At 61.7% G+C, this 229,071-nt stretch carries 196 protein-coding genes, 2 tRNA genes, 4 pseudogenes and 1 riboswitch (1 of these 203 only partly in view); of the genes and pseudogenes, 107 read left to right on the top strand and 95 right to left on the bottom strand.

Annotated elements, in window-relative coordinates:
- The 7 genes in view from ACP7B3_RS16425 to ACP7B3_RS16395 are tightly spaced (at most 58 nt apart) and all read left to right on the top strand, a layout consistent with a single transcriptional unit that may run on beyond the window.
- On the top strand, positions 1–1,585 hold the 3' portion of the coding sequence (locus ACP7B3_RS16425; RefSeq protein ID WP_119737974.1) for a carbamoyltransferase family protein. Its footprint begins 173 nt before the window's first position; the window shows 1,585 of its 1,758 coding nt (coding positions 174–1,758); the start codon falls outside the window, past its left edge; it ends in the stop codon at positions 1,583–1,585.
- Positions 1,569–2,699: a glycosyltransferase gene (locus ACP7B3_RS16420; RefSeq protein ID WP_426179680.1), complete on the top strand. Its 1,131-nt coding sequence runs from the start codon at positions 1,569–1,571 to the stop codon at positions 2,697–2,699. The genes ACP7B3_RS16425 and ACP7B3_RS16420 overlap by 17 nt, the downstream gene beginning before the upstream one ends.
- On the top strand, positions 2,699–3,595 hold the full coding sequence (locus ACP7B3_RS16415; protein ID WP_262209735.1) for an antimicrobial resistance protein Mig-14: 897 nt from the start codon (positions 2,699–2,701) through the stop codon (positions 3,593–3,595). The genes ACP7B3_RS16420 and ACP7B3_RS16415 overlap by 1 nt, the downstream gene beginning before the upstream one ends.
- The gene (locus ACP7B3_RS16410; RefSeq protein WP_426179677.1) at positions 3,592–5,007 is read left to right on the top strand and encodes a PIG-L family deacetylase; all 1,416 of its coding nucleotides are present in this window, start codon (positions 3,592–3,594) and stop codon (positions 5,005–5,007) included. Before ACP7B3_RS16415 ends, ACP7B3_RS16410 begins: the two co-directional genes overlap by 4 nt.
- 58 nt (positions 5,008–5,065) lie before the next feature.
- Positions 5,066–5,950 (top strand): DUF6625 family protein, encoded by an 885-nt coding sequence (locus ACP7B3_RS16405; RefSeq protein ID WP_242198901.1) that lies wholly within the window; start codon positions 5,066–5,068, stop codon positions 5,948–5,950.
- Positions 5,947–7,101: a glycosyltransferase family 4 protein gene (locus tag ACP7B3_RS16400; protein ID WP_426179675.1), complete on the top strand. Its 1,155-nt coding sequence runs from the start codon at positions 5,947–5,949 to the stop codon at positions 7,099–7,101. The genes ACP7B3_RS16405 and ACP7B3_RS16400 overlap by 4 nt, the downstream gene beginning before the upstream one ends.
- A complete protein-coding gene (locus tag ACP7B3_RS16395) occupies positions 7,098–7,982 on the top strand; it encodes a glycosyltransferase (protein ID WP_242198916.1) in 885 nt (294 codons plus the stop codon). The genes ACP7B3_RS16400 and ACP7B3_RS16395 overlap by 4 nt, the downstream gene beginning before the upstream one ends.
- Before the next feature lie 43 nt (positions 7,983–8,025).
- Here the strand turns inward: ACP7B3_RS16395 and ACP7B3_RS16390 are convergent, their stop codons facing one another.
- On the bottom strand, positions 8,026–9,885 hold the full coding sequence (locus ACP7B3_RS16390; protein ID WP_426179673.1) for an O-antigen ligase family protein: 1,860 nt from the start codon (positions 9,883–9,885) through the stop codon (positions 8,026–8,028).
- A gap of 159 nt (positions 9,886–10,044) precedes the next feature.
- Between ACP7B3_RS16390 and msbA the strand changes: the two genes are divergently transcribed.
- From msbA to ACP7B3_RS16375, 3 genes are all read left to right on the top strand, one after another.
- Complete coding sequence (msbA, locus tag ACP7B3_RS16385) at positions 10,045–11,850, top strand: lipid A export permease/ATP-binding protein MsbA (protein ID WP_145160101.1); 1,806 nt, start codon at positions 10,045–10,047, stop codon at positions 11,848–11,850.
- 216 nt (positions 11,851–12,066) lie between these two features.
- The gene (gene hldE / locus ACP7B3_RS16380; protein ID WP_145160103.1) at positions 12,067–13,491 is read left to right on the top strand and encodes a bifunctional D-glycero-beta-D-manno-heptose-7-phosphate kinase/D-glycero-beta-D-manno-heptose 1-phosphate adenylyltransferase HldE; all 1,425 of its coding nucleotides are present in this window, start codon (positions 12,067–12,069) and stop codon (positions 13,489–13,491) included.
- On the top strand, positions 13,484–14,419 hold the full coding sequence (locus tag ACP7B3_RS16375; protein WP_145160105.1) for an NAD-dependent epimerase/dehydratase family protein: 936 nt from the start codon (positions 13,484–13,486) through the stop codon (positions 14,417–14,419). Before hldE ends, ACP7B3_RS16375 begins: the two co-directional genes overlap by 8 nt.
- Positions 14,420–14,486: 67 nt before the next feature.
- Here ACP7B3_RS16375 and ACP7B3_RS16370 read toward each other — a convergent pair whose 3' ends face one another.
- The 4 genes from ACP7B3_RS16370 to ACP7B3_RS16355 are packed head-to-tail and all read right to left on the bottom strand — an operon-like array spanning position 14,487 to position 17,875.
- Entirely contained in the window at positions 14,487–15,455 is a 969-nt protein-coding gene (locus ACP7B3_RS16370) for a metal ABC transporter ATPase (RefSeq protein ID WP_426179670.1), read from the bottom strand.
- A 41-nt stretch (positions 15,456–15,496) separates the two neighbouring features.
- A complete protein-coding gene (locus ACP7B3_RS16365) occupies positions 15,497–16,309 on the bottom strand; it encodes an aldo/keto reductase (protein WP_145160107.1) in 813 nt (270 codons plus the stop codon).
- The gene (locus tag ACP7B3_RS16360; protein ID WP_262209727.1) at positions 16,306–17,484 is read right to left on the bottom strand and encodes an NAD(P)/FAD-dependent oxidoreductase; all 1,179 of its coding nucleotides are present in this window, start codon (positions 17,482–17,484) and stop codon (positions 16,306–16,308) included. Before ACP7B3_RS16360 ends, ACP7B3_RS16365 begins: the two co-directional genes overlap by 4 nt.
- A gap of 55 nt (positions 17,485–17,539) precedes the next feature.
- Positions 17,540–17,875 (bottom strand): DMT family transporter, encoded by a 336-nt coding sequence (locus tag ACP7B3_RS16355; RefSeq protein ID WP_106577597.1) that lies wholly within the window; start codon positions 17,873–17,875, stop codon positions 17,540–17,542.
- Positions 17,876–17,979: 104 nt separating this feature from the next.
- Here ACP7B3_RS16355 and ACP7B3_RS16350 point away from each other — a divergent pair, with 104 nt between their 5' ends.
- A complete protein-coding gene (locus ACP7B3_RS16350) occupies positions 17,980–18,870 on the top strand; it encodes a LysR family transcriptional regulator (RefSeq protein ID WP_106577598.1) in 891 nt (296 codons plus the stop codon).
- A gap of 23 nt (positions 18,871–18,893) precedes the next feature.
- The gene (gene waaA / locus ACP7B3_RS16345; RefSeq protein WP_426179666.1) at positions 18,894–20,171 is read left to right on the top strand and encodes a lipid IV(A) 3-deoxy-D-manno-octulosonic acid transferase; all 1,278 of its coding nucleotides are present in this window, start codon (positions 18,894–18,896) and stop codon (positions 20,169–20,171) included.
- Between the two features lie 110 nt (positions 20,172–20,281).
- Here the strand turns inward: waaA and ACP7B3_RS16340 are convergent, their stop codons facing one another.
- The gene (locus ACP7B3_RS16340) at positions 20,282–21,721 is read right to left on the bottom strand and encodes a TolC family outer membrane protein (RefSeq protein ID WP_262209724.1); all 1,440 of its coding nucleotides are present in this window, start codon (positions 21,719–21,721) and stop codon (positions 20,282–20,284) included.
- A gap of 197 nt (positions 21,722–21,918) precedes the next feature.
- Positions 21,919–22,024, top strand: a riboswitch (TPP riboswitch).
- Positions 22,025–22,170: 146 nt separating this feature from the next.
- Here ACP7B3_RS16340 and thiC point away from each other — a divergent pair.
- Both thiC and cytX read left to right on the top strand, forming a co-directional pair.
- Positions 22,171–24,075, top strand: coding sequence for a phosphomethylpyrimidine synthase ThiC (gene thiC, locus ACP7B3_RS16335; protein ID WP_145160115.1), 1,905 nt, complete (start codon positions 22,171–22,173; stop codon positions 24,073–24,075).
- Positions 24,076–24,352: 277 nt separating this feature from the next.
- A complete protein-coding gene (gene cytX / locus ACP7B3_RS16330) occupies positions 24,353–25,642 on the top strand; it encodes a putative hydroxymethylpyrimidine transporter CytX (protein ID WP_426179663.1) in 1,290 nt (429 codons plus the stop codon).
- On the opposite strand, the gene ACP7B3_RS16325 is transcribed toward cytX, so the two are convergent.
- A complete protein-coding gene (locus tag ACP7B3_RS16325; RefSeq protein WP_106577603.1) occupies positions 25,611–26,357 on the bottom strand; it encodes an RsiV family protein in 747 nt (248 codons plus the stop codon). The genes cytX and ACP7B3_RS16325 overlap by 32 nt on opposite strands.
- A gap of 195 nt (positions 26,358–26,552) precedes the next feature.
- Between ACP7B3_RS16325 and ACP7B3_RS16320 the strand changes: the two genes are divergently transcribed.
- The 9 genes from ACP7B3_RS16320 (at position 26,553) to ACP7B3_RS16280 (ending at position 35,946) form a co-directional block, all read left to right on the top strand.
- Positions 26,553–27,170, top strand: a complete 618-nt coding sequence (locus ACP7B3_RS16320; protein WP_145160119.1) for an NUDIX domain-containing protein — start codon at positions 26,553–26,555, stop codon at positions 27,168–27,170.
- A complete protein-coding gene (locus tag ACP7B3_RS16315) occupies positions 27,161–27,610 on the top strand; it encodes a DUF1249 domain-containing protein (RefSeq protein WP_003209507.1) in 450 nt (149 codons plus the stop codon). The genes ACP7B3_RS16320 and ACP7B3_RS16315 overlap by 10 nt, the downstream gene beginning before the upstream one ends.
- Positions 27,611–27,695: 85 nt before the next feature.
- On the top strand, positions 27,696–28,511 hold the full coding sequence (gene cpdA / locus ACP7B3_RS16310) for a 3',5'-cyclic-AMP phosphodiesterase (protein WP_426179661.1): 816 nt from the start codon (positions 27,696–27,698) through the stop codon (positions 28,509–28,511).
- Positions 28,512–28,716: 205 nt separating this feature from the next.
- Positions 28,717–29,325, top strand: coding sequence for a YqiA/YcfP family alpha/beta fold hydrolase (locus ACP7B3_RS16305; RefSeq protein WP_145160123.1), 609 nt, complete (start codon positions 28,717–28,719; stop codon positions 29,323–29,325).
- 44 nt (positions 29,326–29,369) lie between these two features.
- A complete protein-coding gene (parE, locus tag ACP7B3_RS16300) occupies positions 29,370–31,274 on the top strand; it encodes a DNA topoisomerase IV subunit B (RefSeq protein WP_145160125.1) in 1,905 nt (634 codons plus the stop codon).
- The gene (locus ACP7B3_RS16295; protein ID WP_426179658.1) at positions 31,274–32,269 is read left to right on the top strand and encodes an esterase-like activity of phytase family protein; all 996 of its coding nucleotides are present in this window, start codon (positions 31,274–31,276) and stop codon (positions 32,267–32,269) included. The genes parE and ACP7B3_RS16295 overlap by 1 nt, the downstream gene beginning before the upstream one ends.
- On the top strand, positions 32,266–32,787 hold the full coding sequence (locus ACP7B3_RS16290; RefSeq protein WP_119737939.1) for a retropepsin-like aspartic protease family protein: 522 nt from the start codon (positions 32,266–32,268) through the stop codon (positions 32,785–32,787). Before ACP7B3_RS16295 ends, ACP7B3_RS16290 begins: the two co-directional genes overlap by 4 nt.
- 10 nt (positions 32,788–32,797) lie before the next feature.
- Positions 32,798–35,062 (top strand): DNA topoisomerase IV subunit A, encoded by a 2,265-nt coding sequence (gene parC, locus ACP7B3_RS16285; RefSeq protein WP_106577610.1) that lies wholly within the window; start codon positions 32,798–32,800, stop codon positions 35,060–35,062.
- Between the two features lie 176 nt (positions 35,063–35,238).
- Entirely contained in the window at positions 35,239–35,946 is a 708-nt protein-coding gene (locus tag ACP7B3_RS16280) for a PqiC family protein (RefSeq protein WP_145160133.1), read from the top strand.
- Positions 35,947–36,153: 207 nt separating this feature from the next.
- Here ACP7B3_RS16280 and ACP7B3_RS16275 read toward each other — a convergent pair whose 3' ends face one another.
- Positions 36,154–37,686: an AhpA/YtjB family protein gene (locus ACP7B3_RS16275; RefSeq protein ID WP_426179655.1), complete on the bottom strand. Its 1,533-nt coding sequence runs from the start codon at positions 37,684–37,686 to the stop codon at positions 36,154–36,156.
- 134 nt (positions 37,687–37,820) lie between these two features.
- On the opposite strand from ACP7B3_RS16275, the gene serB reads away from it, so the two are divergent.
- A complete protein-coding gene (serB, locus tag ACP7B3_RS16270; protein ID WP_426179653.1) occupies positions 37,821–39,035 on the top strand; it encodes a phosphoserine phosphatase SerB in 1,215 nt (404 codons plus the stop codon).
- A 123-nt stretch (positions 39,036–39,158) separates the two neighbouring features.
- Here the strand turns inward: serB and asd are convergent, their stop codons facing one another.
- The 3 genes from asd to ACP7B3_RS16255 are packed head-to-tail and all read right to left on the bottom strand — an operon-like array spanning position 39,159 to position 42,444.
- Positions 39,159–40,019: an archaetidylserine decarboxylase gene (gene asd, locus ACP7B3_RS16265; RefSeq protein WP_106577614.1), complete on the bottom strand. Its 861-nt coding sequence runs from the start codon at positions 40,017–40,019 to the stop codon at positions 39,159–39,161.
- A gap of 16 nt (positions 40,020–40,035) precedes the next feature.
- Positions 40,036–40,851, bottom strand: coding sequence for a rhodanese-like domain-containing protein (locus tag ACP7B3_RS16260; protein ID WP_242198946.1), 816 nt, complete (start codon positions 40,849–40,851; stop codon positions 40,036–40,038).
- Positions 40,852–40,908: 57 nt separating this feature from the next.
- On the bottom strand, positions 40,909–42,444 hold the full coding sequence (locus tag ACP7B3_RS16255) for an HDOD domain-containing protein (RefSeq protein ID WP_369301574.1): 1,536 nt from the start codon (positions 42,442–42,444) through the stop codon (positions 40,909–40,911).
- A 166-nt stretch (positions 42,445–42,610) separates the two neighbouring features.
- On the opposite strand from ACP7B3_RS16255, the gene motA reads away from it, so the two are divergent.
- Together motA and motB are read left to right on the top strand one after the other, a co-directional pair.
- Positions 42,611–43,462, top strand: coding sequence for a flagellar motor stator protein MotA (motA, locus tag ACP7B3_RS16250; RefSeq protein WP_017138472.1), 852 nt, complete (start codon positions 42,611–42,613; stop codon positions 43,460–43,462).
- A 3-nt stretch (positions 43,463–43,465) separates the two neighbouring features.
- Entirely contained in the window at positions 43,466–44,482 is a 1,017-nt protein-coding gene (gene motB / locus ACP7B3_RS16245) for a flagellar motor protein MotB (protein ID WP_262209708.1), read from the top strand.
- 165 nt (positions 44,483–44,647) lie between these two features.
- Here the strand turns inward: motB and rsgA are convergent, their stop codons facing one another.
- The gene (rsgA, locus tag ACP7B3_RS16240) at positions 44,648–45,679 is read right to left on the bottom strand and encodes a small ribosomal subunit biogenesis GTPase RsgA (protein ID WP_262208748.1); all 1,032 of its coding nucleotides are present in this window, start codon (positions 45,677–45,679) and stop codon (positions 44,648–44,650) included.
- 108 nt (positions 45,680–45,787) lie between these two features.
- Between rsgA and orn the strand changes: the two genes are divergently transcribed.
- Together orn and ACP7B3_RS16230 are read left to right on the top strand one after the other, a co-directional pair.
- Positions 45,788–46,330 (top strand): oligoribonuclease, encoded by a 543-nt coding sequence (orn, locus tag ACP7B3_RS16235; protein ID WP_124416282.1) that lies wholly within the window; start codon positions 45,788–45,790, stop codon positions 46,328–46,330.
- Between the two features lie 180 nt (positions 46,331–46,510).
- Entirely contained in the window at positions 46,511–47,128 is a 618-nt protein-coding gene (locus tag ACP7B3_RS16230; RefSeq protein ID WP_262208776.1) for a trimeric intracellular cation channel family protein, read from the top strand.
- Here the strand turns inward: ACP7B3_RS16230 and queG are convergent.
- Positions 47,125–48,189, bottom strand: a complete 1,065-nt coding sequence (queG, locus tag ACP7B3_RS16225) for a tRNA epoxyqueuosine(34) reductase QueG (protein ID WP_426179648.1) — start codon at positions 48,187–48,189, stop codon at positions 47,125–47,127. The genes ACP7B3_RS16230 and queG overlap by 4 nt on opposite strands.
- 63 nt (positions 48,190–48,252) lie before the next feature.
- On the opposite strand from queG, the gene ACP7B3_RS16220 reads away from it, so the two are divergent.
- The 12 genes from ACP7B3_RS16220 (at position 48,253) to ACP7B3_RS16165 (ending at position 62,610) form a co-directional block, all read left to right on the top strand.
- On the top strand, positions 48,253–49,113 hold the full coding sequence (locus ACP7B3_RS16220; RefSeq protein ID WP_242198955.1) for an NAD(P)H-hydrate dehydratase: 861 nt from the start codon (positions 48,253–48,255) through the stop codon (positions 49,111–49,113).
- Positions 49,101–49,571, top strand: a complete 471-nt coding sequence (gene tsaE, locus ACP7B3_RS16215; RefSeq protein WP_426179646.1) for a tRNA (adenosine(37)-N6)-threonylcarbamoyltransferase complex ATPase subunit type 1 TsaE — start codon at positions 49,101–49,103, stop codon at positions 49,569–49,571. The genes ACP7B3_RS16220 and tsaE overlap by 13 nt, the downstream gene beginning before the upstream one ends.
- Before the next feature lie 17 nt (positions 49,572–49,588).
- Positions 49,589–51,010 (top strand): N-acetylmuramoyl-L-alanine amidase, encoded by a 1,422-nt coding sequence (locus tag ACP7B3_RS16210; protein ID WP_106577622.1) that lies wholly within the window; start codon positions 49,589–49,591, stop codon positions 51,008–51,010.
- On the top strand, positions 51,010–52,923 hold the full coding sequence (gene mutL / locus ACP7B3_RS16205) for a DNA mismatch repair endonuclease MutL (RefSeq protein ID WP_426179644.1): 1,914 nt from the start codon (positions 51,010–51,012) through the stop codon (positions 52,921–52,923). The genes ACP7B3_RS16210 and mutL overlap by 1 nt, the downstream gene beginning before the upstream one ends.
- Positions 52,923–53,894, top strand: coding sequence for a tRNA (adenosine(37)-N6)-dimethylallyltransferase MiaA (gene miaA / locus ACP7B3_RS16200; protein WP_145160161.1), 972 nt, complete (start codon positions 52,923–52,925; stop codon positions 53,892–53,894). Before mutL ends, miaA begins: the two co-directional genes overlap by 1 nt.
- 93 nt (positions 53,895–53,987) lie before the next feature.
- Positions 53,988–54,248 carry an RNA chaperone Hfq gene (hfq, locus tag ACP7B3_RS16195; protein WP_083355553.1) on the top strand — a complete coding sequence of 87 codons (261 nt, stop codon included), beginning with the start codon at positions 53,988–53,990 and terminating at the stop codon, positions 54,246–54,248.
- Positions 54,249–54,260: 12 nt separating this feature from the next.
- Positions 54,261–55,562: a ribosome rescue GTPase HflX gene (hflX, locus tag ACP7B3_RS16190; RefSeq protein WP_106577625.1), complete on the top strand. Its 1,302-nt coding sequence runs from the start codon at positions 54,261–54,263 to the stop codon at positions 55,560–55,562.
- Between the two features lie 96 nt (positions 55,563–55,658).
- Complete coding sequence (hflK, locus tag ACP7B3_RS16185; RefSeq protein WP_106577626.1) at positions 55,659–56,834, top strand: FtsH protease activity modulator HflK; 1,176 nt, start codon at positions 55,659–55,661, stop codon at positions 56,832–56,834.
- A complete protein-coding gene (gene hflC / locus ACP7B3_RS16180; protein ID WP_017138460.1) occupies positions 56,834–57,700 on the top strand; it encodes a protease modulator HflC in 867 nt (288 codons plus the stop codon). The genes hflK and hflC overlap by 1 nt, the downstream gene beginning before the upstream one ends.
- A gap of 304 nt (positions 57,701–58,004) precedes the next feature.
- Entirely contained in the window at positions 58,005–59,192 is a 1,188-nt protein-coding gene (locus ACP7B3_RS16175) for an ATP phosphoribosyltransferase regulatory subunit (RefSeq protein WP_426179640.1), read from the top strand.
- 54 nt (positions 59,193–59,246) lie between these two features.
- Entirely contained in the window at positions 59,247–60,536 is a 1,290-nt protein-coding gene (locus tag ACP7B3_RS16170; protein WP_145160165.1) for an adenylosuccinate synthase, read from the top strand.
- 139 nt (positions 60,537–60,675) lie between these two features.
- Entirely contained in the window at positions 60,676–62,610 is a 1,935-nt protein-coding gene (locus tag ACP7B3_RS16165) for a methyl-accepting chemotaxis protein (protein ID WP_262208759.1), read from the top strand.
- A gap of 90 nt (positions 62,611–62,700) precedes the next feature.
- Here ACP7B3_RS16165 and ACP7B3_RS16160 read toward each other — a convergent pair whose 3' ends face one another.
- The 4 genes from ACP7B3_RS16160 to ACP7B3_RS16145 all read right to left on the bottom strand — a co-directional run bounded on the left by ACP7B3_RS16160 (position 62,701) and on the right by ACP7B3_RS16145 (position 65,785).
- Positions 62,701–64,266, bottom strand: coding sequence for an ABC transporter permease (locus tag ACP7B3_RS16160; protein WP_262208761.1), 1,566 nt, complete (start codon positions 64,264–64,266; stop codon positions 62,701–62,703).
- Positions 64,266–65,291, bottom strand: coding sequence for an iron ABC transporter substrate-binding protein (locus ACP7B3_RS16155; RefSeq protein WP_119737913.1), 1,026 nt, complete (start codon positions 65,289–65,291; stop codon positions 64,266–64,268). Before ACP7B3_RS16155 ends, ACP7B3_RS16160 begins: the two co-directional genes overlap by 1 nt.
- A 145-nt stretch (positions 65,292–65,436) precedes the next feature.
- Positions 65,437–65,523: transfer RNA gene (locus tag ACP7B3_RS16150), tRNA-Leu, on the bottom strand.
- A 175-nt stretch (positions 65,524–65,698) separates the two neighbouring features.
- Positions 65,699–65,785, bottom strand: a tRNA-Leu gene (locus ACP7B3_RS16145).
- Positions 65,786–66,009: 224 nt separating this feature from the next.
- Here ACP7B3_RS16145 and rnr point away from each other — a divergent pair.
- The 15 genes from rnr (at position 66,010) to ACP7B3_RS16070 (ending at position 86,101) form a co-directional block, all read left to right on the top strand.
- Positions 66,010–68,643, top strand: a complete 2,634-nt coding sequence (rnr, locus tag ACP7B3_RS16140) for a ribonuclease R (protein ID WP_262208763.1) — start codon at positions 66,010–66,012, stop codon at positions 68,641–68,643.
- On the top strand, positions 68,640–69,395 hold the full coding sequence (gene rlmB, locus ACP7B3_RS16135; protein WP_010213600.1) for a 23S rRNA (guanosine(2251)-2'-O)-methyltransferase RlmB: 756 nt from the start codon (positions 68,640–68,642) through the stop codon (positions 69,393–69,395). Before rnr ends, rlmB begins: the two co-directional genes overlap by 4 nt.
- A gap of 306 nt (positions 69,396–69,701) precedes the next feature.
- Positions 69,702–70,124, top strand: coding sequence for a 30S ribosomal protein S6 (gene rpsF, locus ACP7B3_RS16130; protein ID WP_003217491.1), 423 nt, complete (start codon positions 69,702–69,704; stop codon positions 70,122–70,124).
- 28 nt (positions 70,125–70,152) lie between these two features.
- The gene (gene rpsR, locus ACP7B3_RS16125; RefSeq protein ID WP_002551829.1) at positions 70,153–70,383 is read left to right on the top strand and encodes a 30S ribosomal protein S18; all 231 of its coding nucleotides are present in this window, start codon (positions 70,153–70,155) and stop codon (positions 70,381–70,383) included.
- Positions 70,384–70,419: 36 nt separating this feature from the next.
- Positions 70,420–71,313 carry a hypothetical protein gene (locus ACP7B3_RS16120; RefSeq protein WP_426179636.1) on the top strand — a complete coding sequence of 298 codons (894 nt, stop codon included), beginning with the start codon at positions 70,420–70,422 and terminating at the stop codon, positions 71,311–71,313.
- An 18-nt stretch (positions 71,314–71,331) separates the two neighbouring features.
- Entirely contained in the window at positions 71,332–71,778 is a 447-nt protein-coding gene (gene rplI / locus ACP7B3_RS16115) for a 50S ribosomal protein L9 (RefSeq protein ID WP_003171376.1), read from the top strand.
- Positions 71,779–71,887: 109 nt separating this feature from the next.
- Entirely contained in the window at positions 71,888–73,285 is a 1,398-nt protein-coding gene (gene dnaB / locus ACP7B3_RS16110) for a replicative DNA helicase (RefSeq protein WP_017526410.1), read from the top strand.
- 191 nt (positions 73,286–73,476) lie between these two features.
- On the top strand, positions 73,477–75,780 hold the full coding sequence (locus ACP7B3_RS16105) for a YgiQ family radical SAM protein (RefSeq protein ID WP_197625740.1): 2,304 nt from the start codon (positions 73,477–73,479) through the stop codon (positions 75,778–75,780).
- A 223-nt stretch (positions 75,781–76,003) separates the two neighbouring features.
- Complete coding sequence (locus tag ACP7B3_RS16100; RefSeq protein WP_145160177.1) at positions 76,004–76,921, top strand: NAD synthetase; 918 nt, start codon at positions 76,004–76,006, stop codon at positions 76,919–76,921.
- Positions 76,921–77,364: a hypothetical protein gene (locus tag ACP7B3_RS16095; RefSeq protein WP_426179633.1), complete on the top strand. Its 444-nt coding sequence runs from the start codon at positions 76,921–76,923 to the stop codon at positions 77,362–77,364. Before ACP7B3_RS16100 ends, ACP7B3_RS16095 begins: the two co-directional genes overlap by 1 nt.
- Before the next feature lie 369 nt (positions 77,365–77,733).
- Positions 77,734–78,660 (top strand): NAD synthetase, encoded by a 927-nt coding sequence (locus ACP7B3_RS16090; RefSeq protein ID WP_262208769.1) that lies wholly within the window; start codon positions 77,734–77,736, stop codon positions 78,658–78,660.
- Entirely contained in the window at positions 78,660–79,097 is a 438-nt protein-coding gene (locus tag ACP7B3_RS16085) for a hypothetical protein (protein WP_426179631.1), read from the top strand. Before ACP7B3_RS16090 ends, ACP7B3_RS16085 begins: the two co-directional genes overlap by 1 nt.
- 188 nt (positions 79,098–79,285) lie before the next feature.
- Positions 79,286–82,576 carry a DUF2126 domain-containing protein gene (locus tag ACP7B3_RS16080; RefSeq protein ID WP_426179630.1) on the top strand — a complete coding sequence of 1,097 codons (3,291 nt, stop codon included), beginning with the start codon at positions 79,286–79,288 and terminating at the stop codon, positions 82,574–82,576.
- 148 nt (positions 82,577–82,724) lie between these two features.
- Entirely contained in the window at positions 82,725–85,211 is a 2,487-nt protein-coding gene (locus ACP7B3_RS16075) for a circularly permuted type 2 ATP-grasp protein (RefSeq protein ID WP_426179628.1), read from the top strand.
- The gene (locus ACP7B3_RS16070) at positions 85,211–86,101 is read left to right on the top strand and encodes a transglutaminase family protein (protein ID WP_145160189.1); all 891 of its coding nucleotides are present in this window, start codon (positions 85,211–85,213) and stop codon (positions 86,099–86,101) included. The genes ACP7B3_RS16075 and ACP7B3_RS16070 overlap by 1 nt, the downstream gene beginning before the upstream one ends.
- Before the next feature lie 46 nt (positions 86,102–86,147).
- Here ACP7B3_RS16070 and ACP7B3_RS16065 read toward each other — a convergent pair whose 3' ends face one another.
- On the bottom strand, positions 86,148–86,330 hold the full coding sequence (locus ACP7B3_RS16065; RefSeq protein WP_106577640.1) for a hypothetical protein: 183 nt from the start codon (positions 86,328–86,330) through the stop codon (positions 86,148–86,150).
- 331 nt (positions 86,331–86,661) lie between these two features.
- On the opposite strand from ACP7B3_RS16065, the gene azu reads away from it, so the two are divergent.
- Entirely contained in the window at positions 86,662–87,108 is a 447-nt protein-coding gene (azu, locus tag ACP7B3_RS16060) for an azurin (RefSeq protein ID WP_119737895.1), read from the top strand.
- A gap of 239 nt (positions 87,109–87,347) precedes the next feature.
- Here the strand turns inward: azu and nadE are convergent, their stop codons facing one another.
- The 3 genes from nadE to ACP7B3_RS16045 all read right to left on the bottom strand — a co-directional run bounded on the left by nadE (position 87,348) and on the right by ACP7B3_RS16045 (position 90,495).
- Entirely contained in the window at positions 87,348–88,175 is an 828-nt protein-coding gene (gene nadE, locus ACP7B3_RS16055; protein ID WP_426179625.1) for an ammonia-dependent NAD(+) synthetase, read from the bottom strand.
- Between the two features lie 3 nt (positions 88,176–88,178).
- Positions 88,179–89,393: a nicotinate phosphoribosyltransferase gene (pncB, locus tag ACP7B3_RS16050; RefSeq protein WP_065900159.1), complete on the bottom strand. Its 1,215-nt coding sequence runs from the start codon at positions 89,391–89,393 to the stop codon at positions 88,179–88,181.
- A gap of 214 nt (positions 89,394–89,607) precedes the next feature.
- On the bottom strand, positions 89,608–90,495 hold the full coding sequence (locus tag ACP7B3_RS16045) for a LysR family transcriptional regulator (protein ID WP_242198992.1): 888 nt from the start codon (positions 90,493–90,495) through the stop codon (positions 89,608–89,610).
- Positions 90,496–90,648: 153 nt separating this feature from the next.
- Between ACP7B3_RS16045 and ACP7B3_RS16040 the strand changes: the two genes are divergently transcribed.
- The 9 genes from ACP7B3_RS16040 (at position 90,649) to ACP7B3_RS16000 (ending at position 101,800) form a co-directional block, all read left to right on the top strand.
- Entirely contained in the window at positions 90,649–92,139 is a 1,491-nt protein-coding gene (locus ACP7B3_RS16040; RefSeq protein ID WP_119737889.1) for an L-piperidine-6-carboxylate dehydrogenase, read from the top strand.
- 172 nt (positions 92,140–92,311) lie between these two features.
- Positions 92,312–93,595 carry an L-pipecolate oxidase gene (locus ACP7B3_RS16035; RefSeq protein WP_416364502.1) on the top strand — a complete coding sequence of 428 codons (1,284 nt, stop codon included), beginning with the start codon at positions 92,312–92,314 and terminating at the stop codon, positions 93,593–93,595.
- A gap of 386 nt (positions 93,596–93,981) precedes the next feature.
- Entirely contained in the window at positions 93,982–95,118 is a 1,137-nt protein-coding gene (locus ACP7B3_RS16030; RefSeq protein WP_145160199.1) for a branched-chain amino acid ABC transporter substrate-binding protein, read from the top strand.
- A 209-nt stretch (positions 95,119–95,327) separates the two neighbouring features.
- A complete protein-coding gene (locus ACP7B3_RS16025; protein WP_053254074.1) occupies positions 95,328–96,242 on the top strand; it encodes an ABC transporter permease subunit in 915 nt (304 codons plus the stop codon).
- 2 nt (positions 96,243–96,244) lie between these two features.
- Positions 96,245–97,522 carry a high-affinity branched-chain amino acid ABC transporter permease LivM gene (gene livM, locus ACP7B3_RS16020; protein WP_145160201.1) on the top strand — a complete coding sequence of 426 codons (1,278 nt, stop codon included), beginning with the start codon at positions 96,245–96,247 and terminating at the stop codon, positions 97,520–97,522.
- Positions 97,519–98,394, top strand: a complete 876-nt coding sequence (locus ACP7B3_RS16015; RefSeq protein WP_145160203.1) for an ABC transporter ATP-binding protein — start codon at positions 97,519–97,521, stop codon at positions 98,392–98,394. The genes livM and ACP7B3_RS16015 overlap by 4 nt, the downstream gene beginning before the upstream one ends.
- A complete protein-coding gene (locus ACP7B3_RS16010; RefSeq protein ID WP_145160205.1) occupies positions 98,391–99,107 on the top strand; it encodes an ABC transporter ATP-binding protein in 717 nt (238 codons plus the stop codon). Before ACP7B3_RS16015 ends, ACP7B3_RS16010 begins: the two co-directional genes overlap by 4 nt.
- 824 nt (positions 99,108–99,931) lie before the next feature.
- Complete coding sequence (locus ACP7B3_RS16005) at positions 99,932–100,696, top strand: SDR family oxidoreductase (protein ID WP_064450434.1); 765 nt, start codon at positions 99,932–99,934, stop codon at positions 100,694–100,696.
- A 198-nt stretch (positions 100,697–100,894) separates the two neighbouring features.
- The gene (locus tag ACP7B3_RS16000) at positions 100,895–101,800 is read left to right on the top strand and encodes a cation diffusion facilitator family transporter (protein ID WP_369301552.1); all 906 of its coding nucleotides are present in this window, start codon (positions 100,895–100,897) and stop codon (positions 101,798–101,800) included.
- A gap of 120 nt (positions 101,801–101,920) precedes the next feature.
- Here the strand turns inward: ACP7B3_RS16000 and ACP7B3_RS15995 are convergent, their stop codons facing one another.
- The 5 genes from ACP7B3_RS15995 to ureE all read right to left on the bottom strand — a co-directional run bounded on the left by ACP7B3_RS15995 (position 101,921) and on the right by ureE (position 105,634).
- Positions 101,921–103,042, bottom strand: a complete 1,122-nt coding sequence (locus ACP7B3_RS15995; RefSeq protein WP_426179619.1) for an AGE family epimerase/isomerase — start codon at positions 103,040–103,042, stop codon at positions 101,921–101,923.
- A gap of 181 nt (positions 103,043–103,223) precedes the next feature.
- Complete coding sequence (locus ACP7B3_RS15990; protein WP_119737876.1) at positions 103,224–103,796, bottom strand: HupE/UreJ family protein; 573 nt, start codon at positions 103,794–103,796, stop codon at positions 103,224–103,226.
- Between the two features lie 25 nt (positions 103,797–103,821).
- Complete coding sequence (ureG, locus tag ACP7B3_RS15985; RefSeq protein WP_017849719.1) at positions 103,822–104,436, bottom strand: urease accessory protein UreG; 615 nt, start codon at positions 104,434–104,436, stop codon at positions 103,822–103,824.
- 26 nt (positions 104,437–104,462) lie between these two features.
- On the bottom strand, positions 104,463–105,137 hold the full coding sequence (locus tag ACP7B3_RS15980; RefSeq protein ID WP_426179617.1) for an urease accessory protein UreF: 675 nt from the start codon (positions 105,135–105,137) through the stop codon (positions 104,463–104,465).
- Positions 105,134–105,634: an urease accessory protein UreE gene (gene ureE / locus ACP7B3_RS15975; RefSeq protein ID WP_145160215.1), complete on the bottom strand. Its 501-nt coding sequence runs from the start codon at positions 105,632–105,634 to the stop codon at positions 105,134–105,136. Before ureE ends, ACP7B3_RS15980 begins: the two co-directional genes overlap by 4 nt.
- A gap of 339 nt (positions 105,635–105,973) precedes the next feature.
- Here ureE and ACP7B3_RS15970 point away from each other — a divergent pair, with 339 nt between their 5' ends.
- A complete protein-coding gene (locus ACP7B3_RS15970) occupies positions 105,974–106,444 on the top strand; it encodes a C40 family peptidase (RefSeq protein WP_426179615.1) in 471 nt (156 codons plus the stop codon).
- Between the two features lie 5 nt (positions 106,445–106,449).
- Here the strand turns inward: ACP7B3_RS15970 and ACP7B3_RS15965 are convergent, their stop codons facing one another.
- Together ACP7B3_RS15965 and ACP7B3_RS15960 are read right to left on the bottom strand one after the other, a co-directional pair.
- On the bottom strand, positions 106,450–107,082 hold the full coding sequence (locus ACP7B3_RS15965) for a TetR family transcriptional regulator (RefSeq protein WP_145160221.1): 633 nt from the start codon (positions 107,080–107,082) through the stop codon (positions 106,450–106,452).
- Between the two features lie 151 nt (positions 107,083–107,233).
- Complete coding sequence (locus ACP7B3_RS15960) at positions 107,234–107,605, bottom strand: hypothetical protein (RefSeq protein WP_106577655.1); 372 nt, start codon at positions 107,603–107,605, stop codon at positions 107,234–107,236.
- A 368-nt stretch (positions 107,606–107,973) separates the two neighbouring features.
- Here ACP7B3_RS15960 and ACP7B3_RS15955 point away from each other — a divergent pair, with 368 nt between their 5' ends.
- Positions 107,974–110,040: an AsmA family protein gene (locus tag ACP7B3_RS15955; protein ID WP_262210658.1), complete on the top strand. Its 2,067-nt coding sequence runs from the start codon at positions 107,974–107,976 to the stop codon at positions 110,038–110,040.
- Positions 110,041–110,725: 685 nt separating this feature from the next.
- On the opposite strand, the gene ACP7B3_RS15950 is transcribed toward ACP7B3_RS15955, so the two are convergent.
- Complete coding sequence (locus ACP7B3_RS15950; protein ID WP_106577657.1) at positions 110,726–111,256, bottom strand: ferritin-like domain-containing protein; 531 nt, start codon at positions 111,254–111,256, stop codon at positions 110,726–110,728.
- Between the two features lie 98 nt (positions 111,257–111,354).
- Positions 111,355–111,615: pseudogene (locus ACP7B3_RS15945) on the bottom strand (LysR family transcriptional regulator); the annotation flags it as partial.
- On the opposite strand from ACP7B3_RS15945, the pseudogene ACP7B3_RS15940 reads away from it, so the two are divergent.
- Together ACP7B3_RS15940 and ACP7B3_RS15935 are read left to right on the top strand one after the other, a co-directional pair.
- Positions 111,604–111,819 (top strand): annotated as a pseudogene (locus ACP7B3_RS15940) (NAD(P)H-dependent oxidoreductase); the annotation flags it as partial. The pseudogenes ACP7B3_RS15945 and ACP7B3_RS15940 overlap by 12 nt on opposite strands.
- Before the next feature lie 78 nt (positions 111,820–111,897).
- Positions 111,898–112,788: an esterase/lipase family protein gene (locus ACP7B3_RS15935; RefSeq protein WP_426179611.1), complete on the top strand. Its 891-nt coding sequence runs from the start codon at positions 111,898–111,900 to the stop codon at positions 112,786–112,788.
- A gap of 114 nt (positions 112,789–112,902) precedes the next feature.
- Here ACP7B3_RS15935 and ACP7B3_RS15930 read toward each other — a convergent pair whose 3' ends face one another.
- Positions 112,903–113,790 carry a DMT family transporter gene (locus tag ACP7B3_RS15930; RefSeq protein ID WP_426179609.1) on the bottom strand — a complete coding sequence of 296 codons (888 nt, stop codon included), beginning with the start codon at positions 113,788–113,790 and terminating at the stop codon, positions 112,903–112,905.
- A gap of 97 nt (positions 113,791–113,887) precedes the next feature.
- On the opposite strand from ACP7B3_RS15930, the gene ACP7B3_RS15925 reads away from it, so the two are divergent.
- The 3 genes from ACP7B3_RS15925 (at position 113,888) to ACP7B3_RS15915 (ending at position 116,276) form a co-directional block, all read left to right on the top strand.
- Positions 113,888–114,676: an AraC family transcriptional regulator gene (locus ACP7B3_RS15925; RefSeq protein ID WP_426179607.1), complete on the top strand. Its 789-nt coding sequence runs from the start codon at positions 113,888–113,890 to the stop codon at positions 114,674–114,676.
- A 72-nt stretch (positions 114,677–114,748) separates the two neighbouring features.
- Entirely contained in the window at positions 114,749–115,057 is a 309-nt protein-coding gene (locus ACP7B3_RS15920; RefSeq protein WP_426179605.1) for a PsiF family protein, read from the top strand.
- Positions 115,058–115,262: 205 nt separating this feature from the next.
- A complete protein-coding gene (locus ACP7B3_RS15915; RefSeq protein WP_145160234.1) occupies positions 115,263–116,276 on the top strand; it encodes an AI-2E family transporter in 1,014 nt (337 codons plus the stop codon).
- Between the two features lie 135 nt (positions 116,277–116,411).
- On the opposite strand, the gene ACP7B3_RS15910 is transcribed toward ACP7B3_RS15915, so the two are convergent.
- Complete coding sequence (locus ACP7B3_RS15910) at positions 116,412–117,680, bottom strand: Hsp70 family protein (protein WP_242199019.1); 1,269 nt, start codon at positions 117,678–117,680, stop codon at positions 116,412–116,414.
- A gap of 238 nt (positions 117,681–117,918) precedes the next feature.
- On the opposite strand from ACP7B3_RS15910, the gene ACP7B3_RS15905 reads away from it, so the two are divergent.
- Positions 117,919–118,863 carry a DnaJ C-terminal domain-containing protein gene (locus tag ACP7B3_RS15905; RefSeq protein ID WP_145160238.1) on the top strand — a complete coding sequence of 315 codons (945 nt, stop codon included), beginning with the start codon at positions 117,919–117,921 and terminating at the stop codon, positions 118,861–118,863.
- A 256-nt stretch (positions 118,864–119,119) separates the two neighbouring features.
- Here ACP7B3_RS15905 and ureC read toward each other — a convergent pair whose 3' ends face one another.
- The 11 genes from ureC to urtA all read right to left on the bottom strand — a co-directional run bounded on the left by ureC (position 119,120) and on the right by urtA (position 129,298).
- Positions 119,120–120,820, bottom strand: coding sequence for an urease subunit alpha (gene ureC / locus ACP7B3_RS15900; RefSeq protein ID WP_145160240.1), 1,701 nt, complete (start codon positions 120,818–120,820; stop codon positions 119,120–119,122).
- A gap of 117 nt (positions 120,821–120,937) precedes the next feature.
- Entirely contained in the window at positions 120,938–121,243 is a 306-nt protein-coding gene (locus ACP7B3_RS15895) for an urease subunit beta (protein ID WP_049710249.1), read from the bottom strand.
- Complete coding sequence (locus ACP7B3_RS15890) at positions 121,240–121,773, bottom strand: GNAT family N-acetyltransferase (RefSeq protein WP_145160245.1); 534 nt, start codon at positions 121,771–121,773, stop codon at positions 121,240–121,242. The genes ACP7B3_RS15895 and ACP7B3_RS15890 overlap by 4 nt, the downstream gene beginning before the upstream one ends.
- A gap of 5 nt (positions 121,774–121,778) precedes the next feature.
- The gene (locus ACP7B3_RS15885; RefSeq protein WP_426179601.1) at positions 121,779–122,291 is read right to left on the bottom strand and encodes a GNAT family N-acetyltransferase; all 513 of its coding nucleotides are present in this window, start codon (positions 122,289–122,291) and stop codon (positions 121,779–121,781) included.
- Between the two features lie 8 nt (positions 122,292–122,299).
- Complete coding sequence (gene ureA / locus ACP7B3_RS15880; protein ID WP_003171437.1) at positions 122,300–122,602, bottom strand: urease subunit gamma; 303 nt, start codon at positions 122,600–122,602, stop codon at positions 122,300–122,302.
- A 91-nt stretch (positions 122,603–122,693) separates the two neighbouring features.
- Positions 122,694–123,533: an urease accessory protein UreD gene (locus ACP7B3_RS15875; protein ID WP_404486642.1), complete on the bottom strand. Its 840-nt coding sequence runs from the start codon at positions 123,531–123,533 to the stop codon at positions 122,694–122,696.
- 31 nt (positions 123,534–123,564) lie between these two features.
- On the bottom strand, positions 123,565–124,263 hold the full coding sequence (gene urtE / locus ACP7B3_RS15870) for an urea ABC transporter ATP-binding subunit UrtE (protein WP_145160251.1): 699 nt from the start codon (positions 124,261–124,263) through the stop codon (positions 123,565–123,567).
- A 163-nt stretch (positions 124,264–124,426) separates the two neighbouring features.
- Positions 124,427–125,287 (bottom strand): urea ABC transporter ATP-binding protein UrtD, encoded by an 861-nt coding sequence (gene urtD, locus ACP7B3_RS15865; protein ID WP_145160253.1) that lies wholly within the window; start codon positions 125,285–125,287, stop codon positions 124,427–124,429.
- Positions 125,284–126,363, bottom strand: a complete 1,080-nt coding sequence (gene urtC, locus ACP7B3_RS15860) for an urea ABC transporter permease subunit UrtC (RefSeq protein ID WP_145160255.1) — start codon at positions 126,361–126,363, stop codon at positions 125,284–125,286. Before urtC ends, urtD begins: the two co-directional genes overlap by 4 nt.
- On the bottom strand, positions 126,363–127,865 hold the full coding sequence (gene urtB / locus ACP7B3_RS15855; RefSeq protein WP_416364491.1) for an urea ABC transporter permease subunit UrtB: 1,503 nt from the start codon (positions 127,863–127,865) through the stop codon (positions 126,363–126,365). The genes urtC and urtB overlap by 1 nt, the downstream gene beginning before the upstream one ends.
- A 167-nt stretch (positions 127,866–128,032) precedes the next feature.
- A complete protein-coding gene (gene urtA, locus ACP7B3_RS15850) occupies positions 128,033–129,298 on the bottom strand; it encodes an urea ABC transporter substrate-binding protein (RefSeq protein WP_145160259.1) in 1,266 nt (421 codons plus the stop codon).
- Between the two features lie 259 nt (positions 129,299–129,557).
- Here urtA and ACP7B3_RS15845 point away from each other — a divergent pair, with 259 nt between their 5' ends.
- A complete protein-coding gene (locus tag ACP7B3_RS15845) occupies positions 129,558–134,132 on the top strand; it encodes a DUF4329 domain-containing protein (RefSeq protein WP_426179596.1) in 4,575 nt (1,524 codons plus the stop codon).
- Between the two features lie 7 nt (positions 134,133–134,139).
- Here ACP7B3_RS15845 and ACP7B3_RS15840 read toward each other — a convergent pair.
- The 9 genes and pseudogenes from ACP7B3_RS15840 to cbiE form a co-directional block, all read right to left on the bottom strand.
- Positions 134,140–134,472, bottom strand: a pseudogene (locus ACP7B3_RS15840) (FecCD family ABC transporter permease); the annotation flags it as partial.
- Between the two features lie 9 nt (positions 134,473–134,481).
- Positions 134,482–134,585 (bottom strand): annotated as a pseudogene (locus tag ACP7B3_RS15835) (ABC transporter substrate-binding protein); the annotation flags it as partial.
- Positions 134,586–134,599: 14 nt separating this feature from the next.
- On the bottom strand, positions 134,600–135,982 hold the full coding sequence (locus tag ACP7B3_RS15830) for a PepSY-associated TM helix domain-containing protein (protein WP_426179594.1): 1,383 nt from the start codon (positions 135,980–135,982) through the stop codon (positions 134,600–134,602).
- Between the two features lie 117 nt (positions 135,983–136,099).
- Positions 136,100–138,160, bottom strand: a complete 2,061-nt coding sequence (locus tag ACP7B3_RS15825; RefSeq protein ID WP_426179592.1) for a TonB-dependent copper receptor — start codon at positions 138,158–138,160, stop codon at positions 136,100–136,102.
- 93 nt (positions 138,161–138,253) lie between these two features.
- The gene (locus tag ACP7B3_RS15820; RefSeq protein ID WP_426179935.1) at positions 138,254–138,616 is read right to left on the bottom strand and encodes a DUF2946 domain-containing protein; all 363 of its coding nucleotides are present in this window, start codon (positions 138,614–138,616) and stop codon (positions 138,254–138,256) included.
- 64 nt (positions 138,617–138,680) lie between these two features.
- Positions 138,681–139,163: a copper chaperone PCu(A)C gene (locus ACP7B3_RS15815; RefSeq protein ID WP_369301531.1), complete on the bottom strand. Its 483-nt coding sequence runs from the start codon at positions 139,161–139,163 to the stop codon at positions 138,681–138,683.
- Positions 139,164–139,209: 46 nt separating this feature from the next.
- Positions 139,210–139,605, bottom strand: a complete 396-nt coding sequence (locus ACP7B3_RS15810; RefSeq protein ID WP_106577683.1) for a DUF2946 domain-containing protein — start codon at positions 139,603–139,605, stop codon at positions 139,210–139,212.
- 378 nt (positions 139,606–139,983) lie between these two features.
- Positions 139,984–140,703: a cobalt-precorrin-6A reductase gene (locus tag ACP7B3_RS15805; RefSeq protein ID WP_426179589.1), complete on the bottom strand. Its 720-nt coding sequence runs from the start codon at positions 140,701–140,703 to the stop codon at positions 139,984–139,986.
- Positions 140,700–141,905: a precorrin-6y C5,15-methyltransferase (decarboxylating) subunit CbiE gene (gene cbiE, locus ACP7B3_RS15800; protein ID WP_426179587.1), complete on the bottom strand. Its 1,206-nt coding sequence runs from the start codon at positions 141,903–141,905 to the stop codon at positions 140,700–140,702. Before cbiE ends, ACP7B3_RS15805 begins: the two co-directional genes overlap by 4 nt.
- Before the next feature lie 38 nt (positions 141,906–141,943).
- Between cbiE and cobG the strand changes: the two genes are divergently transcribed.
- The 5 genes from cobG to ACP7B3_RS15775 all read left to right on the top strand — a co-directional run bounded on the left by cobG (position 141,944) and on the right by ACP7B3_RS15775 (position 147,294).
- A complete protein-coding gene (cobG, locus tag ACP7B3_RS15795; RefSeq protein WP_426179585.1) occupies positions 141,944–143,290 on the top strand; it encodes a precorrin-3B synthase in 1,347 nt (448 codons plus the stop codon).
- Positions 143,283–143,909 (top strand): precorrin-8X methylmutase, encoded by a 627-nt coding sequence (locus ACP7B3_RS15790; protein ID WP_083355479.1) that lies wholly within the window; start codon positions 143,283–143,285, stop codon positions 143,907–143,909. Before cobG ends, ACP7B3_RS15790 begins: the two co-directional genes overlap by 8 nt.
- On the top strand, positions 143,909–144,640 hold the full coding sequence (locus tag ACP7B3_RS15785) for a precorrin-2 C(20)-methyltransferase (RefSeq protein ID WP_145160278.1): 732 nt from the start codon (positions 143,909–143,911) through the stop codon (positions 144,638–144,640). The genes ACP7B3_RS15790 and ACP7B3_RS15785 overlap by 1 nt, the downstream gene beginning before the upstream one ends.
- Positions 144,640–146,277: a precorrin-3B C(17)-methyltransferase gene (gene cobJ, locus ACP7B3_RS15780; protein WP_426179582.1), complete on the top strand. Its 1,638-nt coding sequence runs from the start codon at positions 144,640–144,642 to the stop codon at positions 146,275–146,277. The genes ACP7B3_RS15785 and cobJ overlap by 1 nt, the downstream gene beginning before the upstream one ends.
- 237 nt (positions 146,278–146,514) lie before the next feature.
- Complete coding sequence (locus ACP7B3_RS15775) at positions 146,515–147,294, top strand: hypothetical protein (RefSeq protein ID WP_145160283.1); 780 nt, start codon at positions 146,515–146,517, stop codon at positions 147,292–147,294.
- Here the strand turns inward: ACP7B3_RS15775 and ACP7B3_RS15770 are convergent.
- The 13 genes from ACP7B3_RS15770 to ACP7B3_RS15710 form a co-directional block, all read right to left on the bottom strand.
- Complete coding sequence (locus ACP7B3_RS15770) at positions 147,291–147,887, bottom strand: MarC family protein (protein ID WP_017253590.1); 597 nt, start codon at positions 147,885–147,887, stop codon at positions 147,291–147,293. The two genes, ACP7B3_RS15775 and ACP7B3_RS15770, sit on opposite strands and share 4 nt — an antisense overlap.
- A 163-nt stretch (positions 147,888–148,050) precedes the next feature.
- A complete protein-coding gene (locus ACP7B3_RS15765; RefSeq protein WP_145160286.1) occupies positions 148,051–150,822 on the bottom strand; it encodes a hybrid sensor histidine kinase/response regulator in 2,772 nt (923 codons plus the stop codon).
- 116 nt (positions 150,823–150,938) lie between these two features.
- Positions 150,939–152,231: a phosphoribosylamine--glycine ligase gene (purD, locus tag ACP7B3_RS15760; RefSeq protein ID WP_145160288.1), complete on the bottom strand. Its 1,293-nt coding sequence runs from the start codon at positions 152,229–152,231 to the stop codon at positions 150,939–150,941.
- Positions 152,232–152,457: 226 nt separating this feature from the next.
- Entirely contained in the window at positions 152,458–154,065 is a 1,608-nt protein-coding gene (gene purH, locus ACP7B3_RS15755) for a bifunctional phosphoribosylaminoimidazolecarboxamide formyltransferase/IMP cyclohydrolase (RefSeq protein ID WP_426179579.1), read from the bottom strand.
- An 81-nt stretch (positions 154,066–154,146) separates the two neighbouring features.
- A complete protein-coding gene (fis, locus tag ACP7B3_RS15750; RefSeq protein WP_002555375.1) occupies positions 154,147–154,467 on the bottom strand; it encodes a DNA-binding transcriptional regulator Fis in 321 nt (106 codons plus the stop codon).
- Entirely contained in the window at positions 154,464–155,477 is a 1,014-nt protein-coding gene (dusB, locus tag ACP7B3_RS15745; RefSeq protein ID WP_426179577.1) for a tRNA dihydrouridine synthase DusB, read from the bottom strand. Before dusB ends, fis begins: the two co-directional genes overlap by 4 nt.
- A 185-nt stretch (positions 155,478–155,662) precedes the next feature.
- Positions 155,663–156,922, bottom strand: coding sequence for a DUF3426 domain-containing protein (locus tag ACP7B3_RS15740; protein ID WP_426179575.1), 1,260 nt, complete (start codon positions 156,920–156,922; stop codon positions 155,663–155,665).
- A 30-nt stretch (positions 156,923–156,952) separates the two neighbouring features.
- Positions 156,953–157,831 (bottom strand): 50S ribosomal protein L11 methyltransferase, encoded by an 879-nt coding sequence (gene prmA / locus ACP7B3_RS15735; protein WP_426179573.1) that lies wholly within the window; start codon positions 157,829–157,831, stop codon positions 156,953–156,955.
- 277 nt (positions 157,832–158,108) lie between these two features.
- Entirely contained in the window at positions 158,109–159,470 is a 1,362-nt protein-coding gene (gene accC / locus ACP7B3_RS15730) for an acetyl-CoA carboxylase biotin carboxylase subunit (protein ID WP_145160297.1), read from the bottom strand.
- Between the two features lie 17 nt (positions 159,471–159,487).
- Positions 159,488–159,949, bottom strand: a complete 462-nt coding sequence (gene accB, locus ACP7B3_RS15725; protein WP_017738537.1) for an acetyl-CoA carboxylase biotin carboxyl carrier protein — start codon at positions 159,947–159,949, stop codon at positions 159,488–159,490.
- A 24-nt stretch (positions 159,950–159,973) separates the two neighbouring features.
- Positions 159,974–160,429 (bottom strand): type II 3-dehydroquinate dehydratase, encoded by a 456-nt coding sequence (aroQ, locus tag ACP7B3_RS15720; RefSeq protein ID WP_016972516.1) that lies wholly within the window; start codon positions 160,427–160,429, stop codon positions 159,974–159,976.
- A gap of 297 nt (positions 160,430–160,726) precedes the next feature.
- Positions 160,727–161,770 carry a methyl-accepting chemotaxis protein gene (locus ACP7B3_RS15715; protein WP_426179933.1) on the bottom strand — a complete coding sequence of 348 codons (1,044 nt, stop codon included), beginning with the start codon at positions 161,768–161,770 and terminating at the stop codon, positions 160,727–160,729.
- Between the two features lie 983 nt (positions 161,771–162,753).
- A complete protein-coding gene (locus tag ACP7B3_RS15710) occupies positions 162,754–164,424 on the bottom strand; it encodes a diguanylate cyclase (RefSeq protein ID WP_416364481.1) in 1,671 nt (556 codons plus the stop codon).
- Between the two features lie 299 nt (positions 164,425–164,723).
- Between ACP7B3_RS15710 and ACP7B3_RS15705 the strand changes: the two genes are divergently transcribed.
- The 5 genes from ACP7B3_RS15705 (at position 164,724) to ACP7B3_RS15685 (ending at position 170,059) form a co-directional block, all read left to right on the top strand.
- Positions 164,724–165,791 carry a DUF2333 family protein gene (locus ACP7B3_RS15705; RefSeq protein WP_145160303.1) on the top strand — a complete coding sequence of 356 codons (1,068 nt, stop codon included), beginning with the start codon at positions 164,724–164,726 and terminating at the stop codon, positions 165,789–165,791.
- 2 nt (positions 165,792–165,793) lie between these two features.
- Entirely contained in the window at positions 165,794–166,330 is a 537-nt protein-coding gene (locus tag ACP7B3_RS15700; RefSeq protein WP_145160305.1) for an NUDIX hydrolase, read from the top strand.
- Between the two features lie 182 nt (positions 166,331–166,512).
- Entirely contained in the window at positions 166,513–166,884 is a 372-nt protein-coding gene (locus ACP7B3_RS15695; RefSeq protein WP_005784408.1) for a translation initiation factor Sui1, read from the top strand.
- Positions 166,885–167,097: 213 nt separating this feature from the next.
- Complete coding sequence (gene speA / locus ACP7B3_RS15690) at positions 167,098–169,011, top strand: arginine decarboxylase (protein WP_145160307.1); 1,914 nt, start codon at positions 167,098–167,100, stop codon at positions 169,009–169,011.
- A gap of 154 nt (positions 169,012–169,165) precedes the next feature.
- Positions 169,166–170,059 (top strand): alpha/beta hydrolase, encoded by an 894-nt coding sequence (locus ACP7B3_RS15685; protein ID WP_426179568.1) that lies wholly within the window; start codon positions 169,166–169,168, stop codon positions 170,057–170,059.
- On the opposite strand, the gene ACP7B3_RS15680 is transcribed toward ACP7B3_RS15685, so the two are convergent.
- Complete coding sequence (locus ACP7B3_RS15680) at positions 170,004–171,341, bottom strand: MATE family efflux transporter (RefSeq protein ID WP_426179566.1); 1,338 nt, start codon at positions 171,339–171,341, stop codon at positions 170,004–170,006. The genes ACP7B3_RS15685 and ACP7B3_RS15680 overlap by 56 nt on opposite strands.
- Before the next feature lie 299 nt (positions 171,342–171,640).
- Here ACP7B3_RS15680 and ACP7B3_RS15675 point away from each other — a divergent pair, with 299 nt between their 5' ends.
- The gene (locus ACP7B3_RS15675) at positions 171,641–176,542 is read left to right on the top strand and encodes an alpha-2-macroglobulin family protein (RefSeq protein WP_426179564.1); all 4,902 of its coding nucleotides are present in this window, start codon (positions 171,641–171,643) and stop codon (positions 176,540–176,542) included.
- 136 nt (positions 176,543–176,678) lie between these two features.
- Here the strand turns inward: ACP7B3_RS15675 and ACP7B3_RS15670 are convergent, their stop codons facing one another.
- Positions 176,679–176,969 carry a hypothetical protein gene (locus ACP7B3_RS15670; protein ID WP_145160315.1) on the bottom strand — a complete coding sequence of 97 codons (291 nt, stop codon included), beginning with the start codon at positions 176,967–176,969 and terminating at the stop codon, positions 176,679–176,681.
- A gap of 190 nt (positions 176,970–177,159) precedes the next feature.
- On the opposite strand from ACP7B3_RS15670, the gene pbpC reads away from it, so the two are divergent.
- The 6 genes from pbpC to ACP7B3_RS15640 all read left to right on the top strand — a co-directional run bounded on the left by pbpC (position 177,160) and on the right by ACP7B3_RS15640 (position 184,231).
- The gene (pbpC, locus tag ACP7B3_RS15665; protein ID WP_426179931.1) at positions 177,160–179,472 is read left to right on the top strand and encodes a peptidoglycan glycosyltransferase PbpC; all 2,313 of its coding nucleotides are present in this window, start codon (positions 177,160–177,162) and stop codon (positions 179,470–179,472) included.
- A 289-nt stretch (positions 179,473–179,761) separates the two neighbouring features.
- Positions 179,762–180,070 carry a MazG-like family protein gene (locus ACP7B3_RS15660; RefSeq protein ID WP_119737788.1) on the top strand — a complete coding sequence of 103 codons (309 nt, stop codon included), beginning with the start codon at positions 179,762–179,764 and terminating at the stop codon, positions 180,068–180,070.
- Entirely contained in the window at positions 180,063–180,812 is a 750-nt protein-coding gene (locus ACP7B3_RS15655; RefSeq protein WP_145160319.1) for a methyltransferase, read from the top strand. The genes ACP7B3_RS15660 and ACP7B3_RS15655 overlap by 8 nt, the downstream gene beginning before the upstream one ends.
- Before the next feature lie 24 nt (positions 180,813–180,836).
- Complete coding sequence (locus ACP7B3_RS15650; RefSeq protein ID WP_426179561.1) at positions 180,837–181,439, top strand: DUF4136 domain-containing protein; 603 nt, start codon at positions 180,837–180,839, stop codon at positions 181,437–181,439.
- Positions 181,440–181,483: 44 nt separating this feature from the next.
- The gene (locus ACP7B3_RS15645; protein WP_145160321.1) at positions 181,484–182,041 is read left to right on the top strand and encodes a DUF4136 domain-containing protein; all 558 of its coding nucleotides are present in this window, start codon (positions 181,484–181,486) and stop codon (positions 182,039–182,041) included.
- A gap of 213 nt (positions 182,042–182,254) precedes the next feature.
- A complete protein-coding gene (locus ACP7B3_RS15640; protein ID WP_426179559.1) occupies positions 182,255–184,231 on the top strand; it encodes a pilus assembly protein TadG-related protein in 1,977 nt (658 codons plus the stop codon).
- On the opposite strand, the gene ACP7B3_RS15635 is transcribed toward ACP7B3_RS15640, so the two are convergent.
- Entirely contained in the window at positions 184,228–186,960 is a 2,733-nt protein-coding gene (locus ACP7B3_RS15635) for a PAS domain-containing sensor histidine kinase (protein WP_426179557.1), read from the bottom strand. The two genes, ACP7B3_RS15640 and ACP7B3_RS15635, sit on opposite strands and share 4 nt — an antisense overlap.
- Positions 186,957–187,397 (bottom strand): TadE/TadG family type IV pilus assembly protein, encoded by a 441-nt coding sequence (locus ACP7B3_RS15630; protein ID WP_426179555.1) that lies wholly within the window; start codon positions 187,395–187,397, stop codon positions 186,957–186,959. The genes ACP7B3_RS15635 and ACP7B3_RS15630 overlap by 4 nt, the downstream gene beginning before the upstream one ends.
- Before the next feature lie 93 nt (positions 187,398–187,490).
- Between ACP7B3_RS15630 and ACP7B3_RS15625 the strand changes: the two genes are divergently transcribed.
- Both ACP7B3_RS15625 and ACP7B3_RS15620 read left to right on the top strand, forming a co-directional pair.
- The gene (locus tag ACP7B3_RS15625; RefSeq protein WP_426179553.1) at positions 187,491–187,943 is read left to right on the top strand and encodes a prepilin peptidase; all 453 of its coding nucleotides are present in this window, start codon (positions 187,491–187,493) and stop codon (positions 187,941–187,943) included.
- A 125-nt stretch (positions 187,944–188,068) separates the two neighbouring features.
- Complete coding sequence (locus tag ACP7B3_RS15620) at positions 188,069–188,851, top strand: response regulator transcription factor (protein ID WP_242199087.1); 783 nt, start codon at positions 188,069–188,071, stop codon at positions 188,849–188,851.
- Positions 188,852–188,993: 142 nt separating this feature from the next.
- Here ACP7B3_RS15620 and ACP7B3_RS15615 read toward each other — a convergent pair whose 3' ends face one another.
- The 8 genes from ACP7B3_RS15615 to cpaB are packed head-to-tail and all read right to left on the bottom strand — an operon-like array spanning position 188,994 to position 196,406.
- A complete protein-coding gene (locus tag ACP7B3_RS15615; RefSeq protein WP_242199090.1) occupies positions 188,994–189,263 on the bottom strand; it encodes a DUF3613 domain-containing protein in 270 nt (89 codons plus the stop codon).
- Between the two features lie 2 nt (positions 189,264–189,265).
- The gene (locus tag ACP7B3_RS15610; RefSeq protein WP_426179550.1) at positions 189,266–189,988 is read right to left on the bottom strand and encodes a tetratricopeptide repeat protein; all 723 of its coding nucleotides are present in this window, start codon (positions 189,986–189,988) and stop codon (positions 189,266–189,268) included.
- A gap of 10 nt (positions 189,989–189,998) precedes the next feature.
- The gene (locus ACP7B3_RS15605; protein ID WP_145160337.1) at positions 189,999–190,892 is read right to left on the bottom strand and encodes a type II secretion system F family protein; all 894 of its coding nucleotides are present in this window, start codon (positions 190,890–190,892) and stop codon (positions 189,999–190,001) included.
- A 1-nt stretch (position 190,893) separates the two neighbouring features.
- On the bottom strand, positions 190,894–191,775 hold the full coding sequence (locus ACP7B3_RS15600) for a type II secretion system F family protein (RefSeq protein WP_426179548.1): 882 nt from the start codon (positions 191,773–191,775) through the stop codon (positions 190,894–190,896).
- A gap of 13 nt (positions 191,776–191,788) precedes the next feature.
- The gene (locus tag ACP7B3_RS15595; protein ID WP_145160341.1) at positions 191,789–193,057 is read right to left on the bottom strand and encodes a CpaF family protein; all 1,269 of its coding nucleotides are present in this window, start codon (positions 193,055–193,057) and stop codon (positions 191,789–191,791) included.
- Positions 193,054–194,247 carry an AAA family ATPase gene (locus tag ACP7B3_RS15590; RefSeq protein WP_145160343.1) on the bottom strand — a complete coding sequence of 398 codons (1,194 nt, stop codon included), beginning with the start codon at positions 194,245–194,247 and terminating at the stop codon, positions 193,054–193,056. Before ACP7B3_RS15590 ends, ACP7B3_RS15595 begins: the two co-directional genes overlap by 4 nt.
- On the bottom strand, positions 194,244–195,464 hold the full coding sequence (locus ACP7B3_RS15585; protein WP_416364471.1) for a type II and III secretion system protein family protein: 1,221 nt from the start codon (positions 195,462–195,464) through the stop codon (positions 194,244–194,246). Before ACP7B3_RS15585 ends, ACP7B3_RS15590 begins: the two co-directional genes overlap by 4 nt.
- 15 nt (positions 195,465–195,479) lie before the next feature.
- Positions 195,480–196,406 (bottom strand): Flp pilus assembly protein CpaB, encoded by a 927-nt coding sequence (gene cpaB, locus ACP7B3_RS15580; RefSeq protein WP_106577724.1) that lies wholly within the window; start codon positions 196,404–196,406, stop codon positions 195,480–195,482.
- Positions 196,407–196,739: 333 nt separating this feature from the next.
- Here cpaB and ACP7B3_RS15575 point away from each other — a divergent pair, with 333 nt between their 5' ends.
- The 3 genes from ACP7B3_RS15575 to ACP7B3_RS15565 are packed head-to-tail and all read left to right on the top strand — an operon-like array spanning position 196,740 to position 197,650.
- Positions 196,740–196,934 (top strand): Flp family type IVb pilin, encoded by a 195-nt coding sequence (locus ACP7B3_RS15575; RefSeq protein WP_119737765.1) that lies wholly within the window; start codon positions 196,740–196,742, stop codon positions 196,932–196,934.
- Positions 196,935–196,988: 54 nt separating this feature from the next.
- Entirely contained in the window at positions 196,989–197,183 is a 195-nt protein-coding gene (locus ACP7B3_RS15570) for a Flp family type IVb pilin (RefSeq protein WP_145160347.1), read from the top strand.
- Positions 197,184–197,242: 59 nt separating this feature from the next.
- Positions 197,243–197,650: a response regulator gene (locus ACP7B3_RS15565; RefSeq protein WP_369301507.1), complete on the top strand. Its 408-nt coding sequence runs from the start codon at positions 197,243–197,245 to the stop codon at positions 197,648–197,650.
- 261 nt (positions 197,651–197,911) lie between these two features.
- Here the strand turns inward: ACP7B3_RS15565 and ACP7B3_RS15560 are convergent, their stop codons facing one another.
- The 4 genes from ACP7B3_RS15560 to ACP7B3_RS15545 all read right to left on the bottom strand — a co-directional run bounded on the left by ACP7B3_RS15560 (position 197,912) and on the right by ACP7B3_RS15545 (position 204,065).
- Positions 197,912–199,594, bottom strand: a complete 1,683-nt coding sequence (locus ACP7B3_RS15560; protein WP_145160350.1) for a ShlB/FhaC/HecB family hemolysin secretion/activation protein — start codon at positions 199,592–199,594, stop codon at positions 197,912–197,914.
- Positions 199,595–199,776: 182 nt separating this feature from the next.
- Complete coding sequence (locus ACP7B3_RS15555) at positions 199,777–201,570, bottom strand: collagen-like triple helix repeat-containing protein (RefSeq protein WP_426179543.1); 1,794 nt, start codon at positions 201,568–201,570, stop codon at positions 199,777–199,779.
- Positions 201,571–201,861: 291 nt separating this feature from the next.
- Positions 201,862–202,710, bottom strand: a complete 849-nt coding sequence (locus tag ACP7B3_RS15550; RefSeq protein ID WP_426179541.1) for a MaoC family dehydratase — start codon at positions 202,708–202,710, stop codon at positions 201,862–201,864.
- A 2-nt stretch (positions 202,711–202,712) separates the two neighbouring features.
- Positions 202,713–204,065 carry a 3-oxoacyl-ACP reductase gene (locus ACP7B3_RS15545; RefSeq protein ID WP_262208970.1) on the bottom strand — a complete coding sequence of 451 codons (1,353 nt, stop codon included), beginning with the start codon at positions 204,063–204,065 and terminating at the stop codon, positions 202,713–202,715.
- Between the two features lie 113 nt (positions 204,066–204,178).
- On the opposite strand from ACP7B3_RS15545, the gene ACP7B3_RS15540 reads away from it, so the two are divergent.
- Both ACP7B3_RS15540 and ACP7B3_RS15535 read left to right on the top strand, forming a co-directional pair.
- Complete coding sequence (locus ACP7B3_RS15540) at positions 204,179–205,456, top strand: acetyl-CoA C-acetyltransferase (RefSeq protein WP_145160356.1); 1,278 nt, start codon at positions 204,179–204,181, stop codon at positions 205,454–205,456.
- Between the two features lie 135 nt (positions 205,457–205,591).
- Entirely contained in the window at positions 205,592–206,488 is an 897-nt protein-coding gene (locus tag ACP7B3_RS15535; RefSeq protein ID WP_106577732.1) for a PA4780 family RIO1-like protein kinase, read from the top strand.
- 156 nt (positions 206,489–206,644) lie between these two features.
- Here the strand turns inward: ACP7B3_RS15535 and cueR are convergent, their stop codons facing one another.
- The 3 genes from cueR to ACP7B3_RS15520 form a co-directional block, all read right to left on the bottom strand.
- Entirely contained in the window at positions 206,645–207,046 is a 402-nt protein-coding gene (gene cueR, locus ACP7B3_RS15530; RefSeq protein ID WP_106577733.1) for a Cu(I)-responsive transcriptional regulator, read from the bottom strand.
- A complete protein-coding gene (locus ACP7B3_RS15525) occupies positions 207,043–209,244 on the bottom strand; it encodes a heavy metal translocating P-type ATPase (RefSeq protein ID WP_426179537.1) in 2,202 nt (733 codons plus the stop codon). The genes cueR and ACP7B3_RS15525 overlap by 4 nt, the downstream gene beginning before the upstream one ends.
- 151 nt (positions 209,245–209,395) lie before the next feature.
- Positions 209,396–209,776: a hypothetical protein gene (locus ACP7B3_RS15520; protein ID WP_426179535.1), complete on the bottom strand. Its 381-nt coding sequence runs from the start codon at positions 209,774–209,776 to the stop codon at positions 209,396–209,398.
- 147 nt (positions 209,777–209,923) lie between these two features.
- Between ACP7B3_RS15520 and ACP7B3_RS15515 the strand changes: the two genes are divergently transcribed.
- Positions 209,924–210,121 (top strand): heavy-metal-associated domain-containing protein, encoded by a 198-nt coding sequence (locus tag ACP7B3_RS15515; RefSeq protein WP_426179533.1) that lies wholly within the window; start codon positions 209,924–209,926, stop codon positions 210,119–210,121.
- Between the two features lie 87 nt (positions 210,122–210,208).
- Complete coding sequence (locus tag ACP7B3_RS15510; protein WP_426179531.1) at positions 210,209–211,402, top strand: multidrug effflux MFS transporter; 1,194 nt, start codon at positions 210,209–210,211, stop codon at positions 211,400–211,402.
- Positions 211,403–211,410: 8 nt separating this feature from the next.
- Here the strand turns inward: ACP7B3_RS15510 and ACP7B3_RS15505 are convergent, their stop codons facing one another.
- The 3 genes from ACP7B3_RS15505 to ACP7B3_RS15495 all read right to left on the bottom strand — a co-directional run bounded on the left by ACP7B3_RS15505 (position 211,411) and on the right by ACP7B3_RS15495 (position 213,069).
- Positions 211,411–211,593, bottom strand: a complete 183-nt coding sequence (locus ACP7B3_RS15505) for a hypothetical protein (RefSeq protein ID WP_106577738.1) — start codon at positions 211,591–211,593, stop codon at positions 211,411–211,413.
- 144 nt (positions 211,594–211,737) lie between these two features.
- Positions 211,738–212,751, bottom strand: coding sequence for a zinc-binding alcohol dehydrogenase family protein (locus ACP7B3_RS15500; protein WP_145160365.1), 1,014 nt, complete (start codon positions 212,749–212,751; stop codon positions 211,738–211,740).
- Between the two features lie 24 nt (positions 212,752–212,775).
- Positions 212,776–213,069, bottom strand: coding sequence for a putative quinol monooxygenase (locus ACP7B3_RS15495; RefSeq protein ID WP_242199116.1), 294 nt, complete (start codon positions 213,067–213,069; stop codon positions 212,776–212,778).
- Positions 213,070–213,187: 118 nt separating this feature from the next.
- On the opposite strand from ACP7B3_RS15495, the gene ACP7B3_RS15490 reads away from it, so the two are divergent.
- From ACP7B3_RS15490 to ACP7B3_RS15480, 3 genes are all read left to right on the top strand, one after another.
- On the top strand, positions 213,188–214,117 hold the full coding sequence (locus ACP7B3_RS15490) for a LysR family transcriptional regulator (RefSeq protein WP_426179528.1): 930 nt from the start codon (positions 213,188–213,190) through the stop codon (positions 214,115–214,117).
- A 134-nt stretch (positions 214,118–214,251) separates the two neighbouring features.
- Positions 214,252–214,986 carry a winged helix-turn-helix domain-containing protein gene (locus ACP7B3_RS15485; protein WP_242199119.1) on the top strand — a complete coding sequence of 245 codons (735 nt, stop codon included), beginning with the start codon at positions 214,252–214,254 and terminating at the stop codon, positions 214,984–214,986.
- A gap of 57 nt (positions 214,987–215,043) precedes the next feature.
- Complete coding sequence (locus ACP7B3_RS15480; RefSeq protein WP_369301496.1) at positions 215,044–216,414, top strand: MFS transporter; 1,371 nt, start codon at positions 215,044–215,046, stop codon at positions 216,412–216,414.
- 138 nt (positions 216,415–216,552) lie between these two features.
- Here ACP7B3_RS15480 and ACP7B3_RS15475 read toward each other — a convergent pair whose 3' ends face one another.
- A complete protein-coding gene (locus ACP7B3_RS15475; RefSeq protein WP_119737737.1) occupies positions 216,553–217,506 on the bottom strand; it encodes an adenosine deaminase in 954 nt (317 codons plus the stop codon).
- Between the two features lie 194 nt (positions 217,507–217,700).
- Here ACP7B3_RS15475 and ACP7B3_RS15470 point away from each other — a divergent pair, with 194 nt between their 5' ends.
- Positions 217,701–218,792 carry a calcium:proton antiporter gene (locus tag ACP7B3_RS15470; RefSeq protein WP_145160376.1) on the top strand — a complete coding sequence of 364 codons (1,092 nt, stop codon included), beginning with the start codon at positions 217,701–217,703 and terminating at the stop codon, positions 218,790–218,792.
- Between the two features lie 56 nt (positions 218,793–218,848).
- Here the strand turns inward: ACP7B3_RS15470 and ACP7B3_RS15465 are convergent, their stop codons facing one another.
- From ACP7B3_RS15465 to ACP7B3_RS15455, 3 genes are all read right to left on the bottom strand, one after another.
- On the bottom strand, positions 218,849–220,207 hold the full coding sequence (locus tag ACP7B3_RS15465; RefSeq protein ID WP_242201967.1) for an 8-oxoguanine deaminase: 1,359 nt from the start codon (positions 220,205–220,207) through the stop codon (positions 218,849–218,851).
- Between the two features lie 280 nt (positions 220,208–220,487).
- A complete protein-coding gene (locus tag ACP7B3_RS15460) occupies positions 220,488–221,174 on the bottom strand; it encodes an SDR family oxidoreductase (RefSeq protein ID WP_145160379.1) in 687 nt (228 codons plus the stop codon).
- Positions 221,175–221,199: 25 nt separating this feature from the next.
- Positions 221,200–221,550 carry a MerR family transcriptional regulator gene (locus ACP7B3_RS15455; RefSeq protein WP_145160381.1) on the bottom strand — a complete coding sequence of 117 codons (351 nt, stop codon included), beginning with the start codon at positions 221,548–221,550 and terminating at the stop codon, positions 221,200–221,202.
- An 82-nt stretch (positions 221,551–221,632) separates the two neighbouring features.
- Here ACP7B3_RS15455 and ACP7B3_RS15450 point away from each other — a divergent pair, with 82 nt between their 5' ends.
- Positions 221,633–222,049 (top strand): hypothetical protein, encoded by a 417-nt coding sequence (locus ACP7B3_RS15450; RefSeq protein WP_145160383.1) that lies wholly within the window; start codon positions 221,633–221,635, stop codon positions 222,047–222,049.
- A 66-nt stretch (positions 222,050–222,115) separates the two neighbouring features.
- On the opposite strand, the gene ACP7B3_RS15445 is transcribed toward ACP7B3_RS15450, so the two are convergent.
- The 4 genes from ACP7B3_RS15445 to ACP7B3_RS15430 all read right to left on the bottom strand — a co-directional run bounded on the left by ACP7B3_RS15445 (position 222,116) and on the right by ACP7B3_RS15430 (position 225,859).
- Complete coding sequence (locus tag ACP7B3_RS15445; protein ID WP_145160385.1) at positions 222,116–222,697, bottom strand: IMPACT family protein; 582 nt, start codon at positions 222,695–222,697, stop codon at positions 222,116–222,118.
- Between the two features lie 12 nt (positions 222,698–222,709).
- Positions 222,710–223,369 carry a TetR/AcrR family transcriptional regulator gene (locus ACP7B3_RS15440; RefSeq protein ID WP_426179523.1) on the bottom strand — a complete coding sequence of 220 codons (660 nt, stop codon included), beginning with the start codon at positions 223,367–223,369 and terminating at the stop codon, positions 222,710–222,712.
- Between the two features lie 87 nt (positions 223,370–223,456).
- Entirely contained in the window at positions 223,457–224,851 is a 1,395-nt protein-coding gene (locus ACP7B3_RS15435; protein ID WP_426179521.1) for a uracil-xanthine permease family protein, read from the bottom strand.
- An 87-nt stretch (positions 224,852–224,938) separates the two neighbouring features.
- Positions 224,939–225,859, bottom strand: a complete 921-nt coding sequence (locus ACP7B3_RS15430; protein WP_145160389.1) for a LysR family transcriptional regulator — start codon at positions 225,857–225,859, stop codon at positions 224,939–224,941.
- Between the two features lie 125 nt (positions 225,860–225,984).
- On the opposite strand from ACP7B3_RS15430, the gene ACP7B3_RS15425 reads away from it, so the two are divergent.
- The gene (locus ACP7B3_RS15425) at positions 225,985–227,334 is read left to right on the top strand and encodes an aspartate aminotransferase family protein (protein WP_242201970.1); all 1,350 of its coding nucleotides are present in this window, start codon (positions 225,985–225,987) and stop codon (positions 227,332–227,334) included.
- A 39-nt stretch (positions 227,335–227,373) separates the two neighbouring features.
- Entirely contained in the window at positions 227,374–228,867 is a 1,494-nt protein-coding gene (locus ACP7B3_RS15420; RefSeq protein WP_124416352.1) for a CoA-acylating methylmalonate-semialdehyde dehydrogenase, read from the top strand.
- The last annotated feature ends 204 nt before the right edge of the window (positions 228,868–229,071 follow it).

Raw genomic sequence — 229,071 nt, 5'->3', positions numbered from 1 at the left:
TATCAAGCCTTCCGACGTTGATGTGGTGGCGATTCCGTTCGCCCCGATCAGCCTGTTCGGCGAGGCCCGCTGGCACTATGCCAAGCGTTACTGGTACGCCCCGGACCGCGCTCTTGACGCGATCCTGATGGGCAACCGTCGCTACAAGCGCTATCGCAACAAGATCGTCTGGTGCCTGGAGCAACTGGGCTTCGACCCGAAGAAAATCAAGATCGAACCGGTTGAACACCACCTGGCCCACGCCTCCAGCGCTTACCACTGCTCCGGCTTCCAGGAGAAAACCGCGATCCTGGGGATCGACGGCAAGGGCGAGTACGCCACTACCTTTTTCGGCTACGGCGAAAACGGCAAGATCCACAAGATCAAGGAATTTTACGACCCGGATTCCCTCGGCGGCCTGTATGGCGCGATCACCGAGTTCCTCGGTTTCGAGATGCTCGACGGCGAGTTCAAGGTCATGGGCATGGCGCCGTATGGCGATGCCAGCAAGTACGATTTCTCGCGCCTGGCCTCGTTTGAGAACGGCGAGCTGGTGATCAACACCGACTACGCCAACGTCATCGGCCTGCGTCGCTACAAAGAGAAGGGCAAGGGGTTCTACTTCTCGCCAAAACTGATCGAGTGGCTGGGTCCCAAGCGCGAAGGCGATATCGCCGACGAGCCGTACATCCACTACGCGGCCAGCATGCAAGCGCTGTTCGAGAAGCTGGCCCTGCAGATGATCGACCACTACCTGGGCGATATCCTCAAAGACACCGGCAAGCTGGCCTTCGCCGGCGGCTGCGCGCTGAACGTCAAACTGAACCAGAAGATCATTGCTCGCGATGACGTCAAGGAGCTGTTCGTGCAGCCGGCGTCCGGCGATGCCGGCACTGCGGTGGGTGCCGCCGCCTATGTGTCCCACGCCCGTGGTGTACCGGTCGAGAAGATGGAACACGTCTACCTCGGCCCGTCCTACAGCAACGAAGACGTGATCGCCGCGTGCGCCAAGCACGCAAGCAAACCGGTGTGGCGCAAGATCGAGAACATGCCCAAGCGCATCGCCAAGATCATGGTCGACGGCAACCCGGTGGCCTGGTTCCAGGGCCGCATGGAGTTTGGCCCGCGCGCGCTGGGCGGTCGTTCGATCATTGGTTGCCCAAGCGCCACCGGCGTGGCGGATCGCATCAACCACCAGATCAAGTTCCGCGAGCGCTGGAGGCCTTTCTGCCCGTCGATGCTCGACACCGTTGCGCCACAGATGATCAAGGTCGATCACCCGGCGCCGTTCATGACCTTCACCTTTGAAGTGTCGGAAGAGTGGAAAACCCGTGTGCCGGAAGTGGTGCACGAAGACGGCACTTCCCGTGCCCAGGTGCTCAAGCGCGAATACAACCCGCGTTACTACGACATGATGAAAGAGCTGGAAGTACTGACCGGCAACGGCGTGTCGCTGAACACCTCGCTCAACCGTCGCGGCGAAGCAATGATCTGCTCGCCGACCGACGCGCTGAACATGTTCTTCGGCTCGGACCTGCAGTACCTGATCATGGAAGACATCCTGGTCGTCAAAGACGGCGTGGACCCTTATGACTCGGTCGGCTGATCGCCACGTCCTGCAGTTCTGCCACGGCTATGACGGGCCGTTCCTCGATTGCGCGCGGCAGTACGCCAGCCTGTTTGCAGGCTCGGGCTACAAGGTGACCACGGTGTTTCTCACCGGGGTCGCCGACCCCGATGTGGCGGCCGGTTGTGCCTCTGATGAAGTGTTGTTCATGGAATTCAGCTCCAAGGCCATTCGTGGCCTGAAGCTGGGCGCCATCGGTGAGCTGCGCAAGATCGCGGCGTCACGCAATTTCAGTTTCTGCATTGCTCACCGGTTCAAGCCGATCTATATCGCCTTGCTCGGTACGCGCTTGCCGGTGATCGGTGTGCATCACGCTTTTGGTGATTATCAGCGCCGCAGCCGCAAGCTGTTTGCGTCGATTTTCCGCAAGCGTTTGAGCCTGCTGGGTGTGTCCGATGCGGTGCGTGATGACATGCGCCGTTGCTTGCCAGCATGGCCGGCAGCGCGGATTCAAACGCTGTACAACCGCATCGATGTCGACGCCATGCAGGCCCTGCAGGTTCCGGCCGAAGCAGCACGTGATGCGCTGGGGCTGTCGCCGGATGAGTGGGTGGTCGGCAATGTTGGCCGCCTGCACCCGGACAAGGACCAGGCGACCTTGCTCAAGGGGTTTGCCCTGGCGCTGCCGCATTTGCCGGCACAAAGTCGTCTGGCCATCCTCGGCACCGGCCGGTTGGAGAAAGACCTCAAAGCCTTGGCCCGTGAGCTGGGGATTGCCGAGCAGGTGCTGTTCCTCGGCCAGGTGCCGGATGCGCGCCGTCACTTCGGAGCCTTCGACGCCTTTGCCCTGAGTTCCGATCACGAACCTTTCGGCATGGTCCTGCTGGAGGCCATGGCCGCTGGCGTGCCGCTGTTGGCAACCGCATGCGGTGGCGCCCGGGAAGTGGTCGAAGGCGTGGGGATCCTGTTTCCCTTCGGCGATGCCGAACACTTGGGCCAGGGGCTTCGGCACCTGGCGGCAATGGATCGTCAGCAGCACGCGCAATGCGCCCAGATGATGCTCGAGCGCTTGCACGAGCAGTTCTCGGACCAGGCGGTTCGCGCTGCCTTCTGGCAACTGCCGCACGTTACTGAACTGACCGCGAGGGCGTGATGCTCAATCGATTCCAAGGCTGGCGCGAGCGTGGCTGGTCCGTCGTTGAAGCGTCCACCTACAGCGACGCCTGGCAGCGTTACGGTGGCAGCGTTGCCACCCATCCGCAGGTGGTTGAGCGTCTTGCCGGGCTGGCCGAGATTCCTGTGCGCTACCTGGCGTGGGAGCAAGGCGGCGAGCTCAAGGCCTGTATTGCGACCTGGGGCCAGGACTTGGCGTTATCCAAGGATGTGCTCAAGCGCAAAGGCAAGAAGGGCTTGTTCGACTTGGGCAATGCCGAGTTGATTCTGCCTGCCGCCGCCGATGCCCAAGCCCCGTTGCGTCATCGCGCGCGCTACCTGTCGGCGTTGAACGAAGGGCGTTTTGCCGGCATCCAGCTGCAGACCGAGCAGTTGGCCATGGCGCGTACCCCGGAAGAACTGTCGAAGAAATTTCGCTATAACCAGCGCCGCGAGTTGCGCCTGCTGGAAGAGGCGGGCGGTGTGGTGCGTGCGGTCCAGACATTCACCAGTGCCGAGCTGGCGGCAATTTACTGTGATTTGTTCCAGCGCCGCTGGGGCTTTCCCGCCACCGGCGCCGAGCGCATGGCGCAGGTGATCGAGCTGTTGCGTGAATGGTTGATCGGTTCGGTGATTTTCCTCAACGATGCGCCGATCGCCATTCAACTGGTTTACCGCGTTGAGGCGCCAGAGTGGGTCAGCGTTGAATACGTCAATGGCGGCGTAGACCCGCAGACGCGTGAGTTCAGCCCCGGTAGCGTACTGAGTTTCCTCAATACGCAAAGTGCCTGGGAACAGGCGCGGGAAGCCGGCAAGCCGCTGCGATTTTCGTTTGGCCGGGCAGACCGCGAGTACAAAGACCGTTGGTGCAACCCGGTGCCGGTGTTCAAGGTATGAGTGATTCTCCCAGCCGCAAGCAAGCCCTGCTCAAACGCCATCGCCGCAACAAGCGCGTGGCGCTGCTGGTCGGTTTGCTGGTGTTGATCGGCGTCGGCGTGGCGGTGGCCTGGTGGCTGCCGCTGCTGTTGGCAATCCTGGCCTGGGTGGCCCATGAAGCCTGGTTTGCCGACCATCTGTTTTACTCGCCCGGCGATGACTATCAGTACGCCTTTGCGGCCGAGACCGAGCAACCCAAGGTTGTTCTGGATAACGGCCGATTGCTGCTGGAGCAGGCGCTGGAGCTGTCGGGCGACGAGACGCTGATCCTTGCGCTACGGCTCAAAAGCGGCTTGCTGGGGCGCTTTATTGATCCGTTTATCGCCTTGCCACAGGGTGATCGGCAGGTGTTCGAGCGCGGCGTCAACGGCTTGCGCTACTTGAATCTCACCGGCCAGGCGCAAGCGCTGCTCGCTGGGCAACTGCGCCTGAGTGGCCGGTTCTGCCGTGTGCAAGGTACGCCGGTGTTGTCGGTATTTCGCCAGCCCGACGTGCGTCAGCAGCGGGTGATGGTGATTGCGCCCCATGCCGATGATGCCGAGCTTGCCGCCTTTGGCCTGTACAGTCAGGCGGCGCAGCCCTGGATCGTGACGTTGACGGCCGGCGAAATCGAAGCCGAGCATTATCAACAGATGGGCCTGGGCAAGCCCGAGGCTGCACGCCTCAAGGGCCGGTTGCGCGCCTGGGACAGTATCGCCGTGCCGCGTTGGGCGGGTGTGCCACAGGAACATTGCGTGCAGCTGGGGTATTTCTGCCTGCAGCTGGCGGCGATGCGGGCCGAGCCTGATCGCGCCGTGGCGTCCCGAGAGGCCGCGTTGAGCGACATTCGCGTGTTTCGCCAATTCAACCCGTTCCCATTGCCTGCGGATGCCGATGGCCGGCCGACCTGGAACAATCTGCTGGCAGATTTGCGTGCGGTGCTGCTGATGGCGCGTCCCGACGTTATCGTGCTGCCGCATCCGGTGCTCGACCCGCACCCTGACCATGTCTGCGCACAGCAGGCCGTGCTGCAAGCCCTGCAAGGGCTGGAGTGGCAGCCGACCACGCTGCTCGGCTACGCCAATCACCTGCATGACAATGACCGCTGGCCGATGGGCGATTCGGGCAACGGGATCGCGTTGCCACCCTGTTTTGATTCGAGCATCACCTTGCAGCCTTTTTGCGTGCCGGTGTCTGCCGAACAACAGCGTGACAAGGCCATGTCGCTGGGCATGATGCATGACTTGCAGCCCAGGATGCCGTTCAAGCGGCGCGTGCGGCGTGCGATCCAACGGTTGCTGGCCGCAAGGGCCATTTCACCCTGGGGGGAAAATGAGTTTTACCGCAAGGCTGTAAGGCGACATGAACTTTTTTGGTTCATCAAGCACAAGTAAGGTTACGTAACGTGGAGGGGCGCAGCGCGCTCCCGTAAAAAATGACAGTGAGTCCGTTTTGATCAATCAGTGCCCCCGCATCCTCTTCCTCATTCCGTATTTTGGCCGCTGGCCATTCTGGATGCCGTTTTTTCTCGAAAGCTGCCGACACAATGCAGATATTGACTGGCTGTTGTTCAGCGACTGCCCGATACCGAGCAACGTTCCGGACAACGTCAGGATTGAAAGCATTACCTTTGCCGATTACTGCGCGTTGGTTTCGCAACGGTTGAACATCCCGTTTGCCCCGCAAGCGGCTTATAAGTTGTGTGACATCAAGCCTGCGCTGGGGCATATCCATGCCGATCGCCTCGAGGGGTATGACTTTTGGGCGTTCGGCGACCTGGACCTTATTTACGGCGACCTGCGCCGCTATTTCACGCCCGACCGACTGGCTGGCTATGATTTGTTCTCGACCCACGAACGACGGGTCGCCGGCCATTTGTGCCTGATGCGCAATACCGCCAGAAAGCGCCAGGTGTTCATGCAGATCAAGGATTGGGAAGCGCGTTTCACCGATCAGGCGCATCATGCGCTGGATGAAGGCGCGTTCAGCAGGATTTTCCTGTGGCGCAAGAATTTTCCGAAACCGTTGTTCGAGTTGGTCGGCAAGCTCAATCCCTGGCGCCGCCGCAGTGAGTTCACCGAGGCGTTCAGTACGCCGGGCGGTGTGATCAAATGGCACGACGGCAGTGATCGCTTCCCGCATCAGTGGTTCTGGAATAACGGTCGCCTCACCAATGACCTGGATGGCGAGCGCGAATTTCCCTATTTCCATTTTGTCTGCTGGAAGCGTAATCAGTGGCCACGGTTACCGGAGCCCGACAGCGAGTACGTCGAGGCGCTGGCGGCTGAACCGTCGTGGGTCGTTGATGCCACAGGTTTTCATCGAGGAGAGTTATGAGTCGGCGTTTCAAGGTCCTGCAATTGCAGCCTGACTACAATGTTAAATCCCATGATTTTGCCGACCTGGCCGAACAGATCGTCAAGGCATTGCCTGTGGACCGCTACGAAGTCACCGCCGCGTTTTTGCGTGGCCGACCCGGGCCTGCGGACCCGGTCAGCCGGGCGGCAACGTCGGTCTACTTCGATTTCTCCGACAAGGCGCTCAAGGGCTTGAGGCTGCGCGCCATGTGGCAGATGTATAAGTTCTGTCGCAAGGAACAGTTTGACGTGGTGGTGTGCAACCGCTTCAAGCCGGTCAACATGATGTTGCAACTCAACCGCTGGTTGAAGATTCCACTGTGTATCGGGATCTCCCACGGCTTTGGCGAGTATGACCGTCTCTACCGCCGTAAACAGGCGCAGCGCTGGATCGACGAGCATTGGCGGTTTGTCGGGGTTTCGCCGGCGGTCAAACAGTACTTGCTGGACTGCCAGTGCGGGTTTACCGACAGCAATACCTACGCGATTACCAACGCCATCGACATCGAGCAGGCCGAAGGCTTGCAGCATTCGCGCGAACGCGCGCGTGAGTTACTGGGCATCGACCCTTCGGTGCGGTTGATCGGCGCCCTGGGGCGTCTGGTTCCGGTCAAGGGTCACACCTATTTGCTGCAGGCGTTTGCAGCGCTCAAGGATAAATACCCTGCGGCGCAACTCGCCATCATTGGCGCGGGCCGTGAGCAGGCCAACCTGGCCGCGCAGATCCAGAGCCTTGGCCTTGATGGGCGGGTGCACTTGCTGGGTTTCAAGGAAAACGCCCTGCAGTACGTGCGCGCTTTCGATATCTGGGCCATGCCCTCGCTGGCTGAAGGCTTGGGCCTGGCGCTGCTGGAAGGCATGAGCGGCCGCCTGCCGGTGATCGCCTCCAGTGTGCCGGCCATGCTGCCACTGATTGAAGGCGCCGGTGGCCTGGCGGTGGAGCCGGCCAACGTGCCCGAATTGACCCAGGCGCTGGACACCTATCTGGCGCTTTCCGATGAGGCGCTCGCGCAAAAGGGCGAGCAGGCTTACCAGTACCTTCAGGCGCAACATGATATTGAGGTGTTCCGCCAGCAATACCTGGAGCTGATCGAATCCGGGTTGGCCCAAGCACGCAGGAACAGCGTATGAACCAGAGTCAGCCCTTGGTCACGGTGATCATCGCCTCGTACAACCACGGCCCGTACATCGAGGAAAGCATCCTCAGTGTGTTGAACCAGACCTACCCCAACATCGAACTGCTGGTGATCGATGACGGCTCGACAGACGACAGTGTCGAGCGCATCCGCCGCCTGCAGGAGCGCCACACGTTCGACTTTCGCGTCCAGCAGAATCAAGGCCTGACGAATACGCTCAATGGCGCTATTGCACGCTCCCAGGGCCCGCTGATCGTGCCGTTCGGCTCCGATGACATCATGAAGCCAGAGCGCATTGCGACTCAGGTGGCTTACATGGACGGCAAGCCGGAAGTGGGTATCTGTGCGGGTAACATCGAGCTGATCGATTCGCGAGGCGAACTGCTTCCCGAGAAGCGCCAGCGCCGCGACGTGCCGTTTCGGCGTCTGGACTTCGACGACATGTTCCTGGAGCGCAAACCCTATCCGCCGGCACCCACGCTGATGATTCGGCGTGAGGCGCTGGAAAAGGTCGGTGGGTTTGACCCTGAGATTCGCCTGGAAGACTTGTTGATCGAATTGAAGATCACCCATGCCGGGTACTTCATCGATGGTCTGAACGTGGTCATGGCCCGCTACCGCAAGCACGCCACCAACTCGTACAAGAACCACCGATTCATGATCGACAATATCCTGCGTTCTTACGCGTTGTTCAGTGACCACCCGCTCTATGACGAGGTGCGTTACAAGTTTCTCAGCTCCATGTTCCTCAAGACCTCCAACCGCAATCGCGCGTTGGCGCGAGAGTTGTTGGCGCAGATCCCGTTTCGGGCCTGGAACAAGAAAACCTGGCGGGGTTTGGCGCGGCTGTATTTTTCGCCGCTGGAAAAAGACTGACACACCCTGTGTGCGCCCCTCGCCGGGGCGCACTTGGCGTGCTTCAAGCGGCGGGGCGTGCCAGGGTCAGCACGTGCTCACGGATTTTGACCGTGGCTTGCGGCGACGCAACCAGCGCATAGCCACTGGCCAACTGTTCAAAGTGCGCTTCGAACAACCAGTTGCGGTCCTGCGAGTAGCGTTGCATATGCTTCACGTTGCGCTGGCGCAGCGTGTTGCGCAGCGGCGAGGGATAAAGGCGCATGTCGGCCACGTCGATCAGGCCGAACTCACCATCATCCATCAGCAGAACGTTGCCCAAGTGCAGCGAGCGGAAGTACACGCCGCGTTCATGCAACTGGGCCATGAACCTGCCAAAGCGTTCGATCAGCGATTCTCGCAGGCTGCTGTCCAGGCTTTGCAGCGCCTGGCGCAGGGTCAGGCCGGGGAGTGGCTGATAGCGCACGGCACTGCTGCCATCGCGCAAGCTATACACATCGAGAATCCGCGGTGACGCGATACCCAGTTGCTGCAGGTGTTCGCTGTTGCTGGCAAAGCGTTCCGAATACGGATTGAAGCCCCCGGAGGTGTACCAGCGGCGCGCCCTGAACAGCTTGAGGAAGCTGCCATCCTCAAGACGCAGGACCTTGGGCCCAAGACCATCTTCCTCGATGACGGCAGCGCCCTTACGCAGGGCGTCGAACGCCAGCGGTGCGGGCGTTTGCACACGCATGCTCAGCAGGCTGTGACGGCGCTTGGCGATACTCAGGCCGGCGATCAGCGCCAGCGGAATCCACAGCAGGAACCAATGCTCCTTGGGGCGCGACAGGATCCCGCCGCCTTCGGTCAGACCGGCGCCGATGCCGTAGGCCAGCAGGGCGGACGTCAGCAGAAACAGCGGTTGTGCGCGCTCTTTGAAACCTTTGTACAGGCCCCAGCCAAGCATGAAGATCCACGGGATAAAGCCGATGATGCCGACGTAATAGAGCACGCCGAGGGCAAAGCTGTGCGGCTCCATCAGTTCGTAACCGTCCACGATCAAGGACAGTTCGGAGTCGTAGCTGTGGCCGATCAGCGGATGGTCGGCGATACGCTGCAGGGTCATGCCCCACAATTCAAAACGGTATGAACTGCCACGCTCGGTAATCGCTTCAGGATAAAACAGCAGCAACGCTGCAGCGCCAAGCACCAGGACCGCGATCATCAGGGCCGAGCGGCGATTGCGGCTGACAAACGCTATCCACACGGCGGCCAGCGTCAGCGCAACCAGCGGCGTGCGAGAGCCGGTGGCCAGCACCGCGAGCGTCATGACCGCCAGCGCAGGCGCGCCGAACAACAACACCTGCAAGCGTTGGGTGGTGATGCAGACATACAGCCAATAGATGCAGAAAAAGCCGAACAGATGGGAGCTGAGCAGCGGATTATCGAGAGCGCCCAGGCCGCCGATCATGCGCATGCTCGCGCCGGGCACGAAGCCTTTGGCGAATGCCACCAGGTTGAACAGGCACACCACCAGGGCAATCACGGCGGCGCTGAAAAAAATCGGTTTGAACAGCTCGCTGCGGTAGTGCAGCAACAGCCCACAGCCGGCAAACAGCATGAAGGTTTGCAGCGGCACCTTGAACAGGTTGGAGTCGCCGGTGGGTTGCGGGCTCCACAGCACGGTAATCAGCGCCCAGGCGCAAAATGCCAGAAGCGCAATGATCAAAGGTTCGCGCAGCAGTTCTTTGATTTCCCGCGGGCGCAGGCACAGCAGGAACAAGGTCGGCACACTGAAAAAGCCGTAGTAGAGACGGTGCATGACGTTGCGGTTGGTGACGTAGAACAATGAACTCAGAAGCAACAACAAGCCAATGGGCAAAATCCATAGGACCAGGAAGTCGAAAACGCGATTTGAGCCATAAATAAGGCGCTTGGAGTGCATACAGAAAAGCCATTCCAGAATAGAGAAAGCCGACCATCTTAAAGTAGTGGCTATATAATGTCGTCGGCTGGATCCAACCAGGCCGAGGGTCATACCGGGTGCAAGTACAACAGAGAAGCTGTGCTAAAGTCAGCCTCCTTTTTCAAAACGCCGCGTGATATGACCGACTCCAGTCCGAGCGCAAGCCCTTCGAGCTTGAAAATATACTTCCGCCTGCTCATGTACGTTAAGCCCTACGCCGGCTTGTTCGCGTTGAGTATTGTCGGATTTCTGATTTTCGCGTCGACCCAGCCCATGCTGGGGTACATCCTCAAGTACTTCGTCGACGGTTTGTCCAACCCTGAAGCGGTGCTGTTCCCCAGCGTACCGTTCCTGCGTGACCTGCAATTGCTGCAAGCCGTGCCCTTGTTGATCATTCTGATCGCAGCCTGGCAGGGCCTGGGTTCGTTCCTGGGCAACTACCTGCTGGCCAAGGTTTCCCTGGGCCTGGTCCACGACCTGCGCGTGCAGTTGTTCAACAACCTGCTGACGCTGCCCAACCGCTACTTCGACAACCACAACTCCGGGCACCTGATTTCGCGCATCACCTTTAACGTGACCATGGTCACGGGTGCGGCGACCGACGCCATCAAGGTGGTGATCCGCGAAGGCATGACGGTGATCTTCCTGTTCGCCTCGCTGCTGTTCATGAATTGGCGCCTGACGCTGGTGATGATCGCCATCCTGCCGTTGATTGCGGTGATGGTCAGCACGGCCAGCAAGAAATTCCGCAAGCAGAGCAAGAAGATCCAGGTGGCCATGGGCGACGTGACTCACGTCGCGTCGGAAACCATCCAGGGCTACCGTGTGGTGCGCAGCTTCGGCGGTGAAGTCTACGAGGAGAAGCGTTTCCTCAAGGCCAGCCAGGGCAACACCGACAAGCAACTGCGCATGACCCGCACCGGGGCGATCTACACCCCGTTGCTGCAACTGGTGATCTACACCGCCATGGCAGTGTTGATGTTCCTGGTGCTTTACCTTCGCGGTGACGCATCGGCCGGTGACATGGTGGCTTACATCACCTTGGCTGGCTTGCTGCCCAAGCCGATCCGTCAATTGTCGGAAGTCAGCTCGACCATCCAGAAAGGCGTGGCCGGCGCTGAAAGCATTTTCGAGCAGTTGGACGAAGAGCAGGAAATCGACCGCGGCACCGTTGAGCGCGACAAGGTCAGCGGCCGTCTGGAAGTGCGTCACCTGAACTTCACCTACCCAGGCACCGAACGCCACGTGCTCAAGGACATCAGCTTCACCGCCGAGCCTGGGCAGATGATCGCGCTGGTGGGGCGTTCCGGCAGCGGCAAGTCGACCCTGGCCAGCCTGATTCCGCGTTTCTACCACCACGAGAGCGGTGAAATCCTGCTCGACGGCGTAGAGATCGAAGACTACAAGCTGCTCAACCTGCGCCGGCACATCGCCCAGGTCACCCAGCACGTGACCTTGTTCAGCGACACCGTCACCAACAACATCGCCTATGGCGACCTGGCGGGTGCGCCCCGCGCGGACGTTGAAGCGGCGGCGGCGGATGCCTATGCCAAAGACTTTATCGACCAGTTGCCGAAGGGTTTCGACACCCAGGTTGGCGAAAATGGCGTGCTGTTGTCCGGCGGCCAGCGCCAGCGCCTGGCAATCGCGCGGGCGTTGCTCAAGAACGCGCCGCTGTTGATTCTCGACGAGGCCACCTCGGCCCTCGACACCGAATCCGAGCGGCACATCCAGGCTGCGCTGGACAAAGTCATGCAGGGCCGCACGACGTTGGTGATTGCGCATCGCCTCTCCACCATTGAGAAGGCCGACCTGATCCTAGTGATGGACGACGGTCGGATTGTCGAGCGCGGCACCCACGCCGAGCTGCTGGCCCAGAACGGCTATTACGCCCGCCTGCATGCCATGGGCCTGGACGCGCCGGTCGCGGCCGACATCACCTAAAACCTTGTGGGAGCGGGCTTGCCCGCGATAGCGGAGTATCAGTCACCGATGTTTCGACTGATTCACCGCCATCGCGGGCAAGCCCGCTCCCACATGTGTTCCTCGGTGGATTCAATGGCAGGCCCGTCGCACTATCTTCTGTGCACACCCTCCACAAGCCTTCCATAACCCTGTGCTAATATCGCGCCCCTGTTCATTTTGTATGTGGGTTGCTCCATGAAGTTGTCCATGCCGCGATTCGATCAAGCCCCTGTCTTGGTGGTCGGCGATGTCATGCTCGACCGTTACTGGCATGGCGGAACCTCACGGATTTCCCCTGAGGCACCGGTACCGGTAGTCAAGGTCGAGCAAATCGAAGACCGTCCAGGTGGCGCTGCCAACGTTGCCCTCAATATTGCCGCTCTCGGCGCCCCGGCCTCCCTGGTGGGTGTGACCGGCGACGACGAAGCCGCCGACAGCCTGGCCAACAGCCTGCGCGGTGCCGGCGTGCGCGCACTGTTCCAGCGCATTGCCCATCAGCCGACCACCGTCAAGCTGCGGGTCATGAGCCGTCACCAGCAATTGCTGCGTATTGATTTTGAAGAACCCTTCGCCACCGACGCCCTGGCGCTGAGCGAGCAAGTCGACACGTTGCTTGAAGGTATCAAGGTGCTGGTCTTGTCCGACTACGGCAAAGGCGCCCTGAAGAACCACCAGATGCTGATCCAGGCCGCCAAGGCCCGCAACATTCCGGTACTGGCCGATCCCAAGGGCAAGGACTTCTCGATTTATCGGGGCGCCAGCCTGATCACGCCCAACCTCAGCGAGTTCGAAGCCATCGTCGGCGGTTGCGCCGATGAGCACGAGCTGGTGACCAAGGGCGCCACGTTGATGGCCGACCTCGACCTGGGCGCCTTGCTGGTGACCCGTGGCGAGCACGGCATGACGCTGCTGCGTCCGGGCCACCCGGCGATGCACTTGCCGGCGCGTGCGCGTGAAGTGTTCGACGTTACCGGCGCCGGCGACACCGTAATCTCCACCCTGGCCGCCTCGATTGCAGCCGGTGAGGAATTGCCCCACGCCGTGGCCCTGGCCAATCTGGCGGCGGGCATTGTGGTTGGCAAGCTGGGCACCGCGGCCATCAGCGCGCCGGAATTGCGCCGGGCTATCCAGCGCTCCGAAGGCTCCGAGCGCGGTGTGCTGACCATCGAGCAATTGCTGCTGGCGATTGACGATGCGCGTGCCCACAACGAAAGCATTGTGTTCACCAATGGCTGTTTCGACATCCTGCACGCCGGTCACGTGACCTACCTGGAGCAGGCGCGAGCCCAAGGCGATCGCCTGATCGTTGCGGTCAATGACGACGCTTCGGTCAGCCGCTTGAAAGGCCCGGGCCGTCCGATCAACAGTGTTGATCGGCGCATGGCAGTATTGGCCGGTCTGGGCGCGGTGGACTGGGTGATCAGCTTCTCTGAAGGCACTCCGGAAAACTTGCTGGCCCAGGTCAAGCCCGATGTGTTGGTCAAGGGCGGCGACTACTCCGTTGACCAAGTCGTGGGTGCCGATATCGTCGGCGCTTACGGCGGCAAGGTGAAGGTGCTGGGCCTGGTCGAGAACAGCTCGACCACCGCCATTGTCGAGAAGATCCGCAACAATGAGTAACGCTGATAAGTGGGTCCTGATCACCGGCGGTGCCGGTTTTATCGGTTCGCATCTGGTTGATGCGTTGCTTGCCAAAGGCTATGCCGTGCGGGTGCTGGATGACCTGTCCACCGGCAAGCGCAGCAACCTGGCGTTGGGCAACCCGCGCGTGCAACTGATTGAAGGTGATGTCGCCAATGCCGAGTTGGTGGCGCAAGCCGCCGTCGGCGTGAGCGCCGTGGTGCACCTGGCTGCAGTGGCCTCGGTGCAGGCGTCGGTGGATGACCCGGTGAGCACTCACCAGAGCAACTTCGTCGGTACCCTGAATGTCTGCGAAGCGATGCGCAAGGCCGGGGTCAAGCGTGTGGTGTTTGCTTCCAGCGCGGCGGTGTACGGCAACAATGGTGAGGGCGCGTCGATTGACGAAGAGACCACCAAGGCGCCGTTGACACCTTATGCGTCGGACAAATTGGCCGGTGAGCATTACTTCGATTTCTACCGCCGCCAGCATGGCCTGGAGCCGGTGATTTTCCGCTTCTTCAACATCTTCGGGCCACGCCAGGATCCGTCCTCGCCGTATTCCGGGGTGATCAGTATTTTCAGCGAGCGCGTGCAGCAGGGTGTGCCGATCAGCGTGTTTGGTGATGGCGAGCAAACCCGCGATTTCATGTACGTGGAAGATTTGGTCGATGTGCTGGTACAGGCCATCGAAGCGCCCGACGCGCCGCTGGGTGCGATCAACGTAGGCTGGAACCGCACCACCACGCTCAAGCAGGTGTTGCAGGCGCTGGAAGAAGTCGTGGGTCAGTTGCCGACGATCACTTACGGCCCGGCCCGCTCGGGGGATATTCGGCATTCGCGGGCCAATAACCAGCGGCTGTTGGCGAGTTTCACGCTGCCTGAGCCTACGCCGTTGAAGGTGGGCCTGGAGCGGTTGCTCACGGGCTGAACACCGTCAAAGGGGGGAGCCGCTTTATCTGGGTGCCGGGCAAGCCAGCGCCCAGATTAGAGCGGTTTTACCCTTTGGCTTTTTTCTTCGGCACAATCTTGCGCAGCATCTGCCGCGCCTTGCCGGTCAATCGCTTCAGTTTCGACTCTTTTTCAGGCTGGGCCAGGCCTTGTTGCCTGAGCCAATCCTTCCAGCGAATCCGCTCATCACGTACCAGCCAGCCGTCTTGCTGAGCAAAGCTTTCGGCCAGGTATAAACCGCGTGTGCTGGCTGGATACAGCTGGTCTTTCTTGACGGTGTACAGCTCTGCTACAGGCTGGCCATCTTTGAGCGGCATCAGGTACAAGTCCGGGCGCTTGCGGTCCAGCCGGGCTACCAGCTGATCGCCTTCAAGTCGCTCATCCACATGAAACAGGCTGAGGGATTTGGCTTCCTTCGGCACCTCAAGGCGCAAGTCATAAATCAATTGCAGCGACGCCGTCGGCAGGTGCACGTAGGCCCGCGGGCGCTCGATCAATTGTGTGGTCGCGCAGCGCACCGGGCGGGCGGCGCCCGACAAAGGGCTCAGCCGAAACGGCAGTGCTTCACGGTAATGCAGGGCGGTGGAGTAGGGCGCCGGCAGCCAGGTGTCGTTGAAGCGTCCACCGAGCCAGCCTTCAGGCGTCTCCAGTAGGCATTCTTCGGCAATTTCCTGGATGGCGGTGTGCAGCGGCAGGTTCAATTCGTGGGCCGGCACATAGCCCGAGATCAGCTTGAGCACCACGTCGCCACGGTCCTGGCGGCGTTGGCGTACCAATACCCAGTAATCCTTGTTTTGCCAGTGCAGGGTCAGTCGCACCGACACGCCCAGATTCGCCAGTTCCAGGGCGAAACGCTCCGGGTCCGTCACCTCCACCGGCTTGCGCCGCTGCAGGGTCTGGGCGAAGTTGAGCGGCATGCCCACGCTCTGGTAACTCAGGCCTTCGGGGGTGGCTTCGACGTGCAGCGGCAGTGTTTTAAAGTTGCTGGGGTTTTTTCTAATAAGCGTGCGCGGCATGTCGGCTCCTTCTTGCGACGGGGTCGGCCGCGTCGGCGGCATCAGAGTTGACGAATGACCTTGGCAGCGGTCGCCACGTTATGGGCCAGGTGCAGCGGATTAATGGTCCCGACAATAGCACTGGCGACGCCCGTTTGCGCAAACAACAACATGAAACTGGCGTGAATTGGATCCATTCCAGGTTCCAGGCATACGTGGCCGCTGGCCAGGGCTTTTTTCACCAGGATGCCTTTGCCATGAGCAGCGGCGTAATCAATGACGGTTTTCTCGCTCTGTTCGTTCAGATTGTAGGTGACCATTGCGCAATCACCTTGTTCCAGAGCCTTCACGCCGCCTTCGACGGTTTTGCCTGAGAAGCCGAAACCGCGAATCTTGCCCTCTTTTTTCAGCTCCGCCAGGGTCTGGTAAACCTCGCAATCATTGAGGATATGCAGGTCATTGCCATCGGAGTGCACCAGCACCAGGTCGATAAAATCCGTTTCAAGTCGTTTCAAGCTGCGCTCGATCGACATCCGCGTATGGGCCGCACTGAAATCATGCTGCGACACGCCATCGGCAAACTCTTCACCGACCTTGCTGACAATCACCCAGTCATTGCGTTGGCCGCGTAACAGCGGCCCCAGGCGTTCTTCGCTGCGGCCGTAAGCCGGTGCGGTGTCGATCAGGTTGATACCCAGCTGGCGTGCCTGGCGCAGCAGCATGCGCGCTTCGTCATCATCAGGAATCTGGAAGCCGTTGGGGTATTTCACCCCTTGGTCGCGGCCCAGTTTTACTGTGCCCAGGCCCAGTGGCGACACCAGCAGGCCGGTGCTGCCCAAGGGGCGATGCAGGTCGTGCAGGGTGGGCAGGCTCATGGCAACAGGTGCTCCCAGGCAGGTTGGCCGAGGGCTGGTTTTGGCAGCTCGGGCAGGGCGTCGTTGTTGGCGCTCGGCTGGATGCCGTCGCGTTGCAGGGCGTTGAGTACGCGGTCAGCGAAGTCTGGCGCCAGCGCCAGTTTGGTCGGCCAGCCCACCAGCAGGCGGCCCTCTTCGGCAAGGAACGCATTGTCGGGGCGGGTCAGGCCCGACTGCAGCGGCTCGGCACGGTCCACCCGCAAGGTCGCCCATTGCGTCTGGCTCATGTCGATCCACGGCAGCAATTGCGCCAGCTCTTTTTGCGCGGTGGCGATCTGTTCTTCAGGTGTGCGCGCCACGCCATCGGCCTCAGCGATATCGCCGCCCATGTACCACACCCAGTTGCCATCGGCGGCCGGGTGGGTGGTGATGGTCAGGCGCGGCTTGGTGCCGCCGCCCAGGCAGTGCGCATACAGCGGCTTCAAGCCCGGGCCCTTGGCGATGATCATATGCAGCGGGCGCTTTTGCATGGCGGGCTGGCTCAGGCCCAGGGCGCTGAGCAGATCTGCCGTGCCGCCACCGGCACTCAGCACGATGCGCTGGGCGCGAATCTCGCGGCCGTCAACCTTCAAACCCACCAGAGTATCGCCATCGCGCAGCGGTTCGATGTGCTGGCCGGCGAGCAAACCGTCACCCGCCAGTTGGGCCAGACGCTCGATCAGGCTTGGCACGTCGACCACCAGCTCGGCCAGGCGGTAGACCTTGCCCTTGAAGCGGCGGTCCTGCAGGGCCGGCGGCAATTCGTCGCCCTTGACCTGGTCGACCCGGCCACGCACGGCCTTGCTGGCGAAGAAGCTGGTGAGGTTGCCGGCGAGTGTGCCGGGCGACCACAGGTAATGGGCCTCGGACAGCAGGCGCACGCCGGACAGATCGAGTTCGCCATCACCCGCCAACGCCTCGCGCCAGCGGCGCGGCATGTCGGCAATCGCTTCGGACGCGCCGGTGAGCGCGCCGTGCAGGGCGTATTTCGCGCCGCCGTGGATGATCCCCTGGGACTTCACGCTTTGCCCGCCGCCCAGCGTGGCGCTTTCCACCAACACCGTGGAAAACCCCTGGCGGCGCAGGCGCGCGTTAAGCCAGAGGCCGGCAACCCCGGCGCCGACAATCAGAACGTCGGTGGAAATAACGGATGGCATCGGCGACCTCAGTGTTCAAGACAAGAGGCGCAGTATACAGGCTGTTGAGTGGCGGTCAGTGCCCGGCGGTTTTCGAGAACAGTTGAATCACCACCACGCCCAGCACAATAAGGCCCATGCCCAGCATCGCCGGCAGGTCGAGCTTTTGCCCATAGATAAACAGCGCGGCGACACTGACCATCACGATGCCCATGCCGGCCCACACCGCATACGCCACGCCCACCGGCACGGTGCGCACCACCAGGGTCAGCATCCAGAACGCAATGCCATAGCCGACGATGACCAGCGCCAGTGGAAGCGGTGTGCTCCATCCTTTGACGGCTTTCATGGACACGGTCGCGATCACTTCCGAGCAAATGGCGATGGCCAGGTAGAGGTAGGCGGCATTCATGGGGTAATCCTCGGTGTGTGACGTGCTTGAATAAGGTCAGCATTCTAACGCTTCGGCAGATGGGATAAAGTCATTACCTATCCGAATTCAAGATGGGTTGAGCCATGAGCGTGCAGTGGAACCTGGACCAGATGCGCCTGTTTGTCAGCGTTGCCGAACAGCGTTCGTTTTCCGCAGTGGCTCGCGACCAGCGCAAGGCGCAATCGGCGGTGAGCAACGGTATCGCGCTGCTGGAAGCAGACCTGGGGCTGAGCCTGTTTGAGCGTAGCAGCGGCCGCCAGCCCCGGCTGACCGAAGCCGGCAGTGTGTTGCTGGAGGAAGCCCGTGAGGTATTGCGCCAGTGTGAACGGCTCAATGGCCGCGCGCTGTCACTGACGCGTGGCGAGGAAGCCTGCCTGCGCCTGGCCCAGGACGAGGCCATGCTGTTCCAGCCGGTACTCGACAGCCTCGAGGCGCTCGCCGGGCAATACCCGCAGCTGGAGGTGCAGCTTTCCAGCGCTGCTCAAGGCGATGTGGCGCGCAAGTTGGTGGAGCGCAAGGCCGACCTGGGCCTGTTGTTTTATCACGACCAAATCCCTGAGGCGCTTGAGCGGCGGGTGGTGGGCAGTGTGGAAATGGTCACCGTGTGCGGTGTGAATCATCCGCTGGCCAAGCAACCGTACGTGACCTGCCAGCATCTGGCGCAGTTTCGCCAACTGTTGATGTCGACCCAGACCAGCGTCTACCCCGGCAGTGAAGCCGCCAGCCCGCTTGTGTGGCGCGCCGACAGTTTCTACGTGCTGGCCGAATGGCTGATGAGTGGCCTGGGCTGGGCCTGGCTGCCGCGGCACATCGTGCAGTACCCCACCTATCAACAACAAATGGTTGAGCTGGACAGCGAATGGACACCGCCCGCGCTGGTGGTGGAACTGGTCTGGCGCCGTGACGAGCACCTCGGTCCCGCAGCGCGCTTTCTGGCTGCACGATTTGCCGAGTGCTTGCAGGCGATCGACTGAAAAAGCCGATAAACTCCGCCGCCATGAATAGAACTCTCTATAGCTGTCTGTTTTACCTGGCGCTGCCGTTGGTGGCTTTACGTCTGTGGCTGCGTGCGCGCAAGGCGCCGGCCTACGCCAAGCGCGTCGGCGAGCGGTTTTCCTATGGCCTGCCGGTGATGCAGCCGGGCGGGATCTGGGTGCATGCGGTATCGGTAGGTGAAAGCATCGCCGCCGCGCCGATGATTCGCGGGCTGATGGCGCGGCATCCGACGCTGCCGATCACCGTCACCTGCATGACGCCCACCGGGTCCGAGCGCATCCAGGCGCTGTTCGCCAATGAGCCGCGCGTACAGCATTGCTACTTGCCGTATGACTTGCCGTGCGCGGCCAAGCGTTTTCTAGATCGCGTGCAGCCTAAGCTCGCCGTGATCATGGAAACCGAGTTGTGGCCCAACCATATTCACGCCTGTGCCCAGCGCGGTATTCCAGTGGCACTGGCCAATGCGCGGTTGTCGGCGCGTTCGGCCAAGGGCTACGCACGATTCGCCAAGCTCACCGCGCCGATGCTCGCAGAAATGAGCCTGTTCGCCGTGCAGACACACACCGAAGCCCAGCGCTTCCTGAGCCTGGGCGCACGCCCGGAAACCGTCGAGGTGACCGGCTCGATCAAGTTTGACCTGACCATCGACCCCGAGCTGACGGTGCGGGCTACCGCCTTGCGTGAGCAATGGGGCGCCAGCGAGCGCCCGGTGTGGATCGCCGCCAGCACGCACGAAGGCGAAGACGACGTGGTCCTGGCCGCGCATCGCCAGTTGCTCGAAAGTTATCCCAATGCATTGTTGATTCTGGTGCCGCGTCATCAGGAGCGCTTCGGCCCGATGTTCGAGCTGTGCGGGCAACAAGGCTTTGCCACGGTGCGCCGTTCCAGTGGCGAGCCTGTGACCGCGCAAACGTCGGTGCTGCTCGGCGACACCATGGGCGAGTTGCTGTTTCTCTACGCCCTGGCCGACAGCGCGTTTGTCGGCGGCAGCCTGGTGCCCACGGGCGGGCATAACCCGCTGGAGCCGGCAGCGCTGGCCAAGCCTGTGATCATGGGGCCGCACCTGTTCAACTTCCTCGAAATCAGCGCGATGATGCGCGAGGCCGGGGCGTTGCGAGAGGTGGATGACGCCGAGGGTTTGGCCGAGGCGGTGCGGCAGCTGTTCGAGCTACCGCAGGATGCGCGCAAGATGGCGCAGGCGGGGCTGGCAGTGATGCAGGCCAACCAGGGCGCGCTCAAGCGCTTGTTGGATGGCCTGGACAGACTGATTCAACGCTGACCCAAAGGTGAGAGCTGGCTTGCCTGCGATAGCATCACCTGGGTGTAACTGATACACCGCGGTGTCTGCGTCGCAGGCAAGCCAGCTCCCACATTGGTTTTGAGGTGTTTTCAGTAGCCGGGGCGGGCCTTGAGCTGTTCGGCGGCGGCCTTGGCCAGGTCCGGCGGCAGGAAGTCCTTGTCCGGGTTGTAGTCAGCCTTGAGGTAGCGCGTCAGGTCCTGCAAATCGCCCGGGCTCAGCGTGCCCGCCGCCTGCTTCAAGCGCAGGTTGTCGAGGATGTAGTCGTAGCGGCTGTTGTTGTAGTTGCGCACGGACGAGTAGAGCTGGCGCTGTGCGTCCAGCACGTCGACGATGTTGCGCGTGCCCACCTGATACCCGATTTCCGTGGCTTCCACCGCGCTCTGGTTGGAGATGATCGACTGGCGGCGTGCTTGCACCTGTTCCACGTCGGTGTTCACCGCACGGTGCAGGTTGCGGGTGTTTTCCACCACTTGGCGGCGCAGGCCTTCGCGTTGTTGTTCGCTCTGGTCGAGGCGTGAATAGGATTCGCGCACTTGCGAGCTGGTGAGGCCGCCGCTGTAGATCGGGATGTTCAGGCGCAGGCCGATGGTGCGTTGCGACACATCACCGCCGTAAGGGATGGGCAGTTGATTCGGGTTGCTGAAACCCAGCGCGTCGTTGTCACCCTTTTCGTATTGCGCCACGGCATCGAGGGTCGGCAAGTGGCCGGCCTTGCGCTGGCGCAGGGTTTCTTCGGCGGCCGTGACCGCGTAGTTGCTGGCCAGCAGGTTGAGGTTCTGGCGGCCGGCCGTCTCGACCCAGGCCTTGGCATCATTCGGCGCCGGTGGCAGCACTGGCAGCGTGTGCACGATGCCCTGGATGGCGTTGTACTCGCGGTTGGTCAGGGTGATCAGCGCTTCGAAGGCGTCATCCACCTGGCGCTGGGCGACGATGCGGTTGGCGCGGGCGGTGTCGTAGCTGGCCTGGGATTGCAGCACGTCGGTCTTGTCCGACAGGCCCACGTCAAAGCGTTCGTTGGACTGATCGAGCTGGCGCTTGAAGGCGTTTTCTTCGGCCTTGGTCGAGGCCAGGTTGTCCTGAGCGCGCAGCACCGCGAAGTAGCTCTCGGCGCTTTGCAGGATCAGGTTCTGTTCGGTGGCCGAGAGCTGCAGCGAGGCCTGCTCGTTGACGGCTTCGGCGGCTTGCAGCTGGAACCAGCGGTCGGCACGGAACAGTGGCTGACTCAAGGTTGCGCGCCAGGAGTGCGCATCACGGTTGGCGGTGGCCGCCGGCTGGTCGATCTGGGTGCGCACATTATTGCTGTCGGCGCCGGCCGACAGGTTTGGCAGCAAGCCGGCACGGGCCTGGGGCACCACTTCTTTCTGCGCGCCGTATTGGGCGCGGGCGGCGGCCAGGTCGGCGTTGTTGTTCACCGCTTCCTGGTAGACGCTGACCAAATCGGTTTTGGTGGACAAGGGCGCTTCAGCTGCCCAGACCATTCCATTGGTCGCACAAGACACGGCAAGAGCCAGTGAGAGTTTGCGCAGCATGAGGCGATCCCTAGTGTGAATATTACGGCGATAATTTAGCGCCCAAGGCTAAGGCTGGCCATTTCTGGCGTCAAGCCATTGTGGCGGCAACCGAGTGTAGTGTTGCTGACCCGGCGCAACAATCCCGCAATCACGCCATTCATCACGCTGAATGCACCGCCATTGGCAATTTGCCCACGCCATGGTCTAGACTGGCCGCGTTCTTGTCGGGGTGCCTTGTTGGAAGGCTGAGATCGGTAAATACCGGATCCCGTTGAACCTGATCAGGTTAGCGCCTGCGTAGGGAACAAGATTTCTCGTCACCCGGCGAGTCCTCTTGTGCTTCGTCCGGGATGTTGTTCGACAATCGAACAGCCCTCGTGCCTTGCACAGCACTGGTTTCAGTGCGTCCATCCGTCACAGGTTCGCTCCGACAAAAATCCACCGCCTGGATAGTTGGAGAGCCCGTGATGAGCACAGAAATAAAAAGTACAAAACTGAAAACCACCGTGCACTTGAGTGAATCGGCCAAGGTCGACTCCGGCTCCGTGCAGCCGTTTACCCGCTCGCAAAAAATCTACGTGCAAGGCACTCGTCCGGACATTCGTGTGCCGATGCGCGAAGTCAGCCTGGACGTGACGCCCACCGACTTCGGCGGCGAAATCAACGCGCCCGTGGTGGTCTACGACACCTCCGGCCCGTACACCGACCCGAATGTGATCATCGATGTGCGCAAAGGCCTGGGCGATGTGCGCTCGCCGTGGATCGAGTCGCGTGGCGACACCGAGCGCCTGTCGGGCTTGAGCTCGCACTTCGGTCAACAGCGCCTGAGCGACGCCGAACTTACCGCGCTGCGTTTTGCCCACGTGAAAAACCCGCGCCGCGCCAAGGCCGGCGCCAACGTCACGCAGATGCACTACGCGCGCAAAGGCATCATCACCGCCGAGATGGAATACGTCGCCATCCGCGAAAACATGAAGCTCGAAGAAGCCCGCGCCAGCGGCCTGCTCGAGCAGCAACACGCCGGCCACAGCTTCGGCGCCAGCGTGCCGAAAATCATCACCCCCGAATTTGTGCGCGAAGAAATCGCCCGTGGCCGCGCGATCATCCCGGCCAACATCAACCACACCGAACTGGAACCGATGATCATCGGCCGTAACTTCCTGGTGAAGATCAACGGCAATATCGGCAACAGCGCTTTGGGTTCGTCCATCGAAGAAGAAGTGGCGAAACTGACCTGGGGCATTCGCTGGGGTTCGGACACCGTCATGGACTTGTCCACCGGCAAACACATTCACGAAACCCGCGAATGGATCATCCGCAACTCGCCGGTGCCGATCGGTACCGTGCCGATCTACCAGGCCCTGGAAAAAGTCGGCGGCGCCGCTGAAGACCTGACCTGGGAGCTGTTCCGCGACACCCTGATCGAACAGGCCGAGCAGGGCGTCGATTACTTCACCATCCACGCCGGCGTGCTGCTGCGCTACGTGCCGCTGACCGCCAAGCGCGTCACCGGGATCGTCTCGCGTGGTGGTTCGATCATGGCCAAGTGGTGCCTGGCGCACCACAAAGAGAACTTCACCTACACGCATTTCGACGAAATCTGCGAAATCATGAAGGCCTATGACGTCAGCTTCTCCCTTGGCGACGGACTGCGTCCGGGCTCGATTGCCGACGCCAACGACGCCGCGCAATTCGGTGAGCTGGAAACATTGGGCGAGCTGACCAAGATCGCCTGGAAGCACGACGTGCAAACCATGATCGAAGGCCCTGGCCACGTGCCGATGCAGTTGATCAAAGAGAACATGGACAAGCAGCTCGAATGCTGCGACGAGGCGCCGTTCTACACCCTCGGCCCGCTGACCACCGACATCGCGCCGGGCTACGACCACATCACCTCGGGCATCGGCGCGGCGATGATCGGCTGGTTCGGTTGCGCGATGCTTTGCTACGTCACGCCCAAAGAACACTTGGGCCTGCCGAACAAGGATGACGTGAAGACCGGGATCATCACTTACAAGATCGCGGCGCACGCTGCGGATTTGGCCAAGGGACATCCGGGTGCGCAGATCCGCGATAACGCCTTGAGCAAGGCGCGGTTCGAGTTCCGCTGGGAAGACCAGTTTAACCTTGGCCTGGACCCGGACACCGCGCGTTCGTATCACGACGAAACCTTGCCGAAAGACTCGGCCAAGGTCGCGCACTTCTGCTCGATGTGCGGGCCGAAATTCTGCTCGATGAAGATCACCCAGGAAGTGCGTGAGTACGCGGCCAACCAGCGCATTGAAGCGGTGGATGTGGACGTGGCCAAGGGTTTGGCCGAACAGGCGCAGCGGTTCAAGCAGGAAGGTAGTCAGCTTTATAAGAAGGTCTGATCCATAGGCGGCGGTGCCTGCACTGCCGTCATCGCGGGCAAGCCCGACTCCCACATTTGATCGAGTTCCAACTTTGGAATGCGGTCGGATGTGGAAGGCAGACAGTTTTACAAAAAGTTCTGATCCGGGATTGCGGGCGCCTGTAGGGGCCTCTTCGCGAGCAAGCCCGACTCCCACATTGATCGAGTTCCACCTTTGGAATGCGGTCGGATGTGGGAGCGGGCTTGCCCGCGATAGCGATCTAGCAAACAACACATGCCCCTCAGAGATAACACCCTTGAGCATTCAACCGAGTACCTACTCCCCCGATATAGCGGTGCCGAGCGACAAACGCGTCTTCGGCGCCCGCGACCTGTTCTCCCTGTGGTTTTCCCTCGGCATCGGCCTGATGGTCCTGCAAGCCGGCGCCTTGCTCGCACCGGGCCTGGGCTTGTCCGGTTCGCTGCTGGCGATATTTCTCGGCACGCTGGTGGGCGTGCTGTTGCTGGCCGCCGTTGGCGTGATCGGCAGCGACACGGGCCTGTCGGCCATGGCCGCGCTCAAACTCAGCCTCGGCGCCCAAGGCGCCAGCCTGCCGGCATTGCTGAACCTGCTGCAGCTGATCGGCTGGGGCTCGTTCGAAATCATCGTGATGCGCGACGCCGCCAGTTTGCTGGGCACCCGAGCGTTCAGCGAGGGTAGCCTGCTGGCGAGTCCTTTGCTGTGGACGCTATTTTTCGGCGGTTTGGCGACGTTACTGGCCGTCAGTGGCCCGCTGACTTTTGTGCGCCAGATCCTGCGCAAGTGGGGCATCTGGCTGCTGCTGGCCGCCTGCATGTGGCTGACCTGGAACCTGTTCGCCAAGGCCGACCTCGCCGCGTTGTGGGCAAAATCCGGTGACGGCTCGATGCCGTTTGCGGTGGGTTTTGATATCGCCATCGCCATGCCGTTGTCGTGGCTGCCGTTGATTGCCGATTACTCTCGCTTCGGCAAACGCGCAAAAAATGTATTCGGCGGGACGGCGCTGGGCTTTTTTATTGGCAACTTCTGGCTGATGAGCCTCGGCGTGGCCTACACCCTGGCGTTCGCGCCAAGCGGTGAAGTGAATGCGCTGTTACTGGCGCTGGCCGGTGCGGGCCTGGGCATTCCGCTGTTGCTGATCCTGTTGGACGAGTCGGAAAACGCCTTTGCCGATATTCACTCGGCGGCAGTCTCCAGCGGGATTTTGCTGCGTTGGAAGGTCGAACACCTGGCGTTGGCCATCGGCGTCATCTGCACGCTGATCGCCTGCTTCGCGCCGTTGGCGCAGTACCAGAACTTCCTGTTGCTGATCGGCTCGGTGTTCGCGCCGCTGTTCGGCGTGGTGCTGGTGGATCACTTCATTCTGCGCCGCCGTGGCCAGGGCCCCGTTCGCAACCTGCACGGGGCGGCGCTGGTGGCCTGGCTGGGTGGCATTGCCACGTATCACGTGCTGGCCAACCTGTATCCGGATATCGGCGCGACCCTGCCGGCACTGGTGCTGGCAGGGCTGTTGCATTTGATACTGGGCCGGGTCTTTAGTGGCGCGCGGGCATCAGTTCAGGCTTGAGCACGCCCGTCAGACGCGCATAGGGGATGGTCATTTCGATCAGCCCCAATGCGTACGGGCCAATGGTGGCCACGTTGTACTTGAGCACCACGCCGTCGCTGGTCAAGGCCACGTTCGGGGTTTTCTGGAACGGCCAGTTCTTCACGAACTCCGGGTCGCGGTCCATCTGCGAATTGATCAGCCAGCTGTTGTGGGCGACTTTCGCGGTGTTCCAGAACGCCTGTTCCTGGCCTGGCAGCAGCATGTCGGTCAGGCTCAGCTCTTTGTGCTGCAGGCGTGAATAGTTGATGAAACCGCGGCCGGGTTCACCGTGGGCGGCTCCGGTGTCCAGGTAGCTGGACACTTCAATGATCACCAGTCCGTCATGCTGGTCACGTACCTTGGCCTGCAAGTACATGCTGTTGCGGTCTGGCGATTCGCGCAGGAACTTGTCCCGGTAGGCATTCAGCGTCGGCGGCACGCTGGCGCCGGGCGTGGTGCGGGTCATTTGCAGCAGGCGTTGCTCCACAATCGTGTCGAGCTGCGGCTCGCTGGGGAAGTGCACGGTATCAATGTTCACCAGCGGGCAGTCAGGGCTGCCGCAGCCGGGTTTGATCTGTTCGGAGGCGTCCGATTTGGTGTCCAGCGGCTTCAGGTAGCTGGGCTGGAACAGGCTCTGGCAGGCACCCAGGGTCAAGGCAATACAAGCCACGGAGGCGATTTTTAAAAGCGACATGTGCGTCCTTCGGAAATCGATGGAAAGCGAAAAAGAGTAGCGCTTCGACTGCGAACAGAGCCGTCAGTTCGCCACTAAGCTGATTAGAGTGAGTTTGACCTCCGCCGTCTATCCCGGCAACTGGAAAGGGGCTGCATCAAGTGGCAAGGGCGCGTTAGGATGGCGCGAATTGCACCCGCGTAACCGAGGAAGAATATGACGGACATTGCCAAATCGACGCCGAACAAAATCGAGATTGTTCAGCGCGACAATGCCTACAAGGGCTTCTACAAGCTTGATCGCGTGCAACTGCGCCACGAGAAATTCGATGGCGGCATGAGCCGGGTGATCAACCGTGAAGTCTTTGTTCGGCATGACGCGGTGTGCGTGTTGCCTTACGACCCGCAGCGCGATGAAGTGGTGCTGATCGAGCAATTCCGCGTGGGCGCCATGGGCCGTACCGACAACCCGTGGCTGATAGAAATGGTTGCCGGCCTGATCGACAAGGATGAAGAACCTGAGGAGGTTGCACACCGCGAAGCCGAGGAGGAAGCTGGGCTGACATTCTCCGCGCTGTGGCCGATTACTAAATATTTCCCATCGCCCGGCGGCAGTACCGAATTTGTCCACTTGTACCTGGGCCGTTGCGACAGCACCGGGGCCGGTGGCGTCCATGGACTGGAAGAAGAGGCAGAAGATATCCGCGTCACCACCTGGGCTTTCGAAGATGCCCTGCAAGCGGTGCGTGACGGCAAAATTTCCAACGCAGCCAGCATTATCGCCCTGCAATGGCTTGCGCTTAATCGCGCGGAAGTGAGGGGGTTATGGCAGTAAAGGCACGGGAACGATATCGCGTTGACCTGATCGGGTTGCAAGCCGCCTGCGAGGCCAACTATGCGCGGCTGATGCGCTTGCTGCCCGACATGCGCCACACCCCCGAGGCGCGGCGCATTGCCGTGACCCACGGCGACCAGATGCTTGGCGTGCTGACCCTTGAAGTCATCGTCAACTGCCCGTACACCACCACCCTGCGCGTGCGTCAGGAGCACAGCCTGCCGTGGCTGCCGGTGCCGCAGTTGGAGGTGCAGGTCTACCACGATGCGCGCATGGCCGAAGTGATCAGCGCCGAACATGCGCGACGCTTTCGCAGCATCTATCCTTACCCGAACGTGTTCATGCACCAACCCGATGAGAAAGCACAGCTCAATGTGTTCCTCGGTGAATGGCTGAGCCACTGCCTGGCCCTGGGCCATGAGTTTGAAGTCGTGCGGTAGATGTGAACTGCGTCTTTCCTCTTTGCGTCCTGCCCTAGCATAATCGCCCACCTGTCCTTTTCTGTGATTGCCTTGGGAGAGCGCCTTGCCGAGCGTATCCACCGTGAACCCTGATGCGCCAGCGCTGCTGGTGCAGCTGTCCGACAGCCACCTGTATGCCGAGGCCGATGGCACGCTGCTGGGCATGAACACCCGCGAAAGCCTGCAGCGAGTGATCGGGTTGGTGCGCTCGCAACAGCCGCAAATCGATTTGCTGCTGGCCACCGGCGACCTGTCCCAGGACGGCACGATCGAGTCTTATCAACAGTTTCGCGACCTGACCCGACAGATCGACGCGCCGGCGCGCTGGATTCCCGGCAATCACGACGAGCCGCAGATCATGGCCCTCGCCGCCGAACACAGTGATTTGCTGGAACCGGTCGTCGACATTGGCAACTGGCGCGTCACCTTGCTGGATTCGGCTGTTCCGGGCTCGGTGCCCGGTTACTTGCAGGATCAGCAACTGCAATTGCTTGCCCAGGCTTTGAGCGAGGCGCCTGCCCGTCATCATCTGGTGTGTTTTCACCATCATCCGGTGCCCATCGGCTGTGCGTGGATGGAGCCCATCGGCCTGCGCAACCCGGAGGCTTTGTTTGCGGTCCTCGACCGCTTTCCGCAGGTCAAGGCGCTGCTCTGGGGCCATGTGCATCAGGAGATCGACCGCGATCGCAACGGCGTGCGCTTGCTGGCGTCGCCGTCCACCTGCATTCAGTTCGCGCCGGGCAGCGAAGACTTCAAGGTCAGCGAGCAAGCGCCGGGTTACCGCTGGCTGCGCCTGCACGCCGACGGGCGGTTGGAGACCGGCGTAGAGCGGGTCGAAGGCTTCGCGTTTACCATCGATTACGGCAGCAACGGTTACTAAGCCCTGCAAACACTGATTAAAAATGTGGGAGCGGGCTTGCTCGCGAAGGCGGTGTATCAGTCACCCGATGTATTGACTGACACTCCGTATTCGCGAGCAAGCCCGCTCCCACATGGGTTCTTCTCTGACTGGACGATAGGGGCCTCACACACCACCCCGATCCCTGTAAACTGCGCCTCTTTGGCTGACGCACGGAGAGCCCGGCATGTCTGCTTCGATTTTGTATATCCACGGTTTCAACAGTGCGCCAGCCTCCAACAAGGCCAGCCAGTTGATCGCCGTGATGGACAGCCTCGGCCTGGCCGACCAATTGCGCGTGCCGGCGCTGCATCACCACCCGCGCAAGGCAATTGCTCAATTGGAAGATGCGATTGCGCAGCTGGGGCGGCCGCTGCTGGTAGGCAGCTCACTCGGCGGCTACTATGCAACCCATCTTGCCGAACGCCATGGCCTCAAGGCGCTGCTGGTCAACCCGGCGGTCAGCCCGCATCGGATGTTTGACGGTTACCTGGGGACCCAGAAGAACCTCTACACCGATGAAACCTGGGAGCTGACCCACGACCACGTTGCGGCCCTGGCCGAACTGGAAGTGCCAGCCCCGCAGGACGCCGCGCGTTACCAGGTGTGGTTGCAGACCGGGGATGAAACCCTGGATTATCGCCTCGCCCAACAGTATTACCGGGCCTGTGCCTTGCGCATCCAGGCCGGTGGCGACCATGGCTACCAAGGGTTCGCCCGGCAACTGCCGGCGATGTTGAGCTTTGCCGGCATTGGTGCAGATCAGTATCAATCCTTCGACTTTGCAGCCCTGTAAAGCCGCAGGTTACTTTTTAATCGAACGACTCACGACGAGACCCCATGGCCACTCCCAGCGCTAGCTCTTATAACGCCGACGCCATCGAAGTCCTCTCGGGCCTCGACCCGGTGCGTAAACGCCCAGGCATGTACACCGACACCAGCCGGCCGAACCACCTTGCCCAGGAAGTCATCGACAACAGCGTCGACGAAGCCTTGGCCGGGCATGCCAAGTCGGTACAAGTCATCTTGCACGCCGACCATTCCCTGGAAGTGTCCGACGATGGTCGCGGCATGCCGGTGGACATCCACCCCGAAGAGGGTGTGTCGGGCGTCGAGCTGATCCTCACCAAGCTGCACGCCGGCGGCAAGTTCTCCAACAAGAACTACCAGTTTTCCGGTGGCTTGCACGGTGTGGGTATTTCCGTGGTCAACGCCCTGTCCACGCAGGTCAGGGTCAAGGTCAAGCGCGACGGTAACGAGTACCAGATGACCTTCGCCGATGGCTACAAAGCCACCGACCTGGAAGTGATCGGCAGCGTTGGCAAGCGCAACACCGGCACCAGCGTGTACTTCGCGCCGGACCCGAAATACTTCGATTCACCCAAATTCTCCATCAGCCGCCTCAAGCATGTGCTCAAGGCCAAGGCCGTTCTGTGCCCGGGCCTGTTGGTCAGCTTTGAAGACAAAGGCACCGGCGAGAAGGTCGAGTGGCATTACGAAGACGGCCTGCGTTCCTACCTCGAAGACTCTGTCAGCGACTTCGAACGCCTGCCCAACGAGCCGTTCTGCGGCAGCCTGGCCGGTCATAAAGAAGCCGTCGACTGGGCGCTGCTGTGGTTGCCTGAAGGCGGCGACAGCGTGCAGGAAAGCTACGTCAACCTGATCCCCACCGCCCAGGGCGGCACCCACGTCAACGGTTTGCGCCAGGGTTTGCTGGACGCCATGCGCGAATTCTGCGAATACCGCAGCCTGTTGCCACGCGGCGTGAAGCTGGCGCCGGAAGACGTGTGGGAGCGCATCGCGTTCGTGCTGTCGATGAAAATGCAGGAGCCGCAATTCTCCGGTCAGACCAAAGAACGCCTGTCGTCGCGTGAAGCGGCGGCGTTTGTCTCCGGCGTGGTCAAAGATGCGTTCAGCCTGTGGCTCAACGAGCACCCGGAGCTGGGCCTGGCCCTGGCGGAGTTGGCGATCAATAACGCCGGCCGCCGTTTGAAGGCCAGCAAAAAGGTCGAGCGCAAGCGCATCACCCAGGGCCCGGCGTTGCCGGGCAAGCTGGCCGATTGCGCCGGGCAGGACCCAATGCGTTCCGAGCTGTTTCTGGTCGAAGGTGACTCCGCCGGCGGTTCTGCCAAGCAAGCGCGGGACAAGGAATTCCAAGCGATCCTGCCGTTGCGCGGCAAGATCCTCAACACCTGGGAAGTCGATGGCAGCGAAGTCCTCGCCAGCCAAGAGGTGCACAACATCGCCGTGGCCATTGGCGTCGACCCAGGCGCGGCCGACATGAGCCAGCTGCGCTACGGCAAGATCTGCATCCTCGCTGACGCCGACTCCGACGGTTTGCACATCGCCACGTTGCTGTGCGCGCTGTTCGTCCAGCACTTCCGCCCATTGGTGGATGCCGGTCACGTCTACGTTGCCATGCCGCCGCTGTACCGTATCGATTTGGGCAAAGAGATTTTCTACGCGCTGGACGAAGCCGAGCGCGATGGCATCCTCGACCGCCTGGTCGCCGAGAAGAAACGCGGCAAGCCACAGGTCACGCGATTCAAAGGCCTGGGTGAGATGAACCCGCCGCAGCTGCGCGAAACCACCATGGACCCGAACACGCGGCGCCTGGTGCAGTTGACCCTGGAAGACTTCGCCGGCACGTCGGAAATGATGGACATGCTGCTGGCGAAAAAACGTGCACCGGATCGCAAGGCCTGGCTGGAGTCCAAAGGCAACCTGGCCGAGGTTCTGGGCTGATGCGCACAGGTTTCGCCCTGGCGATCCTGATGTTGAGCGGGTTGGCGGCGGCCCAAGTGGTCGCCGAGCCCGTGGCTGAGCTGAAGCTGATATCCGAGCATCCGGTGGACGGCATGCGTGGCGGTAACCTGTCGGGCCTGGCGGTATGTGGCCAAGAGCTGTGGACGGTGTCCGATCGCGATGACGACCAGATTTACCGACTCGATATCAGTGCGCCGACCTGGCAGGCCGAAACCGTGAAGATTGACGTGCCGCCGGTGCCCGAGTCCGGTTTGCCCTGGGGTTTGCGCTCGCGCACCAAGGCTGCGTCATTCATCCGCGGTGGCGACCTCGATTTTGAAGGCATTACCTGCGATGCCGCCGGCAACCGCTACATTGTCAGCGAAGCCCATGCGGCGGTGCTGCAAGTGCCGATGGCGGGCGCCCCCGAGTGGTTGAAAATCGCCCCTGGCATGGTGCGTGAAGCCCGCGCCAGTGGCATGTTGCTGCACTTCAACGCGTTGTTCGAAGGCCTGGCGGTGAATCCTGCCGGTAATCAGATTTGGCTGGCGGCCGAGCGTGAGCGGCGTGGCTTAATCTCGATCAAGCGCGGGCAGAGCGTATGGGATTGTGACGGCCCCTGTGTGTTGTTGAGCGAGGCTGGCCAGGAAGTGCAGCCGGCGCAGTTCACCAACGCGAAGGCTGTGTCCAAGGACTTTGCCGACCTGGCGCTGTTTGAGGGCAAGCTGTTTACCCTGGAGCGCAATGCGTTCCAGATTTGCCGGCGTGATGCGGTCACCGCCAAAGTCGAGCTGTGCTGGTCGTTTGCCGACGAAACCCTGATGCCGAAACGGCGCTATGCCCAGCCCTACGGCCTGGCCGAAGCCCTGGTGGTGGATGCAGAGGGCGCCTGGCTGGGGATCGACAACAATTTTGGCCCGCGTGCCGATGGTGAAAAACGCCCTGTGGTCTATCGTTTCGCCGCGCCTGCCGGCGGCTGGAGCGCCCAGCCATGAGCGGGCAGCCGCCCGGCAAGCGCGCCGGACGTGTGCTGATGTTTGTGGCGTGGGGCGCCGGGCTGTTTTTGGCTACGCGGTTTTTTGGGCAGTGGGAAGCACGTCAGGAAAATCCCAATGCGGTGGTGACCTCGCAGCAACACGAGGGTTACATCGAAGTGAAATTGCTGGGCAACGGCCAAGGGCATTTTGTTGCCAGCGGCCAGATCAATGGTCAGCCGGTGGAGTTTATGCTCGATACCGGCGCGACCGATGTGGCGGTGCCGGCCGAATTGGCCGACCGCCTCGGGCTTAAACGTGGCCTGCCGGTGACCTTGAGCACCGCCAACGGCCGTGTTCAGGGCTACCGCACCCACCTCGACCGCCTGAAACTGGGCGATATCGTCCTGCAGGACGTCCGCGCGATCGTGGCGCCGGGCTTGGACGGGGAACAGGTGCTGCTGGGCATGAGTGCATTGAAACAACTTGAATTTACCCAGCGCAGCGGCACATTGCTGCTGCGCCAGACCAAACAATGATGAGGCCTGCATGAGTGACATCCTCGCAGACAGCTTAGACGGCGTAGAACGCCGGTCGCTGGCTGACTTCACCGAAAATGCCTACCTCAACTACTCCATGTACGTGATCATGGACCGTGCCTTGCCGCATATCGGCGACGGCCTGAAGCCGGTACAACGGCGCATCATCTACGCCATGAGTGAGTTGGGGCTGGACGCTGATTCCAAGCACAAGAAGTCGGCGCGTACCGTCGGCGACGTGCTCGGCAAGTTCCACCCGCACGGCGACTCGGCGTGCTACGAAGCCATGGTGCTGATGGCCCAGCCGTTCAGCTACCGCTACACGCTGGTGGACGGTCAGGGTAACTGGGGTGCGCCGGATGATCCTAAGTCCTTCGCGGCCATGCGATACACCGAAGCGCGCCTGTCGCGTTACTCCGAAGTGCTGCTCAGCGAGTTGGGTCAGGGCACCGCCAACTGGGGCCCGAACTTCGACGGCACCCTGGACGAACCCTTGGTGTTGCCGGCACGTTTGCCGAATATCCTGCTCAATGGCACCACCGGCATCGCGGTCGGCATGGCCACCGACGTGCCGCCGCACAACCTGCGTGAAGTCGCCACCGCCTGCGTACGCTTGCTGGATGAACCCAAGGCCACGGTCGAGCAGCTCTGCGAGCATATCCAGGGCCCGGACTACCCGACCGAAGCGGAAATCATCACACCGCGCGCCGACTTGCTGAAGATGTACGAAACCGGCAAGGGTTCGGTGCGCATGCGCGCCGTGTACCACATCGAAGACGGCGACATTATTGTCACCGCGCTGCCGCACCAGGTGTCTGGCGCCAAGGTGCTGGAACAGATCGCCGCGCTGATGCAGGCCAAACCGTCGAAACTGCCGCAAGTCGCTGACCTGCGTGATGAGTCCGACCACGAGAACCCATGCCGCATCGTGATCATCCCGACCAACAGCCGGGTCGACCACGAAGTGCTGATGCAGCACCTGTTTGCCAGTACCGACCTGGAGTCGAGCTACCGGGTCAACGTCAACATCATCGGCCTGGACGGCAAGCCGCAGCTGAAGAACCTGCGCAACTTGCTGGTGGAGTGGCTGGAGTTCCGCATACAAACCGTGCGCCGCCGCCTGCAATTTCGCCTCGACAAGGTCGAGCGTCGCCTGCACCTGTTGGACGGCTTGCTGATTGCTTATCTCAACCTGGACGAAGTGATCCACATCATTCGTACCGCCGAGCACCCTAAAGCCGAACTGATCGCGCGTTTCGAGCTGAGCGAGATCCAGGCCGACTACATCCTCGACACCCGCCTGCGCCAGTTGGCGCGCCTGGAAGAGATGAAGTTGCGCGACGAGCAGGATGCACTGCTCAAGGAACAAGCCAAGCTGCAAGCGCTGCTGGGCAGCGAAGCCAAGCTCAAGAAGCTGGTGCGCAGCGAACTGATCAAAGATGCCGAAACCTATGGTGATGACCGTCGCTCGCCAATCGTCGAGCGCGCAGAAGCGAAAGCGCTGACAGAAACCGAGCTGTTGCCTAACGAGAAAATTACCGTCGTTCTGTCGGAAAAGGGTTGGGTTCGCTCTGCCAAAGGGCATGATATTGACGCTACCGGCCTCTCGTACAAGGCCGGGGATGGCTTCAAGACCGCGGCTGCCGGGCGTTCCAACCAATTTGCAGTGTTCATCGATTCCACCGGGCGCAGTTACTCGGTGCCGGCGCACACGTTGCCTTCAGCGCGTGGCCAGGGCGAGCCTCTGACCGGGCGACTCACACCGCCACCGGGGGCGAGTTTCGAATGCGTGCTGCTGCCCGATGATGATTCGTTGTATGTGATCGCTTCCGACGCGGGTTACGGTTTTGTGGTCAAGGGCGAAGACCTGCAAGCCAAGAACAAGGCGGGCAAGGCGTTGTTGAGCTTGCCCAACAACGCCAAGGTGATCCTGCCGCGCACAGTGGAAGACCGCGAGAGCAACTGGCTGGCGTCGGTGACCACTGAAGGGCGTCTGCTGGTGTTCAAGATCAGTGACTTGCCGCAGCTGGGTAAAGGCAAGGGCAACAAGATTATTGGGATTCCCGGGGAGCGGGTGGCCAGTCGCGAAGAGTACGTGACCGACATTGCCGTGATCCCGGAAGGCTCTACCCTGGTCCTTCAGGCTGGCAAACGCACGCTGTCGCTGCGTGCTGACGACCTGGAACATTACAAGGGTGAGCGTGGTCGGCGCGGTAACAAACTGCCGCGGGGCTTCCAGCGAGTGGATGCTTTGTTGGTCGAAACGCCGGTTTAAGGCGTATTAGAGCCCTCGATCTACGATTTAACGCGTAGATCGGCGCTTTCGCGCTGGAGTCATGGAGCATATTCACGGATGATATGGCCTTTCCAGCGCCGGCGTGGCCGAGCGTATTTAGGTTATTTTTAGTATTACATTGTGGTTCGCCTTGTGGCAGCCACCTGGATGGGATGATGACTGCTCCACGCCTTCCTTTATTTTTGATGCTCGCTGGCCTTTTGGGGCTGGCGGGTTGCAGCACGCACCAACCGGTGTCGCTGTACCAGCTGGACAGCGGAAGTCCAGCTCAGCCGGCGCAAACCGCTGGCATGGCTGTATTGCTTGGCCCGGTAGTCGTTGCCGATTACCTGCAACGCGAAACCCTGCTGCAACGTCAGAACGATGGTAGCCTGCAAGGTTCCACTGATGGCCGTTGGGCGGGCAGCTTGTCGTCCGACATCAACCAGCTGATGTTGCGCCAGGTGGCCGGTCATCTGGACAGTCAGCGTGTGGTGCTCGCGCCTGCGCCAACCGGCTTTACTCCGGATGTGCAGGTGTTGCTGACCATTACGCGGCTCGACTCGGGCGCCTCGCAGCCGGCCATCCTTGACGCGCAGTGGCGTCTGATCGACCGCCGTGGCCAGGTGCGTGACAACCGCATCGTGCATTTGCAGGAAGAACACAGCGGCACCACCGCGTCCCAGGTCCAGGCCCAGGGCGTGTTGTTGCAGCATCTGGCGCAGCAGTTGTCGGTGGCGCTCAAGCCATTGGCCAACCAGCCGCCGATTGCCGAGGCACCGCGCAAGCAAGCCCCGGCTCAGGCCAAGCCCGCAGCGCCGGAAAAGCCGAAGATGCCGATGGCTACGCCGATTCGTACGGACATGGAAGTGTTCAGGTTCTGATCTGAATCGCAGACAAACAAAAGGCCCGCTTATTCAGCGGGCCTTTTTGTTTGTCTGCGATTCGAGCCATGCTGAAGATCAACTGTGGGAGCGGGCTTGCCCGCGAATGCGTTGGATCAGTCGATAAGTCTGGCGACTGACACACCGCCTTCGCGAGCAAACCCGCACCCACACAAGCCCACTGCTCAGTGGGCTTGGCGGTGTTCCTCAGGGCTTGGTACGGGTCTCATGCATCCGCGCCAACTGCCGCTCCAGCATCGACGGATACGGCTCCATCAAGCGTTCCACACAGCTGGCGCCTTCAGGGCTGGCAATCGGGCGGATACGCGCGCGTTGGCGAATCAGCGTGTCTTCGCTGATCTTGCGCTCCACCAGCAGCAGGTTGCGGCTGTGTTGCGACAAGGCCAGCGCATCCTGGGCGATTTCAGTCAGCAGCAGGTCGATCTGGCTCATGCCAAACAGATCATCGCCCACGGTCAAACCAAGCTGCAGTTGCAAGGTGATGCCGCTGTCGGCTACTTCGATCTGCAGGGCATGGCCCAGGGCGCGCAACAACTCGCCGCAGCAAATAGCGTTGGTCAGGTAATCTTCGCCGCTGTCTTCGCTGTGGAACAGCATCAGCGTGCTGCCGTCGTTCAGGGTGTGCAGTTCGCTCTGATACAGCGAGGCGGCCTGGTCCAGGCAGTCGCGGTAGCGTTCCAGCAATTCCGTCAGGCGGGCGCGGGGCAGGCGGCGCAGTTGGTCCTGGGCGCCCAGTTGCACGGCCAATACGGCGCTGTGCTGAGGCTCGGTGTTCTTCACCGGTTCAGGCTTAGGCGCAACCGCCGGGGTGCCGGCCGAGGTATCGCGCAGGTCGGAGAACGGGTCTTCATCATCCAGTTCATCTTCCTCAGCCTTGATGACCTGGCGGGGCGCGGGCTTGAGGCCTGCCACCGGGGCACTTTCGTCAAAGCCCGGATCACGCAGGTCGCGCACTTCAAACTCGGGTTCGTCGTCGTAATCGGTATCGTCGTACTCGGGCTCGGGTTCGACCTCGGGCACTACCGGTTCTGGAGCGAAGCTGGCGTGAAGCTGGCGGGCGAGGTCGCCGATCTCATCCTGGCGATCAGTGGCCGGGGTGTGTTCGTCAATATCGCGCAGCCAGATGCGCAGCTGCATCAGCGGCGTGGAGATATGCCGGCCCAGGCGCAAGCTCAAGGCCAGGGCCAATGCCAGCAGGATTGCACTGAGGATGCCCATGCTTTGCAGGCTGATGGTCATCGGCTGCTGGAATTGCTGCATGTCCAGGCTGATGCGCAGTTGGCCGGCCTTCACATCCTGAAACGTGATGTTGCTCGAATACAAACCTTCGGCTTCACCCAGCAGGCCGTTTTTCGGGCGTTGCCCGGCTTCGGCCATGATCCGGTTGTCCACGCTGTAGATCGCGGCGTGGGCCACCAACGGGTTCTTGGTCAGGTTGTTGAGCAGCACGTTGAGGCTGAGAATGTCGTTGGACACCAGCAGCTCAGTCGCCGACGTGGCGGTCTGAGTGGTCAGGCTCTCGCCCAGGGCGTCGGCTTGCTCGTGCATGGCCTGCTTGAACTGCAAGCCCATCACGCAGGCATAGATCACCAGGGCCAGAGCGACCAGGATCACGTTATGGCTGGCGATGCGTAATGCGATCGGTACACGGCGGTGGCGCAGTGCCCGGAAGATCAGCAGGAAGAAGTTATCGGTTTTTACTGGCGTAGGCCGGTTCACTTGAGCTCGGCTCTTTAGTCCGTGAAGTTGACGCGCAGTATAGCGACAGGCCTGGGACCGGCAAAGCGCTGGCTGTGCCCGATGGTCACTGAAAGTGGGTAGAATGCGGTTTTTTTCCAGCCTGGGGGTGCGCTTTGCGCGAAATTGTCCTGATAAACATCACAGGTGTTGACCGACCGGGTCTCACCGCAGCCATTACCGGTGTGCTGGCCCAGGGTGGTGTGAACATTCTCGACATCGGCCAGGCGGTGATCCACGACACCCTGTCGTTCGGCATCCTCGTGGAAATCCCGAGTACCGAACAGGCTTCGTCGGTGCTCAAGGACATCCTGTTTACGGCGTACAAGCTCGATCAGCAGGTGCGTTTCACCCCGGTCTCCGAAGCCGACTACCAGCACTGGGTCGACGGCCAGGGCAAAAAACGCCACATCGTGACGCTGCTGACTCGCAAGGTCACCGCCGAGCAGTTGCAGCGCGTCAGCTCGATTACTGCCCAGTACGGGTTGAATATTGATCATATCGACCGTCTGTCGGGTCGCATGCCGCTCGATACGCCAGCCGACAAGGGCAAGGGCTGCATCGAGTTTTCCGTGCGCGGCGAACCGGCGGATCCGCAAGCGCTGCGCGCCGAGTTCTTGAGCGTGGCTCAGGAGCTGAATGTCGACATCGCCTTCCAGGAAGACTCGCTGTTCCGCCGTAACCGCCGCCTGGCGGTGTTCGACATGGACTCCACGCTGATTGAAGCCGAAGTCATTGACGAGCTGGCCAAGGCTGCCGGTGTGGGCGAGCAAGTGTCTGAAATCACCGAGCGCGCCATGGCCGGTGAGCTGGATTTCCGTGCCAGCTTCAAGGAGCGCCTGGCGCTGCTCAAAGGCCTGGATGTGAGTGTGCTGGACTCGATCGGCGCCTCGCTGCGCCTGACCGAAGGCGCCGAAACCTTGTTCGCCGAACTCAAGCGCTTGGGCTACAAAACCGCAATCCTGTCAGGTGGCTTCACCTACTTCGCCAAGCAACTGCAGGCCAAGCTGGGCATCGACTATGTGTTCGCCAACGAGCTGGAAGTGGTGGATGGCAAGGTGACGGGCGTGGCGGTGGAGCCGATTGTCGACGCGCAGCGCAAGGCGGATCTGCTGAGGGAATTGGCCCATAAGGAAGGTTTGCGTCTGGAACAGACCATTGCGGTCGGTGACGGCGCCAATGACTTGCCGATGCTGGCGATTGCCGGCTTGGGTGTGGCGTTCCGCGCCAAGCCGCTGGTCAAGCAATCGGCCAAGCAGGCGATCTCGACATTAGGGCTGGATGGCGTGTTGTACCTGCTGGGCTTGCGCGACCGCGACGGTCAGCTGTAACTGGCAAAACCTAGTTAAAAATGTGGGAGGGGGCTTGCCCCCGATTGCGATGAGTCAGTCACCAGATGAGTTGACTGAAAAACAGCTATCGGGGGCAAGCCCCCTCCCACATGGGGTTCGGTGTCAGGCTTTAGGCGCGGCGATGCCTTGGCCCATCTGCACCGGCGTACCCGCCACCAGTTCTTCAGCCCACTTAACCTGATCCGGCCCGAACAGCACAATTGCAGTCGAACCCAGCTTGAAGCGGCCCAGCTCCGCGCCTTTCTCCAAGTGAATCGGTGCGCGTGCAGCCTCGTCGTAGCGGAAGGTTTTCAGCTCGCGTTTTGGCGGCGTCACCAGCCCGGCCCATACGGTTTCAATCGACGCGACGATCATCGCACCTACCAACACTACAGCCATCGGGCCGCGTTCGGTGTCGAACAGGCAGACAACACGTTCGTTACGGGCAAACAGCTCAGGCACGTTTTCGGCGGTGGTCTGGTTGACCGAGAAAATCCGACCCGGCACGTAGACCATCTCGCGAAGCGTGCCGGCCAGCGGCATATGCACGCGGTGGTAGTCCTTTGGCGACAGATAAATAGTGGCGAAATCACCGCCCATAAACGGTGCAGCCAATGCTGCATCGCCGCCCAGCAATTCCAGCACGCTGAAACTGTGGCCCTTGGCCTGGAACACGCGGCCGTGTTCGATTGGGCCAAGCTGGCTGACGGCGCCGTCGGCCGGGCTGAGTACCGCGCCCGGGGTTTGATCCAGCGGGCGCGCGCCGTCTTTCAAGGCGCGGGTGAAGAAGGCGTTGAAATGCTCGTAGGCGGTCAAGTCTTCAACCAGGGCTTGGGACATGTCCACCTGGTAGCGCTTGGCGAACCAGGCGGTGAAGGCGTTCTTGAACCAGCGCACGCGGCACTCGGCGATGCAGCCGGCCAGTCGCGAGAGCAAGTGGTGCGGCAGCAAGTACTGGCTGAGGATAAACAACTGCTTTTTCATTAACTGTCCTTAAACCTTAAATCTCAACGGGGGTGTCGGGGTGGTTGCCCCATTCGCCCCAGGAACCGGCATAACCTTTGACTCGCGGATAACCGAGCGCCTTGGCCACCAGGTAGGTGAAGCCAGAGCGGTGGTGAGTCTGGCAGTGGGTGATGATTTCTTTGTCTTTGGTCAACCCGAGGTCTTCGAGGATCTGCGGCATGTCGCGGCGGATGCGCAGGTTGCGCGCCTTGTCCATGCCGGCGGTCCATTCGAAGTTCACCGCGCCGGGGATGTGTCCGCCCTTGGCGGCGAGCACTTTCTCGCCGGAATATTCCAGGGGGCCGCGGGCATCCCAGATACCCAGGTCGGCTGCGCCGAGTCGGCTTTGCAGGTATTCGCGAGTGGCCGTGGGGCCGTCATGCAGCGTGAGGCTGACAGGGCCGCCGACGGGGGCGGGCACTTCGGTGGAAACTGGGTATTTCTCTTCCAGCCAGGCCAGCAGGCCGCCGTCCAGGTAGTGGTATTTCTGGTGGCCGATCACGTCGAGCATCCAGATGAAGCGCCCGGCCCAGCCGCCGCCTTCGTCGTCGTAGACCACGTAGGTCGCATCCGGGGTGTGGCCCAGTTCGCCGAACAGTTTTTCGAGGTCGGCCTTGGGCGGCAGCAAACCGGGTGCGGGCGCCTGGCCCAGTTGGGTGCGCTTGGGGTCAACGAAATGCGCGCCGGGGATATGCCCTTCGGCGTAGCGGGCGGCACTGGTGAGGTCCACCAGAATCAGGTGTTCGGCATCCAGTTGACCGAGCAGGTCGCTGGACTCGATCACCAGCGGCAAGCCAGAGAAGTCAGGCATGTGAGGTCTCCTGGGCACAATTGTTGGCGATAAAAGAGGGCGATTGTAGCGCAAGCATCAAGCGCTGCGGTTGGTAAAGCTGTGCAGCGCTTTCTCGATGCATTGAGCGGTTTTGCCGAAGGCCTGCACGGTGGTTTCCGAGAACGGCCCGCCGCCCTGATCGGCGACCATCAGCATCACGACCTTGCCGTTGCAGCTCAAGGAACGCAGCAACAGGTGTTCGCCATTGAACAGGCGGCGCAGGATCGGCGGCAGCAAGGCCGAGAACTGTGCGTGATTGTCTGGCGTGAGGCGTACCTGGGCAGACTTTTCCAGCAGGCGCTGCAGCAGCGTGCTGTTGACCACATCCAGGCTCAGGTTCGCCGCGTCCTTGGGCAAGCCGTCGGCCTGGTGCACGCGCAAGGTGCTCAAGGCGCGGTCCGCCATGAACAACAAGACGCGCTGCATGCCACTGGCGACCAAGGCTTCTCGGGCACAGGTGGTCAGGTGCATGGCATTGGCAAAACGGCTCGGTTCGACCAGCAGCTCGGTGCAACGCTTGCGCCACACGGCGAGTGCTTCGGCAGTGGGCGGCGGCGCCGGCAACAGGCCGCGATGGATTTTCTGCACATGCCACGGCCAGATCAGCGACAACGCCGGGTGCCAGAGGTCAGGCATCAAGGTCGTGCGTGCGCTGGTCACCGCTTGCTGGTGAACCTGCTGCTGCACGTCACTCAGCGGCTCTTGCAGGTACAGCGCGGTGAGGTACTGCCAGCGCTCGGTGTGCGGGCAGGTCCAGGATTCCTGCGCCGACATCGCCAGGCCGTTGGCCAGCAGCACAGTGTTGGCCGGCTGGTTCAGCCAGCGGCGCAGGTTGGGTTCGGCGTCGAGCAATTGCTGTTGGCGCAGCGCGTCGTCTTCACGGGCGATGTGCAGCGCCTTGACCAGCAAGCGCTGTTCGGTCAGCAGCAGGCTGTAGCCTTGGGAGACCCAGATCGGCAGGTGCCAGGCTTCGGTCAAGCCGCGGCACAAGTCCAGCAGGCGCACGCCGAACAATGCCTGTTCGACCTTGTGTGCCGACTGGCCTTTGTGGATCACCCGCAGTTCCCATTCTTCCAGAAGCTTGGGGTAGGCGACGGCCATCGGCCACAGCGGCGACAGAAACAGTAGGCTGCCCCAATGAATGTCTTGCCACAACCGCGCGAGGCGGCTGGCGAACAAACCGTTGGCTTGCTGGGAGGCGTGCTGGCTCACCAGCAGCAGTTGGCGCAGGGCCACCGGAATGTCTTTTTCCGGCACCGAGGGCAGGCGCGCCAGCAACTCCTCGGCGCGTTTGAGGCCGAGGCGGTTGAGCGCCACTTCGAGGTTTTCCGCCGGCCCTGACAGGCTGCCATGGGCCTGGCCGTTGGCCTCGCGCATCACGCTGAGCACCAGCGCCGGGCTGTGTTGCATCAGCTCGGCAATATCCCGTAAAGAACTACGGCTATCGCGGATGGCCTTGCACACGCGTTCGTGACTAGCCTGAGGAACAGGCAGCAGCACATCGTCCAGGCGCTTTATCCAAGCCGCGAGGGTAGTGGGTTTTGTCGTTGGAGCTGTCGTTTCATTAGCCATGATTGGGGCGCGATCATCACTTGCGTTCTACACGCCCGGAACGGGCCGAATTGGCTTTTCGCCTTAACGGGCTATAGTCTGGCGCAGTTTTGCCGATAAGTAGAACAAGAGTTTTCAGCTTCACCCAATATGTCCATGAACCCGACGGCGCAAGTACCAATCTCCTATGGCTAAAATTATCGGCATCATCGTCGTCATCGCAAGTGTGCTCGGTGGGTACGTCCTGTCCCACGGTAAAATTGCCGCGCTGATCCAGCCCTTCGAAGTGTTGATCATCGGCGGTGCCGCGTTTGGCGCATTCCTGCAGGCCAACCCCGGCTACATGACCATGCACGTGATCAAGAAGTCGCTGGGCATGTTCAGCTCACGCTTCTCCCACACCTTTTATTTGGAAGTGCTGGGACTGATTTACGAGATCCTCAACAAGAGTCGTCGCGAAGGCATGATGGCCATCGAGGGCGACATCGAAGACGCCGCCGCCAGCCCCATTTTCGCCAAGTACCCGGCGGTGCTCAAAGATGAGCGCATGACTGCCTACATCTGCGATTACCTGCGCATCATGTCCTCCGGCAACATGGCGCCGCACGAGTTGGAAGGCCTGTTCGACATGGAGCTGTTCAGCCTTAAGGAAGAGCTGGAGCATCCGTCCCACGCCGTGACCGGCGTTGCCGACGGCATGCCCGGTTTCGGTATCGTCGCGGCGGTACTCGGCATCGTGGTGACCATGGCTTCCCTGGGCGAAGGCGACCAGAAGGCCATCGGTATGCACGTGGGCGCGGCCCTGGTGGGTACCTTCTTCGGTATTCTCGCCGCTTACGGCTTCTTCGGCCCACTGGCCACTTCCCTGGCGCACGATGCCAAGGAAGAAGTGAATTTGTACGAAGCGATCAAGGCCTGCCTGGTGGCTTCGGCGTCCGGCATGCCGCCATCGCTGGCAGTGGAGTTCGGGCGCAAGGTGCTGTACCCGAAACATCGCCCAAGTTTTGCCGAGCTGGAACAAGCGGTTCGCGGTCGCTAAGTCATGGAAAACAACCAGCCGATAATCATCAAGCGCGTCAAGCGCTTCGCTGCGGGGCACCATGGCGGCGCCTGGAAAATCGCCTTCGCCGACTTTGCCACGGCGATGATGGCGTTCTTCCTGGTGCTGTGGCTGATGTCCACCGCCACGCCCGAACAGAAGATCGCCATCGCCGGTTACTTCAAAGACCCGATTGGCTTTTCGGAAAGCGGCACACCGTTTGTGATTGACCTGGGCGGCTCGCCGCAGCTGGCGCCTGAGCGCACCATCAACCCGGAGGTCAAGACCGAAGCGCCGCAGGAAAAAATCCCGATCGAGCGCGACACCGTCGAATCGATGGCCGAGCAGGTCGAGCAGGAACGCCTGGAATTGTTGCTGCAGGAACTGCAGACCAAGGTTGAAGAGAACCCGCAGTTGCTGAAGTTCAAGGATCAGATTTCTTTCGAGATCACGCCGGAAGGCTTGCGCATCCAGATCACCGACGCCGCCAACCGGCCGATGTTCGACTCCGGCAGCGCGCGTCTGAAACCGTACTTTGAAGACATCCTGCTGGCCATGGCTGACACCATCAAGGCGGTGCCGAACAAGATCAGCATCAGCGGCCACACCGACGCCAAGCCGTATGCGGGCCAGGGTGACTTCGGCAACTGGGAACTCTCGGCCAACCGCGCCAACGCCGCCCGCCGTGCGCTGGTAGCGGGCAGCTACCCGGACCCGCAAGTGGCGCGCGTGGTGGGTTTTGCGTCGTCGCAGCTGTTTGATCCTAAAGACCCGTTCAACCCGATCAACCGTCGGATTGATATTGTCGTGCTGACCAAAAAGGCCCAGCGTGCGATCGAAGGCGATCAGGGCGCAGCGCCGGCGGCACCGGCCCAAGGCGAGGGCGCACCGGGCGAAGTGCCGGCCGACCCGAACGCGATTCCGCCAGGGCAGGAGCCGCTGCCGGCCCACGAGCTGCGGCAGAAGCTGAACCTGTTTGATGATGGTGGGGTGAAAGATCCTACTGCGCCTGGGTCGTAACAGAGCGATTGTGGCGAGCGGGCTTGCCCCGCGTTGGGCTGCGCAGCAGCCCCAGCACACTCACTGCGCCTTGTCAGACAAACCGAGGGTGTAGGTTTTGGGCTGCTTCGCAGCCCAACGCGGGCCGAGCCCGCTCGCCACAACAAGCGGGCTCGCCACAACGGGTCAGTAACTGCTCTCGGGCAAGCTCGCAATAATCGACCGATAGCTGTTCATGCGCTGTTGCTGAACGCGACCATCTTCCAGCGCCTTGAGCAGTGCACAGCCCGGTTCGCGGTCGTGTTTGCAGTCGCGGAAGCGGCAGGTGCCGATCAGGTCGTTGAACTCGATGAAACCCGCTTCCACATCGGCACGGCTGACGTGGCCGAGGCCGAATTCACGGATGCCTGGGGAGTCGATCAGTTCGCCGCCGCCGGGGAAGTGGAACAACCGCGCGGTGGTGGTGGTGTGGGTGCCCTGGCCGGACAGTTCCGACAGCGGGCCCACGCGTGTGTCGACTTCTGGCAGCAAGCTGTTGACCAGCGACGACTTGCCCACGCCCGACTGGCCGACGAACACACTGATGCGCCCGTCCAACTGCTGTTGCAGCTGTTCCATGCCATTGCCGTGATGCGCCGAGACTTCCAGCACCGGGTAACCCAGCGTGCGGTAGACCGCCAGCAGCGCGTTGAGCGCCGGGGCGTTTTGCTCGTCGATCAAGTCGAACTTGTTCAACAGCAACAGCGGGCGAATGCCGGCATGCTCGGCCGCGACCAGGTAACGGTCGATCAGATTGGCATGCGGCTCGGGCAGCGGCGCGAACACGATCACGATCATGTCGACGTTGGCGGCCACCGGCTTGAGCTGGCCGCGGCTGTCAGGGCGACGCAATTCGGTGGTGCGGGGCAGCTGGGCGACGATCACGCCGATCCCCTGGTTGCCGGCGCGCCACACGACCTTGTCGCCGGTCACCAGCGCAGGCAGGTTGGCGCGCAAGTGGCAGCGGGAAACAGAGCCTGCGAGTTCGCCTTCCAGCGCCTCGACTTCGACCTGCACACCAAAGTGCGCGATCACCAGGCCCGTCTGTTCGGGGCCCAGGTCGCCGCCCTCGAGCGCCTCAACGGCGGAGGATTCACGTTTGGCGGCGCGAGCTGCGCGTTCACCTTGGATCTTTTCGATGCGCCAGTTTTGGCGACGATTGAGCTGGCGTTTGGCCATGGGTGTTCCGTGTCGATAATGCAAAAGTTAGGTAAAACGGTCGCGAGTCTAGCACGCCCCTGCCTGCTAAACTGCGCAGCTACGCCAAGGTGCCAAGAGAATCAAGCCATGCAAAACCCACAGAACCTGATTTGGATCGATCTGGAAATGACCGGTCTGAACCCCGACACCGACGTCATCATCGAGATGGCGACGATTGTCACCGACAGCAATCTCAACACCTTGGCCGAAGGTCCGGTGATCGCCATTCACCACAGCGACGCCGTCCTTGCCACCATGGATGAATGGAACACGCGCACCCACGGCAACTCCGGCCTGACCCAGCGGGTGCGAGACAGCCGCATCAGCATGCGCGACGCCGAAGCTGAAACCATCGCCTTCCTGGAAAAATGGGTGCCCAAGGGCAAGTCGCCGATCTGCGGCAACAGCATCTGCCAGGACCGCCGCTTCCTTTATACGCACATGAAAGCGCTGGAAAGCTACTTCCACTACCGCAACCTGGATGTGTCGACCCTCAAAGAGCTGGCCGCGCGCTGGGCGCCGGAAGTCAAAGACAGCTTCCATAAAGGCAGCACGCATTTGGCGTTGGATGACATTCGCGAGTCGATTGCTGAGCTGCAGCATTACCGTAAGCATTTCATCAAGGCTTGAATCTGTGGCGCCTAGCCCGGCGCCATCGCAGGCAAGCCAGCTCCCACATTTTGATGTGTGAATACTTCAAGTGTGGGAGCTGGCTTGCCTGCGATGCTGTTGACGCGGTCTTTCGCCTGGCGCCCCCTTTTGGTGCCATCACCAAATGATTAGACTGCGCGCCTCATTGCAAGGATCGCCATCATGCTGTTGATGCTCTACCTCATCGCCATCACCGCCGAAGCCATGACCGGCGCGCTGTCCGCAGGGCGGCGTGGCATGGACTGGTTTGGGGTGGTGCTGATTGCTTGCGTCACGGCATTGGGCGGTGGTTCGATGCGCGATGTGTTGCTTGGGCATTACCCGTTGACCTGGGTCAAACACCCGGAATACCTGGTGCTGACCTCCGTCGCTGCGTTGGTGACGATTTTTATCGCACCGTTGATGCGCCACCTGCGTTCACTGTTCCTGGCGCTGGACGCCGTGGGCCTGGTGGCGTTCACCTTGATCGGCTGCATGACCGCCCTGGAAATGGGCCACGGCATGTTGGTGGCGTCAGTCAGCGGCGTGATCACTGGCGTATTCGGCGGCATCCTGCGGGATATTTTCTGCAACGACATCCCGCTGATCTTCCGCCGCGAGCTGTACGCCAGCGTGTCGTTCCTTGCCGCCTGGTTCTACATGCTCTGCCTTTATCTGCAGTTGCCCAGCGAGCAAGCAATTCTGCTGACCTTGTTCAGCGGCTTTCTGTTGCGCCTGCTGGCCATCCGTTTTCACTGGGAAATGCCCAAGTTCGTCTACAACGACGACGTGCACTAGCGCGTAGCGTGCTGGTTGAGTGCCCACTCGACGTGTTCGCGCACCAAGTCCGATGGGTAATCCCGGCGCGCCTTCAAGGCTTCAAGCACTGGAATGCTCGACGGCGCATTGCCCAGGCCCACGGCCAGGTTGCGCAGCCAGCGTTCATAACCGGCGCGGCGTAGTGGCGAACCTTCGGTGCTGCTGAGAAATTTATCCTCGTCCCACATAAACAATTCGGCCAGCTCGGCGTTATCCAGGTTGTGCCGAGGCTTGAAATCGCCTTCGTCGGTAGGTCGGGCGAAACGATTCCACGGGCAAACGATCTGACAGTCATCGCAACCGAACACGCGGTTGCCGATCAGCGGGCGCAGGTCTTCAGGAATCGAGCTTTTGAGCTCGATGGTGAGGTAGGAAATGCAGCGTCGCGCGTCCAGTACATAGGGGCCGACAAACGCGTTGGTGGGGCAGATATCCAGGCAAGCAGTGCAGCGGCCGCAGTGCTCGGTGGCGTGAGGCGGATCTGCCGGCAGTGGCAAATCGACAAACAGCTCGCTGAGGAAGAAATAGCTGCCGGCCTTGCGATTGAGCACCAGGGTGTTTTTGCCGATCCAGCCGAGACCGGCCTGCTCGGCGATGGCTTTTTCCAGCACCGGCGCGCTGTCGACAAACGCGCGAAAGCCAAACGGGCCGATCTGGGCCTGAATGCGATCGGCCAGTTGCTGCACGCGCTTGCGGATCAGCTTGTGGTAATCGCGGCCGAGGGCGTAACGGGATATGTAGGCTTTTTCTGGCTTGGCCAGCAACTGCGCCATTTGGGTGTCGCCTGGCAGATAATCCATGCGCAGCGAGACCACGCGCAGCGTGCCCGGCACCAGTTCATCGGGGTGCGAGCGCTTGCTGCCATGGGCGCCCATGTAGTCCATCTCGCCGTGGTAGCCCGCGTCGAGCCAACGTTGCAGGTGCTGTTCATGCTCGGCCAGGTCCAGGCCGCTGATGCCGACTTGTTGAAAGCCCAGCTCGCGGCCCCAGTCTTTGATCGATTGGGCGAGGGCGGGCAGATCGGTGGTGATGGCAGGCATGAGACGAGGGAAACCGCAGGTGAGATAGGTATAATTCTGCCAGACATCGGAGCTTGAAGACGCATGCCGCAGACAAAACACGCAATAACCGACGTACAGCCGCTGTTGCACGGCCATTTGCCGCAACTGGCTGCACGCTCCCCGGATGCCCATAAAGGCCAGTTCGGTCACCTGCTGGTCATCGGCGGCGACCACGGCTTTGGCGGCGCCGCGCTGCTCAGCGCCGAAAGCGCCTTGCGCAGCGGCGCGGGCATGGTCTCGCTGGCCACCCGCCCTGAGCACGTCCCCGCCGCACTGGCGCGCCTGCCGGAAGTCATGACGGTTGGCGTGAGTTCGGCCAATCAGTTGATGGGGCTGCTGGAAAAAATTTCGGTGATCGTCATCGGTCCAGGCCTCGCAGAGGCGTCCTGGGGCAAAAGCCTGTTATCCGTCGCCGCTAACGCCAAACAGGCGCAAGTCTGGGATGCGGACGCCTTGAATCAACTGGCTACCGGCAGCGTCAGCCTGCCGGCCAACTCGGTGATCACGCCACATCCTGGCGAAGCAGCGCGCTTGATGGGCATGAAGACAGCCGAGGTTCAGGCCGATCGCCTTAAGGTGGCGCGCGCGTTGAGCCAGAAATTCAATGCAGTGGCTATTCTCAAGGGTGCTGGCAGTTTGATTGCCAGCCCGGACGGACGTGTTTCGCGCTGTGACCAGGGCCACCCGGCGATGGCCACGGCGGGCCTGGGCGATGTGCTGAGTGGCCTGGTCGGCGCGTTGCTGGCCCAAGGCATGCCGGCTTATGAAGCCAGCTGCCTGGCGGTGTGGTTGCACGCCACGGCGGGTGATCGCCAAGGCACTTTCGGTCGCGGGCTGGCTGCGAGCGACCTGATACCTGCCATTCGTCAATTGCTGGAGGAGCAGTCACCGTGTCTGAAGTAACGCTTTTTCTGGGCGATGAAGACGCCATGGTTGCGTTCGGAAATCGCATTGCCCAAGTCACAAACGGCGCGGGGCTGATCTTTCTCGAAGGCGACCTGGGGGCGGGCAAGACCACGCTGTCACGCGGCATTATTCGCGGGTTGGGCCACACGGGCGCGGTAAAAAGCCCGACGTTCACTCTGGTCGAACCCTACGAGATCGGTAAGGTTCGCGCCTTCCATTTCGACCTGTATCGTCTGGTCGATCCGGAAGAACTGGAGTACATGGGCATCCGTGATTACTTCGACGAGGACGCTTTGTGCCTGATCGAGTGGCCAGATAAAGGCACAGGCTTTTTGCCAAAGCCGGACCTGACCATTACCATTACGCCGCATGACCACGGACGTCAGCTGAAGTTGTTGCCCCAGAGCGCGCGCGGTGAGTCGTGGTGCGCCGCTCTGGCACTGGAATTCAAATAAAATTGGTGGGGTTAGGTATGCGCTTTCGCGCGATGGTTGCTGTCGTAGGGGTGTTGCTTGCGGCAATGACTTTCAATGCTCTGGCTGCTTCACAGGTGAAAAGTGTTCGCCTGTGGCGAGCGCCGGATAACACGCGACTGGTGTTTGACCTGTCTGGCCCGGTCCAGCACAGCGTCTTTACCCTCACGGCGCCTGATCGCCTGGTGATCGACATCAACGGTGCGACCCTGGCCGCGCCGTTGAAAGTCTCTACCGCCAACACGCCGATTACCTCGATGCGCTCGGCGCAGCGCACGCCAACCGACCTGCGAGTGGTGATCGACCTGAAAAAGGCGGTGACCCCGAAAAGCTTTGTGCTGGCGCCGAACGCCCAATATGGCAACCGCTTGGTGGTCGACCTGTTCGACAATGCCGCCGATGCCGCGCCGCCGCCTGCGCCGACGCCAAGCGTGGCGACTGTGCCAGCGGTGCCGGTCAATCCATCGCAGCCTCAGGTCAAGCTGCCGCCGCCGCCGCCCGCGCCTGCGGGTAAACGCGACATTATTGTGGTGATCGACGCCGGTCACGGCGGTGAAGACCCGGGCGCCTCCGGCTCGCGCGGCCAGCATGAAAAAGACGTGGTGCTGGCCATCGCCCGTGAACTGCAACGTCAGGTCAGTGGCATGAAAGGCTATCGCGCCGAGCTGACCCGTACCGGCGACTACTTCATTCCTTTGCGTGGCCGTACCGAAATCGCTCGCAAGAAGGGCGCCGACCTGTTCGTGTCGATCCACGCCGACGCCGCGCCATCGGCTGCTGCCTTCGGCGCTTCGGTGTTTGCCCTGTCGGATCGCGGCGCCACGTCCGAGACCGCGCGTTGGCTGGCGGACAGCGAAAACCGTTCCGACTTGATCGGCGGGGCTGGCAACGTGTCCCTCGACGACAAAGACAAAATGCTCGCCGGCGTACTGCTCGACCTGTCGATGACCGCCTCGCTGACCTCCAGCTTGAACGTCGGCCAGAAGGTCCTGAGCAACATCGGTCGTGTGACCTCGCTGCACAAGCAGCGCGTGGAGCAGGCGGGGTTCATGGTGTTGAAGTCGCCGGACATTCCGTCGATCCTGGTCGAAACCGGGTTTATCTCCAACTCCAACGAAGCCTCGAAGCTGGCCAGCGCCAGCCACCAGCAGGCGTTGGCGCGCTCGATCAGCGCCGGCATTCGCCAGTTCTTCCAGCAGAACCCGCCACCGGGCACCTATATCGCGTGGCTGCGTGACTCCGGGAAAATCGCCCAGGGCCCACGTGACCATCGCGTGCAGCCTGGCGACACCCTGGCGATGCTGGCCGTGCGTTTTCAGGTGTCGGCCGCTACCTTGCGCAGCGCCAATAACCTGAAGACTGATGAGTTGAAAGTCGGCCAGGTGTTGACCATCCCTGGCACCGAATTGGCGGCGCAGTAATGAGCGAATCAGTCTTGAACAGTGGCTCGCGCATCGAGCTGCTCAGCCCACGCCTGGCCAACCAGATTGCCGCGGGCGAGGTGGTTGAGCGCCCGGCGTCGGTGATCAAGGAGCTGCTGGAAAACAGCATCGACTCCGGCGCAAAGCGCATTGATGTCGACGTGGAGCAAGGCGGCGTCAAGCTGCTGCGCGTGCGCGATGACGGCAGTGGCATCTCTTCCGAAGACCTGCCGCTGGCCCTGGCGCGTCACGCCACCAGCAAGATTCGCGACCTGGAAGACCTTGAACGGGTGATGAGCCTGGGTTTTCGCGGTGAGGCGCTGGCGTCTATCAGCTCGGTGGCGCGCCTGACCCTGACTTCGCGCACCCGCAGCGCCGAGCAGGCCTGGCAGGTGGAAACCGAAGGCCGCGACATGGCGCCCAGGGTTCAGCCGGCGGCGCACCCGGTGGGCACTTCGGTGGAAGTGCGCGACCTGTTCTTCAATACCCCGGCGCGGCGCAAATTCCTCAAGGCCGAAAAAACCGAATTCGATCACCTGCAAGAAGTCATCAAGCGTCTGGCCTTGGCGCGTTTCGACGTGGCGTTTCACTTGCGCCATAACGGCAAGACCATCCTCAGTCTGCACGAAGCCCATGACGACGCGGCGCGCGCTCGGCGTGTGTCGGCAATCTGCGGCGCGGGTTTCCTGGAGCAGGCGCTGCCGATCGAGATCGAGCGCAATGGTTTGCGGCTGTGGGGCTGGGTGGGTTTGCCAACCTTTTCCCGTAGTCAGGCGGATTTGCAGTATTTCTTTGTGAATGGCCGCGCGGTGCGCGACAAGCTGGTGGCTCACGCGGTGCGTCAGGCCTACCGCGACGTGCTGTTCAACGGGCGGCATCCTACGTTTGTACTGTTTTTTGAAGTCGATCCGTCGGTGGTCGACGTCAACGTGCACCCGACCAAACACGAAGTGCGCTTCCGTGACGGGCGCATGGTGCATGACTTCCTTTATGGCACCTTGCACCGCGCCCTGGGCGATGTGCGCCCGGATGATCAGCTGTCTGCGCCGATCGTGACGGCCGTTGTGCGGCCGAGCGGCCCGGAAGCCGGTGAGTTCGGCCCTCAGGGCGAAATGAGCCTGGCGGCCAACCTGCTGCAATCGCCACCGCCTCAGGCTGCTTACACGGCGCCGGGTTCCGGGGCGGGCGCGGGTTATCAGTATCAATACACGCCGCGTCCGCAGTCGGCAGTGCCGGTGGCAGAAGCCCAGGCGGCCTATCGCGAGTTTTTCGCGCCGCTGCCGGGGGCCGAGCCCACTGCTGTCGCGTTGCCAGAAGGTGGCGGTGATATCCCGCCGCTGGGCTATGCGCTGGCGCAACTCAAGGGCATCTACATTCTGGCGGAAAACGCCCACGGCCTGGTGCTGGTGGACATGCACGCCGCCCATGAGCGGATCATGTACGAGCGCTTGAAGATCGCCATGGCCAGCGAAGGCCTCAGCGGCCAGCCATTGCTGGTGCCCGAATCCCTGGCCGTCAGCCAGCGTGAAGCCGATTGCGCTGAGGAGCACCACAGCGTGTTCCAGAAACTGGGGTTCGAGTTGCAGCGCCTGGGCCCGGAAACCCTGGCGATCCGCCAGATTCCTGCGCTGCTCAAACAAGCTGAAGCTAACCGTCTGGTCGCCGACGTACTCGCGGACCTGATGGAATACGGCACCAGTGACCGCATCCAGGCACACATCAACGAACTGCTCGGCACCATGGCCTGCCACGGCGCGATCCGCGCCAACCGCCGGCTGGCCTTGCCAGAAATGAACGGTTTGCTGCGCGACATGGAAAACACCGAGCGCAGCGGACAATGCAACCACGGCCGACCGACCTGGACCCAAATGGGCCTGGACGATCTGGACAAACTGTTCTTGCGCGGCCGTTGATGAGCGCCTTGCCCCCCGCAATTTTCCTGATGGGCCCCACGGCTGCCGGCAAGACTGACCTGGCCATCGAGCTGACCAAGGTGTTGCCGTGCGAGCTGATCAGTGTCGACTCTGCCCTGGTTTACCGGGACATGGACATCGGCACGGCCAAGCCTTCAAAAGCGCTGCTGGCCGAGTATCCGCATAAGCTGATCGACATTATCGACCCGGCCGAGAGCTATTCTGCGGCAGATTTTCGCACCGATGCCTTGGCCGCCATGGCCGAAATCACCGCGCGGGGCAATATTCCGCTGCTGGTGGGCGGCACGATGCTCTACTACAAGGCGTTGCAGGAAGGTCTGGCGGATATGCCGCCGGCCGACGCGCAGGTTCGCGCCGAACTCGAGGAAGAGGCTGCACGCCTTGGCTGGCAAGCCCTGCACGACCAATTGGCGGCGGTTGACCCGGTGTCGGCGGCGCGCATTCATCCCAATGACCCGCAGCGACTCACTCGCGCCCTGGAAGTCTGGCGGGTCAGCGGCCAGACAATGACTGAACATCGGCTGAAACAAACTGCGCAAAGTGCTGACGCAGGCGCGTCTGGACAGGCAGTATTACCCTATACTGTGGCGAATCTGGCCATTGCTCCGGCAAATCGTCAGGTGCTGCATGAACGAATTGCACAAAGATTCACAATTATGTTGGAACAGGGGTTTGTGGATGAGGTCGTAGCACTGCGTTCCCGAGGTGACCTGCATGCTGGGTTGCCGTCGATACGTGCTGTTGGCTACCGCCAAGTCTGGGATCATCTGGATGGCAAGCTGACGTCAGCCGAAATGCAGGAGCGCGGCATCATTGCCACGCGCCAATTGGCGAAACGCCAGTTCACCTGGTTGCGCAGCTGGAGCGATTTGCACTGGCTGGACAGCCTGGACAGCGACAATCTGTCACGCGCCTTGAAATACTTGGGAACGGTCTCCATATTGAGCTGAGTCCTTGCAATTGCCGTCTATCCTTGGGGGTGTGACGGCCATAAGCTATCTATTTTCCGAATTTTATTATTGATCCTTAAAGGAGTGCGGCACATGTCAAAAGGGCATTCGCTACAAGACCCTTACTTGAATACTTTACGTAAAGAGAAAGTGGGGGTTTCCATCTACCTGGTCAACGGGATCAAGCTGCAAGGCACGATCGAGTCGTTCGACCAGTTCGTGATCCTGCTGAAAAATACCGTCAGCCAGATGGTTTACAAGCACGCTATCTCGACAGTCGTTCCCGTTCGTCCTATCCGTCTGCCTAGCGCAACTGATACCGAACAGGGTGACGCTGAGCCAGGTAACGCCTGATAGGAGTCTCCTTTGTTCTTTGAGCGCCACGGTGGTGGTGAGCGAGTAATCCTCGTTCACTTGGATGGACAGGACCCTGAGGCGCGCGAAGATCCGCAGGAGTTTCAGGAGTTGGCAAATTCGGCCGGCGCCGAGACCGTTGCGTTTTTTAACGTACCGCGTCATCGGCCAACCGCCAAATTCCTGATCGGCAGCGGCAAGGTCGAGGAACTGCGCGACCTGGTCCATGCTGAAGAAGCCGATCTGGTGATCTTCAATCACACCCTCACGCCTAGTCAGGAACGTAACCTCGAACGTGTTTTCGAGTGTCGCGTGATCGACCGTACAGGTCTGATTCTCGATATTTTCGCCCAACGCGCCCGTACCCATGAAGGCAAGCTCCAGGTCGAACTGGCCCAGCTTGACCACATGAGCACCCGGCTGGTTCGCGGCTGGACTCACCTTGAGCGTCAGGGTGGCGGTATCGGCATGCGCGGTCCGGGTGAAACCCAGCTGGAAACCGACCGCCGTCTGCTGCGGGTTCGCCTGCGTCAGATCAAGGGTCGCCTGGAAAAAGTGCGCAGCCAGCGTGAGCAATCGCGTCGCGGCCGCATGCGGGCGGACATCCCTACCGTTTCCCTGGTGGGCTATACCAACGCCGGCAAATCCACCCTGTTCAATAACGTGACGAAATCGGACGTGTACGCGGCCGACCAACTGTTCGCCACCCTCGACCCGACCTTGCGCCGTCTGGAACTGGACGACCTGGGGCCGATTGTCCTGGCCGACACCGTGGGTTTCATTCGTCACTTGCCTCACAAGCTGGTCGAGGCGTTTCGGTCTACGCTCGAAGAGTCGAGCAATTCCGACCTGCTGTTGCACGTGATCGATGCGGCCGAACCGGATCGCATGTTGCAAATCGAGCAGGTGATGGTGGTGCTGGGCGAGATTGGTGCACAGGACTTGCCGATCCTCGAGGTCTATAACAAACTCGATTTGCTTGAAGGCGTTGAGCCACAAATTCAGCGTGATGAAGACGGCAAGCCCCAGCGGGTCTGGCTGTCGGCGCGCGATGGCAGTGGTTTGGAATTGCTTGAACAAGCCATTGCCGAGTTGCTGGGCAGCGATTTGTTTGTCGGCACCTTGCGCTTGCCTCAGCGTTTTGCTCGACTGCGTGCACAGTTTTTCGAGCTGGGCGCCGTACAGAAAGAAGAATACGACGAAGAAGGTGTCAGCTTGCTGGCCGTTCGATTGCCGCGCTCGGAGCTGAATCGGCTGGTCAGCCGTGAAGGTGTGGTGCCGACGGAGTTCATCGAACAACACACTTTGCAATAAAAGCCTCCGAAAGCGGTTGTGCCGCAGTAGCAGGCATTCTGTAGCATTGGTCGGCGCGCCGTGGGTGCGTCTTTGCTTTATCAGATGGAGAGCGCTATGGCTTGGAATGAGCCGGGTGGCAACTCGAATAATCAGGATCCTTGGGGTGGTAAGCGCCGCAATAATGGCGACCGCAAGGGGCCACCGGATCTCGACGAGGCCTTCCGAAAGCTGCAGGAAAGCCTGAATGGGTTGTTCGGTGGTGGGAAAAAACGTGGTGGTGACGACGGCGGTCGCACAAGCAAGGGCGGTGGCTATGGCCTGCTGGGCCTGGGTCTTGTCGTGCTCGCAGCCGTGTGGCTGTACAGCGCGGTTTATGTCGTGGACGAGCAGGAGCAGGCCGTGGTGCTGCGCTTCGGCAAGTACTACGAGACTGTCGGCCCGGGCCTGAATATCTACTTCCCCCCGATCGACAAGAAGTACATGGAAAACGTCACGCGTGAGCGTGCCTATACCAAGCAGGGCCAGATGCTGACCGAAGACGAGAACATCGTCGAAGTGCCGCTGACCGTGCAGTACAAGATCAGCAACCTGCAGGACTTCGTGCTGAACGTTGATCAGCCGGAAATCAGCCTGCAACACGCAACCGAAAGTGCACTGCGTCACGTGGTCGGTTCCACCGCCATGGACCAGGTGCTGACCGAAGGTCGTGAATTGATGGCCAGCGAGATCAAGGAGCGCCTGCAACGGTTCCTCGACACTTATCGCACCGGTATCACCGTTACCCAGGTGAACGTACAGAGCGCAGCTGCACCGCGCGAAGTGCAGGAAGCCTTTGACGACGTAATCCGCGCCCGTGAAGACGAGCAGCGTTCGCGCAACCAGGCTGAGACCTATGCCAACGGCGTCGTGCCGGAAGCGCGCGGTCAGGCCCAGCGTATCCTCGAGGATGCCAATGGTTACCGCGACGAAGTGGTTTCCCGCGCCAAGGGTGAGGCGGATCGCTTCACCAAGCTGGTCGCCGAGTACCGCAAGGCTCCGGAAGTCACGCGTGAGCGTCTGTACCTGGACACCATGCAGGAAGTCTTCAGCAACACCAGCAAGGTTCTCGTGACCGGCAGCAAAGGTGGGCAGAACAACCTGCTGTACCTGCCGCTGGACAAGATGATCGAAGGTGGTCGTAGCAGCACCAGCGCACCGGCTACCGGTTCGACCGCTGCTGCCAATGAAGCGAGCGCCCGTGCGGCCGCTGACTTGCTGCAACAGCAAACACGTACCAGGGAGAGTCGTTGATGAGCAATAAATCGCTGACCGCCCTGATTGTAGGCGTCGTCGTGGTCATCGCTGCCTGGAACTGCTTCTACATCGTGTCTCAGACCGAGCGCGCGGTGTTGCTGCAATTCGGTCGTGTGGTCCAGGCGGATGTCCAGCCGGGCCTGCATGTGAAAGTCCCCTACGTGAACCAGGTGCGCAAGTTCGACGGCCGCCTGATGACCCTGGATGCACCGACACAGCGCTTCCTGACCCTGGAAAAGAAAGCCGTGATGGTTGACGCCTACGCCAAGTGGCGCGTCAAGGATGCCGAGCGTTTCTACACCGCGACATCCGGCCTCAAGCAGATTGCCGACGAGCGTTTGTCGCGCCGTCTGGAATCGGGCCTGCGTGACCAGTTTGGTAAACGCACCCTGCACGAGGTGGTATCCGGTGAGCGTGATGCGCTGATGGCTGACATCACGCGTTCGCTGAACACCATGGCTGAAAAAGAACTGGGCATTGAGGTTGTTGATGTCCGGGTCAAGGCGATCGACCTGCCCAAGGAAGTGAACCGCAGCGTGTTCGAGCGTATGAGCACCGAGCGTGAGCGTGAAGCCCGTGAGCACCGCGCCAAAGGTAACGAGTTGGCCGAAGGTATCCGTGCGGATGCCGACCGTCAGCGCCGTGTACTGCTGGCAGAAGCCTATCGCGAGTCTGAAGAGGCCCGTGGTGATGGCGATGCTCAAGCTGCGGCGATCTACGCCAAGGCTTACGGTCAGGATCAGGAGTTCTACGCGTTCTACCGTAGCCTGCGCGCTTACCGTGAAAGCTTCGCGAACAAAACCGACGTCATGGTGCTGGACCCAAGCAGCGACTTCTTCCGCTACCTGGAAAAGTCCAAGTAACCAGCCGGTGATTCTGTAGGACACACTCCGTCGGGCGGCTAAAATGCCTGGCGGGGTGATCCTTTCAGAAAACGGGTGTATGATGCGGCAGCCGGGAAATTCCCGGCTTTTTTGCGTCTGCATGTTTGATTGTTGTGGTGCGTTGCAGACGCCACAGGTTTTTCGAGGAAAGTGCCCGACGAGGCCGCTAGCAGGCCATTCGTCACGTCGTTCTTGCGCGTTGTTTATGCAGGGGCCGGGCATTTTCTGCTTCACTCAGGGCTCGGCCGAGGGCTGGCCGCCCGGATCATAGGGGAATGGCGTAATGGCAACGGTAGACCGCTGGCTGCTGCCAGATGGCATCGAAGAAGTACTGCCACCAGAAGCTGCGCGCATTGAAATAGCGCGTCGCCAGGTGTTGGATCTGTTCCAGAGCTGGGGTTACGAGTTTGTCGTGACCCCCCATATCGAGTACCTGGAATCCCTGCTGACCGGCGCGGGCCAGGACCTGGATCTGCGCACCTTCAAGGTCATCGACCCGCAATCGGGTCGGCAAATGGGCTTTCGCGCCGACATCACGCCGCAAGTGGCGCGTATCGATGCGCACACCCTGCGCCGCGAAGGTCCCAGCCGTCTTTGCTATGCCGGCAGCGTGCTGCATGCGCAACCGCGTGCCTTGTCGTCTTCGCGTAGCCCGATTCAATTGGGCGCCGAGTTGTACGGTGATGCCAGCCCGAGCAGCGACGTTGAAGTGATCAGCTTGATGCTGGCCATGCTGCAACTGGCTGACGTGCCGGATGTGCATATGGATCTGGGCCACGTCGGTATCTACCGTGGCCTGGCTCGCGCGGCCGGTTTGTCCGGTGAAGTGGAGCAGCAGTTGTTCGATGCCCTGCAACGCAAGGCTATCGATGAAGTGATCGCCCTTACCGAGGGTGTACCTGCTGACCTCGCCGGCATGCTGCGCGCGCTGGTTGATCTGTGCGGTGGCCGTGAAGTGCTGGTGGCTGCGCGCGAGCGCCTGGCCAATGCGCCGGCGCCCGTATTGGCGGCGCTCGATGACGTGCTGGCGATTGCCGAGCGTTTGTCGGCGCGCTTCCCGCAACTGCCGCTGTATTTTGACCTGGGCGAATTGCGCGGCTACCACTACCACACCGGTGTGGTGTTCGCCGTGTTTGTACCGGGTGTTGGCCAGGCCATCGCCCAAGGCGGTCGTTATGACGATATCGGCGCCGACTTCGGTCGCGCCCGTCCGGCAACCGGCTTTTCCACCGATTTGAAAACCCTGGTGACCCTGGGGCGTGCTGAGGTCGAGCTGCCGTCTGGTGGCGTCTGGATGCCCGACAGCACGGACGCAGCACTCTGGCAGCAGGTTTGCCAGTTGCGCAGTGAGGGTCAGCGTGTCGTCCAGGCTTTGCCTGGGCAGCCATTGGCCGCCGCCCGTGAAGCGGACTGCGACCGGCAATTGATTCTGCAGAACGGGCTTTGGCAAGTATCGCCACTGGCTTCTTGAGTTTTCCTGCCGGCCATCGCCGGCACCAAGTTTGCGCGAATGAGGACAAGTGTTATGGGTAAGAATGTCGTAGTCCTGGGCACCCAATGGGGTGATGAGGGCAAAGGCAAGATCGTTGATCTGCTGACCGAACATGCTGCCGCCGTAGTGCGCTACCAAGGTGGCCACAACGCTGGCCACACCCTGGTCATCGATGGCGAAAAAACCGTCTTGCACCTGATCCCGTCGGGCGTATTGCGCGAAGGCGTACAGTGCCTGATCGGCAACGGCGTGGTGGTTGCACCTGACGCCCTGCTGCGCGAGATCACCAAGCTGGAAGAAAAGGGTGTGCCGGTGCGCGAGCGCCTGCGTATCAGCCCGTCCTGCCCGCTGATCCTGTCCTTCCACGTTGCGCTGGACCAGGCCCGTGAAAAGGCCCGTGGCGAGCTGAAGATCGGTACTACCGGTCGCGGCATCGGCCCGGCCTACGAAGACAAGGTTGCACGTCGTGGCCTGCGTGTGGGCGACCTGCTCAACATGCCGCGCTTTGAAGACAAGCTGCGTGAACTGGTGGACTACCACAACTTCATGCTCGTTGGTTACTACAAAGAGCCGGCCATTGAATTCGAAAAGACCCTGGCCGAGTGCAAAGAGTACGCCGAGCTGCTTAAGCCGCTGATGCTCGACGTGACGGCTGAGCTGCACGACCTGCGCCGCGCCGGCAAAGACATCATGTTCGAAGGCGCCCAGGGCTCGTTGCTCGACATCGACCACGGCACCTACCCGTACGTGACCAGCTCCAACACCACCGCTGGCGGCGTTGCTACCGGTTCGGGTGTCGGCCCGATGTTCCTGGACTACATCCTGGGCATCACCAAGGCTTACACCACGCGCGTAGGTTCGGGCCCGTTCCCGACTGAGCTGTTCGACGAAGTCGGCGCGCACCTGGCCAAGCAAGGTCATGAGTTCGGCGCCACTACCGGCCGTGCTCGTCGTTGCGGCTGGTTCGACGCGGTTATCCTGCGTCGCGCTATCGATGTGAACAGCATCTCGGGCATCTGCCTGACCAAGCTGGACGTACTCGACGGTCTGGAAACCATCAACATCTGCGTCGGCTACAAAGATGCAGACGGTAAGGACGTTGCGCCAACCGACGCCGACAGCTACGTGGGCCTGCAGCCTGTGTATGAAGAAGTGCCGGGCTGGACCGAGTCCACCGTGGGTGCCAAAACCCTGGAAGAGCTGCCAGCCAACGCCCGTGCTTACATCAAGCGCGTTGAAGAGCTGATCGGTGCACCAATCGACATTATTTCGACGGGCCCGGACCGCAACGAGACCATCGTTCTGCGTCACCCGTTCGCTTAATAAGCTGTTGATGTAAAAAGCAAAGGGCTCCTTCGGGAGCCCTTTTTCGTATCCGGCTGGCAAACGGCACGACCCTTGCTATGGTTCTTTCTTTCGCGGTGCTATCAAATTAATGGCACCCGTGGTGGAGGGATTTCCAGTGTCTGCCGTTCTCTCATTGTTACAAAGCCGGCTGTTGCGGCCGGTGTTCGTTACCCTTGGTATCGCTCTTTTGGTGCAAGTGCTGGTCGCCGTCGCTCTGACGCGGAGCACGGTCACCGCATTGGAAGCCGATCTGGGCAACCGCCTGGGTATCGACAGCCAGAAACTGTCCGGCGAGTTGGCGCAAGCCGGCAAGGAAGTCACCTCCAGTTTGGACAGTCTGTCTTCGAGCACGCGTCAGCGTCTGACGGCAGGGCTTTCCACGCGCTTGCAGGATGAGCAGAAGCAACTGCGTGCGACCCTGGAAAAAGACCTGCAAGACTCGGCCAGTGACATGGCACAACTGCTGGCCTCGGTGGCGCCACGCGCCATGTGGGACAGCGACGTGCCAACGCTGTCGGAGTTCGCCCGGCGCGCTCAGCGCAATCCCAACGTGCTGTTTGTGGTTTACGACGATGCGGCCGGCGAGCATCTGACCCGTTATCTAAACCGCGACAACCCGATCAACCAGGCATTACTGGCCAAAGGTCAGGGCGACCGTGCGCTGGATAAAGTCCTGGATGCGGCGAAAAATGATCCTGCCGTGTTCTACGTCGAAGCGTCGATCAGCCCCAATGGCGTAGAGATTGGCAAGGTGCGCATGGGTGTTTCGACCGCGGCGGTAGAAACCGACCTGGCGGCACTGGACAAGCGTTTTGCCGCGCTGATCGCCAGCAGTGATCAGCTGGTGGGCGACAGTCTTAAGGGTGCTGCCGCAGACAGCGCGGCCTCCATGGGCGCGCGGCTGCAGTCTGCGCAAGCCACCGCCACGCAGATGGCCGCCAATACCACCAGCGCCGTGCAGGAGACCGCAGGCACCTTGCGCTGGCGCATCGGCATGGGGCTGGCGATGGTTGGGTTCGGCGTATTGCTGCTGATCGCTGTCGTGCTGGGGCGCCGGGTGGTCAATCGCCTGAAGCTGCTGATTGCGGCCATGGATGACCTGGCGGCGGGTGAGGGCGACCTCACCAAGCGCGTGCAAATCAGCAGCAAGGACGAGATCGGCGACATGGCTTCGGCGGTCAATCGCTTTGTGGATAAGTTGCAGCCCATCGTGCGCGAGGCCGGCGATGTGGCCCAGCGCACTGGCGTGGAAATCGGCGCGATGACGTTGCGCAATGCCGGCGCTGATGCGGCGGCGGGCCTGCAGCGTGATGAGGTGGCCGAGAGCTTGCGCGCGCTGTCGCAAATGGCCGATGAGGCCCAGGCCGAAAGCCACGCGATGCAGGCGGCGTTGCAGCAGGTGGTGGATATTCGCCAGGCCACGGATGAAAACTCGCGGACGTCGGCGGAGGTCGGCAGCTTGATCGAAGCGTTGGCCGGGCAGGTGCAAGCCGGCTCCCAGGTCATTGAGCGGCTGGCTCAGCAAAGCGAGCAAATTGAAGTGGTGCTCACAGTGATTCATGGCATTGCCGAGCAGACCAACCTGCTGGCGCTCAACGCGGCCATCGAAGCGGCGCGTGCCGGTGAGACCGGGCGTGGTTTTGCGGTCGTGGCCGATGAAGTGCGGGCGCTGGCGAGTAAAACCCAAAGCTCGACCGGGGATATCCAGGCGCACATCGTGGCGTTGCAGCAAGGCGCGCGCGAGGCGGTGGAAACCATCGGCAAGGCCGGGCGTCAGGCCAATGAAGGTTTGCTGGTGCTGCGCGACAGCGTGCGCTTGCAGCAAACGGTGCAGGCTTCAGTGGAGCAGGTGCACGCAGCAATTGGGTTGGCGACGCGCGCGGCTGAGCATCAGGCGCAGGGTGCGCATGCGGTGCGTGGGCGGGTTGAGGTGATTCATGCCCAGGCCGAGCGTGCCGCTCAAGCGGTGGTGGAAACCACCGCCAGTGGCAAGGTTTTAGATGGATTGGCGGCGCAGTTGAAGGCGAGCCTGGGGCAGTTTCGGGCTTAGCGCCGCCTGTACCGGCGCTATCGCAGGCAAGCCAGCTCCCACATTGGAATGCACTCGAATGTGGGAGCTGGCTTGCCTGCGATAGCGGTCTCAGCGGCTCAAATACATCCGAGTCGTAAGCAGATACACCGGCAACCCTGACACCAAGATCAACAACGCCGCATAAGGCGCCGCCGCCGCGAACTCCACATTCGAGGTATGCGCCCACACGGCCGTCGCCAGCGTGTTCAACCCCGTCGGACTGAGCAGCAACGTCGCCGTCAATTCCTTCATTGCGTCCAGAAACACCAGCGCAAACGCCGCGCCCAATGCCGGGAAAATAATTGGCAAGGTCACCCGGCAAAACGCGCTGAACGACGAGGCGCCCAGCGTGCGCGCTGCCTCTTCCAGTTGCGGCGCCGCCTTGTTCAAGGCCGTACGGATCGGCGCCTGTGCCAGTGGCAAAAACAGCAGCGCATAGGCAATCAAAAGCAGCGCGGAAGTCTGGTACAGCACCGGCACGTAATGCAGGGCGAAATACACCAGCGTCAGCGCGATCACCAAGCCGGGCAGGGCATGCAGCAGGTACGGCAGGCGCTCGGCCCAGATCGCCAGTTGGCCTTTGTAGCGCACCACCAGCAGCCCGACCGGCACGGCCAGCACCAGGCAAAGCGCCGCGCCGCCCAGTGACAGTGCCAGCGACGACAGCAGTGCCTCACTGATCTCGGCCACGGGAAAGGCTGCCGATGAGCCCACCGCCAGCCAGTACCCGAGCATCCCCAGCGGAATACCGCTGCCAATGATCGCCAGCGCCAGGCAATACACCTGACCCAGTGGCGCCCACTTGCCCAGCTTGACCTGTTCGGCATGCCGCGCCGCGCCCTGGCCGATGCGCACGTGCCGGCCCTTGCCGCGCACGCGCAGCTCCAGCCACAGCAGCGTCAGGCACATCACCAGCAACACCGCCGACAGCATCGCGGCGTTGGCATTGCTGAATTCCAGTTCAAATTGTTGGTAGATCGCGGTGGTAAAGGTTTGCAGGCCGATGATCGACAGCGCGCCGAACTCCACCAGCATATGCAAAGCAATCAACAGCGCCCCGGCCAGTAGCGAAGGCCACAGCAAGGGCAGTGTGATACGAAAAAAGACGCCCCAGCGATTCAGCCCCAAGGTGCGGGCCGACTCTTCCAGGGAAGGATCAAGATTGCGCAGCGTCGCCGCCACCGGCAGAAACACCAGCGGGTATTTGGACAGGGTCATCACCAGGATCGCCCCGCCCAGGCCTTCGAAGTTGGCGCTCAGTGACACCCAGGTAAAGCTGCTGACAAACGCCGGCACCGCAAACGGCAGGCACAGGATCACGCCCCATATGCGCCGCCCGGGCAAGTTGCTGCGCTCGAGCAGCCACGCCAGGGACAGGCCGATCACGCCGCAGGCGACCGTCACGCCAATCATCAGCGCCAGGGTGTTGCGCAGCAGGCCGAATACATAGGGGCGCCACAAAAGGTGTATCGCCTCCGCCCAGCCCGCCTGCCATGCTTTGGTCCCGACATAGACCAGCGGCAGCAGGCTCAAGCCAACCAGAAACAGGACGGGGAGCAGCAACCAGATCGACGGGCGCTTGCGTCGCGGGCTCAAACCCCCGCGCAAGGCAGGAGCGGATAGCGATGGGTTCATCAGTTCAAGCCAACGTCACGTTCCAGGTCCAGGGCTTCTTCGGCATTGCCAAGGTCCGCAGGGGTGACTTTCGGCGGTTGCAGCTCGCTGAACGGCTTGAGGCCACGGTTGGATTCCATGCCCTTGCGCAGCGGGTATTCGGCCGAGGTGTTGGTGATCACGCGCTGGCCTTCTTCGCTGGCCATGAAGGCGAGCAACTGTTGGGCTTCCTTGGGGTGCTTGCTGGATTTCAGCGCGGCAGCCGAAGACACGGTGATCAGGCCGCCCGCGTCGCCATCGGTGAAGTAATGCAGCTGGGAATCCAGGTTGGTTTTTTCCTTCTTCAGGGCAAACCAGTAGTAGTTATTCACCAGCACGGTGGCGACTTCGCCGTTCTCCACAGCCTTGAGGGCGACCATGTTGTTGCTGTAGACCTTGCCGAACGCGCGCAAGCCGGTCAGCCATTCTTCAGCGGCTTCGCGGCCGTGCAGTTTGATGATCGCCACGGCTTGTTCCTGGAACGCGCCGCTGGTAGGGACGAAGCCGACTTTGCCTTGCCACTCGGGGCCGGCGAAATCCAGAACCGACTTGGGCAGGTCTTTTTCGGCGATCAGTTTGGGGTTGAACGCGACAACGCGGGTGCGTGCGGTGACGCCCATCCAGTCGCCGTTGCTGCCGACATAATCCTTGGGCAACACGTCGAGGGTGCTGGCATCAATCTTCGCCAGCAGGCCTTGTTCGCCAAGCTTGTTCAGTGGCGGCGACTCTTCGGTGTAGATCACGTCGGCAGGGGAGCGGTCGCCTTCTTCCACGACCTGGCTGGCCAGCTGGTTGCTGCTGCCCTTGCGCACATTGACGTGAATGCCGGTCTTGGCTTCGAAGGCTTTGGCGAGTTCATCGCCGACCTCCTTGTGTTGGCCGTTGTACAAGGTCAATGCAACCTTGTCGGCAGAATAGGCAGCGGGCGAGAGCAGGGTCAGGCCGAGCAGAGTGATGGTCAGGCCACGCAGAAGGGATGTCTTGAGACGGGTATCGCGGATCATCATCCGGGGTTTTCCTCACTTGAGTGCAACAAATCCTTACAAGGATAAACGATAAAACTTCTCAAGTGCGGACAAGCGGGGAAATCGCCAGGCAGGTTTTCAAACACCGGAAACGAAAAAACCCGCTTTCGCGGGTTTGATCTGAATTTGGTGCCCAGGAGAAGACTCGAACTTCCACGACCTTGCGATCACCAGCACCTGAAGCTGGCGTGTCTACCAATTTCACCACCTGGGCTTATCAACAACGCTTGCGCCGTTGATGGAGCGAACTATACGGAGGGCTTTTTGATCTGTAAACCCCTGATTCAAAAATATAAATCAAGATTCTCGTTAAAAATCAAAGGCCTGAAACGCAAAAACCCGCTTTCGCGGGTTTTTGGAGACTCGAGGCAGAACCTTGAGTTTGAAATTGGTGCCCAGGAGAAGACTCGAACTTCCACGACCTTGCGATCACCAGCACCTGAAGCTGGCGTGTCTACCAATTTCACCACCTGGGCAGCATCAACAACGTTGCCGTCGTCGATGGCGCGCACTATACGGAGGCGATTTTGCGCTGTAAAGCCCTGCTATGAAAAAATCCTGGAAAATTTCGTCAGTGGTCGTGCAAGGTGCGTTCCGAGGGCGACAAAGGCCTATAAAACGCTTGTTGATGCCTGAAATTTCCCGTTTCAATACGCGTATGCCAAACTAACCCGCATATAGACAAGGTGAAAACTCTCTAATGGCCGATTGGCAGTCCCTCGATCCCGAGGCCGCTCGTGAAGCGGAAAAATATGAAAACCCTATTCCTAGCCGCGAACTGATCCTGGCGCATCTCGCCGATCGTGGTTCGCCTGCTAGCCGCGAGCAGTTGGTTGAAGAATTCGGTCTGACCACCGAAGACCAGCTCGAAGCCCTGCGCCGCCGTTTGCGTGCCATGGAGCGCGATGCCCAACTGATCTACACCCGCCGAGGCACTTACGCGCCTGTGGACAAGCTCGACCTGATCCTTGGCCGCATCGCCGGCCACCGTGACGGCTTCGGCTTCCTGATCCCGGACGACGGCAGTGACGACCTGTTCATGAGCCCGGCGCAAATGCGCTTGGTGTTCGACGGCGACCGTGCCCTGGCGCGCGTTTCCGGCCTCGACCGTCGTGGTCGCCGTGAAGGCGTGATCGTCGAAGTGGTGTCGCGTGCCCACGAGTCCATCGTCGGCCGTTACTTTGAAGAAGGCGGCATTGGCTTTGTCGTGCCGGATAACCCGAAGGTCCAGCAGGAAGTGCTGATCACCCCGGGCCGCAATGGCGCTGCCAAGGTCGGCCAGTTCGTCGAGGTGAAAATCACCCACTGGCCAACTGCGCGCTTCCAGCCGCAGGGCGACATCGTTGAAGTGGTCGGCAACTACATGGCGCCGGGCATGGAAATCGACGTTGCGCTGCGCACCTACGATATCCCTCACGTCTGGCCTGAGGCTGTGCTCAAAGAAGCCGCCAAGCTCAAGCCGGAAGTGGAAGAAAAAGACAAAGAAAAACGCATCGACCTGCGCCATCTGCCGTTCGTCACCATTGACGGCGAAGATGCCCGCGACTTCGACGATGCGGTTTACTGCGAAGCCAAGCCTGGCAAGCTGCGCCTGTTCTCCGGTGGCTGGAAGTTGTTCGTCGCGATTGCCGACGTGTCCAGCTATGTGAAAATCGGTTCGGCCCTGGATAACGAAGCCCAGGTGCGCGGCAACTCCGTGTACTTCCCGGAGCGCGTGATCCCGATGCTGCCTGAGCAGCTGTCCAACGGCCTGTGCTCGCTGAACCCGAAAGTCGACCGTTTGGCCATGGTGTGCGAGATGACTATCTCGAAAACCGGCGAAATGACGGACTACCAGTTCTACGAGGCGGTGATTCACTCCCAGGCGCGCCTGACCTACAACAAGGTCAGCACCATTCTGGAACAGCCGAAAACCAGCGAAGCCAAGGCCCTGCGCGGTGAGTACGGCCATGTCGTGCCGCACCTCAAGCAGCTGTATTCGCTGTACAAGGTATTGCTCGGCGCTCGTCATGTGCGTGGCGCGATCGACTTTGAAACCCAGGAAACCCGGATTGTCTTCGGCTCCGAGCGCAAGATCGCCGCGATCACGCCGACCACGCGTAACGATGCTCACAAGCTGATCGAGGAATGCATGCTGGCCGCCAACGTGGCCACTGCCGAATTCCTGAAAAAGCACGAGATTCCTGCGCTGTACCGCGTGCACGACGGCCCGCCGCCGGAGCGTCTGGAGAAGCTGCGCGCGTTCCTCGGTGAGCTTGGCCTGTCCCTGCACAAAGGCAAGGACGGCCCGACGCCGAAGGACTACCAGGCACTGCTGGCAAGCATCAAGGACCGTCCGGATTACCACGTGATCCAGACCGTGATGCTGCGCTCTCTGAGCCAGGCGGTGTACAGCGCGGATAACCAGGGCCACTTCGGCCTGAATTACGAGGCGTACACCCACTTCACCTCGCCGATTCGCCGTTACCCGGACCTGCTCACGCACCGCGCGATCCGCAGCGTGATCCATTCCAAGCAGAACACCCCGCACGTCAAGCGCGCCGGTGCCATGACCATTCCGAAGGCGCGGATCTATCCGTACGACGAAGCAGCCCTGGAGCAGTTGGGCGAGCAGTGCTCCATGAGCGAGCGCCGTGCCGACGAAGCCACCCGCGACGTAGTGAACTGGCTCAAGTGCGAGTTCATGAAGGACCGTGTGGGCGAATCGTTCCCGGGTGTGATCACCGCCGTGACCGGCTTTGGCCTGTTCGTCGAGCTGACCGACATCTACGTCGAAGGTCTGGTGCACGTTACCGCGTTGCCGGGCGACTACTACCACTTCGACCCTGTGCATCACCGCCTGGCGGGCGAGCGCACCGGTCGCAGCTTCCGTTTGGGCGACACGGTGGAAGTGCAGGTCATGCGCGTCGACCTCGACGAGCGCAAGATCGACTTCGGCATGCCAGATAAACCAGCCGAGCCGACTGGCCGTAAAAAACGTGGCGCCGAGACGACTGCGCCGGCAAGCAAAGGCAAAGGCGCGCCTGCGAAAGCCGCGGTGGCCGAGCCTGCGTCAGCCAAACCTGCTCGTCGTTCGTCTGTCAAGGACAAGGCCCCCGAAGCCTACCGCCCAAGCGATGCTGCGGCGAAAAACGCCGAGCTGCGCAAGAGCCGCGAGTTGAAGCAGCAGTTGCTCAACGAAGCCAAAAGCGGTGGTAAAGCGGCGTCTGGGGGAAAGTCCCGCGAGGCGGAAAAACCGTCGAGCAAGCCGAGCAAACATCGTAAAGGCCCGCCAAAAGCGGGTTCGGCCCCCGCGAAAAGCGGCGGGTCGCGCAAACCTAAGGCCAAGTCATGAGTCTGGAAAAAATCTACGGCGTGCACGCCGTAGAAGCACTGCTGCGTCATCACCCTAAGCGCGTCAAACAGGTGTGGTTGGCCGAAGGTCGCAGCGAGCCGCGCGTGCAAGCGTTGGTCGAGCTGGCGACCCAGAATAAAGTTGCCATCGGCCAGGCCGAGCGTCGTGAAATGGACGTGTGGGTAGAAGGCGTTCACCAGGGCGTGGTGGCGGACGTCAGTCCGAGCCAGGTTTGGGGCGAGGCAATGCTCGACGAGCTGCTCGACCGTACCGAAGGTGCGCCGCTGCTGCTGGTACTGGACGGCGTGACCGACCCGCACAACCTCGGCGCCTGCCTGCGCTCGGCGGATGCTGCCGGCGCGCTGGCAGTGATCGTGCCCAAAGACAAGTCGGCCACCCTGACACCGGTTGTGCGTAAAGTGGCCTGCGGCGCGGCGGAAGTGATTCCGCTGGTGGCCGTGACCAACCTGGCGCGCACCCTGGAGAAACTCCAGCAGCGTGGCCTGTGGGTCGTGGGCACGGCGGGCGAGGCTGAGGTCAGCATTTACGACCAGGACCTTACCGGCCCGACCATCCTGATCATGGGTGCCGAAGGCAAAGGCATGCGTCGCCTGACCCGTGAGCATTGCGATTACCTAGTGCACTTGCCGATGGCCGGTAGCGTCAGCAGCCTCAACGTTTCAGTCGCAACGGGCGTCTGCCTGTTCGAAGCCCAGCGCCAGCGCGGCGCGAAGGCCAAAGCCAAGAAATAAGGCTTAAGAGCGACGCAAGACCCTGTGGGAGCCGGGCTGCCCGCGATGGCGGTGTGTCAGTCAGCAGAGAGATTGACTGTGCCATTGTCATCGCAGGCAAGCCAGCGCCCACTTTTGTTTTGGTGTGTTGGAGATTGTTCAAATAATCACCAATCACCTTGCGCCGTTTCTCCCCCTTCTCTACAATTGCGCCCCTTGCCTTCCTGGCAGGCATTTATGTGCCTCCCTGCGGCAAGATCCATAAGTGTCATTCACTCCTTGTCTGACCGTTTTTGAGCGGCAGGCTACAACCCGTAAGGAGCATTCATGCGTCATTACGAAATCATCTTTTTGGTCCACCCGGATCAAAGCGAGCAAGTCGGCGGCATGGTTGAGCGTTACACCAAGCTGATCGAAGAAGACGGCGGCAAAATCCACCGTCTGGAAGATTGGGGCCGTCGTCAACTGGCCTACGCAATCAACAATGTTCACAAGGCTCACTACGTGATGCTGAACGTTGAGTGCACTGGCAAGGCCCTGGCCGAGCTGGAAGACAACTTCCGCTACAACGATGCAGTGATCCGTAACCTGGTCATCCGTCGCGAAGAAGCCGTTACCGGCCAATCCGAGATGCTCAAGGCTGAAGAAAACCGCAGTGAGCGCCGTGAGCGTCGCGACCGTCCTGAGCACGAAGGCGCCGAAAGCGCTGATAGTGATGACAGCGACAACAGCGATAACGCTGACGAGTAATCCACGGACCTTTTAAGGAGCCTATCAAATGGCACGTTTCTTCCGTCGTCGTAAATTCTGCCGCTTCACCGCTGAAGACGTGAAAGAGATCGATTACAAAGATCTCAACACTCTGAAAGCTTACGTATCCGAGACCGGCAAAATCGTTCCAAGCCGCATCACCGGTACCAAAGCACGTTATCAGCGTCAGCTGGCCACCGCTATCAAGCGCGCCCGCTTCCTGGCCCTGCTGGCCTACACCGACAGCCACGGCCGCTGAGACCGGGCAGTCGACAAGTAGTAAGGGATTGAATGCATGCGCGCCTTAGCTGAGTTCATCATGCGCGGTCGCGTGCAGGCCACTCTGGTAGTGGCTGGATGTGCGGCATTGCCGTTGCTTTATTGGTTGGGTGCTGCCGCAGGTTGCCTTGTGCTGCTGCGGCGCGGTTTGAAGGACGCCCTTGGCGTTCTTGCCCTGGGTTTGTTGCCGGCCTTGATCTGGTGGCTGCAAATGGGTGATCCACGGGTACTTCTGGTACTGCTGGGGTCATCGAGCCTTGCGTTGGTTTTACGCGCAAGTGAGTCCTGGGTCCGCACGCTGCTGGTCAGCGTGGCATTGGGGTTGGTGTACTCAGTGATGCTTGGCGCGGCTTTCCGCCCGCAAATCGAGGCGCTGTCGCAGGAAATCGTCAAGATCCTGCCGTTGGCCCTCGGGGATCTCTACCAGCATTTGTCGGTAGATGAGCGAGCGCGGTTTGTGTCACTGATTGCTCCGGTCCTGACCGGCCTGATTGCGGCATTGTTGCAGGTCGTCAGCGTGCTGAGCCTGATTCTTGGGCGTTATTGGCAGGCGTTGTTGTACAACCCGGGTGGTTTTGGTCGCGAGTTACGCAGTATCAGAATTCCCGCGGGGCCGGCGATGTTGCTGCTGGCGTGCATGGTTGTCGGACCGAACTTCGGTCCACAGATGGCCTTGCTGGCGCCGATTTGCAGCGTACCGCTGGTGTTTGCCGGACTGGCCCTGATTCATGGGTTGGTTGCGCGAAAGCGCCTGGCCAAGTTTTGGCTGGTGGGGTTGTACGTGACGCTGTTGCTGTTCATGCAGCTGATCTATCCGTTACTCGTGGTTTTGGCCATTGTCGACGGCCTGATTGATTTTCGCGGTCGTCTGGCGTCGAAAGACGCTGATAACGCGAACGGTGAAGGTTAAAAGTTAGAGGATTTTCACATGCAACTGATCCTTCTGGAAAAAGTCGCCAACCTGGGCAACCTGGGCGACAAAGTGAACGTTAAGGCCGGCTACGGTCGTAACTACCTGCTGCCATACGGCAAAGCCACCGCTGCAACCGCTGCCAACCTGGCTGCGTTTGAAGAGCGTCGTGCTGAGCTGGAAAAAGCAGCAGCAGACAAAAAAGCTTCGGCCGAAACTCGCGCTGCCCAACTGGCTGAGCTGGAAGTGACTATCACTGCCACCGCCGGTGACGAAGGCAAGCTGTTCGGTTCGATCGGCACCCACGACATCGCTGATGCACTGACCGCCTCCGGCGTTGAAGTGCAGAAGAGCGAAGTTCGTCTGCCGAACGGCACCATCCGCAACGTAGGCGAATTCGACGTAGCCGTGCACCTGCACGCCGAAGTTGAAGCCACCGTACGCGTTGTCGTGGTAGCAGCTTAAAGCAAGCTAACTGACTGGCACCCCGTGTGCCAGGCGGTTAACATCGGGCACGATCCTGTTTACAGGTCGTGCCTTTTGTTTTTCTACAATCCCCTAATTCCAAGTGGCCATGAACGATATTTCAGCTCCTGAGCAATACGATCTGCAAACCGCTGCCCTGAAGGTGCCGCCGCATTCCATCGAGGCCGAACAGGCCGTGCTCGGTGGCTTGATGCTGGACAACAACGCCTGGGAACGCGTGCTGGATCAAGTCTCGGACGGTGATTTCTATCGCCATGACCACCGGCTGATCTTCCGCGCCATTGCCAAGCTGGCCGACCAGAACTCACCGATCGACGTGGTGACCCTGGCCGAGCAGTTGGACAAGGAAGGCCAGACCTCCCAAGTCGGCGGCCTGGGTTACCTGGGCGAACTGGCGAAAAACACGCCGTCCGTCGCCAACATCAAGGCGTATGCCCAGATCGTTCGCGAGCGCGCCACCCTGCGCCAGTTGATCGGCATCAGCACTGAAATCGCCGACAGCGCCTTCAACCCCGAAGGCCGCACCGCCGCCGAGATCCTCGACGAAGCCGAACGCCAGATCTTCCAGATCGCCGAGGCGCGGCCTAAAACCGGCGGCCCGGTCAGCGTCAACGACCTGCTGACCAAGGCCATCGACCGGATCGACACGCTGTTCAACACCGACAACGCCATCACCGGTATTTCCACCGGTTACACCGACCTCGACGAGAAGACCAGCGGCCTGCAGCCGTCCGACTTGATCATCGTCGCCGGCCGTCCATCCATGGGTAAAACCACCTTTGCGATGAACCTGGTGGAAAACGCCGTGTTGCGCAGCGACAAGACCGTGCTGGTGTACTCCCTCGAGATGCCAGGCGAATCGCTGATCATGCGTATGCTTTCCTCGCTCGGCCGGATCGACCAGACCAAAGTACGTGCCGGTCGCCTGGAAGACGATGATTGGCCGCGCCTGACCTCGGCGGTCAACCTGCTCAATGACCGCAAGCTGTTCATCGATGACACTGCCGGCATCAGCCCCTCGGAGATGCGTGCGCGTACTCGCCGCCTGGTGCGTGAACACGGTGACATCGCCCTGATCATGATCGACTACCTGCAGCTGATGCAGATCCCGGGTTCCAGTGGCGACAACCGGACCAACGAGATTTCCGAAATCTCCCGGTCCCTCAAAGCCCTTGCCAAGGAATTCAACTGCCCGGTGGTGGCGTTGTCGCAGCTCAACCGCTCCCTGGAACAACGTCCCAACAAGCGCCCGGTGAACTCCGACTTGCGTGAATCCGGAGCGATCGAGCAGGATGCTGACGTGATCATGTTTGTGTATCGGGACGAGGTGTACCACCCCGAGACCGAGCACAAAGGCATTGCCGAGATCATCATCGGCAAGCAGCGGAACGGGCCGATCGGCTTTATCCGCCTGGCATTCATCGGTAAGTACACGCGCTTCGAGAACCTCGCGCCGGGCAGTTACAACTTCGACGACGACGAATAATTCTCCAGCGCCTGTAGAGGCCTCATCGCGGGCAAGCCCGCTCCCACACTTGAACGGTGAATACCTTCAAAAGGGGGAGCGGGCTTGCCCGCGATAGCGTCACCACAATTCCGACCATTACCGTCGGAATTGGTCAAATTTTGTGCTATATTCCGCGCCCGCGATTTTTCATCTCAACACCGGTCACCGTCATGCAAACAGCCAAGCCGTTATTTGACTATCCCAAGTACTGGGCCGAATGTTTCGGTCCTGCGCCATTCCTGCCGATGAGCAGGGAGGAGATGGATCAGCTTGGCTGGGATTCCTGCGACATCATCATCGTCACCGGTGATGCGTACGTGGATCACCCGTCGTTCGGCATGGCCATCATCGGCCGGCTGCTGGAGTCCCAGGGCTTTCGCGTCGGGATCATCGCCCAGCCGAACTGGCAGTCCAAAGACGACTTCATGAAGCTCGGCGAGCCGAACCTGTTCTTCGGCGTCGCGGCCGGCAACATGGACTCGATGATCAACCGCTACACCGCCGACAAGAAAATCCGCTCCGACGACGCCTACACCCCAGGCGGCATGGCCGGTAAACGCCCGGACCGCGCGAGCCTGGTGTATAGCCAGCGTTGCAAGGAAGCCTACAAGAACGTGCCGATCGTGCTCGGCGGCATCGAGGCTTCCCTGCGCCGCATCGCCCACTACGACTACTGGCAGGACCGTGTGCGCAACTCGATCCTGATCGACGCCACTGCCGATATCCTGCTGTATGGCAACGCCGAGCGGGCCATCGTTGAAGTCGCCCAGCGCCTGTCGTGGGGCCACAAGATCGAAGACATCACCGACGTGCGCGGCACTGCGTTCATTCGCCGTGACACGCCGGCGGGCTGGTACGAAGTGGACTCCACGCGTATCGACCGTCCGGGCAAGATCGACAAGATCATCAACCCGTACGTGAACACCCAGGACACCCAGGCCTGCGCCATCGAGCAAGAGAAAGGCCCGGTGGATGACCCGGAAGAAGCCAAGGTCGTGCAGATCCTGGCCAGCCCGAAGATGACCCGCGACAAGACCGTGATCCGCCTGCCATCGGTGGAAAAAGTCCGCGGCGACGCGGTGCTCTATGCCCACGCCAACCGCGTGTTGCACCTGGAAACCAACCCAGGCAACGCCCGCGCCCTGGTGCAGAAGCACGGTGAAGTGGACGTGTGGTTCAACCCGCCGCCCATTCCGATGACCACCGAAGAAATGGACTACGTGTTTGGCATGCCTTACGCACGTGTTCCGCACCCTGTGTACGGCAAGGAAAAGATCCCGGCCTACGACATGATCCGCTTCTCGGTGAACATCATGCGTGGCTGCTTCGGCGGCTGCACCTTCTGCTCGATCACCGAGCACGAAGGCCGCATCATCCAGAACCGTTCCGAAGAGTCGATCATTCGCGAGATCGAAGAGATCCGCGACAAAGTGCCAGGCTTCACCGGGGTGATTTCCGACCTCGGCGGCCCGACCGCGAACATGTACCGCATCGCCTGCAAGAGCCCGGAAATCGAATCCGCGTGCCGCAAGCCGTCGTGCGTGTTCCCAGGCATCTGCCCGAACCTGAACACCGACCACTCGTCGTTGATCCAGCTGTACCGCAGCGCCCGTGCGTTGCCGGGTGTGAAGAAGATTCTGATTGCTTCCGGCCTGCGCTACGACCTCGCGGTCGAGTCGCCGGAATACGTCAAAGAGCTGGTGACCCACCACGTCGGTGGCTACCTGAAGATCGCCCCGGAACACACCGAGGAAGGTCCGCTCAACCAGATGATGAAGCCGGGCATTGGCAGCTATGACAAGTTCAAGCGCATGTTCGAGAAGTACACCAAGGAAGCGGGCAAGGAGCAGTACCTGATTCCTTACTTCATCGCCGCCCACCCGGGCACCACCGATGAAGACATGATGAACCTGGCTCTGTGGCTCAAGGGCAACGGCTTCCGCGCCGACCAGGTGCAGGCGTTCTACCCGTCGCCAATGGCCACCGCCACCGCGATGTACCACTCGGGCAAGAACCCGCTGCGCAAGGTCACCTACAAGAGCGACGCGGTGACCATCGTCAAGAGCGAGGAGCAGCGCCGTCTGCACAAGGCCTTCTTGCGCTACCACGACCCGAAAGGCTGGCCGATGCTGCGTGAAGCATTGACCCGCATGGGCCGTGCCGACCTGATCGGGCCGGGCAAGGACCAGTTGATTCCACTGCACCAGCCGGCCACCGACAGCTACCAGAGCGCGCGTCGCAAGAACTCGACGCCGGCCGGCAGCCACAAGGTCGCCAAGGAAACCACCACCAGGATCCTCACCCAGCACACCGGTTTGCCACCGCGTGGCAGCGACGGCAGCAACCCGTGGGACAAGCGCGAACAAGCCAAGGCTGCGGCCATGGCGCGCAACAAGCAGGCGGCCAAGGAACGCGCCGACGCGGCCAAGGGCAAGGGCGGCAAGCCTGCGCGCAAGCCGGTCGTGCCGCGTTGATCGCAGCCTGAATATGCAAAACGCCAGCCTCGTGCTGGCGTTTTGCTTTCTAGTCGGTGGGTAGTCTGTTTGTTAAGGTGGCGCGCATTGAATCGCCTTCGCGAGCAAGCCTGCTCCCACATTTGAACGCGCTCTCCATTTGGAATGCGGTCAAATGTGGGAGCCGGGCTTGCCCGCGAAAGCGCCAGTTCAGTCACCACCTATATCAAGGAAGATCACCCTCATGAGCAACCCCTTGCTCAACATCGGCATGGACTCCAGCCGCTCCCAGTTCATGGCGCGCCAGCGCATCGAAAGCCAGATCAACCTGCCGCGGCTGTTTGCGGCCATCGATGCAGACCCCGGCATCGTCGGCGCGGGCGTCGTGTACATCGACGCCGACTTCAATGTCGTCACACTGCGCGAATTCAAGCCCATCTGCAGCATCAAGCCCAAGCGCATCATTTTGCGTGAGGCGCAGAAGTACATCGCCCCCGCGCAGTTTGCCGATCAGGTGACCAACAATCCGCGTGAGTCTCGGCTCGTGGGGGAGGCCGTCAATACGACGTTGTCTTGTGCCGGCGCAATTCTGGGTTGGATTGTGGTGTTCAGCGGCACTGTCGCCGTACCGTTCACAGGTGGCGCGAGCCTGGTGGTGGCGGGCCTGGGCGCCACTGCGGCGGCGGCCAGTACCGCGCAGTGCGTGGTGGGAGGCATGAGAACGTTCAACGAACTCAACGACCCGACCGCCAACGACGATATGGACAACGAGGAATGGTATCGCTATGCAATGCCGGTCTTGGACGCGGCCTCGCTGTTGGGCGCCGGCGCCTCTACCCTGACGACTGTTCGACTGTTGCAGGCTCGAAAAGCAACGACCGGTAGAAGCTGGTACGAGCTGTCCAAGGGGTTGACCCGCCAGCAACGTAAGGCGCTCACCAAAGAGTTGCTAAGCCTGAAAGACCCAAGCCTGAGCAATAAGCTGCTGAAGTTGCGCCAGCGCTCCGGTGAGTTGGTGAAGCGCTATTCGGCGACCGAGATCAATCACGCTACCGTTACGCAGATCAGGGATTCCCTCGGTGCCGCCATTGGTTTCACCGGGAGTGCCTTGTCCGGCAATATTCGAACCATTGCAGTGGGGTTGTACGAGGAGCTTGAGTGATGGTGCGCCAAGTCTCGTTAAAAGCTTTTTTGACTGAGTATTTCCCTGCGTTTATTTGTGCATTTTTCCTTGCCTGTTTTTCCCTGTCCGCTGCCATTTCGTTGGCATCCAGTACCTTTTTTCGCGGTGAACCAGAGCGGGCGCGTTATTCCTTTGTAGCAGCGGTTGTCCTGGGGCTGTTCTTGGCAGTCAGCCACTTTGTCATGATCAGGGGCAGAACCTGGGGCGTTTGGGCCATCGTCGCCTTCTACGTGGTGTGTTTTTTGATCGTATTACCGACCTATGGCTATCGGCCCCATATGGCTGCCTATGCCATTGGGTTGCTGTTTCCAATGCTGGGACTGCTGTTGCTCAACAGTAAGCGTCATCGGGAAATGCGCCGTCAGCTCCTGGAAATCCGCCACCAGCGCGAAGCCATGAGCGCAAAGCACAAGGCCCGCTGACTGGGTAGGTGCGCCACCCAGCCTCGCACGCTCGCCATCAATATGTGCAGCGCGTGCACCATTGGACGGACGACGGCGCCGTTTGGGACTCGACGCCGGCCCGCCGCCACGTGGCCGCAACGGCAGCAACCCGGTCGTGCCGCGTTGATCGCAGCCTGAATATGCAAAACGCCAGCCTCGTGCTGGCGTTTTGCTTTCTAGTCGGTGGGTAGCCTGTTTGTTAAGGTGGCGCCCATTGAATCGCCTTCGCGAGCAAGCCCGCTCCCACATTCGACCGCATTCTCCATTTGGAATGCGGTCGAATGTGGGAGCGGGCTTGCCCGCGAAAGCGCCAGTTCAGTCACCACCTATATCAAGGAAGATCACCCCATGAGCAACCCCTTGCTCAACATTGGCATGGACTCCAACCGCTCCCAATTCATGGCGCGCCAGCGCATCGAAAGCGAACTCAACCTGCCGCGGATATTTGCCGCCATCGACGCCGACCCCAACATCGTTGGCGCAGGCGTGGTGTATATCGACGCCGACTTCAATGTCGTCACCCTGCGTGAGTTCAAGCCCATCTGCAGCATTCAGCCCAAGCGCATCATTGTGCGTGAGGCGCAGAAATACGTCGCGCCAGCGCAGTTTGCTGACCAAGTGATGAATAACGCGCGCGAGTCGCGGTTGATCAGCGAAGCCTTCAACACCACCTTGTCCTGCGGCGGCGCGGTGCTGGGTTGGCTGGTGATGTTAAGCGGCACCATCGCGGTGCCGTTCAGCGGTGGCGCCAGCTCGGTCATCACCGTCATTGGCTACACCAGCGCAACCGCCAGTACGGCGTCCTGTTTGATGGGGGCCTTTCGCACCCGCAATGAGATCGTCAACCCTGGCATGAATGATTATCTGGATAACGAGGAGTGGTACCAGACCGCTACCAAGATCATGGATGGCGCCGCCTTGGTGGGCGTGGGCGCGTCTGCGCTGACCACGGTCAAATTGGTCAATGTGGCCCGTGCATCCACCGGCAAAACCCTGCGCCAAGTGCTCAAAGGCCTGAACGGTCAGGAGCGGGAAAAGCTGACAAAAGAGCTGCTGAAAATCGCCGACCCACAGATGTCGACCAAGATGCGCAAGCTGCTGCAATTGCGCGGCGATTTGCCCAAGCGCTTTACCCACACTCAGCTCAAGCACGCCACCATCGTCCAGCTCGGCGACGCTTTCAGTGCAGGGCTGAGCGTCTGGGGGCTGGTGCGCTCGGACAACCCCAAACAGCTCAAAACCTTGGCGATAGGGTTGTACGAGGAGCTTGAATAATGAATGGCGTCCCGTCATTGAAACCCTTTTTGCTAGAACATTTTCCCTCGTTCATCGGCGTGATTCTCGCCGGTTGCCTTGGCGGTTCCGGCGCAATTTCCCTGGCGGCCGCCACCTATTTTGCCGACGTGCCCATGGCCACCAATGCCACCGTCTCGTGGTTCGTGGTGATCTTCGCGGCCTTGTTCGTGGTCAACAGCAACTTCCTGGTCGTGCGCGGGCACGCCTGGGCGGTGCGGGGCATGGTCGGCTTTTTTGTGGTGTGCTTGCTGGTGGTGCTTCCGACGCTGCAGTTTCACCCTCACTGGTTTATCTACAGCGAAAGCCTGTTCTGGCCATTGCTCGGTTTGTTGCTGATCAACAGCAATGGCTATCGGGCGATGGTCAGGAAATTGGTTGAGGTACGGCGCCTGCGCAAGGCGTCCAAGGCTGCTTGACTGGGTAGATTCACCACCCCAACCGCGCACACACGCCACAAATATGTGCAGCACATGCACCAATGCACTGACGACGGCGCCGTTTTGGTGCTGTACTGCAGCGGGTCTTACGATAAAGCGCAATGACTGCCGCTCTGGCATAAGTCTTGCGCGCGTTGTGTCCATGCCCTGGCTCGCAGGAGGCCGCCGTGTCGATTCATGTCGCGTTGCACCACGTTACGCATTACCGCTACGACCGCGCTGTCGAACTCGGCCCACAGATCGTGCGTTTACGCCCGGCTGCCCATAGCCGCACGCGGATTTTGTCCTACGCACTCAAAGTGCTGCCCGAGCAGCACTTCATCAACTGGCAGCAGGACCCGCAGGGCAACTACCTGGCGCGCCTGGTGTTCCCGGAAAAGACTGACCAGCTGCGCATTGAAGTCGACCTGGTCGCCGAGATGGCGGTATTCAATCCGTTCGACTTTTTCCTCGAGCCCTACGCCGAAAAGATCCCTTTCAGCTACGCCGCCGATGAGCAGCGCGAGCTGGCGCCGTACCTGGAAACCCTGCCGCTGACGCCAAAGTTTGCCGCCTACCTGGCCGGCATCGACCGCACGCCCTTGCCGGCCGTGGACTTTCTGGTCGGCCTCAATCAACGCCTGGCGGCTGATATCGGCTACCTGATCCGCATGGAACCCGGTGTGCAAACCCCGGAGTTCACCCTGGAAAACGCTTCTGGCTCCTGCCGCGATTCGGCCTGGCTGTTGGTGCAGTTGCTGCGCAATCTGGGGTTGGCGGCGCGTTTTGTGTCGGGCTACCTGATCCAACTGACCGCCGACGTCAAAGCCCTCGACGGCCCGTCCGGCACCGACGTCGACTTCACCGACCTGCACGCCTGGTGCGAAGTGTATTTGCCCGGCGCCGGCTGGATCGGCCTGGATGCGACCTCCGGGCTGTTTGCCGGTGAAGGCCATATCCCGTTGGCCTGTAGTCCCGATCCATCGTCCGCCGCGCCGATCAGTGGGCTGGTGGAGCCTTGCGAGTGCGAATTTACCCACGAGATGTCGGTTGAACGCATCTGGGAAGCGCCTCGGGTTACCAAGCCCTACACCGAAGAGCAGTGGCTGGCGATCCAGGCACTGGGCCGGCAGATCGACGCCGACCTGCTCAAGGACGATGTACGCCTGACCATGGGCGGCGAGCCGACCTTCGTCTCGATCGACGACCCCGATGGCGCCGAGTGGAACACCGCTGCGCTGGGGCCGGACAAGCGTCGCCTGTCTGCCGAGTTGTTCCAGCGCATGCGCAAACACTACGCGCCCACGGGGCTGGTGCACTTCGGCCAGGGCAAGTGGTACCCCGGCGAGCAACTGCCGCGCTGGTCGCTCAATTGTTATTGGCGCCGCGACGGTGTGCCGATCTGGCACAACAGCGCGCTGATCGCCGATGAACAGGAAGATTACGGCGCCGACGGGGTGATGGCCGGGCGCTTCCTGGCCTGCGTCGCCGAACGCCTGAAGTTGCCGGCGCGCTTCGTGTTTCCAGCTTTCGAAGACAATTTCTACTACCTGAGGCGCGAAGGTGCGTTGCCACAAAACGTCACCGCCCAGGACCCGCGTCTGAGCGACGACCTGGAGCGTGAGCGCCTGCGCAAAGTCTTCAGCCAGGGCCTGGATAAGGTCATCGGCCAAGTGCTGCCGCTGGCGCGCACGGCCGCCAATGATCGCTGGCAGAGTGGGCGCTGGTACCTGCGCGACAACCACTGCCGCCTGGTGCCGGGCGATTCGCCGCTGGGTTATCGCCTGCCGTTGGCCTCGCAGCCTTGGGTGACCGCCGCGGAATACCCGTTCGTGCATCCGACCGACCCGAACCAGGATCAGCCGGAGCTGTCGACCACCGCGCAGTTGCAAAGCCACGGTGAACCCGCGACGAGCGATGAGCGCGTGCCGAAAGTCGACGAATCCGCCGACTGGCTGACCCGCACCGCCTTGTGCGCCGAAGCGCGGGAAGGGCGCCTCTACCTGTTCATGCCGCCGCTGGAGCGCGTCGAGGATTACCTGGAGCTGGTGGCCGCCATCGAAGCCACCGCCGAAGAACTGCACTGCCCGGTGTTGCTGGAAGGTTATGAGCCGCCGTTCGACACGCGCCTGAGCAACTTCCGGGTCACGCCGGACCCGGGTGTGATCGAGGTCAACGTGCAGCCGTCCGCCACGTGGGACGAGTTGGTCGAGCGCACCGAATTTCTCTACGAGGAGGCGCGGCAAACGCGCCTCACCACGGAAAAATTCATGATCGACGGCCGCCACACCGGCACCGGCGGTGGTAACCACTTTGTGCTCGGCGGCGCCACGCCCAAGGATTCGCCGTTCCTGCGCCGCCCGGACTTGCTGCGCAGTTTGATCAGTTATTGGCATAACCACCCGTCGCTGTCGTACCTGTTTTCCGGGCTGTTTATCGGCCCGACCTCCCAGGCACCGCGGGTGGATGAGGCGCGTAACGACGCGCTGTACGAGCTGGAAATCGCCTTCGCACAAATGCCCGAGCCCGGCGAAGAATGCCCGCCGTGGCTGGTCGACCGCCTGCTGCGTAACCTGCTGATCGACGTGACGGGCAACACCCACCGCGCCGAATTCTGCATCGATAAGCTCTACTCGCCGGACGGCGCCACTGGCCGCCTGGGTTTGCTGGAACTGCGCGCGTTTGAAATGCCACCGCATGCGCGCATGAGCCTGACCCAGCAATTGCTGCTGCGCGCCTTGGTCGCGCGCTTCTGGCGTGAGCCGTACGCGCCGCCGAAACTGGCGCGCTGGGGCACCGAGCTGCATGACCGCTTCCTGTTGCCGCACTTCATCGAGCAGGATTTCGCCGACGTGATCGTCGAACTGAACGCCGCCGGTTACCCGCTGCGCGCCGAATGGTTTGCTGCGCACCTGGAATTTCGTTTCCCCAAGGTGGGCGACTACGCCGTCAGCGGCATCGAACTGGAGCTGCGCCAGGCTCTGGAGCCTTGGCACGTACTGGGCGAGGAGGGCGCGGTGGGCGGCACGGTGCGTTATGTGGATTCGTCGCTTGAGCGCTTGCAGGTGAAGCTGAGCGGGCTGCCACCACAACGCTATTTGCTGACGTGCAATGGCATTCCGGTGCCCCTGCAGCCCACCGGGCGTGTGGGTGAGTTTGTCGCCGGCGTGCGCTACCGCGCCTGGCAACCGGCCAACTGCCTGCAGCCGACCATCGCGGTGCACGCGCCACTGGTGTTCGACCTGCTCGACACCTGGATGCAACGCTCGCTGGGCGGCTGCCAGTACCACGTCGCCCACCCGGGAGGGCGCAATTACGACAGCTTGCCGGTGAACGCCAATGAGGCAGAGAGCCGGCGCATGGCGCGGTTTTTCCGCTTGGGGCATAGCCCAGGCAAGTTGCCCGTGCCTCCTTTGGTTATCAATGATGAACTACCGATGACCTTGGATTTGCGGCGTTTCCCCAATAAAAATGACTGAATGCTGTTCAAATGTGAGAGCGGGCTTGCTCGCGAAAGCGGTGAATCAGTCGATATATGAGTTGATTGACCCGCCGTATTCGCGAGCAAGCCCGCTCCCACATTAGACTGTGGTGACTTTGACTTCCCTTGCCTCTGCCGAGCGTTCCATGTCCGACTTGCTCGACCGTTACCCGCTGACTGCGGGCACTTACCACGAACTGCTGGACGACAGCGGCGCGGTGCGTGCCCATTGGCAGCGCTTGCTTGATCACCTGCAACGCAGCGCGCCCGCGCAATTGGCCCAGCGCCAGGCGCTGCTGACCCGGCAGATCCAGGAAAACGGCGTGACCTACAACGTCTACGCCGACCCCAAGGGCGCCGATCGCCCGTGGGAGCTGGATTTACTCCCGCATGTGCTGGCCGCCGATGAGTGGCGGCACTTGTCGGCCGGTATCGCCCAGCGTGCGCGCCTGCTCAATGCCGTGTTGGCCGACCTGTATGGCCCGCAGCTTCTGATCAAAGAAGGCCTGCTGCCGGCTGAGCTGGTGTTCGGGCATAACAACTTCCTCTGGCCGTGCCAAGGCATCCAGCCGCCGGACGGTACGTTTCTGCACCTGTACGCCGTGGACCTGGCGCGCACCCCCGATGGCCGCTGGTGGGTCACCGCCGACCGTACCCAGGCGCCTTCGGGCGCCGGTTATGCGCTGGAAAACCGCACCATCGTGTCCCGCGCCTTTCCGGATTTGTACCGCGACCTGCAGGTTCAGCACCTCACCGGTTTCTTCCGCACGCTGCAGGAAACCCTGGCCCGCCAGGCTTCCTGCGACGACCAGTCGCCGCTGATCGTGTTGCTGACGCCGGGGCGTTTCAACGAGAGCTATTTCGAACACCTGTACCTGGCGCGACAGCTTGGCTACCCGTTGGTGGAAGGCGGCGACCTCACCGTGCGCGACAGCACCGTGTTCCTGAAAACCCTCAGCGGCCTGCGCCGGGTGCACGCGATCATGCGTCGCCTGGACGACGACTTCTGCGACCCGCTGGAACTGCGCACCGACTCTGCCCTGGGCGTGCCCGGCCTGCTGGATGCCGTGCGCCAAGGCAATGTGTTGGTGGCCAATGCCCTGGGCAGTGGCGTGCTGGAGTCACCGGGCTTGCTCGGTTTTTTGCCGAAGATCAACCAGTTCCTGTTTGGTGAAGAATTGATCCTGCCGTCCATCGCCACTTGGTGGTGCGGTGAGGCGCCGGTGCTCGCCGAGGCCCTGGAAAAACTGCCCGAGCTGCTGATCAAACCGGCGTTTCCATCGCAAAGTTTCGCCCCGGTATTTGGCCGCGACTTGAGCGACGAACAACGCCAGGCGCTGGCCGAACGCATGCGTGCGCGGCCTTATGCGTATGTCGCCCAGGAGTTGGCGCAACTGTCCCAGGCGCCGGTGTGGCATACCGTGGATGACCATTTGCAACACCGCGCCATCGGCATGCGCGTGTACGCGGTGGCCAGCGACGAGGGCTACCGCGTGCTGCCCGGGGGCCTGACCCGTGTGGCGGCCGAGGCCGACGCCGATGTGGTATCGATGCAACGCGGCGGCGCGAGCAAAGACACGTGGGTGCTGGGCGAGCGTACGGCGGGTGGCGAACAGTGGCGCGCGCAGCGGCCAATTGGCGCCCACGATCTGGTGCGCCGCGACCCCTACCTGCCGTCACGCGTGGTGGAAAACCTGTTTTGGTTTGGCCGTTACTGCGAACGCTGTGATGACAGTGCGCGCTGGCTGCGGATTGTGCTGGCGCGGTATGTGGACGGTGACGACCCGCTGGCCTTGCAGGCGGCGGTCGAGCTGGGCGAGACCCTGCGCTTGCTGCCCGAAGAAGGGGAATTGCCCGAGCGGCTGCTTGCCGCCTTGCTTGGCGATGACTGGCCATCAAGCCTGCGCGCCAACCTGCAGCGTCTGCAGTGGGCGGCGTCCCAGGTGCGCGGCAAGCTGTCGCGGGAAAACTGGCAGGCCTTGGTCGAGCTGCAGCGCGAAGCCCTGGAGCTGGAAAGCGAGACCCCGGACTTCGGCGAACTGCTGGATTTCCTCAACCGCCTGGTGATGTCCCTGGCGGCGCTGTCCGGCTTTGCCCTGGATGACATGACCCGTGATGAAGGCTGGCGTTTCTTGATGATGGGCCGGCGCATCGAGCGTCTGCAGTTCCTGAGCAGCAGCCTGGCGGCGTTCCTGCGTGGCGTGGCGGTGTTTGATCAGGCCGGGCTTGAGTGGCTGCTGGAGTTGGGTAACAGCAGCATCACCTATCGCTCGCGCTACCTGGCGGTGCCGCAGCTGATCCCGGTACTTGACCTGTTGTTGCTGGATGAGCAGAACCCGCATGCGGTGCTGTTCCAGCTGAAACTGGTCAGCCGCACGTTACGTCGTCTTAACGATGACTTCGGTGTGCCTCGGGAAACCGGGCTGGCGCCGTTGGTGGAGCGCCTGGCACGTTTTGATCTCGGTTGCCTGGAGAACCCGCTGTTCGGCGAGTCCAGCGTGCGTGCCGCGTTGGACGGCCTGGCTGACCTGCTGCAAGCGGTGGCCGATGAGAGTGGGCAAGTGTCGGATCGCCTGGCGTTGCGTCATTTTGCCCATGTGGATGATGTCAGCCAGCAGACGGTGTCGGTGTGATGAGTGCGCGCTACCAGATTTTTCACGATACCCACTACCACTACGACAGCCCGGTGTCGCTGGCGCAGCAGCTGGCGCACTTGTGGCCACGGCCGTGTGCGTGGCAGCGTTGCAGTTCGCAGCAACTGGAAATCAGCCCGGAGCCGACGGCGCGGCGCGATGAGCTGGACGTGTTCGGCAACCCGATCACTCGGCTGGCGTTCGAACGGCCCCATGATGAGCTGCTGGTGAATGCGGGGCTGACCGTCGAAGTGCTGGCGCGGCCTGCGCTGGATTTTCAGCAATCGCCGGCTTGGGATCAAACCCGCGACAGCCTGACTTACAGCAGCCAGCCGCTGTCAGCCGAATTGATCGAAGCCTGCCGCTATCGCTTCGAATCGCCCTACGTGCACCTGAAAAAAACCTTCGTCGAGTTTTCCGAAAGCTGTTTTCCGCCCGGCGAGCCGTTGCTGCTCGGCGTGCAGGCGTTGATGGAGAAGATTTTCAGCGAGTTCACCTTCGATGCCGAGGCCACCCAGGTCGCCACGCCGCTGGTGGAAGTGCTGGAGCGCCGACGCGGCGTGTGCCAGGACTTCGCCCACCTGATGCTCGCCTGCCTGCGCTCGCGTGGCCTGGCGGCGCGGTATATCAGTGGCTATCTGCTGACGCAGCCACCGCCCGGCCAGCCACGGCTGATCGGCGCCGATGCATCGCACGCGTGGGTTTCGGTGTATTGCCCGGTGTCGGGCTGGGTAGATTTTGATCCGACCAACAATGTGCAGCCGGCACTGGAGCACATCACCTTGGCCTGGGGCCGGGATTTCTCGGATGTGTCGCCGTTGCGGGGGGTGATTCTGGGAGGAGGGAACCATGACCCGGAGGTGCGGGTGACGGTGATGCCGCTGCAATAGCAGTGGATTGAGGCGAGCAGGGAAAGCCTGCTCACCTCAACAGAATTTATTCAGCCGGGTCTTTCGGTGTCTCGGTTTCGTCGGTTGCCACTTCACCTTCGGCATCCGGGTTCAGTGCACTTGCTTCTTCATCTGCAGCGGCTTTCTTGCGTTGCAGCTTTTCCTCTTTCTTCTGCTCCTTGGCCAAGTCTCTCTGACGTTTGGCGAAGGAGTAATTAGGTTTGGCCATGGGCGATCCTCTAGGGTCGAAGGTGAGGGTGGCGGCGCGCAGCTGCCTTGGGTCGCTATGGTAGCAGCTTAGCGGCGCGGTTGGCCTTCACTTACCGCAGGCATACGCGGCCAGCAAGCCGTTGAACAGTTGATTCAGATGCATGGCGCGGGCTCCAGGGGGGATGAGCCGATCATAGGCAGGTGGTCGAACTTTGGCTGGTAGATTGTGTTGATCAGTCTGATAGCCTAAAGTTGTATACAATCTGTTGATTCAGATCATAAGAATTCAGGCCTGCTTGAGGCACCCTTGTCGCAATACGCGTTTTTTAAACCCTGCCATGGAGATTCACATGTTTGCCAAAATCGTTGCTGTTTCCCTGCTGACACTGGCGAGCGGCCAGTTGCTTGCTGCAGAGTGCGCGGTCACTGTTGATTCCACCGACCAGATGTCCTTCAACACCAAAGAAATCACCATCGACAAGAGCTGCAAGACGTTCACCGTAAACCTGGAACACTCCGGCAGCTTGCCGAAGAACGTCATGGGCCATAACTGGGTGTTGAGCTCCGCTGCCGACATGCCTGGCATCGCCAGCGACGGCATGGCCGCCGGCATTGAAAAGAATTACCTCAAAGACGGCGACACGCGCATCATCGCCCACACCAAGATCATTGGTGCTGGCGAGAAAGATGCCGTGACCTTCGATGTGTCGAAACTGGCTGCCGGTACGGATTACGCGTTCTTCTGCTCGTTCCCAGGCCACATCTCGATGATGAAAGGCACTGTGACCGTCAAGTAAGCCGATCCTGGTCGAAAAAAAGCGCCTTGCGGGGCGCTTTTTTGTGGGCGTTAAATACCTTGTGGCGAGCGGGCTTGCCCCGCGTTGGGCTGCGCAGCGGCCCCAAAACCTGCAACACGGTCCGTCTGAATGAACGCGTTTGCCTTACTGGGGCTGCTGCGCAGCCCAACGCGGGGCAAGCCCGCTCGCCACAACAAGCCCGCTCGCCACAACAGGCCTGCTCGCCAAAAAAGCACTGATCACGGCGCGAAGGGCATGACCCGCTTGTGCTCGGTCTTGCGATACGTGTCGCAAATGATCCTGAACGCTTCTTCACGCACTGGCTCGCCGTGCAGGAAGGCATCAATCTCGGCGTACGTCACGCCGTGGGATGCTTCGTCCGGCTTGCCTGGCGACAAGTCTTCGAGGTCGGCCGTCGGGACCTTCTCCACCAGCGATTCCGGCGCGCCAAAATGTCGAGCAATCGCACGTACCTGGTTTTTCACCAGCCCGCTCAGCGGCGCCAAATCGCAGGCACCGTCACCAAACTTGGTGAAAAAACCCATGACCGCTTCCGCCGCATGGTCGGTGCCGATCACCAGGCCACCGGCCGCGCCAGCGATGGTGTACTGCGCCACCATGCGCATGCGCGCCTTGGTGTTGCCCAGTACAAAATCACGCGACACCGCCGCCTTGCCTTCAAAGGCCGCCACTTCATTGGCCAGGGATTTGACCGCCGGGCCGATGTTCACGGTGTGGCGCTCGTCCGGTTCGATGAAGTCCACCGAAGCCTGGGCGTCGATTTCGTCGAACTGGGTTTCGTAAGGCAGGCGCACGGCGATGAAACGGTAGGCCTCGTCGCCGCTGCTGGCACGCAGTTCGTGCATCGCACGTTGGGCCAGCAGGCCTGCGGTCAGGGAGTCGACGCCACCGCTGATGCCCAACACCAAGGTTTTTAGCCCGGAATTGCGCAGGCAATCCTGGATAAAGGTCACGCGGCGGGCAACTTCGGCCTCCAGGGCGGCCTGGTCCTTGAACGGGGCTTGGACCTTGAGCTGCTGCGCAATCTCACGCTGTACGGCTTGCATGATTCACTCCTTGCTGGAAAGGGCAGGTACTTTGAAAACGTGACGCAAATAGGCGACGAAATTCGGATCGGTGCAGTGGGTCTTGCCCGCTTCATCGGAGATTTTCGCGACGGGCTGGCCATTGCAGGCCGTCATTTTAAGCACGATGCTCATCGGCTCAACCCCTGGAATGTCACAGGTCAGGTTGGTGCCGATGCCGAAGCTGACATTAATGCGACCGCGCAACGCGCGGAAAATCTCCAGGGCCTTGGGCAGCGATAGGCTGTCAGAGAACACCAGCGTCTTGCTCATCGGCTCGATGCCGAGCTTGTGGTAATGGGCGATGGCCTTTTCTGCCCACTGCACCGGGTCACCGGAGTCGTGGCGCAAGCCGTCGAACAGCTTGGCGAAGTACAAGTCGAAGTCGCCGAGGAAGGCATCGGTGGTGATGCAGTCGGTCAGCGCGATGCCCAGCAGGCCCCGGTATTCGCGGACCCAGCAGTCGAGCGCGGCGATCTGGCTGTCGATCAGGCGCGGGCCGAGTTGCTGGTGGGCCATGATCCATTCGTGGGCCATGGTGCCGAGCGGCTTCATGTCGAATTCGCGGGCCAGGTGCACGTTGCTGGTGCCGACGAAGCGGCCTGGGAAGTCGTGCTTGAGCACGCTGACCACTTCTTCCTGTACCCGGTACGAGAAGCGTCGGCGCGTGCCGAAGTCGGCCACCTGCAGCTCCGACAGCTCGTCGCTGCTGGCGTTGGCGGTCAACCAGTCGAATTTGCGGTACAACTGCTCGCGGGCCTGTTCGAGGATCACGGTCTGGTAGCGGTAGCGGTTACGCACCTCGCTGACGATGGCCAGCATCGGCACTTCAAACAGGATCACATGCAGCCACGGCCCGCGCAGGCGAATGAATAGCTCGCCGTTTTCGATGCCGGTTTGTACATAGCGCAGGTTGAAGCGGAACAGCCCCAGGAAGCGCAAAAAGTCCGGCTTCATGAAGCTGATGCGCTCCAGAAAGCCCAATTGATCCGGGCTCAGGCTCAGCTCGGCGAGGCGCTCGATCTGGTAGCGGATTTCCGCCAGGTACGGGCGCAGGTCTTCGCTGTTGCGGCAACGGAACTCCCATTCAACTTCCACATTCGGGTAGTTGTGCAGCACCGCCTGCATCATGGTCAGCTTGTAGAAGTCGGTGTCGAGCAAGTTCTGCACGATGCGATCGGCAAACACACTCTCGCTCATAACGGGAATCTCCAGACGGGTCGACGATGGGCGCCGACCTTTACGCACTATTAAGGAATGGCGCTAGTGGCGCATAGACCCGTGGGGTTTTGCCAGTGATTTTTTCGGAATGGCCACTGGCCCTATCGCAGGCAAGCCAGCTCCCACACTTGAAATGCATTCCAAATGTGGGAGCTGGCTTGCCTGCGATGGCGGTGGTGCAGCCAAAAAAGCTCTAAACCTGTTCCATCATCCACTTCACAAAATCGCGCACCTTGGGCACCTCCGCCGAATGCTCCGGATACGCCAGGTAATACGCATCCTGGCTGGGCAACGCGTGCTGCCAGGGAATCACCAGCTTGCCCTCGGCCAATTCTTCTTCCACCAGAAAGCGCGGCAGCAAGGCCACGCCGCAGCCCACTTGCGCCGCGCGAATGCACATATAGAAGGTGTCGAAGCGCGGCCCGTGGTAGCTGTGCTCGGTGTGGAAACCCTGGCTGGCGAACCAGTCATGCCAGCCTTGGGGCCGCGAGGCGTTCTGCAGCAGCACCAGGTCGCTGAGTTGCGTGGGGTCGGTGAACGGCTGCGCAGGGAGGCTTTCCGGGGCGCACACCGGCACCAGTTCTTCGCTGAACAGTTTCAGGCTCTCAGTGCCGGGCCGTGAGCCCTGGCCGAAGTAGAAGGCCATGTCGGCCTTGCCTTGCAGCAATTCGTCCGGCTCCTGCTCGTTGCACAGGTCCAAATGGATGTGCGGATGGCGCAAACGCCAGCCTTTAAGGCGCGGCACCAGCCAACGCGCGCCGAAGGTGTAGGGCGTGGACACCCGCAGCACTTCGGTCTCGCCGCCGTAGGAGCGCAGGTAATGGGTGGACATCTCCACCTGTGTGAGGATTTTTCGCACTTCCACCAAGTACAAATCGCCCGCCGGGGTCATCTGCAAGCGGCGGCGCACCCGGCGAAACAGCAGGTGTTGCAGCAACTCTTCCAACTGCGCGACCTGTTTGCTCACCGCGCTTTGCGTGAGGTTCAGTTCCTCGGCGGCGCGGGTGAAGCTCAGGTGGCGGGTGGCGGCTTCGAAACACTGCAGGGCGGTGATCGAGGGCAAATGTCTTTTGTTCAGCACGGCACGCCTCTTTTTATTCTTTGCATGAATAAACGGAATGATATCTCGCCTAATCGTCGTTTGTTGGCAAGTCTTGGGCCAGCTACAAATAAGGCCTGGATCGCCGTGTCTGTGGCGGCGCGAATTTTCTGTTTGAAATTGAAGGAGTGACCCATGGTTGCCGCATTGCTTGATCGTCTCGGGGTGAACCCGGCGCTGTACCAGTCGGGTAAACAACCCGTGCATTCGCCGATCGACGGCAGCCGTATCGGCAGTGTGCACTGGGAAGGCGCCGCCGAGGTGGAGCAACAGGTCAGTCGCGCCGAGCATGCATTCGAGGCTTGGCGCAAGGTGCCGGCACCGCGTCGTGGCGAACTGGTGCGCCAGTTCGGCGACGTATTGCGCGAATACAAGGCAGACCTGGGCGAGCTGGTGTCCTGGGAAGCCGGCAAGATCACCCAGGAAGGCCTGGGTGAAGTGCAGGAAATGATCGACATCTGTGACTTCGCCGTCGGCCTGTCCCGCCAGTTGTACGGCTTGACCATCGCCTCCGAGCGCCCGGGCCACCACATGCGTGAAACCTGGCACCCGCTGGGCGTGGTCGGCGTGATCAGCGCCTTCAACTTCCCGGTGGCCGTGTGGGCGTGGAACACCACGCTGGCGCTGGTGTGCGGCAACGCCGTGATCTGGAAACCGTCGGAAAAGACCCCGCTCACCGCGCTGGCGTGCCAGGCGCTGTTCGAGCGTGTGCTGAAAACATTCACCGATGCGCCCGAGTACCTGAGCCAGGTGATCATCGGTGGCCGCGACGCTGGCGCCGCGCTGGTCGATGACCCGCGCGTGGCACTGATCAGCGCCACCGGCAGCACCCGCATGGGCCGCGAAGTGGCGCCCAAAGTCGCCGCGCGTTTCGCCCGCAGTATTCTCGAACTGGGCGGCAACAACGCAATGATCCTCGGCCCAAGCGCCGACCTGGACATGGCCGTACGCGCCATCCTGTTCAGCGCCGTCGGCACCGCCGGCCAGCGTTGCACCAGCCTGCGCCGCCTGATCGCGCATGAATCGGTCAAAGAAGAAATCGTCACCCGCCTCAAGGCGGCCTATTCCAAGGTGCGCATCGGCCACCCGCTGGAAGGCAACCTGATCGGTCCGCTGATCGACAAACACGGCTTCGAAAACATGCAGGACGCCCTGGAGCAAGCCTTGAGCGAAGGCGGCAAGGTGTTCGGCGGCAAGCGTCAGCTGGAAGATAAATTCCCGAATGCCTACTACGTGTCGCCCGCGATTGTGGAAATGCCTGAGCAAAGCGACGTGGTGTGCACCGAAACCTTCGCACCGATTCTGTATGTGATCGGCTACAGCGACTTTGCCGAAGCCCTGCGTTTGAACAACGCCGTGCCGCAAGGGCTGTCGTCGTGCATCTTCACTACCGATGTGCGTGAAGCCGAGCAGTTCATGTCGGCGGTGGGCAGCGACTGCGGCATTGCCAACGTCAACATCGGCCCAAGCGGTGCGGAGATTGGTGGCGCGTTTGGCGGTGAGAAAGAGACTGGCGGCGGGCGCGAGTCGGGTTCGGATGCATGGCGCGGCTACATGCGTCGCCAGACCAATACCGTGAATTACTCGCTGGAGTTGCCGCTGGCGCAGGGCATTACCTTCGACTAAATCCCTGTCGAAACGCGGTTAAAAATGTGGGAGCGGGCTTGCTCGCGAACGCGGTGGATCAGCTGTATATCTGTTGACTGACACACCGCTTTTCGCGAGCAAGCCCGCTCCCACATTTGACCTCATTTGCAGTTCGGAAAAGTGGTTTGTTAGGTCTCATCGGAGTCTGGCAATGGCATTACGCGAAGCATGTTTGTGGGAACACCTTACCCCTGGCCGCCCGGACCGGGCCGCGCTCAAGGGCGAGGTCAAGGTCGATGTATGCGTGATCGGCGCCGGGATCACCGGGTTGTCGGCAGCCGTGCATTTGCTGGAGCAAGGTAAAAGCGTCGCCGTGCTGGAGGCCCATCGCACCGGCCATGGCGGTTCGGGGCGTAACGTCGGGCTGGTGAATGCCGGTATGTGGATTCCCCCGGACGAGATCGAAGCCGGTTTCGGCGAGGCGGTGGGCAGCCAGCTCAACCGCATGTTGGGCGCAGCGCCGTCGCTGGTGTTCAGCCTGATCGACAAGTACGGCATCGATTGCCAATTGCGCCGCGAGGGCACCTTGCACATGGCGCACAACGCCCGTGGCGAGGCGGATTTACGCAGTCGTGAAGCACAATGGAAGCGCCGTGGCGCGCCGGTTGAATTGCTGACCGGGCAAGCCTGCGAACACGCCACCGGCACCAAAAAGATCGCCGCCGCACTGCTGGATCGGCGTGCGGGCACCTTGAACCCGATGGCCTACACCAGTGGTTTGGCGAATGCGGCGGTTGGCCTGGGCGGGCAGCTTTTCGACCATTCCCCGGTCACCCGGCTGGAGCGCCAGGGCGCAACCTGGTCGGTGCAAACCGCGCAGGGCTCGGTGCAGGCTGCACAAGTGGTGATCGCCTCCAATGCCTACACCGAAGGCGAATGGACTGAGCTGCGGCGCAATTTCTTCCCAGGCTATTACTACCAGGTCGCCTCGGCGCCGCTGACGGACGACGCTGCCCAACAGATCCTGCCTGGCGGGCAGGGCTCGTGGGACACACGCCAGGTGTTGAGCAGCATCCGCCGCGATGCGCACGGCCGGCTGTTGCTCGGCAGCCTGGGCAACGGTAATCAGAAACCCGCCTGGTTCCTCAAGGCGTGGGCCGATCGGGTGCAGCAGCATTACTTCCCGTACCTCAAATCGGTGCAGTGGGAATACACCTGGACCGGCTGCATCGCCTTCACCCCGGACCATCTGATGCGTCTGTTCGAACCCGCGCCGGGCCTGGTGGCGGTAACCGGCTATAACGGGCGCGGCGTGACCACCGGCAGCGTGGTGGGCAAGGCCTTTGCCGACTATTTGTGTCACCAGAATGCCCAGGCCTTGCCGATTCCCTTCGCACCGATGCAACCGCTGGCCGGGGTGGGCTTGCGCAGTTGCCTGTATGAAGCCGGATTTTCGCTGTATCACGCGGGCCAATGCCTGCGGATCGTGATCTGATCAGCGAAATACCTGTCAGAAGCCTGCATTTTCTTAGCCGGCTACTAATCTGTATTGGTGCAAGTCGTAGCAATCACGCACTGTAAATGTGCAGTTCCGTTACGCACATTGTTACAGGCGTAGGAACTGTCGTTTATCCGTCTGGTTGCAGGTGCGACCTGCCAGGGTTGTACTTTTTTGCTCCGTCGGTTGCACCTCTCGGTGCTAGACGGTTGCACGTGCTGGCAAAAGGAGTCGAAACGCCTGTAATAACAATGACACCGTGTCTTTTTGAAGAATAAAAAAGTAATGGCACGCGGCTTGCTCTGGGCTTTCCCTGAAAGTTTCAGTTGAAGGTTCGCAGTGAAATCGTAGTGCCAATAAACAAAAACCTCGGAGCACCACTCATGTCCCAGACGTTTTACAAGAAAGGTTTTCTGGCCCTCGCCGTTGCAGCGGCGCTGGGTGTTTCTGCGTTTGTTCAAGCTGATGTGAAGATTGGCGTAGCGGGGCCGATGACGGGCGCCAACGCAGCTTTCGGTGAGCAGTACATGAAGGGTGCCCAAGCGGCAGCCGATGTGATCAACAAGGCCGGCGGGATCAACGGCGAGCAACTCAAGCTGGTGGCCGGCGATGACGCCTGCGAGCCGAAGCAGGCGGTGGCCGTCGCCAACCGTCTGGCAGACCAGGACAAAGTGATCGGCGTGGTCGGGCACTTCTGCTCCTCCAACACCATTCCGGCCTCCGAGGTGTACGACGAAGCCGGCATCATCATGATCACCCCGGGTTCCACCAACCCACAGGTGACCGAACGTGGCCTGGGCGCGGTGTTCCGTATGTGCGGGCGTGACGACCAGCAAGGCATCGTCGCCGGCGACTACATTGTCGATGTGCTCAAGGGCAAGAAAGTCGCGGTGATCAACGACAAAGACACCTACGGCAAAGGTCTGGCTGACGCCACCGCTCAGCAGTTGACCAAACGTGGCGTCAAGCCGGTGCTGGAAGAAGGCCTGACCCGTGGCGAGAAAGACTTCAGCGCCCTGGTCACCAAAATCCGCTCCACCGGTGCTGATGTGGTGTACTTCGGCGGCCTGCACCCTGAAGCCGGTCCACTGGTGCGCCAGATCCGTGAAGCGGGCCTCAAGGACGTCAAGTTCATGTCCGATGACGGCATCGTGACCGACGAACTGGTCGCCACCGCGGGCGGCGCGCAATACGTAGACGGCGTTTACATGACCTTCGGCGCCGACCCGCGCCTGCTGCCAGACAGCAAGACCGTCGTGGAAGAGTTCCGCAAAAACGGCACCGAGCCTGAAGGCTACACCCTGTACGCCTATGCCTCGATCCAGGCCCTGGCCGCCGGTTTCAACGGCGCCAAGTCCAATAAAGGCGAAGACGCCGCCAAGTGGCTGAAATCGCACCCGGTCAAAACCGTGATGGGCGAGAAAAACTGGGACGCCAAGGGCGACCTGAAGATCTCCGACTACGTGGTTTACCAGTGGGATAAAGACGGCAAATACCACCAGCTGGAAAAGCAGAAGTAAGGCTGAGCACCACAGATCCAATGTGGGAGCGGGCTTGCTCGCGAAAGCGGTCTGTCAGTAGCAGGTGTGTGTACTGACCCAGCGCGTTCGCGAGCAAGCCCGCTCCCACAGGGGAATGGTGTTGTGATGGACGTCTGTTTTTTCCTCCAAGAAGAGCCGCACACCGGCAACTGGCGGGTGTGCAGTCTCTCACCGCGTGAGATTGCGTTATGGATGGTATTTTCCTGCAGCAACTGGTCAATGGCCTGACCCTCGGGTCGGTCTATGGCCTGATCGCCATCGGCTACACAATGGTCTACGGCATCATTGGCATGATCAACTTCGCCCACGGCGAGGTTTATATGATTTCCGCTTACCTCGCGGCGATCAGTCTGGCACTGCTGGCTTACTTCGGCATCGAATCCTTCCCGCTGCTCATTCTCGGCACCCTGATATTCACCGTGGTCGTCACCGGCGTTTACGGTTGGGTCATCGAGCGTGTCGCCTACAAACCGCTGCGCAACTCCACCCGACTGGCACCGCTGATCAGCGCCATCGGCATCTCCCTGATCCTGCAAAACTATGCGCAGATCGCTCAGGGCGCGAAACAACAAGGCATTCCAACCCTGCTGGCCGGCGCCTGGCGCGTCGATATCGGCAGCGGTTTCGTGCAGCTGACCTACACCAAGGTGTTCATCCTGGTGGCCGCGTTTCTGGGCATGGGGCTGCTGACCTACATCATCAAATACACCAAGCTCGGCCGCATGTGCCGCGCGACTCAGCAAGACCGCAAGATGGCCTCGATCCTGGGCATCAACACCGACCGGGTGATTTCCTACGTATTCGTGATTGGTGCAGCGATGGCGGCCCTGGCCGGCGTGCTGATTACCCTCAACTACGGCACGTTCGACTTTTACGCCGGCTTCATCATCGGCATCAAGGCGTTTACCGCAGCGGTACTCGGCGGTATCGGCTCCCTGCCTGGGGCCATGCTCGGCGGGATCATCCTGGGCATCTCCGAGTCGCTGTTCTCGGGGTTGATCAACTCTGACTACAAAGACGTGTTCAGTTTCTCCCTGCTGGTGGTGATTCTGATTTTCCGTCCTCAGGGCCTGCTTGGTCGTCCGCTCGTGGCGAAGGTGTAAACATGTCTGCTGCCAAATCGATTGATATCAAAAAAAGTGTGGTCGATACGGTCCTCGCCGGGCTGATTTCGTTGATCGTGTTCGGTCCGATCGTCGGCGTGGTCCTCGACGGCTACAGCTTCAACCTGCAACCGGCGCGCGTGGCCGTATTGGTTGCCATTGTGATGGCCGGGCGTTTTGCCCTCAGCCTGTTCCTGCAAACCCCCAAGGGCCTGAAGATTCTGCAGGGTTTCGAGAGCAGTGGTTCTGGCGTGCACGTGCTGCCGCCGGACTACAAGTCGCGGCTGCGCTGGATCATCCCGGCGCTGATCGTGATCGCCATCGTGTTCCCGATCTTCGCCAACAAGTACCTACTGACCGTGGTTATCCTCGGGTTGATCTATGTGTTGCTCGGCCTGGGCCTGAACATCGTGGTGGGCCTGGCCGGTCTGCTCGACCTGGGTTACGTGGCGTTCTACGCCATCGGTGCCTACGGCCTGGCGCTGGGTTATCAATACCTGGGCCTCGGCTTCTGGACGGTGCTGCCCTTGGCGGCCATCTGTGCGGCGCTGGCGGGGTGCATACTCGGGTTCCCGGTGCTGCGAATGCACGGTGACTACTTGGCCATCGTGACCTTGGGCTTCGGTGAAATCATTCGTCTGGTGCTCAATAACTGGTTGTCGTTCACTGGCGGCCCGAACGGCATGCCGGTGCCTTCGCCGACCTTCCTGGGCCTTGAGTTCGGGCGCAAGGCGAAGGACGGTGGGATACCGTTCCATGAGTTCTTCGGCATCGATTACAACCCCAACATCAAGTTCATGTTCATCTACATCGTGCTGTTCCTGGTGGTGCTGGCCGTGCTGTACATCAAGCATCGCCTGACTCGCATGCCGGTCGGCCGCGCCTGGGAAGCCTTGCGCGAAGATGAAATCGCCTGCCGCTCCATGGGCCTGAACCACGTGCTGGTCAAGCTCTCGGCGTTCACCATCGGCGCGTCCACGGCCGGTCTGGCCGGGGTGTTTTTCGCCAGCTACCAGGGCTTCGTCAACCCGTCGTCGTTCACCTTCTTCGAGTCGGCACTGATCCTGGCCATCGTGGTGTTGGGCGGCATGGGCTCGACGGTCGGCGTGGTGATTGCGGCGTTCGTATTGACCGTCGCGCCCGAATTGCTGCGCAGCTTCTCGGAGTACCGCGTGCTGCTGTTTGGCGTGTTGATGGTGGTGATGATGATCTGGCGGCCGCGCGGCCTGATTCGCATCAGCCGTACCGGTGTGACCCCACGTAAAGGAGTGGCGCCATGAGCAAGGAAGTCGTCCTGTCCGTGGAACATTTGATGATGCACTTCGGTGGCATCAAGGCCTTGAGCGATGTGAGCCTCAAGGTCGAACGCAACTCGATCTTCGCCCTGATCGGCCCCAACGGCGCCGGCAAGACCACGGTGTTCAACTGCCTGACCGGTTTCTACAAGGCCAGCGGCGGCAAGATCCAACTCAACATCCGCGGCAAGCAGACCAACGTGATCCAGTTGTTGGGCGAGCGCTTCAAGGTCACCGACTTTGTGTCGCCGAAAAGCTTTTTCAGCCGTGTTTACTACAAGATGTTTGGCGGCACTCACCTGGTCAACCGTGCCGGGCTGGCGCGCACCTTCCAGAACATTCGCCTGTTCAAGGAAATGTCGGTGCTGGAGAACCTGCTGGTGGCCCAGCACATGTGGGTCAACCGCAACATGCTCGCCGGCATCCTCAACACCAAGGGCTACCGCAAGGCCGAAAGCGATGCGCTCGACCACGCTTTCTACTGGCTGGAAGTGGTCGACCTGGTGGACTGCGCCAACCGCCTGGCCGGCGAGCTTTCCTACGGCCAGCAGCGCCGCCTGGAAATAGCCCGTGCCATGTGCACCCGGCCGCAGATTATCTGCCTGGACGAACCGGCAGCCGGCCTTAACCCGCAGGAAACCGAAGCGCTCAGCGCGATGATTCGCCTGCTGCGCGACGAACACGACCTCACGGTGGTGCTGATCGAACACGACATGGGCATGGTGATGAGTATTTCCGACCACATTGTGGTGCTCGACCACGGCAACGTGATCGCCGAAGGCGGCCCGGACGCGATCCGCAACGACCCGAAAGTGATTGCCGCCTACCTGGGCGCCGACGAAGAGGAGCTGGTATGAGTGCACCTATCCTCGAAATGAAGGAGCTGGACGTGTTTTACGGCCCGATCCAGGCCCTGAAAAAAGTCTCGCTGCACATCAACGAAGGCGAAACCGTCAGCCTGATCGGCTCCAACGGCGCGGGTAAATCCACGCTGCTGATGTCGATTTTCGGCCAACCACGTGCGGAGTCCGGGCAGATCCTCTACAACGGCGTCGACATTACCCACAAGTCGTCCCACTACATCGCCTCCAACGGCATTGCGCAGTCGCCGGAAGGGCGGCGGGTGTTCCCCGACATGACCGTCGAGGAAAACCTGCTGATGGGCACGATCCCGATTGGCGACAAATACGCGCAGGAAGACATGCAGCGCATGTTCGAGTTGTTCCCGCGGCTCAAGGAGCGCCGTACCCAGCGCGCCATGACCATGTCCGGCGGCGAGCAGCAAATGCTCGCCATCGCCCGCGCGCTGATGAGCCGGCCCAAGCTGTTGCTGCTGGACGAACCGAGCCTGGGCCTGGCGCCGATTGTGGTGAAGCAGATCTTCGCGACCTTGCGTGAGCTGGCGGCGACCGGGATGACCATCTTCCTGGTGGAGCAGAACGCCAACCATGCGCTGCGCTTGTCGGACCGGGCGTATGTGATGGTCAACGGCGAGATTCGCCTGACCGGCACCGGCAAGGAGTTGCTGGTGAACGAGGAAGTGCGCAACGCCTACCTCGGCGGGCACTGATCTGAAGGCTTGATGCAATAACCCATGTGGGAACCGGCTTTAATGTGGGAGCTGGCTTGCCTGCGATGCGAACACCTCGGTCTGTCAGGCAAACCGAGGTGACGCTATCGCGGGCAATCCTGGCTCCTACATAAAGGCGGTTCCCACATTTGTTTTTGGGGTGTTCACAGGCTTCCCGCCAAATTGTGGAAAACAAATCCAGCCACCTTCCAAAGCGCGACATATAGCCGCCGCAAATCCCTGTTTTGTCACAGTTTTGACTTGTCCCCATCCGCTGTGGAACCGGCTGTGGGTAACGTGGGAGTAGCTGGCTGAACGCCTTTAAAACCGTGGCTTGCAGCGCGGTGGTTGTTTATTGATCAGCGGTTTTTTCGGGCCCTGTCGAGCGCTTTGTCAACCTGTTTAAAGACACAGGTATATGACCGATTTATGTTGCCTGGGCCTGTGGATAAGTCTGTGACTAAACTCTGGAAAGACGGCCGCAGAGGCCGGAATGACTGGCCTGGAGCCATCGTTCGAGTTTGCATCTGTCAACCGGGCCTACATACGGCCCGTCCAAGGTCAAGCAAAAAACTTTCTAAAACTGCCTGCAGGCCTTGTACACAGCGGCTTTTGGCTTTTTGCACTTGCCCCCAAAGACTGTGGGCGCAGTTGTGGATAACCTGCGCGCATATGGCTGCAGACCACGGTTTATAAGGCCTCGCTCGCTATGGTTAAAAATTGACCAGCTGTACATGAAGGTGTGTGCACAGCGGTTGCCGCAATCGCGGCGTAAGGGCATTCTGCTGGCAACTTTTTTCCCAGATGCCCGCAAGGAGAACACCATGTCCGACACGCTGTTTATTACTGGCGCAACCTCAGGTTTCGGCGAAGCCTGCGCCCGCCGTTTTGCCGACGCCGGTTGGAAACTGGTGCTCACCGGCCGTCGTGCCGACCGTTTGAATGCACTGGTCGAAGAGCTTTCCAAGCAGACCGAAGTGCACGGGCTGGTGGTGGACGTACGTGACCGCAAGGGCATGGAAGACGCCATCGCCAACCTGCCGCCTTCGTTCGCCAAGCTGCGCGGGCTGATCAACAACGCCGGCCTGGCCGTGGGCACTGACCCTGCGCCCAAGTGCAGCCTCGACGATTGGGAAACCATGGTCGACACCAACATCAAAGGCCTGCTGACCACCACCAGCCTGCTGCTGCCGCGCCTGATCGCTCACGGCCGAGGCGCCGGGATCATCAACCTGGGCTCCATCGCCGGCAGCTACCCGTACCCGGGCAGCCACGTGTATGGCGGCTCCAAGGCGTTCGTGAAGCAGTTCTCGCTGAACCTGCGTTGCGACCTGCAAGGCACCGGCGTGCGCGTGACCAACATCGAACCAGGCCTGTGCGAGAGTGAATTCTCGCTGGTGCGCTTTGGCGGCGACCAGGCGCGTTACGACGCGACCTACGCCGGTGCTGAGCCGATCCAGCCGCAGGACATTGCCGACACCATCTTCTGGGTGCTGAACACCCCGGCGCACGTGAATATCAACCGGTTGGAGCTGATGCCGGTGAGCCAGACCTGGGCTGGGTTTGCGATTGAGCGTGGGGCCAAGTAAGGCTTAAGACCGAGTCGCTGCCATCGGGGGCAAGCCCCCTCCCACATTTGACCGCATTTCAAAGTTGAAACTCGGTTGAGTGTGGGAGGGGGCTTGCCCCCCGATGGCGTCAAATCGGCCAAAACACGACATAAGGTACACTCCACCCCTGAAAACCCCTCCGCACTGTGCGGTTTAAAGGTTTTGACGGGAGGAAATGTGAGTAACCGAGGTGAGCAGGCACTGCTCAAACAATCGACCATCCTGATGTTCGCGGTAGCGATCGCCGGGATTGTCACGGGTGTGATATCTGGCGCCCAATCCATTCTGTTCGACGGCTTTTTCTCGCTGATCGCCACCGCCATCAAGGTGTTGATGCTGATCACGGCCAAGCTGATCGCCAAGAAAAGCAACGAGCGTTTCCAGTTCGGCTATTGGCACCTGGAGCCGATGGTATTGCTGATCGAAGGCAGTTTTTTGCTGCTGATCGCCATCTACGCGTTTCTCAACGGCGTGTTCGGCATTATCAATGGCGGGCGCGAGATCGAGTTGGGGCTGGTGATCGTTTATGCGGCGGTGTTTACCGTCGTCGAATTCGCTTACTTCTTCTACGTGCGCTACCGCAATCGCAAGCTGAAATCTTCGCTGATCCAGTTCGACAACATCAGTTGGCTGGTGGACGCGATGCTCTCGGTGGGTTTGCTGATCAGCTTTCTCGCCGCGCTGTTGCTCAAGTCTCAGGGGTATGACGAGTGGGCGGTGTATGTCGACCCGCTGATCTTGATCCTGTTGGCCCTGAGTATGCTGGCGCCGGCGTTCAAGATCCTGCGTCCGGCCTTGCGCGAAGTGCTGGGGATTGCGCCCGATCACTTGGACGACAAGGTGCGCGAAGTGATGGAGGCGGCGCAAGCCAAGCATGGTTTCGATGACTATGAGTCCTACGTGCAAAAGCACGGGCGGGCGCGGTTTATCGAGATTCATGTGGTGCTGCCGGCGGATTACCCGGTGGGCAACGTCGCGACCCTCGACGCGCTGCGCGAAGAGATATCCACAGCGCTGGGCACGCCGGATGCGGCGCGCTGGCTGACGATCAGTTTTACCGGGGATCGCAAGTGGATTGCCTAACAGGCAGATAGACCGAGGTGAGGCATTCGCGAGCAAGCCCGCTCCCACATTTGACCGCGGCCAACCCTTGGAATGCGGCCGAATGTGGGAGAGGGCTTGCTCGCGAAGAGGCCCTGAAAGTCAGCCTAGATACTGGATCAAACCCTGATAGCAGGTCGCCAAGTGATACGGCGTGGTCGACGGCATGTCCCGTCGGCTCACAACGCCCTGGGCATCCAGGCATTCATGCCAGCCCTTGTCATGCAAAAAGTGCTGTTGCAGCGCTAGCAATTGGCGTTGCAGCACTGCCTCGCTGGCGGGCCGCAAGGTCAGCGCGCGCAGGTATTCAGCCTGGGCCCAGATCCGTTGAGTGCCATCGCGCACGGTGCCGTCCAGGGCGAGCATGCCGCTGACCGCGCCGCTCGATTTATCCACACCCTTGAGCTCGGCGTAGGCAAACGCCCGCGTCAACGAGGCATGCAGCGCGGTGCCGCGAAGCACGTCTGAAGACGCCAGCAAATAGAACCACTCGAACTGATGGCCGGGCTCAAACCAGTTATCCACAGCACCCAGCGGTTTCTCCATCATTACGCCGTGCTCGCGGTCGATGAAGCGCTTCTGCATGGCCGTGGCAAGGTCCAGCAGTGCGTCTTGCGTGACGGCGTCTTCACGCACGGCCAGGGTGGCGAGAAAGCCTTCGGCCAAGTGCATCAGCGGGTTTTGCAGTGGGCCGGACTTGAGGGATGACCAGTTGCGTTCCAATACCGCTTCGTACAGGCCGTCGCCTGTGGCGAAACGTTGGGCGACCACGGCCAGCGCCGCATTGAGCACCGATTCCACCAACGGCTCACGCACTTTGGCCCAGTAGTGGGCACAGGCAAAGATGATGAAGGCGTGGGTGTAGAGGTCTTTGCGCTTATCCAGCGGCTTGCCGTGCGCGTCGATGCTGTAGAACCAGCCGCCGTGCTCGGCGTCGTGAAAGTGCCGTTGCAGGGAGCGAAACAGCGCCGCCGCGCGCTCTTCGGCAAACGCCGCCCGCGGCTCGCCGATCAGGCTGGCGAACAGGTACAGCTGCCGCGCGCAGGCCATGGCCCGGTAGCGTTGCGGGGGCAAAGGCTGGTGATTGGCGTCCAGCGCCTCATAGGGCAACGCCAGCTCGGCATTCCAGCCCGGGCCCTGCCACAGCGGCACGATCAGGTCATGGAAGTGCGTGAGCACGGCATTCAACGAAGGCTGGGAGGCGGAACTTGGAGCGGTGGGCATCGGCTGGCGTCGTCACGGCAGGGGTGTAGGCGCGCATGGTAGCAGGCTTGAGTTGCGTGGTGTCTGTGCCACCGCAATCGCGGGCAAGCCCGCTCCCACATTTAACCGCGTCCTGGCGTTGGAATGCGGTCGAATGTGGGAGCGGGCTTGCTCGCGAAGAGGCCTTCAGCAGCGCCGCAAATCAGCCCGCCAGCAACCAGACCCCCGTTGCCGCCGAAGCCGCCCCGGCCACCCGCACCAATGGCGCAGCCGCCGCCGGCAGGAAACGCACCACCGCGTACCCGGCCGCGTGCAACACCGCCGTCGCGCCGACAAAACCGGCGGCATACGCCCAAGGGCTGGACATGTCCGGCAGCTCCAAGCCGTGCGCCACGCCATGGAACAGGGCAAACAACGCCGTTGCAGCCACCGCGACGAACAGTGGCGGCCGCACCGCCAGCGCCACGGCCAGGCCCAGCGCCAGCACCGAAGCCGCGATCCCGCTTTCCAGCGCCGGCAGCTCCAGGCCTTCAAAGCCCAACAGGCCGCCAATCAGCATGGTGCCAACGAAGGCGCAAGGCAGCGCCCAGCGTGCGTTGCCTTTTTGCTGCGCCGCCCAGAGGCCGACGGCGACCATGGCCAGTAAGTGATCGATGCCGCCCAGTGGGTGGCTGATGCCGGCGACCAGCCCGTTATCGCCATGCCCGGGGTGAGCGAAGGCGAGGGCCGGGGTGAGCAGCAAGGCTGCGGTGGCGAGAAGTTTGTTGAGACCCATGAACAGGCTCCTTTTCAGGGTGGTATCAGGCTGCGGTCAGCAAGCCCTGACGTTCGATAAAGGCGACGATTTCATCCAGGCCGACGCCGGTTTTCTGGTTGCTGAACACAAAGGGCTTACCGTTGCGCATACGCTGAGTGTCACTGTTCATCAATTCCAGCGAGGCGCCGACCAGCGGGGCCAGGTCGATCTTGTTGATCACCAGCAGGTCGGATTTGCAAATACCGGGCCCGCCCTTGCGTGGCAGCTTGTCGCCTGCCGACACATCGATCACGTAGATGGTCAGGTCTGACAGTTCAGGGCTGAAGGTCGCCGACAGGTTGTCGCCGCCGGACTCCACCAGAATCAGGTCCAGGCCGGGGAAGCGGCGGTTGAGCTGGTCCACCGCTTCGAGGTTGATCGAGGCGTCTTCACGAATCGCCGTGTGCGGGCAGCCGCCGGTTTCCACGCCGATGATGCGCTCCGGCGCCAGGGCCTGGTTGCGCACCAGAAAGTCGGCGTCTTCGCGGGTGTAGATGTCGTTGGTCACCACGGCCAGGTTGTAGCGATCACGCAGCGCCAGGCACAGCGCAAGGGTCAGGGCCGTCTTGCCGGAGCCCACCGGGCCGCCGATGCCGACACGCAAGGGTTGTGTGTTCATGTGCTTCTCCACAGAAGTAAAAGGGCTTAGGAACGGAACAGGCGGCTGTACTGGCGCTCGTGGGCCATGCACGCCAGAGACAGGCCGAACGCGGCGCTGCCAAAAGAGTTGAAGTCCAGGCGGCCGGCGTCCTGTTGGGCCTGCTGCAGCAACGGCAGCAGCTCACTGGTCAGGCGCTGGGCGGCTTGCTGGCCCAACGGCAACGTTTTCATCAGCACGGCGAGCTGGTTTTCCAGCCAGCTCCACAGCCAGGCGGCGAGGGCGTCGTCAGGGCTGATCTGCCACGCGCGGGCCGCCAACGCCCAGCCCAGGGCCAGGTGCGGTTCGGCGCAGTTTTCTACAAATGCGCGTGCGGCGGCGTCCAGTTCCGGCAAACCATTGAGCAGTTGCTGCAGGGAGTAGCCCATTTGCCGGCTCTCCTGGTACAGCTCGCGGGTTTCGCGGCTGGCGCGGTGTTCTTCGCACAACTGTGTCAGGCGCGGCCAGTCCTGGTCCGCCGCCGCGCGGCAATGGGCGAGCAGCAAGGGCGCTTCGAAGCGCGCCAGGTTGAGCAGCAACTGGTCGCTGATCCACCGCCGGGCACTGGCGGCATCATTGACGCGGCCATTTTCCACGGCCATTTCCAGGCCCTGGGAATAGCTGTAGCCACCAATCGGCAATTGCGGACTGGCCAGACGCAACAGCGCCCAGGCTGGGTTCATGGACGTACGCCGAACTGGTGCAGCTTGGGCGGGTAGTTGAAGTCTTCGTCGCCATGGCGCGAATGGTGATGGCCGCCGCCGTAGGCACCGTGTTCCGGCTGGAACGGCGCTTCGAGGGTTTCTGTCTGCGCGCCGAGTTGTTCGAGCATGGCCTTGAGCACGTAGTCATCCAGCAGGCGTAGCCAGCCGTCACCGACTTGCAGGGCGACGTGGCGGTTGCCGAGGTGGTAAGCGGCGCGGGTCAATTCAAACGCACTGCTGCAGGTGACGTGCAGCAGTTGTTCAGGGCGCGCGACGACGCGTACGACGCGTCCGTCTTCAGCCTGTAGGCACTCACCATCATGCAACGGCGGCTGACCGCGCTCCAGAAACAGGCCGACGTCTTCGCCGTCGGCACTGAAACAGCGCAGCCGGCTTTTGCTGCGTGCTTCGAAATTCAGCAGCAGCTCAGCGGCCCAGAGAGGTTGAGGTGCGATTCGGCGGTGGATCACCAGCATCAGGAGGCTTCCAGCTATGAGCGATAAGAGTGCTAGAGCAAGGTGCTTGCCAATCACGCACGCGCGTGGGAAATCCTTGTAGGCAAGCACCGGCGTGCCACCGAATAGGGCGTCAGTCGATTCTGGCAGTGCTTCTTATTGGTGCGTGACAGGATTTATAGCACCGGATGTGGGCGTTTTGCGTTGAGATCCGCAGCGCGCCGCATGAAATTTCTTTCATCTGATTCGCGCTGGAATTTTCCAGGAATTGACCTACATGAACGCCGGATAGGGCGTTCAAGAAGCTCGGCGCTATTTCATTAGGATATCCGCCGTCCTTAATTCACCGCGGCGTCGATCATGTTCAAAGGCTTCACGTGTCTGGTCATTCTCGGTCTGTGGTCCGCCGCAGACACGGTTGCGGCCAATGCCCAGCCTGACGCGTCGATCACGCGTGTTATTGACCGCGCCCATGCGTTGCTCGGTACACCCTATAACGGCAGCGGCACCAGCGTCGGCCAGGGGTTCGATTGCAGCGGCTTGCTGGTCTATTTGTTCAAGACCCAAGCCAATATCCGCCTGCCGCGCACGACAACGCAGATGCACCGATCAAGCGCCGCGACGGTTCAGAGAGCCGCGCTCAAGCCGGGCGATGCGGTGTTTTTCAAGGGCAATGGCAGCGGGCAGGTCAGCCATGTCGGCCTGTATGTGGGCAAAGGCAAATTTATCCATTCGCCCAGCACCGGCAAACGCGTGCGCATTGATTCGTTGAGCAGCCGCTATTGGAAAAAGCACTACACCACCGCCAAACGCTTTCACGCGGCGGGCTGATCGGCTTACTCGGTGCTGCCCAGGCCTTGCCAATGCTTGAGGCCGATGAAGATAAAGCGCAATTGCTGGGTGATTTTCGCCTGGGGCGTGAGGTGGGCGGGCAGGGCATGGGCCGGCGGGTCGATGATGTCGGGCAGGGTGGCGAATACACTTTTGACGATCAGGTCGGCCATCACGTGCAGGCCTTCGGCATCCAGGTGCTGGAGCTTGGGCATCAGCGTGAGGTCAGCCGCCAGGTCACTGGTGATGTCTTCGCGCAAGGCGGCGATGGCTTGGCGCACGGCCAGGCAGCCCCCGTATTGCTCGCGGGCCAGGAACAGAAATTGCGATCGGTTGGCCGACACCACATCCAGAAAAATCCGCACGGACGCATCAATGATGCCGCCCATCACGAACTCGTTGTGACGTACCAGGCGAATCGTGGCGCGGAAGGTTTGGCCGACTTCACTTACCAGCACCAGGCCCAGCTGATCCATGTCGTCAAAATGGCGATAGAAGCCGGTTGGCACAATGCCGGCGGTCTTGGCCACTTCGCGCAGGCTCAGGCTGCCGAACCCGCGGCCACACTCCATCAGATGGCGGGCTGCGTCCATCAAGGCGAGGCGGGTCTGTTGCTTCTGTTCAGCGCGGGGCAGCATCGGCGGGCGGACTTTGTCGGCAAGTACAGCGACGCACTCTAGCAAAACAGCTTCGTCGGCGTCGAACTTGGCGGGAGTGAGGTGTGAGGCAGTCTATAAAAAAGCAAAAGCCCGATCGGCTGATCGGGCTTTTTTCTCGGCCACCACGGGCTTAGCTCTGTGCTTGATGCAGTTCTTGCAGACGATCAGCACCGCCTTCGGCAACGCCATCGGTGTAGGCGCGTTTGTTGGCTTGTTCAGCACCGCCTTCTACCAGACCTTTCTGTTCCAGGCGATCACGGCCACCTTCAGCAACGCCTTCGGTGTAAGCACGTTTGTTGGCGTGTTCCGAACCATTTTCTGCAACGGCGCCTTTGGCGTAGTCACGGTTTTCGTCTTCTTGCGAACCGCTGCGAGCCAGGGTTTGGCTGGATTGAACGGCTTGAGCTTTGTTCTGTGGGGTGGCTTGTTCAGTGGCTGGCAGGGCAAAGGCGCTGGAAGCCAGGACAGACAGCAGAACGGTAGCGAGTATTTGACGTTTCATGAGGGTTGCTCCTTGGGAGGGCGATAAAGTGGGTACAGGGCTAATGCTACTCTCGATAAGTCGATATAAAAGTTCATAAACACAATGGTAATAATCAACAGAATTGATTGTTCCCATCAGAGGCTCTAGAACGCGCCTCTCAAGCCCGCGGTTTTGCACCATGGTGGGTATTTTCGACTCGTTCATGGGTAACACCGGTGCATTGTTGATGGTTTGGTCGATTCGAGCTGTAGGAGGAGTCGCTTTTTTTGCTAGGAATTCGTACTTGGGCTAAACCCCGACGCCATTTGTCAGTCGTAGCCTTATAAGCTGTAGTCAAAAGGTGCGTGGCAACGCGCACCCTCAGTCGTAACCAGGAGTCCTGTGCAATGACGCGCACTCGTAAAATCGTCGCTTGGAGCTGCGCCAGCTTCGTTCTGTTAATCGCCGTGGTGGTCTTGGTGCTGGTGTTCTTTGACTGGAACCGCCTAAAACCGCCGATCAATGCCAAGGTCTCCGAAGAGCTGCATCGCCCCTTTGCCATCAATGGCAACCTGGCGGTGGTGTGGGCGCGTGAGCCCGATGAAGGCGGCTGGCGTGCCTGGGTGCCATGGCCGCACGTGATCGCTGAAGACCTGACGCTGGGTAACCCGGACTGGTCGAAAAAGCCGCAGATGGTCACGCTCAAACGCGTGGAACTGCGCATTTCACCGCTGGCGCTGCTGGCGCAGCGTGTGGTGATTCCACGTATCGACCTCACCGAGCCGAGTGCAGACTTGCAGCGCCTGGCCGACGGTCGCGCCAACTGGACCTTCAAGTTCGATCCCAAAGACCCCAACGCCGAGCCGTCCAGCTGGGTGGTGGACATTGGTGCCATCGGCTTCGACAAGGGCCACGTGACCCTGGACGACCAGACACTCAAGAGTCAGTTGGACGTGATCATTGACCCGCTGGGCAAACCGATTCCCTTCGGCGAGATCGTCGGCGACGCCGATGCCAAGAAGGCCCTGGAAAAAGGCTCGGCGCCACAGGACTACGCGTTCGGCCTCAAGGTCAAAGGCCAGTACCACGGCCAGAAACTCGAGGGCACTGGCAAGATCGGTGGTCTGCTCGCCTTGCAGGACGCGGCCAAGCCGTTCCCGCTGCAGGCCCAGGTGAAAATCGCCGACACCAGCATCGCGCTGGCCGGCACCCTGACCGACCCGCTGAACCTTGGCGCCCTGGACCTGCGCCTGAAGCTCGCCGGCAGCAGCCTTGGCAATTTGTACCCACTGACCGGCGTGACGCTGCCAGATTCGCCGGCCTATTCCACTGACGGCCACCTGATCGCCAAACTGCATGAAGCCAGCGGCGCGTCATTTCGGTACGAAAACTTCAATGGCAAGATCGGCGACAGCGACATCCATGGCAACCTGGCCTATGTCGCCAGCCAGCCACGGCCCAAGCTCAGTGGCGCGTTGGTTTCCAACCAACTGCTGATGGCGGACCTTGCGCCCTTGATCGGCGCCGACTCCAACGCCAAGCAAAAAGCCCGCGGCGGTGAAAGCAAGCAACCGGCCACCAAAGTGCTGCCGGTGGAAGAGTTCCGCACCGAGCGCTGGCGCGAGATGGACGCTGACGTGGAGTTCACCGGCAAGCGCATCGTGCACAGCGCCGAATTGCCGTTTACCGATCTCTACACCCACTTGGTGCTCAATGACGGCGAACTCAGCCTGGAACCCCTGCGTTTCGGCGTCGCCGGCGGCAAGCTGGATGCGCAGATTCGCTTGAACGGTCGCACCGTGCCGATGGAAGGTCGCGCCAAACTCACCGCGCGTAACTTCAAGCTCAAGCAGTTGTTCCCAACCTTCGAACCGATGAAAACCAGCTTCGGTGAACTCAACGGCGACGCGGACATTTCCGGGCGCGGCAATTCCGTGGCGGCGCTGCTGGGCACGTCCAACGGCGACCTGAAAATGCTCATCAACGATGGCGCGATCAGCCGTGGGCTGATGGAAATCGCCGGGCTCAACGTGGGCAACTACGTGGTGGGCCGCCTGTTTGGCGACAAGGAAGTGAAGATCAACTGTGCGGCGGCAGACTTCGGTATCAAGACCGGCTTGGCCACGACTCGCTTGTTTGTGTTCGATACCGAAAACGCGATCATCTACATCGACGGCACCGCGAACATGGCCACCGAGCAGCTGGATCTCACTATCACGCCGGAGTCGAAGGGCTTTCGCCTGTTCTCCCTGCGTTCACCGCTGTACGTCAACGGGCCGTTCATCAAGCCCAATGCGGGCGTGAAAGCCATTCCTCTGGCCCTGCGCGGCGCCGGCATGGTCGCACTGGGCGTCATCGCCGGCCCAGCCGCCGGGTTGCTGGCATTGGTAGCACCGAGCGGCGATGAGCCGAACCAGTGCGCACCGCTGCTGCAGCAGATGAAGGAAGGCAAAGCACCGAAAACTGTGAAGTAGCTGAGGAAACCCAAATGTGGGAGCGGGGTTGCCGGCGATGGCGGTGGTTGAGTCGAAATCTTCGTTGACTGATCCACCGCTTTCGCGGGCAAGCCCGCTCCCACAGGGGGACGGCGGTGTGGCGTGTTACAGGGCTGGCAAAAAACCGCCCCGTCAGGCGCTGAAGACTGTGAAGAAGTAACTGCTAAAACCCAAAACCAAATGTGGGAGCTGGCTTGCCTGCGATAGCGGTGGCTCAGTCGACATCTTCATTGACTGGTCCACCGCTTTCGCGAGCAAGCCCGCTCCCACAGGTGGGCGGCGGTGTGGCGGATTACAGGGCTGACAAAAAACCGCCCTGCCAGGCGCTGAAAGCAGTGAAAAAGTAACTGCCAAAACCCAAAACCAAATGTGGGAGCTGGCTTGCCTGCGATAGCGGTGCATCAGTCGATATCTTCATCAACTGATCCACCGCTTTCGCGGGCAAGCCCGCTCCCACAGGGGTTCGGCGGTGTGGCGGATTACGGCGCTGACAAAAATCCGTTCCGTCAGGCGCTGAAAACAGTGAAAAAGTAACTGCCAAAACCCAAAACCAAATGTGGGAGCTGGCTTGCCTGCGATAGCGGTAAGTCAGTCAACATCTTCATCAACTGACACAGCACTATCGCAAGCAAGCCCGCTCCCACAAGGGTTCAGCGGTATGGCGTTACAGGTCCTGCAGAATATCCGCCATGTCGTCGGCGTGTTCTTCTTCCTGGGCCAGGATTTCTTCAAAGATGCGACGCGTGGTCGGGTCTTTGTCGCCGATGTATTGGATGATTTCGCGGTAGCTGTCCACCGCAATGCGCTCGGCTACCAGGTCTTCGTAGACCATTTCCTTCAGGTTGTTGCCGGCCACGTATTGAGCGTGGGAGTTTTTCGACAGCAGGTCGGGGTTGAATTCCGGCTCGCCGCCCAGTTGCACGATGCGCTCGGCCAGTTTGTCGGCGTGCTCGGCTTCCTGGGTGGCGTGCTCCAGGAACTCATCGGCCGCGACGCTGGCTTTCAGGCCGGTGGCCATGAAGTAGTGGCGTTTGTAGCGCAGCACGCACACCAGCTCGGTGGCCAGCGACGCGTTGAGCAGGCGAATGATTTCTTCGCGGTCAGCGTCGTAGCCTTCGGTGACGGCGCCGTTTTCGACGTTCTGGCGGGCGCGTGAGCGCAGGGTCGCAACGTCAGTCAAATGTGCTTCAGTCATCTCAATCTCCTGGTGCTAATCCGGTTTTACGCCACGCTCTGCCGGCGTGATCGCTCCAAGTTGTGAGTGCTGCGCGATGCAAAAAGTTTTATCGGATTTTAAAGTGCCTGGCCGGACAGCTTCGCCTGCGCCTGCACCCACTGGAAAAACGCGCGCACCGGCGGATGCCGCTCACGGCCCGGCACGCAGAGCGCACTGTAACCGGCCCCTTGCACGCTGATCAGCGTCGGCACGTCGGCGCTGGCCCGCGCGACCACGTCAGGCGCGCCATACACCGCAAAGCACTCATCGAGCAGACACTGGCCGTAAAGGTTCGGGTAGTCGCCGAGGCTGTAGCGAATCACCAGATCGATACCCGCCGCGGCGGCAACGGGTTTGGCCCCGGTGGCGAAAACGAGGCGATGAACCATGCCGACCCGCACCTGCGCACGGCCTTGGGTTACATCGGCATCGATGACATTCGGGTGATCGCTGCCGAAGGTGAAGAGTCGGACAAAAGCGTGTTCCTGCGTGCCTGTGAGGAAGCCGAGCGCCAGCTGCGCGACCTGGCGGGGCATTTCTAAAGCGCCAGCGGTCATGGGGCGGTCATCTCGTGTGGTCTAGGATGACCGTATCGCCTCTCCGATCAGGATATCCGCTGCATGGACGACTCCCTCGCCACGCGTTACCCGCTTGTGTTGGTGCCCGGCATGCTGGGTTTTGTACGCCTGGGGCTGTTCCCTTACTGGTATGGCATTGTTCCGGCGCTGCGGGCGGGCGGCGCGCAGGTGTTCCCGGTGCAGGTGGCGCCGCTGAACGCCAGTGAGGTGCGCGGTGAGCAGTTGTTGGCCCAGATCGAGCGCATTCGCCGGGAAACAGGTGCCGAGAAGGTCAACCTGATCGGGCACAGCCAGGGCTCGCTGACGGCACGTTACGCGGCGGCCAGGCGCCCGGAATGGGTGGCGTCGGTGACATCGGTGGCCGGGCCTAACCATGGCTCGGAATTGGCAGACCACTTTCAGGTTCATTACCGCGCAGACCATTGGAAGGGCCGGCTCGTGAGCGCGGTGCTGCATGTGGCTGCCTGGGTGATGGGCGTGCTTGAAACCGGCTATCGCGGGCCGCGCTTCAAGGTGGATGTGCAGGCCTCGCACCAGTCCCTGACCTGCGAAGGCGTGGCGCTGTTCAACCGTCAGTTCCCCCAGGGTTTGCCGTCGACATGGGGCGGGCAGGGCGCCGAGGTGGTCAACGGCGTGCGTTATTACTCGTGGTCCGGCACCTTGCAGCCGGGCAAGACCGATCGCGGGCGTAACCTGCTGGACGGCACGAACCGCAGTTGTCGGTTGTTTGCGCGCAGTTTTGTGCGCGAAAAGGGCCAGTGCGACGGCATGGTCGGGCGCTACAGCTCACACCTGGGGCTGGTGATTGGCGATGACTACCCGCTGGACCACTTTGATATCGTCAACCAGTCGATGGGGCTGGTGGGCAAGGGGGCGGAGCCGATTCGGCTGTTTGTGGAGCATGCGCAGCGGCTGAAGGCGGCGGGGGTTTAGCAGGCGGACCGCGTTATCGTTCATCGCAGGCAAGCCAGCTCCCACATTCGCACCCACTCCAAGGTTGGAACACGGTTAACTGTGGGAGCCGGGCTTGCCCGCGATAGCGGTCTATCAGGCGACGCTGACCTCTTGGCGCACCGGCGTAGTCCAGCGCTCGGACAAAATCACCCCGCCCAACGTCAGCAATCCACCCACCAAGTGGTACATCGCCAACTTTTCCTTGAGCACCAGCGCCGCAATCATCGCGGTAATCAACGGCAACAGGTTGAAAAACAGCGTGGTGCGGCTTGGCCCCAAGGTCTTCACCGAATGCATCCACGCCAAGGGCGCGAGCATCGAGGCGAGCAGGCAGGCATACAGCACCAGCGGAATATTCGCCCAGCCCAGGCCAGCCTTGTTCGAGAACAGGAACAATGGAAACAGCACCACCACCGCCACCAGCACCTGCAAATACAGCAATACCAGGGGCGGCAGGCGCAACTGCCATTTTTTCAGCAGCGTGCTGTAGACCGCATAGGCCAGGGTGGCGATCAGCATCATCGCGTCGCCCAGGTTGAGCCCGTGTTGCAGCAACGCGTCCAGACTGCCGGCCGACACCACCACCACCACGCCGGCAAACGACAGGACCGCACCGGTCAGCGCGCCAAAGGTCAGGCGCTGGCCGAGGCTGATAATGGCGGCGGTCAATGCCATCAACGGCATCAGCGAGAGGATGATGCCCATGTTGGTCGCCGAGGTCAGTGCTGCGGCGTAATAGGCCAGGCTTTGATACACCGCCATGCCCAGCACGCCGAGGATGAAGATTTTGCCCAGGTTCGGGCGGATCAGCGCCCAGTTGGCGATCACCGGCTTGAGCATGAACGGGGTAAACAGCAGCGCCGCCAGCAACCAGCGGTAAAAGCCGATTTCTGCCGGAAAGAGGGTGCCCACGGCCAGTTTGTTGACCACGGTATTACCGGCCCAGATAAAGATGGCCAGCAGGGGATACGCGTATTGCATTGAAGGAAACCAGATGTGTTGATGAGGCGGGATTATCCCCTGTCTGGATCGAAGCCTATACTGCGATCCAGACAACCGACCTTTGTATCCAGACAATATGCCCAGACACACCGTACGCCTGGCCGATTTCCCCAGCCTGCCAAGCCCCGTCTACTTCCGTTACTCCGATTTCGCCCCCGATACCGAGTGCACGCCGCACCGGCATGGCTGGGGGTCGCTGGACTATTCGGCGAGTGGTGTCATGCGCATGGAAGTGGCGGGCAGCCGTTTTATGTCGCCGCCGCAATACGCAGTATGGATCCCGCCAAATACCGAGCACAGTTCCTACAACGCCCAGGCAATTGTCTATCGCTCGGTGGGCCTGGCCCCGCAGCTGTGCGAGCAACTGCCGCAGGCGCCGTGCACCCTGGCGATCAGCGAGATTCTCAAGGCGATTCTCAGCGACTTTGCCCAGCGCGACGTCAATATTGCGCAGACCGAAGCGGACGTGCGCCTGGCGCAGGTGCTGGTGGACCAGCTCAAGCAAGCGCCGATTCACGATTGTTTCCTGCCCTATGCGCGCCACCCCGGCCTGCTCGGTGTGCTTGAGGGCATGCAGGCCGAACCCGGGGACAATCGCCCGTTGGCGCACTGGGCCGAGCACGTGCATGTGAGCGAACGCACCCTGGCGCGGCAATTTGTGCGGGAGTTGGGCATGAGCTTTGGCGAATGGCGCCAGCGCCTGCGCTACCTCGCCGCCATCGAAGCCCTCGACAGCCAGCGCAGCGTGCAACACGTGGCGTTTGACCTCGGTTACAGCACCGCCTCGGCGTTCATCGCGATGTTCCAGCGCCACGCCGGCTGTACGCCGGAGCAGTATCGTCGAACTAATATCCGTGGCCGATGAAGATGTAACGGGCTTTGACTACACTGCTGCGTAGGCCGTGCCCCCCCGGCACGGCAACAGGGAGAAAACTCCATGAAGATGCTGCGTATTCCGCTGTTGATGATGGGCCTGCTGTTGTGTTCCCAAGGGTTTGCCGCCACTGCCGCACAGACCGCCCAGCAACAAAAAATGACCACCTGCAACGCCGAAGCCAAAGGCAAGACCGGCGACGAGCGCAAAACATTCATGAGCACTTGCCTCAAGGCCGCTCCCGCAGCCAACGACGCCAAGACCCTGACGCCCCAGCAGCAGAAGATGAAAGACTGCAATGCCACGGCGAAAACCAAGGCGTTGACCGGCGATGCACGCAAGACCTTTATGAGAACTTGCCTCAAAGGCTGATCACGATTTCGCCAACGCTGGAGCTCAATGTGGGAGCTGGCTTGCCTGCGATAGCATCACCTCGGTAAGTTTGCTGCACCGAGGCGCCTGCATCGCGGGCAAGCCCGGCTCCCACAGTTGATCGCATTCACACCCTGGCCTCTCGCTTGATTCCCTCAAGGCTGGCAGACTGCCCATCCTTTAACGCCGTTCGTTTTGAGGCTGTATGCCAACGTTTTCTCAGCGTCACGTGTTGTTGCTGGTCAGTTGCATCATCATTTTCGGTGGATTATTGCTGGTCCTGCCGCTCAAGCTGCTGCCCAGCCTGCTGGCCGGCCTGTTGGTTTATGAACTGGTCAACATGCTCACCCCGCAGTTGCAGCGGCTGATCGAAGGTCGGCGCGCGCGCTGGCTCGCTGTGGCGTTGCTCGGCACCTTGATCGTCAGCGTGCTGGCCCTGATCTTCGCCGGCGCCATCAGTTTCCTGCTCCACGAAGCGGAAAATCCCGGGGCCTCCCTCGACAAATTCATGGGCGTGGTTGATCGCGCGCGCGGCCAGCTGCCGCCGTTCCTCGACGCCTACCTGCCCGCCAGCGCCGCCGAGTTTCGCGTGGCCATCGGCGACTGGCTGAGCAAGCACTTGAGCGAACTGCAACTGGTCGGCAAAGACGCTGCCCACATGTTCGTCACCCTGCTCATCGGCATGGTGCTGGGCGCGATCATTGCCCTGCAGCGCGTGCCCGACCTGACCAAGCGCAAACCCCTGGCCGCCGCCCTGTTCGACCGCCTGCACCTGTTGGTCCAGGCGTTTCGCAATATCGTCTTCGCCCAGATCAAGATCGCCGCGCTCAACACCGTGTTCACTGCGATCTTCCTCGGGATCGTGCTGCCGCTGTGCGGGATTCACCTGCCGCTGACCAAGACCCTGATCGTGCTGACCTTCCTGGTCGGCCTGCTGCCGGTGATCGGCAACCTGATCTCCAATACGCTGATCACCATCGTCGCGCTGTCGCTGTCGATTTGGGTCGCGGTGGCGGCGCTGGGGTACTTGATCGTGATCCACAAGGTCGAGTACTTCCTCAACGCGCGCATCGTCGGCGGGCAGATCAGTGCCAAGTCGTGGGAATTGTTGCTGGCGATGCTGGTGTTCGAAGCCGCATTCGGCCTGCCGGGTGTGGTGGCGGGGCCGATCTACTATGCGTATTTGAAGAGTGAGCTGAAGCTGGCGGGCATGGTCTAGCGCTTGAGGGTGCCTGGGCTGGCCCCTTCGCGAGCCCGCCCGCTGCCACATTCAAAGGTATCCCAAAGGTAAAACACGCATGAATGTGGGAGCCGGGCTTGCCCGCGATGGGCGCGACGCGGGGCGGGCAGAAACTCAGCTGCCGTAACGCTTGCTGGCCTCGATCGCCAAACCGCTGCCGATACTGCCGAAGATGTTGCCTTCCACGTGCCGCGCATTCGGCAACATCGCCGAAATGCTGTGGCGCAGTGCCGGAATGCCGCTGGAACCCCCGGTAAAGAACACCGTGTCCACCTGCGCGACACTGACCGACGCATCGGTCAGCAGCTGCGTGACGCTGTTGCGCACGCGCTCGAGCAAGCCATCGATGGCCGACTCGAACAGCGCGCGGCTCAGCTCCACGCTCAGCCCTGGCTCAACGCGATCGAGCAGCACGTGGCGGCTGTCCTCGTGGGTCAGCTGGATCTTGGTTTCTTCCACTTCCATGGCCAGCCAGTGCCCGGCGCGCTGTTCGATCAGCTTGAACAGGCGGTCGATGCCGCCGGTGTCTTCGATGTCGTAGCGCATGCTGCCCAGGGCCAGCTGGGATTTTTGCGAGTACACCGAGTTGATGGTGTGCCAGGTGGCCAGGTTCATGTGGTGGCTGGTGGGCATGTAGGCGCCGCTTTTCATGCGGCTGCCGTAGCCGAACAGCGGCATCATGCCTTGCAGGCTGAGCTGTTTGTCAAAGTCGGTACCGCCGATGTGCACGCCGCCGGTGGCAAGGATGTCGTCGTGACGGTTGTCATTGTGACGGCGATCCGGTGACAGGCGCACCAGCGAGAAGTCGGACGTACCACCGCCGATGTCGACGATCAGTACCAACTCTTCCTTCTCAATGGTCGACTCATAGTCAAACGCTGCTGCAATCGGTTCGTACTGGAAGGAGATATCCTTGAAACCGATTTTGCGGGCGACATCGACCAGGGTGTTTTCCGCTTCCTGGTCGGCCATCGGGTCGTCATCGACGAAGAACACCGGGCGGCCCAGGACCACTTCTTCGAATTCACGGCCGGCGTTGGTTTCGGCGCGGCTTTTGAGCTGGCCGATAAACAGCGCCAGCAGGTCGGTAAACGGCATCGCCGTGCCGAGTACGCTGGTGTCGTGCTTGATCAGCTTGGAACCCAGCAGGCTCTTGAGCGAGCGCATCAGCCGGCCTTCGTAGTTTTCCAGGTACTCGTGCAGGGCCAGGCGACCGTACACCGGGCGACGCTCCTCGAAGTTGAAGAACACCACCGACGGCAACGTGATCTTGTCGTCCTCCAGCGCAATAAGCGTTTCCATGCCGGGGCGGATCCAGCCGACGGTGGAGTTGGACGTGCCGAAGTCGATACCGCAGGCACGGGCTGGGGATGGGTTTTTCATGTCTATCGGGTTCCGGTTGAAAAACGGCCGCGCAGTGTATGCCAGTCGGGCACGGATGCGTAGGCCGACCATCCGTTAAATCGTGCTTGAAAGTGCGGGATTTGCCCCCACATCTGTTGCATACGGCTAGCGCCGATAACACTTTGACGCACCCCCAGGCCACATCACTCAACAGGTGCAATGCAGCGCACGTTGTGCCCCGGGCTGTGCGATCTCGATTAAGGATGGTGAACCGCCGATGGATTTCAAAGACTACTACAAGATTCTGGGTGTCGAGCCGAGCGCCGATGACAAGGAAATCAAGGCCGCCTATCGCAAGCTCGCACGCAAATATCACCCGGACGTGAGCAAGGAAAAAGACGCCGAAGAGAAATTCAAGGACGCGTCCGAAGCCTATGAAGCGCTTAAAAGCGCCGATAAGCGCGCGGAATACGACGAACTGCGCAAATACGGCCAACACGGCCAGCCGTTCCAGGGGCCACCGGGCTGGCAGAGCCGTGGTGGCTTTGGTGGCGGCCAGGACGCGGGCGACTTTTCGGACTTCTTCAGTTCGATCTTCGGCTCGCGCGGCGACGCGTTTGGCGGCGGTCAGCGCCGTCCAACCGGGCGCAAGGGCCAGGACGTGGAAATGCAGCTGTCGGTGTTCCTTGAAGAGACGCTGTCCACCGAGTCCAAGCAGATCAGCTTCCAGGTGCCGCAATACGACGCCTCGGGTCGTCACGTCAGCAACACCACCAAGAGCCTGAACGTGAAGATCCCCGCCGGCGTGGCCGACGGCGAGCGCATCCGCCTCAAGGGCCAGGGTGCGCCGGGCATTGGCGGCGGTGCCAATGGCGATCTGTACCTGATCATCAAGTTTGCGCCGCACCCACGCTTTGAAGTGGACGGCGAAAACCTGATCATCAACCTGCCCCTGGCGCCGTGGGAATTGGCGTTGGGCACGGAAGTGGCTGTACCGACCCTCACCGGCAAGATCAACCTCAAGGTGCCGGCCGGCAGCCAGAACGGCCAACGCATGCGCGCCAAGGGCCATGGCCTGCTGAACAAGGCCGGGCAGCGCGGTTACCTGTTCGTGCAGCTCAAGGCCGTGATGCCGAAAACCAGCGACGATGAGGTCAAGGCGTTGTGGCAGGAGCTGGCGAAAAAGGCCGCGTTCGATCCGCGAGAAAACTGGAACAGCTGACGCCGGGCCGCTCGCGTTCAGGCGCCGAGCACTGCATGGCAGCACTGTATAGATAGGTCCGGCCAATGGCGGGTGGTGAAAAGCTCCAGCGCTTTATCACCGCCCAAGGGAACCCACCATGGGCCTTCACATCACCCTACCCCCGGCGCTAGCGCTGCCGGGGGATCAGGGGCAGCATCACGCGTTTCTGTCCTCTGTCATTCCGCCGTCTCTGGCAAACGTCCACGCAGAACCCCATGACCTGGTCGCCAAGGCGTCAGAACAGGAAGTAACGCTGCGCCATTGGCAGCACGTCGGCGGGCTCGCACCACAGCAGTACGCCGTCGGCCTTGACCTGATAGGTCTGTGGGTCCACTTCGATATCCGGCAGGTAGTCGTTGTGGATCAAGTCGGTTTTCTGCACGTCGCGACACCCCTTGACCACCGCAATCTGCTTTTTCAGGCCCAGGGCTTCGGGCAATCCGGCTGCCTGCGCGGCCTGGCTGATAAAGGTCAGGCTGGTGGCATGCAACGAACTGCCGAAGCTGGCGAACATGGGGCGGTAGTGCACCGGCTGCGGCGTGGGAATTGACGCATTGGCGTCGCCCATCAGGCTTGAGGCAATCGCGCCGCCCTTGAGAATCAGGGTCGGTTTGATGCCAAAAAATGCGGGGCGCCACAGCACCAGGTCGGCCCACTTGCCGACTTCGATAGAGCCGACAATATGGCTGATGCCGTGGGTGATCGCCGGGTTGATGGTGTACTTGGCGATGTAGCGCTTGGCGCGGAAGTTGTCGTTGCCTTCGCCGTCACCCGGCAACGGGCCGCGCTGTTTTTTCATCTTGTCGGCGGTCTGCCAGGTGCGCGTGATGACTTCACCGACGCGGCCCATGGCCTGGCTGTCCGAGCTGATCATCGAGAACGCGCCGAGGTCGTGCAGGATGTCTTCGGCGGCGATGGTCTCGCGGCGGATGCGGCTTTCGGCGAAGGCCACGTCTTCGGCAATGCTGGGGTCCAGGTGATGGCAGACCATCAACATGTCCAGGTGCTCGTCGATGGTGTTGCGGGTGAATGGCCGGGTCGGGTTGGTGGAACTGGGCAGCACATTCGGGAAGCCGCAGGCCTTGATGATGTCTGGCGCGTGGCCGCCTCCGGCCCCTTCGGTGTGGTAGGTGTGAATGGTGCGGCCCTTGAGCGCGGCGAGCGTGGTTTCGACGAAGCCGGATTCATTGAGCGTGTCGCTGTGGATGGCGACCTGCACGTCATACTCGTCGGCCACGCTCAGGCAGTTATCGATGCTCGCAGGCGTGGTGCCCCAGTCTTCGTGCAGCTTCAAACCGATGGCGCCGGCCTTGACCTGTTCGATCAAGGGCTGCGGCAAACTGGCGTTGCCCTTGCCGGTGAAGCCAATGTTCATCGGGAACGAGTCGCTGGCCTGAAGCATGCGCGCCAGGTGCCACGGCCCTGACGTACAAGTGGTGGCGTTGGTGCCAGTGGCCGGGCCGGTGCCGCCGCCAATCATGGTGGTGACGCCGCTGGTCAGTGCTTCTTCGATCTGCTGCGGGCAGATGAAATGCACGTGGGAGTCGATGCCGCCAGCGGTGAGGATCATGCCTTCACCGGCGATCACTTCGGTGCTGGCGCCGATGGCCATGGTCACGCCCGGCTGGATGTCCGGGTTGCCGGCTTTGCCGATCGCGTGGATGCGGCCATTCTTCAGGCCAACGTCGGCCTTGACGATGCCCCAGTGGTCGATGATCAGCGCGTTGGTGATCAGCGTGTCCACGACCTCATGGGCGAGCAACTGGCTCTGGCCCTGGCCGTCGCGGATGACTTTTCCGCCGCCGAACTTCACTTCCTCGCCATAAACAGTGAAGTCTTTTTCGACTTCGACGAACAGCTCGGTGTCCGCCAGGCGGACCTTGTCACCGACGGTGGGGCCGTACATGTCGGCGTAGGCTTGGCGGCTGATTTTCATGTGTGTGCCCTGAAATATTTGTGTTGAATGTGAAATTGCTATCGGGGGCAAGCCCCCTCCCACCGTTGATGCGTGAACGCATTCAAATGTGGGAGGGGGCTTGCCCCCGATGAGGCCCTAAAGGTCGCCCATGATCCGTCCGGCAAACCCAAACACCCGCCGCCCGCCGCTCAAATCCACCAACTCGACCTCACGACTCTGCCCCGGCTCAAACCGCACCGCCGTCCCCGCCGGAATATTCAGGCGCATGCCACGGCTCGCCGCGCGGTCAAACGTCAGCGCGTCATTGGTCTCGAAAAAATGGTAATGCGAGCCGACCTGGATCGGCCGGTCGCCGCTATTGGCCACGCTGAGGGTGACGGTACGCCGGCCGACATTCAGTTCGATATCGCCAGGCTGGATCTGATATTCACCAGGAATCATGCAGGTTGCCCCAGGGTCTTGAAGTAGATGGCGGTCGGGCTGTAGCGTCCGTCCGGGCTTTGGCAGTAGTCGGGCAATTCACCGATTTTGGTGTAGCGCAGCGACTGGTAGAAGGCTTCGGCACCGGAGCCGGCTTCGGTGTCCAGGTACAGCAGGCCGCGCTTGTGCTGGCGCGCGGCGAGTTCCAGGGTGTTCATCAATTGCTGGCCCAGGCCATGGCGGCGGGCGCTGCTGTGTACCAACAGTTTTTGCACTTCGGCGCGGTTGAGGCCATTGGCTTTCTGGCACAGCGCCAATTGCACGCTGGCGATCACCTGTTCATCGCGCACCACCACCCACAGCAGCAGGCTGGCGTCTTCGATACTGGCCTGTACGCCCTTCAGATAGTCGCGGGCCTGGGCTTCGTCGAAGTCCGCCATGAAGCCGACCGACGCACCATGCTTCACCGCGTCCAGCAACAGCTCGATCAAGCCCAGGCGGTAATGGGCAAAACTTTCAGCATTCACTCGACGCAGTTGAGCCGTGTTCATCGATCTCACTCCTTGGGCGGTTCGGCGCCCGGATTCAATGTCAGTTGCATAAAGGTCAGGTCCAGCCAGCGGGCGAACTTGATGCCCACTTGCGGCATTTGCCCGGTGATGATGAAACCCTGGCGCTCGTGAAGGCGAACAGACGCCTGGTTGCCGCTTTCGATGGCCGCGACCATCACGTGTTTGCCGGCGCTGCGGGCACGCTCGATCAGCGCTTGCATCAGGCGCTGGCCGAGGCCTTTGCCGCGCTGGTCATTGCGCACATACACCGAGTGCTCGACGCTGTAGCGAAAGCCTTCGAAGGGTCGCCAGTCGCCGAACGAGGCGTAGCCGGTGACTTCATCGTTTTCCACCGCCACCAGAATCGGGTACGCCTGGGCCTGACGCGCCGTGAACCAGGCCTGACGGTTGGCCAGGTCGACGGGTTGTTCGTTCCAGATCGCGGTGGTGTTGAGCACCGCGTCGTTGTAGATGGCTCGAATGGCCGGCAGGTCTTGCTCGGTTGCATCACGAATCATGATCGGCCTCACGCGATAGGCTGGTGGACGGTGACCAGCTTGGTGCCGTCGGGAAAGGTGGCTTCCACCTGGATATCCGGGATCATTTCCGGGATGCCTTCCATCACTTGCTCACGGCTGAGCAGGGTGGTGCCGTAGTGCATCAAATCGGCGACGGTGCGGCCATCGCGGGCACCTTCCATCAAGGCGGCGGAAATGTAGGCGATGGTTTCCGGGTAGTTAAGCTTCACGCCACGTGCCAGGCGGCGTTCGGCGACCAGGCCTGCGGTGAAGATCAGCAGTTTGTCTTTTTCCCGTGGGGTCAAATCCATGGTTCAAGGTCCTTCATAAACAACATTCTTAAAAACACTGAAGATCAATGTGGGAAAGGGCTTGTGTGGGAGCTGGTTCCACTTCAGATCTTCATGTGCTCCAGATTCTCGGTGAAACAGCTTCTCGCCCCAGTACCGCCGGGCGCAACAGACGCCATAAATCAATCAACCAGCCCCGTGCCAGCAGCGCTTCACTGGCCAGGCAGCGGGCCACCAGCAACCCGGGCAGTTGGGTCAGGTCGCCGCGCACCGCATGGGGCAGGGCGCGGCAGCTTTCCAGTAACTCAGGCTCGATATCGCCAGTGAGCAACAGCGTGGCGAACACCGGTTGCCCGTCCAGCCCGATGGGCGAGTCGAGCAACCCATCGGCGCCTACAATGCGCTGGCGCTCATGCCAGAGCAACTGACCGTCGCGGCGGATATCCAGGTGCGATTGAAAGTGCCCCAGGTCAAAACGCTCGCCACTGGCGGGTCGGCCGAGGGCGACTACATCCCAGTAGAACAGCCGGGCATCGCCTTGCAGGTCAATGCGGGTGGTGAGTTCGGCCTGGGCGGCGCTGAACACGATGGTTTCCTGGGGCAGCCATTCCAGCGTGGCGCCCGCTTCCACGGTCAATTCAAGCTGTTGAAAGGCCGGGCCGCTGGCGCGGTACCACTTGGCTGCGCCGGGGCTGGTCAATTGCGCCCAGGCACCGGCGCCAACATGGGCGCGGATGTCCAGGCGATCACCGCCGGCAATCCCGCCGGGCGGGTGCACGATGATGTGCTGGCACACCTGGGGGCCTTCGGCGTACAGGTGCTTTTGCACGCGCAGCGGGCCGAGGTGGCGGCGCATCACCGGGCGCGTGGTGTCGCCGAAACGCGCGTAGCCGAGGTCCAGCTCGGCATGCCAGCTGGGGGTGAACAGGGCAGGGGAAACGGGCAGGTTCATGGTTGAGTGCTTATCGTCAGGACGCTACAGATTAGATGGTAACCAGCCCGCGTACACCTTCACTTTCCATATTTTCACCGCGGCCTTGCTGGACGATTTCGCCGCGTGACATCACCAGGTACTGATCCGCCAGCTCGGCGGCGAAGTCATAGAACTGCTCCACCAGCAGGATCGCCATATCGCCGCGGGCGGCTAGCTTCTTGATCACCATGCCGATTTCCTTGATCACCGACGGCTGGATGCCTTCGGTGGGTTCATCCAGAATCAACAAGCGTGGGCGGCTGGCCAGGGCGCGGCCGATTGCCAGCTGTTGCTGCTGGCCACCGGACAAATCGCCGCCGCGCCGATGTTTCATTTGCAGCAAGACCGGGAACAATTCGTAGATAAATGCCGGCACTTCCTTGGCCTCGGAGCCGGGGAACCGCGACAGGCCCATCAGGAGGTTTTCTTCCACGGTGAGCCGCCCGAAAATCTCGCGGCCCTGAGGCACATAGGCGATACCTGCGTGCACGCGTTGATGTGGCTTGAACCCGGTGATGGCCTTGCCTTCCCAGTTCACCGCGCCCTCTTTGGCCGGCAGCAAGCCCATCAGGCACTTGAGCAGCGTGGTCTTGCCCACACCGTTACGGCCAAGCAGGCAGGTGACTTCGCCGATCTTCACGTCAAAGGACAGCCCGCGCAGGATGTGGCTACCGCCGTAGTACTGATGCAGCGTGTCGACTTGCAGCATGTTCAAATTCTCCTCAATTCCCTTGTAGGCACCGGATCAACTGTGGGAGCTGGCTTGCCTGCGATGCAGACAACTCGGTATGCCTGATGGACCCGGGTGATGCCATCGCAGGCAAGCCAGCTCCCACATTGATTCGGTTCCCACAGTAAGCGCTCTGTCTGGCTCAGCGACCGAGGTAAACCTCGATCACCCGCTCGTTTTCCTGCACCTGTGCCAGCGAGCCTTCAGCCAGCACGCTGCCCTGGTGCAGCACGGTGACGTGGTCGGCAATCGAGCCGACAAAGCCCATGTCGTGCTCCACCACCATCAGCGAATGTTTGCCCGCCAGGCGCTTGAACAGTTCGGCGGTGAACTCGGTTTCGGCGTCGGTCATGCCCGCCACGGGTTCATCCAGCAGCAACAGCTGCGGGTCTTGCATGAGCAGCATGCCGATTTCCAGGAACTGCTTTTGCCCGTGTGACAGCAAGCCCGCCGGGCGCTGCGCCGAGGCGCTCAGGCGGAGGGTGTCGAGCACTTCATCGATGCGGTCTTTTTGCTCGCCACTCAAGCGTGCGCGCAGGCTGGCCCACACGGATTTATCGGTTTTCTGCGCCAGCTCCAGGTTTTCGAACACGCTGAGGGCTTCGAACACCGTGGGTTTCTGGAACTTGCGGCCGATGCCGGCCTGGGCGATCTGCACTTCGCTCATGCCTGTCAGGTCGAGGGTTTCGCCGAACCAGGCCTTGCCGTGGCTGGGGCGGGTCTTGCCGGTGATCACGTCCATCAGCGTGGTCTTGCCTGCGCCGTTGGGGCCGATGATGCAGCGCAATTCGCCGACGCCGATGTAGAGGTTCAAGTCGTTGAGCGCCTTGAAACCGTCGAAGCTGACGCTGATGTCTTCCAGGGTCAGGATGGTGCCGTGACGGGTGTTCAGGCCCTTGCCGGCGGCCTGGCCGAGGCCGATTGCATCGCGGCTGCTGCCCGCGTCTTTGTTTGGCTCAAGAATGGGTTCGAGCATAAATTCCGCCGTCGCTGTGACTCTCATTGTTCACCCCGTTTCTTCAACAGGCCGATCACGCCCTTGGGCAAATACAAGGTGACGAGGATGAACAGCGCCCCCAGAAAGAACAGCCAGTATTCCGGAAAGGCCACCGTGAACCAGCTCTTCATGCCGTTCACCACACCGGCGCCGAGCAATGGCCCGATCAGCGTGCCACGCCCACCCAAGGCCACCCACACGGCGGCTTCGATGGAGTTGGTCGGCGACATTTCGCTGGGGTTGATGATGCCCACTTGCGGCACATACAACGCGCCCGCCAGGCCACACAACACCGCGCTCAACACCCATACAAACAGCTTGAAGCCACGCGGGTCATAGCCGCAGAACATCAAGCGATTTTCGGCATCGCGCAGGGCGGTCAGCACCCGGCCAAACTTGCTCTGCGCCAGGCGCCAGCCGGTGTACAGGCTCGCGACCAGCAACACGACCGTGGCCAAAAATAGCACTGCCCGTGTGCCGGGCTCGGTAATCCCGAAGCCCAGAATGCTGCGGAAATTGGTGAAGCCGTTATTGCCACCAAATCCGGTCTCGTTGCGGAAAAACAGCAGCATCCCGGCGAAGGTCAGGGCCTGGGTCATGATCGAGAAATACACGCCCTTGATCCGCGAGCGGAAGGCGAAAAAGCCGAACACCAGCGCCAGCAACCCCGGCGCCAGCACCACCAGGCACATGGCCCAGAGGAAATGCTCGGTGCCGACCCAATACCAGGGCAGTTCGGTCCACGACAAAAAGGTCATGAACGCCGGCAGCTCATCGCCGGACGCCTGGCGCATCAGGTACATGCCCATCGCATACCCACCGAGGGCAAAGAACAAACCGTGGCCGAGGGACAGCATCCCCGCATAGCCCCACACCAGGTCCAGGGCCAGGGCGACGATGGCGTAGCAGAGGATTTTGCCCACCAGCGTGAGGGTGTAGGCCGACACATGCAGCGGGTTTTCCGGCGCCAGCAGCGAACACAAAGGCAACGCCAGCAGCAGGATCAGGATCACCGCGCCGACCGCTATCGTCAGCGTGGGGCCGGCCTTTTGCGTGGCCGTAAGCATCAATGGCTGGTTCATCAGTCGATCACCCGTCCTTTCAGTGCGAAGAGTCCTTGCGGGCGTTTCTGGATAAACAGAATGATCAGCGCGAGGATCAGGATCTTGCCGAGCACGGCGCCGATCTGCGGTTCGAGAATCTTGTTGGCGATGCCCAGCCCGAAAGCGGCCATCACGCTACCGGCCAACTGGCCGACACCGCCGAGCACCACCACCAGGAACGAGTCGATGATGTAGCTCTGGCCCAGGTCCGGGCCGACGTTGCCGATCTGGCTCAGGGCCACGCCACCCAGGCCGGCGATGCCGGAACCCAGGCCAAAGGCGAGCATGTCCACACGCCCGGTGGGCACGCCGCAGCAGGCGGCCATGTTGCGGTTCTGGGTGACGGCGCGCACGTTGAGGCCCAGGCGCGTCTTGTTCAGCAGCAGCCAGGTCAGCACCACCACGCACAGCGCGAAGGCGATGATCACGATGCGGTTGTACGGCAGCACCAGGTTGGGCAGCACTTGAATGCCACCGGACAGCCACTGCGGGTTGGAGACTTCGACGTTCTGCGCACCGAACACCAGGCGCACCAACTGGATCAGCATCAGGCTGATGCCCCAGGTGGCGAGCAGGGTTTCCAGCGGGCGGCCGTAGAGGTGACGAATCACTGTGCGTTCCAGGGCCATGCCGATGGCGGCGGTGACAAAAAACGCCACCGGCAGCGCGATCAGCGGGTAGAACTCGATGGCCGCAGGCACGTAGCGCTGCATCATCAGTTGCACCACGTAAGTCGAATAGGCGCCGAGCATCAGCATTTCGCCGTGGGCCATGTTGATCACGCCGAGCAGGCCGAAGGTGATCGCCAGGCCCAGGGCCGCGAGCAGCAGGATCGAGCCCAGGGACATGCCGCTGAAGGCCTGGCCGAGGATCTCGCCGACCATCAATTTGCGTTTGACCTGCGCCAGGCTGGTCTCGGCGGCGGTGTGCACGCCGGCGTCAGTTTCGACCCCAGGCGCGAGCAAGGCTTCGAGGCGCGTGCGCGCCAACGGGTCGCCGGTGCTGCCGAGCAAACGCACGGCAGCAAGGCGCACCACGGGGTCGGTATCAACCAATTGCAGGTTGGCCAGGGCCAGGCTGAGGGCGGTGTGCACGTCCTCATTGGTTTCGGCGGCCACTTGCTGGTCGAGGAATTTGAGCTGCGCAGGCTGCGCGGTTTTTTGCAGGGTTTGCGCGGCACCCAGGCGTACCTTGGGGTCGGCGGCGAGCAACTGCTGACTGGCCTGCACGTTGTCGAGCAGGCCGCGCAGGCGGTTGTTCAGGCGCACGGTTTTGGTTTCGCCGTTGAGCGTGAGTTGACCGTGTTGCAGGGCGTCCACCAGCTCGATGCGCGCCGGGTCAGGCTGGGCGGCCCAGTCCTGCAGCAGCTTGGCTTGTTGCATCGGGTTGGCGTTGAGGAAGTCTTCGGCGTCGCTGGCGTGTGCGGCAAAAGGCAGCAACAGCAGCAAGGCCAGGAAATAGCGGTAGAGGGCAGTGGGCATAAACAAATGTCCTGATCATGCATGGACAGTGTGGGCGCGGGCTTTGTGTAGGAGCTGGCTTGCCTGCGATGGCATCGCTGCGGTGTAACGGGTACACCGAGTTATTGGCATCGCAGGCAGGCCAGCTCCCACACTGACCGCGCCCGACAGCTAATCTGTGGTGCGGCTTAGTTGCTCTTCACCGCGTAGTCCGGCTTCTTGTCATTGCCAGGGATGTACGGGCTCCACGGCTGTGCCCGAATCGGCTCTTCGGTCTGCCACACCACCGAGAACTGCCCGTCAGACTGAATCTCGCCGATCATTACCGGCTTGTGCAGGTGGTGGTTGGTTTTATCCATGGTCAGGGTGAAGCCCGACGGCGCGGCGAAGGTCTGGCCGGCCATGGCTTCGCGCACCTTGTCGACGTCGGTGGACTTGGCTTTCTCAACCGCCTGCGCCCACATATGGATACCGACGTAAGTGGCCTCCATCGGGTCGTTGGTCACCGCTTTATCCGCGCCCGGCAGGTTGTGGGCCTTGGCGTAGGCCTTCCAGTCCGCGACGAATTTCTTGTTCACCGGGTTCTCCACCGACTGGAAGTAGTTCCAGGCGGCGAGGTTGCCCACCAGTGGCTTGGTGTCGATGCCGCGCAGTTCTTCTTCACCCACGGAGAAGGCCACCACCGGTACGTCGGTGGCTTTCAAACCCTGGTTGGCCAGCTCTTTGTAGAACGGCACGTTGGAATCGCCATTCACGGTTGAGACCACCGCGGTCTTGCCGCCGGCGGAGAACTTCTTGATGTTGGCCACGATGGTCTGGTAATCGGCGTGGCCGAACGGGGTGTAGACCTCTTCGATATCTTTGTCGGCGACGCCTTTGGAATGCAGGAACGAGCGCAGGATTTTGTTGGTGGTGCGCGGGTACACGTAGTCGGTGCCGAGCAGGAAGAAGCGCTTGGCGCCGCCGCCTTCTTCGCTCATCAGGTATTCCACCGCCGGGATTGCCTGTTGGTTGGGCGCCGCACCGGTATAGAACACGTTCGGCGACATCTCTTCGCCTTCGTACTGCACGGGGTAGAACAGCAAACCGTTGAGTTCTTCGAACACCGGCAGCACGGACTTGCGCGACACCGAGGTCCAGCAGCCGAACACCACGGCGACTTTGTCCTGAGTCAGCAGCTGACGGCCTTTTTCAGCGAACAGCGGCCAGTTCGATGCAGGATCGACCACCACCGGCTCGAGCATCTTGCCGTTCACACCGCCCTTGGCGTTGATCTCGTCAATGGTCATCAACGCCATGTCTTTTAGCGAGGTCTCGGAGATTGCCATGGTCCCGGACAGCGAGTGCAGGATGCCGACCTTGATGGTCTCGGCGGCCTGCACGGTCCAGGTCAGCCCCATGGCGGCAATGGAGGCGGACAGGGTGAAAGCCTTGATCAAGCTGCGACGCTTCATGGTGCGATCTCCAGGAACTCAAGTTGTTATGAGGGCATTGCACAGGCTTTTGCAAAGGCTGTGCCGAGGTGCATGCGGGCGCTTGTTTGTGCGGCAGACGGACGCTGCCGGGCCGGTCGTGCGCACCAGATCGGCGCGCTGGCGGGGTGTGGGTGCACGGGGTGCGCTGAAGTGGTGCTGTGGTCGACAACTATCTAGCGCCGCCTGGAATCTCGTTGATGCAACAGTGAGCGCTCCTCACTTTCCAAGGACTGAATGTATGCCACGTACCCCCCGAGTCGCTGCGCCGCAGCCGACCCTGCCGGTCTTGAGCCCGCCGTTTATCAGCGCGGACGATGCCGCGCGTTGGGCCTACGAACAGACCGATTACGCATCGGCCGACAAGGAATTCGGTGGCGCGATCCTCAAGCAGGGCCACCACTGGTTTGCCACAACGCCCATGGCCGACCAGCACGTCACCTTCGATCATCGGATCGTGCTGGCCACCGACGCCGACGATAATTTCATCGCCCCCGAGGGCTATACCTGCGAGGCGCTCTATCACTCCCACCCGCCGGACATGGCACAGGTGAAGCTGCACAATCCCGGCATGAGCGATGAGCAGGCCTCGGTGTTCGTCAGTTTTTTCTCGCCTGCCGATCTGCGTTTTATCATCGAACACCGGCGTTCAGTGGCGGCGCACTATCTGTGCGGCCCCGAAGGCTCATTGCTCAAATACGTGAGCAGTGGCTCGGCGGCCGAAGTGCTATTGAGAAAGCGCATTGTCGGTGAGGAGCCATTCGCGCCCTCTGCGGACTTCGAGTCGTTGATCTGGCAAGCCGCGCAAGCTGGCGATCTGCGCGTGGTGGTGGCCAATGCTCACTGGGGAGGCGTGCGCGGGCGGGTCAAGCACGGCTGGCGGATCAACACGGCCATCACCCAGGTGACAGAGGAACAGCCGTTCTGCACGCCAGTCTTCGAGCGCGCAGAACTGGCGCTGATGGCCGCGCGCGCGTTGTTCCCTGAAGGCTCAGCCCAGGGCTTTGTGCTGAAGCACACGCGCGGCGAAGCGTATGTGGCCACTTACCCCGAGGCCCTTGGCACGCCGTTGTTCTCTCCTGCTGCACGGTTCCCGTTGCGCGCCGATGGCCAGTTACGCCTGCCCTCCAACTTTCGACTGGAGGCTATCTACTACCGCGCCACGCCTTTGGCCGCTGACATTCCCGCACGTGAACCCTGGCTGTATTCCACTTTCTTTACCCCGGCCGAAGTGGCTGCCGCCATCACCCAGTCACGCGCGACCCTGGCGCTGCAGGACAAGACGCGTGGGCTGCATCTGTATCAGCAGGCGTCGGATGGCGCGCTGCTCAAGCTGCAAGTGCCCGGTTCTGCGACCGACCTGGCTGGCGCCGATGGTGACGACAACGGCGCCCAGGCCGCGCTGCTGGCCGGCACGCTGAGCCCGCGTGGCTATGTGCGCCGGGTGATTGCCTCAACGACGGTGTCGGTAGCGGCGGCGGGGTTGCTCTGGCGAACCCTCGGCCCGGTGGACAACCGGTCGGCGGTGCTGGACGGTTCATATCGGGCCGTGTTGAGCCGCGCCTTTATTTCGGCTCACGATGCAGCGGTGTATGCGCACGAGCAGATAGGGCGGCGACGCGAGCGTGCCTATGGCGGCTACGTGCTCAAAGACGATAAGGGACGTTTCTTTATCACCGAGCCTGAGGCAAGTGATGCCAACCCGTTTGCCCAGCTGCTGTTTTTTCCTGCGGATGGGCAAGGCCCGTTGATTGCGCCTGAGCCCTACCAGGTTTTTGGGCGTTACGGCTCGCACCCCGCGCTGTCGATGGTCGACCCCGGTTGGGTGGCGCAACGGCGCTGGAGCCGTGAAGACGCGCTGATCAACCTGCAGGTTTTTTCCGCCGATGAGATCCACGATGTGATCAGTCACGGGCAGCCGGCCTATCTGTCGGCCGCCGAGGATTGTTTACTGGCGTACACGCCCAGTTTTTCCAGCGCCGAGCAACGGCTGCTGACCCATACTGCGCCGCAACCGGGTGGCAGTTCCGCTCAGCAACGGCTGGACAGCGGGCAGGTCAAGCCTGCGCAATGGGTCATCGTGCTGGCCGAAGCCGGTGATTTGCGGGTGATCCTGGGCAACGCGTTGTGGGGCCCGCGCTCACCGGTCTATGACGACTGGACGGCGTATTTTGACTATGCGCCAAGAGTCGGCGCGCCTGACTACGCGACCTACGGCGCGCTGTTTGACAGCGCTGATGCGGCCGCTCGCAACCTTCACGCACGGGTTCATGGGCGCAACCTCGCCGAGCAGGCCTACTTCGGTTTTATTCTCAAGCACAAGGACACCGAGCAGTACCTGGCGAGCGAGGTTGCAGGCGTCGGCGACCAGAGTGCCCTGTTCAAGCTCAACCGTGTGTTTACCCCGATCGCGGGCGGCGATTTCCAGTTTCCGGACGGGTTCGTTCTGTGCGCATTGTTTCGTTCGCAGCAGTGGCAACCGGCGGGCGTGCCGGCCTCGACAGCCTGGCTGACCCGCTACTTCGTGATGCCCAAGGTGCTGTACGTCGCCCTCTATGACACCAAGCGTGCAGGCGAGAAATACAACAATGGCACCACCCTGCCGGTGTACTTCTCGACCCAGGAGGGCGCCTTGCTGCGGTACGTGTCGCTGCCGTTCAACGTGGGAAGTGGCGGCCCGGTGGACAGGCTCCTTGAGGATGACGAACGCTTGTTGGCCTCGGGCCAGAAAACGATGCAAGCCTTTGTCCGGGACTGGGCCGACCGAGGTGAACTCAAGGTGATTCATACCAGCCAGTGCTGGGACACTCCGGGAGTGGTATCGCGTACCTGGGCCGGCTACGAGCACCTGGCTCGACGCCGATTGAGCCCGGCCTTCGCCGACGCGGATGATGCGGCACGTTATGCCGCCGACATTATCGGCGAGGGACGCCGCCGCACCTATGGCGGGGTGCTGCTGCGGCAGGCAGATGGCATGTACGTGGCGACCGACCCATTGGCCGTGCCGCCCCAGGGTTTTGCGCTGAACTGGGTATACCCCGATGTCGCCGTCACTGGCGGGCTTTATCCCCATGGCAGCACCATCGTTGCGCGCTACCGCTCGGTGCTTGGCGAGGAGACGCAAATGCTGGTGGCTGCCGACCAAAAGGCTATCTACCAGAGCATGCTGCCCACCCCAGTGCTGTCGAACCTGTTGCACCGTGATCCTCGAATACAGCGCGAATACCTGTTCGGGCCCCAAGGCACGATCCTGCGTTACCAGTTGACCGGCTCGGTGGACGAAGCGGCGCTCAAAGCGCGTCTGGTGCCACTGAACCCACTGAACGGCAACCAAGTAGACACCGAGGTCGAACGCCAACTGCGCGCCGGTACCCTGCTGCCGGGTGACTTCGTCGGCCAGGTCGCCAAGGCCGGCGACCTGCGCGTCGTCAAGGGCAATGCGTTGTGGGGGTTTGCCCGGCGCTTGAGCGCGCCTTTCGTGGCGAATCTGGCGACACTGCCGGCCCTGGAGATCAAGCAGGTATTCGCCGATGCGCCGTGCAGCCCGATCTTTGCCCGCGCCGACGACGCCGTACGTTATGCACAACGATTGGCATCGCCCCGGCCAGAGGTACAGTTCGGTTACGTGCTCAAGTCCGTCAATAAAAATGCCTACATGACTACTTTGCCGCTGGTACGCGGGAATTACACGCGGCTCGAACAGGTTTTTGCCGACGGCTTGCTGCCCCAGGGCTATGGCTTGGATGGTCTGTATTTGTGCGCCTCTACCGTTGCGATTGCGCCGTCCAGCGATGCCATGGCCACCAGTTTCTTCACTCCCCAGGCGTTGGCCGGTGGCGTCGGCTTCCTCGGCAGTCTGTCCAGAAGCCGAGGCTTGCCGCTTTACCTGCTGTGTGCCGACGGTGCGCTGCTCAGCTATGTGGTCGATAAAAACGGCCGGCAGTTGGCCTACGCAATGCTCAGCCAAGCGGGCGCCATCGGCCGGCGTCTGCTTGAGGGCGGCTCGACCGTCGCAAGTTTTGTCAAAGAGCTGGCTGCCAAGGGCACGCTGGAGGTGCGAGTGCGCAGCACCGTGTGGGGCAAGGAACAGACCGTAACGGCGCAGTGGGAGCCGAATGCCGAACCCTGGCCGTTCGAACACAACCCGCACTTGCTGTCGTTTTGCGGGCCGCTGTTCAGCCATGCCGATGACGCGGCGCGCTGGGCTCGCAAACAGGTGGGCCCATTCAAGGGCGTCGAATACCTGGGCGCGGTGCTGACCTGTCCCGGGATTACCGGGTTTGTGCCACTTGAACCCGTAGAGGACCGCCACGCCTGGCTGCAGGACACGATTGTGAAACTGTTCCGGTTCGAGCGCGCCGGGCTTGAGGTCACGGTCGCTCACCCTCTGTTCGGCTACGCCGTCAACGCCGTGCAGGCCTTCTACAAAGGCATGGCTGCTGTGCCGGACCTGCAAGCTCAGGAAGTGAAGCTGCTGAACAATTTTGTCTCCGGCAACGAGCTGAGGTCGTACCTGGATATCGTCAAGATCAACCGCCCGGTCGCCGAGAGTGTGTACCTGACGTGCCGGGGCGGCGCGCTGCTCAAGTATGTGCCCGGTTTCACGGCGGCCGAGACGCAATTGCTGAGTGCCGGTGCGTCGGTTCTGCCCAGCGCGCTGGTCAGCGGTTTGTGGGCGGCCGGCCAGCTGGCGGTGCTGGAAACCGACGCCTTCTGGACCCGCGCAGGGGTGTTGGGCAAGGCGTGGCAAGCCAACCTGCAGGCTGAACCTGATCCGCTGGACGTCGAGTACGGCCGGGACAAGGACGAACTCTGAGGTGTTATCAGCGCTTGCGCATCAGCCCGATAAAAAACAGCCCGCCAATCGCCGCCGTGGCCACGCCGACCCACACCAGGAGCACACTGCCCAGCAGCACGCACACCGGCAATAGACGCCGATGCTCGGCGCCGACCAAACGCCGGGCAATGTGCGGCACCATCAGCCCGACAAAGCCGATGGAGCCGCTGATCGACACCAGCACTGCGGTCATCAACGAGGCGACCAGGAACACCTTCAACCGCACAGTGCGTGCGTTGAGACCGAGGGTCACTGCGGTCTGTTCGCCGGCCATCAAGGCGTTGAGCGGGCGCGCCATGCTCAGCAGCAACAACAGCCCTTTGCACTAGGCAACTTGCGCTTGCATTTGCGCGATCAACGCGTTGATGCGTCCTGCACGTCGAAGATCCTGCCCAGGTTGCGCAGGTCGTTGTAGGTGTCGTCCAGGGTGGCGCATCTCGCCTGCCTCATGCAGAACCTGAGGTGGATTCACGTTGGTTGAAAATACGCGCCAACACCAGCCGATCCAGGGCCCACACCGCGATCAATGAAGCGCCGACCAAGGGGAAAATGATCGCCAGCGCGAGCATGATCACCATCGCGGTTTTCCACTTCGGCACGTCATGGCGCAGCGGCGGAACGCCCAGGCCACCGGCAGGCCGGCGTTTCCACCAGATCACCACGCCACTCACCGCGCTGAGCAAAATCATCAGGCAGATCAGCAGCACGATCAGTTGGTTGACCCAACCGAACATCTTGCCTTCGTGCAGCATCACACCCGTCTCGGTGGCGCGCGCCAGCGTGTTGTAGTGTTCCCAGCGCACATCGGCGAGCACCTTGCCGGTGTATTGGTCCACGTGCAGAGTAGCGTCGTTGCGTGGGTCGTTGGCGAACACCGCGACGGTGAACACGCCGTCGGCGGTGCTCGGAAAGGTGATGCTGTAACCGGGCTCAACCTTGCGTGAATTGGCCAGATCGACCACCTGCTGCAAGCGCACGGTCGGCGCGGCCGGGCCCGACTGCATGGCGCCGTGGTTCATGTGTTCGGCGTGGTCGCCGGACATCGGCATCGGCGTGTTTTCCATCGCCCACGGCACGGTTTGCTGGCTGGCGGTATTGAGGCTGCGCGCCTGCTGATCCGACTGCGGCACGTTGTTCCACATCGCCGCCGGAAAGCGATTCCACAACGCGGCGTATTGCTTGCCCCAGAAGCCGGTCCAGGTCATGCCGCTGAGCAGCATCACCAGTAAAAACGCCGCCCCCCAGAAACCGGCGACGGCGTGCATGTCGCGCCAGAACACGCGCCCACGCGCGTTGAACCGTGGCCACAACACCCCGGCCGACGACTTGCCGCGCGGCCACCACAGGTACAGGCCGGACACCACCAGCATCACGCCCCAACCGGCGGCGAGTTCCACCAGGCGGTCGCCGACGGTGCCGATCATCAGCTCACCGTGGAGTGCGCGGGCGATGGCTTGCAGGTTGTAGTTGGCATCCTGTTCGCCAAGCACAGTGCCGCGGTACGGGTCCACGAATACGGTCACTTCGCGGCCGTTGTCATGCATCACGAACTGCGCGCTGCTGGTGGCGTCGGCCGGTGGCAGGTATTTACTGATTTTGCCTTGGGGAAAGGCTGCCTGCGCTCGCTGTAATTGCTCGTCGGCACTCAGGGCGTGTTCGGCGCTTTGCACGGTGAGCAGCTCGCCGTACATCAGCGGGTCGAGCTGGGGTTTGAACAGGTAGATGATGCCGGTGAGGGCCAGCAGCACCATGAATGGCGCGACGAAAAGCCCGGCGTAAAAGTGCCAGCGCCAGGCCAGGTTGTAGAAGGAAATCTTTTGAGTGGTCATCAGGATGCTCCGCAAAGGCTTTAAAAATTTTATTCAGTTATGCCGCCTTCGCGAGCAAGCCCGCTCCCACATTTGAAATGCATTCCAAGTGTGGGAGCGGGCTTGCTCGCGAAGCTCTTAGAAGCTCATGTCCACCTTGGTCCAGAGCGTGCGCCCCGGTTCCTTGATGGCTTGCGGGTCGCTGGCCGGGTAGCCGAAACCGGCGTTGCCGGCCAGGTTCAAGTGCTCGGCGTAGGCCTTGCCGAACAGGTTGTCGACGCCGGTGCTGACCTTGAAGTGCTTATTGATGCGGTACGCCGCGTTCAGCGAGAACACGCCAAAGCCGCCGCTTTTATCGAAGTCCTTGCCGACCACGTTGCCCTTGTTTTGGTCGATGCGGTTTTGCGCTGCAACCACGCGCCACAAGGCACCAGCGCTCCAGTCGTCTTCGCTGTAGGTCAGGCCGAAACGCGCGTCCAGCGGTGGCATTTGCGGCAGGGCCTTGCCGTCGCTGGTGTTCTTGCCCCAGGCATAGGCGAGGCTGGCATCGGCTTTCCAGTGGCGGGTCAACTTGTAGGCCGCGCCGAGTTCGCCGCCCATGATCCGTGCATCGACGTTACGCGCCTGGGAGGTGGTGCCCATCATGCCGGGCTTGTAGTCGAACAGGATGAAGTCGCGCACCTGGCCGACATAAGCCGAGGCCCAGGCTTCTACGTCAGCGGTTTTGTACTGCGCGCCGAAGTCGAGTTGGGTGGTCTTTTCCGGCTTCACACCCTCGAAGGCATTCACTGAACCGACCGCGCCGGTCTTAGGGGAAAACAGCTCCCAGTAATCCGGGAAACGTTCCGAATGGCCCAGCCCGGCGTAGACGGTGGTGGGGCTGTCGGCCAAGTCGTGCTCATAGCGCACAAAGCCCGACGGCAGCGTATCGGCGCGGGTGTCGTCGGCGGTCGGGTTGGGGCGGGACATCATTCCTGAACCGGTCCTCTGGCGAAAATCCTTGGCCGAGGCGCGGTCCAGGCGCGCGCCGGTGATCAGGCGATCACGGTCGGCGGCGTACCAGGTCAGTTCGCCGAACACGCCATAGTTGTGGAAGTTGGCGTCCTTGTTGCGCGGCAGTTCCTTGTAGGTGTCGATGCCCATGCTGCTGCGCTGGCGGTGTTCGTTGGTCTGCGCGTCCAGGCCGCTGATCAGTTGCACGTCGGCCCAACGCCAGGTGGCCTTGATCCGCGCGCCGAGGGTACGGCGGTCGACGTTGGAGGCCATGGGACCTGCCATCATGCCGGTGCCGGACGGCGTGCGCAGGCTGTAGTTGTCCATCACATGGTCGGCGTAGTTGTAGTAGACCTGGGCTTCGACCTTATCCAGCACCTCGCCGATGTTGGATTTTTCGAAGCGCAGGCCCAGGCTTTCGCGCAGGAACTGCGAGCCGTCCATGCCGCGCCCGGCGTAACGCGCTTCGCCATCGCCACGGCCGGCGGTAAGTTCCAGCAGGGTGTCGGCGTCGGGGGTAAAACCGACGGCGACGTCGCCGTTCCACTTGTCGTAGCGCGAGGCAACCGTGTCGTTGTTGCCGTCCTTGTAGTCATCGGCGTGTGCCTGGTTGCCGATCACGCGCACGTAGCCCAGCGGCCCGCCGGCGGCGGCATCGATGACTTTGTCGAAGCGCCCGTTGGAGCCGGCCAGCACGCTGGCGTTGACCCGCGTGCCCAGCTCGCCGAACTGCTCCGGCTCACGCTCGAACAGAATGGTGCCGGCCGACGCGCCCGGGCCCCAGAGCACGGTTTGCGGGCCTTTGATCACGGTGAGCTTATCGTAGGTTTCCGGCGAAATGTAGGAGGTCGGTGCGTCCATCCGGCCTGGGCAGGCGCCGAGCATCATGCCGCCGTTGGTGAGGATATTCAGGCGCGAACCGAACATGCCGCGCAGCACCGGGTCGCCGTTGGTGCCGCCGTTGCGCACCAGCGCGAAGCCTGGGATGGTCTTGAGGTAGTCGCCGCCATCGCTGGCCGGCACCGGTTGGCGTGGGTCTTTGGGGTTGGTGATCACGGTCAGCGGCGAGCTGGGAGCAATCGCGGTGATCACCGTGGGGCTTAACTCATGATCATCGGCGTGTACCTGTGGCACCAACAGTGCGCCACACAGAACAGCGAAAACGGGGGTACATCCCATACGGGTGTCAGCAGAAAACCTGGACATGAAAAATTCCATCAATCATTCGTAAACAACACGGCCAGCAGCCTGCGGCTGTCTGTCTAAAGTCGGCCGGTGTGAAGTAACGCGGTGAAAGGCTTACGCGGTGATGGGGGGCGCGCGGCTGCGGGCGCCGGGGAAAATGCTCTGCCGGGCATGGCCCAGGCGTGGGGCGGGGGTGAGGGCGTTGGCCGGCGGCGCGGTGCCGAGGGTGATGTAGGACACGCTACCGGGCAGGGCCGGGCAACTGAAGAGCAGGCTGCAATAGCCGCACTTTACCCAGAGCACGTGGTGCTCGTCAGGCGCTTTGCTGTGTTGCGGTGCATCGCCATGGCAGCTGGGCATGTCCATGGACATGTCCATCGACATACCGGCGTGATGATCCATCGGCATCGCTTGGGAAATCAGCGGACCGATAAAGATCATCAGCATGGCGAACAGGCTGATCCAGCTGGCGCGCATCAAACCCAGGGGCTTGCGGCGTTGCACGGATAACCTGGCGCGAGGGGCGCCCATCGAGGTTGGCCTATTGCGCGTGCATAGACTCGTGGCCAGCCGCTGGCGGCGTTTTCTGAACCGAAACTTCCACTTCAACCTTGCCGGCTTTTTCGAACGTCAGGGTCAGTGGGAATTGCTTGCCGTCGGCCAGCCGGCTGCGGTCTTTGAGGCCCAGCAGCATCACGTGATAGGCCATTGGCGCGAAGGTCAGATCCCCCTTGGCCGGCACGGCAACGCTGGGCACTTGTTGCATCTTCATCAGGTCGCCCTGCATCACATGCTCGTGCAGCTCGGCCTTATCCGCTACCGGCGTCTCGACGCCAAGCAAGCGGTCCGGCGTTTCGCCGGTGTTATGAATCACGAAATACGCAGCGACGGTCGGCGCATTCGGTGGCAGCTCCTGTGACCAGGGATCGCTGACCAGCAGGTCGCCGGCCTTGTAGTCATCGGCATTCGCAGCAACACACACCGGCAGCAACAACGCAGCCAGAAGCAGGGAAGATTTGAGCATGGCAGTTCTCCAGAACGGTTCTAAACGCAGTTCACTTGCGAAGAAATCAGACCGTTGGAGACGCGCGCGGGTTGAGGCTCGGCCATTGCTGGCGCGGGGTAGGGGCTTGCAATGAAGGCGGCGGCAGGCTCTGCGCCGCTGCAAAACGCGTGAGATACAACTGCGGCACATGCCCCGGCAAGGCCACCAAAGGCGGTGAGCCCGAGCAACACCAGCAGTGCTGCATGGTGGAGTGGTCGTCCTGCTGCGGCGCCGGAATGTCCAGCTTGCCCAGGGCAATGGTCTTCAGGCTGGCGCCATTGGAGGAGCAAAAACTGCCCCACAGCAATTGCTGAACAGGGTCGCTGGACTGCTGCATCGCACTCGCCATCGGCATGGCAAAGGCGTTGAACAGCACTGCAAAGCAGGCGATCCACACAATTGCAAAGCGTTGACGGGCCATGGCGGACAATCCGTAGGGTTAAGCGATCAGGTGCGTATTTAGCCTGATCGGTGGGGATAAGTAAAAAAGGCTGGTGTGGTTTGGTGTCGCAGTGGTTGCCTTCATGATAGTCGGGAACCACAGATTGCCAATCTTAACCCTGTGGGAGCGGGCTTGCTCGCGAAGGCGGTGTATCAGTAACGGCCAGGCTCACTGACCCACCGCCATCGCAGGCTAGCCAGCTCCCACACTTATTTGTGCCTGACCAAAATTTTGCGCCCGCCACACTCCAAATGTGGGAGCCGGGCTTGCCCGCGATAACGGTGGGTCAGCCAATGAATTATTGACTGACCCACCGCCTTCGCGAGCAAGCCCGCTCCCACATTGGAAAGGGGGTGTTTAGAGCGTGTTGACTGCCTGCAGCACCGCGGCCACGGTGGTGAATTCTCGATCTACCTCAGCCAACACGGGGCGCTTCAAGACAAGCACCGGTATTCCCAGCTCCAGCGCCACTTCCAGCTTCGGTTCAGTCGCCGCACTGCCACTGTTCTTGCTGATCAACACATCAATCCCACGCCGCTCAAACAATGCGCGCTCGTCTTCGATCAGAAACGGCCCACGTGCACCGATCACTTCACAGCGTGCATTGCCGGGATACACATCCAGGGCGCGCAGCGTCCAGAACTGATCGGCGGGGATTTCATCGAGGTGCTGCAACGGCTCGCGCCCCAGCGTGAACAACGGGCGCTTGAAGGGTTTCAACGCTTCAATCAGCTCGGCCCAATCACTGACTTCACGCCAGTCATCCCCGGCTTGCGGCTGCCACGCGGGTCGCCGCAACGCCCAGCAAGGAATGTCGCACAACTGCGCAGCCAGAGCGGCGTTGCCACTGATCTGAGCCGCATAGGGATGCGTGGCGTCGAGGATCAAGCTGATATTTTCATCGCGAACAAACTGCGCCAGGCCTTCAGCCCCGCCATAACCACCGACGCGCACGCGGCAGGGGAGATCGGTAGGCACACGGCCCACACCGGCCAAACTGTAGATATGCTCCGGCCCCAGCGTGCGGGCGATGGCCAGCGCTTCGGTCACGCCACCCAACAGCAGGATGCGTTTCATAGCGGCTTGACCACTTCCAACAGGGTTATCGGCAACGCCTGGCGCCAGGTGTCGAACTCGCCCAGCGGCTGGGCCTGGGCCACGTGAATGCGGGTCAGCTCGCCGCCGTGCTCCGCACGCCAGGCCATCAGGGTCATTTCGCTTTGCAGGGTCACGGCATTGGCGACCAAACGGCCGCCGGGGCGCAGGTGCTGCCAGCACGTGTCGAGCACGCCGTCACGGGTGACGCCGCCGCCGATGAAGATCGCGTCCGGTGCTTCCAGTCCGTGCAGCACGTCCGGCGCCTTTCCACGAATCAATTGCAAACCGGGCACGCCAAGGGCGTCGCGGTTATGTTCGATCAGGCCTTGGCGGCCTGCGTCGGCTTCAATCGCCAGCGCGCGGCAGTTGGGATGGGCACGCATCCATTCGATGCCGATGGAGCCACTGCCCGCGCCTACGTCCCAGAGCAACTCGCCGGGCATCGGTGCGAGGCGGGCAAGCGTCATGGCGCGCACGTCACGCTTGGTCAGTTGGCCGTCGTGTTTGAAGGCTGAGTCCGGCAGGCCGGCGAGGCGCGACAGGCGCGGCGTGTTGGCGTCGGCCACGCAGTCAATGGCGACGAGATTCAAATCCGCAACCGAGGCGTGTGGCCAATCAACCGCCAGCCCGTCAATGCGCTGTTCATCCGCGCCGCCCAAGTGTTCAAACACACTGACACGGCTGGCCCCAAACCCGGACTCAACCAACAGCGAAGCAATCGCCGCAGGGCTGCGGCCATCGTTGCTCAACACCAGCAACCGCACGCCGCTGGCCAGCTGCGCATGCAGCGCCGCCAACGGCCGCGCAACCACTGACAACGTCACCACGTCCTGCAATGGCCAGCCCAATCGCGCCGCCGCCAGCGACACCGACGACGGCGCCGGTAAAATCAGCAACTCTTCAGCCGCCACCTGCCGCGCCAGACTGGCGCCCACGCCATAGAACATTGGATCGCCGCTGGCCAGCACGCACACAGGCTCGCCGCGTCGCGCCAACACGGGCGCCAGGGAAAACGGGCTCGGCCACAACTGCCGCTCACCACGAATACACACCGGCAACAGGTCCAATTGACGCTGGCCGCCTATAATCCGGGAGGCGCGCAACAGGGCGTGCCGGGCGTTTCTGCCCAGCCCCTTGAAGCCGTCTTCACCGATGCCTACTACCGTCAGCCAGGGCGACATATCAATTCCTTGAACGACATCCGACAGGCAGGCTTTTCATGCCGCCGGACAAAGCAGGCATAATACCGCGCCTTTACCCGTCAACCGGTAGCCCCGTGAACCCAACACCTGCTCTGAACACCTTGCGCCCCTCGGCTTGTCCGGGGTTGCTGCGTATTGTCCAGGCGTTGGATGGCGGCATTTGTCGGATCAAACTGGCCGGTGGCGCCATCACTGCCGCCCAAGCGATGGCCGTGGCGGATGCGGCCCAGGCCTACGCCGGTGGAGTGATCGAGGCCACCAACCGCGCCAATCTGCAGATTCGCGGGATCGGTGCCGAGCAGCAGGCCTTGATCGCCGCGCTGCTGGCCGCAGGCCTTGGCCCGAACAACGCGGCTGGCGATGATGTGCGCAACCTGATGCTCAGCCCCAGCGCCGGTATCGACACGCAGATGTTGTTCGACACCCGACCGTTGGCCGGGCAGATCCTCGCCACCTTGCAAAACCATCCACGTTTCCATGAGTTGTCGGCCAAGTTCGCCGTGCAGCTCGATGGCGGTGAAGCCCTGGCGATGCTCGAGCATCACCACGACCTGTGGTTGTCGGCGTTTGAGCGCGATGGCGAAACATTATTGGCCTTCGGCCTGGCCGGTTGCCCTGGGTTGGATGCGCCATTGGCGGCCGTGCCCCTGGAGCAAGGTCATGCTCTGGTCGTTGCAGTGCTGGAGCTGTTTCTCGACGTGGCGACGCCCACGCAAACCCGTATGCGTCATCTGGCTGTGGATAACTTACTGGCCCGTCTGAGCCTGCCGCTGCTGCCGGTGGAGGGCTTCAAGCGCCCGGCCAGTGGGGCTTTACTGCACTTGGGCAGTTATCCACAGCGGCAAAAAGATCAATTCTACGTCGCCGCCGTTGCACCGCTGGGTCGCCTGGATTCAAGCATGCTCAAAGGCGCCGCGCAGTTGGCCTTGGAGTTCGGCGACGGCACTTTACGTTTCACGCCATGGCAGGGCGTGCTGCTGCCCAACCTTAAAAGCCACGGCGCAGTGACTGAACGTCTGGCGCACCTGGGTTTTCTCTGCTCAGTCGACCAACCCCTGGCGCGCCTGATTGCCTGCACCGGCTCAAGCGGCTGTGGCAGAGGCCTGGCCGACACCAAGGCCGACGCCCTGCAATTGGCCGCGTTGCAACCTGGCGTTGAGGTGCACCTGTCCGGCTGCCCACGCTCCTGCGCGGCCGCACACACCGCGGCTGTCACGTTGCTGGCGGTGAGCCCAGGCCACTACGACGTCTATTTTCGCGATGCAGCCCAGCCAGGTTTCGGCCGGCTGCACGCGCGCACTCTTTCCATTGAAGCGGCGGGCGCCCTGTTACGCGCACGCTCACGGAGCAACACCGATGATTGATTACATCCGCGACGGTCAGGAGATCTATCGCAACTCCTTCGCCATTATTCGCGCGGAAGCCAAGTTGGACCGCATCCCGGCTGATTTGGAAAAACTCGCGGTGCGGGTGATTCATGCCTGCGGCATGGTCGAGGCCATCGATGGCCTGCAGTTCTCCGAAGGCGCAGGCAAGGCCGGGCGCGATGCGCTGGCCGCCGGTGCGCCGATTTTGTGCGATGCGCGGATGGTCTCCGAAGGCGTAACCCGTGCGCGCCTGCCGGCCAACAATGAGGTGATCTGCACCTTGCGCGACGACAGCGTGCCGGAACTGGCACGCGCGTTGGGCAACACCCGTTCTGCTGCCGCGCTGGAGCTGTGGCGCCCGCACCTGGAAGGCAGCGTGGTGGTGATCGGCAACGCGCCGACCGCGCTGTTCTACCTGCTGGAGATGCTCGACGCCGGCGCGCCAAAACCTGCATTGATCCTGGGCTTCCCGGTCGGGTTTGTCGGCGCTGCCGAGTCCAAGGCCATGCTGGCGGCCGACAGCCGTGGCGTGCCGTTCGTGATCATGCAAGGGCGTCTGGGCGGCAGTGCGATGGCGGCCGCTGCGGTCAACGCCTTGGCCACGGAGGTCGAGTAATGCAGGCACGTGGACGTTTGATCGGCCTGGGCGTGGGCCCCGGCGATCCGGAACTGATCACCCTCAAGGCCCTGCGCCTGCTGCGCGAATCGCCGGTGGTGGCGTACTTCGTGGCCAAGGGCAAGAAGGGCAATGCGTTCGGCATCATCGAAGACCACCTGGTCGCGCAGCAGACCCTGATGCCGCTGGTGTACCCGGTGACCACCGAAGTGCTGCCGGCGCCGCTGTCCTACGAGCAAGTCATCAGCGACTTCTACGACACGGCCAGCCTCGACGTGGCCGCGCACCTGGACGCCGGCCGCGACGTGGCGGTGATCTGCGAAGGTGATCCGTTCTTCTACGGGTCCTACATGTACCTGCATGATCGCCTGGCCGAGCGCTATGACGCCCAGGTGATTCCCGGCGTGTGTTCGATGCTCGGCGGCGCCTCGGTACTCGGCGCGCCGCTGGTGTATCGCAATCAGAGCCTGTCGGTGCTCTCGGGCGTGCTGCCCCATGACGACCTCAAACGTCGCCTGGCGGATGCCGATGCGGCGGTAATCATGAAGCTGGGGCGTAACTTCCCCAAGGTGCGCCAGGTGCTGGAAGAACTCGGCCTGGCCGAGCGCGCGCTGTACGTAGAGCGCGCGACCATGGCCAACCAGAAAATCGTGCCGCTGGATCAGGTCGACCCGGCGTCTTCGCCGTACTTCTCGCTGATCATCGTGCCCGGCGAAAGGTGGCAAGGTTGATGCGCCCGGCGATTGTCATTCTGGGCCAGGGCAGCCTGGCCACGGCGCGCAGGATTGCGCAGGTTTACCCCGGCGCGCTGATCCACGGCTTGGCCGGGCGCGTTGAAGGCGCCGACCAGACCTACAGCGAGTTCGGCGCGACCCTGCGCCAGCTGTATCAACAGGGCACGCCGCTGATTGCGCTGTGCGCTGCCGGCATCGTGATCCGCACCCTGGCGCCGCTGCTGCTGGAAAAGGGTGAGGAACCCGCCGTGCTGGCCGTGGCGGAAGACGGCAGCGCCGTGGTGCCGTTGCTCGGCGGCCTCGGTGGCGTGAACGTGATGGCGCGCGACATTGCCGCCGCGTTGGGCGTGCCTGCCGCGATCACCACCAGTGGCGAGTTGCGGTTCGGCACCTGCCTGCTCAACCCGCCGGCCGGTTATCAGCTGGCGGATCTGGAGCTGGGCAAGCGTTTTGTCTCGGACCTGTTGGCCGGCGAAAGCGTGCGCATCGAAGGCGCGGCGCCCTGGCTGGCTCAGGCCAATCTGCCGCAGGATCAGCAGGCGCGCCTGGCGATTCATGTGGGCAGCGCCGAGCGCGTGCCTGCCGCCAACGAGTTGCTGATTTATCCACAGAACGTGTGCGTCACCTGCAAGCCCGGGGCGCACTTGGCTGAGCGTGTGCGGGCGGCATTGCACGACGCGGGTCTTGCCGTTCAATCCCTGGCCTGCGTGTTGGCCAGCGATACACAGATGGCCGAACCTTCGCTGCACGAGGCTGCACTGGCGTTGAATGTGCCGCTGCTGTTTTCCGACGTCACGCAAGAGGCGGACATCGTCATCAGCGTCGCTGAGCAGCCCCTGGACCTGGCGCAAGTCGGGCGCCCGCGCGGCCGTCTGGCGGTGATTGGCCTGGGCCCTGGCGCCGCCGAGTTGATGGTGCCGGCGGTCAAGGCTGAACTGGCGCGCTGCACCGATGTGCTCGGTTACGAAACCTATGTGCGCATGGCCGGGCCATTTCGTGACGACCAAGTGCAGCACTGCACCGATAACCGCGAAGAAATGCAGCGTGCGCGCCATGCCTTCGAGCTGGCCGCGCAAGGGCGTTCAGTTGTGGTGGTATCGTCCGGTGACCCCGGCGTATTCGCCATGGCGGCGGCCGTGATCGAGGCCTTGCACGAGTCGAGTGACCCGGCCTGGCATCAGGTTGACCTGCAGATTCTGCCAGGCGTCTCGGCGTCGCTTGCCACCGCTGCGCAGGCGGGTGCGCCGCTGGGGCATGACTTTTGTGTGATGTCGCTGTCGGACAACCTCAAGCCCTGGTCGATCATCGAAAAGCGCCTGGACCTTGCGTCCCAGGCCGACTTGGCGCTGGCGTTCTACAACCCGATCTCGCGTTCGCGGCCGTGGCAATTGGGGCGCGCGCTGGAAATCGTTGCGCTGCACCGCACGCCTGAAACGCCGGTGGTGCTGGGGCGCGATATCGGTCGCCCAGGCCAGACACTGCGTGTCACCACGCTTGGGCAACTGACGCCTGAACAGGTGGATATGCGCACCATGGTGCTGATTGGCTCGTCGACCACGTGCGTATTCCCGCGCGCCGGTGGCGGTGCGTGGGTGTACACGCCGCGCTGGTATGGCGAAAAACCCACCTCCTGAAAACGGCCTGTCGCACGCCGGAAAGCTCCGAGTAACGCTGGGTTAACGCCCGCCGTTATTCGGGGCTTTTTCTTTTTTTATCGACGAAATCCGGAAGGGCTCAAGGGCCGCCCAGCAATCGTTGGATGGCGTAGCTCGCCGCATGCCGGCAAGTGATGTTTGTGGTCTGGAAAGCGCGCTCGCGGCTGGACTAGTGTGAACACACGCCCCATGTGGGGTGCCTGTGGAGAACTGAAAATGGAGCGACAGCACCGAAGGATCAACAGCGTAAAGAGGCGCAAGTTGATTGCCGCCTACAAGTTGCCGGGAGCGCCGGGTGTACAGACCTCTGCGCCGATGGGCACGGACGATGACAGCAATGCCGCGGTGGTGAACAACGGCGTGATCTCGTTTATCGAGGGGATGTCCGCCCCGAACCGCGAATACGTTCGCAAGAGCTATTTGCTCGCGAGCAGCTACGTCAGCGATGTGTTGAAGGTTCAACGCGGCACCGAAGCCTGGTATGACGAGTTTATCAAGGTGATGGTCAGTCTGGGCTGGCTGCCGGTGCGCAGCCGCTTCGAGCGGGTCACGCGCTCGGGCAAAGGCCTGACCGTGCAACTGGCGGCACTGAACATCATTGCGGCGATGCTGGCCTCGACGTCGCTGGCAGGACCTTTGCTCACCGCACTGCCCAAGCTGGCGGCGGATGCGTTGGAGGCGTTGAAGCAGCAACCCGCGACGTTCGACCTGTTCAAACGCAATAGCACGGTGCATCAGGGCGGTGATTTCGGCCTGGCCTCCTGCGCCGAAACCGAGGGGGAAGTGATGATGGTGCTGGTGACCTACAGCAGCCACGGTGTGAGCAAGCAGGTCGGCTTGCCCTTTCTGGAATGGGACAGCGCCTCGTTCGAGGCCTTCAGTGGGCAAACCTGCCTGGTGCTCAATACCGCGGTGGTCAACGAAACGACGCTCCAGCTGATGCGTGAGAGCGCCGGTGACAAGGTCCAGCTGGCCATCGCCAAGTACCGTATCTAGGGCACCAGGTAACCGCGTACGCCGGTAAAGATGATCTGCGCGGCGAGGGCGCACACGAACAACCCCATCAACCGGCTGACAATCTGCAAGCCCTGGTCGCCCAGAATGCGTTCGATGCGGTTGGACAGGTACAGCACCACGCCCACCGTGAGGCTGGCCAGGGCAATGCTGAGGATGGCCATGATCTTGTCATCCCAGTGCGGCTGGCTCACACCCATCACCAGCAGCGCACCGATGGTGCCCGGGCCGACGGTGAGCGGGATGGTCAGCGGCACGATGGTCACGTCCTGCTGCACGTTGTCGGTCTGTACCGCCGACTTGCCCTGGGCCATGCCCAGCGCCGAGATGAACAGCACGCTGCCGGCGCCGATGCGAAAAGCGTCCACGGTGATGCCGAACACGCTGAAAATCACCCGCCCGAACAGGTACAGCAACACGCTCGACACCAGCGTTGCCAGCGCTACTTTCCAGGCCAGTCGCCGCCGCTCCTTGCTGGAGTAACCACGGGTCAGGCTGATAAAACAGGACAGCACGAAGAACGGGCTGTAGAGCACCAGCATCTTCAGGTAAACGCTGAATAACACGTGGAGCATGAGGGCGGCTCGCGGGCGGAAAGATGGCGTGAGTCTAACAGGCGGCGCAGATCAAATGTGGGAGCGGGCTTGCTCGCGAATGCGGTGGATCAGTTAAAGATGCATTGACTGACACACCGCATTCGCGAGCAAGCCCGCTCCCACATTTTGATTGCATTTCAGGTCAGGAAGGCGCGTGTTCCGGTCGTTGCTGACGCTGCGCCACCCAGAACTCCACCAGCTCGCGCAACTGCGACAACTCCACCGGTTTGGCCATATGCCCATCCATCCCGGCCTGGCGCGCGCGCTCTTTATGTTCCGAAAGGATATGCGCGGTCAGTGCGACCACCGGCGTTCGAATGCGTTGGTGGCTGACTTCCCACGCGCGCAGTTGCTGGGTGGCGGAAAAACCATCGAGGATCGGCATTTCACAGTCCATCAGCACCAGGTCGTAACGCTGAGCCTTCATCGCCTCGAGGGCTTCTTCGCCATTGCTGGCGGTGTCCGGGTTGAGGTTGAGCTTGCCGAGCATGCCGCGAATCACTTTGGTGGAGATGCTGTTGTCTTCGGCCACCAGAATGCGGAAGTCGGCCGGCACGGTCACCGCTGCCGGCGCGCTGATGGCCGCGCGCGGCTGCACCACGCCTTTGCTGCGCTGAGTCAGTTCATCGGCCAGCGTGGTCTTGAGCGTGTAGCCGGCGACCGGCTTGGCGAGGATGCGCTTGATCCCGCAGTTGCGCGCGATGATCTTGCTCGGCGCGTTGCTGATACCGGTGAGCATGATCAACAGGATGTCGTGGTTCAGGCTCGGGTCTTCCTTGATCTTGGCGGCCAGTTGCATACCGGTCATGCCGGGCATGTTCTGGTCCAGCAGGACCACGTCGAAGTAGTCGCGCAGGTGCGCCTTGGTGCGCAGCAACGCCAGGGCTTCTTTGCCGGACGGTACGGCGCTGACGTTCAAGCCCCAGGCCGTGCATTGCTGCACCAGCACTTTGCGGCAGGTGTCGTTGTCGTCGACCACCAGCACCCGCGCGCCTTTGAGCGGGCCGTCGAGGTCGGAGGTCGGATGTTCCAGGCGTTCCGGGTCCAGCGGCAGGGTCAACCACAAGGTGCTGCCCTGATGGCTGCCGCTCTTGATGCCGAACTCGCCATTCATCAACAGGATCAGTTGTCGCGCGATCACCAGGCCCAGGTGGCCGCTCAAGCGCGTGGCCGAGAGGAAGTTCTTGCTGTGCAGTTCGCTGTGCAGCAACGCGTCGCGCTCGGCGGCTTCCATCGGCAGGCCGCTGTCTTGCACGGCAATGCGCAGGCGCGGCTTGGTGCTGCGTTCGTCGAGGGCAACGACGATCAGCACTTCACCTTCGTCGGTCTTTTGCAGGGCATTTTCCAGCAGGCTCAACAACGCCTGGCGCAGACGCGTCGGGTCACCGCTGATCACGCGTGGCACCTGAGGCTGGATAAAGCTGATCAGTTCGACGTTCTGTTGCTCGGCCTTGGCGCGGAAGATACTCAGGCAGTCTTCGATCAATGCGTTGAGGTCGAACTGCACGTCGTCCAGCTCGATCTGCCCGGACTCCAGCTTGGAGATGTCGAGGATCTCGTTGATCAACGTCAGCAGTTCGTTCCCGGCGCTGTGGATGGTCTGCACGTAGTCACGCTGCTTGACCGACAGCGGCGTGCCCAGCAGCAGCTCGGTCATGCCCAGCACGCCGTTCATGGGGGTGCGGATTTCGTGGCTGATCTTCGCCAGGAACTCGGCTTTGGCGGCGATCTCGGCATTGCTGGCCGCCAAATCGCGGCTGAGGCTGAAGCGCGCTTCGACAATTGCGCGCTGGCGTTCGCCCAGGGCCAGGCTCATCAGCAGGCCGCTGAGGCAGATAAAACCGAGCAGCGTGACGATCAAGCCTTGCGGTGCCACCAGCGTCAGGCCGAGCAGGGCAGGCAGGATGATCAGTGTGCCGATGTTGAACACCACCATGCCCGCCACGAACAAACGTGCCGGCCGGTAGCCTTTCTGCCAGTGGTAGGCCGAGACAAACAGCATGCTCAGACCGGCCAGGGCCACCAGGGCGTAAGTGATGATGTTCAGCGGCAAGGTGTTGACGAACAACAGCAGCAGGCCGCACAGCACGATCAGCAGGATGTCGGCCATCAACAGTTTGTTCAGCAGGTGCGGGCCCAGCGGCATGAAGAACCGATAGGCGAACATCAGCCCGCACGGCGCGGTCAGCAGCAGGGCGAGGTAGGCGCCCGGGGTCTGGACAGCATGCCAGTTCGGCAGCCACGGCCCCACCAGGTTGAGCAACAGTGCCAGGCTCAACATCAAGAGCAACTCGCAGGCCGCCAGCCACAGGCTGCTGCGCGAGCGGTGGTAGGCGAAGCGCGTGAGGTTGTGCAGGATCAGCATCAGCAGGCAGCCGAACAACAGGCCGTAGATCAGCGTCTGGTTCTGGTCGGCGGCAGCCAGTACGGCCGGTTCCAGGGTGATGTAGGGGCGCAGTTCGTGTTCCGACACCAGACGCAGGTACACCTCGAGGGGTTTCTGGCTCTGGGGCATCGGCAGCATGAAATCACTGCTGGGCAGCGGGCGTTCCGCCTGCGGCTGGCGGGTGCCGGTACTTTGTTGCTCCACCAGGGTGTCGCCGTCCAGTACATAGAGGCTCAGGTGGGACAGGTCGGGGGCAAATACCCGCAGCACTTGCTCGTGCTTGCCAGGTTGCAGCTTGAAACGTACCCACAACGCACCGTCCGGCTCGGCCGCGGTAATCCGGTCCAGTTCGATGGGGCTAAATTGATTGGTGTAACGGGCGGAGCGGATATCGCTCAGTTGCAGGTCGGCCTGTTCATCAAGCAATACTGCCCATCCACTGCCTTGCGCGGCGGCCTGGGCCGGGAACAAGCAGAGCAGGGTCAGCAGACTGACTGTGAAACCTATGGCGATCCTGAGCCAGCGCACGGCGAAATCCCTTCGTAGGTTGATTGCACGGGTTAACTATGCGCGGGGCGACGTGGGTACGGCAAGGGCCAAAGGCCCTTGCCTAACCGAACGGATAGCGACTGGAGGGCAGCTGCTTATTGGTTCTCGCCACGTTCACGGGCAATGGCGCGGTAGCCGATGTCCGTGCGGTAGAAGCAACCTTTCCAGTCGATTTTCGCGGCCAGCTTGTACGCCTGTTGCTGCGCGGCGTCGACACTGGCACCCATTGCGGTGGCGCACAATACACGGCCACCTGCGGTTACAACCTTGCCGTCCTTGAGCGCGGTGCCCGCATGGAACACCTTGCCTTCCAGCGTAGCAGCTGCGTCGAGGCCTTCAATCACGTCGCCCTTGGTGTAGTCGCCAGGGTAACCACCGGCCGCCAGCACAATGCCAACGCTCGGACGCGGGTCCCATTGCGCTTCAACCTTGTCCAGCGCCTGGGCCAGGGCCGCTTCCACCAGCAGCACCAGGCTCGATTGCAGACGCAGCATCACCGGTTGGGTTTCCGGATCACCAAAGCGGCAGTTGAACTCGATGACTTTCGGGTTACCGGCTTTGTCGATCATCAGGCCGGCGTACAGGAAGCCGGTGTATACATTGCCTTCGTCGGCCATGCCGCGCACGGTCGGCCAGATCACCAGGTCCATCACGCGCTTGTGTACCTCGGCGGTGACCACTGGGGCAGGGGAGTAAGCACCCATGCCGCCGGTGTTCGGGCCGCTATCGCCGTCGCCGACGCGTTTGTGGTCCTGGCTGGTGGCCATCGGCAGTACGTTCTTGCCGTCGACCATCACGATAAAGCTGGCTTCTTCGCCGTCGAGGAACTCCTCGATGACCACGCGCGAACCGGCGTCACCAAATGCGTTGCCGGCGAGCATGTCGCGCACCGCGTCTTCGGCTTCTTGCAGGGTCATCGCCACGATCACGCCTTTACCGGCGGCCAGGCCGTCGGCCTTGATGACGATCGGTGCACCTTTTTCACGCAGGTAAGCCAGGGCCGGCTCGATCTCGGTGAAGTTCTGGTAGTCGGCAGTCGGAATCTTGTGGCGTGCCAAAAAGTCCTTGGTGAAGGCTTTCGAGCCTTCCAGTTGGGCTGCGCCGGCGGTCGGGCCGAAGCAGTCCAGGCCGCGGCTGCGGAACAGGTCCACGACGCCGGCCACCAATGGTACTTCCGGACCGACGATGGTCAGGGACACGTTCTTCTCGGCGAAATCAGCCAGCTGCTCAAGGGCCAACACGTCGATGGCGACGTTTTCGCACTTGGCTTCAATGGCGGTGCCGGCGTTGCCGGGTGCGACGAATACTTTCTGGACGCGCGGGTCCTGGGCAACTTTCCAAGCCAGGGCGTGTTCACGGCCACCGCTGCCAATGATCAAAACATTCATTTCAAAAACCTCAAATTCTGTAGGCGCTGCACGAGCGCTTAAATGTGGAGCCGATCTGATGTGGCGAGCGGGCTTGTCCCGCGTTGGGCTGCAAAGCGGCCCCAAAACCAAACACCGCAGATTGCCTGATGCACCGTGTTCTTCTTGATGGGGCTGCTGCGCAGCCCAACGCGGGACAAGCCCGCTCACCACAAAAGGCCCGCTCCCACATTTCGATCGAGTTGGATCAGTGGCGGAAGTGGCGCATGCCGGTGAAGACCATGGCGATGCCAGCCTCATCAGCGGCGGCGATCACTTCGGCGTCACGCATCGAACCGCCCGGTTGAATCACCGCCGTCACGCCAGCCTTGGCCGCATTGTCCAGGCCATCACGGAACGGGAAGAACGCGTCGGAAGCCATCACCGAACCGGCTACCTGCAAGCCGGCGTGTTCAGCCTTGATCGCAGCGATACGCGCCGAGTTCACGCGGCTCATCTGGCCGGCACCGACGCCGATGGTCTGGCGGTTCTTGGCGTAGACGATAGCGTTGGATTTAACGTACTTGGCGACTTTCCAGGCGAAGATCAGGTCGTTGATTTCCTGCTCGGTCGGGGCGCGCTTGGTCACCACTTTGAGGTCGGCGCTGCCGATCATGCCGATGTCGCGGCTCTGTACCAGCAAGCCGCCGTTGACGCGTTTGTAGTCCCAGGCAGCGGCACGGTCAGCCGACCACTCGCCACAGGCCAGCAGGCGCACGTTGGCTTTGGCAGCGACGATGGCGCGGGCTTCTTCGCTCACGGACGGGGCGATGATCACTTCAACGAACTGACGCTCGACGATGGCTTTTGCGGTTTCAGCATCCAGCTCGCGGTTGAAGGCGATGATGCCGCCGAAGGCAGATTCGGTGTCGGTGGCGTAGGCCAGTTCGTACGCCTGGCGGATACCGCCTTCAGCGTCCGGGCTTACGGCGACGCCGCACGGGTTGGCGTGCTTGACGATCACGCAGGATGGCTTGACGAAGCTCTTCACGCATTCCAGCGCGGCGTCGGTGTCGGCCACGTTGTTGTAGGACAGCTCTTTGCCTTGCAGTTGGGTCGCGGTGGCGATGCCGACTTCAGCAGGTTTGGCCTCAACGTAGAACGCCGCGCTCTGGTGCGGGTTCTCGCCGTAGCGCATTTCCTGGGCCTTGATGAACTGGCTGTTGAAGGTGCGCGGGAACTGGCTGCGGCCCTCTGTGCTCAGGGTCTCGGCGGCCTGGTTCACGGTGCCCATGTAGTTGGCGATCATGCCGTCGTAGGCGGCGGTGTGTTCAAACGCCTTGAGCATCAGGTCGAAACGCTGGGCGTAAGTCAGGCCGCCGGCTTTGAGGCTTTCAAGGACGTTGGCGTAGTCGCTGGCGTTAACCACGATGGCCACGTCTTTGTGGTTCTTGGCAGCCGAGCGAACCATGGTCGGGCCGCCGATATCGATGTTTTCGATGGCGGTCGGCAGGTCGCAACCTGGCTTGTTGATGGTGGCTTCGAACGGATAAAGGTTAACGGCCACCAGGTCGATCGGCTTGATGCCGTGCTCGGTCATGATGGCGTCGTCGATACCGCGACGACCGAGGATCCCGCCGTGGATTTTCGGGTGCAGGGTCTTGACCCGACCGTCCATCATTTCTGCGAAACCGGTGTAGTCCGCGACTTCTACTGCGGCCACGCCGTTGTCCTGCAGCAGTTTGAAGGTCCCGCCCGTGGAGAGGATTTCCACACCCAGGGCTTCCAGCTCCCGGGCAAATTCGAGGATCCCGGTCTTGTCGGAAACACTGATCAAGGCGCGGCGGATCGGCAGGCGGGTAGTCTGGTCGGTCATTTCAATTTCCATCAAAAGCAAAGGAGTCAGCAAAAAAGGCGACCGGTTTTACGCGGGCGCCTTTCTGGTTTGATTGAATGCTTACAGCAAATCGTACTGCTTGAGCTTTTTGCGCAAGGTGCCACGGTTGAGGCCCAGCAGCTCACTGGCTTTGGTCTGGTTGCCCTTGACGTAGTTCATCACGCTTTCGAGCAAGGGCGCCTCGACTTCGGAGAGCACCAGGTTGTACACGTCCGTGACGGAAGCGCCCTCTAGGTGGGCGAAATAATTGTGCAGCGCCTTCTCGACACTCCCGCGAAGGGTCTGGCCTTCTTCGCTCGGCGTGTTGAGGTGCTGTTTCAAATTGACGTTGTCGCTCACGGGTGTTGTTCCACTCACTAAAGTCTCGGTCATCATCGTCATGCGGCCACCCCCTCTCCGTCCCCTGTCCCCAGGCTCTTGTAACGCTCGCTGAAGAACTCACGAACGTTGGCGCACTGTGCTTCCGTATCATCCAAACGATTGAAGTGGGCGCGAAACTCCCTGGCGCCCGGCAAGGTTGCGAGATACCAGCCGACATGCTTGCGAGCAATGCGTACTCCCATCACGTCTCCATAGAAGGCGTGCAGGGCGGCCAGATGCTCTAGCAGAATACGTTCCACCTCGATCAGCTCCGGTGCCGGCATGACTTCGCCAGTACGCAGAAAGTGCTCGATCTCACGAAAAATCCATGGCCGCCCCTGGGCGGCCCGGCCAATCAACAAGCCATCGGCACCGGTTGCGTGCAGCACGCGCCGGGCTTTCTCGGCTGAGTCGATGTCGCCATTGGCAAAGACCGGGATCGACACCGCCTGCTTGATCGAGGCAATGGTGTCGTACTCGGCTTCACCGGTGTAAAGGTCGGCGCGGGTGCGGCCATGCACCGCCAGCGCTGTAATGCCTGCCTGTTCGGCGATCTTCGCCACCGTCAGGCCGTTCTTGTTGTCCCGGTCCCAGCCGGTACGAATCTTCAGGGTGACCGGCACATCCACTGCGGCGACAACGGCCTGCAGGATCTCGGCTACCAATTGCTCATCTTTCAACAGGGCGGAACCGGCGGCCTTGTTGCAGACCTTCTTGGCCGGGCAGCCCATGTTGATGTCGATGATCTGTGCGCCCAACTCCACGTTGGCCCGGGCCGCGTCCGCGAGCATCTGTGCATCGCCACCGGCGATCTGTACCGAGCGCGGCTCGGGATCACCTTCGTGGATCATGCGCATCCGCGATTTGCGGGTGTTCCACAAGCTCATGTCGCTGGTGACCATTTCAGAGACTACTAGACCCGCGCCCAAACGCTTGCACAGCTGACGAAAGGGCTGGTCGGTGACGCCCGCCATCGGGGCGAGGATCAAGCCGTTTTGCAATGTGTATGGGCCGATGCGTACCGCCGACATAGGACTTCCCTGTTGTGGGGCCGGATCATTAGAGTTCGAAAAAGGGTTGGCATGATACCCGCTCTCGATGACTGGATAAAGGCTGAATTGGATAAAATCTGAACAGTTATTTCTTTATCGCGGTCGGTTTGGTTGCGCAGCGCCCAGTCAATTATCTGCCGTCAAACCTCGGCGTGCGCGGCGCCTCACTCGGGCGAGTGGAAACTCAGGCTGTAATTCACGGCTTTATTGCCTGGATCGAGGATATCCAGGGAAATATGGATGGGGGTCTGCGAAGGCATTTCGCTCACCCCGGCCAGCTCACCACTCAGGTATTCAGCCGGTTTGAAGCGACGACTGGCAATCAGGCCGCCGTTCAAATCGGCAAAGCGCAGCTCCAGCAGCGGGAAGGGCTGCGAGAACGTCGCGCGGTTATAGATGATTGCGTCCACCACCAGCGCCCCGGCGAACTCGGGATTGCTGCGCACCACCAGGTTGCTGCTCTTGATGTGGGCAATATCGACCCGTGATGGCACGGTGCAACCGAGGGTTGGGCACAGTTGCTGGAACCACGGGCGATAGGCGTCCTGGCGAGCCAGGTCGTCGAATTGATAGGCGATGTACTGGCCCGCCAGGCCAGCGGCGGCCAGCAGCACCAGGAGTATCCAGATGAGGCGACGGCCCCAGCTCGTCGGACGTTTCTGCGCATACAGGTGCAGCGGGTCGTCTTCCAGGTCCTGAAGTACATCGTCGTGAACGCTGGTTTCTGTGCGCGCACGCTTGCGCCGCGGTTGCGGGCGGTCTTCGGGTTCCGGCGCGTCCGCTGCAGCCGTCAGCGGCGTGAACGGCGGGTCGAGGTCGTCTTCGTCGTCGTCAGGTGGAGAACGCAGCGGGGGCTCATCGTCGATATCGTCGATGTTGAACGACATCGATGGCTCGGTGCGCTGCTTGGTCGCAGGCGTCCTGGCCGGTTCAGGCGCGTCTTCGCTTGGCTGGGTGCGCTCTTCGGGCGGCTCGCTGAACAGGCTGGCGGCCCATTTTTCTTCTTCGGCCTTGACGGTGTCGCGGCTGGCGCTGAGGGCATCTTCCTTTTGCCGGCGCTCGCTGCTTGCCTGGCGACGCTCCGCGCCGGGCGGTTGAGTGTGTTGAATCTCGCGGCGTTCAAGCTTGGCCAGTTCTTCGTCCAGGTCCAGGTTGTCCAGGTCCAGCTCTTCGGCGGTCCACTGTTTCTGGCTGATGGCCCGCGGTGCCTGGGGCACTGGCTCAACGGCGTGTTCGGCGACGCCTGGCTGCTCGGGTTCCGGCGCCGAGGTGCTGGCGCGCTGCTCCAGCAATTGGCGCGCGGCATTGAACACTTGCAGGCACGAGCCGCAGCGAACCACGCCACGGGCCACACTCAATTGAGCGTGGCTGACGCGAAAGCGCGCTTGGCAATGCGGGCACTGGGTGACGAAACTGTCGGTCATGCGGCCATCCGATTCAGGCAAGCGCTCATTCTAGCGCCGACGACCGCTGATGCGTACCCAGCCATCACGGTTGGCGATCGGATCCAGATCGAAATCCGCGGCGTAGGCCGCAGCCACGTCTTCACCTTGTTCGGCAAGAATGCCCGACAGCGCCAGGCGACCTCCTGGCTTGACCAGGCTCGACAGTTGCGGGGCCAGGGAAACCAAAGGGCCGGCGAGGATATTCGCCACCAGCACATCGGCCTGCACTTGGGGCAGTTGTTCCGGCAGGTAGAGGGGGAGTTTGCCCTCAGGGATGTTGTTGCGCCCGGCGTTATCGCGGGAGGCTTCCAGGGCTTGTACGTCGATGTCGGTGCCGACGGCTTCCTTGGCGCCCAGCAGCAGGGCGGCAATTGCCAGGATCCCCGAGCCGCAGCCGAAGTCCAGCACGTTGCAGTCGGTCAGGTCCTGGCCGTCCAGCCATTCCAGGCACAGGGCGGTGGTCGGGTGGGTGCCGGTGCCGAACGCCAGGCCCGGGTCGAGCAGCAGGTTGACGGCATCCGGCTCAGGTGCGGCATGCCAGCTCGGTACGATCCACAGACGCTGGCCAAAGCGCATCGGCTGGAAGTTGTCCATCCAGCTGCGTTCCCAGTCCTGGTCTTCGATCACTTCGCTGTGGTGCTCGGGCAGCGGGCCGCCGGTGAGCAACTCCATATGGGCCAGCACGGCGGCGGCATCGGTGCCGTCTTCGAACAGGGCCAGCAAGTGGGTGTGCGACCACAGCGGCGTGGTGTTGAGTTCGGGTTCGAAGATCGGTTGGTCTTCGGCGTCCATGAACGTCACCGAGACGGCGCCGACTTCAAGAAAAGCGTCTTCGTAGGTTTCGGCTTGTTCTGGGCTGATGGCGAGACGGACTTGCAGCCAAGGCATGGCGGGCACCTTTGAAAAAAATGAGTGTGCGACGGCGGGGTCGCGAAAGCGCGCAAGTTTACGCGAGCGAACAGCAGAAGACGACTGTGCTGAATGAACACGGACCGAATGTGGGAGGGGGCCTGCCCCCGATTGCGGTGTGTCAGTCTCAGTATCTGTAACTGATCCACCGCAATCGGGGGCAAGCCCCCTCCCACATTTGAACGATGGACATCTTCAGAATAGAGGGCTCAGAAACAACAAAGCCGCCCGAAGGCGGCTTTGTTGGGTGGAGCACTTACTGGTTGGCCAGTTTGTGTTCCAGGTAGTGAATGTTCACACCACCTTCGCAGAAGCCTTCATCACGCACCAGGTCCCGATGCAGCGGGATGTTGGTCTTGATGCCGTCTACCACGATTTCGTCCAGGGCGTTGCGCATGCGGGCCATGGCCTCGTCGCGAGTGGCGCCCCAGGTGATCAGCTTGCCGATCAGCGAGTCGTAGTTGGACGGAACCTTGTAGCCGCTGTACAGGTGCGAATCGACGCGAACGCCGTTGCCGCCCGGAGCATGGAAATGCTTGACCAGGCCTGGACTTGGGATAAAGGTTTTCGGGTCTTCGGCGTTGATCCGGCACTCCAGGGAATGGCCGTGGATCTTCACGTCGTCCTGGGTAAACGACAGCGTGTTGCCAGCGGCGATGCTCAGCATCTCCTTGACGATGTCGATACCGGTGACCATCTCCGACACCGGGTGCTCTACCTGCACACGAGTGTTCATCTCGATGAAGTAGAAGCGGCCGTTCTCGTAGAGGAACTCGAACGTACCGGCGCCACGGTAGTTGATGTCGATGCACGCCTTGACGCAACGAGCCAGTACTTCCTGGCGCGCGGTTTCATCCAGGCCGGGTGCCGGCGCTTCTTCCAGTACCTTCTGGTGACGGCGCTGCAGCGAGCAATCGCGGTCGCCCAGGTGGATGGCGTGGCCCTGGCCGTCAGACAGTACCTGCACTTCCACGTGACGTGGGTTGGTCAGGTACTTCTCCAGGTAGACCATCGGGTTGCCGAACCAGGCAGCCGCTTCGGAGCGGGTCTGCTTGGCGGCTTCGATCAGGTCTTCTTCCTTGTGCACCACGCGCATGCCGCGACCACCACCGCCACCGGCGGCCTTGATGATCACCGGGTAACCGACTTCGCGACCAATGCGCAGCGCGGTTGCCTCGTCTTCAGGCAGTGGGCCATCGGAGCCTGGAACGGTTGGCACGCCGGCAGCGATCATGGCGTCCTTGGCCGATACCTTGTCGCCCATCAGGCGAATGGTTTCGGCTTTCGGGCCGATGAAGGCAAACCCGGATTTTTCCACTTGTTCGGCGAAGTCGGCGTTTTCCGCAAGGAAGCCGTAGCCTGGGTGGATGCCATCAGCGCCGGTCACTTCAGCGGCCGCGATGATGTTGGAGACCTTCAGGTACGAGTTGGTCGCCAGTGGCGGGCCGATGCAGATGCTCTCGTCCGCCAGTTTCACGTGCATCAATTCGGTATCGGCCGTCGAGTAAACAGCGACGGTCTTGATGCCCTCTTCCTTACAGGCGCGCAGGATACGCAGCGCGATCTCGCCGCGGTTGGCGATCAGGACTTTTTGCAGTTTCTTCGCAGGTTTCAACATCGAAGGCGCTCCGCGGTTCAAACGATGGTGAACAGCGGCTGGTCGTACTCAACCGGCTGACCGTTTTCTACCAGGATGGATTCGATGACGCCGGCTTTTTCAGCGGTGATGTGGTTCATCATCTTCATCGCTTCAACGATGCAGATGGTGTCGCCCACTTTCACGGTTGCGCCGACTTCAACGAAGGCTGGCGAGGTCGGTGCCGGGGTGCGGTAGAACGTACCGACCATTGGCGACTTGACCACGAAGCCGTTCAGTACAGGCGCGGCAGGTGCGGCTGGAGCAGCGGCAGCAGGTGCGGCGGCTGGCGCAGCAGCGGCCGGAGCCGGTGCTTGCATCTGAGGTGCGTAGAACTGTTGAGCCGGGGTCTTGCTGTGACGGCTGATCCGTACGGACTCTTCGCCTTCCTTGATTTCCAGCTCGTCGATACCGGATTCTTCCAGCAGTTCGATCAGTTTCTTAACTTTACGGATATCCATGAATCATCAACTCCCAAGGGTCGGTCAGGGGCGCTTGGCCGGTTGTTCAATGTGTTCCAGGGCGGCCTCCAGGGCCAGTCGGTAACCGCTGGCGCCAAGGCCGCAGATCACGCCTACTGCTACGTCGGAGAAGTAGGAGTGATGGCGGAAAGCTTCGCGTTTGTGCACGTTGGACAGATGCACTTCGATGAATGGGATGCTCACCGCCAGCAGCGCGTCACGTAATGCAACACTCGTGTGCGTAAAAGCGGCGGGATTGATCAGGATAAAGTCCACGCCTTCGCCGCGCGCGGCATGGATGCGATCAATCAATTCGTACTCGGCATTGCTTTGCAGGTAGAGCAAATGGTGGCCGGCCTCACGCGCCCGTCGTTCAAGATCAAGGTTGATCTGATCGAGGGTGACTGCCCCGTAGACGCCCGGTTCGCGGGTGCCGAGCAGGTTCAGGTTGGGTCCGTGAAGAACCAGTAAGGTCGCCATCGGCTGTTCCTTGTTATTGATGTGGGTACGTCAGAACCCGGCGACTATGCCGCAAAGCCTTTGTGACTGTCCAGTTCTATGCAGTAGGCAGCACGATTAGCGATGATTGCGCAAAATTTGTGACTGGGGTGCAGTATCCAGTCATTGGCAACACTGTCTTGAAGACTGTGGATGTCAAATGTGGGAGGGGGCTTGCCCCCGATGCGCTGCATCAGGCAACACATGCAGTGAGTGACACACTGTCATCGGGGGCAAGCCCCCTCCCACTTTTTGCTCTCCATATGGCAGGAGATGAGCTCAAACCCGGAACGCCTGAACCGCCGTATTGAGCTGCCCACCCAGCACCAGCAGGTGTTCGCCCTGGCGGCGGCCCTGGCCGATGCGCAGCAGATTATCCTCACCCAACTGGTGAATCCGCTCGCTGTTGTCGCGAATCTCACTGACGGCGCCACTCTGCTGCGCGGTCACATCGGCGATGCGCACCGACGTGTCGGAAATGGTCTGGATTGCCCCGACGATTTCATCCAGCGCGCCATCCGCTGCCTGGGCTTGCTGGGCGGTGGCCTCGGCGTGCTCGACCTGAGTGCGCATGCCTTGCACCGATTGGTGGGCGGCGGTTTGCAGGCCGGCGATCAGGCTCTGGATTTCGGCCGTGGCGCCGGCGGTGCGTTGCGCCAGCGAGCGTACCTCATCGGCAACCACGGCAAACCCGCGTCCGGCCTCACCGGCCCGTGCAGCCTCGATGGCGGCATTGAGCGCCAGCAAGTTGGTCTGGTCGGCAATCGCGCGAATCACCGTCAGCACGCCGCCGATGGTGGCGGATTCTTCGGCGAGTTTTTCGATCATCTGCGCGTTTTGCTGCACCTCGCCCACCAGGGCGTGCAGCCCGGTCAGGCTCAGGCCGATCACCCGCTGGCCCTGTTCCACCGCCTGGCCCGCACTGCGGCTGGCGCCGGCCGCCTGACTGGCATCGCCGGCGACTTGCTGGATGGTCGCCTCCAGTTCACCCAGCGAATCACGGATCTGCGCCGTATCGCCAGCCTGACGCTCGGCGCCGTCGTGCAGCCCGCTGCTCAGTTCGGCGAGGGCGCGGCTGCTGCCGGCGACTTCTTCGGCATTGCCGCGAATGGTGCCCACCAAGTCCACCAGGTAAGCGCGCAAGCGGTTAAGCGAGGCCTCGATGTCGTGCAGTTCGCGGTTGGTCTTGCCCAAGGCAATCGACTGGCTGAAGTCGCCTTCGGCCCAGGTGGACAAGGCCGGTGCGAGGTTGGTCAGTACCCTTGCCAGCCGTCGTTGCAGCGTGTCGATCAGCAGTGCGATGAGCAAAATCAGCCCGATCATCACACCTTGCATCAGGCGCACTTCGCCCTGGATTCTGGCGTGTTGCGCGCGAACAACAGGTTCCAGGCCGGCGATGGCTTGCTGCACGGCAGCAATTTTCAGATGCGTGCTGTCGGCCAGTGCAGTGCGCAGCTGGATCTGATCGCGAGTGCGTTTGAGCTCGGCAGGGTAGCGGGTCAGCAGGCTGTTGAGTTCACGTTTGAGGTCCACGCCGGTGTCTTGCGCTTCGGCTTTTTCGCTGCTTTCCAGGCCCAGCATGGCGGAGAAATCATCCGCGCTGGACGCGGCGCTGGCCTTTACGCCCAGCAGCGGTAACTGCGCCAACAGGTCGGCCTGCGTGCGGATGCTGGCAACTTCGCGCTCCACCTCATCGGCCAGCTCTGCGCGCCCGCTGCTCACCAGCTTGTCGCGGGCCAGAGACAGTTTGCCCAGGTGTTGGGACGCGGCCATAAGCGGCGGCAAGTAGCGTGCAGCGTCGGGTGAAGTGACGGGTGAAGTGACGCCCGTGGCGTACTGGCTCAATTGCTCCAGGTTCGCGCCCAGCTCACGTTCGGCTTGCAGCAGCAGGGCTTGCGGGTCGCCGGCCAGTTTGCCGGCAGCCAGCAGGTCGGTTTTGCTGAAGGTGTCCAGCTCGACCAGGCTGGGGCGCAGGTTCTGCGCCAGGTCCCCCGGCAGTTCGTCGAGGTGCTGCAGGAGGTTTTCCAGGCTCTGGCCGGCACTGCTCAAACGCAACGCGTCGCCGCTGGCCAGGTAGTCGTCGATATTGCGCGCGGCCTGATTCTGAAATGTCTGCGACAGGCCAAGGTAGCGCTCCATCAGCAAATAAGGCTGTTCCAGTGCCCGTTGCGACCACCATAGCGTCGCGCCAAGGGCCAGGCACACGGCCACCAGCAGAAGGGTATTCAAATTGGTCAGCAGCTTCAGGCGCATGCGTGGTTTCAACCGACAGCAAAAGATAAGTGCCTGAAGTTATTGCGTTTCCATTACAGAGTTATGACGGAATCGGTGGATTCCGGTGAAAAGATGGCACTTTGCTTTGATGTGCGCGCAGCGTGTACGCGGTTGCGTCCGGTGTCCTTGGCGCGGTACAGCGCCTCGTCTGCCTGAGCGGCCATCATCAAGCTGTCGGAACCGTCGCACAGCTCCACCAGCCCGGCGCTGAAGGTGCACCACAAATCCTGCGGCTGGGCCGGGTAGTGAATTTCGGCAAACCGCCCACGGATTTCATCCAGCACTTTGCGGGCCGATTCCAGGTCGGTGTCGGGCATCACGATGGCAAATTCTTCACCGCCGTAGCGGCCGATGTAGTCGGTCTTGCGCAAGCGCTGCTTGAGAAACAGCGCCAGGCTCTTGATCACGCGGTCGCCCATCGGGTGGCCGTGGCTGTCGTTGACCCGCTTGAAGTGGTCAATGTCGAGCATGGCAAAGCTCAGCGGCTTGTTCTCGCGGCGCGCGCGGAAGCTGCAGTCTTCGAGCAGTTGCAGAATATGGGTGTGGTTGTACAGCCCGGTCAGGCTGTCACGCACCATTCGTGCCTTGAGGTTGCGCGCGCGGGCAGCGCGGTTGCGCACGGTGGTGATCAGGTGGCGCGGCTTGATCGGCTTGGTGAGGAAGTCGTCGCCGCCTTCGCTCATGGCGTCCAGTTGCTTGTCCAGGTCGTCTTCGGCCGACAGGTAGATGATCGGCACGCTGACGTAACGGTCATTGTGGCGGATCACCTTGGCCAGTTCGGTACCGGTACAGGCGGGCATGTACATGTCGAGGATGATCAAATCCGGCTGGAAGTCCGCCAGTTCGGCCATCGCCTGGATCGGCTCGATCAAGGTGCGCGTGACGATGCCGGCGCTGTTGAGCAGGCGCTCGGTGTGCAGCGCCTGAGCGCGTGAGTCGTCGATGATCAGCACCTTATAGGGCTCGTACTGCGCGACGCAGGTCAGCACCTCGATCTTTTCCAAAAGGCTTGAGGCCTCAAGCGTGCCAGTGAGAAATTCCTGGCCGCCGGCGCGCACGGCGGCCAGGCGCGTCGGGGTGTCGGTTTCGTGCAGGCTGAAAAACAGCAGCGGCAGCTTTTGCTCCAGGCCTTCCTGGGCTTCGGCGGCGAGCTTGAGGCCCAGGCCGGCACCGCAGAAATCCACATCCATCACGATGGCCGACGGCAGGCGCTCGGCCAGGGACGCGCGAAAGGCTGCCACGCTGTCCAGCGACTGGGCGCTCATGCCAAAAAATTCAAGCTGCTTGGCCAGGCGCTCGGCGCGGTCGTGATCGGCCAGCATCACGTAGATCGGCTTGCGCATGGGGGGCAGGAAGGTTTGTTCCAGCTGGTCGCCCTGGCGCAGGCCGGTGCGGGACAGGCGCTGCATCAGGCGGTTGAGTTCGGTGATCACCTGGCTGCTCAGGCGGCCGCGATTTTCATCCACCGCCTTGAGGGACTCGCCAATTTGCCGCGCCAGCTGGCCGTGTTCCGGCTGCTCGAAACGCTCGGCAAAGCGCAGCAGGCGCAGGTTGGCTTCGCTGAGTTCGGATAAATCGGTGTTCGACCATTCGCTGCGTTGCAGGCGTTGCCAGATCTCAAGAATTTGACGTGCCTGATGAATTACCCGCTGGGCAAAATGGTGCTTGAGACGCTCACGGCTGGGGTCTTCTGGCTCGGTCATATCCTGACTACTAGTTAGGGTGCATGCAGAGGTCGACTGATGGCTCTATGCTAGCACCTCTTTTCTCTCACATGAGTGTCTTGCGTCAATTAAGTAGCGGTCTGGGCCATTCAGTTTTTGACCTGATGGTCGCGCTGCGTAAAAAGCGTGCTTCATTTATAGTCGAACATCCCCTGCGCGCCACTTTCGGTTAAAAGCCCCGCGCCGATGGGCACGATGGGGTAGGGTTGTGGTCGGAGTGTTTGAACGCACCCGGACAAATGACGTGCATGAACTCAAGTGATTGAAAGGATATCGCCATGCTGGACTGGAAAAACCGCGCAGGCAGTGCCAAAGGCCCCGCCCCTGAGCCCAAGTCGGCCAACCGTAGTTACTTTCGCAACCTGCTGATGAGCAAAGCCTTGCTCAGCGTGCTGGGTTTGTACCTGTTGGTGACCGGCGCCCTGGGTTGGTACTGGAGCGAAGAGCCGGCGCTGTTTCCGGTCCAGCAAAATGCCCAGCTTGCCGCCGAGAAGGAAGGCAAGCAGATGGTGGTGGGCTACACCACCGTCGAAACCCTCAAGACCGTGGTCGGCACCTTGCTGAACAAGCCCGGTGGCTACATTTCCAACGACCGTTTCCCGCCGGGCCTGTGGATGGACAACATGCCGAGCTGGGAATATGGCGTGCTGGTGCAAGTGCGTGACCTGACCCGTGCCCTGCGTAAAGACTTCGCCCGCTCCCAGTCGCAGTCGGCCGAAGACGCTGACTTGGCCAAGGCCGAGCCGCGTTTCAACTTCGATAACAAGAGCTGGGTGCTGCCCTCCAGCGAGTCGGAGTACCAGGAAGGCATCAACTCCCTGAGCCGCTATGAAGCGCGCCTGTCGGACCCGAACCAACGCGGCGCGCTGTTCTATGCGCGTGCCGACAACCTGAACAACTGGCTGGGTGACGTCGCGACCCGCTTGGGTTCGCTGTCGCAACGCCTGTCGGCCAGTGTTGGCCGGGTGAAACTGAACACCGCACTGAAAACCGAAGCCCTGGCGCCGGGTGAAGTGCCGCAGGTCGACGAAGAAGTGGTGGAAACCCCATGGATGCAGATCGACAACGTGTTCTACGAGGCCCGCGGCCAGGCCTGGGCCTTGTCCCACTTGTTGCGTGCCATTGAAGTCGACTTTGCCGACGTGCTGGCCAAGAAAAACGCTACCGTCAGCGTGCGCCAGATCATTCGTGAGCTGGAGGCCTCGCAGGAGCCGGTGTGGAGCCCTATGATTCTGAACGGCAGTGGCTTTGGCGTCCTCGCCAACCACTCGCTGGTCATGGCCAACTATATTTCCCGGGCAAACGCTGCAGTTATAGATTTGCGTCAGCTCCTCAACCAGGGGTGATGATGGACGCTTCTCAAAAGGAGGCCGCGCATCGCGCGGCCTCCGACGCTGAACTGATCGACTGGGTCGACGAGCAGGACAACCTGCTCGGTACCCTGGTGCGATCCGACCTGCGCCAACGTGGCCTGATCGGCCGTTGCACCTTTATCTTCCTGTTCAACGCTGCCGGTGAGTTGTGTGTGCATCGGCGCACCCTGAGCAAAGCCATGTACCCGGGTTTTTGGGACACCGCGGCGGGCGGCATGGTGGCGGCCGGCGAGAGCTACGCCGATTCGGCGGCCCGTGAGCTGGAAGAAGAGCTTGGCGTTGCGGGCGTGGAGCTGGTCGAGCATGACCATTTCTACTTTGAGGATGGCGACAGCCGGCTGTGGTGCAAATCCTACTCCGCTGTCTGGGATGGCCCGTTGCGCCTGCAGCCGGAAGAGGTGATGGAAGCGCGGTTTTTGCCCATTGAAATTGTCCTGCAGGAAGCCGAACAAAAGCCTTACTGCCCGGACGCTCAAGAGGGCTTGCGGCGCTATCTGGCCTTGCGTCGCTAAAGTTGCATAAATTGGCGCTATTTGGCTCTTAGCAAGTCGGCTTTTTGCCGTTACACTGCGCGACTTTTCACCCGAACCACCTTTGCGGTTCGGTAGCGCTGCCCCTGCCTGAGTGGGGCTTCGCGGTCGGTAATGCTCCTGGGGAGCGCCGATCAGTCTTTGTCCTCCCAAGAGGATTGCCGGTGGCCAAAAAAGCCGCATCCTTCGCCGCCCTTGGTGGCCTGGTATTTTCCACCGACGCAGGTCGACACTGCCCGGACTGTCGTCAGCCCGTGGATTCGTGCACTTGCAAACAGACCCTGATCCCTGAAGGCGACGGTATTGCGCGCGTGCGACGCGAGAGCAAAGGCCGTGGCGGCAAGACGGTGACCACCATCACCGGCGTGCCGCTGGCCGAAGATGCCCTGAAGGAACTGGCTACCACGCTGAAAAAGCGCTGTGGCACCGGTGGCGCGTTGAAAGACGGCGTTATCGAGATCCAGGGCGATCACGTCGAGTTGCTGTTGGCCGAGCTGATCAAGCTGGGTTACAAGGCGAAGAAGTCCGGGGGCTAGCAGCCTCTGTGAAACCCACCCCGATCGCCGGTTTGCTGAACGCGAACTGTCGTCTCCATGGTTTTCACAGAGCCTGTTCCTGACCGGTGTCTAAACTCTGTCCTGCGAGTGGGGTCTACCTTCCTTACAGGCAAATCGTCATTTTCATTCTTTAGACTTCGCCAGCCTTACAAGAAGGGTGTGGTGATCTTCGACTTTATATAGGGGACTTCGATGTCCGTACGACGCACACGCAAAGACGATGGCAGCCAATGGACAGTTGCGGACAGCCGCAGTGTTTACGGGATTCGCCATTGGGGGGCCGGGTATTTCGCGATCAATGAAGCCGGTCGCGTTGAAGTCCGTCCGAACGGCCCGAACAGCACGCCTGTCGATCTGTACGAACAAGTTGACGAGCTGCGCAAAAGCGGCCTGTCCTTGCCGCTGCTGGTGCGCTTCCCCGACATCCTGCAAGACCGCGTGCGCCAGCTGACCGGGGCGTTCGACGCGAACATCGAGCGCCTGGAATACCAGAGCAAGTACACCGCGCTGTACCCGATCAAGGTGAACCAGCAGGAAGCGGTGATCGAGAACATCATCGCCACCCAGAACGTGTCCATCGGCCTGGAAGCCGGCTCCAAGCCTGAGCTGTTGGCCGTGCTGGCCCTGGCACCGAAAGGCGGCACCATCGTCTGCAACGGTTACAAAGACCGTGAGTTCATCCGCCTCGCGCTGATGGGCCAGAAGCTGGGCCACAACGTGTTCATCGTGATCGAGAAAGAATCCGAAGTGGCGCTGGTGATCGAAGAGGCGGCCAACCTCAAGGTCAAGCCACAGGTTGGCCTGCGCGTGCGGTTGTCGTCCCTGGCGTCGAGCAAATGGGCAGACACCGGTGGTGAGAAGTCCAAGTTCGGTTTGTCGGCGGCGCAACTGCTGTCGGTGGTCGAGCGCTTCCGCGCTGCCGGCCTGGATCAGGGCATCCGCCTGCTGCACTTTCACATGGGTTCGCAGATCGCCAACCTGGCCGACTACCAGCACGGGTTCAAGGAAGCCATTCGTTACTACGGCGAACTGCGCAACCTCGGCTTGCCGGTGGACCACATCGACGTCGGCGGCGGCCTGGGCGTGGACTACGACGGTACCCACTCGCGTAACGCCAGCTCGATCAACTACGACATGGACGACTACGCCGGCGTGGTCGTGGGCATGCTCAAGGAATTCTGCGACGCGCAGAGCCTGCCGCACCCGCATATCTTCTCCGAAAGCGGCCGTTCCCTGACCGCGCACCACGCCATGCTGGTGGTGCAGGTCACTGACGTTGAGAAACACAACGACGAAATCCCGCTGATCGAGAACAAGGAAAACCTGCCGGAAACCGTGCAGTGGCTGGTGGACCTGCTGGGCCCGACCGACATTGAGATGGTCACCGAAACTTACTGGCGCGCTACGCACTACATGAGCGATGTGGCCACCCAGTACGCCGACGGCAAACTGACCCTGGCCGAAAAAGCCCTGGCCGAGCAGTGCTACTTCGCCGTGTGCCGTCGCCTGCACAACTCCTTGAAAGCCCGCCAGCGTTCGCACCGCCAGGTGCTCGACGAACTCAACGACAAGCTCGCCGACAAGTACATCTGCAACTTCTCGGTATTCCAGAGTCTGCCGGACACCTGGGCGATTGGCCAGGTCCTGCCGATTCTGCCGCTGCACCGTCTCGACGAAGAGCCGCTGCGCCGCGCCGTGCTGCAAGACCTGACCTGCGACTCCGACGGCAAGATCAAGCAATACGTCGACGAGCAGAGCATCGAAACTAGCCTGCCGGTGCACGCCTTGAACGAAGGTGAAGACTACTTGCTGGGCATTTTCCTGGTGGGCGCTTACCAGGAAATCCTGGGCGACATGCACAACCTGTTCGGCGACACCGACTCGGTGAACATCTACCAGCGTGAAGACGGTTCGGTGTACAGCGCCGGGATCGAGACCCACGACACCATCGAAGACATGCTGCGCTATGTGCACCTGTCGCCGGAAGAGTTGATGACGCACTACCGTGACAAGTGCGCGAGCGCGAAGATCAGTGCGTCGGAGCGTACGCAATTCCTCGACGCGTTGCGTCTTGGTTTGACGCGTTCTTCGTACCTGTCGTCGTGATCTAAGCTGATAGCAATCTAATGTGGGAGCGGGCTTGCTCGCGAAGGCGGTACATCAGTCACATATGTGTTAACTGACCCACCGCTTTCGCGAGCAAGCTCGCTCCCACATTTGGATCTTCATTTGGCAGTACCTTCCGTGTGGGGTCTGAACGATGTCGAGCAAATGGCTGCAAGCCTTCACCCTGGCATTCGCCGCATTCCTGTCGGCCTGCTCCCCCATCAAAGTGCTCAACGCACTCACGCCCTCCAGCACCTTCACCAAAACCTCCTCCATTGCCTACGGCGATGACCCGCGCCAAACACTCGATGTCTACCGTCCGATCAAGGCATTGCCCAATACCCCGGTCGTGGTGTTTTTCTATGGCGGCAGCTGGAACAGCGGCGCCAAGGATGACTACGGTTTTGTCGGCGAAGCCCTGGCTTCCCGCGGCATCGTGGTGGTGATCGCCGACTACCGGCTCTACCCGCAAGTGCGCTACCCCTCGTTTTTGCAGGACAATGCCCAGGCCGTCGCCTGGACCTATCAACACATCGCCGACTACGGCGCCGACCCCAGGCAGCTGTACCTGATGGGGCACAGCTCCGGCGCCTACAACGCGTCGATGCTGGCGCTGGATCCGCGCTGGCTTAAAGAAGTGAACCTGTCGCCCACAATGCTGAAGGGCTGGATCGGCCTGGCCGGGCCGTATGACTTCCTGCCGATTGAAAATCCTGACGTGAAGCCGGTGTTTTTCTTTCCTGACTCACCACCGGATTCCCAGCCGATCAACCATGTCAGCCACGCTGCGCCGCCGAGTCTGTTGATCGCGTCGGTGAGCGACACGCTGGTCAACCCCACGCGCAATACCGGTGGGTTGGCGAAAAAACTACGCGCAGCGGATGTACCGGTTGAAGCGTTTTACTTCACCAAGACCAGCCACGCGACACTGGTGGCGTCTATCGCTCGGCCTTTACGCTGGCTGGCGCCGGTACTGGACCGCGTCACGGCCTTTATCCAAGCCACTGATTCTGCCGATTCAAGTGCCAGGCAATCGCCCACAAAGTAAGGCTGCGCAGGGCCATGAACAGCAGGAAAGTAAGCCACAGGCCGTGGTTGCCGTACGGCTGCAGTGCCCAGGCGAAGGGCAGCAGCATCGCCACGGTGAGCAGCATGCCGTTGCGCATTTCCCGCGCGCGGGTGGCGCCGATAAACAGGCCGTCGAGCAAGTAGCTCCACACCGCAATCAACGGCAGCACGGCCAGATACGGCAAGTAGATGTCGGCGGTTTCGCGCACGCTGGGGATGTCGGTTTGCATGGCGATAAACAGATGGCCGGCAAAGGTGAACAGCAGCGCGAACCCGACACTGGCGATCAGTGACCAGCCGCAGGCAACCACCAGCGAACGGCGCAGCGCCTGCCGATCATGGGCGCCGATGGCATGCCCGCACAGGGCTTCGACCGCATGGGCCAGGCCGTCCAGGGCATGCGCGGTCAGCAGCAGGCCATTGAGCAGCAGCGCGTTGGCTGCCACGGTGGCGTCGCCCAATCGTGCGCCTTGCACCGTGATCATGAAAAACACCGATTGCAGGGCGAGGCTGCGGATGAAAATGTCGCGGTTCACCGCCAGCAACGGGCGCCAGCTTTGCCAGGCTTTGAGCGCGGCCCAGGCGATATGCCCGGGGTAGGCGCGCAAGGCGTTTTGCGTCAGGGCCAGGCCGAGCAGGGCGCCGGTCCATTCGGCGATGACCGACGCACGTGCGGAGCCAACCACGCCCCACTCCAGGCCAAGGACGAACCACAGGTTCAAGGCGATGTTGACCAGGTTGGTGGTCAACAGAATCGCCAGCGGCGCGCGGGCGTTTTGCGTGCCCAGGAACCAGCCGACCAAGGCGTAGCTGGCCAGGGCGGCGGGCAGGCCGAACAGGCGCGTGTGGAAAAACTCGCGGGTCAGCTGATTGAGTTCGGGAGAGGGTTGCATCCACTCCAACGCCAGGTGGCTCAGCGGAATGCCGACGGTGCCCAGCAACATCGCCAACCCCAGTGCCAGCAGCAGGCCTTGCAGCAGGATTTGCCGCAGCGCCGCGCCGTCATTGCGCCCGGCGGCTTGGGCGGCGAACCCGGTGGAGCCCATGCGCAGAAAACCCATGGCCCAGGCGAGGAAGGTGTACAGGCTGGCACCGACGGCCACGGCGCCCAACTGGTGGGCGTGGGGCAGGTGGCCGATGACCATGCTGTCGACCAGGGCCACCAGCGGCACCGAAATATTTGACAGGATCATCGGCGCGGCCAGCGCCCAGACGCGACGGTGGGTGGGGCGGTGGCGCCAGTCGGTGAGCAGGGAAGTCATGGAGGCTCCTTTGGGGGAACGGCATTGTAACTGGCCCCCAGCCGCACCATAGAACCAATGTGGGAGCTGGCTTGCCAGCGATGGCGGACTGTCAGTCAAAATAGTGCTGGCTGACACACCGCTATCGCAGGCAAGCCAGCTCCCACATTTTGATCTCCAGTAGCTGTGGGATTTGGCTGGGATAAGCGAGGATCAAGAACCAAAGCACCCTCCGTCGGTCAATGTGACCAGCACCTCATCGGCCCCTCGCAGGCTGATATATAGTTCACCCCTCGGACCCCTCTCACGACGAGTGCCCCATGCTTAACAAAGGACTGTTCCTGGCCTGCGCGCTGGCCCTGCTGAGCGCCTGCGATTCCTCCGATAAACCGGCTGCCCCGACCGCTCCCGCTGCGGCGACGGTTGCACCCAAACTGGCGAAAGCGGCGGTGGATGTGGCAGCGCTGAAACAGCGCTATGCCGGCCGTGAGTTGAGCGTGGTGGATGTTTCCGAAGTCCAGTTGGACGGGGCCAGCACGCTGTCGGTGAGCTTTTCCATCCCGTTGGATCCCGAGCAGAAATTCGCCGACAAAGTCCACCTGGTGGACAGCAAGTCCGGCAAGGTCGATGGCGCCTGGGAGCTGTCCGATAACCTGATGGAACTGCGCCTGCGCCACCTCGAGCCGCAGCGCAAACTGGTGCTGACGGTTGACGCTGGCGTGAAGGCGGTCAACGACAACAAGCTCGCTGCCGAGTACAGCGCGCGCCTGGAAACCCGTGACCTGCAAGCCACTGTCGGCTTTGCCAGCCGCGGCACCTTGCTGCCGACCCGTCTGGCTGAAGGCCTGCCGGTGATCGCGCTGAATGTCGACAAGATCGACGTCGAATTCTTCCGCATCAAACCCGAATCCCTGCCCTCGTTCCTCGCGCAGTGGGGGCGTAACACCAGCCTGCAGAGTTATGAATCGCGCGAACTGCTGCCCATGGCCGACCTGGTCTACGGCGGCCGCTTCGACCTGAACCCGGCGCGCAATACGCGCGAAACCCTGTTGCTGCCGATCGCCGGCCTCAAGCAATTGCAGCAGCCAGGCGTGTACCTGGCGGTGATGCGCGCCTCGGGCACCTACAATTATTCGCAACCGGCCACGCTGTTCACCTTGAGTGATATCGGCCTGTCGGTGCACCGCTATGCCAATCGCCTGGACGTGTTTACCCAGGCGCTCGAAGGTGGCAAGGCGCTGGAGGGCGTGGACCTCGAAGTGCTGGATGCCGAAGGCCGTGTGCTGGGCCAGGGCAAGACCGAAAAGGGTGGCCATGCCGAGTTGCCGTTGCCGAAAAAAGCCCAGGTGTTGCTGGCCAAGCTTGGCGAACAAACCAGCCTGCTGCGCCTGGACAGCGCCGCGCTGGACCTGGCCGAGTTCGATATCGGCGGCCAGCCGGCGCACCCGCTGCAGTTTTTTGTGTTCGGCCCACGTGACCTGTATCGCCCCGGTGAAACCGTGCTGCTCAACGCCTTGTTGCGCGACAAGGATGGCAATGCCGTCAAGCCGCAACCGGTGAGCGTGGAGGTGCGCCGGCCGGATGAGCAGGTCAGCCGCAAGTTCGTGTGGGATGCCGATGCGTCGGGCCTCTATCAGTACCAGCTGCAATTGGCCGGTGAAGCGCCGACCGGGCGCTGGCAACTGGTGTTCGACCTCGGCGACGGCAAGCCGCAGCTGTATGAGTTTCTCGTCGAAGACTTCTTGCCCGAGCGCCTGGCGCTGGAACTCAAGGGCAGTGACACAGCCTTGAGCCCGGCGGATAACCCGGTGATTCACGTCAATGGTCGCTACCTCTACGGCGCACCGGCATCGGGCAACCGCGTCAGCGGGCAAGTGTATGTGCGCCCGTTGCGCGAGGCGGTCAAATCGCTGCCGGGCTACCAGTTCGGCTCGGTCACCGAAGAAGAACTGAGTCAGGATTTCGAGCTGGACGAAAGCGTGCTCGACGCCAAGGGTCAGGAAGACCTGACGCTGGAAAGCAAATGGGCCGAGGCCAAATCACCCCTGCAATTAATCGTGCAGGCCAGCCTTCAAGAGTCAGGTGGGCGCCCGATCACTCGGCGTCTGGTGCAGCCGATCTGGCCGGCCGAGCAACTGCCGGGGCTGCGTGGCTTGTTCGACGGCAAGGAAACCAACGGCGATGGCCCAGCAGAATTCGAAGTGCTGCTGGCCAACCAGGACGGGCAGAAACTCGCCGCGCAAAACCTCAAGGTGCGCCTGGTGCGTGAGCGCCGCGACTACTACTGGAACTACTCGGAAAGCGACGGCTGGAGTTACCACTTCAACGAGAAATTCCTCAACCTCGACGAACAGACCCTGAACATCAAGGCTGGCGACACCGCCAAGGTCAGCTTCCAGGTCGAGTGGGGCCCGTACCGTGTCGAGGTCGAAGACCCGCAAACCGGGCTGGTCAGCAGCCTGCGTTTCTGGGCCGGCTACCAGGCCCAGGACAACACCGAAGGCGGCGCCGTGCGCCCGGACCAGGTCAAATTGGCGCTGGATAAACCGGCGTATGGCGATGGCGATACCGCCAATGTCACCGTTACGCCACCGGCGGCCGGTAAAGGCTACCTGCTGGTGGAATCCAGTGAAGGGCCGCTGTGGTGGCAGGAAATCGATGTGCCGGCCGAAGGCAAAAGCTTCGCCGTGAAGCTTGACCCGAAATGGTCGCGCCATGACCTGTACGTCAGCGCGCTGGTGATTCGTCCGGGTGAGCGCAAAGCCAATATCACGCCTAAACGGGCCGTGGGCTTGTTGCACCTGCCATTGGATCGCACCCAGCGCAAACTCGGCCTGACCCTCACCGCGCCGGAAAAAATGCGCCCCAAACAACCGCTGACGGTGAAGGTCGCCGCCAAGAACGCCGACGGCAGCGTGCCCAAACAGGTGCATGTGCTGCTGGCGGCCGTGGACGTGGGCATCCTCAATATCACCGAATACCCGACACCGGATCCGTACTCCAGCCTGTTTGGTCGCAAGGCCTATGGCGTGGACCAGTTCGACATCTACGGTCAGTTGATCGAAGCCGGTCAGGGTCGTTTGGCCAGCCTGGCGTTCGGCGGTGATGCGGCGCTGGCCAAGGGCGGCAAACGCCCGGACACCAGCGTGACCATTGTGGCGTTGCAGAGCGCGCCCGTGACGTTGAATGAACAGGGCGAGGGCGAAGTCAGCGTCAATATTCCCGACTTCAATGGCGAATTGCGCCTGATGGCCCAAGCCTGGAGCGATGATCGTTATGGCATGGCCGAAGGCAAGACGGTGATTGCCGCGCCGCTGATTGCCGAGCTGTCGGCGCCGCGCTTTCTCGCCGGTGGCGACCAGACTACGTTAGCGCTGGACCTGTCCAACCTGTCGGGCAACGCGCAGAAACTCGATGTGCAACTGAGCACCGAAGGGCAACTGGAGCTGGTCAACAGCGGCGCGCAGTCTGTTGAACTCAAGCAAGGCCAGCGCACCACCTTGCGCATCCCGGTCAAGGCCTGGGGCGGGTTAGGGCAGGGCAAGGTCAAGGTCACCGTAAATGGCCTGGACCTGCCGGGGGAAAACCTGCCGCCGTTCAGCCGCGAGTGGACCCTTGGCGTGCGCCCGGCCTACCCGGCGCTGCTCAAGCATTACCGCGCAGTGCTCAAGGATCAGCCGTGGAGCTTGCCGGTCGGCAGTCTTGATCAGTTCGATGCCTCGGGGCGCGAAGCGCTGCTGAGCCTGTCGAGCCGGCCGCCGCTGAACCTCGGCGCGCAGATCAGTGCGCTCAAGGCGTACCCTTATGGCTGCCTGGAGCAGACGGCCAGCGGCCTGTATCCGTCGTTGTATGCCGACGCTGCCCTGCTCAAGCGCCTGGGCGTCAAGGGCGAGTCGGACAGTGAACGCAAACGCAAGATCGAGCTCGGCATCGAGCGCCTGCTGGGCATGCAGCGCTACAACGGCAGCTTTGGTTTGTGGGGCGCCGACGGCGAAGAGGAATATTGGCTGACTGCTTATGTCACCGATTTCCTGCTGCGCGCCCGCGACCAGGGCTTTGCCGTGCCGCCTGAAGCGCTGAAGAAAGCCAGCGAGCGCCTGCTGCGTTATGTGCAGGAACGCAACCTGATCGAGGTGGATTACAGCGACAACGCCGACCACACCCGCTTTGCCGTGCAGGCCTACGCTGGCATGGTGCTGGCGCGCAGTCAGCAAGCGCCGTTGGGCGCGTTGCGCAGTATCTTCGAGCGCCGCAGCGAGGCGCGCTCCGGGTTGCCGTTGGTGCAGTTGTCCATTGCCCTGCAAAAAATGGGCGACCAGCCACGTGCCGATCAAGCCTTGCTTGCCGGCCTGGCGGCGCAACGCAATGCCAACGAGTGGCTGGCCGACTACGGCAGCCCGCTGCGTGACCAGGCGATGATCCTGGCTTTGCTTGAAGAAAACGACTTGGCCAAGGGCAAGCGCGAGGAGCGTTTGTTTACGCTCTCGGACCAGCTGGCCGCCAGCCCTTATCTCTCGACCCAGGAACGTAATGCACTGTTCCTGGCCGGGCGCCTCGGGTTCTCACAGCCGGAGTCGAACTGGCAGGTGTCGCTGACCGGCAGTGGCGGTGTGCAAACGTTGAACAACCAACAATCGACGCTGGCGCTGGATGGCAAGCAGCTGTCCAGCGACCTGACCCTGAGCAATCAGAGCGAGGCGCCGGTTTACCAGCAACTGACGATCTCCGGTTACCCCCAAGTGCCACCGGCACCGGGCGGCGACAACCTGAGTATCCGCCGCGAATACCTGGGCATGAATGGCCAGCCGTTGAACCTGCATAACGTCAACAGTGGCGACCTGGTGCTGGTGCATGTGGCGGTCAGCGCCAAGCAGCGGGTGCCGGACGCGTTGGTGGTTGACCTGTTGCCGGCTGGGCTGGAGCTGGAAAACCAGAGCCTGGCACAAAGTGCAGCCAGCCTGGAAAACGCCAGCAGCCAGGTGAAGGAGTGGCGCGAGTCGATGCAGAACGCGTCGCTCAAGCACCAGGAGTTCCGCGATGACCGCTATGTGGCGGCGATGAACCTTGAGGGTTATGGCGCCACCACGCACTTGTTGTACCTGGCGCGGGCGGTGACGCCGGGGACTTATCGCGTGCCGCCGCCGCAGGTGGAGTCGATGTATCGGCCGAACTGGCAGGCGGTGGGGGAGACGCCGGCGGATTTGGTGATCAAGGGGCGCTGATACCTGGCGGTAGGAATGGGGTTCAAATGTGGGGGCTGGCTTGCCTGCGATGGCGGTGGGTCAGTCAGCACGTTTGGTGGCTGATAGATCGCTATCGCAGGCAAGCCAGCTCCTACAGGGGAGTGGGGACGTGAGGTTAGTGGACGACCCAGCTGAGTAGCCAGAGGCCGAGCATTAGCCAGATGACGCCCAGGATGATCGAGGCGCGCATGAAGGCGCGAACGGCCGAATACAGGAAGAGCAGGCCGATGATCAGGGTGATGATGCTGATGATCGAGGTGTCCATGCCCAGTGCGCGGGACATGCCATTGACGAAGTCGCCACCGGCATGGGTGAGCATATTGAACAGCCCACTGAAGAATTCGACGATGTAGTGGATGATCAGGCCAATCGTGTTACCCAACCATCCGAAAAAGTCTGCTTGCATAGGTGTGTCTCGATGAATAAGTGGACGAAATTGCCAGCACTGGGCCTTTGGTCGCGAAGGGTCGCGGCTAGTTCCGTGAAGCATAGAGGTTTGCGCGGTTGAATTTGCGATTTGTTGTGGGTGGGGTGGGGCGGTTGTGAGTGAGCTGACTGACAAATCGCTTTCGCGAGCAAGCCCGCTCCCACATTTACTGGGCTGGGCATTTGGATGTGTGTTGGCAGTCATTGCCCTCTTGTGGCTGGCGGATCGTATTTGGCCGTTGCCGCTGCCCAAGGATGATTTGGCGCGGGTGGTGCTGGCCGAGGATGGCACGCCGTTGTGGCGCTTTGCCGATGCCAATGGCGTGTGGCGGTATCCGGTGCAGACCCGTGAGGTGTCGCCGTATTACCTGGACGCGCTGCTCACCTACGAAGATCGCTGGTTTTATGAACACCCCGGCGTGAACCCGCTGGCGCTGGTGCGGGCGACGTGGCAGAACCTGACCGGCGCGCGCGTGGTGTCGGGCGGCAGCACCTTGTCGATGCAGGTGGCGAGGCTGCTCGACCCGCACTCGCGCACTTTGCACGGCAAGCTGCGTCAGCTGTGGCGCACTGCGCAGTTGGAATGGCATTTGTCCAAGGACGAGATCCTCAATCTGTACCTGAACCGCGCGCCCTTCGGCGGTACGTTGCAGGGCGTGGCGGCGGCCAGTTGGGCGTATTTGGGCAAGTCCCCGGCGCAGCTGACCCATGCTGAAGCCGCGTTGCTCGCCGTATTGCCTCAGGCGCCGAGCCGTCTGCGCCCGGATCGCCACCCGCAACGCGCCCAGCAGGCCCGCGACAAAGTGCTGCGCCGCCTTGCCGAATTCCAGGTATGGCCGCAATCGGCCGTTGATGAAGCCCTGGAAGAGCCGCTGCTGCTCGCCCCTCGGCTCGAACCCAGCCTCGCGCCGTTGCTGGCCCGCCGCCTCAACCGTCCGGACAGCCCGCCGCTGATCCGCACCACGCTGGACGCCACGCTGCAACGCCGCCTCGAAGACCTGCTGCTGGGTTGGCGCGCGCGGCTGCCGGAACACACCTCCGCCGCCATTCTGGTGGTGGAAGAAGAAACCATGGCCGTGCGCGCCTACCTCGGCTCGGTGGATATCAATGACGCCAAGCGCTTTGGCCATGTGGACATGATCAGCGCGCTGCGCTCGCCCGGCTCCACCTTGAAACCCTTTCTGTATGGCATGGCACTGGACGAGGGGTTGATCCACTCCGAATCGCTGCTGCAGGACGTGCCCCGGCGCTATGGCGATTACCGGCCAGGCAACTTCTCCATGGGTTTCAGCGGTGCAGTGCCGGCGAGTACGGCGCTGTCCAGTTCATTGAATTTGCCAGCGGTGCAATTGCTGGAGGCCTATGGGCCGAAACGGTTTGCTGCGCAGATGCGCATCGGCGGCGTGCCGCTGGCATTGCCGGCGTTGGCCGAACCGAACCTGGCGCTGATTCTGGGCGGGGCGGGCAGCCGTCTGGAAGACTTGGTCAGCGGTTACAGCGCCTTTGCCCGCGACGGCAGGAGTGCTGCTATCCGATTACAGCCGGACGATACGCTTAAAGAACGGCCTTTACTGTCGCCAGGGTCCGCCTGGATTGTGCGGCGCATCCTCAGCGGCCAGGCGCGGCCCGACCGTGACCCGCGCGCCGAGCTGGTGCAGCGCCCGGTGTTGGCCTGGAAAACCGGCACCAGCTATGGCTTTCGCGATGCCTGGGCGTTGGGGGTGGGGCCGCGCTACCTGATCGGCGTGTGGATCGGCCGACCTGACGGCACGCCCGTACCGGGGCAGTTTGGGCTGGCCTCGGCGGCGCCGTTGATGTTGCAGGTGCATGACGTGCTGACCAACCGCGACAGCCAGCGCGGGATCAGCGCGCCCGCCAAGCCGGTGCCTGCCAATGTTGGCGTGGCCGCGATCTGTTGGCCGCTGGGCCAGCCCATGAGCCGCAGCGACCCCAATTGCCGCCGCCAGCGCTTCGCCTGGACGCTGGACAACACCACGCCGCCGACCTTGCAGGCGTTGGACCAGCCGTTGAGCATGGGATTGATGGAAAGCGTGTGGGTCAATGCCAAAGGCTTGCGGGTGGACGCGCATTGCCCTGGGGCAGTGTCAAAAAATATCGCCTTGTGGCCTGCACCGCTGGAGCCTTGGCTGCCTAGGGTGGAGCGCCGCGAGGCGCGCATCCCGGTCGCCGACCCCGACTGCCCGCCGCCAGCGCTGGCCGCCTCGTCGCCGCTGTCCATCGTCGGCGTACGCGAAGGCGACCAACTGCGCCTGCCCGCCGCCAGCCAGCAGGCCCTGCACTTGAAAATCTCTGCCCTGGGCGGCAGTGGCCGGCGCTGGTGGTTCCTCAACGGCGCGCCACTGGGCGACAGCGCCAACCAGGACAGCATCAACGCCAGCTTCGAACAACTGGGCCGCTACCAGCTCAGCGTCCTCGACGAAGCCGGCCAAACCGCCCGCCTCGAATTCAGCGTCGTCGATTAGCCCGCCCCGCCCAACCCACCCCACCCCATTGTGGCGAGCGGGCTTGCCCCGCGTTGGGCTGCGCAGCAGCCCCAGAAATGTATCGCGTTGTCAGATTTCAGGGCCGCTTCGCGCCCCAACGCGGGGCAAGCCCGCTCACCACAACAAGCCGCTCGCCACAACAAGCCCGCGAACACCTATCAAATGCAGGCGCTGGCTTGCCTGCGATGGCGCCCTCAAGCACACCACCGGGATTCACTTGCCTTCATCCCTGATCCCCCCGAAGCTATACACCTTCAGGAGCCCCCGCATGAACCTCGAACACCTCACCGAACGCCTGCACCGCATCCGCGATAACAACGACTGGAAGCAGTTCCACAGCCCGAAAAACCTGGCCATGGCCGCCAGTGTGGAAATGGCCGAGCTGGTGGAAATCTTCCAATGGCTGAGCGAAGACCAATCGCGCCAGCTACCCGCCGACACACTCGCCCACGCCGGGCAGGAAGTCGGCGATATCGTGCTGTACCTGCTGTTGCTGTGCAGCGAGTTGGGCCTGGACATGAACGAGGTGGTGCGCGCCAAACTGGCCGACAGCGAACGGCGGTTTGCCCATGAGTGATCGTCATTTCGACCAACTGGCCACGCGCTTTGCCGAGAAAATCTACGGCGGCGCCAAAGGCGCAATTCGCCTGGCGGTGCTCCAGGCCGACCTGATCGAAGCCCTGCCGGACCGTCCGTTGCGTGTGCTGGATATCGGCGCGGGCCTTGGGCACATGTCGCTGTGGCTGGCCGAGCGCGGCCACCAAGTGACCTTGGCCGAGCCCGCCGAGCCGATGCTCGAAGGCGCACGCCAACGCTTTGCCGACGCCGGCCAGAGCGCAACCTTTATCCACGCGCCCTGGCAGGAACTGCTCGGCCAACTCACCCAACCTTACGACCTGGTGCTGTGCCACGCCGTGCTGGAATGGCTGGCCGAACCCCATGCGATCCTGCCGGTGCTGCACCAGCTCACCGTGCCGGGCGGCTGGCTGTCGCTGGCGTTCTATAACCGCGATGCGCTGATTTACCGCAACCTGCTCAAAGGTCACTTTCGCAAAATGCGCAAGAACGACATGGCCGGCGAGAAACAGAGCCTCACCCCGCAACAGCCGCTCGACCCACGTGAGTTGGCGGCGCAACTCGAGGGGCTCTGGCAGGTCGAAAGCCAAAGTGGCGTGCGGGTGTTCCACGACTATATGCCGGTGGAATTCCAGGCCCGCGCCGATTTACAGGATTTGTTGGAGATGGAACTCGCTCACCGTCGTCACCCAAGCTTTGCCGGACTTGGGCGTTATTTGCACTGGATGTGCCGTCCGGTTTAAGCGGCCCAGTCTGCGGAGGTCGAAATGCGTCGTCTGTGTTTGATCCTGTTGTCGGTGGGCTTGAGCGCCTGCTCCAGCCCCAATCCCTACGTGGCCGCTTCGGCGCCGATGCCGCCGGCACCGGCCCAGGCGGCTAACACCTTTGATGCCAGCGCCTACCCGGCCCCGGTGCGCGACTATGGCGCCTACCGCAGCTGGGGCTGGCTCAACGGGCAACTGCCGGCGGGCACGGTCTGGGCCGACTCGGCGCAGATTGCCGAGGCGGTCAGCGGCGCCCTCGACCAGCGTGGCCTGCGCCCCTTGCATGACAACCGTGCGCCCGACCTGCTGGTGAGCGCCGATGTGCGTCTGGAAAAACGCCTGCGCCAGGTCCAGGACGACTATGGCTACGGTTACGGCGGCTATAACCGCTATGGCAACGGTTACGGCATGTACAACACCGTGCCGGTGGTGCGCACTTATGAAGTGACGGTCGCCGTGGCGCGCATCAGCCTGTTCGATGCCCGCACTCGCCAGCCGGTGTGGAGCACCAGCGCCGAAACCGCCAGCCAGGGCAGCCTGAGCCAACGGGCCGATGCCTTGCGTGAAGCGATGCAGAAGGCAATGAGCGCCTATCCACCCAGTTAGCAGCTATTCTCATTTCAGGCTGAAGCGTCTTTTGGAGATAAACCATGTTTCGTCGCATTGCTGCACTTGCTGTTGTCGTGTTGCTGGGCGGTTGCCAGTCCAACCAGGTCAACCACGACTTTGACGCCAGCCGCGACTTCGGCGCCTACCGCAACTGGGCCTGGAAAGACCCGGCGCTGCAATATCGCCCGGATGATCCGCGGATCAAGAGCGACCTCACCGAGCAGCGCATCCGCCAGGCCGTCGGCGAACAACTTGACCAGCGCGGCCTGCGTCCCGCCGCAGCCGGCACCAAGGCCGACCTGAACGTGCAGGCTTACCTGATCGTCGAAGACCGCCAGCAGCAAGTCACCACCAATTACGGCGGCGCCTGGGGTGGCCCATGGAATGGCTATTGGGGCGCGCCGATGTACAACGAAACGCGCAGCATCACCTACAAAGTCGCGACCATCCAGATCGACTTGCTGGACGGCAAGGACGGCAAGCTGGTGTGGCGCGGCAGTGACGAGCAGATGATGGCCAGCAGTCCAAATCCACAGGATCGCAACAACGCCATCCGCACCACCGTCAGCAAAATCCTCTCCAACTACCCACCCCACTAAACCTTTCCCCAATTCCCTGTGGGAGGGGGCTTGCCCGCGATAGCGGAGTGTCAGCCAATAATGCTGTGACTGACCCACCACTATCGCGGGCAAGCCCGCTCCCACATCGGATCTCCTGCAGCCTAGAGTCAGCACAGCCCTCAGCCCTTGTCTACACTCAAAGACACCCCAGGAGAGTAAGCGCTCGGCGACTCGCCGGCACAGGAGTGCTCGATGTCTCCCCGATTTCATTGCAAGCAGCGCGGCGCCATTGGCTTGATGGCCGCCGGCGTATTGGCGGTGGTGTTGGCGTTTACCCTGCTGGTGATAGACAGCGGCCGTTTGTACCTGGAAAAGCGCAAGTTGCAAGGCGTGGCGGACACCGCAGCGCTGGAAGCCGTCAGCCGCAATGGCACCTGCCTGGCGGGGTTGAGTGCGGCGGCCTACGCCGGGCAAAGCGTGGCGCGCAATTATTTCGTGGTGGGCAACGGCAACACCCTGGTGACCAGCTGTGGCTCCGTCACCACTGGCGCCTCGGGCCAGCGCACGTTCAGCGCTAACCCCGCGTTGTCGTCAGCCATTCAGGTAGTGGCCAGCAAAACCATCACGACCAGCGTGGCCGGCGGGGTGTGGGCACTGTTTTCCGGCAACCCGGTCAGCCTCAACACGGTCTTGTCAGCCACGGCGGTGGCGGCCAAGCCCACGCCATCCTTGGCCCAACTGACCATCAACAGCACGTTGGCCAGCGTCAATAGCGCCAGCGCAAGCCTGTTGAACCCCTTGTTCAGCGGCTTGCTCGGCGGCAACCTCAACCTGACACTCGCCGGCTGGAATGGCTTGCTCAACACCAATATCAGCCTGCTCAGTTACCTCGACCAACTGGCGATCAACCTGGGCGTGACCGCAGGTAACTACACCCAACTGCTCAACACCAATGTCACCGCCTCGCAATTGATCCAGGCCGCGATCACGGTGCTCACCGCCAACGGCGCGACGGCGGATGTATTGACGGCCCTGGGCAGCTTGAAAATCGCCGCCATCAACCAGGCCCCGCTGACCCTCGGGCAGATCCTGCAGTTGCAGACGGGCATCACCGCCGCCGCGCTGAATGCCAACCTGCAGGTGTTCCAGCTGATTCAGGGCGTGGTGCAGTTGTCCAACAGCCAGAGTGCGGCTGCCGCGATCTTGCCCGTCAGCCTGCTGGGGCTGGCCAACATCACCACCCAGGTCAAAGTGATCGAGCCGCCGCAACTCTCGGCGATGGGTGACCCGGCGCTGGCCGCGGCCAACCCCCTGGGGCCGAATGCGATTTATGTGCGTACCGCCCAGGTGCGCACCGAGGTGACGGTCAGCCTGCCGGTGCTGAGCAGTTTGTCGGGGCTCACCACGGCCGTGAATAACCTGGTGGGGCCGCTGACGCCGGTGGTCAACAGCCTGTTGAGCCTGAACCTGGTGAGCACGATCAACTCGGCGCTGTGTTTGCTGGGGGCCGGCTGCCAACAACTGGATCTGCTGGCGTTGCCGGGCAACCTGCCGCTCAATATCGTGCTGGATGCCGGCGGCGCCAGCAGCTATGTCACCGCCTACAGTTGCCCGACAGGCAGCGCTGGCACCAAGAGCCTGACGGCCTACACCACCACCTCGCTGGCGTCGCTGAATGTGGGCGCTATCACCAATGCGTTTTCCAGCACGTTACCGATGACCGTGGCGCCTTTGGCGCTGATCGACATCGGCACCAAGACCTGCCATGAAATCCTCGGAATCGGCACCTGCGGGACGCGTGTACCGTTCGCCGCCGGTGGCGTCGCGATCAAAGTGCTAAGCCCGATTGCGGCGAGCAATCAAACCTTGGTGTTCTCCAGTACTGCGCCATTCGCCACGCCGCCTAACGTGGGCCTCACCCCGACCTATCAGGCGGCCGCGCCGGCGACCAATGTGGTCAGCAGCCTGTCGACCACGCTTAATGGCGTAGGCATTACGGCGTACCAGCCGGTCGGCAGTAACCCGCTGGGCGCACTGGCGGCAAGCGTCGTGTCGCTGCTCGGTGGCGTCAGCGCCATCGTCACCCCGGTGGTGGATAGCCTGCTGGGCCCGCTGCTTAACCCGATCCTCAACAACCTGTTGAACATGTTGGGCATCAGCCTGACGAATGTGAACGTGGGCGCCAACCTCACCTGCGGCCAGACTGGTGAGGCCTACCTGGTGATCTAAGCGTCGGTGGCCCTGGGCAGTTCCACACAAAACCGTGCGCCCTGTTCGCCATTGCTGACGCTGAGGCGTCCGCCCATGTTCTCGACGATGCCGTAGCTCACCGACAGGCCCAGCCCGGTGCCCACGCCAATGGGCTTGGTGGTGAAGAACGGTTCGAAGATCCGCTCCAGCAAGCGTGGGTCAATGCCCCCGCCATTGTCCTCGACCCAGATGCGCACGTGACGGCTATCGTGTTCGGTGTGCACGGCGATCCACGGGCGCAACTCAGGGTCTTTTTCGCGCTGGCCCAGCAGGGCATCGCGGGCGTTGACCATCAGGTTGATCAGCACCTGTTCAAGCTGGTCGACGTAACCTTTGACCTGCACGGGAACGTCCGCCTGGGTCAGGCGGACTTCCACGCCTTTGCCGCGCAGGCCTTCGCTGAGCAACGACAGGGTGCCTTCAACCGCCTGCGCCGGGTCGAACGGTTGTTGCTCGACTTCCGAGCGGCGGCCGAACACGCGCATATGGTCCACCACCCGGGCTGCGCGTTGAACCTGGGCGTCGATGCGCTGGAGTTTTTCGGTGAGGTAGTCGACCTGCACGTTGCCACTGCCCAGGCGCTTGAGCACATTGACGACGGCCATGCGCATCACGTTCAGCGGCTGGTTGATCTCATGGGCCAGGCCCGTGGCCATTTCGCCGAGGGTGGCCATTTTTGCGCTTTGCGTCAGTTGCTGCTGCGAGCGTCGCACCTCGGTGTTGTCGCGGCCCACGGCCTGCACCTCGACCAGGGCGCCGTGCTCATCGAACACGCCGCGGTCCGACCAGACCCACCAGGCGTGTTCGCGCCCGGGCAGTTGCAGGCTGATTTCGGCGGTGCTGACCGGGAACTCCGGAGTCAACTGCCGGATGCGCTGCACAAACGCCTCGCGCTGTTCGGCTGAGAGCCAGTCGCCCAGGTTCAGCCCGCGCAATTGTGCGGGACGGCATTCGAGGTAGTTGGCCAATGGCGTGTTGCCGAAGGTCAGGGTCAGGTCCGGGCGGTAGCGGCAGATCATCGCCGGGGAGTCTTCCACCAGAATTCGGTAACGCTCCTCGCTGGCTTTGACCTGTTGCGCAGCCACGGTCGCGTCGGTGACGTCCAGCCACAGGCCAATCGCTTCCACCGGCAGGCCCAGGTCGTCGCGCAGCAATTTGGCTTCATCAAGCAGCCAGTGGTAATTGCCCTGTTTGTCCTGCACACGGTAACGACTGCGCACGCTGCCTTCGCGCAGCAGTTGGCGCGTGCGCTGGAAGTACAGGTCGCGGTCGTCGGGATGCACCCACTGCACCAGGCTGTCGTGGCTGCACTCGGCGAGGGTGCGGCCCAGCAACGGCAGCAGGCTGTCACTGAAAAACACCGGCAGCAGCGCGCCGTTCACGTAGCGTTGCACGTAGATCACCGCCGGTGAGCTGGCAATCAGGTTATCCAGGCGAGCATGGGCGGCGTCGGCGTGCACCTGCTGGTTCTTGATGTCGCTGATGTCGAGCATGAACCCGACCCAGCGGCGTTGCTCACCCACGCCCAGCACTTGGCCCTGTACCCGATACCAGGTCGGCGGTTGGGCGCTGTCGCCACGGTTGAGGCGTACGCTGGCGAGCAAAGGCTTGCCCAGGGCTTGCAGGTCGCGCAGGCGGCTGTGCAGTTCCTCTCGGTCGGCGGGGTGGATGAGCGCCAGCCAGGTGTCGAGGGCTTGCCGGGTCGGGGCTTGCTCTGAGTCGATGTTGCGCATCAATTGCGGCGCAAGTTGGATCTCGGCGCTGGCGGGCAGCAACTCGAACCACCCGGTGCCCAACAGGCCTTGCAGGGCTTCGAGGCGCTCCAATTGTTGGTGGTGGCGTTGCTCGCGCAGGCGGCTGAGCAGCGGCGCGGCGATGGCGGCGGCGAGGTTCAGCCAGTCGCGGTCGCGCATGTGCGGCTGGCCGTTGTAGGCCCCGCACAGCAACCACGCGGCCACGCCCTGGCCATCGCGATACGGCACCAGAAACCCGTCGGCATTGCCGAATACGCTGTGCAAACGCGGGTGTTCTCCGCGTCCATAAGGTGCCTGCAAACTCAGCGGGGCAGTGCCGTTGAGGCTGTCCAGGCAGGTGCCGAGGCGCTGCCCGTTGTGCCAGAACAGCGGCGCATCATGGTTGGCGTACTGGCTGTAGATCACCCAGTCCTGGTCTTCTTGATCGAGCAGCGCGAGGGCCACACACGGGATGCGCCAGCGCTGCGCGACGCTGGCCAGCTGTTCGTTGAACACGTCGGGCAGCCGGCTGAGGCTGCACACCCGCAGGTGTTCACTCACAAGGCTGGCCAATTGCTGATCCTGTTCGCGCTGCTCGGCCAGGTGCCGGCCGTTGAGCAAATCGCCGATGTCCACGGCATGCAGCAGCCAGCCGTTATCCTGGGCTTCAATCGTGCCTCGCGTGTGCAGCACAAGCCCGGCGGCGCCCTGGAAATCCAGGTCGAGGCTATGGCGCTGCCAATCGGCAGGAACGCCTTCAACCGCCATCGCGCTGTGGGCACACAGCAGGTCCTGGAGGGGCGGTGAGTCAGTGTATTGCGCCAGGTGTGAGCGCAGTGCACCGCTGATTTCGAGCACGCGGCCGTGCGCGTCCAACCACAGGTGCAGCCCGGCGACAGGCGACGCAGGCGTGTCCAGGGCCAACGCGCTGCTTCGGCCGAGCAGGCGCCCGAAGAGTTTTTCCCCCGAGGTCAAAACTGCAGGCTCGAGGTGGCCTGCAGCGTCGTCGGCAGCTGCGGTACGGTGCCGATGCCGGGCAGGACAATAAAGGGCATTACCGCCTGCAGATTGGCCGTGGGGTAGTTGATCTTCACTAACAACAAGCCGCTGTTGAAGGTGGTGGTGACTTGCGTGGCAGCGTCGAATTTGTAGGAGGGCGGGATCCACAGCAAACGGTTGGCGACTGCGGTTTTGGCGGTGCTTTGCACGGCGGCGGCGTAGCCCTGCATGTTGGGGTCCAGCGCCACGCTCAGACGCACGGCTTCTGCCGTCGCCTGGTTGAACGACTGCAACAACAGCAGCGGCAGGCTATAGCTGACCATGCCGTAGAACACGGCGAAAAAAATCACGAACACAGCAATGAATTCGATTGCTGCCGCGCCTTTTTGCTTATCCGGGAGGCTTGTTTTCATCACCGCGTCTACCCTGACGGCTACTACTTGATATCAGCATAGAATCAATCGGCAAAAAGGGATGTTTTTTACGTGATCCATGGCGCAGTGGTGATGGTGTGGTTGGTGCTGTGTGCAGTGCAGGATGCTCGGCAGCGGTTGCTCGCCAATCGTCTGACGCTGGGCGTTGCCTTGTTGGCGTTGATCTATCTGCTCTGGACGGGCACCACCTGGCTGGGGGCGTCGACCGGGCAGGGGCTGTTGGCGTTTTTTCTGGCGCTGCTGCTGACCTTGCCCGGCTACGCCATCGGTCGTTTGGGGGCGGGCGACGTGAAGCTGCTCGCAGCGTTGGCGCTGGTGTCGAATGCAGAGTACTTGCTGTGGTCGTTTGTAGGGGCGGCAGTCGCCAATTTGCTCTGGCTGATCGTTTCGCCAACGCTTTGGCCGCATATGAATCAATATCTTAAAAAGCATATGGGTTACTTGGCGCCCGGTGCGTCAAAAAAGCAGCCATTCGCCCCGTTTTTACTGGTGGGTTTTGCCGTTGCGTGGTTTTGGATCCATTAGTCGTCAGCGGGTATTAACGCTATGTACATAGTCAGAAAGTGCGTCTACGTTTAATGAGGAGATGTACCGGATATGTGTCGTAAAGGGATGGTCAATCTTTTGGCTTGAAATGCATGGAGTAGCGCGTGAACAAGCTTACCTCTGCGGTAAAAGTGCTCGTTGTCGACGATCAGCCGCTGATCGTGGAAGAACTCTGTGAATTTCTTGAAAGCAGCGGCTACCGCTGCGTCCCCTGTGAATCCAGCCAACAGGCCGTGAAGCGTTTCAGCGAAGATGCCGAGATCGGCCTGGTGCTGTGCGACCTGCATATGCCGGAGATGGATGGCATCGAGTTGGTGCAGGCCCTGCAAAAAATCGCCGGTAAGCAGCGCGCGTTCGAAGCCATCATGTTGACCGGTCGCGCTGACAAGCAGGACGTGATCAAGGCCCTGCGTGCCGGCATCGCGGACTACTACCAGAAGCCCATCAACCTGCACGAGTTGCTCGAAGGCTTGCAGCGCCAGGACGCCGCGCTGCAAGAGCGCAAAAAGGACCTGCAACTGGGTAACTTGAATCAGAAACTGCAGTTTCTTTCCGAGTCCATCAACGACCTGTATCAGGACCTCGATAAAGTGCGCAGCAGTGGGCCTGGACGGGAAAGCGACGAGGCTTCGGCCGAGGATGCCGGGCCGGTGGAAATCCCGGCGATCTTCAACCAGTTGTCGCCACGCCAATTGGATGTCGCACGGCTGGTGGGCAAGGGGCAGACCAACTATCAGATCGCCTGCGAATTGGGCATCACTGAAAACACGGTGAAGCTGTACGTGTCCCAAGTGCTGCGCCTGACGCACATGCACAACCGCACGCAATTGGCATTGGCGTTATCGCCAAATAATTCATCGCTGCGCCAGCGAGTGACGGCGCACTGATCTGCCCGTTTAAACTCGGTCAAAATGTGGGAGCGGGCTTGCCCGCGAATGCGGTGTATCAGCCAACCTATTGGGTGACTGGCACACTGCATTCGCGAGCAAGCCCGCTCCCACATTAGATCTGCTGTGTGTCAGTGATAGATCAATTGCTGCCTCCGGTTTTCCCCCCCACCTTCTGCTCGAAATACTCCGGAATCGGATACTTGTAGCTGTCCAGCAAACGCTGGTGCGCCTTGTCACGTTCGGCCGCCGAGGCCTTCTGAGGTGTTTGCGACGCGGCGCTGCCCGTGACCTGCAGCGTCAGCCATTGCTCGGTCAAGGCTTGCTGGGGCGATGACGGGCCGGGCTCGATGGCCATGGCGCTGAAGGGCAACACGAGCATGGCCAGGCTGGCGAGATAAGGTGTTTTCATCATCAATTCCTCGGGGTGCTTGCGGCATCACTGACAGCGGCGACTTGATCCTTGGCTTTGGCGACGGATGTGCTTGAGCCTTTGAGTTTCTCGGCGCGGGCCTGGGCCTCAGTGACTTGCTCGGGGCTCAGGCCCATCTGGCTGACCAGTTGCGCGGCCTGCTTCCAGTTGTCCTGATAAATCAACAGCGTCACCAGGTTGACCGCCGCCAGCGGGTCGCTCTGCTTGAGTTCCATGGCGGTCATGAATTCAAAGCGCGCGTCGTCCAGGCGCAGTTGGTTGAGGTACACCACGCCCAGGTCGTTGCGGATTTTCTCGTCGGTGGGCGCCAGCCGAGCGGCGCGTTGCAAGTGGGCCATCGCTTGCCCGTTATCACCCTTGGCCGAAGCGACCTGCCCCAGGCCGTGTTCGCCTTCGGCGGCCATGCAGGTGCCGATCAGGCTGCGGTACAACGGCTCGGCTTCGCTGCGCCCGAGCAGGCGATAGGCCTTGGCCTGGCGCAGGCGCACCTGGGGCAGATTGGCCGGCAAGCCTTGCAGGTTGGCGAGGCTGGCGTGCAGCTTGCCGTCGCCGGCCATTTCATCGGCCAGGTTCAGCGACAGCTCCTGATCGGAACTGGGCTTGGGGCAACTGCCGGTGCCGGTAAACGCGCCCCACGGGGTTTGGCCATTGGTGGCGCAGCCACTTAGCAGCAACAGGCTCAAACCGGCTATCAAGGCTTTCATCGGGCGCTCCTCATAAGTTACTCAAGGCCCGGGTGATGCCGATAAAGGCGGGTCCCCCGAGCACGATCAGCAAGGCGGGAAACAAAAACACCATCATCACCACGGACATTTTTGCCGACATCTTCGAGACGAATTCCTGGATCCGCGTGAGGCGTCGGTCGTCGAGCAATTGCTTGAGCGACAGCAGCGATTTCATCGCGCCGCCGCCTTGCTGAACCAGCTGCTGGAGGATGGTGCAGGTGTCGGTGAATTCATCCACGGCCAGCAGCCGAGCGGTCTTGCCCAGCTCCTCGCTCAGCTCAAGGCCCGAGTCGACCCGTGTCAGGATCAAGCGCAACTCATGGGTCAGCGCCGGCAACAGGCGTTGCGCTTCAATGCTCAGCACGCGCAACGCTTGCTCAACCGCCATGCCGGATTCGAACAGAATGCGCAGCAGCGGAATGAAGGTCGATACCTCGCGGGAGATGCGTTGCTGGCGCGCCTTGGCGGCCCTGGCCAGAATGCGCTTGGGCAACAGATAACCGATGCCCAGGGCCAGCAACGGCGCCAGCCACGGCGAGCCGGTCGCGGGGTACATCACTTGCTGAACCACCAGGGTCATGATCAACAGCAGCAACGGCGTACCGACCTGGAAGGCGGCGAACATCGAGCGCTGGTTGGCTTTGCGCCAACCGACACGGTTGAGCAGGATCTGGGTTTCGTTGTCCAGGCTCACCGAGCGTTGCGCGAGCGGGCTGCTGCCCAGCTGGCGCATCAGCGTGCCGAACCTGTGTTCGCGCGCCATCTGGCCCTGCAAACGTTGGGCAACCAGGCGCTGGCCGCGCCGGTGTTTTATCAGGTTGGCCAGCACTAACCCGAGGGCGGCAATAAACAGTACAGCGCTGATCAGCAGTGCAATCGCCATCTCATACGCTCCGCAACATGCGCCACAGGGTGAAGCAGCCCAACAACTGCATCACCAGCGCCACGAACAACAGAATGCGCCCGGTGCCGTCGTTCCACATGGTCATCAGGTACGCGGGGTTCACCGCCAGGAAGTAGCCGATCATCGAGATCGGCAGGGCGGTGAGCACATAGGCCGTGACGCGTGTTTCGCCGGTCAAGGCGCGCAGCTGGCGGGCGGCTTGCTCACGTTCGCGGATCATCTTGATCAGGTTTTCCAACAGCTCGCTGGCGTTGCCGCCATAGCGGTGGTTGACCTTCAAGCCCAGCGCGAACAGGCGAAACTCATCGCGCTCGTAAAATTCGGCAAAGTCGTGGGCCGACTCCGGCAGGCTCACGCCCAGCTGCACGTTGCGCCGGATACGGCCCATGGCTTGTTGCAGCGGGTCTTCGGTAATCTCGATGCCGCCCAGCACCGCGTCGGCCAGGGTACGCCCGGACTTGAGGCTGCGCACGGTGTGGTCGAGCAATTGCGGCAGTTGTTCGATCATGCGCTTTATCCGACGTTGATAGCGCCAGGCGATGTACAGGCGCAGTACCAGCAGCGGCAACACCGCCATCACCAACAGACCGATCCAGCCGGCAACCAGCAGGCCCAGGACTGCACCCAGCGCCCAGATCGCCAGCCACACGCCGAGGTTGTCACTGGGTTTGCCCAGGCCGGCGCGCAGGAACATGCGCTCCACGCCGCTCCACTGGCCGTTCTCTTCGACGAGCTGCGGCTGGCCTTCGGCAAGGCGGCCGAGCACGCGTTCGGTCTGGGCGCGGCGCAAACCGATCTGGAAGGAACGAATCGACAGGCCGATCAGAATCAGGCAGATGAGCAACAGGATGGCCCCGGTCATGCTTGCGTCCCCTTCAAGGCAGTAACGGTTCGCGGCGCAGTTTTTCACCGGCCGGGTTGACCGCCTCGCGCAGAAAGCCGAAGCCGGTGCGCCGGTCATGGCGGAACAGGGTGTTGGTCACGTACACGTCTTCACGGATGCCGACCACCTCGACCACTTCGCTGACGCAACGACGGCCGTCCGGCAGGCGGGTCAGTTGAATCACCACATCCAGCGCCGCACAGATCATTTGTCGCAGGGTTTTCTCCGCCACCACCCGGCCGGTCAAACCCACCAGGGTTTCCAGGCGCAGCAAGGCATCGGCCGCGTTGTTGGCGTGCACGGTACTCATGGAACCGTCGTGGCCGGTGTTCATGGCGGTCAGTACATCAAGCACTTCCACGCCGCGAATCTCACCCAGAATGATGCGGTCGGGGCGCATCCGCAGGGCGTTGCGGATCAGGTCGCTGGCTTTCACCTCACCATGGCCCTCGGCGTTCGGCGGGCGGGTTTCCAGGCGCACGACGTGAGGGTGACCCAGTTGCAGTTCGGCCACGTCTTCGATGGTGACGAGCCGCTCATGCGGGTTGATCAGCTGACTGAGAATATTCAGCAGCGTGGTTTTACCGGTGCCGGTGCCGCCGCTGATCAGGATGTTGCAGCGCTTGCCCACCGCCTCCTGGAAGAAGTCGAAGATGTTCTGGTCGATGGTCTGCATGGCCACCAAATCGCTGCTCTTGAGCATGTCCTTGCGAAACTTTCGAATCGACAGGCACGGCCCGTCCAGGGCAATCGGCGGGATGATCGCATTGACCCGGCTGCCATCGGGCAGGCGCGCATCCACCATGGGCGACGACTCGTCCAGACGCCGGCCCAGAGGCGCGAGGATGCGCTGCATGACGCGCTCCACGTGGTGCGCGTCGATAAAGCGCAGGTCACTTTGATGCAGCACACCGTCACGCTCGATAAACACCCGGTGCGGGCCGTTGACCAGGATTTCCGTCACCGACGGGTCGCGCAGCAGCACTTCCAGTGGGCCGAAACCGGTCAGTTCATCGACGATTTCTTCGGCCAGGCGCTCCATTTCATAGCGCGAGATCGCCAGGTGCATGCGGTTGATGTATTCGGCCACCTTGTCGATGACAAATTGCGCCAGCAGCGGGCGTGAGCCTTCCAGCAGATTCTTGCCCGACTCTTCGATGGCATCGATGATGTACCGATGCAGCACCAGCTTGAGCCCATCGTGGTCGGTGTTGCCACCGATGCCGCGAGCGGGGGCGCCGAAGAGTTTTTCGCCGTTCATTTGCCGGTGCCCAGCAGGCGGTCAAGCCAGTTGTGAGAAGGTTTTTTCATGCCTTCCGAGCGTTTTGCCAGGCGTTCGCCCAGGGTTTTCAGGCCAAGGGTCAGCGGTTCTCGCGGGGCCAGGGCGAACAAGGTTTGCCCCTGGTTTTTCGCATTCAGGCGTACCTCCGGGCTCAGTGGCAACACGGCAATTACCTCCAGCCCAAAGCTCTTTCCCAGCGCCTCGGAATCGGGTGCGCAGCTTTTGATGTAGCGATCGACCAGCAGCTTGGCGTGCTCCAGTTTCATGCCTTTTTCGCGCCACTGGTTGAGTATCGCGAGGTTGCGACGGCAGTCGAGCACGCTTTGATCGGTGCACCACAACAGCTTGTCGCAGTGGCTGACAAAGGTGCGCAGCGCTTCGCTGTCCTGCTGGCCGGCGAGGTTGACCACGATGTGCTGGAAGTGCTGGCGCAGGGCGCTGAGCAGCATGTACAGCTCGGCGGCGCTGGTCTGTTCCAGCGGCTCATCGTTGGGGGCGTAGGCGAGGATGCGCAGGCCGTCCTCGGCAGAGGTGAAGGCGCTGTTGATCAAGGTCGCGTCCAGCCGCCGCAGGTGGCGCAGGGCATCGCCAAAATTGAACGAGCTTTCCAGCCCCAGCAGCGCCAGGCTGTCACCGCGTGGCAGGCCCAGGTCCAGCAGCAGAGTTTGCTGGCCGCTCTTTTGTACAACCAGCGCCAAGTGACCTGCGAGCAGGGCGCCGTCGGCATTGCTTTGAGTGCCGTACAGCACCGTGAGGCCGCCCAGTTGGGTGTTGGTGGTCACGGGCGGCAGGCGTTTACTCAGGCGGCGCACCAGCCCGGCCACTTCGCTTGAGCGTGAACCGTAGGCGACAAAATCCCGCGCCCCGGCGCGCATCGCATTGAGCACCAACTGGTTGTCCATGCCGTCACCGAGGGCGACGATGGCCAGCATCGGTTTGGCTTCCAGCGCGCCTTCGATCAGCGCGCTCTGGGCCACCACATGCTCGCGGTCGAGGCCGATAAACACCAGGTTGGCGAAGGTCACATCGACCAGCGCCAGTAACTCGTCCAGCGTGCCGCTGCCGGCACTGACCACTTGGCCAAGCGGTGCCAGCGCGCCCTGCAGCCACTCAAGGTCAGTGGTGTTGCGGGTGATTGCCAGGAAAGTCTGGCTCAGGCTATCGCTCATTGTGATAACCCATTGTTGCGGTCGAAATTGCCGTTTTCCAGGAAGTACAGGCGGTACCAGTTCGGGTCGTAGTTGCGCAGGTTCTCGCCAGGCAACGACGGCAGTTGAGCGTTGGCGGCCAGCGGCTGAACCAGGTGCGGCGTGACGATCATCAGCAGCTCTTTGTCCTGGCGGTTGACCGAAGAATCGCGAAAGAACGCGCCCAGGATCGGAATGTCACCCAGGCCCGGAAACTTGCTGATGTTGGTGGTGTTGTTGCTGCTGATCAGGCCGCTGATCACGAAACTCTCGCCATCGGCCAGGGACACGCTGGTGTCGGTGCGGCGGATGGTCAGCGCCGGTACCTGGATGTTTTGAATGACCACGGCGTTGGTGTAGTCCAGCTCGCTGACTTCCGGTGCCACCTTGAGGGAAATCCGGTTGCGGTCGATGACGGTGGGGGTCAGGGTCAGGCGAATGCCGAACTCTTTGTACTCGATGGAGATGGTGTCACTGCCACTGCTGGGCACCGGGATCGGGATCTCGCCACCGGCGAGGAAGGTCGCGCTTTGCCCGCTCATGGCCACCAGGCTTGGGCGTGCCAGGGTGTAGGCAAAACCGCTGCTTTCCAGGGCGTTGATCATCGCCGAGACACGCCCGCCGCCAAAGCCGATGTTGAACTGGTCAGCGCTCACCGGCAGCTTGAAGGTGCTGGACGTGGGAAATAACAGGTTGGGGCTGCCGAGGAAAAAGTTTTTGCCCATGCCCAGGATCTTGGTGCTGGCTTCCTTGAGTTTGGTGCGGCTGACCTCGACAAAGCGGATGTCGGTCTGCACTTGGCTGGGCAGCGAGGGATCATCCGCTGGCGCCAGTGACAGGCTGGTCAGCGCCGCTGTGGCCTTGCCTTTGACAAACACCATGCTCTGGCGCGGCGTGTTGGAACAGGCGGTCCAGACCATCAGGCTGGTGGTGCCGGAGGCGATGCCGGTCAGCAGGAAGCCGCGATCGCCGTTGAGGTGCACGTCGGCGATTTTCGGGTCGCCGATGGCCAGACGCGTGATCGCCACCGGTGACTGCAGCTCCTGTTGCAGGCCTTCGCCCACCGAAAGGGCTGCGGGTAATTGGCCCAAGCTACTGCAGTTGCCGGTGGCGGCCACGGCCCCGCCCACCGACAGGTTCGACAGCAGCAGGGCACAGGCAATTTTCAGCGTGAACACCGGTGCGAAACGTCGGCTCATGCACAGCATCCTTGTTCAATCAGGCGTTTGTTGGGTGGCTTGGTTGCCGCGGATCACCTCCACACCGGTGCGGTGCGGAGCGCTCTGGGCGACTTTTTTCGGGGCTTGGGCAAAGGCCAGTTGCGTGAACTGGTAAAGGTCGCGATTAGCGCTTTGCAGCTTGCCCGGTGCGTCGCTTTCGCCGGCCCAGTACTGGCTCAGCAAGCGTTCGTCGGCACTGCGCACGGCCAGGCGCAAAGTGCCGGCCTGGGAGGCAAGCATCAGCCGGCTCAGCAGTTGCTCGGGCACCGCCAGCACAACCGTGCGCGAGGGTGCACGGCGTTGGGCTTTTTCTTCGGCGGTCATCGCCGGCGGGGAGGCGGGAGTGCCGTCGTTGGTCAGGCCCATTTGGTCGCCGACGCTGAGCAAGCGCATGGCGGGGACGACTACTTGGGCCGATTGTTCGAGGTTGGCGGTGTCCTGGCGCAGGTAGAGCAACACGTCCACGTAGTCGCCGGGACTCAATTGGCCGGCGGCGCCGATCACTTCATCCACGGCCACCGCCAGGGCGCGTTCGTCAGGGCGGATCATGCGCGCCAGCGGCCCGCCGGGCGTGAAGCTTTCTTCGTTGAGCCAAGTGCCGGCCTGCAATGCGCGCCAGGGCGTGCGGCCAATGGCCTGGTCGACACTGGTCATGCTGCCAGCCGGCACGGTGCGCAGTTTTTCTACACTGAGGTCGGCGGCATTCAGGGCGACAAAGGGCGGTACATCGTGGGCCAGTACGACCACTGGCTGGCGGGTCTGGTCTTCCACCACGGCGACGGCTTTTTCGACCGGCGCGGTCTGTGGCGGCGGTGGCGGCGCCGGGGCAGGTTCACGACTGAGCACTAATCCCCAATAACCGGCAAACAGTGCACCGACCAAAAGCACGCCGGCCAGTATCATACTCAGACGTGTGTTCACGACGGCTCTCCCTTTCCTGTTGCACCACAGCCTGTCTATCCGAACAGGCTAATCACGCAACCGGCTGCTATGAACAGCGGACTAACTATTTCGCTATTTGAAGGTAGTTCAGCTAGGACGAAATGCCATTACTGACAGAAAGATTTCTTCGCCCCGCCATAACTAGCCTTTTAAATCACGGATTTAAGGCGTCAGTAAGGCGACCTCTACTTTGTAATTAATCAGTTCTTACAGTTGTGAGCGCGTGGTTTGTTGACAATGCTCAGGTGGCACATCGCAATTACTGTGCAGGACACCGTGATAGGGCGCCTGGTCGCCAAAGGAGCAGTACAAATGATCCTTGATCTGTTGATTAAACTTCACGTTCAACTCCAGCTGCTTTTTCATCGCAAGGAAGGCGCCACGGCGATTGAATACCTCATTCTCGTGGCAATTGTGGCGTTGGTGATACTGGCAGCCGGTACTACGCTAGGACCGAAGATCACGACGTTCTTTGGCAAAATCCAGACCGCCATTACCACAACGTAAATAATGATTGTGCAAACCCTTGATAGGGCGTTAAGTCGCCAGAGGAGAAGTACGATGGTCCTTGATCTGTTGATGAAACTGCATGTTCAGCTTCAGTTGCTCTTGCGCAATAAAGAGGGGGCGACGGCGATTGAATACCTCATCCTCGTGGCCATTGTGGCGCTGGTGGTACTCGCCGCAGGCACGACACTGGGGCCTCAGATCACGACCTTCTTCGGTAAAATTCAGAGCGCCATTACCACGACGTAAGTCGCAGGCAGCATCTTGTGAGTACGCTCGTTATTGATCGGCTATGCCAGGTAGTGCCCATGAATGCTGCATCTGGACCTTTACGCCAACAGATCCTGTTGGTGGATGACGAAGAAGATGCCCTCGTAGAACTGGCGGAGTCGCTGGAGAACGAGGGCTTCGTTTGTTTTACCGCCACCTCCGTGACCTTCGCGCTGCAGGAGCTGACCCTCAACCCTGACATCGCGCTGGTCATCACCGACCTGCGCATGCCTGAAGAAAGCGGGATCTCGCTGATCAGGCGCCTGCGCGAACACACCGATCGCCAACACCTGCCGGTCATCGTGATGTCGGGCCATGCCGAGATGGATGACGTCAGCGACATGCTGCGCCTGCAGGTGCTGGACCTGTTTCGCAAACCCATCTATCTGGTGCGGTTGATCGATACCCTCAACAGCCTGTTTCCGCTGATCAAACACAAACTGTAGGCGCGGGCTTGCTGCGGCCAGAGGCCTGTCCGTGGCGAGCGTGCTTGTCTGTGGCGAGCGGGCTTGCCCCGCGTTGCGCTGCGAAGCGGCGCCAAAACCTGCCAACGCGGTTTTGACTGGGAAAATGCGGCGTCTGGGTCAGGGCCGCTTCGCGACCCAACGCGGGGCAAGCCCGCTCGCCACAGATAAGCCCCTGGCCAAGGACAAGTCTATTGGCCACGAACGCGCCCACTCGCCACGCAGGCGGGCTACCGCAAACACTCACAGTTGATAGCTGAAACTCAGCGTATACCGCGGCCGCCGGTTGAAGCTGTCCAGGGCGATGTCCGACATTGGCTTGGCGGCTTCAAGGGCGATGTTGTAGTACTTGTTGTCGCCAAAGCGCAGTCCCACAGCCGCCGACGACATGTCGTTACCTTTGACCGGCAGCTCGTTGAACCAGGTTTTGGCGCGGTCGAGCACCACGTAGGGTTGCAGGACCTTTACCCAATCGCCGGCACGGTTGAAGCTGTAGTTGACCTCATAGGCCACGCCCCAACCCTTGTCGCCCGAGGCTTGGTCGTCGGGATAGCCGCGGCCGAAATTCTGCCCGCCGAAGGTGGCGCGTTCACTGTCGGGCAAAGTGTCGTCGCTCCAGTAGAACGCCCCCGACAGCACGCCCTGCCAGTTATCGAAAAACTTGTCGCTTTGCACGCCGGACAGGCGCAGGCGGAAGAAGTCCAGGTCAGGCTTGGTGACTTCCAGGTCGCTGCGGGTAGTGGCCCCCAGACCATTGATGCCTTGGTACAGGCCGGCGCTGAGGATGCGTAATTGGCGAGTGTCGGCTTTGCGCCAGTCGGCCTCGAATGCCAGCGCGCGCAGGTTGGTTTCGATGTCGAATCGGTTGGGGTAGCCCACCAGTTGATAGCGCGTGGTCTGGTCAACGGCATACAGGCGTGTACCCAGGGTCAAGGATTCGGTGGGTGAAGCAATCAGCGGATGGCTGAGGCCAATGGTGTAGCGATCAATCGCCTGATGCGGCTTGAGTTCGAAGCCACCGTCCAGCTGTATGTTGCTTTTGGGGTCGGCGCGGTAGCGCTCGGCACCCAAGACCAGCTGGCTGCCCTCGGCATTGATGAACTGGCTGTAGCCCACACGGTAGTAATGTTCTTTATCGTCGCCCGGCGGGAACAGGCCGCTGACGTTGAGCTGTTCGCCCATGGACGTCTGGGAGTTGCTGGTGGCGGTGAGCAGGGCTTGGGTGCCGCCACGGTTTTCGTCGACCAGGCTCATGCTGGTAGTAAACGGCTTGCGTGTGGCTTCGATTTTCATGTGCGTGGCGCCATCCGTGGTGCCCGGCGGTGGCACTTGCGCTTGCAGGGTTACGCCGGGGATACGGCCCATCAGGGTGGTATAGCGCTCGAACGTCTTGCGCGTGAGCGGCCGTTCAGCCAACAGTTTTTCTGCCAGTTTATCGACGTAGGCCGACACCGAGCCGATGTCGCCGCTTTGCTGATAATCCTTGATGTAACCCTCCACCAATACCACGCGCACCAGGCCGTTTTCGAAGGACTGTTGCGGCAGGAACGCGTAGGACAACAGGTAGCCGTCGTCCTGATAGCGACGGGTGATGCTGCGGGTGGCTTCGATCAGTTGCGCAAGGTTGGTCTCATGGCCAATCAGCGATGCGTAGGCCTTGGCCGTGTCCGTCAGCGGGTAGATCGTACCGCCCTCGATCTGCAGCTTGCGGATGGTGACTTTGGTGTCCATCTGCAGCGGCTGATTCTGGGTCGCAGGCGCTTGCGGCACCTGGGTCTGTGGTGTGACCGGTCGATAGGCATCGGCGGGAAGGTTGGGCACAGGCAGGGTGCGAATGGTGTCGTTGCTGTTAAGAAAGCTGGGAAGGGTCTCGGCCTGGACGTAGGCACTGAGGGTTAGCAATAACAACGGCGTCAACACGCGCATAGGACACTCCATGGTCAAACTGCAGCAGCGTTTCGGGCCCGCCGGTTTCTTGGACGCGGTGCGGGAGGGCGCGGCAGTCGTTAACGCCAGCCCATAAAAAAGACGAGAGACTTATAAGGGTCTCTCGTCTCAACCAAGCGTAGGCGCTGTAGGGGAGGCCGTCTAATCGGCCAGGTGCAATTCTATTTTTTGCCGGTCAGGCCGTTGAGCAAACCTCCCAGACCGCCGCTTGTGCCAGTGCTTGCACTGCCATTGGCCGAAGTGCTGGCGCCAGCGCCTACGGTCAGCCCACCGAGCAGACCACCACTGCCACTTGCGCCACTGGTGCCGCCGGTGACTAAGCCGCCCACTGCGCCTACGGTGTTGCCGACGGCCGTGACGGTGGTGCCTACAGCGTTAGTGATCGGGTTGGCATTGGCGGCGGTCAGGTTGGTGCCGATACCGCTGACTGCGCCGCCGACTTGAGTCACCAGGCCGTTGACGGGAGCGCCGATACCGGTGGTGGTGCCGATGTTCTGCGTCAAGGTGCTAACCCCGGTCGTCACAGGATTGAGTGCCGCGCCGACGTTAGTGGCCAAGCCAGCCACCGGCGCTGTAGCGGCGGTGTTGGTGACGCCGGTGCCGCCCAGCACGGTGCCGAGTGAGGCGACCGTGTTGCCCAGTGCGCCACCGGTTACACCGGCTGCACTCACTGTGCCGTTGGTGTTGCCGGCATTCAGACCATTACCCACGTTGGCCACCAGGCCACCCACCAGCTCCGGCAAGCCAGGCGCCGCAGCGCCGCTGGCTGGGGCGACATAACCCCCAGACTTGTCGAGCACGCCACCGACGCCGGTCAGCGCACCGCCGACGATCGTGGTGACCGGGTTGCCGGTGCCGCCGGCGCTGGCAACCTGACCGCCTAGGCCGGTGACGGTGGCGCCAACTTTATCCAGCACACCATTGACCGGGTTGCCCAGGCCCGTTGCCTTGCCGAGGTTGCCGGTGGTGTTTTCCACCAGGGACACCACAGGCACCAGTACTTTGCCGCCAACGGTGTTAGTCAGCGAACCCAATGGGCCCGTGGTACTGGACGTGCTGAGGGTGTCGCCGAGCATCGTGACCGCTTGACCGACGTTATTCACCAGACCCCCCGCCGCAGTGCCGACACCACCGGTCAGGCCGCCGACAACCGGGATGCCACCCAGTGTGGTGCCCAGGGATTGGCCAGCGCCTGAAACACCGGTGCCCAGGTCGGCAACGCCGTTGGCAACACCGGCAACCGTTTTGCCCAGGGAGTTGCTGTCAGTGCCCAATGAGCCCAGACCGGTCGTTACACCGCTGCCGATGCTGGTCACCGCAGTACCGGCGGAGGTCACCAGGCCGCCAGCGGTGACGCCGACGATAGGAACGCCGTTCAGGGTCGAGCCAATTTCACCGACCGCTGTACCGACATTGCCCACCGTGGTGCCCAGGGTGCCAGCAATCTGGCCTGTTACCAGTGGGGTTGTAATCGAGCCGGTGCCACCACCAGTGCCACCGCCGGTGCCGCCTCCAGTGCCGCCTCCAGTGCCGCCGCCAGTACCACCACCCGTGCCACCGCCGGTGCCGCCACCAGTGCCACCGCCAGTTCCGCCGCCGGTGCCGCCACCCGTGCCACCGCCGGTTCCGCCATCAGTGCCACCGCCAGTTCCGCCGCCGGTGCCTCCACCCGTGCCTCCGCCGGTGCCGCCATCTGTGCCGCCACCAGTACCGCCGCCGGTGCCTCCACCAGTGCCACCATCAGTACCGCCGCCAGTTCCACCGCCAGTGCCGCCACCGGAGCCACCGCCTGTACCGCCTCCGGTACCTGTGCCGGCGCCTGCGTCAGGCGACGACGCGGCCACGCTGCTGTGATGTCCACCGCCACCGCTGCTGCAGCCACCGAGGCTCATTGCCATGATCAGGGCCAGCGCGGTACTTGCTTTCCATAGCACTACTTGAGTTTGAGTTTTCATGATTGAGTTCCCTTGCACCTGTACAACCGTGGTTGTTTCAAACGCTCGTTACTTCTAGGGATAGCGATACGTTTGTCCGTGGGGTTATCACAGACCCGGGCACTCTTTCTCGCAACGCTCAACTTGGTATTAACGATTTATATACGGGTCGCCCGACAGTGCTTAGCGACTAATGCCAAAGGTATAGAGAAGGGAGGTATATCGTTTATAAATCAATGGCTTGAATAAAAAAGCGGACCTTTAAAGGTCCGCTATAACTTAAGGTGTATATATACAATTAATCAGCGTTATTCAGGCAATCGGTTGCCACTTTCCTACCATGTGTTCAATGTTACCCGCGCCAGTTAACAGCAACTCACCGCTGGAACCTGGCGCACTGGCCAGCAACGTTACTTCACTGGGCAGGCGGACCGGTTTCTTGAACTCGACCACGATTTCAATATTGGCCGCAGGCAAGTGTTCACCCAGTGCCGCGAGGGTCCGTGCCGTGTTCCATAGTCCATGCGCGATAGCCTGGGGAAAGCCGAATAACTTGGCGGTCAGGGCGCTCAAGTGGATCGGGTTGTAATCGCCTGACACCCGGGCATAGCGGCGGCCGATATCGGCGGGAGCTTTCCAGCAAATCAGTTCGGTGACCTGCGTGGGGCTGGGCAACGCGTCATTCATCGACTCGCCTTCGAGCTTCACGCCCCGGCAGAGCATCTGGCTTTCGGCTTCCCACAGCAGGCCAAGGGCGTCCTCGACGGTGGTGACCACTTCAAATGTGGCACCCTTGGCGTGCGGCTTGAGGTTTTGCGCGTGCACGGCCACCGTCAGCTCGCTGACCGCGCCCAATGGGCGATGCACGCGAATACGGTTGCTCAGGTGAATCAACCCCAGCAAAGGGAACGGAAAGTTGTTTGCGGTGAGCAATTGCATCTGCAAACCGAACGCCAGGATGTGCGGGTAAGTGGCCGGCAGAATGGGGCTGTCGGCAAAGCCGCAGACCTTGCGATAGGCCGCCACGGCCTTGGGATTGACGCTTACCCGGCAGCGCAGCCCCTGTTCGGGCAAGGTGCTGCCGGTGATCTTGCGCTTGAGCGCTGCACGCCAGTACAGCGGCGGTAGAAACGGGGTGGTGCCTAAGGTCTGCCAATCCATGCTTATGCTCCCAGCAGGCTTTGCCCACACACCCGCAGCGCTTGGCCGCTGACCGCTCCGGAACCCGGTTGGCCGAGCCAGGCCACTGCCTCGGCCACGTCCTGCGGCAAGCCGCCCTGGCCCAGTGAACTCATGCGCCGCCCGGCTTCGCGCAGGGCGAAGGGAATGTGCGCGGTCATCTGGGTTTCGATGAAGCCAGGCGCCACGGCATTGATGCTGATCCCGCGTTCGCTCAACAAGGGTGCCCAGGCCTGGGCCAGGCCGATCAGCCCGGCCTTGCTCGCGGCGTAGTTGGTTTGCCCGCGGTTGCCGGCGATGCCGCTGATGGACGCCAGCAGCACCACGCGCCCGTTGTCGTGCAGGGTGCCGCTGTCGAGCAGGGCCTTGGTCAGCACCTGCGGTGCGTTGAGGTTGACCGCCAGCACCGCGTCCCAGTATTCCGGGGTCATATTGGCCAGGGTTTTGTCGCGGGTGATGCCGGCGTTGTGCACCACGATGTCGATGCCGTCCGGCAGGTGTTCGATCAATTGCGTTGCCGCGTCTTCGGCGCAAATATCCAGCACCACGGTGCGGGCGCCCAGGCGTGCAGCGAGGGCGTCGAGATCGGCCTTGGCCTGCGGCACATCAAGCACGATCACCTCGGCGCCGTCGCGCGCCAGGGTTTCAGCGATCGAGGCGCCAATCCCACGCGCGGCACCGGTGACCAGCGCCTTGCGCCCGGCCAACGGGCGAGTCCAATCCTCGACCGGCGTGGCGCAGGCTTGCAGGCGGATCACCTGGCCAGAGATGTAGGCGCTTTTAGGCGACAGGAAAAACCGCAACGCGCCTTCCAACTGGTCCTCGGCACCTTCGCCCACATACAACAATTGCAACACGCCGCCGCTGCGCAGCTCCTTGGCCAGCGAACGGCTGAAACCCTCCAGGGCACGCTGTGCACTGGCGGCAAACGGATCGCTGAGGCTTTCCGGCGCTCGGCCAAGAATCACCAGGTGCGCGCTGTGGTCGAGATTTTTCAGCAGCGGCTGAAAGAATTCCCGCAGCTGCTTGAGCTGATCGGTGTGCTGCAGGTCGCTGGCGTCGAACACCACGGCCTTGAGCTTGGGGCCGTGTCCGGGAATCCAGGCTGGCGCGGACAGCGGTGCGGCACCGTAACTGTAAATAGCGTCCGTGAGTTTATTGGCAAACGGCAGCACCTTGGCCGCCAGTGCGCCGCCGCCCAACAGCAGCGCGCCTTCCACCGGACGCAGGCGCCCGGCCTGCCAGCGTTCCAGGCGTACCGGTGACGGCAGGCCAATGGCGGCGACCAGGCGATGGCCGAGGCTTGAGTTGGCGAAGTCGATATAACGGTCAGACATGGAACGCTCTCCGAAGGCTGGGGTTCAAAGGGTTGACCACCCCGGTGCGGCAGTCGTTCGATCAGCCTAGGCTAGGCTGGATGATTCCACCCACAACCTTCAGGGAGCTTTCCATGACTCAATTGCGCCGTGTAGCGATCATTGGCGGTAATCGCATCCCCTTCGCCCGGTCCAACGGCCCGTATGCCACGGCGAGTAACCAGGCGATGTTGACCGCAGCCCTGGAAGGCCTGATCGAACGCTACAACCTGCACGGCCTGCGCATTGGCGAAGTGGCCGCGGGTGCGGTGCTCAAGCATTCCCGCGACTTCAACCTCACGCGCGAATGCGTGCTGGGTTCGCGCCTCTCGCCGCAAACCCCGGCCTACGATATTCAACAGGCCTGCGGCACCGGGCTTGAGGCGGCGTTGCTGGTGGCCAACAAGATCGCCCTGGGGCAGATAGAGTGCGGGATCGCCGGTGGCGTCGACACCACGTCCGACGCGCCGATCGGTGTCAATGAAGGCCTGCGCAAGATCCTGCTGCAGGCCAACCGCAGCAAGTCCATGGCGGACAAATTAAAAGTCTTGTTACAACTTCGTCCCCATCACCTCAAGCCGGAACTGCCGCGCAACGGCGAACCGCGCACGGGGCTGTCCATGGGCCAACACTGCGAGTTGATGGCGCAGACCTGGCAGATTCCCCGCGCCGAACAAGACCAGTTGGCCCTTGAAAGCCATCAGAAAATGGCCGCGTCCTACGCCGAAGGCTGGCACAACGATTTGCTCACGCCCTTTCTCGGTCTGACCCGCGACAACAACCTGCGCCCGGACCTGACCCTGGAAAAACTCGCCAGCCTCAAGCCGGTGTTCGAGCGCAGCGAGAAGGGCACGCTCACCGCCGGCAATTCCACGCCGCTGACCGATGGCGCCTCGTTGGTGCTGCTGGGCAGTGAAGCCTGGGCCAGGGAGCGCGGCTTGCCGATCCTGGCGTACCTGCGCGATGGCGAAGCGGCGGCCGTGGATTTCGTCAACGGCGCCGAAGGCCTGCTGATGGCGCCGGTGTACGCCGTGCCCCGTTTGCTGGCGAGAAATGGCCTGACGCTGCAGGACTTTGATTACTACGAGATTCACGAAGCGTTCGCTGCCCAAGTGTTGTGCACGCTCAAAGCCTGGGAAGACCCGGAATATTGCAAAACCCGCCTGGGGCTGGACGCACCGCTGGGTGCCATCGACCGCAGCCGGCTCAACGTCAAGGGCAGTTCATTGGCTGCCGGGCATCCGTTTGCGGCCACCGGCGGGCGCATTGTCGCCAACCTGGCCAAGCTGCTGGACGCGGCGGGCAAGGGACGTGGGCTGATTTCGATCTGCGCCGCGGGCGGGCAGGGCGTGACCGCGATTATCGAGCGCTGAATTGCGCAGAAAAATTGGCATATTGGATGCATTCTTAAGTGTCAAAGGTCGCTAGCCTCTCCCCGAGGCGAGCCGATTGCCGTATAACGAGTGCCATACGCGTGTTTGGTAATAAAGGACCCACAATAAAAGCTGATGAAGACTCCTAAACGCATTGAACCCCTGATCGAAGACGGTCTGGTCGACGAAGTGCTGCGCCCACTCATGAGTGGTAAAGAAGCAGCTGTTTATGTGGTGCGCTGCGGCAACGAATTGCGTTGCGCCAAGGTTTACAAGGAGGCGAACAAACGAAGTTTTCGTCAGGCGTCCGAATACCAGGAAGGCCGTAAGGTCCGTAACAGCCGCCAGGCCCGAGCCATGGCCAAAGGCTCCAAGTTCGGCAAGAAAGAAACCGAAGATGCCTGGCAGAACGCCGAAGTCGCGGCGTTGTTCCGCCTCGCCGGTGCGGGCGTTCGGGTGCCCAAGCCGTACGACTTCCTTGAAGGCGTGCTGTTGATGGAGCTGGTGGCCGACGAGTACGGCGATGCGGCGCCACGTCTGAATGACGTGACGCTGGAGCCGGACCAGGCGCGCGAATACCACGCCTTCCTGATTTCCCAGATCGTGCTGATGCTGTGTACCGGTCTGGTGCACGGTGACTTGTCCGAGTTTAACGTGCTGCTCACGCCGACCGGCCCGGTGATCATCGATCTGCCTCAGGCGGTGGATGCGGCGGGCAACAACCACGCGTTCAATATGCTGGAGCGGGATGTGGGCAACATGGCTTCCTACTTCGGGCGCTTTGCCCCGGAGTTGAAGAAGACCAAGTACGCCAAGGAAATGTGGGCGTTGTACGAAGCCGGCACCTTGCACCCCGCCAGCGCATTGACCGGCGAGTTCGACGAACCGGAAGAGCTGGCGGACGTGGGCGGTGTGATTCGCGAGATTGAAGCGGCGCGGTTGGATGAAGAGCGCAAGCAAGCGATTCGCGCGGCGGATGATGCGCCACCGACCAAGACGGCAGAAGAACCGCCGCCGCCTTGGATGCAGTGATCCAGCGACGGTCCACCGGCTTGGTGAAGATCTAATGTGGGAGCGGGCTTGCTCGCGAATGCGGTGGATCAGTCAACAGATCCATTGGCTGATACACAGCATTCGCGAGCAAGCCCGCTCCCACATTTTGCTCTGCGTGTGTCTGATAAAAATTGCTCAGGCGCAACAGCTGCCAGATGCCAACTCCTTGAGAATCGGGCAATCGGGCCGATGATCGCCCTGGCAGTGTTCCACCAGGTCCTGCAACGTATCGCGCAGTTGCCCCAGCTCCAGAATCTTCTGGTTCAGCGCCTCGATATGCTCGCGCGCCAAGGCTTTCACATCGGCGCTGGCGCGCTGCCGGTCTTGCCACAAGGTCAGCAGCTTGCCGACTTCCTCCAGCGAAAACCCCAGATCCCGCGAGCGTTTAATAAACGCCAGTGTGTGCAAGTCATCGCTGCCGTACACGCGGTAACCGCTGTCGGTGCGGTGGGCGGCTTTGAGCAGGCCGATGGATTCGTAGTAACGAATCATCTTTGCGCTCAGCCCGCTCTGACGGGCGGCTTGGCCGATGTTCATGGGCGTTGATCCTCCAAATCCTTGGGCTTCCAGGTTTTCAACAGTAACGCATTGCTCACCACACTGACGCTGGACAGGGCCATGGCCGCGCCCGCCAACACCGGGTTGAGCAAACCGAATGCCGCCAGTGGGATGCCGATCAAGTTATACACAAAGGCCCAGAACAGGTTCTGGCGGATTTTTGCGTAGGTCTTGCGGCTGATCTCCAGCGCGGCGGGCACCAGGCGCGGGTCGCCGCGCATCAAGGTAATGCCCGCCGCGTGCATCGCCACGTCGGTGCCGCCGCCCATGGCGATGCCGATATCGGCGGCCGCCAGGGCCGGGGCGTCGTTGATGCCGTCGCCGACCATCGCCACTGCGCCGGTTTTTTTCAGCTGAGCGACGATGGCGGCTTTGTCGGCCGGGAGTACTTCGGCGTGTACATCGTCGATGCCCAATGCCTCGGCCACCACACGGGCGCTGCCGCGGTTGTCGCCGGTGAGCAAGTGGCTGCTGATGTGCTGGGCCCTGAGGTGTTCCACGGCCTCCAGTGCGCCGGGCTTGAGCGTATCGCCAAAGGCGAACAGGCCCAGCACGCGCGGTTGAGCGCCTCGTTCGATCAACCAGGACAACGTGCGCCCTTGGGCTTCCCACGCGCTGGCGGACGCCGCGAGGTCACCCGCGCTCAAGCCGTTTTCTTCCAGCATCCGGCGGTTGCCCAACGCCAGTTGTCGGCCATCGAGGGTGCCCGCAATACCGCGCCCGCTCAGCGCTTGGCTGGCCGTCACATCTGGCACGTTCAAGCCTTGTGCGTTGCAGGCATCCAGCACGGCTTTGGCCAGCGGGTGTTCGCTACCGCGCTGCAGTGCGCCGGCGTGTTGCAGCAGCAGCGACTCATTGCCATCCACCGCCGCCAAATGCGCAATTTTCGGCGCGCCGGAGGTGAGGGTGCCGGTCTTGTCAAACACCACGGCGCTGACTGCATGGGCGCGTTCCAGAGCCTCTGCGTCTTTGATCAGGATGCCATAGCGCGCGGCGACGCCGGTGCCGGCCATGATCGCGGTCGGCGTGGCCAGGCCCAGCGCACACGGGCAGGCAATCACCAGCACCGCCACGGCATTGATGATCGCGGTTTCCAGCGGCGCGCCGTAGAGCCACCAGCCCACCAGGGTGATCAGCGCCAGTACCAGCACGGCGGGCACAAACACCTGGCTGACCTTATCCACCAGTTTCTGGATCGGTGCCTTCGCCGCCTGGGCGTCTTCCACCAGACGAATGATGCGTGCCAGCACGCTTTCGGCACCCAGCGCCTGGGTACGCACCAGCAACCGACCTTCACCGTTGATGGCGCCGCCGGTGACCTTATCGCCGGGCTGTTTCGGCACCGGCAGGCTCTCGCCGCTGATCAAGGCCTCGTCGGCATGGCTCTGGCCCTCCATCACTTCACCGTCCACCGGGAAGCGCTCGCCGGGTTTGACCAGCACCCGGTCGCCGAGCTTCAACGCGCTGATGGCAACGTCTTCTTCGCGGCCGTCCAGCACGCGAATCGCCCGCTCCGGGCGCAAGGCTTCGAGGGCGCGGATGGCGCTGGCGGTCTGGCGCTTGGCGCGGCTTTCCAGGTATTTACCGAGCAGCACCAGCGCGATCACCACGGCCGAGGCTTCGAAATACAGGTGCGGCATGTTGCCGGCGGGCGTGGTGAGCCATTCATAGATGCTCAAGCCATAGCCGGCGCTGGTGCCGATGGCCACCAGCAGGTCCATGTTGCCGGCGCCAGCACGCACGGCTTTCCATGCGGCGCTGTAGAAGCGCGCCCCCAAGATGAATTGCACCGGCGTAGCCAAGGCGAACTGCACCCAGGCGGGCAGCATCCAGTGCAGGCCGAAGGGCTGCACCAGCATCGGCAGCACCAGCGGCAGGGCCAGCACGATCGCCAACAGCAGCGACCAACGCTCGCGATGCAGGCGTTGGGCTTGATTGGCGTCGGTGGCGGTTTCGCTTTGCGCCAGGGTGGCGGTGTAGCCGGCCTTGTCGACGGCGGCGATCAGTACGCCGGGGTCCATTTGGCCCAGCACTTCGACGTGGGCGCGTTCGTTGGCCAGGTTGACGCTGACACGTTGCACGCCCGGCACCTTGCCCAGCGCGCGCTCGACACGGCCGGCACAGCTGGCACAGGTCATGCCGCTGATGGGCAGGTCAAACGTGGTGGATCCATTCATGGGGCAGTCCTCCAGAAGACGATGCCCCTAGGATCAACCTTGACCTGTGGGGAAGGTCAAGGGGCTATTTGCCTCAGGCGGTTGACTGGCCGGCGATGACGGCCGCCATTCAGGCGCGCACGCAAGGACCTGTGGCCGGCAAGGCAGGTGTTCAGTATTCGAGGGCGGCGGGTTTCAGGTACATGCCGTCCGGGCCTTGGGCAATACGCAACTTGCGCACATCACCGGCCTTCAGCGTGATGTTCTGCGCGGGCGGCGCGGGCATGCCCGGCAAGCAGCCAGGGGCTTGGCCCGGCAGCAGTTTCAAGCGCAGCGACACGTTGCCCGCCGGCAAGTTGAACGACGTGGCCTGTTCCTGAAACAGGCGCCCGGCCAACTGGTCCTGGATATACAGGCCGATCTCGCAGCTGGTCGGCACTTCCAGGCGCTCGCGGGAGATGATCAGCACCGCATAGTCTTCGTCGGCGAAGGCCATGGGCGCAGCGGCAGACAAGCTCAACAGGCCGATAAGGGCCAAAAACGACCAGCGCATGGCGAATGCTCCGTGGTTCAAATCCAAGATGGATGAAGCTTGGCCGAGGCGGCGGCTGAATACCAGCCCGGCGGATGTTTTTGAAACTTGACCTTGCCATCGTGGCAAGGTCGAGACTGGCGTCAACCTCATCAAAGGAGTCATGTCATGCAAGTATTCAACGTGGAAGGAATGACCTGCGGCCATTGCGTTCGGGCGGTGACCCAGGCGGTGCAGAGCAAGGACCCTGCGGCGAGCGTCAACGTCAACCTGGCGGCGAAGGAAGTCGGTGTGGAAAGTCACTTGTCCGCCGAGCAGGTTATCGAGCTGATCACCGAAGAAGGCTACAGCGCCAAGCTCGCGTAATTTTTCTGATAGTTAGCGAGCTAACGTAATGTTCATGGCACCCAAGCGCGGCTAGACTGTCGGGCTGCCGACTCACTTGGGTGTCTGATGAACCTCCGCATAATCCTGATTCTGGGCGCCTTGAGCGCCTTCGCGCCGTTGGCGATCGACTTTTACCTGCCGGGCTTTCCAGCGATGGCCACGGCGTTCGCCACCGACGAAAAACATATCCAGCTGACGTTGGCGGTGTATTTCGCGGGTCTGGCCATCGGCCAATTGATCTACGGCCCGCTGGCCGACCGCTTTGGCCGGCGCGTGCCGCTGCTCAGTGGCGTGACGCTGTTTACCATCGCCTCCTTTGCCTGCGCGTATGCGCCGTCCCTGGACTGGCTGATCGGCGCACGCTTCGCGCAAGCCCTCGGCGGGTGTGCGGGCATGGTGATTTCCCGTGCGGTGGTCAGCGACAAATGTGATGCCGTGGGCTCAGCCAAGGTTTATTCGCAACTGATGCTGGTCACCGGCCTGGCGCCGATCCTTGCGCCGTTGGCGGGTGGCTTGATGGTCGGGTTGTGGGGCTGGCAGTCGATTTTCCTGGCGCTGTCGATATTCAGCGTGATGGCAGCCATCGCCGTGGCAGTCGGCTTGCCGGAAACCTTCCCGGCCCATCAGCCGCGCCAGCCGCTGTCCGGTTCGCTGCGCCGCTATGGCGCGCTGCTGTCGGACCGCGTGTACCTGGGCTACGCCCTGACCGGCGGCATCTCGATTGCCGGGATGTTTGCCTACATCGCCGGCTCACCCTTCGTGTTCATCAAACTCTACGGCGTGCCTGCCGAGCATTACGGTTGGCTGTTCGGCTCCAACGCGGCCGGCTTTATCCTGGTGGCGCAGCTCAATGCGCGGTTGCTGGCCAAGCGCGGCCCGGCGTTTTTGTTGTCGCGCACGGTATGGGTGTATGTGGCAGCGGCGTTGTCGCTGTTGGGCATTGCCGCCTTGCGCACCGAAGCGTTGTGGCCGTTGCTGGTGCCGCTGTTTATCTGCATCGCCAGCCTTGGCTGCATTTTGCCCAACACCTCGGCCTGCGCCATGAGCGGGCAGGGCGCACGGGCCGGCAGCGCGTCGGCGTTGCTGGGCTGCATTCAGTTTGGTGTGGCGGCGGGCGCGGCGTCGCTGGTCGGCGTGCTGCACGACGGCACGGCGATGCCGATGGCGATGGTCATCAGCTTGTGCGGTGTACTGGCCGTAACGATTGCAATGTCGACCCAGCGCCTGCAACGGGCGAGGGCCGCGCAAGCGCAGGTCTGAGGTGCGGATCAGCCAGCGGCGGAGCGTTGCTGGCTGAGGGGAATGCGGTGCGGCGCCTGGATGCGCGCTTGCAGGGTGTCGGCGAAGGCCCGGGCCTCGGCCTCAGTGCGGAAGGTGAACGCGTCGCCGTCGAGGCTGACCTGCCATTTGTTGCCTGGGGATTTTGCTAACGCTCTTATCAGGATCTTCATTGCTGACTTCCTCACGTAAAAGAATCGTGGCAAAGGCGGCCAATATAAACCCGAATGCGCTCACAAATATGACAAAGGTCAACTCTCTGACTAGCGGCGTCGTCCATTACTCACCGGAATAAAGGACGACGCTGACAGACCGTTTTAAAACCCTTCCAACACGATCTTGCCCTTGGCCTTACCGCTTTCCAGCAGCGTGTGCGCACGGCGCAGGTTCTGGGCATTGATCACGCCGAAGTGCTCGCCCACCGTGGTTTTCAAGGTGCCGGCGTCGATCAGTTCAGCCACGCGGTTGAGCAGGTTGTGCTGTTCGATCATGTCTGGCGTCTCGAACATCGAGCGCGTGTACATGAACTCCCAATGCAGCGACAGGCTCTTGCGCTTGAGCTTGCTGACATCCAGCGACTTCGGATCGTCGATCAACGCCAACTTGCCTTGTGGCTCCAGCGCTTCTACCAACTGGTCGAGGTGATGATCGGTCTGGGTCAGGCTGGCGACGTGGGTCACCTGTGGGTGGCCGGCGTTTTTCAGCGCTTCGCTCAGCGGTTGGCTGTGATCGATCACCAGGTCGGCGCCGAGCGCCTTGGCCCATTCCTGGGTTTGCGGACGCGAGGCGGTGCCGATGACTTTCAGTGCGGTGAGCTGGCTGGCCAGCTGGGTCAGAATCGAACCCACACCCCCGGCGGCGCCGACGATCAGCAGGCTCTGGCCTTCATCTTCCTTGCCTTCACGCACTTGCAGGCGTTCGAACAGCAACTCCCAGGCCGTGATGGCGGTCAGCGGCAGCGCGGCGGCGTCGGCAAACCCCAGGCTCTTGGGCATATGACCGACGATGCGCTCATCCACGGTGTGCAGTTCGCTGTTGCCGCCCGGGCGTACCAGCGAGCCGGCGTAGAACACTTTGTCTCCGGCTTTGAACAGGGTTACTTCGCTGCCAACGGCCTTGACCACACCCGCCACGTCCCAGCCCAGCACCTTGGCGGCACCGTTTTCCGGGGCGACGTTCTGGCGCACCTTGGTGTCCACCGGGTTGACCGAGATGGCTTTGACTTCCACCAGCAGGTCGCGCGGGCCGGCGACCGGCTCCGGCAGCTCGATGTCTTGCAGGGAGTTTGGATCGGTGATTGGCAGTGCAGCGTAGTAGGCAATGGCTTTCATGGGGACTCCGGAAAAGGGCAGTGATCAGGCAAGAAATTTCAGGCGCTTGAGTTCGAAGTGTTCGATCACGTCAGCGGCCTTGGCGCGGAAGTTCTGGATGTGCGCGCTCTGGTCGTGGTCGGCCAGTGCTGCGTCATCGCTCCAGCGTTCGAGCATGTAGAAGGTCTCGGGATGTTGCAGGTCCTGGTGCAGGTCGTATTGCTCGCAACCGGCTTCCAGGCGGGTCGGTTCCAGCAGGCCGCGCAGCAGGGTTTCCAGGGTTGCCTGTTGGCCGGGTTTGGCGATCAGCGTGGCGATGACGTTAAAGGCAGTGGACATATTCAACTCCTGGCACATGGTGAACGGGATGGGCAGATGATTGGCTATTTCCCGTGAAGATAAAACCCGCTAAAACAGCAGTCTGTTTCAATGGAATTTTGATAATTGGCGGTAATGCATGCTGCGTTTTGATGATTTGCAGTTGTTTGTACGCGCGGCAGACCTGGGCAGTCTGTCGGCTGCCGCGCGGGTCATGGACCTGTCGCCGGCCGTGGCCAGCGCGGCGCTCAAGCGCATCGAACAGCAACTGGGCGCGCGGTTGCTGGCGCGCTCCACCCGCAGCCTGCGGCTGACCGCCGAAGGTGAAGGCTTCCTGGAATATGCCCGCGCAGCCTTGAGTTCGCTGGACGAAGGGCGGCGCTTATTGGCCAGCGGCCAGGACCATGTCAGCGGCGTGCTGCAGCTGTCGGCGCCGTCGGATTTCGGGCGCAACCAGCTGTTGCCATGGCTCGATGAGTTCCAGCGCGACTACCCGCAGCTCACCGTGCGCCTGCTGTTGGGCGACCGGATCGCCGACCTGTTCCGCCAGCCGGTGGATATCGCCCTGCGTTACGGCGAGCCCGAAGATTCCAGCCTGATCGCGCTGCCCATCGCCCCGGACAACAGGCGTGTGCTGTGTGCCGCGCCCAGCTACCTCGCCCGCCACGGCGAGCCGCGGCATCTGGAGCAATTGGCGCAACACAATTGCCTGCTGTACATGCTCGGCAGCCGCGTACACGACCACTGGGGTTTTCACGACGGCAAGCGTGAAGTCAGCCTGACGGTGAGCGGCGACCGCTTCAGTGATGACGCCGATGTGGTGCGGCGCTGGGCGGTGGCGGGTGTCGGTATCGCCTACAAGTCGTGGCTGGATGTGAGCAGCGACGTGCTGGCCGGGCGTCTGCGCGTGATCCTGCCGGAGCTGCGCGGTGAGCGCACGCCGCTCAACCTGCTGTGCGCGCATCGTGCGCAATTGAGCAAGCCCATCAACCTGTTGCGGGAAATGCTCGTGGCCCGCTGTGCGACATTGACTGCGCAATGGCCGGAGCTATTGAGCACCGAGCAATAGCCTCCATCAAAGCGAGAAATTTCACTCAGATCCTGTCCCTATCCGCGCTGTCAGACGCCGCGGAACGGGCGGTTTGCGCCCCTATACTTTGGTTCCAACCGCAGCAGACAAATGGTTTAACAAGGAGTGAATACATGGAAGAAGCACCCTGCATCAGTCACATCGCCAGCTTGCTCTGCGAGCCCAAGCGCACCGCCATGCTCTGGGCCTTGATGGACGGGTCGGCGAAATCGTCAGAGGAACTGGCGAGGCTTGCCGGGCTGTCGTCGGCTTCGGCGATCGCGCATTTGTCGCGCCTGACTGGAAGCGGTTTGCTGCGGGTTGAAGCCCAGCGTGGCAAGCGCGTGTTTCGTGTCGCCGCCGTCGACGTCAGCGTTGCCATCGACGCGTTGGCCAGTACCACCATGGCCAGCGCCGTGCGCAGTGCGCCGCAGGGTCTGCCGCCGACGCTGGTGGCGCCGGCGGCGTTGCGGCGAGCCCGGTTATGCCATGGCCACCTGGGCGGAGAACTGGGCGCGGGGCTTTACCAGCGCATGTTTCAGGCCGGTTGGATCGACCGTCATGAACAGCGTACCGAGGTCACCGTCAAGGGCGCGCAGTGCCTGGCAGGCCTGGGCATTTTTACCCACGCGTTGGCCTCGCCCCTGGCGTGTGATTGTTTTGACTGGAGTCAGCAGCAACCGCACTTGGGGGGCGCATTGGGGGCGGGGCTGTTGCAGCTGTTTTTGCAATCGGGCTGGGTCAGCGTGGTCAACGAGTCGCACGCCCTGCAGTTCTCCGACATCGGGCTTGGGGAAATCAACCGCCTGGCCGCGCCCCAGGAGGGCAATGGTCGCTCAGAGTTTCAGTCAGGTCGCATCCAGCAATAACCAGGCAAAACGATACCGCACACTCGCGTTGGGGATTTTTCATACAGGGGGTGCGGCATGGGCATGCAAGGCTATAGCGCAGCGGAACGGCTGGAACGGTTGCCCATCAGCGGCTACCACCGAATCATCTTTATCATCATCGCGCTGGCGTTTTTCTTCGACTCCATGGACCTGGCGATGATGACTTTCCTGTTGGGGTCGATCAAAACCGAGTTCGGCCTCAGTACGGCCCAGGCCGGGTTGCTGGCCAGTTCGAGTTTTTTCGGCATGGTGGTCGGTGCATCTTTATCGGGAATGCTGGCGGACCGGTTTGGACGCAAACCGGTATTCCAGTGGAGCATTGTGTTGTGGGGCGTCGCCAGCTACCTGTGTTCCACGGCGCAGACGGTGGAGACGCTGACGCTGTTTCGCATTTTGCTGGGGATCGGCATGGGCATGGAGTTCCCGATTGCGCAGTCGATGCTTTCTGAGCTGATTCCTGCCAAGGGGCGCGGGCGCTACATCGCCCTGATGGATGGCTTCTGGCCGTTGGGTTTTGTGGCGGCGGGCGTGCTGTCTTATTTCTTGCTGCCGGTGATTGGTTGGCGTGACATTTTTTTGGTGTTGGCGGTGCCGGCGGTGTTTGTGTTGGCGATCCGGTTTTTTATCCCGGAGTCGCCGCGCTGGCTCGAGCAGGCCGGACGGCACGCGGCGGCGGATAAGGTGTTGCAGGGTATCGAGCAAAAAGTGCGCGATTCGCTGGGGCGCGCCGATTTGCCGGCGCCGATTGCCCTGCCACGGGTTGAGAGCGTGCCGGGGACGTTTTTCTCGGCGTTTCAGCAGCTGTGGTCGCCGCAGTATCGGCAACGCACGATGATGATCTGGAGCGTGTGGTTCTTTGCGTTGCTCGGCTTCTACGGGCTCACCTCCTGGTTGAGCGCGTTGTTGCAGCAGTCGGGGTTTGCGGTCACTCAGTCGGTGTACTACACGGTGATCATTTCCCTGGGCGGGATTCCCGGGTTTCTGATGGCCGCCTGGCTGGTGGAGCGCTGGGGGCGCAAGCCGGTGTGTGTCGTGACTTTGCTGGGCGGTGGCGTGATGGCCTTTGTGTATGGGCAAAGCGCAGTGTTTGGCGGCAACGTGGGGCTGCTGATTACGTCGGGTCTGTTGATGCAGTTCTTCCTGTTTGGCATGTGGGCGGTGCTGTACACCTACACGCCAGAGCTGTATCCCACTTCGGCGCGGGCAACCGGTTCCGGGTTTGCCTCGGCGATTGGTCGGGTGGGCTCGTTGCTCGGGCCGTTGGTAACGGGGCTGGTGTTTCCGATCACGGGGCAGGGCGGGGTGTTTGCCTTGGGCGCGCTGTGTTTTGCCGTGGCGGCGCTGGTGGTGTGGGTATTTGGGATGGAGACGAAGGGCAAGACGCTGGAAGAATTGACCGAAGTCTGAGGAACAGTACAAAAACCACTGTGGGAGCGGGCTTGCTCGCGAAAGCGGTGTTTCAGTCGACACATGTAGTGACTGATACATCGCCTTCGCGGGCAAGCCCGGCTCCCACATTGATTTTGTCGTGTCAGCCGTTGTTGCTTAAGGCTTCACGAGCCGCGCATCCAGGCTGTTCTGCGCCAGGCGTTTGGCCTGGTCCTGGGTCATGCCCAGCGAGGTATACAGCGCGTGGAAGTTCTCGGTGACATAGCCGCCGAAGTACGCCGGGTCATCCGAGTTCACTGTGACTTTCACGCCACGCTCAAGCATGTCGAGGATGTTGTGCTGGGCCATGTCGTCGAACACGCACAGCTTGGTGTTGGACAGCGGGCACACGGTCAATGGGATTTGCTCGTCGATGATCCGCTGCATCAAACGTTCGTCTTCGATGGCGCGCACGCCATGGTCGATACGCTGGATTTTCAGCAGGTCGATGGCTTCCCAGATGTACTCGGGCGGGCCTTCTTCGCCGGCGTGGGCTACGGTGAGGAAGCCTTCGTGCCGGGCGCGGTCGAACACGCGCTGGAACTTGCTCGGCGGGTGGCCCATTTCCGAGCTGTCCAGGCCCACGGCCACAAATGCGTCGCGAAATGGCAGCGCCTGGTCGAGGGTTTTTTCAGCTTCGGCTTCACTCAGGTGGCGCAGGAAGCTGAGGATCAAACCGCTGGTGATGCCCAGTTGCTGCTCGCCATCTTTGAGCGCGGCGGCAATGCCGTTGAGCACGACTTCGAACGGCACGCCACGGTCGGTGTGGGTTTGCGGGTCGAAGAAGGGTTCGGTGTGGATTACGTTCTGTTCTTTGCAGCGCAGCAGGTAGGCCCAGGTCAGGTCGTAGAAATCCTGGGAGGTGCGCAGCACATCGGCGCCCTGGTAATACAGGTCGAGAAACTCTTGCAGATTGTTGAAGGCGTAAGCCTTGCGCAGGGTTTCGACGTCGTTCCAAGGCAGTGCAATCTTGTTGCGTTCGGCCAGTGCGAACAGCAATTCAGGCTCCAGCGAGCCTTCCAGGTGCAGGTGCAATTCAGCCTTGGGCAGGGCGTTGAGCCAATCGTACATTTTCTAAATTCTCATCAGGTGCAATGGCGGCATTCTACAGGCCATGGCCGAAATAATCGGCAAAACCTGACCAGCAGGAGAGTATTGGTTTTTTTCACGCAAGGGCCACGTGAACTAAGGTGTAACGAAACGTTAGCGGCGTGGTGCAGTCTGTACCCCATCAATGACTGATTTGCTGCATGAAAAGGCCCGGAATGCTCACATCCCTCAAGCAAGAAAAATACATGTTACTGGCGCTGATTGCCGCCATCGTCGCCTACCCGTTGGAGCACTGGATGCTGCACAGCGGGCAGATGGTGGCGTTACTCAGTGGCGTGGCGCTGATCGTCTTCATCGTCGTGGCCTCGATGCGCGTTGCCCACCACGCTGAACAACTGGCGGAAAAGGTCGGTGACCCTTACGGCACCATGATTCTGACCCTCGCCGCGGTGTTGGTGGAGGTGGTGATCCTGGCGATCATGATGAGCAACGAACCCTCACCGACGCTGGTGCGCGACACGATTTATTCGGCTGTGATGCTCGATATCAACGGCATCCTCGGCCTGGCTGCGCTGATGGGCGGCATCAAACATGGCGAACAGTCCTACAACGATGACTCGGCACGCAGCTACAGCGTGATGATCCTCACGGCCATGGGCGTGTCGATGGTGGTGCCCGAATTCATCCCACAGGCTGACTGGAAAATTTACTCGGCGTTCACCATCGGCGCGATGGTGCTGCTCTACACCCTGTTTTTGCGCATGCAGGTGGGGCCGCACAGTTATTTCTTCAGTTACAGCTACCCGGAAAAACGCCGCAAGAAACAGCCGGAAGAACAGCAGGAACCGCCAATCAGCTTGGCCTTCTCCATTGGCACCTTGGTGTTTGGCGTGATTGTGATCGGCGCACTGGCCGAGGTGATGTCCAAGACCCTCGACCTGGGCCTGGAAGGCACGGGCGCGCCGCCGGTGATCACGGCGATTGTGGTTGCGGCTATTTCGGCGGCGCCGGAAATTCTGACGGCCTTGCGCGCAGCCCTGGCTAACCGCATGCAGTCGGTGGTCAACATTGCACTCGGAGCGTCGTTGTCGACGGTGATTTTGACGGTGCCGGTGATGGAGGCCATGGCGCTCTACACCGGCCAGCCGTTCCAGATGGCGATGACGCCGGTGCAAACCGTGATGGTGTTGATCACGCTGGTTGTCAGTGCGATCAACCTCAACGATGGCGAAACGAATGCCATCGAAGGGATGACCCATTTTGTGTTGTTTGCGACGTTTATCATGCTGTCGTTGCTGGGGTTGTAACCAAGCCAATGTGGGAGGGGGGCAAGCTCCCTCCCACATTTTGGTCTGCGCCTGACTTAGGTTCCGGCGATCAACTGTCGCGCCGCCTGGCTGTGGTCGGCAATCAAACCTTTCAGATCCAGCCCTTCAACCTGCCCGTCAATCACCCGCCATTTGCCCCCGATCATCACCCGATCCGCCCGGTCGGCGCCGCACAGCAGCAGCGCCGAAATTGGATCGTGGCTGCCGGAAAAACGCAGCTCATCGAGCTTGAACAGCGCCAGGTCAGCCTGTTTGCCCACGGCCAGTTCACCGATATCCGTACGCCCCAGTAATTGCGCCGATCCTTTGGTCGCCCAGCCCAGCACGCCTTCTGGGGTGATCTTTTCTGCGCCGTAACGCAGGCGCTGGATGTACAGGGCCTGGCGCGCTTCAAGGATCATGTTCGAGGCGTCGTTGGACGCCGAGCCGTCCACGCCCAGGCCAATCGGCGCACCGGCGGCGAGCAGGTCCAGGGTCGGGCAGATGCCGGAGGCCAGGCGCATGTTCGAGCTTGGGCAATGGCAGATACCGGTGCCGGCGGCGCCCAGGCGTGCGATTTCCTCCGGGTTGAAGTGAATGCCATGGGCCAGCCAGGTGCGCGGGCCGAGCCAGCCGACGCTGTCGAGATAATCCACGGTGCGCAGGCCGAAGCGCTGCAGGCAGAAGTCTTCTTCGTCGAGGGTTTCCGCCAGGTGCGTGTGCAGGCGCACGTCGAGGCTGTTGGCCAGTTCGGCGCTGGCTTGCATGATTTGCGGGGTGACCGAAAACGGCGAGCAGGGCGCCAGGGCAATCTGGATCTGTGCGCCGTCGCCGCGCTCATGGTATTCGCGGATCAGGCGTTGGCTGTCGTCGAGGATCACTTGGCCTTGTTGCACGGTCTGCTGCGGCGGCAGGCCACCGTCGGCTTCGCCCAGGCTCATGGAACCGCGGGTGAGCATGGCGCGCATGCCCAGTTCGCGCACGCTTTGCACTTGCACGTCGATGGCGTTTTCCAGGCCGTCAGGGAACAGGTAGTGGTGATCGGCCGCGGTGGTGCAGCCCGAGAGCAGCAATTCCGCCAAGGCGACTTTGGACGCCAAAGCGAGTTTTTCCGGGGTCAGCCGGGCCCACACTGGGTAGAGGGTTTTGAGCCACGGGAACAACGGCTGGTTGACCACCGGTGCCCAGGCGCGGGTCAGGGTCTGATAGAAGTGATGGTGGGTGTTGATCAGCCCCGGCAGGATCACATGTTCGCGCGCGTCGAACACCTGTGCGCAGGGCACCGCAGGCTCTTGCCCCCAGCCCAGCAGTTCGGTGATCACACCGTCTTGCAGCACCAGGCCGCCACGGGCATCGAGGCCATTGGCAGTGAAAATCGCGAGGGGGTTTTTTAACCAGATACGGGTCGCAGGCATTGGCCGGCTCCTCTGAATGATGGGTTCAGGTTTGCCAGCTCAGTGTTGCCCTGTCTGCTGATCCAGGGTCGCCGGTTGAGGCGAGGTCGGTAGATTACGTGGAGTTCTGGATCCGGTCCAGCTGTAGGCGCGAGGTGCTCTTGAGTCACCAGTGCCGTTCAGTTAAGCGGGCCCCTGTGGGAGCGGGCTTGCCCGCGATAGCGGTGTGCCAGTCAACATTAAGGTTGGCTGGGCCGACGTCTTCGCGGGCAAGCCCGCTCCCACATGTAGAACCGGGGTATTACCAGGCGATGGTGTCGCCTTTGTAGTCCACGAAGTGATGGCCGCCCTTGCCCGTGTAGGCATTTACCTGATCGATCAGGCCGCGCACGCTGGTGTCGACATCAATAAGCGCGTTTTCACCGCCCATATCCGTCTTCACCCAGCCCGGGTGCAGCGACAGCACAGTGAGCTTTTGGTCACCGAGTTGGGTGATAAAGCTGTTGGTCATGGAGTTGAGTGCAGCCTTGCTGGCCTTGTACAGCGCCAGGTCCGCACCGTCGGGAATGGTCACGCTGCCGAGCACCGAGCTCATGAAGGCCAGCACGCCGCTGTCTTTGCGAATCTTCCCGACAAAACGCTGGGCCAGGTTGATCGGTGCCACGGCATTGGTGAAGAACAGCTGGCCGACTTCCGCGAGGGTGGCGTGGCCAGGCTCTTGATTGGCGGGGCCTTTGACGCCGGCGTTGACGAACAGCAGGTCGAAGGTGCGGTCCTTGAGGCGCTGGCTCAGGGCGATCACGGCTTGCTGATCATCCATGTCCAGCTTTTCGACGTGTACCGGGCCTGCGGCTTTGAGCGCATCGGCCTTGTTCGGATCGCGCACGGTGGCGGTCACATCCCAGCCGTCCTGAAGCAATTGCTTGACCAGGCCAAGGCCCAGCCCGCGCGAGGCGCCGATGATCAGTGCGGTTTTTGGCGTAGACATGAAAGGCTTCCTTTGGAATGAAGGTTCACGGATTCAGTGGACAACGTTGCCCCAGCCTTTGCTGCAACTCCTGGCGCAGGTGGCCGAGTTCGTTGATACGGGTTTCGATCAGGTTGAGCTTGTCTTGCAGCAATTGCGTGACAGCGCTGTCGGGGTCGGGCGCCTGCCACAGGGCGGCGACGCTGCTGCCGATCTCGCCCAGGCTGAAGCCCAGGCGTTGCGCGGTCTTGATGTAGAGCACCAGTTGCACCATGTCTGGCGGGTAGTCGCGGTAACCGTTGGCGCTGCGTTGTGCTGCGATCAACCCGCGCTGCTCGTAGAAACGCAGGGTGTCGCGGCTGACCTGGCTGGCCTGGGCTAGTTCGCCGATACGCATGGGGCGGGCTCGAAAGGGCTTGACCCTGGAGCATACTCCAGGCTTTAGCCTGCTGGCTTCTTAATTCAAGGAGCTTGCCGATATGTGGACCGCTGCCCAATACCGAACACTGGTGCGCGCCAGCGCCTGGTATGACTTGATCGTGACCGCGGCGTTTGTCACCCCGTGGAGCTTTGTGTTGGTGCACAGCGTGTTGCAGGGTTTGAACCTGCCGGGGACGTTGCCGGCGTTTGCACCGGCGCATGTGCTGATGGCCAATTTGCTTGGCTCGATTGTGTGCGTGTGGGCAGTGCTGCGAATTCGCGACCCGCAGCGCCAGTTTGGCCTCTATGACGCGGCCGGCCGCGCACTGTTCGCGACCTGGCAGCTCTACGCGCTGATGCAGGGGGCGACGGCGGTGTTGTGGGTAACGTTACTGTTTGAGGGGGCGTGGGGCATCGCGCAGATGGTCCCCGTGGAGACTGATCAAAAAATGACCGGCGCCCGTAAGCCCTTATGACAGAAGGGTTACAGGCGGATGTGCTCAGGTTATCCACAGGCAGGTGCACAGTAGATGTGGGCAGTTTCAGCGCGCCAGCAGGATGCGCCCACGGCTCAGGTCGGCGAGTTGGGTTTGCAGCGTGTCGATAGCCGCCTCGCCCAGTGCCAGCTGCAGCTCCACGCCATTGGCGGTGAAGGTTTCCTCCACCACCAGCCCGCCCAGTTCGGCGACCCGCAGTTTCACCAGGTTCAGCTCGGAAAAGCCGCAGGCGCAGCTCAGTGGCACGCGGCTGATCAGCTCGATGCGCTCGGCATTTTGCAGGCATTTGTTCGCGCCGCCGCCGTAGGCACGGGCGAGGCCACCGGTGCCCAGTTGGATGCCGCCGTACCAGCGAATCACCAGCACGGCGACCTGATCAAAGCCTTGGGCCTCGATGGCGGCCAGAATCGGCCGCCCCGCGGTACCGCCGGGTTCGCCGTCGTCGTTGCTGCGGTACTGGTCGGCGAGCTTCCAGGCCCAACAGTTGTGCGTGGCGTTGAGGTCGCTGTATTGCTCGAAAAACGCTTGGGCGTCTTGCGCGCTGCTGATCGGCGCCGCGAGGGTAATAAAGCGGCTTTTGCGTATTTCTTCACGAAATTCGCAAAGGCCGGTAAGCGTGAAAGGCATAAGTCGCTTCGTTTAGAGGGCTGGCTGGATGCCACAGCCTTTGAGAATGATGTGGATCAGGTTGCTGCCGGCGTCTTCCATGTCTTGTTTGGTCAGCTTGGTGCGGCCGGTGACACGGCAGATCTGGGTGGCAAAGTCGGCGTAGTGCTGGGTGCTGCCCCACAGCAGGAAGATCAGGTGCACCGGGTCGATGGGGTCCATCTTGCCGGCGTCGATCCAGGCCTGGAACACGGCGGCGCGACCACTGAACCAGGCGCGGTAATCCTGGCTGAAATATTCGGTGAGGCATTCGCCGCCACTGATGATTTCCATGGCGAAGATCCGCGAGGCCTGTGGGTGACGCCGGGAAAACTCCATCTTGGTGCGGATGTAGCGGGTGAGCGCCACGGCCGGGTCGTCGTCGGCGGTCAGCGCGTTGAAGGTGCTGTCCCACAGTTCGAGGATATTGCTGAGCACCGCGATGTACAGGCCGAGCTTGTTGGTGAAGTAGTAATGCAGGTTGGCCTTGGGCAGCCCGGCACTCGAGGCAATGGTGTTCATGCTGGTGCCTTTGTAGCCATGGCGCGCGAACTCGTCTTCAGCAGCCTGCAGAATCGCTTGTTCGTTCTTTTGCCGAATGCGGCTGGCGGGTTTACCGGCGTGGTTGCTGTGGGCAGGAACTTCGAGGCTCATGGAGGTTTCCGTGCTGATCGATAGAGACGACGTGTGCACAGATAACCCACCCTCAAGCCTCAGACAAGTCCCGATGCAATAAAACCGTCAAAGCGGTTCCAGTGTGTCGCTTTCCGGCGCGTGGTTTGCGGCAGCGCAGGTCGCTTTGGTTTCCGGTAACAACAGGCACAACACGATGGCGGTCAGGCCGCCGCTGGTGATGGCTGAGTCGAACAGGTTTTGCACCAGGGACGGCATCAAGTGCAACAGGTCCGGTTGGGCGGCAATGCCCAGGCCGACGCCGAACGAGGTGGCGATGATCAGCATGCTGCGCCGGTCCAGTGGCGCCTGGGCAAGGATGCGCACACCGGCAGCGGCCACGCTGCCGAACATCACCAGGGTGGCGCCGCCCAATACCGGCTTGGGAATTTGCTGCAGCACGGCACCAATCAACGGAAACAAGCCGAGACAGAACAGCAGCACGCCGATGTACAAACCGACGTAACGGCTGGCGACGCCGGTGAGTTGGATCACGCCGTTGTTCTGCGCGAAGGTGGTGTTGGGAAAGGCGCTGAAGGTAGCAGCGATCATGCAACTCACACCATCGCCCAATACGCCGCCTTTGAGTCGGCTTATATAAGAAGGGCCGCTGATGGGTTGGCGCGCAATCATGCAATTGGCGGTGAGGTCACCGACGGTTTCGATGCTGCTGATCAGATAAATCAGCGCGATGGGCAAAAAAGCGCTCCAGTCAAAGTTGAAACCAAAGCGAAAGGGCATTGGCACGCTGATCAAGGGCAAGTCGGGCAGGGCTTGGGGTACCAGTTTGCCGCTGAACCAGGCGGCCAGGCTGCCGAGGGCCAAGCCGATGATGATCGCCGAAAGGCGTACCCACGGGGTGTTGGAGCGGTTGAGCAGAATGATGGTCAGCACCACGAACACGCCCAACGCCAGGTTCACCGGAGCGCCGAAGTCAGGCGCGTTAAAACCGCCGCCGAGGTCGGTGATGCCCACCTTGATCAGGCTGATGCCGATCAGCGTGATCACAATCCCGGTGACCAAGGGCGTGATCACTCGGCGCAGTTGGCCGATAAAGCGGCTCAGCACGATCTGTACCGCCGCGCCGAAAAAGCACACGCCGAAGACCATCGCCATGATGTCTTCCGGGCTGCCACCGCGTTGCTTGACCAGAAAGCCTGCCGACAACACCGCGCCGAGAAACGCAAAGCTGGTGCCTTGCAGGCAGATCATCCCGGCACCGATGCCAAATGGCCTGCGCGCCTGAATGAAGGTGCCGACGCCGGAGACCATCAGCGCCATGCTGATCAGATAGGGCAAATGGGCGGTGAGGCCCAGCGTGGAGCCAATAATCAAAGGCGGCGTGATAATGCCGACGAACGCCGCCAGCACGTGTTGCGCGGCGGCCAGTATTGCCGGGATGGGTTTTGGGCGGTCGTTGAGGCCGTAGATCAGGTCGCTGGGGCTGGAGGTTTCTGGTGGCATGGCGGGCAAACTCAGGGCGGACGGTTCAAGGTCCTTGTGCCTTGCAAAAAGCTGTCCAGTTGCTCAGCTTTTGCAGAAAGGCCCGAGCTAGCGCGTTGCCGCCAGACTCTCGAGAAAGCTTTCCAGCACCAAATGAGGGCGACGGCCCTTGCGCGTGACCGATGCGAGGCTCAAATCGTAAAAACGTGTAGTCGGTTTCAGCGCACGCAGTCGGCCTTGTTGCACCCACAGGCTGGCGTAGTGGTCCGGCAGGTAACCAATGTAGCGACCCGTGAGGATCAGGAACGCCATGCCTTCGCGGTCCGAGGCACTGGCGGTGCAGTTGAGTGCCTGGTAATGGGCCTGGATCTCGGCGGGCAAGCGGAAGGTGGGGGCGATGGCGTCCTGGCTGTCGAGGCGGGTGTCGTCCAGTTGTTTGTCGTCGGCATAAAACAGCGGGTGGCCAACCGCGCAATAGAGCAGCGAACGTTCGCTGTACAGCGGCTGGTATTCCAGTCCCGACAGCGCGCTGGCCTGGGGGACAACGCCGACATGCAGGCGGCCGTCGAGTACGCCTTGCTCGACTTCATTGGGGGCGATCATGCGGATTTGTATCTGCACGTCCGGGCCGCGTTCCTTCAACTGTGCCAACGCGTGAGTGATGCGCATGTGGGGCAGGGTGACGAGGTTGTCGGTGAGGCCGATGATCAGCTCGCCACGCAAATGCTGGTGCAGGCCGTTGACCTCAGTGCGAAAGCTTTCCAGGGCACTTAATAGCTGCAGGGCCGATTGGTAGACCTCGCGGCCTTCTTCGGTGAGCGAGAAACCGGCACGCCCGCGTTGGCACAGGCGCAATCCCAGGCGCTGTTCGAGGTCGCTCATCTGCTGGCTGATGGCCGAGCGGCCAATGCCGAGCACGGTTTCTGCTGCCGAGAAGCCGCCGCACTCCACCACGCTGCGAAAGATGCGCAACAGGCGGATATCGAAGTCACTGACTTGGGCCAGGGGGTCGGGTCGACGGCTGCTCATAGTTTAGTGAAGGCCTGACTGAAGGTTAGAAAAGTTGAATTTCACCGACTTTATCCCCGTGGCAATTTAGCTGCAAGAACGCTTTTCAATCCCGACGCTGCCTTTTGCCCTGCGAGGTTTTGCTGATGAACATGCCCGAAAACGCCCCTACGTCCCTGGCCAGCCAATTGAAGTTGGATGCGCACTGGATGCCCTACACCGCCAACCGTAACTTCCAGCGTGACCCGCGCCTGATCGTGGCCGCCGAAGGCAGTTGGTTGACCGATGACAAGGGCCGCAAGGTGTACGACTCGTTGTCGGGCCTGTGGACCTGCGGCGCCGGGCACACCCGCAAGGAAATCCAGGAGGCGGTCGCCAAGCAACTGGGCACCCTGGACTACTCCCCGGGCTTCCAGTACGGCCATCCGCTTTCGTTCCAGCTGGCAGAAAAGATTACCGACCTGACGCCGGGCAATCTGAACCACGTGTTTTTCACGGACTCGGGCTCCGAGTGCGCCGATACCGCGGTGAAGATGGTGCGCGCCTACTGGCGGCTGAAGGGGCAGGCGACCAAGACCAAAATGATCGGCCGCGCCCGTGGCTATCACGGTGTCAACATCGCCGGCACCAGCCTGGGCGGCGTCAACGGTAACCGGAAGCTGTTTGGTCAGGGCTTGATGGATGTGGATCACCTGCCTCACACCTTGCTGGCGAGCAATGCGTTTTCTCGTGGCATGCCGGAGCAGGGCGGTATCGCCTTGGCCGATGAGCTGCTCAAGTTGATCGAACTGCACGACGCGTCGAACATCGCCGCCGTGTTTGTTGAGCCGATGGCCGGCTCCGCTGGCGTGCTGGTGCCGCCACAGGGCTACCTCAAGCGTCTGCGTGAGATCTGCGATCAGCACAACATCCTGCTGGTGTTCGACGAAGTGATCACCGGGTTCGGTCGTACCGGCTCAATGTTCGGCGCCGACAGTTTCGGCGTGACCCCGGACCTGATGTGCATCGCCAAGCAAGTCACCAACGGCGCGATCCCGATGGGCGCGGTGATTGCCAGCAGCGAGATCTATCAGACCTTCATGAACCAGGCGACGCCGGAGTACGCCGTGGAATTCCCCCACGGCTATACCTACTCGGCGCACCCGGTGGCGTGCGCGGCTGGCCTGGCGGCATTGGACCTGCTGCAGAAGGAAAACCTGGTGCAGAGCGTGGCCGAAGTCGCGCCACACTTTGAGAATGCGCTGCACGGTTTGAAGGGCAGCAAGAACGTGATCGACATTCGTAACTACGGCCTGGCCGGTGCGATCCAGATTGCTCCGCGTGACGGTGATGCCATCGTGCGTCCATTCGAGGCCGGCATGGCCTTGTGGAAAGCCGGCTTCTACGTGCGCTTTGGCGGCGACACCCTGCAGTTTGGGCCAACCTTCAACAGCAAGCCGCAGGACCTGGATCGTCTGTTTGACGCGGTCGGCGACGTGCTGAACAAGATCGACTGATTTCTCCTTCTATATAGAACACCTTTTCAGGAGCCCTGCATGAGCCTTATCCAGCATTTGATCAACGGTGAGTTGGTCAATGACAGCGGCCGGAGTGCCGACGTGTACAACCCGTCTACCGGCCAGGTGATTCACCAGGTGCCATTGGCCAGTCGTGAAACCATCCAACAGGCGATCGACTCGGCCAAGGCCGCGTTCCCGGCGTGGCGCAATACCCCGCCGGCCAAACGTGCCCAGGTGATGTTTCGTTTCAAGCAATTGCTGGAGCAAAACGAAGCACGCATCTCGCAGTTGATCAGCGAAGAGCACGGCAAGACGCTGGAAGACGCGGCGGGTGAATTGAAGCGCGGGATCGAGAACGTCGAGTACGCGTGCTCGGCGCCGGAGATTCTCAAGGGCGAGTACAGCCGTAACGTGGGACCGAACATTGATGCCTGGTCGGATTTCCAGCCGTTGGGCGTGGTGGCTGGTATTACGCCGTTCAACTTCCCGGCGATGGTGCCGTTGTGGATGTATCCGCTGGCGATTGTCTGCGGCAACTGTTTCATCCTGAAGCCGTCGGAACGTGATCCAAGTTCTACGCTGCTGATCGCGCAGTTGCTGCAGGAAGCCGGCTTGCCTAAAGGCGTGTTGAGCGTGGTACACGGTGACAAGGGCGCGGTGGATGCGCTGATTGAAGCGCCGGAAGTCAAGGCGCTGAGCTTTGTGGGTTCGACGCCCATTGCCGAATACATTTATTCCGAAGCGACCAAGCGCGGCAAACGTGTGCAAGCGCTGGGCGGGGCGAAGAACCACGCGGTGCTGATGCCGGACGCAGACCTGGATAACGCCGTGAGTGCCTTGATGGGCGCGGCGTATGGTTCGTGCGGTGAGCGTTGCATGGCGATCTCGGTGGCGGTGTGCGTGGGTGATCAGGTGGCGGATGCGTTGATCGCCAAGCTGGTGCCGCAGGTCAAAGCGCTGAAGATCGGCGCGGGCACGTCCTGTGGCCTGGATATGGGGCCGTTGGTGACGGGCCAGGCGCGCGACAAGGTCAGCGGCTATATAGAAGATGGCGTGTCGGCGGGTGCCAAGCTGGTGGTCGACGGTCGCGGTTTGAGTGTTGCCGGGCATGAGGAAGGTTTCTTCCTGGGCGGCAGCCTGTTTGATCGTGTGACCCCTGAGATGCGCATCTATAAAGAAGAGATCTTCGGGCCGGTGCTGTGTGTGGTTCGGGTGGATAGCCTGGAAGCGGCGATGCAGCTGATCAATGATCACGAGTACGGTAATGGCACTTGCATCTTTACTCGTGACGGTGAGGCGGCGCGCCTGTTCTGTGACGAGATTGAAGTGGGCATGGTCGGGGTGAACGTCCCGCTGCCGGTGCCGGTGGCTTATCACAGCTTCGGCGGCTGGAAGCGCTCGCTGTTTGGCGACTTGCATGCCTATGGGCCGGATGGGGTGCGTTTCTATACCCGTCGCAAGGCGATCACCCAGCGTTGGCCGCAACGAGCCAGCCATGAAGCGTCGCAGTTTGCCTTTCCTAGCCTGTAAGGCGGAATAAAAGCCGGCCCCTTGGGGCCGGCTTTGTCGTTTTTGGGGCTTTATTGACCGATATGACAGAAATGTGAAAAAAGGTGTTGACGGCAGATTCTGGAAGTCTATAATTCGCCCCACTTCCGGCGCAGTCGAAACGGAAAACTCCTTGGTAAACAAAGAGTTACGCGAGATTCGACAGCGAGTTGCTTCAGTTCATCG

This window comes from Pseudomonas sp. TWRC1-2, from assembly GCF_049896685.1.
In the GTDB taxonomy this organism is placed as follows: domain Bacteria; phylum Pseudomonadota; class Gammaproteobacteria; order Pseudomonadales; family Pseudomonadaceae; genus Aquipseudomonas.
This window is presented reverse-complemented; position numbering and strand designations above follow the sequence as displayed.

Excerpts from the sequence above, each read along its gene's own strand:
- ACP7B3_RS15610 (WP_426179550.1), bottom strand. The coding sequence starts at position 189,988 with ATGAAAGCCTTGATAGCCGGTTTGAGCCTGTTGCTGCTAAGTGGCTGC.
- ACP7B3_RS15655 (WP_145160319.1), top strand. The coding sequence starts at position 180,063 with ATGAGTGATCGTCATTTCGACCAACTGGCCACGCGCTTTGCCGAGAAA.
- ACP7B3_RS16410 (WP_426179677.1), top strand. The coding sequence starts at position 3,592 with ATGAGTGATTCTCCCAGCCGCAAGCAAGCCCTGCTCAAACGCCATCGC.
- ACP7B3_RS15825 (WP_426179592.1), bottom strand. The coding sequence starts at position 138,160 with ATGTCCAGGTTTTCTGCTGACACCCGTATGGGATGTACCCCCGTTTTC.
- ACP7B3_RS15810 (WP_106577683.1), bottom strand. The coding sequence starts at position 139,605 with ATGGCCCGTCAACGCTTTGCAATTGTGTGGATCGCCTGCTTTGCAGTG.
- ACP7B3_RS15915 (WP_145160234.1), top strand. The coding sequence starts at position 115,263 with ATGCCAACGTTTTCTCAGCGTCACGTGTTGTTGCTGGTCAGTTGCATC.
- ACP7B3_RS15600 (WP_426179548.1), bottom strand. The coding sequence starts at position 191,775 with ATGACCGGGGCCATCCTGTTGCTCATCTGCCTGATTCTGATCGGCCTG.
- ACP7B3_RS16005 (WP_064450434.1), top strand. The coding sequence starts at position 99,932 with ATGTCCGACACGCTGTTTATTACTGGCGCAACCTCAGGTTTCGGCGAA.
- ACP7B3_RS15510 (WP_426179531.1), top strand. The coding sequence starts at position 210,209 with ATGAACCTCCGCATAATCCTGATTCTGGGCGCCTTGAGCGCCTTCGCG.
- ACP7B3_RS15805 (WP_426179589.1), bottom strand. The coding sequence starts at position 140,703 with ATGAAACGCATCCTGCTGTTGGGTGGCGTGACCGAAGCGCTGGCCATC.
- ACP7B3_RS16175 (WP_426179640.1), top strand. The coding sequence starts at position 58,005 with ATGGCAACGGTAGACCGCTGGCTGCTGCCAGATGGCATCGAAGAAGTA.
- ACP7B3_RS16400 (WP_426179675.1), top strand. The coding sequence starts at position 5,947 with ATGAGTCGGCGTTTCAAGGTCCTGCAATTGCAGCCTGACTACAATGTT.
- ACP7B3_RS15515 (WP_426179533.1), top strand. The coding sequence starts at position 209,924 with ATGCAAGTATTCAACGTGGAAGGAATGACCTGCGGCCATTGCGTTCGG.
- ACP7B3_RS15775 (WP_145160283.1), top strand. The coding sequence starts at position 146,515 with ATGGAGCGACAGCACCGAAGGATCAACAGCGTAAAGAGGCGCAAGTTG.
- azu (WP_119737895.1), top strand. The coding sequence starts at position 86,662 with ATGTTTGCCAAAATCGTTGCTGTTTCCCTGCTGACACTGGCGAGCGGC.
- ACP7B3_RS15660 (WP_119737788.1), top strand. The coding sequence starts at position 179,762 with ATGAACCTCGAACACCTCACCGAACGCCTGCACCGCATCCGCGATAAC.
- ACP7B3_RS16260 (WP_242198946.1), bottom strand. The coding sequence starts at position 40,851 with ATGCCTGACTTCTCTGGCTTGCCGCTGGTGATCGAGTCCAGCGACCTG.
- urtB (WP_416364491.1), bottom strand. The coding sequence starts at position 127,865 with ATGCCCACTGCCCTCTACCGCTATTTCCTGGCCTTGCTGCTGTTGCTG.
- ACP7B3_RS15955 (WP_262210658.1), top strand. The coding sequence starts at position 107,974 with ATGACGCGCACTCGTAAAATCGTCGCTTGGAGCTGCGCCAGCTTCGTT.
- ureC (WP_145160240.1), bottom strand. The coding sequence starts at position 120,820 with ATGAAAATCAGCCGCCAAGCCTACGCCGACATGTACGGCCCCACCGTC.
- ACP7B3_RS16355 (WP_106577597.1), bottom strand. The coding sequence starts at position 17,875 with ATGAATGCCGCCTACCTCTACCTGGCCATCGCCATTTGCTCGGAAGTG.
- ACP7B3_RS16360 (WP_262209727.1), bottom strand. The coding sequence starts at position 17,484 with ATGCCATCCGTTATTTCCACCGACGTTCTGATTGTCGGCGCCGGGGTT.
- fis (WP_002555375.1), bottom strand. The coding sequence starts at position 154,467 with ATGACGATGATGACCGAGACTTTAGTGAGTGGAACAACACCCGTGAGC.
- dnaB (WP_017526410.1), top strand. The coding sequence starts at position 71,888 with ATGAACGATATTTCAGCTCCTGAGCAATACGATCTGCAAACCGCTGCC.
- speA (WP_145160307.1), top strand. The coding sequence starts at position 167,098 with ATGTCCGTACGACGCACACGCAAAGACGATGGCAGCCAATGGACAGTT.
- nadE (WP_426179625.1), bottom strand. The coding sequence starts at position 88,175 with ATGCAAGCCGTACAGCGTGAGATTGCGCAGCAGCTCAAGGTCCAAGCC.
- ACP7B3_RS16040 (WP_119737889.1), top strand. The coding sequence starts at position 90,649 with ATGGTTGCCGCATTGCTTGATCGTCTCGGGGTGAACCCGGCGCTGTAC.
- waaA (WP_426179666.1), top strand. The coding sequence starts at position 18,894 with ATGAATAGAACTCTCTATAGCTGTCTGTTTTACCTGGCGCTGCCGTTG.
- ACP7B3_RS15570 (WP_145160347.1), top strand. The coding sequence starts at position 196,989 with ATGGTCCTTGATCTGTTGATGAAACTGCATGTTCAGCTTCAGTTGCTC.
- hflK (WP_106577626.1), top strand. The coding sequence starts at position 55,659 with ATGGCTTGGAATGAGCCGGGTGGCAACTCGAATAATCAGGATCCTTGG.
- ACP7B3_RS15815 (WP_369301531.1), bottom strand. The coding sequence starts at position 139,163 with ATGCTCAAATCTTCCCTGCTTCTGGCTGCGTTGTTGCTGCCGGTGTGT.
- ACP7B3_RS16105 (WP_197625740.1), top strand. The coding sequence starts at position 73,477 with ATGCAAACAGCCAAGCCGTTATTTGACTATCCCAAGTACTGGGCCGAA.
- rpsF (WP_003217491.1), top strand. The coding sequence starts at position 69,702 with ATGCGTCATTACGAAATCATCTTTTTGGTCCACCCGGATCAAAGCGAG.
- ACP7B3_RS15905 (WP_145160238.1), top strand. The coding sequence starts at position 117,919 with ATGGATTTCAAAGACTACTACAAGATTCTGGGTGTCGAGCCGAGCGCC.
- ACP7B3_RS16325 (WP_106577603.1), bottom strand. The coding sequence starts at position 26,357 with ATGTCGCTTTTAAAAATCGCCTCCGTGGCTTGTATTGCCTTGACCCTG.
- rplI (WP_003171376.1), top strand. The coding sequence starts at position 71,332 with ATGCAACTGATCCTTCTGGAAAAAGTCGCCAACCTGGGCAACCTGGGC.
- ACP7B3_RS16100 (WP_145160177.1), top strand. The coding sequence starts at position 76,004 with ATGAGCAACCCCTTGCTCAACATCGGCATGGACTCCAGCCGCTCCCAG.
- urtE (WP_145160251.1), bottom strand. The coding sequence starts at position 124,263 with ATGCTGCAAGTCGACACGCTGCATCAGTACTACGGCGGTAGCCACATC.
- miaA (WP_145160161.1), top strand. The coding sequence starts at position 52,923 with ATGAGCGCCTTGCCCCCCGCAATTTTCCTGATGGGCCCCACGGCTGCC.
- ureA (WP_003171437.1), bottom strand. The coding sequence starts at position 122,602 with ATGGATTTGACCCCACGGGAAAAAGACAAACTGCTGATCTTCACCGCA.
- ACP7B3_RS15455 (WP_145160381.1), bottom strand. The coding sequence starts at position 221,550 with ATGCGTATCGGCGAACTAGCCCAGGCCAGCCAGGTCAGCCGCGACACC.
- ACP7B3_RS15895 (WP_049710249.1), bottom strand. The coding sequence starts at position 121,243 with ATGATTCCTGGTGAATATCAGATCCAGCCTGGCGATATCGAACTGAAT.
- ACP7B3_RS15630 (WP_426179555.1), bottom strand. The coding sequence starts at position 187,397 with ATGAAAACAAGCCTCCCGGATAAGCAAAAAGGCGCGGCAGCAATCGAA.
- ACP7B3_RS16085 (WP_426179631.1), top strand. The coding sequence starts at position 78,660 with ATGAATGGCGTCCCGTCATTGAAACCCTTTTTGCTAGAACATTTTCCC.
- cbiE (WP_426179587.1), bottom strand. The coding sequence starts at position 141,905 with ATGTCGCCCTGGCTGACGGTAGTAGGCATCGGTGAAGACGGCTTCAAG.
- pncB (WP_065900159.1), bottom strand. The coding sequence starts at position 89,393 with ATGAGCGAGAGTGTGTTTGCCGATCGCATCGTGCAGAACTTGCTCGAC.
- ACP7B3_RS16395 (WP_242198916.1), top strand. The coding sequence starts at position 7,098 with ATGAACCAGAGTCAGCCCTTGGTCACGGTGATCATCGCCTCGTACAAC.
- ACP7B3_RS15685 (WP_426179568.1), top strand. The coding sequence starts at position 169,166 with ATGTCGAGCAAATGGCTGCAAGCCTTCACCCTGGCATTCGCCGCATTC.
- ACP7B3_RS16290 (WP_119737939.1), top strand. The coding sequence starts at position 32,266 with ATGAGCGGGCAGCCGCCCGGCAAGCGCGCCGGACGTGTGCTGATGTTT.
- ACP7B3_RS16170 (WP_145160165.1), top strand. The coding sequence starts at position 59,247 with ATGGGTAAGAATGTCGTAGTCCTGGGCACCCAATGGGGTGATGAGGGC.
- ACP7B3_RS16315 (WP_003209507.1), top strand. The coding sequence starts at position 27,161 with ATGGCAGTAAAGGCACGGGAACGATATCGCGTTGACCTGATCGGGTTG.
- mutL (WP_426179644.1), top strand. The coding sequence starts at position 51,010 with ATGAGCGAATCAGTCTTGAACAGTGGCTCGCGCATCGAGCTGCTCAGC.
- ACP7B3_RS16030 (WP_145160199.1), top strand. The coding sequence starts at position 93,982 with ATGTCCCAGACGTTTTACAAGAAAGGTTTTCTGGCCCTCGCCGTTGCA.
- hfq (WP_083355553.1), top strand. The coding sequence starts at position 53,988 with ATGTCAAAAGGGCATTCGCTACAAGACCCTTACTTGAATACTTTACGT.
- ureG (WP_017849719.1), bottom strand. The coding sequence starts at position 104,436 with ATGAACACACAACCCTTGCGTGTCGGCATCGGCGGCCCGGTGGGCTCC.
- ACP7B3_RS15990 (WP_119737876.1), bottom strand. The coding sequence starts at position 103,796 with ATGGGTCTCAACAAACTTCTCGCCACCGCAGCCTTGCTGCTCACCCCG.
- ACP7B3_RS15980 (WP_426179617.1), bottom strand. The coding sequence starts at position 105,137 with ATGAACCCAGCCTGGGCGCTGTTGCGTCTGGCCAGTCCGCAATTGCCG.
- purD (WP_145160288.1), bottom strand. The coding sequence starts at position 152,231 with ATGAATGTTTTGATCATTGGCAGCGGTGGCCGTGAACACGCCCTGGCT.
- thiC (WP_145160115.1), top strand. The coding sequence starts at position 22,171 with ATGAGCACAGAAATAAAAAGTACAAAACTGAAAACCACCGTGCACTTG.
- ACP7B3_RS15480 (WP_369301496.1), top strand. The coding sequence starts at position 215,044 with ATGGGCATGCAAGGCTATAGCGCAGCGGAACGGCTGGAACGGTTGCCC.
- ACP7B3_RS16420 (WP_426179680.1), top strand. The coding sequence starts at position 1,569 with ATGACTCGGTCGGCTGATCGCCACGTCCTGCAGTTCTGCCACGGCTAT.
- ACP7B3_RS16350 (WP_106577598.1), top strand. The coding sequence starts at position 17,980 with ATGAGCGTGCAGTGGAACCTGGACCAGATGCGCCTGTTTGTCAGCGTT.
- ACP7B3_RS16010 (WP_145160205.1), top strand. The coding sequence starts at position 98,391 with ATGAGTGCACCTATCCTCGAAATGAAGGAGCTGGACGTGTTTTACGGC.
- ACP7B3_RS15575 (WP_119737765.1), top strand. The coding sequence starts at position 196,740 with ATGATCCTTGATCTGTTGATTAAACTTCACGTTCAACTCCAGCTGCTT.
- ACP7B3_RS15710 (WP_416364481.1), bottom strand. The coding sequence starts at position 164,424 with ATGACCGAGCCAGAAGACCCCAGCCGTGAGCGTCTCAAGCACCATTTT.
- ACP7B3_RS15640 (WP_426179559.1), top strand. The coding sequence starts at position 182,255 with ATGTCTCCCCGATTTCATTGCAAGCAGCGCGGCGCCATTGGCTTGATG.
- ACP7B3_RS15740 (WP_426179575.1), bottom strand. The coding sequence starts at position 156,922 with ATGACCGACAGTTTCGTCACCCAGTGCCCGCATTGCCAAGCGCGCTTT.
- ACP7B3_RS15675 (WP_426179564.1), top strand. The coding sequence starts at position 171,641 with ATGCTTAACAAAGGACTGTTCCTGGCCTGCGCGCTGGCCCTGCTGAGC.
- accB (WP_017738537.1), bottom strand. The coding sequence starts at position 159,949 with ATGGATATCCGTAAAGTTAAGAAACTGATCGAACTGCTGGAAGAATCC.
- orn (WP_124416282.1), top strand. The coding sequence starts at position 45,788 with ATGCAAAACCCACAGAACCTGATTTGGATCGATCTGGAAATGACCGGT.
- ACP7B3_RS16035 (WP_416364502.1), top strand. The coding sequence starts at position 92,312 with ATGGCATTACGCGAAGCATGTTTGTGGGAACACCTTACCCCTGGCCGC.
- ACP7B3_RS16280 (WP_145160133.1), top strand. The coding sequence starts at position 35,239 with ATGACTGCTCCACGCCTTCCTTTATTTTTGATGCTCGCTGGCCTTTTG.
- ACP7B3_RS16375 (WP_145160105.1), top strand. The coding sequence starts at position 13,484 with ATGAGTAACGCTGATAAGTGGGTCCTGATCACCGGCGGTGCCGGTTTT.
- urtC (WP_145160255.1), bottom strand. The coding sequence starts at position 126,363 with ATGAACCAGCCATTGATGCTTACGGCCACGCAAAAGGCCGGCCCCACG.
- ACP7B3_RS16255 (WP_369301574.1), bottom strand. The coding sequence starts at position 42,444 with ATGGCTAATGAAACGACAGCTCCAACGACAAAACCCACTACCCTCGCG.
- ACP7B3_RS16065 (WP_106577640.1), bottom strand. The coding sequence starts at position 86,330 with ATGGCCAAACCTAATTACTCCTTCGCCAAACGTCAGAGAGACTTGGCC.
- ACP7B3_RS16095 (WP_426179633.1), top strand. The coding sequence starts at position 76,921 with ATGGTGCGCCAAGTCTCGTTAAAAGCTTTTTTGACTGAGTATTTCCCT.
- ACP7B3_RS15700 (WP_145160305.1), top strand. The coding sequence starts at position 165,794 with ATGGACGCTTCTCAAAAGGAGGCCGCGCATCGCGCGGCCTCCGACGCT.
- ACP7B3_RS15535 (WP_106577732.1), top strand. The coding sequence starts at position 205,592 with ATGAAGACTCCTAAACGCATTGAACCCCTGATCGAAGACGGTCTGGTC.
- ACP7B3_RS15845 (WP_426179596.1), top strand. The coding sequence starts at position 129,558 with ATGCCACGTACCCCCCGAGTCGCTGCGCCGCAGCCGACCCTGCCGGTC.
- ACP7B3_RS15440 (WP_426179523.1), bottom strand. The coding sequence starts at position 223,369 with ATGAGCCTCGAAGTTCCTGCCCACAGCAACCACGCCGGTAAACCCGCC.
- ACP7B3_RS16210 (WP_106577622.1), top strand. The coding sequence starts at position 49,589 with ATGCGCTTTCGCGCGATGGTTGCTGTCGTAGGGGTGTTGCTTGCGGCA.
- ACP7B3_RS15450 (WP_145160383.1), top strand. The coding sequence starts at position 221,633 with ATGTGGACCGCTGCCCAATACCGAACACTGGTGCGCGCCAGCGCCTGG.
- ACP7B3_RS15920 (WP_426179605.1), top strand. The coding sequence starts at position 114,749 with ATGAAGATGCTGCGTATTCCGCTGTTGATGATGGGCCTGCTGTTGTGT.
- ACP7B3_RS15555 (WP_426179543.1), bottom strand. The coding sequence starts at position 201,570 with ATGAAAACTCAAACTCAAGTAGTGCTATGGAAAGCAAGTACCGCGCTG.
- prmA (WP_426179573.1), bottom strand. The coding sequence starts at position 157,831 with ATGCCTTGGCTGCAAGTCCGTCTCGCCATCAGCCCAGAACAAGCCGAA.
- ACP7B3_RS15950 (WP_106577657.1), bottom strand. The coding sequence starts at position 111,256 with ATGACTGAAGCACATTTGACTGACGTTGCGACCCTGCGCTCACGCGCC.
- ACP7B3_RS16160 (WP_262208761.1), bottom strand. The coding sequence starts at position 64,266 with ATGAACCCATCGCTATCCGCTCCTGCCTTGCGCGGGGGTTTGAGCCCG.
- ACP7B3_RS15500 (WP_145160365.1), bottom strand. The coding sequence starts at position 212,751 with ATGAAAGCCATTGCCTACTACGCTGCACTGCCAATCACCGATCCAAAC.
- ureE (WP_145160215.1), bottom strand. The coding sequence starts at position 105,634 with ATGCTGGTGATCCACCGCCGAATCGCACCTCAACCTCTCTGGGCCGCT.
- ACP7B3_RS16295 (WP_426179658.1), top strand. The coding sequence starts at position 31,274 with ATGCGCACAGGTTTCGCCCTGGCGATCCTGATGTTGAGCGGGTTGGCG.
- hldE (WP_145160103.1), top strand. The coding sequence starts at position 12,067 with ATGAAGTTGTCCATGCCGCGATTCGATCAAGCCCCTGTCTTGGTGGTC.
- ACP7B3_RS15420 (WP_124416352.1), top strand. The coding sequence starts at position 227,374 with ATGAGCCTTATCCAGCATTTGATCAACGGTGAGTTGGTCAATGACAGC.
- ACP7B3_RS16070 (WP_145160189.1), top strand. The coding sequence starts at position 85,211 with ATGAGTGCGCGCTACCAGATTTTTCACGATACCCACTACCACTACGAC.
- ACP7B3_RS16365 (WP_145160107.1), bottom strand. The coding sequence starts at position 16,309 with ATGAGCCTGCCCACCCTGCACGACCTGCATCGCCCCTTGGGCAGCACC.
- livM (WP_145160201.1), top strand. The coding sequence starts at position 96,245 with ATGTCTGCTGCCAAATCGATTGATATCAAAAAAAGTGTGGTCGATACG.
- ACP7B3_RS16390 (WP_426179673.1), bottom strand. The coding sequence starts at position 9,885 with ATGCACTCCAAGCGCCTTATTTATGGCTCAAATCGCGTTTTCGACTTC.
- queG (WP_426179648.1), bottom strand. The coding sequence starts at position 48,189 with ATGCCTGCCATCACCACCGATCTGCCCGCCCTCGCCCAATCGATCAAA.
- ACP7B3_RS16415 (WP_262209735.1), top strand. The coding sequence starts at position 2,699 with ATGCTCAATCGATTCCAAGGCTGGCGCGAGCGTGGCTGGTCCGTCGTT.
- ACP7B3_RS15445 (WP_145160385.1), bottom strand. The coding sequence starts at position 222,697 with ATGCCTTTCACGCTTACCGGCCTTTGCGAATTTCGTGAAGAAATACGC.
- ACP7B3_RS16340 (WP_262209724.1), bottom strand. The coding sequence starts at position 21,721 with ATGCTGCGCAAACTCTCACTGGCTCTTGCCGTGTCTTGTGCGACCAAT.
- ACP7B3_RS15595 (WP_145160341.1), bottom strand. The coding sequence starts at position 193,057 with ATGAACGGCGAAAAACTCTTCGGCGCCCCCGCTCGCGGCATCGGTGGC.
- ACP7B3_RS15505 (WP_106577738.1), bottom strand. The coding sequence starts at position 211,593 with ATGAAGATCCTGATAAGAGCGTTAGCAAAATCCCCAGGCAACAAATGG.
- ACP7B3_RS15770 (WP_017253590.1), bottom strand. The coding sequence starts at position 147,887 with ATGCTCCACGTGTTATTCAGCGTTTACCTGAAGATGCTGGTGCTCTAC.
- rlmB (WP_010213600.1), top strand. The coding sequence starts at position 68,640 with ATGAGTCTGGAAAAAATCTACGGCGTGCACGCCGTAGAAGCACTGCTG.
- ACP7B3_RS15820 (WP_426179935.1), bottom strand. The coding sequence starts at position 138,616 with ATGCGCGCCAGCTGGATCAGCCTGTTCGCCATGCTGATGATCTTTATC.
- ACP7B3_RS16090 (WP_262208769.1), top strand. The coding sequence starts at position 77,734 with ATGAGCAACCCCTTGCTCAACATTGGCATGGACTCCAACCGCTCCCAA.
- ACP7B3_RS15935 (WP_426179611.1), top strand. The coding sequence starts at position 111,898 with ATGGACGACTCCCTCGCCACGCGTTACCCGCTTGTGTTGGTGCCCGGC.
- parE (WP_145160125.1), top strand. The coding sequence starts at position 29,370 with ATGGCCACTCCCAGCGCTAGCTCTTATAACGCCGACGCCATCGAAGTC.
- rnr (WP_262208763.1), top strand. The coding sequence starts at position 66,010 with ATGGCCGATTGGCAGTCCCTCGATCCCGAGGCCGCTCGTGAAGCGGAA.
- ACP7B3_RS15550 (WP_426179541.1), bottom strand. The coding sequence starts at position 202,710 with ATGGATTGGCAGACCTTAGGCACCACCCCGTTTCTACCGCCGCTGTAC.
- ACP7B3_RS15875 (WP_404486642.1), bottom strand. The coding sequence starts at position 123,533 with ATGAACCTGCCCGTTTCCCCTGCCCTGTTCACCCCCAGCTGGCATGCC.
- asd (WP_106577614.1), bottom strand. The coding sequence starts at position 40,019 with ATGAAAAAGCAGTTGTTTATCCTCAGCCAGTACTTGCTGCCGCACCAC.
- ACP7B3_RS15490 (WP_426179528.1), top strand. The coding sequence starts at position 213,188 with ATGCTGCGTTTTGATGATTTGCAGTTGTTTGTACGCGCGGCAGACCTG.
- ACP7B3_RS15680 (WP_426179566.1), bottom strand. The coding sequence starts at position 171,341 with ATGACTTCCCTGCTCACCGACTGGCGCCACCGCCCCACCCACCGTCGC.
- ACP7B3_RS16075 (WP_426179628.1), top strand. The coding sequence starts at position 82,725 with ATGTCCGACTTGCTCGACCGTTACCCGCTGACTGCGGGCACTTACCAC.
- urtD (WP_145160253.1), bottom strand. The coding sequence starts at position 125,287 with ATGAGAGTCACAGCGACGGCGGAATTTATGCTCGAACCCATTCTTGAG.
- aroQ (WP_016972516.1), bottom strand. The coding sequence starts at position 160,429 with ATGGCGACCTTACTGGTTCTTCACGGACCCAACCTGAACCTGCTCGGC.
- ACP7B3_RS15430 (WP_145160389.1), bottom strand. The coding sequence starts at position 225,859 with ATGAGCAGCCGTCGACCCGACCCCCTGGCCCAAGTCAGTGACTTCGAT.
- ACP7B3_RS15560 (WP_145160350.1), bottom strand. The coding sequence starts at position 199,594 with ATGCGCGTGTTGACGCCGTTGTTATTGCTAACCCTCAGTGCCTACGTC.
- ACP7B3_RS15965 (WP_145160221.1), bottom strand. The coding sequence starts at position 107,082 with ATGCTGCCCCGCGCTGAACAGAAGCAACAGACCCGCCTCGCCTTGATG.
- ACP7B3_RS15435 (WP_426179521.1), bottom strand. The coding sequence starts at position 224,851 with ATGCCACCAGAAACCTCCAGCCCCAGCGACCTGATCTACGGCCTCAAC.
- ACP7B3_RS16120 (WP_426179636.1), top strand. The coding sequence starts at position 70,420 with ATGCGCGCCTTAGCTGAGTTCATCATGCGCGGTCGCGTGCAGGCCACT.
- msbA (WP_145160101.1), top strand. The coding sequence starts at position 10,045 with ATGACCGACTCCAGTCCGAGCGCAAGCCCTTCGAGCTTGAAAATATAC.
- ACP7B3_RS16025 (WP_053254074.1), top strand. The coding sequence starts at position 95,328 with ATGGATGGTATTTTCCTGCAGCAACTGGTCAATGGCCTGACCCTCGGG.
- parC (WP_106577610.1), top strand. The coding sequence starts at position 32,798 with ATGAGTGACATCCTCGCAGACAGCTTAGACGGCGTAGAACGCCGGTCG.
- ACP7B3_RS15790 (WP_083355479.1), top strand. The coding sequence starts at position 143,283 with ATGATTGATTACATCCGCGACGGTCAGGAGATCTATCGCAACTCCTTC.
- cobG (WP_426179585.1), top strand. The coding sequence starts at position 141,944 with ATGCCGCCGGACAAAGCAGGCATAATACCGCGCCTTTACCCGTCAACC.
- ACP7B3_RS15520 (WP_426179535.1), bottom strand. The coding sequence starts at position 209,776 with ATGCGCTGGTCGTTTTTGGCCCTTATCGGCCTGTTGAGCTTGTCTGCC.
- cueR (WP_106577733.1), bottom strand. The coding sequence starts at position 207,046 with ATGAACATCGGCCAAGCCGCCCGTCAGAGCGGGCTGAGCGCAAAGATG.
- hflC (WP_017138460.1), top strand. The coding sequence starts at position 56,834 with ATGAGCAATAAATCGCTGACCGCCCTGATTGTAGGCGTCGTCGTGGTC.
- ACP7B3_RS15470 (WP_145160376.1), top strand. The coding sequence starts at position 217,701 with ATGCTCACATCCCTCAAGCAAGAAAAATACATGTTACTGGCGCTGATT.
- ACP7B3_RS16155 (WP_119737913.1), bottom strand. The coding sequence starts at position 65,291 with ATGATGATCCGCGATACCCGTCTCAAGACATCCCTTCTGCGTGGCCTG.
- ACP7B3_RS15465 (WP_242201967.1), bottom strand. The coding sequence starts at position 220,207 with ATGCCTGCGACCCGTATCTGGTTAAAAAACCCCCTCGCGATTTTCACT.
- ACP7B3_RS16305 (WP_145160123.1), top strand. The coding sequence starts at position 28,717 with ATGTCTGCTTCGATTTTGTATATCCACGGTTTCAACAGTGCGCCAGCC.
- ACP7B3_RS15670 (WP_145160315.1), bottom strand. The coding sequence starts at position 176,969 with ATGCAAGCAGACTTTTTCGGATGGTTGGGTAACACGATTGGCCTGATC.
- ACP7B3_RS15890 (WP_145160245.1), bottom strand. The coding sequence starts at position 121,773 with ATGAACACGGCTCAACTGCGTCGAGTGAATGCTGAAAGTTTTGCCCAT.
- ACP7B3_RS15650 (WP_426179561.1), top strand. The coding sequence starts at position 180,837 with ATGCGTCGTCTGTGTTTGATCCTGTTGTCGGTGGGCTTGAGCGCCTGC.
- ACP7B3_RS15585 (WP_416364471.1), bottom strand. The coding sequence starts at position 195,464 with ATGAGCCGACGTTTCGCACCGGTGTTCACGCTGAAAATTGCCTGTGCC.
- ACP7B3_RS15565 (WP_369301507.1), top strand. The coding sequence starts at position 197,243 with ATGAATGCTGCATCTGGACCTTTACGCCAACAGATCCTGTTGGTGGAT.
- ACP7B3_RS15960 (WP_106577655.1), bottom strand. The coding sequence starts at position 107,605 with ATGAAACGTCAAATACTCGCTACCGTTCTGCTGTCTGTCCTGGCTTCC.
- ACP7B3_RS15485 (WP_242199119.1), top strand. The coding sequence starts at position 214,252 with ATGGAAGAAGCACCCTGCATCAGTCACATCGCCAGCTTGCTCTGCGAG.
- ACP7B3_RS15605 (WP_145160337.1), bottom strand. The coding sequence starts at position 190,892 with ATGGCGATTGCACTGCTGATCAGCGCTGTACTGTTTATTGCCGCCCTC.
- ACP7B3_RS15525 (WP_426179537.1), bottom strand. The coding sequence starts at position 209,244 with ATGAATGGATCCACCACGTTTGACCTGCCCATCAGCGGCATGACCTGT.
- dusB (WP_426179577.1), bottom strand. The coding sequence starts at position 155,477 with ATGTCGGCGGTACGCATCGGCCCATACACATTGCAAAACGGCTTGATC.
- ACP7B3_RS15625 (WP_426179553.1), top strand. The coding sequence starts at position 187,491 with ATGGTGTGGTTGGTGCTGTGTGCAGTGCAGGATGCTCGGCAGCGGTTG.
- ACP7B3_RS15785 (WP_145160278.1), top strand. The coding sequence starts at position 143,909 with ATGCAGGCACGTGGACGTTTGATCGGCCTGGGCGTGGGCCCCGGCGAT.
- ACP7B3_RS15425 (WP_242201970.1), top strand. The coding sequence starts at position 225,985 with ATGAACATGCCCGAAAACGCCCCTACGTCCCTGGCCAGCCAATTGAAG.
- urtA (WP_145160259.1), bottom strand. The coding sequence starts at position 129,298 with ATGAAGCGTCGCAGCTTGATCAAGGCTTTCACCCTGTCCGCCTCCATT.
- accC (WP_145160297.1), bottom strand. The coding sequence starts at position 159,470 with ATGTTGAAACCTGCGAAGAAACTGCAAAAAGTCCTGATCGCCAACCGC.
- rpsR (WP_002551829.1), top strand. The coding sequence starts at position 70,153 with ATGGCACGTTTCTTCCGTCGTCGTAAATTCTGCCGCTTCACCGCTGAA.
- ACP7B3_RS15715 (WP_426179933.1), bottom strand. The coding sequence starts at position 161,770 with ATGATCGGGCTGATTTTGCTCATCGCACTGCTGATCGACACGCTGCAA.
- ACP7B3_RS15925 (WP_426179607.1), top strand. The coding sequence starts at position 113,888 with ATGCCCAGACACACCGTACGCCTGGCCGATTTCCCCAGCCTGCCAAGC.
- ACP7B3_RS15995 (WP_426179619.1), bottom strand. The coding sequence starts at position 103,042 with ATGCCCACCGCTCCAAGTTCCGCCTCCCAGCCTTCGTTGAATGCCGTG.
- ACP7B3_RS15545 (WP_262208970.1), bottom strand. The coding sequence starts at position 204,065 with ATGTCTGACCGTTATATCGACTTCGCCAACTCAAGCCTCGGCCATCGC.
- ACP7B3_RS15615 (WP_242199090.1), bottom strand. The coding sequence starts at position 189,263 with ATGAAAACACCTTATCTCGCCAGCCTGGCCATGCTCGTGTTGCCCTTC.
- ACP7B3_RS15590 (WP_145160343.1), bottom strand. The coding sequence starts at position 194,247 with ATGAGCGATAGCCTGAGCCAGACTTTCCTGGCAATCACCCGCAACACC.
- ACP7B3_RS16320 (WP_145160119.1), top strand. The coding sequence starts at position 26,553 with ATGACGGACATTGCCAAATCGACGCCGAACAAAATCGAGATTGTTCAG.
- ACP7B3_RS15970 (WP_426179615.1), top strand. The coding sequence starts at position 105,974 with ATGTTCAAAGGCTTCACGTGTCTGGTCATTCTCGGTCTGTGGTCCGCC.
- rsgA (WP_262208748.1), bottom strand. The coding sequence starts at position 45,679 with ATGGCCAAACGCCAGCTCAATCGTCGCCAAAACTGGCGCATCGAAAAG.
- ACP7B3_RS15495 (WP_242199116.1), bottom strand. The coding sequence starts at position 213,069 with ATGTCCACTGCCTTTAACGTCATCGCCACGCTGATCGCCAAACCCGGC.
- ACP7B3_RS15930 (WP_426179609.1), bottom strand. The coding sequence starts at position 113,790 with ATGCAATACGCGTATCCCCTGCTGGCCATCTTTATCTGGGCCGGTAAT.
- ACP7B3_RS16370 (WP_426179670.1), bottom strand. The coding sequence starts at position 15,455 with ATGCCGCGCACGCTTATTAGAAAAAACCCCAGCAACTTTAAAACACTG.
- motA (WP_017138472.1), top strand. The coding sequence starts at position 42,611 with ATGGCTAAAATTATCGGCATCATCGTCGTCATCGCAAGTGTGCTCGGT.
- ACP7B3_RS16015 (WP_145160203.1), top strand. The coding sequence starts at position 97,519 with ATGAGCAAGGAAGTCGTCCTGTCCGTGGAACATTTGATGATGCACTTC.
- ACP7B3_RS15830 (WP_426179594.1), bottom strand. The coding sequence starts at position 135,982 with ATGACCACTCAAAAGATTTCCTTCTACAACCTGGCCTGGCGCTGGCAC.
- purH (WP_426179579.1), bottom strand. The coding sequence starts at position 154,065 with ATGACCGACCAGACTACCCGCCTGCCGATCCGCCGCGCCTTGATCAGT.
- ACP7B3_RS15705 (WP_145160303.1), top strand. The coding sequence starts at position 164,724 with ATGCTGGACTGGAAAAACCGCGCAGGCAGTGCCAAAGGCCCCGCCCCT.
- ACP7B3_RS16220 (WP_242198955.1), top strand. The coding sequence starts at position 48,253 with ATGCCGCAGACAAAACACGCAATAACCGACGTACAGCCGCTGTTGCAC.
- ACP7B3_RS15540 (WP_145160356.1), top strand. The coding sequence starts at position 204,179 with ATGACTCAATTGCGCCGTGTAGCGATCATTGGCGGTAATCGCATCCCC.
- ACP7B3_RS15885 (WP_426179601.1), bottom strand. The coding sequence starts at position 122,291 with ATGATTCGTGATGCAACCGAGCAAGACCTGCCGGCCATTCGAGCCATC.
- cobJ (WP_426179582.1), top strand. The coding sequence starts at position 144,640 with ATGCGCCCGGCGATTGTCATTCTGGGCCAGGGCAGCCTGGCCACGGCG.
- ACP7B3_RS15910 (WP_242199019.1), bottom strand. The coding sequence starts at position 117,680 with ATGAAAAACCCATCCCCAGCCCGTGCCTGCGGTATCGACTTCGGCACG.
- ACP7B3_RS15475 (WP_119737737.1), bottom strand. The coding sequence starts at position 217,506 with ATGTACGATTGGCTCAACGCCCTGCCCAAGGCTGAATTGCACCTGCAC.
- ACP7B3_RS15645 (WP_145160321.1), top strand. The coding sequence starts at position 181,484 with ATGTTTCGTCGCATTGCTGCACTTGCTGTTGTCGTGTTGCTGGGCGGT.
- motB (WP_262209708.1), top strand. The coding sequence starts at position 43,466 with ATGGAAAACAACCAGCCGATAATCATCAAGCGCGTCAAGCGCTTCGCT.
- ACP7B3_RS15460 (WP_145160379.1), bottom strand. The coding sequence starts at position 221,174 with ATGTCTACGCCAAAAACCGCACTGATCATCGGCGCCTCGCGCGGGCTG.